Origin of the sequence: Roseimaritima multifibrata (assembly GCF_007741495.1) — a bacterium.
Classification (GTDB): Bacteria; Planctomycetota; Planctomycetia; order Pirellulales; family Pirellulaceae; genus Roseimaritima; species Roseimaritima multifibrata.
Window position 1 is genome coordinate 4671386 of sequence record NZ_CP036262.1, and the last position, 230686, is coordinate 4902071.

At 54.8% G+C, this 230686-nt stretch carries 165 protein-coding genes, 2 tRNA genes and 1 pseudogene (2 of these 168 cut by a window edge); 74 read left to right on the forward strand and 94 right to left on the reverse strand.

Going from position 1 to position 230686, the window contains the following annotated elements:
- Nucleotides 1–1199: the 5' portion of a dihydrolipoyl dehydrogenase gene (lpdA, locus tag FF011L_RS16895; RefSeq protein ID WP_145352779.1), read on the reverse strand. 238 nt of this gene lie to the left of the window's left edge; only the first 1199 of its 1437 coding nucleotides appear in the window; it begins with the start codon at nt 1197–1199; its stop codon lies off the left edge, out of view.
- Nucleotides 1200–1323: 124 nt separating this feature from the next.
- Nucleotides 1324–1932 carry a 30S ribosomal protein S4 gene (gene rpsD, locus FF011L_RS16900; RefSeq protein ID WP_145352780.1) on the reverse strand — a complete coding sequence of 203 codons (609 nt, stop codon included), beginning with the start codon at nt 1930–1932 and terminating at the stop codon, nt 1324–1326.
- Nucleotides 1933–2341: 409 nt separating this feature from the next.
- Here rpsD and FF011L_RS16905 point away from each other — a divergent pair, with 409 nt between their 5' ends.
- From FF011L_RS16905 to FF011L_RS16925, 5 genes are all read left to right on the forward strand, one after another.
- Complete coding sequence (locus tag FF011L_RS16905) at nt 2342–12064, forward strand: PKD domain-containing protein (RefSeq protein ID WP_145352781.1); 9723 nt, start codon at nt 2342–2344, stop codon at nt 12062–12064.
- 40 nt (nt 12065–12104) lie between these two features.
- Nucleotides 12105–12806: a hypothetical protein gene (locus FF011L_RS16910; protein ID WP_145352782.1), complete on the forward strand. Its 702-nt coding sequence runs from the start codon at nt 12105–12107 to the stop codon at nt 12804–12806.
- A gap of 564 nt (nt 12807–13370) precedes the next feature.
- Nucleotides 13371–14615: an NO-inducible flavohemoprotein gene (gene hmpA / locus FF011L_RS16915; RefSeq protein ID WP_145352783.1), complete on the forward strand. Its 1245-nt coding sequence runs from the start codon at nt 13371–13373 to the stop codon at nt 14613–14615.
- Nucleotides 14616–14750: 135 nt separating this feature from the next.
- Nucleotides 14751–15086 (forward strand): cupin domain-containing protein, encoded by a 336-nt coding sequence (locus FF011L_RS16920; protein WP_145352784.1) that lies wholly within the window; start codon nt 14751–14753, stop codon nt 15084–15086.
- Between the two features lie 2 nt (nt 15087–15088).
- Nucleotides 15089–15820, forward strand: a complete 732-nt coding sequence (locus FF011L_RS16925; RefSeq protein WP_261342572.1) for a DUF542 domain-containing protein — start codon at nt 15089–15091, stop codon at nt 15818–15820.
- Nucleotides 15821–15833: 13 nt separating this feature from the next.
- Here the strand turns inward: FF011L_RS16925 and FF011L_RS16930 are convergent, their stop codons facing one another.
- Both FF011L_RS16930 and FF011L_RS16935 read right to left on the reverse strand, forming a co-directional pair.
- Nucleotides 15834–16142 (reverse strand): Rieske (2Fe-2S) protein, encoded by a 309-nt coding sequence (locus FF011L_RS16930; protein WP_145352785.1) that lies wholly within the window; start codon nt 16140–16142, stop codon nt 15834–15836.
- 5 nt (nt 16143–16147) lie between these two features.
- Nucleotides 16148–16597, reverse strand: coding sequence for a hypothetical protein (locus FF011L_RS16935; protein ID WP_246109472.1), 450 nt, complete (start codon nt 16595–16597; stop codon nt 16148–16150).
- Between the two features lie 105 nt (nt 16598–16702).
- On the opposite strand from FF011L_RS16935, the gene sdhB reads away from it, so the two are divergent.
- The 11 genes from sdhB (at nt 16703) to FF011L_RS16990 (ending at nt 26187) form a co-directional block, all read left to right on the forward strand.
- Nucleotides 16703–17530: a succinate dehydrogenase iron-sulfur subunit gene (sdhB, locus tag FF011L_RS16940; RefSeq protein ID WP_145352787.1), complete on the forward strand. Its 828-nt coding sequence runs from the start codon at nt 16703–16705 to the stop codon at nt 17528–17530.
- On the forward strand, nt 17523–17960 hold the full coding sequence (locus tag FF011L_RS16945; RefSeq protein WP_145352788.1) for a YbaN family protein: 438 nt from the start codon (nt 17523–17525) through the stop codon (nt 17958–17960). The genes sdhB and FF011L_RS16945 overlap by 8 nt, the downstream gene beginning before the upstream one ends.
- Nucleotides 17961–18164: 204 nt before the next feature.
- On the forward strand, nt 18165–18593 hold the full coding sequence (locus tag FF011L_RS16950; protein ID WP_145352789.1) for an RrF2 family transcriptional regulator: 429 nt from the start codon (nt 18165–18167) through the stop codon (nt 18591–18593).
- Nucleotides 18590–18850, forward strand: coding sequence for a DUF3565 domain-containing protein (locus FF011L_RS16955; RefSeq protein ID WP_145352790.1), 261 nt, complete (start codon nt 18590–18592; stop codon nt 18848–18850). Before FF011L_RS16950 ends, FF011L_RS16955 begins: the two co-directional genes overlap by 4 nt.
- Nucleotides 18851–19117: 267 nt before the next feature.
- Nucleotides 19118–20311 (forward strand): LptF/LptG family permease, encoded by a 1194-nt coding sequence (locus tag FF011L_RS16960; protein ID WP_145352791.1) that lies wholly within the window; start codon nt 19118–19120, stop codon nt 20309–20311.
- Between the two features lie 6 nt (nt 20312–20317).
- Nucleotides 20318–22063: a phospholipid carrier-dependent glycosyltransferase gene (locus FF011L_RS16965; RefSeq protein ID WP_145352792.1), complete on the forward strand. Its 1746-nt coding sequence runs from the start codon at nt 20318–20320 to the stop codon at nt 22061–22063.
- On the forward strand, nt 22064–23023 hold the full coding sequence (locus FF011L_RS16970) for a DUF1207 domain-containing protein (RefSeq protein ID WP_145352793.1): 960 nt from the start codon (nt 22064–22066) through the stop codon (nt 23021–23023).
- A 183-nt stretch (nt 23024–23206) separates the two neighbouring features.
- A complete protein-coding gene (locus FF011L_RS16975) occupies nt 23207–23677 on the forward strand; it encodes a hypothetical protein (protein WP_246109473.1) in 471 nt (156 codons plus the stop codon).
- Nucleotides 23678–23856: 179 nt separating this feature from the next.
- Nucleotides 23857–24324 (forward strand): hypothetical protein, encoded by a 468-nt coding sequence (locus tag FF011L_RS16980; RefSeq protein WP_145352794.1) that lies wholly within the window; start codon nt 23857–23859, stop codon nt 24322–24324.
- 567 nt (nt 24325–24891) lie between these two features.
- Nucleotides 24892–25497: a DUF2267 domain-containing protein gene (locus FF011L_RS16985; RefSeq protein ID WP_218932696.1), complete on the forward strand. Its 606-nt coding sequence runs from the start codon at nt 24892–24894 to the stop codon at nt 25495–25497.
- A gap of 279 nt (nt 25498–25776) precedes the next feature.
- Entirely contained in the window at nt 25777–26187 is a 411-nt protein-coding gene (locus FF011L_RS16990) for a hypothetical protein (protein ID WP_145352795.1), read from the forward strand.
- A gap of 478 nt (nt 26188–26665) precedes the next feature.
- Here FF011L_RS16990 and FF011L_RS16995 read toward each other — a convergent pair whose 3' ends face one another.
- From FF011L_RS16995 to FF011L_RS17005, 3 genes are read right to left on the reverse strand one after another with little or no spacing between them, the layout of a single operon-like run.
- Entirely contained in the window at nt 26666–27829 is a 1164-nt protein-coding gene (locus tag FF011L_RS16995) for a tRNA-uridine aminocarboxypropyltransferase (protein ID WP_145352796.1), read from the reverse strand.
- 8 nt (nt 27830–27837) lie between these two features.
- Nucleotides 27838–29829: a YjhG/YagF family D-xylonate dehydratase gene (locus FF011L_RS17000; RefSeq protein ID WP_145352797.1), complete on the reverse strand. Its 1992-nt coding sequence runs from the start codon at nt 29827–29829 to the stop codon at nt 27838–27840.
- A complete protein-coding gene (locus tag FF011L_RS17005; protein WP_145352798.1) occupies nt 29822–31324 on the reverse strand; it encodes a S41 family peptidase in 1503 nt (500 codons plus the stop codon). Before FF011L_RS17005 ends, FF011L_RS17000 begins: the two co-directional genes overlap by 8 nt.
- A 119-nt stretch (nt 31325–31443) precedes the next feature.
- On the opposite strand from FF011L_RS17005, the gene FF011L_RS17010 reads away from it, so the two are divergent.
- Together FF011L_RS17010 and FF011L_RS17015 are read left to right on the forward strand one after the other, a co-directional pair.
- Nucleotides 31444–32031, forward strand: coding sequence for a DJ-1/PfpI family protein (locus FF011L_RS17010; protein WP_145352799.1), 588 nt, complete (start codon nt 31444–31446; stop codon nt 32029–32031).
- A 12-nt stretch (nt 32032–32043) separates the two neighbouring features.
- Nucleotides 32044–33060 (forward strand): metal ABC transporter permease, encoded by a 1017-nt coding sequence (locus FF011L_RS17015; RefSeq protein WP_145352800.1) that lies wholly within the window; start codon nt 32044–32046, stop codon nt 33058–33060.
- Nucleotides 33061–33098: 38 nt separating this feature from the next.
- Here FF011L_RS17015 and panC read toward each other — a convergent pair whose 3' ends face one another.
- Nucleotides 33099–33956: a pantoate--beta-alanine ligase gene (gene panC / locus FF011L_RS17020; protein WP_145352801.1), complete on the reverse strand. Its 858-nt coding sequence runs from the start codon at nt 33954–33956 to the stop codon at nt 33099–33101.
- 299 nt (nt 33957–34255) lie between these two features.
- Complete coding sequence (locus FF011L_RS17025; protein ID WP_145352802.1) at nt 34256–35272, reverse strand: hypothetical protein; 1017 nt, start codon at nt 35270–35272, stop codon at nt 34256–34258.
- Nucleotides 35273–35539: 267 nt separating this feature from the next.
- On the opposite strand from FF011L_RS17025, the gene FF011L_RS17030 reads away from it, so the two are divergent.
- Nucleotides 35540–38389, forward strand: a complete 2850-nt coding sequence (locus FF011L_RS17030) for a hypothetical protein (RefSeq protein ID WP_145352803.1) — start codon at nt 35540–35542, stop codon at nt 38387–38389.
- A gap of 119 nt (nt 38390–38508) precedes the next feature.
- Here FF011L_RS17030 and FF011L_RS17035 read toward each other — a convergent pair whose 3' ends face one another.
- The 5 genes from FF011L_RS17035 to FF011L_RS17055 all read right to left on the reverse strand — a co-directional run bounded on the left by FF011L_RS17035 (nt 38509) and on the right by FF011L_RS17055 (nt 47469).
- Nucleotides 38509–42693 carry a COG1361 S-layer family protein gene (locus FF011L_RS17035; protein ID WP_145352804.1) on the reverse strand — a complete coding sequence of 1395 codons (4185 nt, stop codon included), beginning with the start codon at nt 42691–42693 and terminating at the stop codon, nt 38509–38511.
- 81 nt (nt 42694–42774) lie between these two features.
- Nucleotides 42775–44253 (reverse strand): BBP7 family outer membrane beta-barrel protein, encoded by a 1479-nt coding sequence (locus FF011L_RS17040; protein ID WP_145352805.1) that lies wholly within the window; start codon nt 44251–44253, stop codon nt 42775–42777.
- A 301-nt stretch (nt 44254–44554) separates the two neighbouring features.
- Nucleotides 44555–45355, reverse strand: coding sequence for an SDR family NAD(P)-dependent oxidoreductase (locus FF011L_RS17045; RefSeq protein WP_145352806.1), 801 nt, complete (start codon nt 45353–45355; stop codon nt 44555–44557).
- A gap of 79 nt (nt 45356–45434) precedes the next feature.
- A complete protein-coding gene (locus FF011L_RS17050; RefSeq protein WP_145352807.1) occupies nt 45435–46340 on the reverse strand; it encodes an aminotransferase class IV in 906 nt (301 codons plus the stop codon).
- 37 nt (nt 46341–46377) lie between these two features.
- Nucleotides 46378–47469 carry a hypothetical protein gene (locus tag FF011L_RS17055; protein ID WP_145352808.1) on the reverse strand — a complete coding sequence of 364 codons (1092 nt, stop codon included), beginning with the start codon at nt 47467–47469 and terminating at the stop codon, nt 46378–46380.
- Between the two features lie 157 nt (nt 47470–47626).
- Between FF011L_RS17055 and FF011L_RS17060 the strand changes: the two genes are divergently transcribed.
- Nucleotides 47627–48073: a hypothetical protein gene (locus FF011L_RS17060; RefSeq protein WP_145352809.1), complete on the forward strand. Its 447-nt coding sequence runs from the start codon at nt 47627–47629 to the stop codon at nt 48071–48073.
- Nucleotides 48074–48316: 243 nt separating this feature from the next.
- Nucleotides 48317–49309 (forward strand): transglutaminase-like domain-containing protein, encoded by a 993-nt coding sequence (locus tag FF011L_RS17065; protein WP_145352810.1) that lies wholly within the window; start codon nt 48317–48319, stop codon nt 49307–49309.
- A 61-nt stretch (nt 49310–49370) separates the two neighbouring features.
- On the opposite strand, the gene FF011L_RS17070 is transcribed toward FF011L_RS17065, so the two are convergent.
- Nucleotides 49371–50312, reverse strand: a complete 942-nt coding sequence (locus FF011L_RS17070; protein WP_145352811.1) for an AAA family ATPase — start codon at nt 50310–50312, stop codon at nt 49371–49373.
- A gap of 362 nt (nt 50313–50674) precedes the next feature.
- Between FF011L_RS17070 and FF011L_RS17075 the strand changes: the two genes are divergently transcribed.
- Nucleotides 50675–52261, forward strand: coding sequence for an outer membrane protein assembly factor BamB family protein (locus FF011L_RS17075; protein ID WP_145352812.1), 1587 nt, complete (start codon nt 50675–50677; stop codon nt 52259–52261).
- A gap of 19 nt (nt 52262–52280) precedes the next feature.
- On the forward strand, nt 52281–53450 hold the full coding sequence (locus FF011L_RS17080; protein ID WP_145352813.1) for a hypothetical protein: 1170 nt from the start codon (nt 52281–52283) through the stop codon (nt 53448–53450).
- Nucleotides 53451–53826: 376 nt separating this feature from the next.
- On the opposite strand, the gene rimK is transcribed toward FF011L_RS17080, so the two are convergent.
- The 4 genes from rimK to FF011L_RS17100 are packed head-to-tail and all read right to left on the reverse strand — an operon-like array spanning nt 53827 to nt 57610.
- Nucleotides 53827–55026 (reverse strand): 30S ribosomal protein S6--L-glutamate ligase, encoded by a 1200-nt coding sequence (gene rimK, locus FF011L_RS17085; RefSeq protein WP_145352814.1) that lies wholly within the window; start codon nt 55024–55026, stop codon nt 53827–53829.
- A gap of 30 nt (nt 55027–55056) precedes the next feature.
- On the reverse strand, nt 55057–55602 hold the full coding sequence (locus FF011L_RS17090) for a putative ATP-dependent zinc protease (protein WP_315851693.1): 546 nt from the start codon (nt 55600–55602) through the stop codon (nt 55057–55059).
- Entirely contained in the window at nt 55571–56821 is a 1251-nt protein-coding gene (locus tag FF011L_RS17095; RefSeq protein WP_145352815.1) for a PQQ-dependent sugar dehydrogenase, read from the reverse strand. Before FF011L_RS17095 ends, FF011L_RS17090 begins: the two co-directional genes overlap by 32 nt.
- Nucleotides 56822–56860: 39 nt before the next feature.
- A complete protein-coding gene (locus FF011L_RS17100) occupies nt 56861–57610 on the reverse strand; it encodes an FKBP-type peptidyl-prolyl cis-trans isomerase (RefSeq protein WP_246109475.1) in 750 nt (249 codons plus the stop codon).
- A gap of 478 nt (nt 57611–58088) precedes the next feature.
- Between FF011L_RS17100 and FF011L_RS17105 the strand changes: the two genes are divergently transcribed.
- Complete coding sequence (locus FF011L_RS17105; protein WP_218932697.1) at nt 58089–60185, forward strand: GumC domain-containing protein; 2097 nt, start codon at nt 58089–58091, stop codon at nt 60183–60185.
- A gap of 70 nt (nt 60186–60255) precedes the next feature.
- Nucleotides 60256–60648 (forward strand): CoA-binding protein, encoded by a 393-nt coding sequence (locus tag FF011L_RS17110; protein WP_145352816.1) that lies wholly within the window; start codon nt 60256–60258, stop codon nt 60646–60648.
- A gap of 380 nt (nt 60649–61028) precedes the next feature.
- Here FF011L_RS17110 and FF011L_RS17115 read toward each other — a convergent pair whose 3' ends face one another.
- From FF011L_RS17115 to FF011L_RS17125, 3 genes are all read right to left on the reverse strand, one after another.
- Nucleotides 61029–61274, reverse strand: a complete 246-nt coding sequence (locus FF011L_RS17115) for a hypothetical protein (RefSeq protein WP_145352817.1) — start codon at nt 61272–61274, stop codon at nt 61029–61031.
- A 176-nt stretch (nt 61275–61450) separates the two neighbouring features.
- Nucleotides 61451–61711, reverse strand: a complete 261-nt coding sequence (locus FF011L_RS17120) for a hypothetical protein (RefSeq protein WP_145352818.1) — start codon at nt 61709–61711, stop codon at nt 61451–61453.
- A gap of 12 nt (nt 61712–61723) precedes the next feature.
- A complete protein-coding gene (locus FF011L_RS17125; protein WP_145352819.1) occupies nt 61724–62899 on the reverse strand; it encodes a sialidase family protein in 1176 nt (391 codons plus the stop codon).
- Between the two features lie 283 nt (nt 62900–63182).
- Here FF011L_RS17125 and FF011L_RS17130 point away from each other — a divergent pair, with 283 nt between their 5' ends.
- On the forward strand, nt 63183–63329 hold the full coding sequence (locus FF011L_RS17130; RefSeq protein ID WP_145352820.1) for a membrane or secreted protein: 147 nt from the start codon (nt 63183–63185) through the stop codon (nt 63327–63329).
- Between the two features lie 414 nt (nt 63330–63743).
- Here FF011L_RS17130 and FF011L_RS17135 read toward each other — a convergent pair whose 3' ends face one another.
- Entirely contained in the window at nt 63744–65384 is a 1641-nt protein-coding gene (locus tag FF011L_RS17135) for a DUF1254 domain-containing protein (protein WP_218932698.1), read from the reverse strand.
- Between FF011L_RS17135 and FF011L_RS17140 the strand changes: the two genes are divergently transcribed.
- Nucleotides 65383–65571 carry a hypothetical protein gene (locus tag FF011L_RS17140; RefSeq protein ID WP_145352821.1) on the forward strand — a complete coding sequence of 63 codons (189 nt, stop codon included), beginning with the start codon at nt 65383–65385 and terminating at the stop codon, nt 65569–65571. The two genes, FF011L_RS17135 and FF011L_RS17140, sit on opposite strands and share 2 nt — an antisense overlap.
- Before the next feature lie 286 nt (nt 65572–65857).
- Here the strand turns inward: FF011L_RS17140 and FF011L_RS17145 are convergent, their stop codons facing one another.
- The 4 genes from FF011L_RS17145 to FF011L_RS17160 form a co-directional block, all read right to left on the reverse strand.
- Nucleotides 65858–67090 (reverse strand): glucuronyl esterase domain-containing protein, encoded by a 1233-nt coding sequence (locus tag FF011L_RS17145; RefSeq protein WP_145352822.1) that lies wholly within the window; start codon nt 67088–67090, stop codon nt 65858–65860.
- Nucleotides 67091–67313: 223 nt separating this feature from the next.
- On the reverse strand, nt 67314–68105 hold the full coding sequence (locus FF011L_RS17150) for an SGNH/GDSL hydrolase family protein (RefSeq protein ID WP_145352823.1): 792 nt from the start codon (nt 68103–68105) through the stop codon (nt 67314–67316).
- Between the two features lie 406 nt (nt 68106–68511).
- Entirely contained in the window at nt 68512–68943 is a 432-nt protein-coding gene (locus FF011L_RS17155; protein ID WP_145352824.1) for a hypothetical protein, read from the reverse strand.
- Between the two features lie 125 nt (nt 68944–69068).
- Nucleotides 69069–69488, reverse strand: coding sequence for a hypothetical protein (locus tag FF011L_RS17160; protein ID WP_145352825.1), 420 nt, complete (start codon nt 69486–69488; stop codon nt 69069–69071).
- Nucleotides 69489–69930: 442 nt separating this feature from the next.
- Here FF011L_RS17160 and FF011L_RS17165 point away from each other — a divergent pair, with 442 nt between their 5' ends.
- On the forward strand, nt 69931–70608 hold the full coding sequence (locus FF011L_RS17165; protein ID WP_218932699.1) for a hypothetical protein: 678 nt from the start codon (nt 69931–69933) through the stop codon (nt 70606–70608).
- Here the strand turns inward: FF011L_RS17165 and FF011L_RS17170 are convergent.
- Entirely contained in the window at nt 70605–71588 is a 984-nt protein-coding gene (locus tag FF011L_RS17170) for a fatty acid desaturase family protein (RefSeq protein ID WP_145352827.1), read from the reverse strand. The genes FF011L_RS17165 and FF011L_RS17170 overlap by 4 nt on opposite strands.
- A gap of 2977 nt (nt 71589–74565) precedes the next feature.
- On the opposite strand from FF011L_RS17170, the gene FF011L_RS17175 reads away from it, so the two are divergent.
- Nucleotides 74566–75753 carry a thermonuclease family protein gene (locus FF011L_RS17175; protein ID WP_145352828.1) on the forward strand — a complete coding sequence of 396 codons (1188 nt, stop codon included), beginning with the start codon at nt 74566–74568 and terminating at the stop codon, nt 75751–75753.
- 182 nt (nt 75754–75935) lie between these two features.
- Here FF011L_RS17175 and FF011L_RS17180 read toward each other — a convergent pair whose 3' ends face one another.
- The 3 genes from FF011L_RS17180 to FF011L_RS17185 form a co-directional block, all read right to left on the reverse strand.
- Nucleotides 75936–76892: a DUF4062 domain-containing protein gene (locus tag FF011L_RS17180; protein WP_145352829.1), complete on the reverse strand. Its 957-nt coding sequence runs from the start codon at nt 76890–76892 to the stop codon at nt 75936–75938.
- Between the two features lie 311 nt (nt 76893–77203).
- Nucleotides 77204–77908 carry a hypothetical protein gene (locus FF011L_RS26415; protein WP_218932701.1) on the reverse strand — a complete coding sequence of 235 codons (705 nt, stop codon included), beginning with the start codon at nt 77906–77908 and terminating at the stop codon, nt 77204–77206.
- A 1354-nt stretch (nt 77909–79262) separates the two neighbouring features.
- Nucleotides 79263–81182, reverse strand: coding sequence for an acyltransferase family protein (locus FF011L_RS17185; RefSeq protein ID WP_145352830.1), 1920 nt, complete (start codon nt 81180–81182; stop codon nt 79263–79265).
- Between the two features lie 455 nt (nt 81183–81637).
- Here FF011L_RS17185 and FF011L_RS17190 point away from each other — a divergent pair, with 455 nt between their 5' ends.
- The 5 genes and pseudogenes from FF011L_RS17190 to FF011L_RS27265 form a co-directional block, all read left to right on the forward strand.
- On the forward strand, nt 81638–82195 hold the full coding sequence (locus tag FF011L_RS17190; RefSeq protein WP_145352831.1) for a hypothetical protein: 558 nt from the start codon (nt 81638–81640) through the stop codon (nt 82193–82195).
- A gap of 180 nt (nt 82196–82375) precedes the next feature.
- Entirely contained in the window at nt 82376–82630 is a 255-nt protein-coding gene (locus tag FF011L_RS17195) for a helix-turn-helix domain-containing protein (protein WP_218932702.1), read from the forward strand.
- Nucleotide 82631: 1 nt separating this feature from the next.
- A complete protein-coding gene (locus FF011L_RS17200) occupies nt 82632–82907 on the forward strand; it encodes a MerR family transcriptional regulator (protein WP_246109476.1) in 276 nt (91 codons plus the stop codon).
- Nucleotides 82900–84231, forward strand: coding sequence for an AAA family ATPase (locus FF011L_RS17205; protein WP_145352833.1), 1332 nt, complete (start codon nt 82900–82902; stop codon nt 84229–84231). The genes FF011L_RS17200 and FF011L_RS17205 overlap by 8 nt, the downstream gene beginning before the upstream one ends.
- An 857-nt stretch (nt 84232–85088) precedes the next feature.
- Nucleotides 85089–85952, forward strand: a pseudogene (locus tag FF011L_RS27265) (tyrosine-type recombinase/integrase); the annotation flags it as partial.
- 205 nt (nt 85953–86157) lie between these two features.
- Here FF011L_RS27265 and FF011L_RS17215 read toward each other — a convergent pair.
- Nucleotides 86158–86229 (reverse strand) — tRNA-Gln (locus FF011L_RS17215).
- A gap of 239 nt (nt 86230–86468) precedes the next feature.
- Between FF011L_RS17215 and FF011L_RS17220 the strand changes: the two genes are divergently transcribed.
- The 5 genes from FF011L_RS17220 to FF011L_RS17240 all read left to right on the forward strand — a co-directional run bounded on the left by FF011L_RS17220 (nt 86469) and on the right by FF011L_RS17240 (nt 92239).
- Entirely contained in the window at nt 86469–88217 is a 1749-nt protein-coding gene (locus FF011L_RS17220; protein ID WP_145352834.1) for a SpoIIE family protein phosphatase, read from the forward strand.
- On the forward strand, nt 88210–88485 hold the full coding sequence (locus tag FF011L_RS17225; RefSeq protein WP_145352835.1) for an acylphosphatase: 276 nt from the start codon (nt 88210–88212) through the stop codon (nt 88483–88485). The genes FF011L_RS17220 and FF011L_RS17225 overlap by 8 nt, the downstream gene beginning before the upstream one ends.
- An 83-nt stretch (nt 88486–88568) precedes the next feature.
- Nucleotides 88569–89513, forward strand: coding sequence for a prenyltransferase/squalene oxidase repeat-containing protein (locus FF011L_RS17230; RefSeq protein ID WP_145352836.1), 945 nt, complete (start codon nt 88569–88571; stop codon nt 89511–89513).
- Nucleotides 89514–89714: 201 nt separating this feature from the next.
- Nucleotides 89715–90953 (forward strand): NAD(P)/FAD-dependent oxidoreductase, encoded by a 1239-nt coding sequence (locus tag FF011L_RS17235; RefSeq protein ID WP_145352837.1) that lies wholly within the window; start codon nt 89715–89717, stop codon nt 90951–90953.
- Nucleotides 90950–92239 carry a nucleotide pyrophosphatase/phosphodiesterase family protein gene (locus tag FF011L_RS17240; RefSeq protein ID WP_145352838.1) on the forward strand — a complete coding sequence of 430 codons (1290 nt, stop codon included), beginning with the start codon at nt 90950–90952 and terminating at the stop codon, nt 92237–92239. The genes FF011L_RS17235 and FF011L_RS17240 overlap by 4 nt, the downstream gene beginning before the upstream one ends.
- 672 nt (nt 92240–92911) lie before the next feature.
- Here FF011L_RS17240 and FF011L_RS17245 read toward each other — a convergent pair.
- Genes FF011L_RS17245 through obgE form a run of 4 tightly spaced genes read right to left on the reverse strand, consistent with a single transcriptional unit; the run spans nt 92912 to nt 97805 of the window.
- The gene (locus FF011L_RS17245) at nt 92912–93964 is read right to left on the reverse strand and encodes a ferrochelatase (protein ID WP_145352839.1); all 1053 of its coding nucleotides are present in this window, start codon (nt 93962–93964) and stop codon (nt 92912–92914) included.
- Nucleotides 93965–94015: 51 nt separating this feature from the next.
- Nucleotides 94016–95755, reverse strand: coding sequence for a hypothetical protein (locus FF011L_RS17250; RefSeq protein ID WP_145352840.1), 1740 nt, complete (start codon nt 95753–95755; stop codon nt 94016–94018).
- Nucleotides 95756–95802: 47 nt separating this feature from the next.
- Nucleotides 95803–96651, reverse strand: a complete 849-nt coding sequence (locus tag FF011L_RS17255) for a type III pantothenate kinase (protein ID WP_145352841.1) — start codon at nt 96649–96651, stop codon at nt 95803–95805.
- Complete coding sequence (gene obgE, locus FF011L_RS17260; RefSeq protein WP_145352842.1) at nt 96648–97805, reverse strand: GTPase ObgE; 1158 nt, start codon at nt 97803–97805, stop codon at nt 96648–96650. Before obgE ends, FF011L_RS17255 begins: the two co-directional genes overlap by 4 nt.
- Nucleotides 97806–97885: 80 nt before the next feature.
- On the opposite strand from obgE, the gene FF011L_RS27070 reads away from it, so the two are divergent.
- Nucleotides 97886–98014, forward strand: a complete 129-nt coding sequence (locus tag FF011L_RS27070) for a hypothetical protein (protein WP_261342543.1) — start codon at nt 97886–97888, stop codon at nt 98012–98014.
- A gap of 190 nt (nt 98015–98204) precedes the next feature.
- Here the strand turns inward: FF011L_RS27070 and rpmA are convergent, their stop codons facing one another.
- From rpmA to FF011L_RS17275, 3 genes are all read right to left on the reverse strand, one after another.
- Nucleotides 98205–98465, reverse strand: a complete 261-nt coding sequence (gene rpmA / locus FF011L_RS17265; RefSeq protein ID WP_145352843.1) for a 50S ribosomal protein L27 — start codon at nt 98463–98465, stop codon at nt 98205–98207.
- 119 nt (nt 98466–98584) lie between these two features.
- Nucleotides 98585–99574, reverse strand: a complete 990-nt coding sequence (locus FF011L_RS17270; RefSeq protein WP_145352844.1) for a hypothetical protein — start codon at nt 99572–99574, stop codon at nt 98585–98587.
- Nucleotides 99575–99705: 131 nt separating this feature from the next.
- A complete protein-coding gene (locus FF011L_RS17275) occupies nt 99706–101148 on the reverse strand; it encodes a hypothetical protein (RefSeq protein WP_145352845.1) in 1443 nt (480 codons plus the stop codon).
- A gap of 709 nt (nt 101149–101857) precedes the next feature.
- On the opposite strand from FF011L_RS17275, the gene FF011L_RS17280 reads away from it, so the two are divergent.
- Both FF011L_RS17280 and FF011L_RS17285 read left to right on the forward strand, forming a co-directional pair.
- Nucleotides 101858–103528, forward strand: coding sequence for a sigma-70 family RNA polymerase sigma factor (locus tag FF011L_RS17280; protein WP_145352846.1), 1671 nt, complete (start codon nt 101858–101860; stop codon nt 103526–103528).
- A 311-nt stretch (nt 103529–103839) separates the two neighbouring features.
- Nucleotides 103840–104451, forward strand: coding sequence for a superoxide dismutase family protein (locus tag FF011L_RS17285; RefSeq protein ID WP_145352847.1), 612 nt, complete (start codon nt 103840–103842; stop codon nt 104449–104451).
- Nucleotides 104452–104838: 387 nt separating this feature from the next.
- On the opposite strand, the gene FF011L_RS17290 is transcribed toward FF011L_RS17285, so the two are convergent.
- Nucleotides 104839–105888, reverse strand: coding sequence for a DUF4013 domain-containing protein (locus FF011L_RS17290; protein WP_145352848.1), 1050 nt, complete (start codon nt 105886–105888; stop codon nt 104839–104841).
- A gap of 905 nt (nt 105889–106793) precedes the next feature.
- Here FF011L_RS17290 and FF011L_RS17295 point away from each other — a divergent pair.
- Nucleotides 106794–108191 carry a trypsin-like peptidase domain-containing protein gene (locus FF011L_RS17295; RefSeq protein ID WP_145352849.1) on the forward strand — a complete coding sequence of 466 codons (1398 nt, stop codon included), beginning with the start codon at nt 106794–106796 and terminating at the stop codon, nt 108189–108191.
- Between the two features lie 231 nt (nt 108192–108422).
- Here the strand turns inward: FF011L_RS17295 and FF011L_RS17300 are convergent, their stop codons facing one another.
- The 14 genes from FF011L_RS17300 to FF011L_RS17365 all read right to left on the reverse strand — a co-directional run bounded on the left by FF011L_RS17300 (nt 108423) and on the right by FF011L_RS17365 (nt 121121).
- A complete protein-coding gene (locus FF011L_RS17300) occupies nt 108423–109502 on the reverse strand; it encodes a M42 family metallopeptidase (RefSeq protein ID WP_145352850.1) in 1080 nt (359 codons plus the stop codon).
- 127 nt (nt 109503–109629) lie between these two features.
- Nucleotides 109630–110049 (reverse strand): carboxypeptidase-like regulatory domain-containing protein, encoded by a 420-nt coding sequence (locus FF011L_RS17305; protein WP_145352851.1) that lies wholly within the window; start codon nt 110047–110049, stop codon nt 109630–109632.
- Between the two features lie 229 nt (nt 110050–110278).
- On the reverse strand, nt 110279–111244 hold the full coding sequence (locus FF011L_RS17310; RefSeq protein WP_145352852.1) for a DUF1559 domain-containing protein: 966 nt from the start codon (nt 111242–111244) through the stop codon (nt 110279–110281).
- 382 nt (nt 111245–111626) lie between these two features.
- The gene (locus tag FF011L_RS17315; RefSeq protein WP_145352853.1) at nt 111627–111914 is read right to left on the reverse strand and encodes a hypothetical protein; all 288 of its coding nucleotides are present in this window, start codon (nt 111912–111914) and stop codon (nt 111627–111629) included.
- Between the two features lie 863 nt (nt 111915–112777).
- Complete coding sequence (locus FF011L_RS17320; protein ID WP_145352854.1) at nt 112778–113419, reverse strand: response regulator transcription factor; 642 nt, start codon at nt 113417–113419, stop codon at nt 112778–112780.
- 583 nt (nt 113420–114002) lie between these two features.
- Nucleotides 114003–114074 (reverse strand) — tRNA-Glu (locus tag FF011L_RS17325).
- Between the two features lie 148 nt (nt 114075–114222).
- Nucleotides 114223–114411, reverse strand: a complete 189-nt coding sequence (gene csrA, locus FF011L_RS17330) for a carbon storage regulator CsrA (RefSeq protein ID WP_145352855.1) — start codon at nt 114409–114411, stop codon at nt 114223–114225.
- A gap of 439 nt (nt 114412–114850) precedes the next feature.
- A complete protein-coding gene (locus tag FF011L_RS17335; RefSeq protein WP_145352856.1) occupies nt 114851–115444 on the reverse strand; it encodes a LutC/YkgG family protein in 594 nt (197 codons plus the stop codon).
- A 5-nt stretch (nt 115445–115449) separates the two neighbouring features.
- On the reverse strand, nt 115450–116922 hold the full coding sequence (locus tag FF011L_RS17340) for a lactate utilization protein B (protein ID WP_391560941.1): 1473 nt from the start codon (nt 116920–116922) through the stop codon (nt 115450–115452).
- On the reverse strand, nt 116880–117665 hold the full coding sequence (locus FF011L_RS17345; protein WP_145352858.1) for a (Fe-S)-binding protein: 786 nt from the start codon (nt 117663–117665) through the stop codon (nt 116880–116882). Before FF011L_RS17345 ends, FF011L_RS17340 begins: the two co-directional genes overlap by 43 nt.
- Before the next feature lie 104 nt (nt 117666–117769).
- A complete protein-coding gene (locus FF011L_RS17350; RefSeq protein WP_246109477.1) occupies nt 117770–118636 on the reverse strand; it encodes an OmpA/MotB family protein in 867 nt (288 codons plus the stop codon).
- Between the two features lie 242 nt (nt 118637–118878).
- On the reverse strand, nt 118879–119358 hold the full coding sequence (locus FF011L_RS17355) for a dihydrofolate reductase (protein ID WP_145352859.1): 480 nt from the start codon (nt 119356–119358) through the stop codon (nt 118879–118881).
- 222 nt (nt 119359–119580) lie between these two features.
- Nucleotides 119581–120375: a thymidylate synthase gene (locus tag FF011L_RS17360; RefSeq protein ID WP_145352860.1), complete on the reverse strand. Its 795-nt coding sequence runs from the start codon at nt 120373–120375 to the stop codon at nt 119581–119583.
- Between the two features lie 77 nt (nt 120376–120452).
- The gene (locus FF011L_RS17365; RefSeq protein WP_145352861.1) at nt 120453–121121 is read right to left on the reverse strand and encodes a class I SAM-dependent methyltransferase; all 669 of its coding nucleotides are present in this window, start codon (nt 121119–121121) and stop codon (nt 120453–120455) included.
- Nucleotides 121122–121516: 395 nt separating this feature from the next.
- Here FF011L_RS17365 and FF011L_RS17370 point away from each other — a divergent pair, with 395 nt between their 5' ends.
- From FF011L_RS17370 to FF011L_RS17380, 3 genes are all read left to right on the forward strand, one after another.
- Nucleotides 121517–122518, forward strand: coding sequence for a hypothetical protein (locus tag FF011L_RS17370; RefSeq protein WP_145352862.1), 1002 nt, complete (start codon nt 121517–121519; stop codon nt 122516–122518).
- Between the two features lie 106 nt (nt 122519–122624).
- Complete coding sequence (locus tag FF011L_RS17375; RefSeq protein ID WP_145352863.1) at nt 122625–123662, forward strand: deoxyhypusine synthase family protein; 1038 nt, start codon at nt 122625–122627, stop codon at nt 123660–123662.
- 32 nt (nt 123663–123694) lie between these two features.
- A complete protein-coding gene (locus FF011L_RS17380) occupies nt 123695–124144 on the forward strand; it encodes an acyl-CoA thioesterase (protein ID WP_145352864.1) in 450 nt (149 codons plus the stop codon).
- A gap of 727 nt (nt 124145–124871) precedes the next feature.
- On the opposite strand, the gene FF011L_RS17385 is transcribed toward FF011L_RS17380, so the two are convergent.
- The 7 genes from FF011L_RS17385 to FF011L_RS17415 form a co-directional block, all read right to left on the reverse strand.
- On the reverse strand, nt 124872–125411 hold the full coding sequence (locus FF011L_RS17385) for a hypothetical protein (RefSeq protein WP_145352865.1): 540 nt from the start codon (nt 125409–125411) through the stop codon (nt 124872–124874).
- Nucleotides 125412–125425: 14 nt separating this feature from the next.
- Entirely contained in the window at nt 125426–129022 is a 3597-nt protein-coding gene (gene smc, locus FF011L_RS17390; RefSeq protein WP_145352866.1) for a chromosome segregation protein SMC, read from the reverse strand.
- Between the two features lie 870 nt (nt 129023–129892).
- Entirely contained in the window at nt 129893–130573 is a 681-nt protein-coding gene (locus tag FF011L_RS17395) for a TPM domain-containing protein (protein WP_145352867.1), read from the reverse strand.
- A gap of 36 nt (nt 130574–130609) precedes the next feature.
- Nucleotides 130610–131440 (reverse strand): TPM domain-containing protein, encoded by an 831-nt coding sequence (locus FF011L_RS17400; RefSeq protein WP_145352868.1) that lies wholly within the window; start codon nt 131438–131440, stop codon nt 130610–130612.
- A 205-nt stretch (nt 131441–131645) separates the two neighbouring features.
- Nucleotides 131646–133082 carry a DUF11 domain-containing protein gene (locus FF011L_RS17405; protein ID WP_145352869.1) on the reverse strand — a complete coding sequence of 479 codons (1437 nt, stop codon included), beginning with the start codon at nt 133080–133082 and terminating at the stop codon, nt 131646–131648.
- A 6-nt stretch (nt 133083–133088) separates the two neighbouring features.
- A complete protein-coding gene (locus FF011L_RS17410) occupies nt 133089–133901 on the reverse strand; it encodes a hypothetical protein (protein WP_145352870.1) in 813 nt (270 codons plus the stop codon).
- A gap of 136 nt (nt 133902–134037) precedes the next feature.
- Entirely contained in the window at nt 134038–135354 is a 1317-nt protein-coding gene (locus tag FF011L_RS17415) for a hypothetical protein (protein WP_145352871.1), read from the reverse strand.
- A gap of 249 nt (nt 135355–135603) precedes the next feature.
- On the opposite strand from FF011L_RS17415, the gene FF011L_RS17420 reads away from it, so the two are divergent.
- Nucleotides 135604–136773 carry a hypothetical protein gene (locus FF011L_RS17420; RefSeq protein WP_145352872.1) on the forward strand — a complete coding sequence of 390 codons (1170 nt, stop codon included), beginning with the start codon at nt 135604–135606 and terminating at the stop codon, nt 136771–136773.
- Between the two features lie 314 nt (nt 136774–137087).
- On the opposite strand, the gene clpP is transcribed toward FF011L_RS17420, so the two are convergent.
- The 5 genes from clpP to FF011L_RS17445 all read right to left on the reverse strand — a co-directional run bounded on the left by clpP (nt 137088) and on the right by FF011L_RS17445 (nt 141418).
- Nucleotides 137088–137678 (reverse strand): ATP-dependent Clp endopeptidase proteolytic subunit ClpP, encoded by a 591-nt coding sequence (gene clpP / locus FF011L_RS17425; protein WP_145352873.1) that lies wholly within the window; start codon nt 137676–137678, stop codon nt 137088–137090.
- A gap of 60 nt (nt 137679–137738) precedes the next feature.
- Nucleotides 137739–138359: a ClpP family protease gene (locus FF011L_RS17430; protein WP_145352874.1), complete on the reverse strand. Its 621-nt coding sequence runs from the start codon at nt 138357–138359 to the stop codon at nt 137739–137741.
- A 100-nt stretch (nt 138360–138459) separates the two neighbouring features.
- Nucleotides 138460–139830 (reverse strand): right-handed parallel beta-helix repeat-containing protein, encoded by a 1371-nt coding sequence (locus FF011L_RS17435; protein WP_145352875.1) that lies wholly within the window; start codon nt 139828–139830, stop codon nt 138460–138462.
- Complete coding sequence (gene rpiB / locus FF011L_RS17440) at nt 139830–140267, reverse strand: ribose 5-phosphate isomerase B (protein ID WP_145352876.1); 438 nt, start codon at nt 140265–140267, stop codon at nt 139830–139832. Before rpiB ends, FF011L_RS17435 begins: the two co-directional genes overlap by 1 nt.
- Nucleotides 140267–141418 carry an L-threonylcarbamoyladenylate synthase gene (locus FF011L_RS17445; protein WP_145352877.1) on the reverse strand — a complete coding sequence of 384 codons (1152 nt, stop codon included), beginning with the start codon at nt 141416–141418 and terminating at the stop codon, nt 140267–140269. The genes rpiB and FF011L_RS17445 overlap by 1 nt, the downstream gene beginning before the upstream one ends.
- A 151-nt stretch (nt 141419–141569) precedes the next feature.
- On the opposite strand from FF011L_RS17445, the gene FF011L_RS17450 reads away from it, so the two are divergent.
- The gene (locus FF011L_RS17450; protein ID WP_145352878.1) at nt 141570–142553 is read left to right on the forward strand and encodes an NHL repeat-containing protein; all 984 of its coding nucleotides are present in this window, start codon (nt 141570–141572) and stop codon (nt 142551–142553) included.
- 94 nt (nt 142554–142647) lie between these two features.
- Here FF011L_RS17450 and FF011L_RS17455 read toward each other — a convergent pair whose 3' ends face one another.
- Nucleotides 142648–144777, reverse strand: coding sequence for a hybrid sensor histidine kinase/response regulator (locus tag FF011L_RS17455; protein ID WP_145352879.1), 2130 nt, complete (start codon nt 144775–144777; stop codon nt 142648–142650).
- An 881-nt stretch (nt 144778–145658) separates the two neighbouring features.
- On the opposite strand from FF011L_RS17455, the gene FF011L_RS17460 reads away from it, so the two are divergent.
- Complete coding sequence (locus FF011L_RS17460; protein ID WP_145352880.1) at nt 145659–147653, forward strand: SulP family inorganic anion transporter; 1995 nt, start codon at nt 145659–145661, stop codon at nt 147651–147653.
- A 153-nt stretch (nt 147654–147806) separates the two neighbouring features.
- On the opposite strand, the gene phnX is transcribed toward FF011L_RS17460, so the two are convergent.
- Both phnX and FF011L_RS17470 read right to left on the reverse strand, forming a co-directional pair.
- Entirely contained in the window at nt 147807–148628 is an 822-nt protein-coding gene (gene phnX / locus FF011L_RS17465; RefSeq protein ID WP_145352881.1) for a phosphonoacetaldehyde hydrolase, read from the reverse strand.
- On the reverse strand, nt 148625–149803 hold the full coding sequence (locus FF011L_RS17470; protein WP_145352882.1) for a TIGR03364 family FAD-dependent oxidoreductase: 1179 nt from the start codon (nt 149801–149803) through the stop codon (nt 148625–148627). Before FF011L_RS17470 ends, phnX begins: the two co-directional genes overlap by 4 nt.
- A 242-nt stretch (nt 149804–150045) precedes the next feature.
- Between FF011L_RS17470 and FF011L_RS17475 the strand changes: the two genes are divergently transcribed.
- On the forward strand, nt 150046–151368 hold the full coding sequence (locus tag FF011L_RS17475; RefSeq protein ID WP_246109478.1) for a DUF5690 family protein: 1323 nt from the start codon (nt 150046–150048) through the stop codon (nt 151366–151368).
- Here FF011L_RS17475 and FF011L_RS17480 read toward each other — a convergent pair.
- The 3 genes from FF011L_RS17480 to FF011L_RS17490 all read right to left on the reverse strand — a co-directional run bounded on the left by FF011L_RS17480 (nt 151339) and on the right by FF011L_RS17490 (nt 155245).
- Nucleotides 151339–152859, reverse strand: coding sequence for an SLC13 family permease (locus FF011L_RS17480; RefSeq protein WP_218932703.1), 1521 nt, complete (start codon nt 152857–152859; stop codon nt 151339–151341). The two genes, FF011L_RS17475 and FF011L_RS17480, sit on opposite strands and share 30 nt — an antisense overlap.
- Before the next feature lie 249 nt (nt 152860–153108).
- Entirely contained in the window at nt 153109–154464 is a 1356-nt protein-coding gene (locus FF011L_RS17485; RefSeq protein WP_145352883.1) for an ATP-binding protein, read from the reverse strand.
- A 46-nt stretch (nt 154465–154510) separates the two neighbouring features.
- Nucleotides 154511–155245, reverse strand: coding sequence for a UvrB/UvrC motif-containing protein (locus tag FF011L_RS17490; RefSeq protein ID WP_145352884.1), 735 nt, complete (start codon nt 155243–155245; stop codon nt 154511–154513).
- A 335-nt stretch (nt 155246–155580) separates the two neighbouring features.
- Between FF011L_RS17490 and FF011L_RS17495 the strand changes: the two genes are divergently transcribed.
- Together FF011L_RS17495 and FF011L_RS17500 are read left to right on the forward strand one after the other, a co-directional pair.
- Nucleotides 155581–157074: a coiled-coil domain-containing protein gene (locus FF011L_RS17495; protein ID WP_145352885.1), complete on the forward strand. Its 1494-nt coding sequence runs from the start codon at nt 155581–155583 to the stop codon at nt 157072–157074.
- A 1324-nt stretch (nt 157075–158398) separates the two neighbouring features.
- On the forward strand, nt 158399–162151 hold the full coding sequence (locus FF011L_RS17500) for a PVC-type heme-binding CxxCH protein (RefSeq protein ID WP_145352886.1): 3753 nt from the start codon (nt 158399–158401) through the stop codon (nt 162149–162151).
- 406 nt (nt 162152–162557) lie between these two features.
- Here FF011L_RS17500 and FF011L_RS17505 read toward each other — a convergent pair whose 3' ends face one another.
- Nucleotides 162558–163331, reverse strand: coding sequence for a BON domain-containing protein (locus tag FF011L_RS17505; RefSeq protein WP_145352887.1), 774 nt, complete (start codon nt 163329–163331; stop codon nt 162558–162560).
- 323 nt (nt 163332–163654) lie between these two features.
- Here FF011L_RS17505 and FF011L_RS17510 point away from each other — a divergent pair, with 323 nt between their 5' ends.
- Complete coding sequence (locus tag FF011L_RS17510; protein ID WP_145352888.1) at nt 163655–165430, forward strand: hypothetical protein; 1776 nt, start codon at nt 163655–163657, stop codon at nt 165428–165430.
- Nucleotides 165431–166402: 972 nt separating this feature from the next.
- Here the strand turns inward: FF011L_RS17510 and rimI are convergent.
- Nucleotides 166403–166921, reverse strand: coding sequence for a ribosomal protein S18-alanine N-acetyltransferase (gene rimI, locus FF011L_RS17515; protein ID WP_246109479.1), 519 nt, complete (start codon nt 166919–166921; stop codon nt 166403–166405).
- A 372-nt stretch (nt 166922–167293) separates the two neighbouring features.
- On the opposite strand from rimI, the gene FF011L_RS17520 reads away from it, so the two are divergent.
- The 3 genes from FF011L_RS17520 (at nt 167294) to FF011L_RS17530 (ending at nt 174245) form a co-directional block, all read left to right on the forward strand.
- Nucleotides 167294–170374: a M28 family peptidase gene (locus FF011L_RS17520; RefSeq protein WP_391560879.1), complete on the forward strand. Its 3081-nt coding sequence runs from the start codon at nt 167294–167296 to the stop codon at nt 170372–170374.
- A gap of 510 nt (nt 170375–170884) precedes the next feature.
- Complete coding sequence (locus FF011L_RS17525; protein ID WP_145352890.1) at nt 170885–171754, forward strand: bestrophin family protein; 870 nt, start codon at nt 170885–170887, stop codon at nt 171752–171754.
- Nucleotides 171755–172322: 568 nt separating this feature from the next.
- Nucleotides 172323–174245, forward strand: coding sequence for a hypothetical protein (locus FF011L_RS17530; RefSeq protein WP_145352891.1), 1923 nt, complete (start codon nt 172323–172325; stop codon nt 174243–174245).
- Nucleotides 174246–174590: 345 nt separating this feature from the next.
- Here FF011L_RS17530 and FF011L_RS17535 read toward each other — a convergent pair whose 3' ends face one another.
- Nucleotides 174591–175892 carry an IS256 family transposase gene (locus FF011L_RS17535; protein WP_145349478.1) on the reverse strand — a complete coding sequence of 434 codons (1302 nt, stop codon included), beginning with the start codon at nt 175890–175892 and terminating at the stop codon, nt 174591–174593.
- A gap of 53 nt (nt 175893–175945) precedes the next feature.
- Here FF011L_RS17535 and FF011L_RS17540 point away from each other — a divergent pair, with 53 nt between their 5' ends.
- Complete coding sequence (locus tag FF011L_RS17540) at nt 175946–176644, forward strand: SGNH/GDSL hydrolase family protein (RefSeq protein WP_218932704.1); 699 nt, start codon at nt 175946–175948, stop codon at nt 176642–176644.
- 358 nt (nt 176645–177002) lie between these two features.
- On the forward strand, nt 177003–177653 hold the full coding sequence (locus FF011L_RS17545) for a peroxiredoxin-like family protein (protein WP_145352893.1): 651 nt from the start codon (nt 177003–177005) through the stop codon (nt 177651–177653).
- Nucleotides 177654–177976: 323 nt separating this feature from the next.
- Here FF011L_RS17545 and FF011L_RS17550 read toward each other — a convergent pair whose 3' ends face one another.
- The 6 genes from FF011L_RS17550 to FF011L_RS17575 form a co-directional block, all read right to left on the reverse strand.
- Entirely contained in the window at nt 177977–181459 is a 3483-nt protein-coding gene (locus tag FF011L_RS17550) for a PVC-type heme-binding CxxCH protein (RefSeq protein WP_145352894.1), read from the reverse strand.
- 1282 nt (nt 181460–182741) lie between these two features.
- Nucleotides 182742–183956 carry a nickel-dependent lactate racemase family protein gene (locus tag FF011L_RS17555; protein WP_145352895.1) on the reverse strand — a complete coding sequence of 405 codons (1215 nt, stop codon included), beginning with the start codon at nt 183954–183956 and terminating at the stop codon, nt 182742–182744.
- Between the two features lie 1460 nt (nt 183957–185416).
- Nucleotides 185417–187753 (reverse strand): efflux RND transporter permease subunit, encoded by a 2337-nt coding sequence (locus tag FF011L_RS17560; protein WP_145352896.1) that lies wholly within the window; start codon nt 187751–187753, stop codon nt 185417–185419.
- Entirely contained in the window at nt 187750–188556 is an 807-nt protein-coding gene (locus tag FF011L_RS17565; RefSeq protein WP_145352897.1) for an alpha/beta fold hydrolase, read from the reverse strand. The genes FF011L_RS17560 and FF011L_RS17565 overlap by 4 nt, the downstream gene beginning before the upstream one ends.
- Before the next feature lie 217 nt (nt 188557–188773).
- The gene (locus FF011L_RS17570) at nt 188774–189481 is read right to left on the reverse strand and encodes a hypothetical protein (RefSeq protein ID WP_246109480.1); all 708 of its coding nucleotides are present in this window, start codon (nt 189479–189481) and stop codon (nt 188774–188776) included.
- A gap of 135 nt (nt 189482–189616) precedes the next feature.
- Nucleotides 189617–190045 carry a thiol-disulfide oxidoreductase DCC family protein gene (locus FF011L_RS17575; RefSeq protein ID WP_145352898.1) on the reverse strand — a complete coding sequence of 143 codons (429 nt, stop codon included), beginning with the start codon at nt 190043–190045 and terminating at the stop codon, nt 189617–189619.
- A 142-nt stretch (nt 190046–190187) separates the two neighbouring features.
- Between FF011L_RS17575 and FF011L_RS17580 the strand changes: the two genes are divergently transcribed.
- Nucleotides 190188–191840 (forward strand): hypothetical protein, encoded by a 1653-nt coding sequence (locus FF011L_RS17580; RefSeq protein WP_145352899.1) that lies wholly within the window; start codon nt 190188–190190, stop codon nt 191838–191840.
- Between the two features lie 286 nt (nt 191841–192126).
- Here the strand turns inward: FF011L_RS17580 and FF011L_RS17585 are convergent, their stop codons facing one another.
- Nucleotides 192127–193434 carry an outer membrane protein assembly factor BamB family protein gene (locus FF011L_RS17585; RefSeq protein WP_145352900.1) on the reverse strand — a complete coding sequence of 436 codons (1308 nt, stop codon included), beginning with the start codon at nt 193432–193434 and terminating at the stop codon, nt 192127–192129.
- A 306-nt stretch (nt 193435–193740) separates the two neighbouring features.
- On the opposite strand from FF011L_RS17585, the gene mog reads away from it, so the two are divergent.
- The 3 genes from mog (at nt 193741) to FF011L_RS17600 (ending at nt 197129) form a co-directional block, all read left to right on the forward strand.
- Complete coding sequence (gene mog, locus FF011L_RS17590; protein ID WP_145352901.1) at nt 193741–194247, forward strand: molybdopterin adenylyltransferase; 507 nt, start codon at nt 193741–193743, stop codon at nt 194245–194247.
- 89 nt (nt 194248–194336) lie between these two features.
- Nucleotides 194337–195581 (forward strand): Glu/Leu/Phe/Val family dehydrogenase, encoded by a 1245-nt coding sequence (locus FF011L_RS17595; protein WP_145352902.1) that lies wholly within the window; start codon nt 194337–194339, stop codon nt 195579–195581.
- Nucleotides 195582–195815: 234 nt separating this feature from the next.
- Nucleotides 195816–197129 carry a 3-keto-disaccharide hydrolase gene (locus FF011L_RS17600; RefSeq protein ID WP_145352903.1) on the forward strand — a complete coding sequence of 438 codons (1314 nt, stop codon included), beginning with the start codon at nt 195816–195818 and terminating at the stop codon, nt 197127–197129.
- Nucleotides 197130–197338: 209 nt separating this feature from the next.
- Here FF011L_RS17600 and FF011L_RS17605 read toward each other — a convergent pair whose 3' ends face one another.
- The 4 genes from FF011L_RS17605 to FF011L_RS17620 all read right to left on the reverse strand — a co-directional run bounded on the left by FF011L_RS17605 (nt 197339) and on the right by FF011L_RS17620 (nt 200649).
- The gene (locus FF011L_RS17605; RefSeq protein ID WP_246109481.1) at nt 197339–197944 is read right to left on the reverse strand and encodes a TadE/TadG family type IV pilus assembly protein; all 606 of its coding nucleotides are present in this window, start codon (nt 197942–197944) and stop codon (nt 197339–197341) included.
- Nucleotides 197945–197980: 36 nt separating this feature from the next.
- Nucleotides 197981–199240 carry a vWA domain-containing protein gene (locus tag FF011L_RS17610; RefSeq protein WP_145352905.1) on the reverse strand — a complete coding sequence of 420 codons (1260 nt, stop codon included), beginning with the start codon at nt 199238–199240 and terminating at the stop codon, nt 197981–197983.
- 31 nt (nt 199241–199271) lie between these two features.
- Complete coding sequence (locus FF011L_RS17615) at nt 199272–199691, reverse strand: TadE/TadG family type IV pilus assembly protein (protein WP_145352906.1); 420 nt, start codon at nt 199689–199691, stop codon at nt 199272–199274.
- A 151-nt stretch (nt 199692–199842) separates the two neighbouring features.
- Entirely contained in the window at nt 199843–200649 is an 807-nt protein-coding gene (locus FF011L_RS17620) for a ParA family protein (protein ID WP_145352907.1), read from the reverse strand.
- 189 nt (nt 200650–200838) lie between these two features.
- Here FF011L_RS17620 and FF011L_RS17625 point away from each other — a divergent pair, with 189 nt between their 5' ends.
- A complete protein-coding gene (locus FF011L_RS17625; protein ID WP_145352908.1) occupies nt 200839–201717 on the forward strand; it encodes a hypothetical protein in 879 nt (292 codons plus the stop codon).
- 284 nt (nt 201718–202001) lie between these two features.
- Here the strand turns inward: FF011L_RS17625 and FF011L_RS17630 are convergent, their stop codons facing one another.
- Nucleotides 202002–203267 carry a hypothetical protein gene (locus FF011L_RS17630; protein WP_145352909.1) on the reverse strand — a complete coding sequence of 422 codons (1266 nt, stop codon included), beginning with the start codon at nt 203265–203267 and terminating at the stop codon, nt 202002–202004.
- Nucleotides 203264–203854, reverse strand: a complete 591-nt coding sequence (locus FF011L_RS17635; RefSeq protein WP_145352910.1) for a hypothetical protein — start codon at nt 203852–203854, stop codon at nt 203264–203266. The genes FF011L_RS17630 and FF011L_RS17635 overlap by 4 nt, the downstream gene beginning before the upstream one ends.
- A 279-nt stretch (nt 203855–204133) precedes the next feature.
- Between FF011L_RS17635 and FF011L_RS26885 the strand changes: the two genes are divergently transcribed.
- Both FF011L_RS26885 and FF011L_RS17645 read left to right on the forward strand, forming a co-directional pair.
- Nucleotides 204134–205813 carry a family 16 glycoside hydrolase gene (locus FF011L_RS26885; protein WP_145352911.1) on the forward strand — a complete coding sequence of 560 codons (1680 nt, stop codon included), beginning with the start codon at nt 204134–204136 and terminating at the stop codon, nt 205811–205813.
- 492 nt (nt 205814–206305) lie between these two features.
- A complete protein-coding gene (locus FF011L_RS17645) occupies nt 206306–207850 on the forward strand; it encodes a sulfatase family protein (RefSeq protein ID WP_145352912.1) in 1545 nt (514 codons plus the stop codon).
- 8 nt (nt 207851–207858) lie between these two features.
- Here FF011L_RS17645 and FF011L_RS26430 read toward each other — a convergent pair whose 3' ends face one another.
- The 5 genes from FF011L_RS26430 to FF011L_RS17670 all read right to left on the reverse strand — a co-directional run bounded on the left by FF011L_RS26430 (nt 207859) and on the right by FF011L_RS17670 (nt 216496).
- Nucleotides 207859–209166 (reverse strand): A24 family peptidase, encoded by a 1308-nt coding sequence (locus tag FF011L_RS26430; protein ID WP_218932707.1) that lies wholly within the window; start codon nt 209164–209166, stop codon nt 207859–207861.
- Nucleotides 209167–209272: 106 nt separating this feature from the next.
- Nucleotides 209273–210640: a DUF1552 domain-containing protein gene (locus FF011L_RS17655; protein WP_145352913.1), complete on the reverse strand. Its 1368-nt coding sequence runs from the start codon at nt 210638–210640 to the stop codon at nt 209273–209275.
- 19 nt (nt 210641–210659) lie between these two features.
- The gene (locus FF011L_RS17660; protein WP_145352914.1) at nt 210660–213689 is read right to left on the reverse strand and encodes a DUF1592 domain-containing protein; all 3030 of its coding nucleotides are present in this window, start codon (nt 213687–213689) and stop codon (nt 210660–210662) included.
- Nucleotides 213690–214012: 323 nt separating this feature from the next.
- Entirely contained in the window at nt 214013–215350 is a 1338-nt protein-coding gene (locus tag FF011L_RS17665; RefSeq protein ID WP_145355511.1) for an outer membrane protein assembly factor BamB family protein, read from the reverse strand.
- 249 nt (nt 215351–215599) lie between these two features.
- Complete coding sequence (locus FF011L_RS17670; RefSeq protein WP_145352915.1) at nt 215600–216496, reverse strand: helix-turn-helix domain-containing protein; 897 nt, start codon at nt 216494–216496, stop codon at nt 215600–215602.
- 234 nt (nt 216497–216730) lie between these two features.
- Between FF011L_RS17670 and FF011L_RS17675 the strand changes: the two genes are divergently transcribed.
- The 7 genes from FF011L_RS17675 to FF011L_RS17705 all read left to right on the forward strand — a co-directional run bounded on the left by FF011L_RS17675 (nt 216731) and on the right by FF011L_RS17705 (nt 227849).
- Nucleotides 216731–218014, forward strand: coding sequence for an L-rhamnose isomerase (locus tag FF011L_RS17675; RefSeq protein WP_145352916.1), 1284 nt, complete (start codon nt 216731–216733; stop codon nt 218012–218014).
- A 75-nt stretch (nt 218015–218089) separates the two neighbouring features.
- Nucleotides 218090–219526: a purine-cytosine permease family protein gene (locus FF011L_RS17680; protein WP_145352917.1), complete on the forward strand. Its 1437-nt coding sequence runs from the start codon at nt 218090–218092 to the stop codon at nt 219524–219526.
- Nucleotides 219519–219716, forward strand: coding sequence for a hypothetical protein (locus tag FF011L_RS17685; RefSeq protein ID WP_145352918.1), 198 nt, complete (start codon nt 219519–219521; stop codon nt 219714–219716). The genes FF011L_RS17680 and FF011L_RS17685 overlap by 8 nt, the downstream gene beginning before the upstream one ends.
- A 40-nt stretch (nt 219717–219756) precedes the next feature.
- Nucleotides 219757–223161 carry a glycoside hydrolase family 78 protein gene (locus tag FF011L_RS17690; protein WP_145355514.1) on the forward strand — a complete coding sequence of 1135 codons (3405 nt, stop codon included), beginning with the start codon at nt 219757–219759 and terminating at the stop codon, nt 223159–223161.
- A gap of 225 nt (nt 223162–223386) precedes the next feature.
- A complete protein-coding gene (locus FF011L_RS17695) occupies nt 223387–224865 on the forward strand; it encodes a sulfatase family protein (RefSeq protein ID WP_145352919.1) in 1479 nt (492 codons plus the stop codon).
- 85 nt (nt 224866–224950) lie between these two features.
- A complete protein-coding gene (locus tag FF011L_RS17700) occupies nt 224951–226438 on the forward strand; it encodes an aldehyde dehydrogenase family protein (RefSeq protein WP_145352920.1) in 1488 nt (495 codons plus the stop codon).
- 124 nt (nt 226439–226562) lie between these two features.
- Nucleotides 226563–227849 carry a class II aldolase/adducin family protein gene (locus tag FF011L_RS17705; RefSeq protein WP_391560880.1) on the forward strand — a complete coding sequence of 429 codons (1287 nt, stop codon included), beginning with the start codon at nt 226563–226565 and terminating at the stop codon, nt 227847–227849.
- A 220-nt stretch (nt 227850–228069) separates the two neighbouring features.
- On the opposite strand, the gene FF011L_RS17710 is transcribed toward FF011L_RS17705, so the two are convergent.
- Nucleotides 228070–229068 (reverse strand): hypothetical protein, encoded by a 999-nt coding sequence (locus FF011L_RS17710; protein ID WP_246109482.1) that lies wholly within the window; start codon nt 229066–229068, stop codon nt 228070–228072.
- A gap of 343 nt (nt 229069–229411) precedes the next feature.
- Here FF011L_RS17710 and sbnA point away from each other — a divergent pair, with 343 nt between their 5' ends.
- Nucleotides 229412–230440 (forward strand): 2,3-diaminopropionate biosynthesis protein SbnA, encoded by a 1029-nt coding sequence (sbnA, locus tag FF011L_RS17715; protein ID WP_145352921.1) that lies wholly within the window; start codon nt 229412–229414, stop codon nt 230438–230440.
- Nucleotides 230437–230686 carry the 5' end (the start) of an FAD/NAD(P)-binding protein gene (locus FF011L_RS17720; protein WP_145352922.1) on the forward strand. Its footprint extends 1487 nt past the window's final position, so only the first 250 of its 1737 coding nucleotides appear in the window; it begins with the start codon at nt 230437–230439; its stop codon lies beyond the right edge, outside the window. Before sbnA ends, FF011L_RS17720 begins: the two co-directional genes overlap by 4 nt.

The following is a 230686-nucleotide window of genomic DNA, read 5'->3' on the forward strand; positions in this document are numbered from 1 at the left end:
AAACCTTCGGTCCGTCCGAGTGCTTGAGCACGACCACTGGCAGCCCAAGGATAAACAGCCACCTCGTAATTGCGGCCGGCGTTTTTCGCTTCTTCTTCGGTCAATCCAGCCCAAGCGATTTCAGGATCGGTGAAGACAACCGCAGGGATCGCCGCTTTGTCGAATACCGATGGTTTGCCCGCAACAACTTCAGCGGCAACGCGCCCTTCGTGGCTGGCTTTGTGAGCCAACATTGGATCGCCAGCGACGTCACCGATTGCCAGGATGTGTGGATCTGCGGTCCGCTGCTGCGAATCGCACTCCACAAACCCGCGTTCGTTGACAACCACTTTTGTATTTTCCAGCCCTAAGCCTCTGGAGACAGGGCGGCGACCGATCGACACGAGGACTCGATCGAATCGTTCATGACCGAACTTGCCAGGGCCTTCGAACGTGACTTCGACCTTGCCATCTTCGGACTCGGCCATCGAACCGACTTTGGTGTTCAACCAAAGGCGTCCGTCAACCATTTTCTCGATCCGTTTCGCCAGCGGTTTGACCAGATCGCGGTCGGCGCCGGGCAACAAACCGTCGCTCAGTTCGACCACCGTGACTTTACTGCCAAGGCCTGCGTAAACGCTGCCCATTTCCAGCCCGATGTAACCACCACCGACAACCAACAACGTTTCCGGGATGTCGGCCAGCGCGAGGGCTCCGGTGCTGTCCATCACCTTGTCGCTGCCAATATCGAAGGCAGGAGGCATCGCTGGCACACTTCCGGTAGCCAGAATGCAGTGATCGAAGGTCAGCTGTCCACCTTCGGGGATGGAAGGATCGTCCCCTTCCAGTTTCATTGTTTTGGAATCGATAAATGAACCACGAGCCCGGATCACGGTGACCTTGCGTCGCTTGGCCAAATTGGCCAGGCCGCCCGTTAAATTATCGATGACCTTTTCTTTTCTCGCCCGCACAGCGTCGACATCGATTTCAGGGTTCGCGTCGTAGCGGACACCCCAATCGGCACGCAGTTCATCGACTTCACTGATGACTCGAGCGACATGAAGAAGTGCTTTGCTGGGGATACAGCCACGCAGCAAGCAAGTTCCGCCCAGGCGAGCTTCGGCTTCGACGATCGTGACGTCTAGCCCTTCGTCAGCAGCCAAGAAAGCCGCCGCGTAGCCACCAGGGCCACCTCCCAAAACAACCAGTGGAGTATGCATCAGATGGAGCGTGTGTTGGAGGATCTATGCGAGAAACAAAATAAATTAAGTCCAGAAACCAACCCACCCGCACCAAAAGTCATTCGGCACGGGCGGCGTTGTTTTCAATGTGCAGTGCACTCGACTATCGCGACAAGAATTCGACGACGGCGTTTGCATCGACGGGCAAACTAATGTCGCTTGGCCCTGGCAATCCCTGGACGGTTGCTTTTAGGTTTTCGCTATCGAAAGCGACCCAATCAAGCGCGTCAGGACTGGAGTTAGCGATAACGCCACGATAAACATCTTTCAGTTTTTCGCGGTTACGTACTTCGATGATGTCGCCTGGACGAAGCAGGTAGTTAGGCTTGGCAACCTTCGTACCGTTAACGAAGAAGTGACCGTGCACAACGCCTTGACGAGCTTGTGGGCGAGTCTTGGCAAATCCACAGCGACGGACAACGTTGTCCAAGCGGGATTCGCACATCAACAACAACAATTCACCGGTGTTGCCTGAACGACGACTAACAGCATCAAAGTAACGACGAAGCTGACGTTCCCCTAGACCGTAGTAATGCTTGATCTTCTGCTTCTCCATCAACGCGATCCCGTAGTTACTGGGACGACGTCCCCGGGTGTGCATTCCCGGAGGGGCTGGGCGGCGATCGAGGGCTTTCGATGCACCCGATGTTTCATAAATGAGCGCCCCAAGGCGACGATTGATGCGAGCTTTTGGACCTGTGTAACGTGCCATTTCGGCAATGCTCCTACGGACGATCTACGAACGATAAACGTCTAAACGTTAACGAATCAGGTAGATCTAAAAGGGTAAAGGGAACCTCGTTTGGCTAATTTAGCCGTGGCTCAATCCCACGCCGACCTGCAATACGGCGGGTCGGAGGGTTGGGCCTGATTTCGGTAAGTGCCGCAAAGTGTCGCCGGAAACGGCCATTCTTGCAAGTGGGTGTCCCATTGCGACAGAAGGTTCATTCAACAAAAAAACTCAGGACACTGTCCATCTCTTTCTCGCATGACAGGCAGGACGACCGCTACATCCGGACCGCTTCGGCTCCGTTGCGGTCTACCAGAAACCCCGCAGACGTCCGATTTTCTGCATTTCAGCCAATTATCCATCGTCTTTCCTGCCACTCCAACGGTCCAGCATGTTTCCGAAGCGATCGGCTCCCCGCGTCCCAGCCTCCAGCCGCGGACAAACTGCGCGGCGACGTTTAGCCGCTGCACTACGCCCCCGACGCCGCCTCATTCGCATTGAACAGCTGGAAGACCGTCGCCTCCTGGCCGTCGGTACCCCCGTTCTTGGCACTAGCAATGACATTCTGTTCAGTGGGGATGCCACAAACGATTTGATGTTCTTTTCGGTCAGCGAAGCCGGTTTACTGCAGCACAATCGCGGAGGCTATTTTGGCTTTACCAGCAATTCCGACCTCGATTCGGTAACCGCAGGGGAGCAAACGCGGCTAGTTAGCGAACTCACCAGTTTTCGCTATGAGGACGCTGGCAGCAATGACCGTCTGTTTTTTGACGGGGAGAATCCGTTTTCACTGGGCGATGCAGGAATTTACGCGTCGGCGGGTGAAATTACCGTCCGTGACGACACATCGATCGAATCGACCGGTGGAGTCATTCAGTTTGTCGCAGCTCAGAAAATCCTTCTCGATCAAAGATCAAGCCTGACGACGGTCGATGGGGGGATCCTACTATCGGGCAACCCGAATGCGGACGCCATCGGTGATTCCATCGGTTTGGAATCTGTGGGGGCGACGATTCGAACCAGCGGGTCAGGAAACATCCAGCTGGTCGGATTCGGCGGCAATGACCCGGCAGAATATCGAAACTACGGGATTTCGCTGGAAGAGGGGACCACGATCGAATCGACCAGCGAAACGTCTTCGGCGGGAACGATTCAGATCGAAGGGACCGGTGGAGACAGTTCCACTGCCGCGTACGGCGTCAACATCGATGGTGCCGACATCGTGGTCCGAAGTGCGTATGGAGACATCAGCATCGTGGGCGTGGGGGGGCACCGCAGCAGTGCCAGCGGCAGCAATTTCTATGGCGTGAATATCAGTGCGGCGGACGTTATTGAATCAACGGGTACCGGCCCCGATGCCGCAACGATCACGATCGATGGGACGGGCGGGGCAGAGTCCCGAAACAACTACGGGGTTCGCTTGGCGGGTGCGACGACCGATATCCTCAGCATCGATGGCGACATTTTAATTATCGGGCAAGGGAACGGGGATGGCACCGGCGATACGAACTACGGCGTTCGCTCCGACAGTATTGGATCGATTGCATCGACGGGAACCGGCATCGATGCCGCCTCGATCACGATCATCGGTGAGGGCGGCGATGGCACCCGCAGCGGTGTTGGCCTGTCGCTTAATGGCTCAACCACACAGCTGACCAGCGTCTATGGCGATATTTCCATTGTCGGCCGAGGAAGCGACGGCAGCGGCTATGGCAATTCAGGTGGATCGATCGGACTTACGATCGCCTCGACCGGCCTCGGAGAGAACGCCGCGAAGATCGATATTCAAGGGACCGGAGGAATCAACACGTCCGGTAGTGGAATCACGGTTTCCGGATCAATCACGACGACCGACGGTGACGTCACGATCACCGGCCTTGGGACAGGAGACGGAACGCGGAGTGGGGATGGCGGCGTCAACGTCACCGCATCGATCGACGCCGTTGGCGAAGCCGATATCATCATTGACGGAACGGGCGGACAAGGAACCGGAGCCAACCATGGCGTCACAATCAGCTCCGGTGCTGCCCTGACGACCAAAGACGGCGAAATCCTGATCACCGGCCAAGGTAGCAACGGTGCCGGATCGAACAACTACGGAGTACACATTGCAAACATCGAAGGCATTGAATCGAAATGGCTTTCGGACGGCACGATTCCAAGTCCCGCCAAGATAACGATCGATGGTACAGGGGGCGACACAGGGGGAGGGAACCATGGCGTCTACTTCGACGGTGCCAGCGAAGGGATCACTAGTGTCGATGGAGCGATTCTTATCACGGGAAGAACAGGGACAGGGACAGGGCCGAGCAACGTCGGTGTCCGCATGCGCGATTTCGGAGCCATTCAATCGACCGGAACGACCGCCCACGCAGCGACGATCACGATCCACGGTGAAGGTGGATTCGGGCAATCGAATAACTACGGCGTTTTGATCGACAGCATCAATCGCAGCAGCGTCAGTAGCTTCGTTGGCGATATCTTGATCACCGGTATCGGAGGGACAGGGGATCCGGACGTTTCCCAAAGTTCCAACCGCGGACTGGTTTTAAGCAATGTTGAAATTGCCTCGCTCGGCACCCCCGACAATGCGACGGGAACCCCGGCCACCATTACGATCAACGGAACGGGTGGCATCGCAGATCGCCAAAATTACGGAACGTATATCAATGCATCCGCAGTGAAAAGCGTGATCGGGAATATCGACATTCGCGGTGAAGGTGGTGGGGCAGGAACCGGGGATACCGGAGTCGTGATCAGCAGCACTGAACTAGTCTCCTCAGGCGAAGGTGATCAAGCTGCAACGATTACTATCCACAGCGAAAGCGGTGTTTCAGGGGCAAGTCTGACGCTATCAACCATCGATGGGGACGTGTCATTCACCGGGCTGAATGGATCGTCTGCGTATGGAACGGGAGTGCTCACTTCGACCGGGGACGGAATGATTCGCTTCGACGGTGGAACCGTCAATGCGGGCAGCATTACGAGTGAAACCAGCGACATCGTCCTTAGGGGCGGCGCGATCACGGTGGGTACCGTCGAATCGACCGGCACCGGCGAAACCGCAGCCAAGATTCTGATCGGCGACGCATCGACTCATTCCATCCAGGTCAACGGTGACCTGACCAGCGTCGATGGCGACATTCGGATCGTCAACCAAATCACCGATCCGTCGACCGGAGTCGGTTCGATCCTGCTTCGCGGCAATATTACATCAACGGGCATCAACGCGAACCATGCCGCCTCGATAACGATCGATGGGACGGGAGCCGAAAATCAAGTGGGGGTTTGGTTTTCCGGAGCGGGCAAGTCAATCACCAGTAAAGTCGGCGACATTGAAATCACCGGACGGGGCGGAGCTTCTGCGACAGGTAGCTCACTGCACGGCGTCTTCCTCGATCGCGACGTGTCGATTTCCTCGACCGGGACCGACACCGACGCGGCTCAAATCGATATCCATGGGACGGGCGGCGCCGGCGTCAACAGCAACCACGGTGTCTATTTCCGAGGCGATGAAGAAGGTTCGATCACCAGTGTCGTCGGTGCGATTTCGATTACAGGTACTGGTGGTGCAGGGACGGGAAAATCCAGTGCAGGTGTTAGCATCGAAGAAGCGTCGATCTCTTCGACCGGTATTTCCTCAGCCAGCCCGGCGATCGACGCAGCCACAATCACGATCACGGGTATCGGGGGATCAGGTACTTCGGGAAACGACGGCGTTTACGTCGGTACCGACACGGCCATCTCCAGCATCGATGGCGCCATATCGATTGATGGAACTGGAGGCGACGTAGGGAGCGGTGTCATTTTGCAATACCAAAGTTCACTTACATCCAGCGGAGTAGGAAGCGACGCCGCCTCAATCACCGTCAACGGTACCGCCGGACTGGGGGCCTACGGAAGGGGTGTTTCCATGTCCCGAAATATGGTCAACAGCGTCGACGGCGATGTCACCGTCGAAGGCTACGGAAGTGCAGGCCGGAGCCTAGGAGTGTACATCGACGGTTCCCAGGTTGCCTCGACAGGGACGGGCGTACATGCGGCAGAAATTTCGATCCTTGGGATAGGGGGGGAGGAGGGCAGCTACGATAACTATGGCGTCACTGTCCGCAGGTCCACGACCTCTTTTACGACCATCGATGGCGACTTAACCATCTTCGGGCAAGGAGGGTCATCAGGCAGTACCATCGGGCTCCGCGTTGAAACATTCGACACGATTGCGTCCACCGGAACGGGGCCGAACGCTGCAAAGATCTCCCTCACAGGCGTCCTTCCTGATGGTACAAGCGGTACTGCCATGACCTTCGCTTACGGTGGCAGAAATCTGATCACAAGTGTGGAAGGTGACATTGCACTGACCGTCAATGCCAATGGCTCCAACGGACTATTCGGCCCCTCTGGGTTGGTGCAGATTGAATCAACGGGCGTCGGTGCAGATGCAGCCGAAATTTCAATTGAGAGTTTGGGTGGCGAAGGTGGGTCGATCAGCCTGTCCGAAGGAAGTCGAATTGACACCGTTGACGGTAACATCGCGTTGAACAGTGCCCGAAGCATCTACGTCCATGGTTCGATTTCCTCAACAGGGACCGGAATCCATGCAGGCCAGATCCGTATCGACGACAGTCGTGCCGTGTCGGTAAGTGGGAGTATAACAAGCATCGACGGGGACATTTCGGTCTCTTCGATCAAGGGTGACGCCCCCTTATCAACTGGTTACGTCTTAATGCAAGGAAGCATCGCCTCTACTGGAGTCGGTACGTCGGCGGCGACAATCACGATTGAAGGTCAAACCAAGGCTTCGATGACGTCTGGAGTCCGCATTCACGGAGAAGTTTACTCTACCGATGGTGATATTCAGATCTTGGGAACAGGCAGTGGCCAATATCGAAGTGGAGTTGAAGTTGCCTACGGCGGATCTGTAAAATCGCTTGGAAGCGACAAAGCACATGCTGCCACAATCACCATCGATGGCAGCAGCGGGACCGAGGGAGGCCTTGGCATTCAATTGCTGGGAGAAACCGTTGACAGTTCCATAGTGTCCACCATCGCTGGTGATATCCGTATTATTGGCGACGGCGGAAACGGCCCCCAGCACGCGAACAGAGGCGTCTGGATTCGCAAAGGATTTGTCCAATCCACGGGTGCAGCATCTGACAACGCCGGCAACATCACCATCGAAGGGTCCGGTGGAGATGGAGGGACCTATGATCTGGTCGGTGTGGACATATCCACCGACGCCAAAATAGTTACCGTCGCGGGTGACATCGAAATCATCGCCGAAGCGGGCGTCGGTTCAGGCAGTAATAACGATGGGCTGAGACTTGGCGGAGTCAGCCTAATCGGAGACGCCAGTACAGCGGGCGATATCACCATTCAGGCCGATTCAATTGACCTTCAATCGGGAACCGTCCAGTCGACCGGCCTTCTGACCATTGCACCTGGACAGGCGGGTACACCGATTGGAATCGGGGGCGGGGCTGGGGATCTGAATTTAAGCGATGCCGAATTAGCGCTGCTGGTTGACGGTTTTAATTCGATCACGATCGGGGATGCAACCGCCGGAATCATCGACATTGATACCGCGACGTTCACCGACAACGTGAGCCTGATCGGATCGGCATTCCATGACCATGCGGGAACCGATATCGATATGGGAGCCAATACCCTATCGCTGATTGGAACCATCGCGCCGGGACAGTCGCCCGGCATCCTTCGCCTAGCGGGCGCTATCGAATTTGCCGATGCGACGGTGCTGGATCTGGAAATCGATGGCCCCGACGCGGATGAAACGGCCAACGGTCACGATCAGGTCAGCGTCACTGGAACGCTGATCATCGGCGCCGGCGTGACGTTGCAAACGGCGACCACCAACGGATTCGATCCGCTGCTCGGTCAACAACTTGTGATCGTTGAAAATGATGAGACCGATCCGATCGAAGGGGAGTTCGCTGGACTGCCCGAAGGGTCAATTCTGACCAATTTTCTGGGCGTTCCGCTGGATGCCCGCATCTCGTACCTGGGGCTAGACGGGGCGACCGGGAACGATGTCGTGCTGACGATCATTGCAGGAAATTTGGCCCCCACCGCCGACGCTGGCGGCCCCTACTTTATCGACGAGGGAGATTCGCTGACACTTGACGCCTCCCTTTCCTCGGCCCCCGACGACGACCCTCTTGACTATACCTGGGATCTTAACGGCGACGGAGATTTCAGCGACGCTGTAGGCATGACGCCGATGATCCCCTGGTCCGAACTGGACGCTTTGGGAATCGGCAACGTCGCCCAGTTTACGGCAACGGTATCCGTCGATGATGGTCGCGCGGCGGCGGTGACCGCGACGACCACCGTCAACGTGCAGCTTAACGCACCGCCGATTGCCAATGCCGGTGAATCGTACGAGGTGGGCGAAGGTGGATCGATCCAACTGAACGCCAACGGTTCAACGGATGACAAAGGGATCGAAAACCTGACGATCACCTGGGATCTGGATGGCGATGGTCTGTTCGGTGAAACCGGTATCGATGCGGAACGTGGCGATGAAACGGGGGCGCAGCCCACCTTCTCCGCGACGGATGTCGATGGAACTAAGAACGTTAGCGTAACGGTCCGCGTCGAAGATGATCGTGGCAAGGTCGATTCGGATACGACAACCGTCTCGGTTCAGAATATCGCTCCAACGCTAATCCTTGATTCCGAGGTCACGATCGTTCGAGGCGACTCCATTACGGTGGAGGGATCGTTCGTGGACCCAGGACCGGACACCTGGACCGTGACGGTCGATTATGCCGATGGCACCGGCCAAGAAACCCTTGACCTAGATGGCAAGAAATTCGATCTGGATCATGAATACAATGTCGCCGGGACCTATCTGGTGGTGGTCACGGTGGACGATGGCGATGGAGGCGTCAGCAGCCAGAACTTAAAAGTGATTGTCAACCTACCTCCGCTGCCAGACCTGACGTTGATCTCTTCGGACATTCGCTATTTGCCGATTAACCCAGCGGTTGGCGATCCGGTCAACTTTGTCGTTGATGTGACCAATGCCGGGTCGCTTGCCGCAACCGACGTCCCCGTCCGGTTCATGGTGTATGACGCCGTCAGCGAATCGTTCGTTGAAATTGGTCATACAGTGATCGATTCAATCGATGCGAGTCCCGACAGCGAGGGGGAGACTTCCCAAAGCGAGGTTCTCTTTACCTGGGACGGATCCGCAGGCCAGCCGCCTCTACCTCAAGAAGACGTATTCCTGTTAGTTCGAGTGGAGGTTGACGCGGGCTCGGAAATCGAGGAATTGGATGAATCCAACAACGAGGACATTCAAATCCTGCAGGTGGGCAGCCCCGACTTCGGGACGGCCGCAATTACCGCGAATATCTCTGACAAAACGGTCTACCGAAACGAACTTGTAGCGGTTGGTGGACAGGCATACTACGATTTCAGTACGGTTCCAGGAGACTTTGATTTTCCAATCCAAGGTGCAAGCGTGACCATGCGATTGCTTGATCCTGCGAGCGGTCTTGTGCTGGCGGCGTCCACCGTCCTAACGGCGTCCAACGGTAATTTTTTGCATACGATCCGGTCCCCTGAATTGGACGGGGATTACACCCTTCGATTCGAAGTCACCGAGGGGACGTTGAGCACTGTGTTTGAGTCCACGCTGACCGTGCTGGGCGATTCCCCTGAAGAACCGCCGTCCCCTCCGCGATCGCCACCTTCACGAGGCTACGTTTTCTTTCCGTCGATTCAGTTCACTCAATCGGTGATCCCACCGGGCAATCCACAAATCGGTGAACCGGTGACGATCGTCGGCACCTTTAACTATGAACTTGCCCAACCTCTTCTAAATGTTCCCGTGACATTTAATGATCTGTTCCCCGTCGCGGGAGAAGTGCGCACATTCGAAATTGGCAGCGGGTTCGTCAATTTTCCCGATGGCGGATTAGAAGACCCGACGCTGCTGCCAATGGACTGGACTCCGACGGCCGAAGGTTTCCATATCATTCAAGTCATTGCAGAGCCGGATTTCAATTTCCGGGCTCATACTCACGTGACCCAGTTACTACTGGTCGGAGACCTGGACACGTCATCGCTCACGCTTGCCTATGAATTACCGACGGTCGTGGAGCTACCACAGCTCCGCGCCGGCGCGCGCATGTTCCCAATTTTTGCGGCCGCCCAAGCTCCCCAAACCCCCAGCCCCGGCGATACGGTTACTTACACCATCCGCTACGAAAACACGGGCGATACCACCATCACCGGCGGCCAGCTGATCGATGACTTTGATGAAACGGTGGTGGGAGTTCCGACGAACATCAGTGACGGTGGCGTCGTCGATGGAAGCGTTGTCCGCTGGGAACTTGGAGACATCCCTGCAGGGGCTTCTGGGACGGTTTCTTACGAAGTGACCATCAATGAAGCGGCCGAACTGCCACCCGGCTCGGCATTCGTGTTTAACACCGCCGTGCTGAATACAGATCAGGCAGCCGCGGCAAGCACTTCGGAACTATTGCTTAGCAATGACTCCCCTGTGATCACCAATTTGAACATCGAACCGATGGTTGCCGAAAACGGGAACGTGACATTGGCAGGAACGTTCAGCGATGCCAGTTTGGAGGACACACACACCATCCAAATCACGTGGGGTGATGGTCAGACAGACACACTGCTGTTCACCGCCGGCGAACGTGCATTCTCGCTGCCCCACTCATACGATTTGACCGCAACGCCGTACGTCGAATCCTACGAGATAGCTGTCACCCTGACAGATAGCAGCGGACAAAATTCCAACGGCAGTGTGACAACGCAAACACCCGTCGTTGCTCCGCCAGTGCCTGATGAACAGAGCCCCAACAGCTCGGTAGCCTCGGCGGTATGGAATACCGAGACGAACCTGTTTGACCTGTTGGTCGACTTTGCAGACCCTCCTGGGGGAGCGGATGCACCGGTTTCCGGCGTCCAGCACCTAGAGGTTTTCTATCGTGTCAATCCGCAGAATGGGAATTCGGCGGTTCAACGGTTTGGCGATATAACGTTATCGCCTGCTTCTCCGGCCGGTAGCCAATTATTATCTAGAACGATCGATGCCCAACCGGGCGATATCATCCAGGTCTGGAGTGTCGCCACTGACGGATCAGGAAATGTCGAAAACGAAGTGACGCCGCGAACCGACTATTCGTTTGCAGTCGCCGACACGGTCGGCCCCGACACGCAAGTCCTTTCGGCGATCTTTGACGGAAACGCGTTTATTGACCTGCATGTTTCAGGCGTCGACGTTGGTGGCGGTCACGTCGATTCGATCGACGTTTATGTGGAAACGAGAACAGGAACCGCAAGTCCCATCGTCAGCTTAATCGGCACGATTCCCGGCGGAGCCGCCATGGTCGACGAAACCATCAAATTTGCAGTCCCACAAGATGGCGTGATCCGGCCCTACCGCTTCTTCAGTATCGGAACGGACCACCTCGGTAATCGCGAAGGTGGCAACAGCCTGCTGGACGGGGACCCGGGACCAGAAGGGGACGTCCTGCTTTCCGATATTGTACTGGAGGAACCTTCCGCCGCCGTCGTCACTGGTTTTGATGTCAACAACGGATTGGAGAACCGCTCCTCCGTCCATTCAGCTGACATTCTTTTTAATGATGAGAACTTTATCGACCAGCTTCTAGAATCCTTGAACGATGAGGATTCAAGTAACGACCGAATTCGCATCGAGCGTCTAGACCTGAACGGAAATTCCATCGAGCCTCCAGTCTACTTACCAGTGACAGCGGTTCAGGACGGACTGACGCTTCGCCTTCAATTCGGGGCAACTGGAATCCAAGAAAACGGCGTCTATGCCATTCGCTTGGACATGGACGATGATGCCGACAACGAATGGGACGATGAACTTCAATTCCATCGATTGAAGGGGGACATCAACGGTGACGGTGCCGTCGATACAAGCGATCTCCTAAAGGCGAGACTCGCCTATCGGAACAGCGCGTTACACGCGGATGCAGACGTTGACGGCAACGGCATGGTCGATGCATTCGACCTGCGATTTTTCTCAACCTTCCTGCGTCAACGTGACGGTGAGAAAGTTCTAGGGATGCCGAGAGAAGAGTTGGACGACTAACGCGATTTAAACAACGTGATTACTTACCTAGGTGAATAAATTGAAAACGATAAAATACCTTGTCCCTGCGATCTTGATCGCAACGGCCACGCTGCTCGATACATCTGAATCTCAAGCTGGCCTGTTAATAACGATTTCCGACGCAGAGGTTGCTCCGGGGGAAAGCGGGTACGTGGACGTACTTGTATCCAGCAACGCCGATGCTCTGAACCCGGACAGTTTTGACAGCTTCCTTCTCTTTTTCAGCGTGAATGTCGTTGATCATCCGGTAGCTCCAATAAACTTTTTAGAATCGATTGGAACGGCGCCGCAGCTTTCGGCAACATCTCCAGATTACATCTTCCTCGGACATAGTGGGCTATTCTTTGAAACGATCTCTGATTCACCTGGTCCTCCGGTGGCCAACGATTTTATCGATGTAATTGATGCAACGGATGACTTCTCAGTCAGTTCAATTAGCAGCGGGGATAGTCCCTTTCTATTGGCTCGACTGAACTTCGTGTCAGATCCAATGGCAACGGTTGGAAATTTCTACGAAGTGTCGCTAGATGATGCCTTCTTCGACGGAGGTAACCTACCGGATTTCGCTGTTAATAGTGATGCGAGGATCTACATGGTCGCGGCGGCGGTTCCCGAGCCCTCCAGCCTTCTCATTTTTACGATCGCTGCGTTGGCATGGACCGGACACACTCGAATGCGACGCAGTGTGAAGGACAAGCCACGATGTGTCGACAATCACTAAATGGCCAGCCAGCTTACTGGAACGGCTAAGAGTTTAGTGGTGCGAAGATCTGGGTTTTGCGTTGGTGATTGATAGGATTCGAAACATCCCAATGCTCCGCAACCATGAACCAGCTTCGCCATGATGCCAGCAGGCCAGCGACACGATTCCCGTCGCCATCACGACGGAATAGCAGGCCGGGTCAAGCGCCGCCACGATCCTGCGGTCGCTTCGCATCATCGTGAACCACCGGCAGTGTCCAAACGCCCGGCTATCGCGAGCGTCTGCTGACCTCGGTGCCGATAACGCCGAGGGCTCTGCCCACGACAGGTCAAGTCTTTGGCGAACCAGGGCGTTTTGCCACAGCCCGCATGGGCGGCCGAACAGGTCACTGCGTTGAACGCGTAAAGAGTGGTTTTCAAGAGCATAAGTAAGGTCGGTTAGCGAAAAAAAACGCCTCCACCGAAACATACACCTTGACATGCACTATAGAAAGTATACCTTTAGATAGAGATTTCAAAGCGACGCTATTTACGGCGTTTGAAATTTTCCCTCCAGGCCCCCCCTCCATCGAAAGCCCCGCCCATGCTTAGCGATAAAACGATCCGGATTGTCAAGGAAATCACTCCGTTGGTCGCTGCCAACGCAGAAACCATTACTCGACGGTTTTACGAGCGGATGTTCGAAGCCAATCCGGAAGTGAAGGCCTTTTTCAACCAAGCTCATCAGCACACCGGAGGTCAACAGAAGGCACTCGCCGGTGCGATCTGTGCTTATTTCACTCATATCGACAATCCGGCTGTCTTGATGCCCGCCGTTGAAATCATCGCTCAGAAGCATGTTTCGTTGGGGATCAAAGCGGAGCACTATCCGATTGTTGGCAGCAACCTGCTGGCCGCGATTAAGGATGTGATGGGGGAGGGAGCGACGGACGAAATCATCGAAGCGGTCGGGGAAGCCTACGGGTTCTTGGCCGACATATTCATCAGCCGTGAAAACGCGATTTGCGAAGAGCAAGCGTCCGCTCCGGGCGGCTGGAACGGCACGCGAACGTTTGTCGTGAGCAAAAAAATTGCCGAAAGCGACATCGTGACTTCGTTCTACCTGAAACCCGAAGACGAAGGCCCTCTACCGCCGTTCAAACCCGGTCAGTACATCACCGTTCACATCGACCATCCGCACACGCCGACCTCCCCACGCAACTACAGCTTGTCCGACTGTGCCAGCCAGCCGCACTACCGGATCAGTGTCAAACGTGAAGAAAGGCTTTCGGCCGACGCGCCCGACGGATTGATCTCCAATCACTTGCACGACGGTATCGAAGAGGGGCACCGGATTGAACTTGGACCGCCCTGTGGCGAATTCACCATCGATCCGGCCACGGTTGCGAAACCGGTCGTGTTGGTTGCCGGAGGTATTGGAGTGACGCCGCTATTATCGATGGCTAAATCGATCATTCACGCAAACCCGAACGCACCTGTCTATTTCATCCAAGCAGCTCGTAACAGCAAAGTTCAAGCGTTCGCCGATGAGCTAGCCAATCTGTCGGATGCCGGACCGAACGTGCATACCAAGGTCATCTACGATGCGCCGTTACCCGGTGACGTCGAAGCTGGTCGATGCGATGACACCGGCTACGTCACCACCGAATTGCTTCGCGGCTGGACGCCGTTTTCCGAAGCCGAGTTTTACTTTTGCGGCCCTAAACCGTTCATGCAGAACCTCCACGCATGCCTGCAAGAACTGGGTGTTGACGAACATCGTGTGCGTTACGAATTCTTCGGCCCCAAGGAAGAACTGCAGCCGGCACCGTCAAACGTCGCTGGGTAACCTTCACAACCACAAATCGGTTGGGTGAAAGCACTACAATATTTCGTATCCAATCTCCGGTGAAGCCGCGTCGGAAAAATCCCCGAAAAGCGGCTTCAATCTGTTCCTAATCAACTGCAATTTGAGACACAAACGATGGCTATCAATCACGCGAACCCTGCCGAAGTCATCCATTTGCAACCACTTGGATCCAAGATCGACAGCACCAAAACCTACACGTTGTTCAAGACCGACGTGATGGAAGCGATTCGGCTGGTGATGCCAGCTGGAAAACAGATCCCCGAACATAAAGCTCGCGGCGAAATCACCGTTCACTGCTTAGAAGGGGCTGTTAAATTCTTTGTCGGCGAAACACCCCACGAACTGTCCGCCGGAGACATGCTTTACCTAGAAGCCGGCAAACTTCACGCGGTGGAAGCGATCGAGGATTCAACGGTGTTGGTAACCATTTTCCTAAACAAAGCGAGCTAGCCATCTCGGATCCACGTGCCGGCGCGTTACATGCAGACTCTCCTGTCGGGCTCTGGGTCGCTAAGCACCCCGAGACCGCGGAAGTGTTCGACATGTTGCAAATCGACTACTGCTGTGGTGGCGACAAACCACTTGAAAACGCTTGTTGGGAAAATGGACTAGAGGTTTTGCGAGTCCACTCCTTACTGAAGCAGACGGTAGCCGAAACGCACGACACCGAGCACCCGGATTGGATGCATGCATCGCTGACGGAGCTTTGCGACCGTATCGAACAGAAACACCATGCCCGGCTAAAAGACTCGCTACCATTGCTGAGCCGTTTGATGGCGGAGGTCGTCGCTCTTCACGGCGAGGCTCACGAAGAATTGCGAGAGGTAGAGCAGCACTTCATGACATGGCGAGACGAAATCTTGACCGCGATGGCTGAAGAGGAGCGTTCATTGTTTCCCGCAATTCGTCAGTACGATAGCGAAGCGTTTACAGATCACAGCGAAACGCTCACGGCGCCCCTTCAAGAAATGATTTATCGGGTCCGTTTCGAGCACGCCGACATTGGCGAAGCGTTGAAAAAAACTCGAAGTGCGTCAAAGAATTTCTTAGCGCCGAAAGATGCCTGTGCAAAGTTTTCGCAGATGTACCAACTGCTACGGTGGACCGAAGCCGACGTCCGTCAGTATGTCCACAAGGAGGAATCCATACTGTTTCCCCGCGTTAAAAAAAGATTACAAGGCTGACAAAAGTTGCCCGTTAGGGAACTTCTATCAACACGTCGTCCTCTTTGGTCTTGACCGCGTACGCCTGCACATCTCGCACGCCCGGTCCGCCGAGAAGTTTGCCTGTGGTGACATCGAATTCGGCACCGTGCCAAGGACATATGGCAACGCAGCCTTCGACACGGCCATCACTCAACGGCGCCCCCTGATGCGGGCAAGCATCATCGATTGCGTAGAAAACACCGTCAACATTAAACAATGCGATCAGGTAATCATCCACGATCACCAATTTGCCTGTTCCTACCGGAACATCCTGCGATTTCGCTGCTTTGATCCAAGGCATTGCCTTCAATCCTCCCGGGTGAATTTGGCGATCTGCCGGCCTTTCATGTGCTCAACCTCACGCAGACGTTTCGCTAGTTCAATGACCGAGGGCGCGGCGGTGCTGTCCTCGATTCGGTCTAACAATTCGTCCAGTCGTTGATCCGATACCAATGCACAGGAAAGCGCTTCTTGAAAAGACGATTCGTCTTTGCAATTGCACTCGACGGCATGGAGCGCTTCCGAACTGAGCCTTGGACCTGAGAGCAGATAGGTCGAATGCTCCGGCGGCAACCGCTGCATCTCGTCACGAACAACATTCATCGAATCGGTTTCCAGTTCGACTAAATGTTTTAGTAGGATATCGGCCTTCGGATCGACACTTGCTTTGCAAAGACGTTCATACCGCTCTGCTCGCTGTTGGTGATAGTCGGCTAACATCCCCAACACATCATAGATCGTGTTTGGTTGATTCATCATTCACCTCCCGAACGCACGCTAGACTGGACAACTGGAAGACTCGCACGTATTGTACATCGCCGGGTACATGTTTGTCAGGTCTCCATTTACCGGATGAATTTCATGTCGCAAGAACAATTCGCGGTTCGCGTCCAGCGTCAAAATGATCCGTCGCAGGCGCCTTACTGGCATACTTTCCTGTTAGATTACGAACCGGGATTAAACGTCACCAGTCTGCTGCAACGGATCGCAGCAAATCCGACCACCATCGACGGTGCCCATGTGGCTCCGGTCGCGTACGAGTCGGGGTGTTTGGAAGAGGTATGCGGTTCCTGCACGATGCGTATTAACGGTCGTGTACGTCAGGCGTGCTCGGCGTTGGTCGATCATTTACTGAAAGAGGATCCGAGCGGGATTGAACTTCGTCCGATGAGTCAATTCCCGGTCGTGCGAGACCTGTTCGTCGATCGCTATCGGTTGTTCCGAGCCTTAGAAAAACTGCAGTGCTGGGTTCCTGTTGACAGCTATGACGACATGGGGAGCGGACCGAAGCAGTCGGCCAAACAACAAGAACAGAACTACCCGCTAAGCCAATGCATGAGTTGCGGCTGCTGCTTGGACGCCTGTCCTCAATATAAGGAAGTCACGATTGAGCGTCACAAAGACGAATCGGAAGAGGCATTTGAGGAACGCCGCGATGCCGAACTGGATCGCCACTTCATTGGCGCCGCGGCGATGAGCCAAGCGGTGTTGATGAATTCAAATCCGATCGGCAAAGTGCTTGCGACCAGCCGCATCGAAGCGATGACCGCGCCGGGAGGCATCCAAAATTGCGGCAAAGCGGGGAACTGCCAAGCGGTCTGCCCCAAAGAGATTCCGCTGATGACTTCTTGGGGGCGAGCGAACCGATCCGCAACCATTCACTACGTCAAGAAGTTCTTCGATGGTTGAACCTGTTCGCGGCGTCAAACGCATCCTGTACTGGATGTTAGCGTTCCTGTTTTTCGCACTGGGGATGATCGGAGTTGTTCTTCCGGGGATTCCAACCACGCCATTCCTGCTGCTGATGGGTTATTTTCTCCTGCGAGTTTCCCCATCGCTGCACGCCAAGGCGATGGCGTGGCCGGTCGTTGGCGGTCCGCTTCGCGACTGGCGAGACCAAGGGGGCGTACGACCAAACGTCAAACGCCTGGCATACACGATGGTCGCGGTTTTGGTCGGATCGACACTTGTGTTTAGCAACCTACCTCTCAGCCTTAAGGCGGTCATTTTGGGTGCCGCCCTCTTCGGCGTTTCGGTTGTCGCCCGTTTGCCTGTCGCCCGCGACGATCTGGCAAGGATTGAAACGGAACTGAAAACGGTACGGTCAACGTTCAAGTGATCCCCTCGATCCGTTCCCCTTCACCAAGTGGACCGAGCGGAACAACCCATCGACGGCAAGTTGTCGATCCGCTTGCCCCCTGGCGATCGGCTGCAATTGTTTCGACGAACCGTGCAGGGTAGACTCATATATGCACCTAGACATACACGTTAAGCCGTTACCTGCCGCCCCGAGTTCATTTCTCCATTCCCGTTGGCTGACCGAATGCTCCCCAAAACCGCTGAATATGCCCTTCGCGCGGTCGCCTGCATGAGTCGCCACCCCGATCGGCCGATTTCGGCGAACCTGCTGGCCGAACAAACCAAAGTGCCACGGCGCTACTTGTCGCGTGTAATGCAAGATCTCTGCACCGCTGGAATGGTCAAGTCGCGTCCCGGTCCCGGCGGTGGGTACGAACTGACGCTCTCTCCCAGTCGAGTGACAATACTAGACGTCATCAACACCGTCGCGTCGATCCCACGAATCGAAAAATGCCCGCTCGGCCTGAAGACTCACACCCGACTCTGTCCGCTACATGCAGTACTGGACAAAGCCTATGAGGCGACTGAAAAAGCTTTTGCCAGCGTCACGATTCAAGACCTGCTGGAATCGACCAATCCCATCGTTCCGCTTTGCGAAAGCGTTTCTCCATGAGCGACAAGACCGACGGCGACCAGCAACCGATCATCGGCTACCACCGTGACGACGAAGGTCACTGGGTCGCGCAATTAGCATGCGGACACAACCAGCATGTCCGCCATGACCCGCCATTGGTCCACCGCGAATGGGTCAGATCCCCAGCGGGTCGCGATTCAATGCTGGGCTTCGAACTCCTCTGCAGAAAATGTGTCGAGGATGCCCCAGCAGACGATCGACCAGCATCTACGGGAAGCGAAGATCGAAACGGCTAGCGAGCCTCCAACGAGCCTAGTCGCACTAGCTAACCGGACGAACCAAGGCAGATCGCGGGTACGCGCACGCCTAACTACTAAGACTTTACAAGTTGGGGTTGCGTCGATTGTGCTTCCGTTCGTAATGTCCCTTAAACGCAATTACTAAAACCACCGTAGAAAAACACATCACGTGCCTCGCAGCGTGACAGGCAGTCGGTAATTGAGGATCAAACTTCCGATCCGCCCGCGAAACCAAAACAAAAAGGCTTGCCACGAGGGCATGGCATGTTGACCACCATCCAGCGACGGATCGCTCGTGACATTATCGTCATGTTTTGCACTTCCTTGTTTGTGATCACGTTTTTGGTGATGTGCATCGGGGTTTTGGGAGAGGCGATGAATCAAGGACTGGGCTTCACCGGCCTGTTTCGATTGATTCCGTACGCGCTACCCAACGCGTTGTCTTTAGCGGTACCCGGGACCGCTTTGTTTAGTGTCTGTTGTGTCTACGGACGCATGTCGTCGGACAATGAATTTACCGCGATGCAGGCTGTCGGGATTTCGATAATGCCGGCCGTGTGGCCCGCGATCATCCTCACATCGCTGTTAAGTATCGCGACAGTGACGTTGATCAATGTCGCTTTCACTTGGGGATTCCACGGCATCCAAAAGGTCGTTTTTTCATCGGTTGAAAACATTGCCTACGGTGTCTTACGACAAGAGCATCGCTTTCAACGGGATCAATTTTCATTGCAAGTCCTTGATGTCGACGGCAAAAATCTGATTGAACCGTCGATCACGATTACCCGTACCGGGGCGTCACCGATCTCGATCAACGCACGCAGCGCCGTTTTGCGATACGACGATCTAACCGAGAGCATTGAATTCAGTATCACGAACGGGCGTGCGGATGTTGGTGAACAGGCTTCCTTTACTTTTCCAGATACGTTCACTCAGCGTATCCCATTGAACTCGGCGGCTGATTACAACCTATTAACGGCGAATCCTTCTCACATGCCAATGCGAGATTTACCCAGTGCGTCCATGCAACAAAAAGACGCCATCGCCAAACTTGAACACGAAATCGCGGTAAGCGTTGGATTTAATTTACTGGTGTCCCGTCCGGAGGAGACCTTTGGCCCCACAGCATTGGCGAGAAACAAGGCATTGAATTCGAACCGGGATCGGCTGCATCGCCTGGGTACCGAAATGCACCGTCGCTGGGCCAGCGGATTTACCTGTCTGGCGATGTCGATGCTGGGCATCCCGCTGGCGATCCGCATGAAGGCGTCTGATTCGATGACGACGTTTGGGGTCGTCTTCTTACCGACGATCCTCATCTACTACCCGATCTTCGCGTTGACGTTGGACTTAGCCAAAGACGGCCACCTAGCCTCCGAAGGCGTTTGGATCGCGAATCTACTTTTCATCTCCGCAAGTATCGTGTTGATTCGGAAACTCGCTTACAAAGCTGCGTGACTTTAAATGATCATTCCTTACAAATCACATCTGCGACATTGGTGGCAAACGCACTTTCCTGCCGGGATTCAAGAACAGGTTTCCGTTGCGTCTGGTTGGACGCGTCCACAACTCGGATTCGCCTGGGCGACGTTGGTGATGACGGCGTTGGTCGTGCTGCTGCCAAATTTGTCATATCCGCTGATCGAACCAGACGAAACCCGATACGCACAGATTGCGTTGGAGATGAATCAATCGCGAGATTGGATCACGCCAACGCTGGACGGCCAAGCCTATCTCGACAAGCCACCGTTGATGTACTGGTTGACGGCAATCTCGTTTCAAGTTATTGGCATTCATGAAACGGCGGCCAGAATCCCATCGATGTTGGCGGCCCTGCTGACCATCCTTTTCACCTTTGGTTTGGGAAGCCGAATCATCGGACGAAGATCGGCTTGGCTGGGAGCGATGTCGCTGGCGTTGTGCGCCGGGTTCGTTCTGGCGGGTCGATTCCTAATTCTGGATTCGCTATTAGCGTTCTGGACGACCCTTTGCATGTTGTCCGGATACCTTGCGGTCCGCGGGCAGCGTCATCGCTGGGTGTGGTGGATGATCGCGGGCATGGCCTGTGCCTTGGGCGTGCTTACCAAAGGTCCGCTGGCACTCGTGCTATGCGCGCCGCCGCTGGTTCTCAGTGGCTGGTTACGAGCGGACCACAGCCGAGCGAGGTTTTGGCACTGGGTCGCGTTTGTCCTGCCAATGGTTGCCGTATGTGTCCCCTGGTATTTCGCGGTAGCGAAGTTCAATCCTCAATTCGTCGATTACTTTTTCTGGGAACACAATTTCAAGCGATTCACGCAGGGCTCCAATCACGAACAACCATTTTGGTTCTACATTCCGGTCATCTTTGCCGCGATGTTTCCGGCTTCATTACTGCTGCCGTCGGTGGGAGTGTTTTTGCTAAGCCGCTCTCGGCACAATCGCTCGCTTCGCTCAAAGGATCTCGGGTTCCTAACCTGTGGAGCGGTGTGGATGCTGGTGTTCTTTTCCGCGGCCAGTTGTAAGTTACCAACCTACATCCTGCCGGCGATCCCGCTTTTGTGTTTGCTGACAGGTGCGATGTTGGACCAGACCGTGTTCCGCCGCGGGGCCTCGGACCGAATCACCGCCTACCTGCGGCCTTTCCCTCAACGAGCAAATCTGATTTTGGTTGGTTCGTGTTTGCTGCTGGTGTGTGTGGATGGATGGTTCGGCGGTGGTTTATCAGCCAGCGGCATTTTGGCACTAACCGCGTCGCTTGCCGTACTGATAGCGACCGTGAAACTTTGGAACCATGAATTGGCGTTCGGGCAGCAAGCATGGGCGGCCACAGTCGTTGTTGCCACCTGCGTCACTCTATTCGTGTCGGCGGTCGTGCTACCGACAATTTCGACAGAGAGATCCGTTTTTGTGGAAACCCGCCGGATCGCCGATGCAGTCCCGAACGCGTGGATCGTGTTCTTGGGTGAAAAATCGCACGGTGCCCTGTTTCATTTGCCACCGCAGCGAACCACCTACTTCTCGTTTGAACTGGAAGTGGAGTTTGCCGGATTCGCCGCACAGCAAGCGGATTTTATTCTCGTGACAGATGAACAACGAATTGAAGAGATCAAGCAAGCGCTAGCGGGGACCCACAAGTTATCAGTGTCGCCAAATCACGAACACGTCTATCGGGCGTCGCGCATCCTTGCCGCAGTCGCCAACGTCCCCGGAACCGGCGAGGTGAATCGCTAGATGCCAATTCGCATGATCCTACTCGGATCGATTTTCGTTCTGTCGCACCTCGACATACCGTTACCTTCGGTTTCGGCAGGGGAGGGACTGGAGTGGGAGAACGCAGGCATGATCGAAGCATCGCATTTTCGCGAATCGGTGATGGGCGATACGGTAACGGTCACGACCTCTGGCAGTGACCACTCTGCCGCGGCAGGGTGTCGCGAGTGGCAGTTGCTTCCCGATGGATTGCTCTGGCATTCCTACCTGGCTGCGCCGCACGAGCCTCGCATATCAACCGTGATCCTTCAAACCAATAACGAAGGAGTTTTTTGGGATGCAACGCTGGGCGGGCGGGTGGGGCTGATTCGCTACGGGACGGCCGGCGCGGTGAATGCGAGCGGATGGCAATGGGATTTGGAAGCGGCCGCGATCACCCGTCTGGATCTACTACACGCCGAAGACGTCGAATCGATGGACTATCGATTCGGTACCGAGATCACTGCGGCCGAAGGTCCGTGGGCGATGAAATTTGGCTACTTCCATATCAGTTCACACGTCGGTGATGAATACATGATCCGCAACCCGACGTTTCAACGCGTCAACTATGTCACCGAATCGTGGATCATCGGTGGAAGCTATCTCCCACGCGACGACGTCCGCTTGTACGGAGAGTTCGCAAATTCATTTCGAGCGTCCGGAGGCGCAAAACGGTACCAATTTCAAACAGGAGCCGAGTACACACCGATCGCCAAAGTCGTCGCTCGCGGTGCTCCGTTTGCGGCGATCAACCTGAACTTTCGTCAAGCGGTCGGCTGGGATGTATCGACGACTGTCCAAGCAGGATGGGCCTTCCAAAGCGCGCGGTCAGGACGCCGCGTTCGATTCGGCCTGCAGTATGGTGATGGTCCCACCAGCCAATTCTCCTTTTTCCAACGCCGCGAATCCTACCTCGGCGGAGGCGTATGGTTTGACTACTAGCGATCCAGGTGGACCTACCGATTCGCACCTTGCACGCGTTATCGGCCCTCGGTTTCATACGTTTGGCCCTCGGTTTGCTATGTACTGGCTTAAGAAACCAACGTCGCTTAGTCGTCTCCTTCAAGCGACACAATTAACTAACTCAGCCACGGTAACGACCACCGTGCCACGGACCAGACCGCCATGAATCACGAACCCGACGCCCATGTATCCGCCAAGCATTTCCGCACAGGTGTGCGATTGCTACTGGCACTTTCACTGATCGCAACTGTTGTCTGCTTATTCTTTTTTCGCGAAGCCGCTTACCTAGCAGCGATCCCCATTCCAGTTCTGTACGGGGTTTTAGCTTTTACGAATTATTTGGAGATCCGTTCGCGAGCGGATAACTTCCGGTCGACAAGCGAATCCGACGCCTCGGAAGAAGAAATCGAGATCGGTGCAGAGACCGTAGGCATTGTGACGCTACTAAAAGTTCTCGGCGTGCTGGCGGTCGCATCTTTCATTGTTGCCGCGGCCATGACCGATTGGCAAACAGCAGGCGCGGTCGCCTGTGGATTGTTCTTTCTTGCAGTGCTAATCGAACTGCCCTACCTGCCACTCTTCTTTAGCGAAACGGAACGGGAAGAGCGAGAAAAACGACAAAAACTGACCTAGCTTGCTGCCTCCACCGAAAGGGTGGTCGGCGAGTCAATCTGGACACCCGTGTGTTACATTTGCTATCGATGAGAACGCGATTTGCGGGCTTGGGCATCGGCACATGACTTGCCTCTCGCTTCAAATTTACTCGCTTCCAAATTACCGATCTTCGTTTCCCGTTCACTGATGAGTCTGTCATGCGAATGTTCATTTTTGTCGCTTCCACCGTCGCGATTTCCTGGTTCATCCCCACACTGTCCGTTTCCGCACAGGAACCTGTGACACCAAGTCCCACTGAGGCGACGCCGGACGAAACGACCGAGCCAACAGAAAAGTCGATGGACTTTTGGATGCAGAAGAAACTGGATTATTCCGGCGCGATCTTGCGTGGCTTGGCACTCAACGATTTTGAGATGATTGAGACGAATGCTCGCCGCATGAGAACATTGAACAAAATTGAGGGATTCGTGAAGAGCCGAAATCCGCAGTACCGCCAGCAGGTTCGGATATTCGATCACGTAACAAGCGATCTGATCACGCAAGCGAAAAAAGAGAACACCGATGGAGTGACGCTTGCGTTCAATCACCTCACGGTCAGCTGCGTCCGCTGCCACGAAACGCTCCGTCACCAAAGTGACACTGAGGTTCAAGACGAGAAAGAGTGAACGACGCGTCTGTAAATTTCTTAGCGGCAGGGCGCGAGCCCTCCGGCCAAGTCGGCTTGTTTCAGGAGCGTTTTCCGGACGGCTCGCGCCGTTCCGCTAACAAGACCGTCTGCAATTCTCTTAGCGGCAGGGCGCGAGCCCTCCGGCCAAGTCGTGGTATTTCAGGAGCGCTTGCCGGACGGCTCGCGCCGTTCCACTAACAAGACCGTGCGCAATTTTCTTAGCGGCAGGGCGCGAGCCCTCCGGCCAAGTCGGCTTGTTTCAGGAGCGTTTGCCGGACGGGTCGCGCCGTTCCGCTAAGAAAGTGGATGGCACCGGGTGTATGCCTCGCCGCGTTCTGGACGACGAGCCCGCCCCATCTGAATCGGTTCCGAATTTTCATCGATGTCCCGTAAACGCGGCTCCAGCAATTCCAATTTTCGCTGTGATAGCCGCGTCATTCGGCACAGGTCTTGCTCCTGGTTTTGTGCGGCACGGATCGCTCACTCCACTCACTGGAATTCAAGGCGTCGACACCTGAACGGTGGACCATGCCAGTGCGTCGGTAGTGCTGAAACGGACAGACGCATGATTACTCGCGTCGGCTTGATGATCATCCGTAAATCCAGACGCTACACCACCGTCCCAGGGCACAAAACCATGACCAACCCCATCATCTACCCAAACGTTCACGGGTCCGAAGAGTTCCGCGTCCTTCTGGAAACCGATGATCCAAGTCAGAACACCAAGAAAGATAAAGCCCGTCGCAACATTCCCGTCCTCGCATCGACGGTCCAGAAATCGAAACACTGGATCCAAGAGGTCATGACCGAATTGCAGTGGGACGATGCACAGAAAACGTACCACGGCATGCGCGCTGTACTGCACGCTCTCCGTGACCGATTGACCTTACATGAGACCGCCGACTTTGCCGCTCAATTGCCAATGTTAATCCGTGGCATGTTCTATGAAGGCTGGCAACCCGATCGCGTGCCGGTGAAAGACCGGACCAAAGAGGCGTTTCTGAGTCACATTTTCAAGGCATTTCCGGGGGACCAAAGCGTCAACCCCGAAGAACTGACGCACGCCGTCCTTCTTGTCGTCGCCCGCCACGTCAGTGAGGGTGAAATAGAAGACATCACCGAAATTCTCCCCAAACCACTGCGGGAATTGTTTCCAGAAACATCCAAGTAAAACGGTGGTTCCGACCCTGAACCACTAATCCCTACGGCGAAGCAGACAGCACCTGGTTGCGATTTCCTGGAACCGGTCCATGTTCGCTAAAAAACAAACCTTGGTCATTGGCAGCCAGACAAGCCGACGTCGAATTCGCAATTTTTTGTCAGCGTTATCGACAGCAGCCATAGCCATAGCCACTGACGTTGATAATTCACCCTTACTCGGTGGTCCCCACCGAGTTTTTTAAAACGCTCCGTCCCGTTGGGGACCAACGGACTACGCCAAGGAACGACCATGAAACGCATCTTAGTTCTGATTCTGTGCCTTCCTATCGCCGGGATCACGATGGCGGCAGATCCGCCTGCCAACCACCTGACGCCCTTGATGCGGATGAAGCTAGACCGCTCCAAAGCAATCCTTGAGGGTTTGACCTTGGAAGACTACGACAAGATCGCAAAGAACGCCCGAGCCCTTCGCTTGCTCAGCACGGAAAGCGGCTGGAACGTTATTCAAACCAAGGAGTACGCCGCACAGAGTCGCGATTTCCAGCGAGCAACCGAATTGATCGCCAAAGCGGCTGAGGAAAAAGATATCCATCGAGCGGCTTTCGGATATGCCGCGTTAACGATGCGTTGCGTTGAGTGTCATTCGTATATGCGCAAACACCGCATCTCGCTGGCGCCTACCAAAGACCTTCAGGAGTAGTGCGGGGCACAAGCGATAAATAGGTTGACGATTTCCGCTCAGGCGGCTCTTGTTTGTTTCCGCCGGGGTCGCCCCGGTCGGTACAACAACTGGCGGCTACCTGAATGCCTCCCCCTCTTGATCCTTCTCCGCCAGCCCCGAATCGCCTAGGCGATTCGGGGCTGGCGGAGAACCGCATTTCGATCGTACAAGAGAGTAGCTGCCGGTTGTGAGTGCGCCGGGGCAAGCCCGGAAACGGAACTCTATTAATCAAATTTCAAATCTTGGCTTCCTGCCAGGCAAGCTGGCAGGAGGCCTTTTCTTCCTGCCACACTCGCAACTTATTTATCGCACGTCCCGCGCATCCGCGCGATGAAACCGTTCGGGTTCGAGGTGGAGTTTTTCAGGGTCAAGTAGCTACCGTCGCCAGACAGTGGGTTTAAGCTGTCCACGCTCTGGCGAGCGTGGTTGCGGACGAATCCCGTTTTCTGGATTCGCGCTACGCGTTTGCTTGACGGAGATATTCGACCAAGCGGATTGCGTTCTCTAACCTCTCGTCGCCTCTTGACGTCCTTTCTTCGCTGGCCTGGAGTCCCAGTTGCTGCAGAATGGCCTCCAAAGTCCCGGCGGGGCGAATCCCTTGCCACTGGACCGATTTCAACGTCAAACAATGCGGCACGTCCATCCCCGCCTCCGCTAATAACTGCGCCGTTCGCGAATGGTAGACGACCAACGAGTCGTCCGCACGTATGAACTGGCTCCATGCTTTCCGGAACTCGGTGACCGACACTGCAGAAGCAAAATCGTCGGGTGTTAAGTTTAAATAGCGGTAATCGTTTTCATCGAAGTCTTCGTCATTTCGAATAACCATTCGCAGCGACTGATCCGTCCCTAATCGCTTCGCATTCCAGAAGATCGGAGGCGTCGATGCGTTTGGCGACGACGCGGTATCCGCTAGATCCAGTGGGGCTCGTTCACCATAGGCAACCACGATCCGCTTCGTATCTCCCATCAAAACTTTTGGGACGTTCGGGTTCGGAGCTCCTCGGCGGCGCAGGTTCTTACGCCAATGCTGCTCCGGTTTGGGGATCGCTAATTGGCGATCGACCATCGTTTCAAAAGCGGCCAATAACTGCTGCAATCCGGTCGTATCGGGCTCCAGCCACTGCAGCGCCTGCACGGTTGCTTCCACCGTCGACAACGCGGTCATCGTCGGCTCGCGGCGAATCCGGTAACGGCTCGGTTCGCTGGGGTTTAACCGAAACCTTGGCAATTCCTGAAGCATGGGAATGTCACGCATCAATGTTTTGGCCTGCTGCCAGGTCCCATCAATCACAAACATCTGGTGCGGACGCTCTTCGGGCTTAAGGTCCGAGAGCAAGCGGGCATCCGGAGAAGGGTAGAGGATGCCGGAACGATTCGAGATCGGGAGCCTTCCGGCGGCCTCGGCAAGTCTTTTATTATGATCGACTAACAAAGTCGAACGGACTAGCGCCTTGTGAACAATTCGAGCCGTATTAAACGCATGAAAACGTTCGCGACGGTGTTGGAGGATCACTACGTCCGTCTGGTTTTCGACGCGGGGAATCAAATCGCAAAAACAACCGCCACGAGGTCGATAACAGGTGTAACAGCGATCACGGATCTGATCCGGACGAGGCATCGGCGAACTCACTTGCTGCCATCCAATCCGTTGGCTTCGAGAGCTTTCCTACCCGCTTCCAGAGTCTGAATGATTTTTTCCACATCGTAGACGCAGCCGCCCCAGGTTCCGCCGCCAACCTGTTGCAAAGCCGCCCATAATCGAGTGTCATCCGGCATATCAGGATCGATTTTCAAATCGGGATGCGGTTCTCGCTCCAGCAAAATCCTCGCAGCGGATTCGGGATCAAGCGGACCGTCGCTTGTGGCCACAAGGTTTACCTTGCCGACCAAGCCGATCGTATCGATTTCGATTTCGATCGTGTCCCCTTCTTGGACTTTTCCGAGCGGGCCCCCGGCAAGCGCTTCGGGACCAACGTGCCCGATGCAGGCACCGGTACTGACGCCCGAGAAACGAGCATCGGTCAAAAGGGCGACCTGTTTGCCATCGGTCAAGTATTTGAGTGCGGAAGTGATCTGATAGGTTTCCTCCATCCCACAGCCCAGCGGGCCACGTCCCATCAGAACCAATATGTCGCCAGGACGGACGGGCGTTTCGTGTTGCCCTTTCACCGCAGCGATCGCTTCGCGCTCGCTGGTAAAAATCCGTGCAGGTCCCCGCTTGCGGTAGACGCCATCCGCATCGACCACCGTTGGGTCGATCGAGGTCGCTTTGATAACAGCCCCTTCGGGACAAAGATTACCGGTCGGGAAGCAGACGGTACTTGTGAGTCCGCGTTGGGCTGCTTTTTCCAGCGGCATGATCACATCATCGGGATCGACGCCATCTTGATCGCGGAGGACTTGCCGGAAATGAGCCCGTCGCGGACTCCCTTCCCAGCGATCCAATATTTCATCCCAGGTCAGGCCGGTTACTGTTTTGGCTGTGGTTTTCAGCAACCCTGCGGCCCGCAGATGCCAAGCGACCTCGGGAACGCCTCCGGCCAAATACATTCGCACCGTCGGATGCCCGACCGGACCGTTGGGCAACACGTCGACAAAGCGACGAACCAGCGAATTGACCGCAGCGAAGTCACTGGCTGTCGGACGCGACAACCCGGCCGCCGCGGCGATCGCAGGGATGTGCAGCAACAGGTTGGTCGACCCGCCAACGGCTGCATGGATCAGCATCGCGTTAAACAGGGAATCGTCCGTGATGATGTCGCGCACCGCGGTCTTGGTCTTATGCAACTGTTGCAATACGCTGGCACTTTGCCTAGCAAGGTCCAACCAGACCGGCTGCCCACTGGGGGCCAAAGCGGCATGCGGAACGGTCAATCCCAACGCTTCGGCCACGACCTGAGCCGTCGCAGCGGTCCCCAAAAACTGGCATCCACCGCCCGGGGTTCCGCAGGCTCGGCAGCCCTCCAAAGCCGCTTCATCCAAAGACATTTCACCCTGGCTGTAGCGGGCACCAATCGTTTGGACTTTACCAGCGTCTTCTCCGACCGACGGCGGCAAAGTGACCCCGCCTGGCATCAGAACCGCAGGCAATTTACCGACGCCGCAGAGCGCTAGCATCATCGCTGGCAGACCTTTATCGCAGGTGGCGATTCCCAAGACCCCTTTGGCCTGAGGAAGTGACCGGATCAATCGCCGCATGACAATCGCCGCATCGTTTCGATAGGGCAGGCTATCGAACATTCCTCGCGTCCCTTGCGTCCGACCGTCGCAAGGATCACTCACATAAGCCGCGAAGGGAACGCCGCCACGTCCACTGATCACTTCGGCGGCCGCTTGCGTCAGCAGGCCCACTTCCCAGTGCCCCGTGTGATACCCGAGAGCGATGGGAGTCCCGTCATGGTCTCTCATTCCACCCTGAGTACTGAGAATCAGGTACTGTTCACCGAGCGCCCGCCGTGGGTCCCAACCCATGCCGGCATTTTGCGTCAATCCAAACAGATCCCCGCTACTCCAGTGACGGAGCATTTGGTCGGTTAAGGGTAATTTCCCTTCGGGTCCGACGGCCCTTGTCTTCAAGGTTTTTACATCTTCGGGCGGGTCAAAAAGCGAATCAAGCATCGGGGGATTGTTCCTGCAGGTATTTCACAGCTTGCCATAGTTGCGGATCAAGACGCGGATCATCGGGCGACAAATCAGGGTCGATTTCACCGTCAGACTCGGTCTCTTCGACGATCACTTCTTCGTCCACGGGTTCTTTTTCGTCATCCGTCTGTTCGGTGTTGTCTTGAGGGTTATCGCTCGACGGTTTAGGGTCACCATCATCGGTCAGCTCGGTTGTGCCGGGAAGATCGAGCGGTGATTCCAACGGATCGATCACATCGACCATCGGATCGACATCCGCCAGCGAGGTCACTTCACGGTCTTTCCAGACGGGATAGGTCGCCCGGCGCCAACGGTTGGCGATCGCCCGTCGCTGCGGGCGTGAAAGGGGAATCACAAATCCTTCATCGGGCGTCACTCCCCAAACATCTTCAGGCGTCGCCTCGGGCCGTCGATGAATTTCGACTCCGCTGGGGCGATAGTAGCGGGCGGTCGTCAACTTAAACGCACTTCGCCCGTATTCCATCATCATCACATTTTGAACCGTCCCTTTGCCGTAGGACCGGGTCCCGATGATTTTTGCTCGGTTGTAATCCTGGAGGCAAGCCGAAACGATTTCGCTTGCGCTTGCCGAATCCCCATCGATCAGAATCACCATCGGAATATCTGGATCAAGCAGCGTTCCGGGGGTCGCCACCGCAGAGGAAGCCTTTTGAGACCGATCGCGGCCTCGCGTCGAAACGATTTCGCCCGATTCGATAAACATGTCGCAAATATCGACGGCCGCATTCAGCAGTCCACCGGCATTCCCACGCAGATCCAGAATCAGACCATCCATGTCATTGTCGAGGTCTCGCAGAACCTGTTTCATTTCCGCAACCGTTTTCTCACCAAAACTGGTACAGCGGATCATCGCGATCCGAGGATTATCACGCATCCGATAGACCCATTGGCTGTTCTCATCGCGATAATCGCCGACGACCGAGTCCAGGGGGATTTGGGCACGCGTAATAACAATCGTCTGAGGGGCATCGTCGCGGAGCACTTCCACCGACACCTCCGTCCCACTGGGACCACGCAGGCGTTTACTAACGTCTTCAAGATTCATTTTGGAAACGTCGGTGCCGTCGACCTTGATGATCCGATCCCCCGGTAGAATTCCCGCTGCAAGGGCAGGGGACGCAACCAGAGGGGTGATAACCCGGATCGGTTGATTCTCTTCAGGCTGTTCGACCAGGATGCCGACACCGTAGAATTCCTGAGCCAAAAAGTCTTCAAATTGTTGAAAATGTTTTGGCGGGATGAACTGACTGTGCTCATCCAGCGTCTTGGTCAGCCCACTCATGGCGGCTTCGACGAGGTCACGTTCTTCCACAGGATCGACGTAAAAACGTTCGATCTTGTCGATTGCGTCCCCCAGAATCATTGCACTGTGCGTACGGCGAACCGCCATGTGGCACAACAAGGAAACCAGGATAACGGTCATCAGGATGTGGTAGTTTCGCAGAGGCATTCGTCTATGATACCGAAAGCGGACGGAAACAATGCGGGGGTCCAACCCCTCAAAAGACCGATCGTAAGGACTTTCGCTCCCCTTGAAATCCCCACTAAGTTTGTAAGGACCGATTTTTGATGACTGCAGCCCCCAAACGCGTCTTGATGATTGTTGGTGATTTTGTCGAGGACTACGAAGCCATGGTCCCTTTGCAAATCCTGCAATGTGCCGGACACCAGGTCGACACGGTCTGCCCCGGAAAAACGGCTGGTGACTATGTCGTAACGGCAATTCATGATTTTGAAGGACATCAGACATACAGCGAAAAACCGGGACATCGATTTGCCATTTCGGCCGATTTCGCTGGTTTAAAACCAGAAAATTACGACGCCCTAGTGCTTCCCGGTGGGCGAGCTCCGGAATACCTTAGGCTGAATGAACAGGTTTTGGCGATTGTTCGCCACTTTGACACTACCAGAAAACCGCTTGCCGCCATTTGCCACGGGCCCCAGATCCTGGTCGCTGCCGACGTCCTGAACGGAAGAGAATGCAGTAGCTATCCAGCCTGCAGCCCGGAAATTTCCAAAGCCGGAGGAACGTATGTGTCGCCAGCCGATACGATGGACTCTGCCCACGTGGACGGAAATTTAGTTACCGCCCCCGCTTGGCCGGCACATCCAGCTTGGATGCGAGCTTTTCTTCAATTGCTAGACAACCAAAACTAGGACTCGGGACTTATGTTCCAGCCAACATCGCTTTTACCAATCCTGGTTTGGACCGTCAGCGATACGTGGGTTGTGATCACAGCGGCAATCGTCGCCGCGGCATGTGCGCTGCCGGGTTGTTATCTGTTTTTGCGAAAACAGAGCATGCTGGCCGACGCATTGACCCATGCAATTCTGCCGGGCGTGATCATGGCCTTTCTGATTTCGGGCTGGTTGCAGACCGCGGGCTGGCTGGACCCGTCGTCGAACTGGGGAATCCCACAACTGCTGATGCTAACCGGAGCGATGCTCTCGGGTCTGCTGACGGCGTGGCTGGCCGAATGGATCGGAGACAGTTCTTGGGTCCGCGCCGATGCGGCCCTCGGTGCCGTCTTTACGACAATGTTCGCGGTGGGGCTGATCCTGCTAAGCCGATTCGCCAACCGCGCCGATATCGATCTGGACTGTGTGCTTTACGGCAACCTGGAAATGGTCGGGTATAGCGATTTCATCATTCCCCGAGAAACGGTTTTCTGTGGAGTCATGCTATTGGTCAATGTGATCGCGATCACGGTGATGTTCAAAGAATTGATGATCACGACGTTTGACCCACAGCTTGCGGCCGCCCTCGGCTACCGCCCCGAAACCCTCCACTTCGCACTTTTAGCCGTCACCACGGCAACCCTGGTGACCGCGTTTGAAGTCGTCGGCAGCATCCTCGTGATCGGGATGTTAATCTTGCCCGCAGCAACGGCATTTTTCATCACACGCCGACTGGTGCCGATGTTATTGGTAGCCGTGTTCGCCGCGGTCTTGGCAGCTGTCGGAGGCTACCTGGCAGCAATCACGCTCCCTCAACCAATAACTCGAGCCTTCGGACTGCCGATTGTCGAGGACGTGAAAGCTTCCGGAATGATCATTTTGGTCGCGGCATTTGGGCTTACAATCGCTTTGCTATTCGGCCCCGAACGGGGAGTCCTAATCGATCGTCTCCGCCGGTCGAAACGGCTGAAACAAAATCCGAGTAACGGTTCCTCTTCCCCCGCGTGATCCGTTCACGACGGCCGAGTCCCTGACCGCACTCCCGCCTACTTCACCACCAATTTCAGATTGTCGATCAACCGAGTCGTCCCCACGTGGGCAGCGATTAAAGCGATTGGTCCCTCGGACAATTCCGCCAGTCGTTTGGCCGGTTGAAGGTCATGTGAATCGACCACGATCGCATAATCGATTCGATCGATCTGATGGTTCTTCAGCACGTCACGCATCGCGGATTCAATTTCAGCGATGCGATCTTCGCCTTCAGCAACGGCAGCCTGAGCGGCCTGCAGCGCGCGGTACAAACCAAGCGATTGCTCTCGTTCTTCACTGGTTAGGTAACGGTTACGCGAACTAAGCGCCAATCCATCCGGCTCGCGGACGGTGGGACAAATCTCGATTTCGATCGCGAAATCCAACTCGGCAACCATCTGCTGGATGACTCGTGCTTGCTGATAATCCTTATGCCCAAAGAAAGCATGACTGGCAGGAAGGATATGAAACAGTTTGGCAACGATCGTGGTGACACCACGGTAATGATCGGGACGTTGTGCCCCTTCCCATGGTTCGGCGATCGCGGGCGGCAACACGTACGAGGCAAAGCCCGGCAAGTACATTTCGTCAACAGCCGGCACAAACACCGCATCGACTTCCGCCGCATTTAGCCGTTCTAAGTCTTGCTGCAACGTCCGCGGGTAACGCGCCAAATCTTCGTTGGGAGCAAACTGAGTCGGATTCACAAAGATCGTTGCAATCGTCCGATCGCAAGCAGTCACGGAACGTTCCGCCAACGCGACATGCCCGTCATGCAGTGCTCCCATCGTCGGCACCACTCCAACGGTCTGACCGGCCATCCGCTGTGCCCACACCCACTGGCGAGCACTCTCTTTGTCGTGAAACGTTTGCAACCGCTTATCCTTCTGAAGAGTGCCGAAACCGCCGCATTATAGCGCCGCCCGAAGACATGAGAAGAATAGGCAAAGCATGTCTACCTGGGGCAGACCCGCAGCATGGCAAAGGGGTGCCGTTTCCAGGGCAAGCGCGACGAGTGTCGTACCGGGGATCGCGCCCAATGCCATCTACTTTGACATCTGCGAGCGAATTTCCTAACGGAGCGGCGCAAGCCGCTTCGGCAAATTCGTTGTGCTTTCGATACGATTGCGGGACGGCGCGCGCCGTTCCGCTAAGAAAGTAGTCGGCACCCAGGCTAGCGGCCCAGGGCGTCCATCGTTGCGGTGTATAGACTTCGCTTGCTCTTTTTGGGAACGGCGATCGGTTTGGGACTGAGGTCGTATGGAATTCCATCGACGTGCTCGGCCTTCAGCCCCAATTGTCCGGTTGGGGTGCGGACGATGGTATCGCCGGCGGAATAACGCTGCATCGTGTCGAGGATGGCGGGGTCATACTGAAACCCGCCGTTGACGTTTTGAACGCCCAGGTTATCGAAGCTGCCGACGGCGACCAAACTTCGCCGACGATCGTGGAACTCGTACGCTTCGACGCCTTGCTCACGCAGTTTTGTGACCATCTTGTTAGCTTTACGAGCGTATTCGTTTAAGCGGTCTGCACTTGGCGTGAAGTCGCGATCATTCTTTCCATCGACCAGCGCCGACAGCCCTTCAAAAGTACAGACCACGACGGTGAATTTGCCAGGGTTATCCAACAATGAGTATTCAACGTCTTTGTTCATCCCCATGACAAACGAGTCGACTTCGGGTTGCTGGAAGAAATCTTCAGGTAGCAAAGGGTTGCGAGTTACAAACGCGTTGGCCATCGGCCCTTTCGGCCCGTCGGATTTTTGTCCCAACAATTGGCGATGCAATTTCTTAACCGCCGACAACGGACCGTTCTCTTGGCCTTTCATGTTAAAGGCTTTGGGGGTTGCCGCTTTAATGGTGGCCAAAGTCCGCTCGATATCGGGATGGTTCACGGTATCGAATTCGCCAACCAGGACCGAGAATGACTCATAGGCTTGCGGATTTGCATAGCGAACATTTTTTGTTCCCGTCTGCAGGTCAGCAACACGTCCCGAAAAATCGAATGTTTCGCTGTAGATAAAAGCGGCCAAATCGTAATCGCTACGAAGTTCTTGAACCAGTTTGTCCGCCTGTAATTTCCCTTCTGGACCAGCAAAGTTACCCGCCAAGATCAACCAGGGACCTTCCTCTTCGGTAAGGGTATACGTTTTACTAGGTTCCGCAGCGACCGTCTTTTTTCCAAACATGTTGAATAGACTAGGTGGATCCGCTTGCGCCCTGGCAGTTACGAAACACCCAAGAACCACCCCCCCGATCAAAAACGCGATAGATCCGCAAAATGGCGAATTCCATTTCGGACGACGAGCGGAAACGATATTCATGATTGTCCTTTGACCTTACCTTGATGGCGGATGAACACGACGCACCTCCTGCAGCGGCTGAAGGCGCATGACTTTGTCCGCAGCTTGGATAGCGGACGTTAGCAAAGGATCTTGGTCCTGGGAAAGATCGATATGATGCAGAAAACACGAAATCTTCCCCGACCAGCGGCTTCGATGCGATCCGATTCGATTCCCCATTCCAAATTTCTACCGACGGGAGAAAGAGGAACCTGGTCAGCCTGGGGATGGCTGGCGTTGATCGGAGGCATTTGCTGGCTATTTGGGTCGGTGCTGATCGGCGAAGATCGACTGGCATTTCGGGATGTCGGGCATTTCTATCAGCCGCTGTACGAATACCTCTCCCAGCAGGCGATCTCCAACGGCCTACCGCTCTGGAATCCCCTTGACCATTCCGGAATCCCCGTTTTAGGGGAGACCACCACGGCGATGTTCTACCCCCTGCGTTGGCTGTTCCTCCTCCCGTGGCCGACGTCGGTCGCGATGGGCGTCTACGTTGCCTTGCATTTGGTGATCGCTGCCTACGGCACCTACTGGTCGGCAAAACGAGCCTCCTGCCATTCGGCGGCCGCCTTCTTTGCATCGATTGCGTATACATTTTCCTGTCCGATCCTCTTCCTGCACACGAACCCTCCATTTTTAGTCGGGGCCGCTTGGTTGCCTTGGATGTTGACCGCCGGAGTCGCCTTGTTGGAGCATTCTGCGACAACGCAGCGCCGTCAGCGGCTTCGCCAAACGATTTTGACCGGATACCTATTCGCGATGCCGGTTTTGGGCGGAGACCCCCAAACGGCTGTTCATGTTGGTATCCTGCTGGGAATCATCTTTGCCGGAAAAGTCATTCGCTACGCGATCGATTCTCACCATCACCGTCAAACACTCCGCCCCCGAATCGTTCCACTTGCCCTGGCGATCCTGTTTGCGATCGGTATCGCCCTCCCTCAAATTGCCGCATCCCTTGACTGGGCAGCCCATAGTGCCAGACGTCACGGTGACCAAATCGACATCTACGCCTACAGCGTCGCCCCCTGGCACTGGCTTGACCTTTGGGTTCCTTTTGCGAACGGCCAACTTTTCCCGCAGTATCAACGGATCAGTCATCTGATACCGTCGGACATGCAGGTTTGGTCGATTTCCCTTTACTGCGGAATCGGCACGATTTCCCTCTGTCTGTGGCGATACCTACACCTGCTTCGAAAAACGATTTGCACCTTGTTTCGGCGGCAAACATCCCTGCAGTCATCCTTCCCAAGCACGGGGCCAACGCAAACGAATTGGAGCTGGTGGGATCTTTTGCTTCCGGTAGGTGCCAGCATGACGGCAGGCCATTTCGGAGTCGGTTGGTGGCTTCAACAAGTCACTGAGAGTCCCTTGCCGTCCCCCGCGTACGGCCCCTACTGGATGTTGGTGGAATGGTTTCCAGGTTACGACGCCTTTCGCTATCCTGCGAAGTGGCTGCCAGTTGCGGTACTGGGTATCGCGATCACCGCAGGGCTTCGGCTGTCCGCTGTTTCACAGGCCCCGCGCCGGCGGCGAACTTGGCAATTCGGATTGATCCTGTCTTGCAGCCTGCTATTGATTGGCTGCGTCGGTCAGTTCGCAGGCTGCCAGGACTGGCTCCTAGCAAAGGTTATCTGGACTTCAAATTTCCCCGAGCATCCAAACCATGGATTGGCCGACAGCTACTGGGGACCGCTTAACCTAAAACAAAGCATCGCCAACTGGAGCTATTCGTTTCTCCATGCCGGGACGGTCCTGGGACTGGGTTCCCTGACGGCGCTTCGGTGGTTCGGATCCGGTGAAAAAAGGGGAGGGTGGGGCGCCGGAGTCGCGGCGGGCCTGCTGCTTGTTGACCTGGTGCTGATCAATTCACCATTGATCGCGGTCGTCAATCGGTCCCAGGTGGAGGCCTGGAAAGAAGCGCAAGCAGAACCTATCGCCGTGATTGAATCACCGTCAGAGAAATTTCCGGTGGCTGCCCTCCGAACCGGAGCCTTGGCGCCTACCATTTGGTCGGAAAGATCGGGCAGGGGCCGGATCGCAGAGGTTGCAGCAAGCGAGGAACTAGGACTGCAAGGACGCTGGCACCTACCTCACGGAGTGCGAGTTTGGAATAGTGCAACGTCGATCACCCCCGACCGACATCAATCGTTCGCGATCGCCGCCCAAAACGCAGCCAACCAAGTTCCGCAAAACGATCAATCCGTCCTCTGGCATTCGCTTGCCAAGCACTGGAGTCTGACGGGTTACCTGCATACATCAGCAGACAGCTACCCAACCAAATTCCAAAGCGATGCCCAGGCACGGCTGCTGTCAACCAAATGGATTCCGATCGATTCACCGAAACCAGCGGTCTACTGGAGCACCAAATTTCAGGTCTCCGAAGTCCAAGGGAGATTGAATCACCGAAACTGGCAGCCTCTAATTGAAGCGGTATACGGCGCGACGAATCATCCCGAGTCGCCGTACCTCAGCTGGCAACCGTTCGTCGAAATCCCTGGCGGTGCGATCCCTAGCGGAATCCCAATCACGAATGCGACCGATGAAGCGACGAGAGAAAACGGCGGCCAACAAGCGAATCGTTTGGCAGCGTCCGAGCCCCACAATTCTTCAGGAACGGAACCTCTCCAGAAGATCCAGAATTTCTTGGATCCGAAACCATCCGATCGAAAGCTTGCGTTGCAGCTCACAACGGCCGATTCGGGACTGCTGGTACGCAGCACCTTCCAAGACGGTAACTGGCAGGCGAGGTACCGCTCCCAAGACGCATCCTCACAGCCGGATGCTTGGAAAGAAGCCACAGTCTACCCGGTCGATTACCTTCACCAAGGCATCCTGCTTCCCAGTGGATCCTGGGAGGTCGAGTTCTGGTATTCGCCGTGGTGGCTAACGCCAGCCTTGGGAATCGCAATTGTGCTTCTACTGGGAAGCGTCATTGTGTTGAGAGACCCCCAACATGGATGAAGCGAGGGCGACGGGTGGTGCTTTCGTGAATTCCACCGGCTCCCGCCAACGAAAACAGCACCGCGTCGCCCTCGATATCGACGTTTCTCGTCCCCCCGTCGGAGAAACGTCGTGATTCCTTATATGCCAAACAGGTTTGGCAACATTGCCGATGACAAGTAGCGTCGCTTGGAGGCGATCTGCTCGCCTTCTGCGAAGATAAAGTCAATCGCTTGTTCATTCGGTCCAAGACTCAACTCGAAAACATCAACTTCTGGGATCGTCCCCGTGGTATTTGAGTTGACCGTACCCAGTACCTGACCTCCATCCGTGCGGTCCGTCGGTTGGGTTTCAGTCACCTGGTAGGTTCCGGCCCGTAGGTTTTCGAACGAATATTTGCCTTGTGCATTGGTCGTGGTCACTTCCGTGACCGGGTTGCCAAGCACATCGGTACCCGTCAGCGTGATTCGCACATTCGGGATTCCCAATTCGTCGTCATCTTGAATCTTGTCACCATCCAGGTCCTCAAAGACAGCCCCGCTGATCGAAGCTCCGAGGTTGTCGATCGTGGTGGTCGCAGTCGCCGAGTTATTGGTAGTGCTGGTTTCGGTCAGCGGCGTTTCAACGGTGACCGAGTTCGTCAAAACTCCGGAAGCGTTCGCCGAAATCGTTCCCGTAATGGTGAAAGTCGCCGTCGCCCCCGCGGCAAGCGTGCCGATCGTCACATCGACTTCGTTACCGTTAACCGAAAGGTCGGCACCGTTGGGTCCCGTTCCACTGGTGAAGACAAAATTGCCTGGCAATGTGTCAGTCGCTTCCACTCCGGTCGCTGTCGAACCACCCAGATTGGAAACGACGATCGTGTAGGTCAAACTGTCGCCAACTTCCGCAGTGGTATCCGACACGGTTTTGGCAACCGTCAGGTCGACATCGGGAACCAGTGTCGTCACCGCATCATCGGTATTATTATCCGCGTTGGTTTCACCGGGATCGGCCGTCGCGACAGCCGTATTGGTCAGGGTTCCCGTTGAAGCAGCATCGGTGCGGACCGTCAACGTAGCGGTACGGGCCCCATTGGCGGCAACGGTTCCAAAATCGAATGTGATCTGATCTCCGTTGACGGTCGGAGCCACCCCATTGACCAGTCCGCTGACGAACGTGGTTCCGGCCGGCAACGTGTCAACAACAGTGACTCCCGTCGCGTCACTCGGTCCGTTCGTGTTGGAAACCACAATCGTGTAGGTCAAGTCTTGACCCGGGGTGATCGTTGCGGGGCCGGTTTTGGTCAGCAGCAAGTCAAACTCCGGAGTCAGCGGAGTCACAACCTGATCTGAATTGTCAATTGTATCCGCGTCCGGTTCGGTGCTGTCAACCGTCACATCATTGGTTAGATCACCGGTCGCCGAATCATCGATGGTACCCGTAATGGTGACCGTTCGACTGCCGTCAACCGCTAGATCACCAATATTGAACGTGATCACGCCGTTTGCATTGACAAAGTTCGCCCCATCCGCGTCGATGGCCGTAACGGTCAATTCCGCTGGCAGAGTGTCAACGATTTGAACGCCACTTGCATCGCTAACGCCATTATTCGTTACGGTGATCGTGTACTGAATCGGTTGCCCGGGAATCCCGTTGGTAACGTTGTCGTCTTTTTCAACATGCAGATCGACCTGCCTTGTCACAACAACAGGGATGGTCGAAGTGTTATTGTCGGGATCCGTATCGGTGTCGGTGGTATCGACTACCGCAGTATTGGAGATCGAGGCACCGCTGGTAACCGACGCGTCGATTAATACATCGATCGTGAACGTTGCCGTACCGTTGGCAGCAATCGTTCCCAAAGCAAACTCTAGATCGGGTGAACCTGCGACCGACGTGAGCGTTGCGCCGCTTGTCCCGGCGTTCAGCGAGCTGAAAGTAAACTCACTCGCCAATGTATCGGTAACCGTGATCCCGCGAGCGTCTCCAGGGCCTTTGTTTTCGACGACAAACGTGAAGGTTGCGGTTCCACCGGCCAACGGCGAAGCACTTACCGTCTTGGTGATTTCAACATCGACTTGGCGTTCAACAGCCACATCGACGGAATCGGTATCGTTTGCGGTGTTGTCATCGGTGTCCGGAGAATTCGTAACGGTTGCCGTGTTGGTTAACGTTGCTCCGGCGTTGCTGGCAACATCGACAACAATGGTGATGGTTTGCGAAGCACCGCTGGCAATATTACCAACCGTTGCGGTCACAACGCCGCCCGCTTCGGACACAAGTGCCGCGTTTCCGTTGACACTTCCAGCGTTAAAGGTGACGTCTCCAGGGAGCGTATCGGTGACCACAACTCCGGTCGCATCGCTGGGCCCGTCATTGGTCACAGTCAATGTGTAAGTCAACGCACCGCCACTTGCGACCGTTGCCAAACTAGCTGATTTCTCTAGTCGCAAATCGGTAACAATCGCAATCGGGACGGTGGCCGTGTCCGAGTTATTCGACGTGTCGGATTCCAGTTCGTCCGAAGTCACGGTCGCTTCATTGATAATCGCTGTACCGGTCGTCGAAGAAGGAATATCGACAACAATGTCAAAGGTGACCTCTTCATTGATCGCCATCGATGCAACGGTTGCCGTCACCGTGGTTCCAGAAACCGAAACGTTGACGCCTGCCGTCACATTCTCAACGCGGTTGTAGGTCAAACCGGCTGGGATGGCATCAAGGATTTCAACGTTATTAGCAACCGAGTCACCGTTATTGCGGACCGTGATGCGGAAAACAGCTTCTTCACCGGCGGTTGGGCCTTGGGTCATAAGCTCCTTCTCGATCGCGAGGTCGGTTTCTGCAACGACTCCGAAATCAACGGTCAGGTTCGTATTCGGATCGACGTCCCCATCATCGATCGGTTCCCCAAGGGAAACCAATGTAATGGCGGAAGAGACGATCCCCAAACCGTCGACGTCCGATCCATTGTTGTCGCTATCGACGTCGTCATCTGGATCGGGAACCGGGTTCAATCCGGTACTTGCGACGCTACCGAACAGTGGTTGTCCGGCGGTAAATTCGGAAGCCGGAATCTGAATCAGATATTCGCCCGGAACGAGATCCGTGAAAACATAGTTCCCACCAGCAATCGTTACGGTCGTCCCGATAAACGTATCGACGTTTGTGTCCAGGTCTCCGCTGTTGTCGGTGTCCTGATAAAGGTTGATATCGACGCCAACAATCCCAGGCTCGGATCCGCCTTTCATGCCGTCGTTATCGGTATCGCGGAAGACCGTTCCGCCGACCGATACCGGATCAAAATTAACCAGGTTCTGTTCCACTTCAACAGGCGCCAGTGATTTGATCACACTGACTCGCGAATCCATCGAAGCGACTCCTTGGATGATCGCTTCGATAGCTCCGACATCCGAGAAATCAGCAGGTCCCGTAGCCCCACCAAGCGTGGTAAACGTGTCGAAGGGGACGAAGATTTCTTCAATTACGGCACTTACCGGAATCGAAATCGTCGCTTCCGACGCATTGTTCGCGTCGGTATAGATAACGACGTTTACTTCGCCACCCGCCAAGTCCGCGAACGCTCCGAGAACCACTCCGGCCCCCTGTTCGGCCTGGTCAAGCGACACGCTGCCAAGCCCAGTAGCGTCCAAGTTCTCCGAGCCGTCCACGCCGTCATACTGCACGACCGCCTGGGCAACGACGCCCAGTTCGGTTGCATAATTCAACTGTGCACTAATGCTTAAGGTTGCCGAATCAGCGCCCACCTGATTGATCAGTTTAAGATCGCGTTCCCCCCCCAAGATATTGGCACCCGAAGCTGAATCGGTGGCATCGGGATCCGCACTGCTGGCAACCGTTAAAGATTGGGCTCCCGTAGTGAAATCATCGATCGATACCAGGGTCTGGCCATCGGCATCGACCACAACCACAGGGACGGCTGCAGCAGGAGAGATCAAGCCAGCGACAGGATCCTGATCCAGCAAGTAATCGCCAGCGGAAAGATTATCAAACCGGAAGACGCCATCGGCCCCTGTCGTGAAAGTTCCTTCCAGAGTGTCTCCGGCTCCGGTATCAAGGATCCCGTTGCCGTCGTTGTCGTTGTACAACCGCACAACAACATTATCGAGAGTAGGATCGTTGACCGTCGCTCCGCTGGTATTGACGATCGAATCGATCGAATCATTGTTTGCCAAGTCGGTGTAGACGGTGCCTGTGATGACGCCGATGTCAGCGGCTAGCAATTCACGATTGGCCAGACGTTCTAGCTTTAGGCGTCGACGCTGCCCCGTTTTAGGACGAGCTTGCGAGCGACGAAAATTGAACAATTGACTGAATACCATTGCTAGGAATCCTTTCCTCAACACTGACGAAACACAGACTGCACTCAGGTTATCGGCTCCCAGATGGGATCCGCATAAGTCCTACCAGCGATATTCACCGCCAAAACTGATGCCCTGAACCCAGTAGTCAGAATCGACAAAGGCAAATCCTGGGCGTTGAACTCCACCTTGGCCGTTTGCCGGAGGTAGCAAGTTCGTATTGACGTCCGTATCCACTTGGTCGCCCACACGTGCCACATTCGACCAGTAGATGAAGGAGTAGCCAACGGTTGCACTCAAGTTCTTGCTCAGCTTGTATCCAAGTTTGGCACCCAGTTCAGGAGCCACCGAGAAGCGATCTCGTTTGTAAGTTCCAATGTTCGAAGTCTGAGTCAGCAATCCGCCGGTTCGCTGCACGCCATCGGGTGAGATGGTTGAACCGTTGATGGTGACGGTCTGACGAGTCGTTCCGAGAGCTAGCTTTGCCAGCAAATCAAGCGACCAGCAACCCCGCTCACGGTGATAGTTGGCTCCGAAATCAAGTCCGTTGAACTGCGAACGGGCTCGGAAGCTATCGACGATGTTAAAGGTGTCGCCACGGGTGTTGCTTGGATCCGGAGTCACATCAAGAAGCGATTCCGTGATGGTCAGCGTGTCATCCAATTCCAACCAGCGGTATCCGATCAGGCCGTCCAAACGGTGTGTGTATTGTTGAGGCAGATTGCAGAAGAACGTGTCCCCACACCCGTCTCCACAAGCTAGCAAGCGGCGAAAGGCGAATCCCATCCCCTTCAGTTGCGTACTCGCTTGCACGTCGACTCGGCCGGTCAAAGCCCCTGGGTATGAAACCAGTTCGGCATCATCCTGTCCGAGTTCAGTATTGTAGAATGGGCGGGCGATCAGGTCGTTTCCCGATCCGGTGCGAGAGAATTCGGTCGACAGAGTTCCTGTCGAAAAGTACTCTCCCTCAAGTGCCCAAGTGTGGCATGCGTCAAGCCAGATCCCAGCTCGCAGACGTCCGCCATTTAGGTTTTCTGTCAGGTATTCGCCGCCACCAAAAAGGATGTCGGCTCCCCGAGAAGGGACGCCTCCATTGGCAATGCTCCCCGAGCTAACCAGAGGCGGAAGGTCCATTCCATCCTGCCACCAGAGCAGGTATTCCAGGGAAATCCAACCGTCCTGAGGCAGGCAGAAGGTCATGCAAGGACGCCATCCGCAGGAAACGCCACCGCGGCATTGCCCGCAGTTTTGATCGGAGCATCCCATCGCGTCGCAAGCACCATGGCCCGAAAACGAATCGTGGTAGACCTCGTCTCCAGGATAGCCTTCGTAGCCCTCGTAAATCGGCTCGCCTTGAATCGATTCAAGAACGACCTCACCCTCTGGCAAAGCATTGCCACGAGGAATCGGTTCGGCCATGATCGATTCGCTATGTTGAACCGAGCGGACTGGCTGCCACTGAGCTCGAGCGACTCGCTCGTCCTGACGAACGGCGGAGCGGCGGTTCTGAGCCGAAGCGGTGGATGCCACTGCTAGGACGAGGAACAGCCCGCAAATCCAGTTAAGTTTGTTTCTATTCACGGTGACGACCGAAATGCTGGGGGGATTCGCCGTCAAAACTTGCCACGACGGCACTTTTTTTCCGGCTCACCAATCTCATCGGCACCCGATCAACCGCTACATTCGTTAAAACCTGAAAAAACGGCAAAATCGTCAAAGACGTCGCAATCGGAACAAATTACCAAGCGAAAGCAAACGCTAGCAATTCAAAAAAGAACTTCCCGCAATCTTTGCCGTGTCTCGAATTCACGATTCCTGCTGCACGTAGCAAGCGGCGAAACCGCCGACGGGTCCATCACGCCCCCCAGCTAACAGCTAACAGCTAAACGTCTCCGGATCCCGTTTCGGTGGTCCGGTACATTTCTCGCCAAGGCAACTGAATGCCTCCGTCGATCGTTAGCGTGCTACCGGTAATGTAGGGGTTCTCGGGATTCACCAAGAAAACAACGCCATTGCCGATCTCTCGAGGTTTTCCCAGCCGACCGAGAGGCAATTCAGCGCCCCGTTCTTTGAGCGTCTCTTCGGAGAAGAACTTGCGTTCCCCCGGGGTGTCGGTCCAACCGGGATGGATAATGTTGACCCGGATACCTAGATGAGCCAATTCGACGGCGGCGGTTCTGGCCATTTGGTCGATCGCCGCTTTGGCCATGTTGTATGCCATCGCTCCAGGAATCGCCAAATGGGCGTGAGGGCTACTGATAGTGACAATATTCCCTTTGGTTTTCGCTTCCCGCATGACCAGTGCTGCTTTCCGCACCAGATGAAAAGCGCCCCACATGCTGACATCGATCGTTTTCCGGAAGCCATCCAAATCGGCTTCACAAAACAATTGACGATCACTATAGACCGCGTTGGAAACGACGATATCCAGCCCGCCCATCGCCTCGACAGCTTTTTCGACCAGTTGTTCCGCCTGATCGGTGTCTCCCATGTCGGCCGCGATCGCCGTCGCTTGAACGCCTTGGCTGCGGCAAAATTCGCAAACTTCCTCGGCTTCTTCGGGGTGGCTACGATAATTCACCACAACATCGGCACCCGCCAAAGCAAGAGCCTCGACGATTCCACGTCCAATCCCACGGGACGCACCGGTTACCAGTGCTTTTTTTCCGTCCAAACATCCCATCGCGTTCTATCCGTTCAAGCAAAGATTACAAACAAGTTCCGATCCTCGGCGGCTTCCATCGAAGCAACTAGTGGCCGCATTATAGGGAGGACTGGATCGAGGTGTGACCGGACGGTGGGCGAGAATCGGGGAAAGCGTTTTGCAGCTGTTCGCAGACGGGCCCTGGGTGGGAAACGGTCGGTTGCCGATCGGCCATCCATCCGTTCCAGACCCCGTACGTCGTTCCCATGAGAAGGATCTCGTCGACCGATTCTAAACAGCTTGGTGGCAGATTCTGTTCGCGCCACTCGATCCCAAGCCGACCGGCGTAGCGGCGTACCACCTGCTCGGTCACGCCGGGTAGAACCCGTTCGGCCGGAGGCGAGACAATCTTACCTTCACGAACGATGGCTAGATTTGCCTGACTGGTTTCCGTCAGCCCCCCGTCCTGGTCGAGCAAAACTCCCAGGGCGCCAGATGATCGACAACGGGCTTCTTGATCGGCCAAGTAGTAATGCAGGCGAGACCGCACTTTGATGTCTCGCGGCCAACTTTCTGCCGGCGTCTGCTGCACGCCGGTCACGACTAACACTTGCCCGTCCCGCTGACGACGCTGAATCGTCGGCTGATCCAGCGGTGTGCAGACGATCCCCAATGTGGGCTTGCGGGGCCCACCATCGTTGGCGACCAACCCACGTCCCGGAGTCGCAAAGATCGTGACTCCGACTTCGCCGGCGGCTTGAATCCAATCGGCGTTGCGTTCCAGCAATTGGTCTAGCGTTCGCTTTAGGGCAGGGGAGCGAAGTTCATTGTCAGCGGAATCGAGTCCTATCGCCAACAAGGTTCGCTCAAATCGAACAAGATGTGCATCGGTTTCAAACAAACAACCCTGATAGGTCCGCAGGCGTTCGACAGCCGTGACCCCTTGGATGAATCCCAGGTCATCCAAACCGATAGTGATCTCCGCGGCCGGTCGCCAGGCTCCGTTGAAATAGCCAATGCTCAATTGAGATCCTTATCCAATCCAAAGTTCATCAAGAGGATTAATTCGCTTCCAGCATTTTTGCCATCGTACGGCCCGCGTTGCAGGATCCACGATAATAGTCTTCCTCCGCATGCCGGCGTCCAACGGTGTGACTGCAGTTACGAAATTCAACCGGCAACCGGCTGCCATCCAAACGGGGTGCGAAGCCTCGTGGCCCCAAGTACCCGAGCGCTTCGGAACCTGGATCAAGAAGCGGGTAACGTTTTAGGATTGCGTCACGCTGATTATACAAAACCGTCAGGTGCCGCAAATTGGTGGTTGCAAGTCCGTGTTGTCCATTGGTGCACAACCAATCTTCTCCGATGGCCGGCGCGACCAATCCTACGGCCGCATCAAGTCCTTGATACTTTTCACCAGGCAATCCAAATCCGGCAATACTTCCCCCGGCCAAAGCGTGCAACGAACCGGTAACGACCCGAGCTCCGAAACTGTAGGCAATGAACTGCGGGCGATGGCCTCTAGCGGATAGTTCGCGGACGAACCATGCCAAGTACAAGCTCTGGGCATCGGCGCGACGTGCTTTCAGCCTTGCATCATCCAACAAAATTCCTTGTTGCTCACTCGGCCAGCTCCAGACCAACCAGCGTACGGGCGTCGAGCGATCGTAACGCCGTGCCAGAACTTGCCGTCGGACATCGAGGGCTCGTCCGACCAAATCGCAGCTTTCCATTCGATTGCCGTGCACATAGATAACGAGCAAAGTCCCAGGCGGCGCGGAAAGACAATCCTCTAGGTCGGCTCCGGTCGCCCGTCCGCAAGAATCAAGCTGCGATACACGCAAGTTGGGCCGCTGCAAATCGATGCAGCCGCACTGACTGGCCAGATGCCTTGTGCTTAATACATATGTCGAATCTTCCAGCACCGTATGCGTATCGTCATGATCGATACGGGTGGGCGATTCCGCCAACGCGGCCGGGTGAACGATTAGTAGGCTGAATGCCCAAACAGCCCAACTGGCAATCGACCAGCGAACGTTCGACCAGCGAACGTTCGACCAGCGATGTCGGAAGCGGGGCAGGGGACGGAAGTCGACAGCAACTGAAGCATCAGGCAGTTGCCAGCTGTGGTGCGGTAAGGATTTTGTAGTCATATCGATCATGCAAAATGAAGCGTGTTGTGTGGCGACAACAAATTGTTGCCCAAAAAACACATGATGCATTTGCACAACACCAATTGCGTCCTAGATTTGTACGGCTCCCTGTTAGAGCCAAACGAATAAACTTGCTTTGCACGACATGGGGAATGTAATGAAAACGCGAATTCTACTTGCTGTAATGACTTTGATGGCAGTCACCTCGTCCGGTTGCTGTTTTAAGAACGCTTTGTTTGGACGCGGCGCTTCCTGCGGACCGTGCGCATCGCTCGGCCCATCGGTTAACTTGCCATCGCCTGGTGCTCCTTGTGCCAGCGGAACTTGTGGCCCCAGCGCCTACACCGGCGAATCGGGTTGCGGATGCGAAGGGAACAGCAGCTACTCACCTGGTTTTGACGGTGGCTACGGAAACGGCGGTTACGAAACCGGCGGAATCATCGATGGCGGAGTCATCGGCAACGGGCTGCCTTATTCGGACGGCACCGGCTGGGCTCCTCGGAACGAATACGTGGTTCCTGGTTCGCAGTTCGAAACGCAAGGCGGAAACATTCCTCGCCCGATGGTCCCCAGCACTCCCATGGGAAGTGCCAGCGGTCAATAAGCGTCCGGAGGCAGGCACTGCTTTGGACCTTGGAAAGCACGAACGAACCGAGCACACAATGGTTGCGGGCCTCCACGACGCTACCGTCATCCGACGTGTAGGGCGAGGATCTATCGCGCATTGCAAACCGGTTCGACCACGACCAGCTCCACCGCCCCAAAGCGGCTTGTGGGCTTGAAGTACAATGGAACGGATACCTATCCGTTTCCCATTCTCCCGTTCCGTTACGGCTCGACTAAAACCATGAATATTCTGCATCGTTTGCCCTCTGGACCGATTGTCGGCACTGTGGTCGCACTATGCTCGATCCTACCCCTCTCAGCTCAAGGTCCTGATCAGCCTGCCGACGGGGAAGCCGTTTCGTCGCTGCTAAGTTATGAAAGTCCACAGAAACAAGTCTGGCGTGTCGGTTTTCGCTTAGACACAAACGGCGCGAACCTATCCAACGCGCTGGCAACGTTTCCGATTCCGACCGATTGGCCCGAACAAACGGTTCGTCTGGTCGATCAACAAGTCGGGACTCAGGTCACTAACTGGGGCCCCAAAGATATCGATGGAGGAGTCCGCCAGGTTCGTGCTTTGATGGCTCAGGTTCCCGCGGGCTCCAACTGTGAAATCCTGCTTACCTTTGAAATCGAACGCGCCCGGATCGTCGGCCCCAGCGAAGCGGAAACCGCCGAACTGCAGATTCCATCTCGCCCCAGCCGCAGCCTAAAACTTGCCCTTGGCAACAGCCCCTACATCAACACAACGGACACGCGGATCCGGAACGCGGCCCGCGAAGTCGCCGCGATGGAAGCCGCAAACGATTGGGAGAAAGTGGAAAACGCCTACGACTGGGTCCGTGAAAAAGTCACGTACACCGAAGGGAATCTGAAAACGGCTTCCCAAGCGCTTGTCGATGGAACGGGCGACTGCGAAGAACTGACCAGCCTGTTCATTGCCATCTGCCGCAACATGAAAGTCCCGGCACGAATGGTCTGGATCCCAGGACACTGTTATCCCGAATTCTACTTAGAAGACAAAGAAGGGAACGGCACATGGTTCCCTTGCCAAGCCGCAGGAACCCGTCAATTTGGCAAGATGGATGAGTACCGTCCGGTCCTGCAAAAAGGGGATCGGTTCCGAGTCCCTGAACATAAAACGCCGCAGCGATATGTTTCCGAATTCTTCACATGCAACAAGCGTGGTGGAGGGGATCCCGATCCCAATTTCGTTCGCGAAATCGTCGAATAGCAGACCCCGCAGCATCGTCGATCGATCAACGAAAACATGACGATTGACAGCGGCACGATGCTTACATCGGCACCGGAATTGAATTCACCAATTGTTCCATCTGCTCTTCCACCCCTTGGCGACTTGCTCCCTGAAAAATTCCTTCAGGGATCACGCGATGGGAGAGAGCAGGGACGGCCATCTCTTTAATGTCATCGGGAATCACATGGTCACGCCCTGCGGTGACCGCTCGAGCTTGGCACCCGCGATAGAAACTAAGCGCACCGCGGGTACTGACCCCCACTCGAAATATATCGGTGCTCCGCGTTCCCGCGACCACGTCCAACAGATAGTCGACCAAACGATCATCAAATAGGACCTGGCGGACAGCGGCCTGCGCCTCCTGCACTTCGGACAGCGATACAACCGGCTGCAGCTGATCGACGGGTTCTCCCATCCGGTGCGTCCTCATCACTTCGCGTTCCACCTGCCGAATCGGATACCCGATCGAACTGCGCATCAGGAACCGGTCCATTTGGCTTTCTGGCAAACTGTACGTCCCCTCGAACTCATAAGGGTTCTGCGTCGCGACAACGATAAAGGGGGTAGGGAGCGTATGGGTCACTCCGTCGACAGAAACCTGCCCCTCACTCATCGCTTCCAACAACGCACTCTGCGTCCGTGGTGGAGCTCGATTGATTTCGTCGGCTAACAACACGTTGGCGAAAACGGGACCTTGGACAAATTCGAAATCGCGGGTGTCGGTCCGGTACAACATGCTGCCCGTGATATCCGAGGGGAGCAGGTCAGGCGTAAATTGCAACCGCGTGAATTTCCCTTCAATGCTTTTGGCCAACGCCTTGGCTGCCAACGTTTTCCCGACTCCGGGAACGTCCTCTAGCAACACATGCTCGCCCGCCAATAAAGTCACCACCAATGAGCGGACGACATCGGCTTTGCCTAAAACGACCTTTTCGACATTGTGGGCTAGTCGTTTCGCTGTTTCGAAAGCTTGCTGTGGCATCCGTGTTCCTAACCGATGGTCTTCAAACCAGTCGATTCTATTCGGGATAAAAAAGGGATGTTTGTCGGTCGATATGCTAATCTGCCAGCCGAAACTCCACCAGTCGCAGCGCGGGGGGGGCTGAACCTAAGTGGCTGGGAAAAAGCGATTTTAAACGAATTCCCCTGTTCAGCGGGCCTTGAGAAACACCCTCTAATCGTCGGAACCGGCAAATTCGGCGATCGATCATCGCCAACGTCGCTCAGACCTCTGCAGGATGCACTTTGAAACGGCTAAAAATTGGCGTCGCTGGAGGTTTGGTGTAGGATAAGGATGCCTGTTTTCGCTTTGATTTAAACAAAAAACTCCTCACGGGGAATCCGATGCCAGTTTCTCTTCACCCTTTCCGCTTTTTCTTGGCGTCTGGGATCCTCGCGACCGCTTTGCTCAGCATTTCGGATCGGTCTGCGACTGCTGAAGAATTGATGTCCCCGGCAGCCGCCGGACGCGTCGGCATGGTCGAAGCTTGGCGGCGGCAACTGAGTCTGGTCGGCGGTGCCCAGTCGGCTGTCGATATTCAGCTGTACGTCGACGGGTCGCGAAAACGAACCTTTATTGAAGTTAGCCGTGAATCGGATGGTCAGACGGAGGTCTTAAATCGGATCGACGTCAACCAACTGGATTCTCTGGGAAAACCGATCGGGCTGAAAGAAGCCCAACGACTTGCCAGTCTGCAGGTCATGCGTTGGAAGCGGCGAGGCATCGCGGCGACCGCCAAGGAAAACGAAATCCACCAAGTTCGTGTCTACACCCTCGGTAAAGACGGCACGGTCGAAGCCCGAGACGCCGAAACCGGTGAACTGATCTGGTTGTCGCGTAACGGAGACCCGATGCTGCCCAACGGATCTTTAGGAATCAACGACGAATTCGTCACCTTCACCAACGGTTCGATTCTCTACCAGCTGTCGGCCGAATCAGGCAAAACGGTCCGCGAAGTCCGACTGGCAGGAACCCCGCTGCTCGGTTCCGAATTGGTAGGGAATTACGCCCTGGTCCCAACAACCTCCGGAGGCATTGAAGGGTTCCCGATGTTCGAAACCCTCGACCCACCGTTTGTTGAAATGGTCGCGGGACGAGCAACAAACGAACCGACCCCGGCCCCCAATTCAACCCGTTGTGCATGGCCGACCGACCAAGATTTCGTGTATGTGATGGAAACCGAAGGCGAACCGTCGGTCCTGTTCCGTTTTCCGACCGACGGAGTTGTCTCCGCGCGAGTCGCTGCGACGGTCGACGATCGATTCTTTTTCGGGACCGAACATGGACACGTCTACGGAATCCAGGCGACTCGATCGGGTGACGTCCTGTGGCGTTTAAGTATCGGACAGCCCATCTACTCACCAGTCTTCACGGCAGGCGATCGGCTGTTCCTGGCCAGCGCTTATAAAAACCTGTTTAGCATCGAAACCGCCACCGGCGCGCTCCAGTGGGCCAGCCCCGTTTCTCAGATCGATCAAGTGGTCAGCGCTTCGGAAAACAACATCTATGCTCGGACCAGCGGTTACCGGTTAGCGGTGATCGATGCTCAATCGGGCAGCCGAACCAGTGACCTTTCCAACATCTCCATGAACCATATCGTCGTCAATCGTCTAACCGATCGGTTGTACTTACTAAGCGGAAGTGGCATGCTACAGTGTCTGCGACCCGTCAACGCCTCTTTGCCGCAACTGAGGGTAATTCCTGCCCCGCCGGTAAAAGTCGAAGACAAGGACACAGATACCCCGAAAAAACCTGAACCCCCAAAAGGGAACGACCCATTTGCACCTGCTGGCGGAGCGGACCCATTTGCTCCAGCCGGTGGAGCCGATCCGTTTGCACCTGCGGGCGGAGTCGATCCGTTCGCCCCCGCAGGCGGAGTCGATCCATTTGCTCCTGCGAATGCTGGCAACGATCCCTTTGCCGCCCCTTAACGATTGGTAGTGCGACGCGATGACGACTCAGGCGAGTGATGTTTTTCAGCAGTTAGAAGCCCAAACAAGTGATCCAGCGACGATGTTGGAATCCTTGGTGGCTCATTACCGCCGCGAGCGAAAGCCGCTGGAGTTATTCGAAGCCCTCAAAATGCAGGTCCGCCATCGCTTGGGCCTGCCGGTTGTTCAAGGCGAATCGGAAACAGCGACCCCCGAAGAAGTCGATCGTCAGATGGAATTAGGCTTGGTCGCCGCCTGTGAAGAAGTCGGCACCATGATGTTGCAGGACGGAAACGTCCGCGAAGGCTGGATGTACATGCGGCCAACCGGCAACACTGCCAAGGCAGCCGAGTGCATCGCCAAGCTGGAAGTGACAGACGAAAACGCCGACGACATCGTGGAAGTCCTGCTTCATGAAGGGGTCGATGTCCCTCGCGGCTTCCAGATCATTCTTGATCGCCAAGGAACCTGCAACAGCATCACGACGTTCGATCAGGCGATCATTGCGATGCCGAAACCAGCCCGCCAAGCGGCCGCGGGGATTCTCCTGGATCATGTTTACAACGAACTATGCGATGCGGTCCGGACCGACATTGCCAACCGCTCCGCTCCGGCAGGTCCCGACGACGACTTGGTCACCATGCTGGAAGGTCGCGACTTCCTTTTCGAAGGGGGCGCGTATCACCTCGATACCAGTCACTTGGCAAGCACCGTCCGCTTCGCTCGCGTTCTGAACGATCCCGCCCAGATTCGAAAAGCATGGGAATTAACGCAGTATGGACGACGCTTAAGTCACCAACTGCAATACCCCGGCGACGAACCCTTTGTCGACTTATACCCAGCCCACGCAACCTTTTTCGGGATTTTGATGGGGGAACGTGTCGACAGTTCGTTGGCCGTTTTCCAGCGTAAGGCTCGAGCCATCAACGTCGCCGAACAGGGAACCGAGCCGATCGAAGTGTACGTTGACCTACTGGATCGAATCGGACGTCCCGGCGAAGCCTTGCAGGCCGCCATCGACCTCGTCCCCGAAGAAGTCCCCTCCGCCCGCTTGGTCCCACTTCTACTCGACCTCGCTCAGCGTGCCGATCAATTCGAACCGGTCCTGGAGTACTGTCGAAAGAAAGAGGACGCACTAGGGTACGCAGCGGCCAAAACGATCGCCGCGAGCCAGCAAAGCGAAGCGTAGCAGCAAATGAATCGCAGCGGTTCCGGGGTTTTCACCGATACGCTTACTTTCTTAGCGGAACGGCGCGAGCCGTCCGGCAACCGCATCGAAAACGCAATGCATTGGCCGGTCGGTTTGCGCCGATCCGCTAAGAAAATCGCCCGCAGATCGCATTGAGTGCGAGCCGTCCGGCAATCGCATGGAAAGCACAACGCATTGGCCGGTCGGCTCGCGCCGATCCGCTAAGAAAATCGCCCGCAGATCGCATTGAGCGCGAGCCGTCCGGCAACCGCATCGAAAACGCAATGCATTGGCCGGTCGGCTTGCGCCGATCCGCTAAGAAAATCGTCCGCAGATGCCAAAGTAGATGGCACTGGGCCTCTTCCCCCGAAACTACCTAAAGAAGTTCGGTGGCTGGTTGAGCGGCCAGCTTCTTGATCTTGGGGCGTCGCGCACGTCTGGCTCGCGCCGGCACGAGGTCTCGCATCGATTCCAGCCGCCCGAAGCACAGCAACCGGTCTCCCGCTTGCAGGTCACGCGAGGGTTTGGGATTGGGGATCACGGTGGTGCCTCGGTTCAATGTCAACACATTGACGTCCCGTTCCCGCAGTCCACTTTCCAAGATAGTTCGTCCAACGTATTCCGACCCTTCCGGGATATGCAGTTCGGTCACTCCATACCCTCGACTGACCGTCAATCGTTGGCGAACATCCAGTTCGGGGAAATCAACCTGAGCGGCGATGTAATCGACGATCGCTCCGGCGACATCCAGTTTCGTAGCCGTTTCAATTCCTTCCAATCCTGGCGAAGAATTGACTTCCATCAACTGCGGACCGTCCGCCCCCTCCAACATGTCGACTCCCGCGACGCGGAGGCCCATGATCTGGGCAGCACGCACGGCTGTTTCGCGGTAGGTGTCGTCCAGCTCTACCAGTTCGGTTCGACCACCACGATGAACGTTGCTGCGGAATTCACTTCCTTGAGCGACGCGGCGCATCGCGGCCACGACTTGATCGCCAACAACCAACGCCCGGACATCACGCCCTTTGCTTTCTGCAACAAATTTCTGCAGCAACACGTTCTGACGCGTGCTCTGCAAGGTTTCAATGATCGATTCAGCGGTCTTTTCCGTTTCCGCCAAAATGACTCCAACCCCTTGAGTCCCTTCCAGCAATTTAATAATGACCGGGGCTCCACCGACTCGCTCGATCGCGGGCAATACATCGCGGCGATCTTTCACAAAGGTTGTTGCGGGGATCCCGATGTGATGCCGAGCCAAAATCTGCATGCTCCGCAATTTGTCTCGGCTGTTAGAAATTCCGATCGAACCATTCGCGGTAAAGACATCCATTTGTTCGAATTGACGAACAACGGCCGTTCCGAAATAGGTAATCGATGCACCGATTCGAGGCAGAACTGCATCGTAATCGCTCAATCGTTTACTACGGAAGAAAAGATCGGGTTCACCTTTCTGTAAATCGATCGAAAACTTTAACGTATCCAGAACGCGGACTTTATGCCCACGCGTTAAAGCCGCCTCTCGCAGTCGCCGTGTGCTATAGCATTGAGAAGAGCGAGAAAGAATTGCCAGTTTCATGTGTTGGCTTTGGTAGAGGGTGTCAACGGACTAGGACGGCGTCTGTTTAGGGATTTGCGGAGTCCCTTGCAAGTAGGACTTACCAGGATCGATTACAAATCGTTTCCGCATCGCTTGCCGCCCGAGCAGCATTCGGAATCCCATTGCATCACGATCGGCAAGTGTCAGTTCCAGAATCCAGCGAGTTTCCCCAATGACCATTGGAGTGAGCACCACGGGGCGGACCGTCTCGTGCCCGTTGCTACTTCGTACCCGCCTAAATTCATGGACGGGCATCTCCACTCGCTTGGTGTCTTTGGTGTTCTCTTGATGAGGATGAATCGAGAAGGCAACCCAGGTTTGACCATCCTTATCAAAGGTTTTCAAACGGGTTGCGTGGATCGCACTGGAGCGTGCTCCGGTATCAATTTTCACTTTGATCGGTGGAAGGTCTAATCCTTCCAAAAGGCCCCACTCGCGCCAGCCAATCAGCTGACGTTTAGAAGGGGCCTTTCTCGTTTTTGCTATTTTCACCACGCATCCTATCGTCGTTACTAAGACAGCATTATTTGGCAGAGAAACGGTAGATACGACCACCGCCCATCATGGTGCTCATCAAGACTTCACCGTCGTCGGTTTGACCGAACGTGAAAATTTGCAACCGGTCCCAATCAATGGGCCGGTTTGCGACGACTTTCTTGGTCTCTCGATCATATTTCAGTCCCCACAACAAACCGGAGATGTAATCGCCATAGAGGTAATAACCATCCAGCTCAGGAACTCGTGATCCACGATAGACCGCACCGCCGGTGATCGATTTTCCCCAGTTTTCCGTATGGGGATATTCGATCAGGGGTTCAATCAAATCAGCACGTGGAGCGACGCCTTTACCATTTGCATCGAAGCGATGTCCCCCTTCGCGGAGACTCCAGCCGTAGTTGCCACCTTTGACGATTAGATTGACTTCTTCCCATAGGTTTTGACCAACGTCCGCTGCCCACAGATCCCCGGTTTTGGGGTCAAATGCCATTCGCCAAATGTTGCGAATGCCATAAGCATAGATTTCCGGCCAAGCGTGTCCGCGGTCGACAAACGGATTGTCCGCGGGAATTCCATAGGGACGCCCTTCGGCTTCCGTATCGACATCGATCCGGAGGACCGAACCGAGCAGTTTGCTAAGGTCTTGGCCGCTTCCCAATGGGTCATTTCCTTTCCCACCGTCCCCCAGGGCTACATACAGGTAACCGTCGGGACCAAACGCCAGCGTGCCACCGTTGTGATTCCAGAACGGCTGCTGGATCGTCATCAGAATTTCTTCACTCTGCAGATCCACGGGCCCTGGTTGCCCAGGTTTGGCCGTGAACCGCGAGATAATCGAAACGTGTGGACGGCGACTGGTCGTGTAATAAACAAACAGTTCTCCGTTTGTTTTATGGTCTGGATGAAAAGCCAAACCGAGCAGTCCCTCTTCGTTCTCTTTGTCCACATAACGCACGACCGACCGAAGATCCAGGTACGGAGTCGCTTCCTCTACCTGCTCATCTTTTTGATCGATCGAGTAGATATCGCCCATTTGTGAAGCGATAAATAAACGCCCCGATCCATCCCCAGCGCCGGTGATCGCCACCGGACGCTCGATCCGCAAATTTGGATAGGCCTCCACCACTTTGATTGGCAGTGGAGAGGTATCCAAGGATTCTGGAGGGGACGCCAAATTAATGGTCGTCGATCCCTCTTCGCCAAAACACGATACGGACCATGCACAGCCAAGTGCCAAGCTGATCCCACAAAGAAGTAAACGCACCGATGAAAACATTTCAGAACCCTAGGGGATGGAAGCGGAGGAACATCCGAATCAGTCGACAATGTCAAGCAATTCCACGTCGAAGATCAAAGCTTCGTTGGGACCGATTGCTGGTTCGCCTCCGGGAGGGGCCGGGGTTCCACGAGCTCCATAAGCGAGGCCTGGATGAATGTAAAGCTGCCATTTATCGCCAACTTTCATTTCCTTCAAAGCCATTTGCCAGCCTTTGATCACTCCGCCAACTTGGAACTCGGCAGGTGTACCGCGTTCGACCGAGCTGTCGAAGACTTTGCCGTTAACCAACCGGCCGGTGTAATGAACTCGAACGGTGTTCGCAGCGGTAGGCGATTTGCCATCGCCAGCGTTCAGCGATTTGTACTGAAGACCTTCGGCCAGTTCTTTAACGCCTTCCTTCTTGGCATTCTCAGCGATGAATAGTTCGCTTTTTTCCAGATTGGTCACGGCAACCGACTGCATTTCTTCGGCCTGTTTTTCCTGACGGCTGCGGAGGATTCCCTCAATCGCCTGGGCAGTCTGCTGAATTTCTTCGTCGGTTAGCGAAGGGTCCTTTCCGGCCAACGAATCGGCCAAGCCTTGCTTCACAGCATCAAGGTCAAAGTCTCCCGTCTGGAAACCTTGGGAGGCCATTTGCTGGCCAATCGAGATTCCTAGAAAGTAGCCAATTCGATCCATTTTTTTTTCGCCTTCAGCGTCTTGGGCAGAAACAGGAGAGCCGCAGACAGCTGCCAACAGAGCGACCATGCAGACCGAAGTAACTGTCTGCCAGAGATTTAACTTCATCAATTGAGTCCTATTCAGGAAGGATTTAAGGCGGGGGAATGGCATTTCCAATTGAAAGACCTTTCAACCGCAATGCTACCTTAGAATAACAGCGATTCAACGTGGCGAGTAGTCACAAAGCGGCCGCTTGTCCCGCTTCGCCCAGTTATCCCAAAACCTACCGAAACGCCTCGGTTCTACAGGCGACCGGCAAGCCGATCACAATCCGGCTTTCGGAGCGTCAGGTCGGCCGCCATTCTCGCCAACTGCCACGTGAAACAGGGCCGAATTCGATGCCGTTTCGCCTCGCATTCCCTGCCCATTGACAAGCGAAAAACCAGGGGCCTAGCCGCTTCAGCGTGCAAATCTCCTGCGAATCACAATCCAATGCCGCGACTGGGCGACTTTTTCTCCCGTTTCGTTAGTGGTGAGCTAGATTTCAGAGTCGCTACGTCCGCGTCGACAATTTATTCTGCCTACAAACGTTTTTGCAAATCGAATGACAGACTCCAGCGCTCCGCTTCCTTGGAAACATATTTCTAAAACGCTGACGCAATACGCACCTCTATGGGGGGGAACCGTCGTTCTATTCACGGTTTTCGGCATAGGGTATGCGCTTTTCAGCAGCGACTATTGGTCGGCCAGCCAACCACTGGTTCTTCGCGATGAAGCGACCGGATCGGTGGAACGACTCGGCCGATTTGGTAGCCAAACCCAAATGAAAGCAGCCCAGGAAACGATTCTGGAAATGGCAACCAACTACGAAGTCGTCGCCGAAGCCCTCCGCGCAATCGGTCCCGAAGACGGGAGCGATGATCCGCAGTGGCCATCAAGCAGCCTTGTCCGTGGAATTGCCAATCACCATGTCAATGTTCGGGCCCCACAAGGAAGTGAATTCGGAAACACCGAAGTCGTCTACCTTCAAACTCAAGCGACGACTCCCGAACGGGCAGCCAAACTATGTCAGGCGGTTTACGAAAGCCTCGCACACCGGCTGCGCACCGTCCGGCAACTGCGTGCCGACAGCATCGTGGAAGAACTTCGCCAAGCCCGTGAACTGGCCGCCGAAAAATTGGCCGATGTGACTTCCGAACTAAAAGAAATTGAAATCGCTTTTGGAAGTGACCTCGCCGACCTGCGAAGCCTAAGCGAAACGTTTGGCGATGGCGGTGGACGACGCTTGCTAGACGAGACCTTGCGTGAACAACAGGCTGCCGAACTGGAACTGGAACAGCTGGAATCGTTGCATCAGCTATTGGTCGCCGGTCGCGAAGATCCACAAAAACTTCTCGTCTCCGGTGGCGATTTACTTAGCGCACAACCCAGCCTGCTCCGCATGAAAGACGGCCTGATCCAAGCTCAGCTGGAATCCTCGCAACTTTCCGGTCGGTATACCGACGTGCATCCACGCCTGCGTGCAGCGATCGAAACCGAAAACGAAATCCGCCAGAAACTACAGAAAGAAACCGGGGCCGTCGTGGATGCGATGCAGCCTCAACTGACTCTTGGACGCGATAAAGTCAAACGACTTCAACAGAAACAACAACGCCTTACCGAACGCCTAGATCGGTTGGCACACGTCCGTGCCGACTATGCACACCTCGCGTCCGAAGTCAAACATCGCACCGATTTACTCGCCCAAGCCGACAAAGCTTTGACCGAAGCTCAAGCCAGCAGTGCTTCGTCAACTTCGGTCAATCTGCTTGCCGAACTGGGACCGCCGGTTGTCTCCGACAGCCCGATCGGAACCTCTGGCAGTATTTTGACGATAGGCTCTGCAACGGCGGGCCTACTGTTTGGGCTTGGTGCTGTTTTCTTAGTGGCTCCCGGACCAAATACAACAGGGCGTGGACGTCGTTGGTCGGACATCATCAGTGGGCGTCGTGCAACCGATCGGGGCGGCAGCGTTTCCGCTTCTGCAGTGCCTCCCGGTGTCGACCGACGCGCCAATCGATCTCCCGGAACCCCACAGCAATCGGACGTTCCCGCGACCGTCATGCCCATGCCTGTAGGTCGGCGTGCCAGCGACCAGATCGCCCCAAACAATCCGCCATCCCAACAGCCCGCCGCTCCGCCAGCATTCGCACCAGCCCCGCTGAAATCGGACGCAGCTCAATCTCGGGCAATCGATACCAATCCAACGGCCAGCGTTCCCAACGCCTCCCCAACCAATCCGAAACTACCCCCGCTTGTTTACCGGGATACGACAGCGACAGGGAATTCCGCCCCTGCGGAAACGCCCCCTTCGAATGAAACGACCCCGCCGTCCAAACCGGAAGCGACTCCTTCTTCGCCGAAGGAGACTCCCACGGTTCGCAATATCCAACCGGTGATCGCTTCACGAAAACCGAAATTGCACGAAATCTGGCAGGAAGTCCAGACGAAGGGAGCCTCAAAAACCGATTCGAAAAAGCCGCGAAGAGCAAAGCGATCTCAAACCGCCGAATCGGCGACCCCAGAAGAAACCGCTCCAAAGGACGGTCCCTTAGCCGACATCCATTCAACGATCTCGCTAGATGAACCCTCTCTCAAACGGGCGATGGATGTGAGTGCATTTCCCGGAGACCGACGTCGCCATACTCGCGACGATTCCTAGGCATTAAACTGACGGAAGAGGAAAGGTTTTCCTCGTTTTCATCCGTTCGTTTTTGCACAGGACTTTTCGCTTGAATTCTCCACAAATTTTTCTGGCGGCAAAACGCTATGCCGTCGCCGGGGCATCGACCGATCGGCAGAAGTACGGAAACAAAGTTTTCCGAGCGTTAAAAGAATCGGGCCGAGACGTAGCGCCGCTAAATCCCAAAGCAGATCAAGTCGAAGGGATCACCGCATTCACAGCGATAAGCGACCTCCCCACGCTGCCTGAATCGCTCTCAGTCGTTACCCCTCCAATCGTTTCCCGACAGTTGACCGAATTAGCGATCGAACTAGGCGTCTTGAATATCTGGTTCCAACCAGGCGCCGAAGATGCCGAGGCCAGCCGACTAGCTCGCTCCGCCGGACTGAACGTCATCGACGACGGCAGCTGTCTATTGGTGCTATTAGCACTAGAAAAATAGCGACCAAAAAACATGCACTTGCTATGGAGCCCAAAGCGCTAAGATTTCTTAGCGGCAGGGTGCAAGCTCTCCGGCCCGGCAAGCAGCAACAAAACAAAAAAACACCCACAAGACCAGATCGCTCTGAACTCATCCGGCCCCGCGTGACGAATGCCCTTTTTGCTCGGGACGTGAAATTTATAGGTAACGGAAGTCTGGCTCCGAATCGGCATGGATTGCTTCCGCCCCGCTTGGTTTGGAATGCGTTGTGTCGACGCTCCTACCCCACAGGCTACCGAAAGAGTTCCGTTTCCGGGCTTGCCCCTGCGGACTCACTATTGGCGGCGATCCACTTATGCAATCGATATGCGGCTCTCCGCCAGCCCCAAACGCCAAAAACCCTATTCTTCTGAACACCCGTGATGCGGCTTCGCGGGCATCGCCAGAAACGCTGCGATGCCGAGCAACGACCAGACGACAAGCAGCGGAGTAAAACAACGATAGAAGGTCGCCACCCCTTCCTGTCCAGCAGCGTTATCGGGCATAAACAGCTCCGCCACCACAATCGATGCCACAGATCCGCTGACCACCAAGACGCTAACAGCTAAAAAGCCAATCGCCTGCAAACGCGTTTTAAAGAGAGACATCGCTTCAGCACCTAAAAGAGAAACACGCGCCACGCAACGCCACGGTCGAATATTGCGGCCAGAACTCGCTGGGGGGTTCATTGCCAAACGCCCCTGCATTCTATCACCAATCCTCGCATCGGAAAAATCCGGTATCGACAGAAAGCCACCTGATCCTTCTCGGTGCGTTCAACCTGCTAGTCAGGCGGGTGCCCAAACAGAGCGTACCGAGCAAAGTGGACGAGTCCCGCAAAACGGTAGCTCGGATCAACGTATCGTTCGATGACGTAGAACGCGAAGTAGTAGGCACGGCAAAACGCCCAGATCGAAATCGCCAGAAGCACTACCGACCGCAAATCCGGACGACTGGCGAGCAGCAATCCAGACGCTAGGATTCCCATCCCGATGAACAGACCACCTTTTAGCCAAATCATTTTCGGATTCGTCAGATTTTGCATCGGGATATTGCTCTATTCCATCGGTACTTTCTGATCAATCTCTTCCAGTTTAAACCGGGTGGTCATGACCGAGTGCTTCTCTGGCCCTGGGCGATACTTGACATAGGTGGTGGCGACAAACGTCCCATCGGGAAGCAAATCGAATCCGGAATAGCCACAATCACTTGCGGCGTTACTGTGAAACAATTTGATTCTGTATTCCCCCTCTCGATTCGTGACGACATCTTCGTACGTACCAACCCAGGCAATGAAATGGCCGTGAGTCTTCGACGATTTTGCAGTGTCACGCATCACCATGACCAGCCGTCCATCCGGAGCGTAAAGCATCTTTGGACGGTGACCGGTCAACGCAGCCGGCAAAGGTCGCACCTTGCTCCAGTTCTTGCCCCCATCATCACTGACCGAAAACAGCGAGTGGAAAGTTTCGTTGCGAAGCACCATCAACAACTGCTTCTCGTCGGGTGACTTGATGACCGCCGGTTGCCCCCAACGCGACTGAGTCCGAACCACCGGCCGCTCCGGCGACCACGTAAGCCCACCATCAAGCGATTCGGCTTGCCAAATATAGGGATCCGCATCGGGCCGATTGAGTGCAAACGGACCACGTCGATCGCACCACATCACCAAACGTTTTCCTTCATCAAACGACATGATCGTCTTTGGCGCGCACTCCGCGGTTAAACCAGTATCCTTCATCGGAGTCCAGGTCACTCCGCCATCTTCCGAGTACGCCTGACGCAAACGCCCTTCGAAATCACGGCCACCAAACACAAAGATCCGTCCGACACCTTCGGGATCGACCAGATAGTGAATCGTAGGAGTGGTTTGTCTAACCTGAGTCCAGTTTGCCGGGACATCCAGCAAACCGCTCCAAGTCTTGCCACCGTCATCGCTACGCGAAAGCGGACCAAGGTACCCCGCGTGATTGATCGACCAGGTACAGAACATCGTCTTGCCATCCGGAAGCAAAACAGTGCAGGGGTGCCCCTGATAAATTTCAGTCGTTCCTTGCGCAACGACCGAGTGACGCTCGGTCTCATCCGAAATATCAAATGTCGGAATCGATATCGTCGCGGGGGCAACGTTCGCTTCCCCTTCGTTACCGGTTACTGAACTGGGGTTCCAAGCGAAAAACAGGAAAGCGAAAGACGTCGTATAAAGAGCCAAGCAAAATTTGTGGGCTGACATTCATTTCCTACAGATTACAGAGAAGTCAATTTAAGACGGCAGGTTCAGCAGAGCCACGAATCATCGCAAAGAGACTTGGCATCGACTTTTATTTGCTCATAGCTCTCAGTATAGGCAGCGAATTTGCGTTCGGTGTTGGAATCACCACACTTCACGCGGCCAGCTCGGCTTCGCGATGGCACCAATGTACCGGACGGTGTCCCCCCCCGCTCAAGCAAAAGGCTGAAATTGGGTTTGACGCAAGAAAAAGAAATCGTGTAAACGCCAGTAAAGGAGAATACCGATGCGAAAAGCGATCGCCTTCATTATCTTGGCAACCATGTGCATGGCAGGTTGCGCCGCCGTCCGAGATATGCTCTTGCCCGGCAACAGCGCCTCCGATGCAAACCGCCGGTTCTGGGACCAAACGTCAGACAATCCTTATCGATAACTGGCATATCAATCTTCACCGCCGGTTGGTTCCCAGCTCGGCCTGTTGGCAAGAAAACAGACAAAGATCCCACTCATCTTCTTGACCACATCTTCTTGCTAGGTATGGGTGCGTTGCACGAAAAGAAAGCAACGGGATATCGCTCAGAACGAAACAATCCGTTCGAGAGCCCTTGGCCAAGCAATGCCTGCCATCGCGATTAAGAATGCGCCCGCAGCGTTCGCGGCACCGGACGCTGCGAATCCCCAATCACAAAAAGCATGGTGGGGCTGATGTTGCTTAGCGGCGGACACGATGTTCTACCGCCCGACGACACGCATGCCATCCGTCACCGCAACAACCGCCATCGCCGAAGGCCGGCGATGGCTCTGCCTAAATTTGCAGGTGGTTGCCAATCGACTAAATCACGATGGATTACTCAACCAATTCGATCTCACTTGGTTGCCAGCTTTTGTCAAAGAAAGAAGGCAATGGGCTGTAAAGCCGCAGAATGGTGAACCAGCCCTTTTCGGGATCGGTTTGAATCCAGTTACCTCGTTCGACGCCCTCTGGTTGTTGCGGCGCGAAGTAGATGACGGTCGAACCGTCGGCTTCAGCCGTCGCGGCAGGAGACGGGTAGGTCTGGCTGCCAGCACGAGGGTATTTCTGCGGCGTCTGCAACATCGAACGCGATTGGTTGTCGTATAGCGTAAACGACCAAAATGCACGTGCGGGAATACCCTTGGGAAGCGTGACTTTGTAGGTACTGGCTCCGTTAAAGGGCAGCCCTTCGGAATCAAGGAAATCCATTAGGTACTGGGAACCAACGCCGGGAATTCGCATGATCATCCCAGGCGAATCCAGCGTGTATGCATAATAGAACGCCGTTCGAGAATCGAGCGTTCGGGCGCCGGTGGGTGCGTACGGTTTGAACATTCCGTCCGCGTAAGCGGGCGGAGGCGTTTCGAAAAAGGCCCCTCCTTCGAACAGCATATTGCCCCACTGCGAGTTGGGATAATATGCCCATTCGGGATGAAGCGTAGCATACCGCCAATTCAAGACGCGACCTGCAGCGTTACCAACCGCGGCGGCATCGGCAAGGATCATTTTCAACCGGGCATCGGGTTTAAAGGGCTTGCCGTGTTGAATGCCGATCGCCGCCAATTGGCCAGCTAGTTCAACGTCGTAACTGGTTGCTGGTTCCCGCTGAACATTCGCGTTGACCATCTCATAGAAGCCATAATCGCTTGGTGGGATCGTGTTGAACGATTTGCCCGACGCTTCGACGAATTTGGTTTCCGGCACGGGTGGGTTCTCCCCTAGCTTGACGTTTCCTTCAAGCGCTTCCGCAATGCTTGTTCCGTAGCCACCAGGTGCGTACGGGTATACCTTCATATTCTTCTTGATGTTCTCAACCGCTGGCTTTGGATCATTATCAACCAGGAACGATCGGCCAGCATAAAGCACGCGATTGGTTCGCGAGTGGGCGACAAAATAGCCACCTTCCGGTAGAGGCCCTTCGTAACCTGGTGGGACGATCAAATACTTGCCCCCTTTGCCGCGATCGGGACCAGGTCGACCGATATCAATGATCCACGAGAACCACATGTCATTGATAGTCCCCAATCCCGCCGGCGGTTGCTCGATAACTATCGGTCCATCGGTTAGATTGATGACGCCGATGTAATAAATCGTATCGCAGTTCGCAGTTAGGAACAGCGAGTTGGCGTCCATCAAATCGGAGAAGATGGCAATGCTGTTATCCGTTGCCCCCATATCTTCCAGGCCTTGAGCGATCGCGTACGCCGAAGCACCGCGAAAGCTGTTGTTGTAAACGTCGATCGCGTTGTTGAGCGCCAGGATGTCTTTCACTTTTTTGGCGGTTGCTTCGGTAGGCGCACCATCCTGGTACTCCAGCATTCCAAATGGACTTTTCACTTGGTCCGGAGTGTTGATGGAAGCAGGAGTCGGCGTCTCGCTTTGCGCGTGAACAACACGGTCGCCAGAAGTCATCGCCCAAGCCGCAGAGACGGCGAGGAAGCCGACGATCATGCCAGCACGACTAGAATCGATCATGAAATTTTCTCGTTGTGTGAATAGAGGTGAAGAGCTTGTCAGTAGCGCCAGAACCTTGGTATCGCACCCCGGCAACGGGATCAAAATCGGTGAAACGATCCGGTTCTCAGCCGATTACGGGCGAGCCCAAACGCCGCGTAAAGGCTGCAAGCTGTTGCAAACGTCACCTGGCTCGCAACCGCTTTAGCGATCCACATCCTAGATCTCTCGGCTGCTGCAAGCAATGCAAGCAATACGCTCAAGCCCTATTACACCTAGCGCCGCGACTTAAGCGGAACGAACATTCCATCCAAACCTTACCGATTGACAGTTCGACGTCGGAACAACGGAATGAATCGTTAAAAGTTCAAACTCGACTTAAGAAACACCGAGAGAAACAAGCCCACCAATCCTAGGTGTGCACCAGTGCACGCGGGACTTGGTCGCTGGACGTTGAAGATTAAAGATCCAATCACACTTTCTTCACGCAACCATCATCGCTTCTTGAAATGCCGATCCGCAAACTTAAGATATTGCTCCCAATCGAACGCGGTGACATCGTGAGCTCCTGTTCGCAGGTGATACCCGATGGTTGTATGAATCGGTTGATCAGGTGCGGGCAGTCTATCCTGCGATAAAGCAGGTTTATCGAAGAGCTGATAAACCGGGCTCGCGTGCCTCGCGGCGAGGAATTCACCTTTCGGGTCTGCCCAACGATCGTTCGTCGCACTCGCAACGTAGAGCGGTCGCGGCGCGATAAGCGCCATCAGCATGTGTTGATCGACAGGAAGCGTCGCTTCTTTCTGCTGGTACTGGTGATGATTAGTACAGAACCAATAACCAACGGGTTTGAGCATGTGATGAATCCGTTCTCCATAACAGCGCCGATAAAGTGCCGCTCCGCCACAACCGGAATCATTACTGATCGTCATCGCAAAACGAGTGTCTTGTGCCCCAGCCCAAAGCGCTGCTTTCCCGAGTCTCGAATGGCCAATCACCGCGACCTTCGACGCATCAACCTGTTCGTCCGTTTCCAAATAGTCCAGAATCCGTGATAGACTCCAAGCCCAAGCACCGATGGAACCCCACTCGGTAGGTTCAGGCTTTGCTTGGCCTTCCCGATAGAACAGAGGATGAATTCCATCGGTGAAATCATGTCGATAATTGTCTGGATCGACCTGATCGCGGTGAACCGTCGCGAGTGCATAGCCTCGCCCGATAACCTTTTCTACCTGCCAGCGACTTGCATACGCGCCGCGCTCCTTCCCCGTGTCTCGTTCGATGATTGCCGGGTCAGCGTGGACCGTATGATTTCCGCTGAAATTCAAACCAACGAATCCCGCGACAGGCCCTACCGTGTTGTTCGGAAGGTACACCAAGATATCGATCCGATATTCTTCATCTCCGAAGAACGCGGCGATTTGTTTACGAGTCGCAGCACCGCCAAGTGCATTCGAATCGGACTCAACCAGCTCGTACCGCACTGACAATTTTTGACTTGGCGTAGCTCCATAAACCGAATCTTCAAACAACCGCTGAACTTCTGCCCGTCGATAAGCAACCCATTCGTCTCGACCAACCGGCTGGCCCGCATTGTCAATGCATGCGTTCGGCAATTCGTACGCAGGAACTTTTGACTCGTCGTAGTTGGTGTCCGCGGGTTCTTTTGCGATGGATATCGAAGGACCTATAACAAGTAGGGTTACCAACATCGAGATACGAAACATGCTTTACTGATCCTATACAACGCTTCTGCGAACTCACTCGCGACAGGCAGTGACCATCCGTAGAATTGGCGGCAATTTTGTTAAACCTCAGCATACGTACGATGGTGGCCTCGAGCAACAATTTGCAGACAGGAATCGTTACGCTTCAGCATCCGCATATTGCCGTCGCCCGATACGCCAGCGATGCCGATGCTGCCAAGAGGAAATGCACTCCCTCTCTTTCTCATGCCGTCCCCCAACGAGCGCTGACTTCGTACAGCCAGTTCCGTGCGATCAATTCGTGCCCCTGCGGAAGCGGATGCACACCATCCCACAACCAATGTTCCGGAGAAACTTTTTCGGCAGCCGCATCAAACACGTCCTGAGTTTTAACATGCACCGCATCAAATTCCTCCGCAAGCCTACCGACAATCGGTATCAGACGTTCGACTTGATCACGCCACTTTTTGAACATGGCTTCTTGAGCCAACCGGCCGGAGGGCAACACAAAAGGATCCAGCAAAACCAGCTTCAATTCCGGGTTCGCTTTGCGGCTAGCGTTAAGAATGAATCGATAGTCGGTTTCCCATTTATCGACGTCCACGCCATCAAGATTCCTTCCAACGTCGTTAACGCCGATGAGGATACTGAGCAGATCAGGCTTCATGTCGATTGCATCCGCCAGCCAACGATCGCGTAAATCTCCGACCTTGTGGCCACTGATTCCACGGTTATAGAAATCCAGCTCCGCCTCCGGCATATCGACTCCAAGACGCGCGGCAAGCAGAAAGACGTAGCTGTGCCCGAGATAGTGATTTCGATCCTTTTGATTGCGTCCCCACTTCATATCGGTGATCGAATCCCCTTGAAAAAGCAGACGGCTACCATGCTTAAATGCAGGCAAGCGATATCCGTATCCTTCGGCGGCAGACGACCTAGCGGTCGCCCCTGGTTCCCGAGCACTCGCAAAGACCGTCAAGTTTGCCAAGCTGGCCAAAGCGAGACCACTCCGGAGGAAGTTACGTCGATCATTCATCGTATTTGGAATCGGATAAAAGAAGGTTTTTGCAGGCAGTGGGCAACAAATCTCCACTGCGTTAAAGGGCTCACGAAAGAACGGCCATGAAACATCTGTCGCCTCCCGCTTGCGCGAAAGCAATAAGACACAGGACGGAGTTGAACGCTGGCACGGTGATTCGTACACGGAGTTCAACTCCGCCCTACATCGCAAGCCGTCAGTCATTTCCCGAGCGCTGCGACGCAATTAGCAAGTCATGCGCAACGTTCAGGCACCCTATGTGTCATGCGACAAGCCCTTCCTGACGCGGCGGCGAACTAGCGATCGTCCGCAGCAGCCCAACCGAATGCCAACCGTCTGAGGATCAACATCGCTCGGTCACCACTAAACGTACGAGCGCCGCCATCGCGATGCAACTAACGGGCTAGTCAAGATGTTGAATTGTTCCGTCGGGTGTGACGTCGATCACCCCCAACCAGTAAAGCAGAAGCACCGTTGGATAAAACACAATGACTACAGTTGCAATCAAGCCGACTAAATGCAGTAGCCAAAGGCCCAGCCCGCGAAAACGACGAGTCCAGATCAAATAGCCAAGCGATGCAAGCGGCCACACGAGAAAGAAAATAAGTGGAACGACCGGATAGAATCGTTGGCCGCGTATCCGCATATCCTCAACGACCCAGCAAGTTGCGGCCACGCCCAGTAACACGGAAACGATCCAGTACAGCGAGCCCGAATTTGGCACAACGACTTGCCCAATGCCCCATAGCGCGGTCACCCCGTATAACAACCAAACGAACCTGCGTCGCATCGTGGACCGCGAATCATTTTCGTCTGGCGGCGATATGTCAGCCATGCAAGTTACATTCAAATAGCGAAGAAATTCAACGAGACGGGGCGAACGCCTCAGCGGCAATCCCGCGCCGCCCGCGTCCGTCGAGTGTCAAGGTTTTATCTTCAGATCACGCCACCTGCCAAACTCTAGATCGTCTTCGGGTTTGCCCCCAGCAAGCCGACCTTAATGCCATTTGCCCTCAAAATCGTCGTGGCTTTGGAGCTGATCACAATCAATATAACAAGCCCCAGCAGTGGCACGAAAAGTCCCAGCACGTATAAGACAGCCACTACTTTTCCGCGAAACAGTGAAGCCAACCAAAAAACCGAAACCATTCCATAAACCAACACCGCCAGCACAGCAACCAGCGTAATCAAAGCCGCCCAAATGGTATCACCCGCGATGGCTGACACGGCAATGTTCAAAGGAAAGAGACAAAGATAAAACAAAACGGCAAGGTTTACATGTCGTTGAGCGGTAGCGATCTTTCGAAGGCGTTCCCGATCGCCACCAGATACAAGCTTCTCTACAACCGCAGGAGCTGAGTATGGATTCTCTGTTGACATCGCGATCTTTCACCGAATGCGGCATGACTGAAATTGCTAGTCGAGTGTACGAATTGCAGACCGCAAAAGCAAGCAAACGCCAAACTCGTGCACAGCGTCACGAATCCAAAGCACTGCTGCAGAGCCGAAAAGAAGGGATGCGTGTCGCAGCCCATGGAGTTTCAACCAGTAGCATCCTTGCGAGGTTTATTAAACGACCGCGCATCCCAACTGCAATGAAGACAACCGCGAAAGACGCAAAAAACGCGAAAAGACAATGCCCCATTTCAACAAGAGAGAATGGAGCAGCTGAAAGCAGTCACCTCCGCAAAAGCCAAAAACCAAAACAGCCTGATCCATAATCCCTTTCGCGTATTTCGTGTCTTTCGCGGTTTATTAATCGACCGCGCATCCCGACTGCAGTTAGGACAACCGCGAAAAACACGAAATACGCGAAAAGACAATGCCCGTGTTCAACAAGGAAGAATGCGGCGGCCGAGCGCACTTCCGCCAAAGAGAAAAACAAAGCAGCCTGATCCATAATCTCTTTCGCGTATTTTGCGTCTTTCGCGGTTTATTAATCGACCGCGCATCCCGACTGCAGTTAGGACAACCGCGAAAGACACGAAATACGCGAAAAGACAATGCCCGTTTTCAACAAGGAAAATTGGATCGGCCGATCGCACGCACTTCCGCAAAAGCTAAAAACCAAAACAGCCTGCCCCATAATCCCTTTCGCGTATTTTGCGTATTTCGCGGTTTATTAATCGACCGCGCATCCCAACTGCAGTTAGGACAACCGCGAAAAACACGAAATACGCGAAAAGAGAATGCCCGTTTTCAACAAGGAAAATTGGATCGGCCGATCGCACGCCCTTCCGCAAAAGCTAAAAACCAAAACAGCCTGCCCCATAATCCCTTTCGCGTATTTTGCGTATTTCGCGGTTTATTAATCGACCGCGCATCTCGACTTCATTTGAGACTACCGCGCGAGAAGCAAAAAACGCGGAAAGACAATGCCCTATCGATTCTTTCGCGGTTGATGATCCAACAACTCTGCCAAAGGATTGCTGAGGTGCAATCGATTCGTTTTTTTGCGGTTGCTCTAATTCGAAGACGCTTCTTACGACTTCACGATTAGGCCAATTCTTTGGCTTCGCTGAAGGTTAGCAAGCGGTTTGCTAGGGGGTCCCAGAGTTTCAGTCGCATGCACTGAATGATGTCCGGGACGTGCAGCGTGGTGACGACGGGCGATTGTAGTTCCTGGATGCCGGCCATTGCTTCGGGCAACCGGTAAAACGGAATCTTGGCATTCAAATGATGCACATGGTGATAGCCAATGTTCCCAGTACACCAACGCATGATCACGCCCATCTTCATAAAGCTGGACGACTGCAGCGCGGCGTAGACGTGATCCCATTCGCTCCCCTCACGACGAATCATGCCGGGGAAGTTGTGCTGCGCATAAAACAAATAAGAGCCTATGCACGTGATGATCGCCATCGGCAAGAGCATTCCCAGCAGCAACGCCTGAATCGAAACAAAACCAATGGCAACAGCAATACTGATATGCAACACGATCGCCAGTGCCCCGTCAACGTTCTTCCTGGGGTTCATCAAGAACGCATGCAGACACATCTCCCAAAAGAAGATGGTCACGTAAGCCAGGAGGAGTGTGAGTGGATGTCGCGACACGGCATAGTGAAAACGCTGCAACGGGGTAGCCTGAGCGTAATCGGAGGTACTCATCACAGGAAACGTCCCCAACGTCGTCCCAAAATGCCTTGCATTGTTCTTGTGATGTTCGTCGTGGGAATGCTTCCAGATCGACGGAGGACTGAGCACCAACGTGCCATACAGTCGCAAGATGCCACCGGCAACACGCGAGCCGCTCAGAATCGTTCCATGCATGTAATCATGGTAGATAATGAACAACCGGATCAACACAAGGCTGGCCAGGACGCTACTGGTGACACAGACAAACCAGGGCAAGGGAAGGCAGGCGATAGCCAGAAAAGTGACCGCCAGAGTCAACGTCGACCAGAGGTGCCACCAACTTTTCCAACGCTGCTCGGATGCGTACTGCCGACTGGCAATCAATAGTTCTTTTCCGCTCCGCATCCGTTCGTTTCCTCGGTATTGTCAGAATAGTTATTCGGCAGTCGTCAGCCGCCACCAATACTCGACACGAAATCGGAGAGATCAGCGGTAAGACGTTAGCCGGTGCAGGCAACCAAGAGAAGGAGTCTTGGAATGGAACTCGGCCGATCAGGTCATCCAGCCCCAAAATCGAACCAACCTTTCGGCCACTCGAACAGGCGGCAGCGGCGGAAAAGCGAGTAAATCCGAGCCCAAGACTGAGCTAAGGCAGAGAGAAACCGATCACGAACACGCGAATAACGAGCGTAACCACTGACTCGATGCCGTTTCCAACGTAGCCCCCGAAAATCACTCCCAAACAGAGCAACCATCTCCTCTAATCCATTGCCTAAAAACAACTTAGGGCGGCAGGTAAGCTCAACGCCCAAATCCAAAAACGGGCACCAACCTGTCACCAGAAAGCGGTAAACCGCTACAAATCAAATCAAGCAGTTCCCCAAAAATCAATCCAGCCGCGCATCCCAGCTGCAAATAGAACAACCGCGAAAAACGCAAAAGACGCGAAAAGACAATGCACCATTTCAGCAGGGAAGATTGCTTTCGTGTGTAGGACCTGGAACCGCGAAAACACATGGGGACCGCCTTGTCCGGAATCCCTTTCGCGTCTTTCGTGTTTTTCGCGGTTGTTCATTCGACCGCGCATCCCAACTGCATTTAGAACAACCGCGAAAAACGCAAAAGACGCGAAAAGACAATGCACCGTTTCAGCAGGGAAGATTGCTTTCGTGTGCAGAACCTAGAACCGCGAAATCGCATTGGGCCCACCTTGTCCGTAATCCCTTTCGCGTCTTTCGTGTTTTTCGCGGTTGTTCATCCGACCGCGCATCCCAACTGCATTCAGAACGACCGCGAAAAACGCAAAAGACGCGAAAAGACAATGCACCATTTCAACAAGGAAGATTGCTTTCGTGTGTAGAACCTAGAACCGCGAAATCGCATTGGGACCGCCTTGTCCGGAATCCCTTTCGCGTATTTTGCGTCTTTCGCGGTTGTTCATCCGACCGCGCATCCCAACTGCATTCAGAACGACCGCGAAAAACGCAAAAGACGCGAAAAGGCAATGCACCGTTTCAGCAGGGAAGATTGCTTTCGTGTGTAGGACCTGGAACCGCGAAACCACATTGGGACCACCTTGTCCGTAATCCCTTTCGCGTATTTCGTGTCTTTCGCGGTTGTTCATTCGACCGCGCATCCCAACTGGATTCAGAACAACCGGGAAAAACGCAAAAGACGCGAAAAGACAATGCACCATTTCAGCAGGGAAGATTGCTTTCGTGTGTAGAACCTAGAACTTCGAAATCGCATCTGGACCACCTTGTCCGTAATCCCTTTCGCGTATTTCGTGTCTTTCGCGGTTGTTCAGTCGACCGCGCATCCCAACTGCATTCAGAACAACCGCGAAAAACGCAAAAGACGCGAAAAGACAATGCACCGTTTCAGCAGGGAAGATTGCTTTCGTGTGCAGAACCTAGAACCGCGAAATCGCATTGGGCCCACCTTGTCCGTAATCCCTTTCGCGTATTTCGTGTCTTTCGCGGTGGTTCATTCGACCGCGCATCCCAACTGCCTTTAGAACAACCGCGAAAAACGCAAAAGACGCGAAAAGACAATGCACCATTTCAGTAGGGAAGATTGCTTTCGTGTGCAGCACTTGGAACCGCGAAACCACATGGGGACCACCTTGTCCGGAATCCCTTTCGCGTATTTCGCGTCTTTCGCGGTTGTTCATTCGACCGCGCATCCCAACTGCATTTAGAACAACCGCGAAAAACGCAAAAGACGCGAAAAGACAATGCACCATTTCAGCAAGGAAAATTGCTTTCGTGTGCAGAACTTGGAACCGCGAAACCACATTGAGACCGCCTTGTCCGTAATCCCTTTCGCGTATTTCGCGTCTTTCGCGGTTGTTCATTCGACCGCGCATCCCAACTGCATTTAGAACGACCGCGTGAAGACCAATGCTTTGGTACGGCGGAAAATTGCTGTGGGTGACTCCGCTCCTTGAGAAAAGACTTCCATGGGCTTGGTGGGCGGAGCTACTGGAGGCGTTTTCTGGTTACGTTGCCGGTGCTTGGCTTGGCTATTTTTGGGGGTGGCTGCCGGACTTTCTTTGCAGGTGCTCCGTGACTACTGGATCGCCCGTGCGCCGACGGCTACGTAAGGTCACACGAAACCCAAAACAGGACTGCGCACAATCGGCGGTGCCATTGCTGCTTATTTCTCGAGCCTTTGGAGCCCGAACGGGCGAGCAAGACGCTCAAAAGCCAATAAAAAAGCCTCCAAAACACTAGGGATTGGAGGCTCAGTAGCCCAACCAGGACTCGAAGAACCCGCTGAAACGCTAGTAGATTCGGACATTGTCCCCGATGGTGGTAACACCGGTGGTAACAGTGACGACCAGACCGATCAATTCTTGCCAACTTGGCACAAACTGAACCGGTTGCAGCGAGAGAAGGTACTGGCAGTGATGAGGGGAATGATAAGCCAGGGGGTGGAACAGTGAACGCCACGAAGAAGTCCCCTGACGGGCTCTGTGAGGACTGCAGCAAGAGACAGGGCAGGCAGTTCAATTACTGGCCCGCGGCGCTCTGCCAGGCGTGTGCGTGGCTCAGAATGGATGACGAGCGAGGTTAATCGCCACCATTGCCATCAGACCTGACGGGGCCGTGTGAGAGGGACCATTGATTAGACAGAGTCGCAAGCCATTATCAGTAAGAATTGTGGGTGCCCACTGATTCCCCTGACGGCCAAGCTGACTAAACTGCAGGCTTGGACACACGCTAACGCCTGGACTTGTCTTTCGTCACTGGCGTCCCACCGCGACGTTTCGCACTCAGCGTGTCCTTGAGAAGGCATCTTCATCAATAGCACCTCAGTGGCAGCATTGAACAGAAACAGAAGCTCAGCGTCCAACGGCTCCAGAACTGTCGATTGGGTATTGCTAGGAATCCTTTCGGTACTCGGTCTAACAGCCTTGGGATGCTGTGGGCTGTTGTTTGTCCTGTTCTCTTTCTCGGGGACTCCGCATCGTCATGTCCGACACAGCGTTGTCGATTCCACGATTGCGACAGAACCAGACGCCATGGTGTCAGAGCTTCCTGCCATCGAAAGCAATGCTTCCAGTGACGCAGGTTCAGAGACACCTGAACTTGACGAGATCCTGGAGACAGTCGAGCTTGCTGAGGCTCTGGATGCTGCCAAATCGATGGAAGCCCTCGCCGTTGCTGAAGTCGCGGAGGACTCCGATCAGCAGCAGTCTATGTTTGCGACCGCAACAGCCCCCTCAGCGGAAGCTCTCGCAGAAAGCGGGTTATCGCTGCCTAAGCAGGGCAACAGGACCTGGATAGATAAGGCGGGCATTCATTCAGTCATTGCGACCCTGGGGAATGTCAACTCAACGCATGTTCAACTGGAACGAGCTGACAGCGGGAAAAACATTGCGTTACCAATCGAGACGCTCAGCGAACGAGATCAGGTTTATGTCGCCTACGCTATAGCACCAAGAATTGACCCTGAAGCAGAAGTCGTGCTCGGCAAGGTAAACCGGGTCATGGACGGGGACACGATCCAGATCGATGCGATAGAGGGAGATTCTAGGACGATCCGGCTAGTCGGGATTGATGCTCCTGAAAGTAGTCAGAGGTTCGGAACAGCCGCCAAGGTATGGCTGACGCAGCAAGTTTCCGGCAAGACGCTTCGCGTAGAGATTACAGAGAAGGACCGTTACGGACGTTTCCTGGGCAATGTGTACGTCGTCGACGATGGCGATCGCTGGCTGAACCGTGAGATTATCCTTGCAGGTCTCGCATGGCACTATGTGGACTACAGCAAGGATATCCGCCTAGCCCAGGCCCAACAGGTTGCACGAGGGGAGAACGCAGGGTTATGGCAGGACGCCCGTAAGGTTGCCCCTTGGGACTTCCGAAATGGGGAAAGGATTGAGACAGCGATCCCTGTTAATGCCGAATCGATCCGGACAACGGACATTCAGGTTTACATCACACAGTACGGATCTAAATATCACTCGGATGGGTGCAAGTATCTGGCCAAATCGAGACAGCCGATCCCCCTGAGCCGAGCCAAATCAGCTTACGAACCTTGTTCAATATGCAAACCGCCGAGGTAAGCCTCGGGCGTCGACAGCTCGCGATGCAACCTACCCCTCCGCTCAGTGTCATGCTGGATACCGGGACATTACCGCTTGCCGATGTGACAGATGCGAATGGTCAGCACGAGGCCAACGAGGGTGTTTGAGGTGCTGTGGGACAGAGCTTTGGCCCATTCCTCGCGGGACCCAAAACTTGCTGGTTATGCCTCTTCAATTTCTAGCGTCACCTTAGGGGTTCGTCTGTATTTTCGCGACACAAGTGTGCCTGAGCTAAACAATGTTCCGCCACGAACACTCGCCTTGATCTCATACCGATCATGCACTGCGATACCTAACGGGCTCTCGTAACTTGCGAGCAGATAAAATCCTTGGCCTTCCTCTGCGCCGCGAAATTTGACCAACGACGTCATCAAGACAGTCTGTCCAGGCACGACGATTGATCTCGTCCCGTTGTCGTCCATGTGTTCCCATCGGACATAAAAATTGAACGCCGCCACCCCCCCAACATTTGTAAGTTTCGTTGAATATTTTAGCACTGAAGGAGCGTCAAACCCTTCACTGTCACAGTCGAACTGAATGTCAAAAATGGGAAATTTGTTATTCTCAATAGCTTCCACTAGATGGTGCGGCAATAGTTTTACTTTGAAGTACCTGCTTGCTGCTGCCTTAAGGTCGAGCGAATTCGAAAACGTAAAGAACCAATTTGATTTATCGCCCGCAGCAAGCTGTGAATGCTCCTCAAGGAGCTCGAAAAGCCCAAGATCCTTTTGCTCTACCCAAGCAAGTGAAACGGAACCTTCCTTGCCATTTTTTTTCCAGACGGCGTAGTCCGCATCGAGCCGATCGCGAATGAATAGGTGGACGGGAATGCCGCGTTCAACTGCCCGGCGATATTCGAGATGGGTCGCGGAAACATTTTCGAAACCAAACTTCCCCAATCGTGGTCCGTACCTACGGTCCAATATAAGAATCACTTCGTCACAAGACGCGACATTGGACAGACAAGTCTCAATTGAATTCGCATCCGATTGGACACGGAAATCAGAGAGCTTGTCATCAGAAAGCACAGGTGTCACGCCAAGATTGCGCAATTGCTGACTAAGCTCTGCTCGCACGTCTATTAAATCGTAAACCGTTGAGCTAACGAACACTCTCATAAGTACTCCGAGATACAGGTTTCTTATTGGGGACGCTGTGTGACGGCAACTATTTCAGATGTTGCATTTGCTCTAGTAGCAAGAACTAGACTCCAACTGACCGTCTGCCGAAATGCACCTAAACCTAATGGCTGAAGGTCTAAACGACTACTGGGACTATGAAGGTCACAAAGGCTGCACGAATCGTGAACTACTGCCACGTGTGAAGTAGGCGGTCGACCCCTCGCCAATGCGTCCTGTTTGCCGGGACGCACTGGCCTAGGCACGATCCGTGCCAAGTTGGCACAGATGCTACCCTCCCTGCCACGCGATCACGACTCGATCTCGGCAATCTCTTGAGGTTCGGCTTGCGTCTCATTTCGCAGAGGAGTTGCTGGCTCACTGCCAACCCCTCGCTGGTTCCCTGCATCGAGATAGCGGGGAATACCACGAATCAAAGCCTCAATGTCTCGATGCTCGCACTTAACCTGCGATGTCAACATCCAGACAGACATAAAGATTACGCTGCATATTGCAATTGCGACAATCTGTATCGATAGACTTCCTTCGCCAGGAGGAAAGGCCGCTGCCAAAAGCAATATGCCCACAACGATGTTTATCGTGATCTGGCAGGTCAGGCACAGTGAAACGTCAGGCTCAAGAAGCGGTCGAGTCAAGACAAAGGTTCTAGGCGACTTATCAACGTGCACAAAAAAAAGGCCAGAAAGACTGACCGCTTCAAGCTCGTTCGGTCGAGCCAACATCCTTTGTAGTATTTTGTTTCCGCGACGAAGCGAATGCAGGCAGAATAACAAGGAACCAACGATCAAGAGTGATAAGCATAAACAACCTAGATACTTTGGGACAGAAGTACCGAGGACTGTAACTTCGGCGGTCCATGGCATACGAGGTCCCAAAAATAACGCCATAGTGATTGTTGATGTTATCGCAACCAACCACGAGCGACGAGCATCGTCGCTCGTTCGCAAAAGCGAATCACTGTACAAATCCCAGGTGCGGTCATCGGGGTCAGGCATCATAGCAGGCAAGGTCCCAAAAGGCGTTTATTAAGTGACTAATGTTCAGGCCCTAAGTCTTGAAGCAAAGGGCGCGAAGAAAGTCGAGAGGCGAATAAATTCAGCGATATAGTGTATCCTCACGCTACCTGATGTCAGTGCGACACTAGATGCAAGCTGGTCGCGAATACGCATACCAGAACCAAATAACGCAGCCCGCGACCGTAACCCCGCAGACCTCCCCAGTCCGAAACGGCGGCGGTGGAAACACACTGAAACCAAACGACTCGCCACGCCAGCCGTAATCCCTGGGCCGTCAGAACGGAACGAGGGCGGTCACGGATGCCGCCCCATAAGACCGCACGGAGGCAGGACGCCAGGAGGGAGCGGAGGCCATGGATGGCCAGAGCGAGCGACCGAAGCGAGTGCAACGATGCGGAGCCGTGCGTGTGAAGGCGTGCCCAGTGAAGCGAAGGATGAGCGTAACGCAGTGACAGCAAGCCTGGAGCGTGTGAGGCACGAACCGCAACAGGGGCCGCGGCACGCACGCCGTAACGAGGCAGGATGCCGATAAGGGCTGTTGAGGCATGGATGCCGAACGCCGCTCCTAGAGACCGGGAGTGAGCCTAGGCGAACGGTGGATGCCATCCGACAGGCAAGAGGGCGGCGGAGGTGACAGGTCGTGTCCGCCATCTAACCTTGAACGGAACGCAAACAGTTAGACCTAGCCAGCACCACAGGACGAACAGGTTGAGGGACTGGCGGAGAGGGACTGTCACCGCAGTCCGGCAACCGCTTGACTCCTGAACATCGCGAAGCGGACCGAGCATAGACAGAAGGGAATGCGTACTAGGCAGCCGTAGATGGAGTGGAGGCATGGTGCCAGTGTGCGAGGAACGAGTACCTGAGACCATGCCGAAACGGGCCACTCCGCAGCGCTCATCATGACCAGAACGACGACAGGAACGATCGATCGTCTCAACGACCGAATAAATCAACGCTGTCGAATCCGTGCCAAGTTGGCACAGGACCACTTGCAGAAACGCCAATCTCCGAAGCCCGCCAGGGTTCCCATTAGCGGCGGCACTCTCTTTAACATTACCCGCCGAGAACGCACGTCATTTTTCCAATGACCTGTCTCGGCGACGTATCGCCAACTCTTTGCCCCTGGGCCTCTGGCGGTTCGTTTTTGCCCGATGGGGCGTCACCCTATCGAAGACAAGGAGAAGATCAGATGGTAAATGTGCTCAGACAATCATTTACCTTTTGCGGCACAGCTAACCACGCTTTTCCTTCGAGCAACTGCGGAACTTCGCTGCTCTCAATTTACCCGTCCCAGAAATTGCTCACGATCACCTTCGCAAATTTAATGAACTCAGTCTGCAAGTATTTCCAAAATTTTATCTCTCAATCGAGGTTTGATCATTTGCGCACCGGCCTGCAAGAGGTGATGTTCATCGAGATAAAAAACTTGTTTTCCGTCCAGGACTAAAGCTCCAGCGTCGTGAGCATACAGATCGTAAGTCGGTAGATACTCAACATGGTCATAAGACGCAGCCAACTCTCGAACTAACTTCCGGCCGACATCATCTTTTTCTAGTGAGTACGGCATAAAATGCTGAATTCCATCCTGGGGCTCGACTCCCTTAGCGGCAAGCAATTGCATCACATTTTGATTATGGACATCGAGCAAAGTTGGTGGATCTTCAATCAACAATACCCGTGTTCCTTGTGCTTTAAGAATAGCTAGCAGGGCATGCGATTGAGATTGCTCGGCTCTCTTTCCCCACCAATCAGCGATGATAACCAAGCGGGGGTTCCATTTTTCTATATAAGCAAGCCTCGCTTCACTGTATCGCAGGAGTTCTTCCTTCGAGAGCTGTCGGGTTGACTTACCAAGCGTGGGAGGAATATGAAAGAACGCACTCACCCCGCCCATCGCAAAGCATCTTGTGGAGATTCCTTCCTCTCGTGCGACCGACACGATTGCATCGCTCCACATAACACCGTGAGAATCCCCTAGAACGATAATTTCAGGATCCTCTGACTTTCCCCGAACACCAACTCCACCGGTATAGTACGCGTCAGATGTGTTCCCAGGCCTGACGTGGACCGTTTTGCATGCTAGCGTCGAGGGGAGGATACTTCCAGGACGTGGGTCAACGTCATAAGTGACCCAACGTGCCTCAGCAAAATTTGACGTATCGTAAAGCCGTAAGGTAGTCGCCATCATTGAGGCTATGACCACCAACAACATACTGGCGGCTAGTACGACCGGAACAGTCTCCCTTCTTCGCCGCGTTGGTTTCTCAACGAAGTGATAGGTTCCAAGAGCAAAAAAGTAGGTTCCAACAACCAGAACTATCCTTTCGAAAGGGCCAAGCCATCCAAACCCTAGATGCGGTGCGAGTACTAGAATCGGCCAATGCCAGAGGTAGAGTGAGTAAGATATCTTGCCAATGTGAACCACCGAGCGTTGAGACAGCAACACATTGCAGAGTCCAGTCTGCCCGAAAGCAATGATCAATGCCGTTCCAACAACAGCTAACCCTAAGCCGCCGTTGAGTTTGTCAATGAAGAAATAAGAAGTGACGACCATTCCTAGACCAGCAACGGCGAAAATTCCGAAGTTTGAATTTTTAGGCGATTGCTTGTTAAGCGACACCGCCAGTAGACAGCCAGTACCAAGTTCCCAGACTCGGGTTGGCAATAAGTAAAACGTCGCATTCGGATAATCGTGCAATCCCCCAAGGAAAAGGACGAGACTGCCAATAGTTGCGGTCAAGATGCAGCCTTGAATCCACCTCGATCGCAACCGAAAAATCAGCCACATTGCGAGGGGAAAGAACAGATAGAACTGCTCTTCTAAGGACAGTGACCAAGCATGGAGAAACGGAGATTCTTCAGCGGCGGTTCCCCAGTAGTCTCCTATGCTCTGCCAGAAATAAATATTTGCAAAGGACAACAGGGCTGCTATGCCTTGCTGACCAATAGCCTGCTGGTCAGGCCGGAATACAAAGACATAGGAAACGGCAAGCGTGACGGCAGTCACGAAGGTCATCGCAGGCAAGATTCGTCGGATCCGGCGTGCCCAAAAGTCACGAAACGAAAACGTACCTTGGTCAAGTTCCCTCTTGATGATCGAAGTAATCAGGAAACCGGAGATTACGAAAAAGACGTCAACACCGATGTAGCCGCCAGGAATCCAACTCAGGCCTAAGTGAAAAAGAATGACAGGTATAACAGCAAATGCTCGAAGACCGTCAATTTCCGGTCGATATCCAATTCCCGCCATGCCTATTTACTCATTCCCAGAAAATTGCTATTCGGCGGCTTGCACCTAGTAATCACTGTCCCAAATTTCTACGGCAGTATAGTTCGAGAAATTGCTTACGCGGCATTCTGTCTCCACTGACCAACAAAGTAAGCACCCAAAAATTACGCACGACGTGTTAATAGTGCTACGATCAGACTCCTTAACATGGCGTCAATCACCAATTTATTGAAAGTCATCCGATTCACCCGCCCGCCACAACTGGTAGTTGTTCATCACGCCTGCCGATCGTAGTCAATTTTGCTGCCCCTGAGTTTTGTGCCAACTTGGCACGGATTTAAAACCGTTTGCGACACCGGTTCAAAATCAATAGTCTACATACACCTGGGTTAGCTCCCCAGGCTTTCGCCTGCGAGGCGTCGGCGATCCCCTATCTCGCCGATGCCCGTGGGCCTTCTAACAAGTAGGGGAATCTGATGTTTGATCGCGAGAACTTCGCGCGTCGATTGACGCAGGGCAAACCAGCTAAAGAGTCTATTGAGGATTTGGAGGAACGTGTCGACAGCATGTTTGTTGACGCCTGGGCCGATCACCAGACAGACAAGGAAGCAGAGATTGAAAGGGAGTCGCAGAAGCAGTCTGCAATACGTCGACGGACTGACGAGTTGTGTCAAGAGTCCGGACCATCGGCCAAGCGAACGCAGACCGGCAAGGCGAAAGCTGGGAGTAAGAGTTCAAGTAGCAACTCGAAGAAGCTCCTGCTGATGGCTGCGATGGTGGAGCACCACAAGTACAGAAAACGTTCCAAAGGCAGTGAAGATAGCGTCGGAGAATGGAGACCAATCGGCTCGAACGAATTGGCAAGGAATGCGAAAGTATCAAAGGATACAGCCTCTAGGTTTTTCAATAAACATTGGGACAACCACGGCAACTACAAAGTTCATTGTCAGAGAGAAACCCTCTTGCCGTTCCTCCGGCAGTTTGCGGGTGAACCAATCATTAGCCAGCATCGTCCTTTGCACCACAACACATAACAGGTGTTCGGCTGTTCGGACGATTTGCCCGAACGCCGAGAAAATATTCTCAATTTGTCGGAACAAGGAAAACACTGACGGCGAGTGGCGACAGGAGGCGACAGAACGACTGTTCGGGCAGCAGTGCCCGAACGCTGGGACATGGGTATACCCATTACCTATCACTCCCAGAGGACTCTCATGTCTATCTCAAGCCCGTTGCTACTTTCCGTGGCCGATGCGGCCAAGATGCTCGCCACGAGCGAACGCTCACTCTTTCGCCTGACTGCTCCGCGTGGTCCCATACCACCAATCCGCATTGGGCGATCTGTCCGTTACTCCGTTGATGACCTTCAAGCCTATGTCGACAGCCGTCGAAGTGCTGCAACTAGGACTCAGCAGGTTGCCGAACAGACTGGTTTGATGGTCGGCACCGAGATGCAGGAGGGCCGCTAACATGCCTGATTTGCAATTCCGTGCCAACTTGGCACAAGAAGACCGGGACGCGATAGCCCAGTCAGTGACCGAGGCGCTCCGTCCACTGATTGAGTCCCGGCAGACCCTTCTGGTCGATGGTGACCGCATGGCAAAGATGTTATCCATCTCCAGGCCACACCTGGACAAACTGCGGGCCGCTGGTGCGATCCCTAGCCTGCTACTGGGCCACAGTCGGCGATATGATCCGGCAGCCGTAATGGCCGCGATAGAGGGTAAGGAGGTGCCTCATGAATAGCATGGACGCAGCGGTACCGATCGACGATCTACTGGAGGCGATGAATCTCAGCGGAGTCTTTGCAGAACTTGATGTTCACGGGACCCCGAAACTGAACGGCCCTGACGCTGCGAACTGGCAGGGTCGTCTGACAGGGCGACAGGACGAACTCATAGAGGCCCTGGGCGGTGCGGGGACCGATGATCTACAGGACGTGGATCATCGGTACATGCGTGATCTGATGCGGCAGTATGGGATCAGTGAGCCTTGGACCTGCAAGCAGCTTGATGAAGCCGAGATTACCACCAACTACCTTGTTGACGGAGTGCTTGTCGAGGGTCAGCACGCGATTATCGCGGGGGCATCCAAGTCCATGAAGACATCGATCGCTATCGACTTAGCGTTGTCCTTGGCGAAACCTGATCGGTTCCTTGCGAAGTTCTGGGTACCAGAGGCGAAGCGGGTGCTGTTCCTGTCTGCCGAGTCTGGAGAGGGAACCATACAGGAGACAGCCCGACGAGTTGCCGAATCGAAAGGATTCTGGTTGTCGGCTTGCACCAACGTCCACTGGGGCTTTTGGGTGCCGCGTGCGAAAAGCCAGGAGCAACTAGCGGTCCTGGAGTATCAGCTGGACCAGTCTGGTGCCGATGTTGTCGTGATCGATCCACTGTATCAATGCCTCTCAGGCGAGGACATGGCAAACCTTTCGATGAATGGAGAGCAACTACAGGCCATCGTCGGCAGGTGCAAACAGCGGGGCGTCACAGCGGTACTTGTCGACCATGTTAAACGTGGGTCTACCAATGCCAATACTTTCCAGCCCTTGGAACTGAATGATGTCTCCGGAGCCGGTAAGGCTGAGTTCTTTCGTCAGTGGCTCTTGATCGGCAGGAGGGAACGCTTTGATCCAGAGCATGCCCTACATCGGCTCTGGTTGACCGTAGGTGGTTCCGCTGGACATTGCGGCCTTTATGCGGTCGATATCGACGAGACGCGTGACGTTACGACAGAGGCCCGTCAGTGGGTCGTTAATGCCGAAAAGGGTTCCTCGGCAAAGGTGGATGATGCCAAGCAACGGGCGGAAGCCAGGGCAGCCAAGAAGGAAGCAGAGAAGGCAGAGAAACTGGAAAAGAACGTTGCCAAGATCCGTGAAACCTTCAAGGACACCGAACCATGGACCAGGCGAAAGATCCGTGCACATGCCGACCTCAGTAATGAGGCGGCGGCAACAGCCTTGGCGAAGTTGATGCAGCTTGGCGAAATCGAAGAGGGAAAAGCCAAGACCAACGGAGGCACTTATGGAGGATATAGATGGACAAGATTGGCACCAATCAATCAAGACTGAACGCAGGGCGGGACAGGTGGACAGGGTGGGACCGTCCCACCTTAGACGGTTGCTGTCCCACCTTGAGCATGGTGGGTGGTACAGGGCCTATATATATAGGCCCGTCCGTACCACCCCACCTGCAAGGGCACTGATATCTATTACTTGACCAGGGTGGGACAAGTTCTGTCCCGGTGAGATTCTTACTTCCTTAGTGGATAAAAGCAGATGGCAGGCAAGAGCAGACGGTTTACAGCGTCCTCAGAGGTCCGAGAGGAATACAACACGCTTCACGAGTTCCTCAGCCGTGCAATAGCCCCATTCACATTATGGGCTCACGAGTGCGAAGACGGGATTGATTGGGTTGATTCTGAGTCGTTCCGTATGGCGGAAAGGTTAGCGGGGGAGATTCATCATGGCGACTTCGACTTGAAGCAGTACCCGAAACCACTGGTGCAACCGGGAAATTTAACAGCAGACAGGGATTCTCCTTAAGAGATTTTTTGACACAGGACGACGTAGGTTGTACTTTGATGCCCGCAGCGGCTAGGAGTTGCTCCCGAACACCGGTTCCCATGACCGGCCCGCCGTCTGCATTTCTTAATCATGGGTTCAACCGATGGAGTTGATATCTGATGGCTTCACTGCACCAACAAAAGGGCGACCGGCCCGGCTGGAAGATCCGATGGAGGGATGCGGCTGGAAAACCGCAGGCACTTTGGCTTGGCAAGAAGAGTAAGCGGATTGCGGACCAGACTTTCGTAAACGTATCTGAGTTGCTGCGGGCACAGTCTGCGGGCATCCGACCCGAAGCGTGGGCCGAAGCGTGGGCGAACGAAACCAAGGGACGACTGCGGTCCAATTTGGTTAAGCATGGTTTGGCGAAAGACGAAAACAGGAACTCCGATGCCGAGCGATTCCTGGAAGCGTTTATCGATGCCTACGTTGCGAAAAGAACCGACGTTACAAAGAGAACCAAAGACAACTACGCGCAGGCCAAGCGGTACTTGGTGGAACACTTCGGAGCGGATCGGCAATTGCAAACGATCACCCCAGCGGATGCCGACCAGTGGCGGCGGTGGTTGCTCACCTACGCTGTTCGTCGCGACAAAGACGGCAAGCCCCTTAAGACCATGGCCCCTGCGACCGTAGCGAAACACGTTAAGCGGGCGCGGCTGTTATTCAACGAAGCGGTACGTGGACGACTGATCGACTCAAGCCCCTTTGCAGCGGTCAAAATCGATTCCGAATCCAATTCAGACCGTCACCACTTTGTTGACCGAACGACGACAACCGCCGTCCTGGACGCCTGCCCCGATCACGATTGGCGGCTGATCTTTGCTTTGACCCGATTCGCTGGTATGCGTTGCCCCTCTGAGGTGACCCGCCTGCGATGGGCGGACGTACTTTGGGATTCCGGTCGACTGCGGATCGATTCGACAAAGACCGGTTTGCGGTTCTGTCCGATCTTTCCTGAATTGCTACCGATCCTGGAAGCCGCCGCCGCTGACCGCGAAAACGACTTGGTGATGAACCGTCGGCTGATTGCTGGCTATGCGGTAGACGCCAATCTAGGAACGCAGTTTCACCGGATCGTTGAGAACGCCGGTTTGGTCCCGTGGGAAAAAACCTTTATTAATCTGCGATCCACCCGCCGAACGGAATTGCAAGAAGCGTTCCCCGGTCACGTTGTCGATGCGTGGCTAGGTCATTCTTCAAAAGTAGCTGCCGAACACTATCTGCAAGTGACGAGCGATCACTGGACGGCAGGGGCAACGAAGCAAACCGGGGGACAGATTCAGCCCGAAACCGCCCAGCAGGAGCGCCGTGGTAACGCCGGTGGTAACATACCCGCTTATTCCCAAGCATTTGGGGCCAATTCGGACGCCGAAACATGCTCAAAAGCCAATAAAAAAGCCTCCAAAACACTAGGGATTGGAGGCTCAGTAGCCCAACCAGGACTCGAACCTGGAACAACAGAACCAGAATCTGCCGTGTTGCCAATTACACCATTGGGCCGCGTATTAAACTAAAGTTCCGCTCCAGATTGTCAAGGACCTTAAAACGTTGTTATTTGGCACAAAATGCATGTTCGTTGACGTGGGGCTCGATAAGCGCCAGAATTGGCACTCGTTTGGACAACTGCTTCGACTCCCTCCTGTCCATTCCCACTTGTCTCCTGGCAGCAAGACCGCAGTTCGGGACGTGGATTAGTTTGACCTTAATGATTCACTCCGCTTTAAAAGCTGGCTTTCAAGATGGCATTTCTTTCGTCTCGCAGCGAAGGCACCGCGGGCCGTTACGACTTGGGAGACCAAGCCGTTATCGGTCGTCACCCTGAATGTGATGTCCTTTTGACGGTCGGTGCGGTTAGCCGACACCATGCCAAGGTCTACAAAGAGGCTGACCAATATTTTCTTGAGGACCTCCAAAGCCGAAATGGAACGTTCGTCAACGGAAAACTCATTACCAGCAAAGAATCGCTCTCCGAAGGGGACCGCATCCGCGTCTGTGAAGTCGAATTGGTATTCCATTTCGATTCTCCCGCACCCTTTGTGCCCAGTGCCGAAATGACCTTCGATGGGACTCAGTTCGGTATCCTGATGGTCGATGACCCGGCCCCGAGCAACGATGATTCCAGCTCCTCGCGGATCGATATCCGGCGGTCCGGCGATACCCATCGACTGGTCGCCTCGGCGGACGCAAAGCTTGCGGCGTTGCTGAAAATCACCCGCAACCTTGCTCAGGCACTCTCCTTGGACGATGTGCTTCCCAAGGTCCTTTCGACGCTCTTCGAGATATTTTCTCAGGCCGATCGCGGGTTTGTTGTTCTCCGCGAACCGGATGGATCGCTCGCCCCACGCTGGGTTAAAACGCGTGGGCCTCAACAGGACCAAACGATTCGAATCAGCCGCACGATCATTAACGAAGCGATGTCGGCGGGCGAACCGATCCTTTCGCTGGACGCGGCCAACGACGACCGTTTTGATGCGGCCGCTTCGATCGCCGATTTCCGCATCCGGTCGATGATCTGTGCTCCTTTGATCGACAGTGACGGAGTTGCTTTCGGAGCATTGCAGATCGATTCCAGCCAAGGGCAGGGCAGGTTCTCTGAAAATGATATCGATCTGCTGGCAGCGGTGGCTGCCCAAGCCGGGATCGTTATCCGCAACGCTCAACTGCACGAGCAGGCGCTGCTGCAACGGGAAGTCGAACAAGATCTCAAGCTATCGACCGAAGTTCAACAGGCCTTCCTTCCGCAAAAATCGCCGACCATCGCAGGATACCAACTGCGAAGCTTCTATAAAGCAGCACACCATATCGGTGGCGACTACTTCGACTACATTCGGCTGCCGGGAGACCGGGTAGGAGTCGTGGTCGCCGACGTCACCGGACATGGTGTCGCGGCCGCGATGTTCATGGCAAAACTGTCTGCGGAGACTCGGTTTTGTTTAGCCGGGGAACCGGACGTTGCCAAAGCGATCGAAAACCTCAATGACCGGATGAGCGCCCTGCAGGTTGAAAGGTTTGTCACCTTTTTGCTAATGGTGATCGATCCTGTTCAAGATTCGGTTAGCATCGTGAACGCGGGGCATATGCCACCGATCGTCCGCCGAGCCAAAGACGGTCAGATTTCCGAACCAGGCAGTGATGAGGCGGGGTTACCGATCGCGATCGATGCCGGTTTTGAATACATCGACGTCCCCTTACAAATGGAAGTCGGCGATCTGGCATTGATGTACACCGACGGCATCAACGAGGCGATGAACTCAAAGGACGAGCAGTTCGGTATGGACGCCGTCCGCGAAATTGTGGCCGAGGGAGCGGGGGCCGACGCGACCTTGCAACGCCTGGTTAGCGCCGTTGCAGCCCACGTCGGAAACGGGCCGCAAGATGATGACATCTGTGTCGTCATCATCGAACGTGTTGAGGATGAAGTATCTCTTCCGGATCACAAAACCGGTGGGGACCTTGGAACCGCATCCGATTCGGGTACCGATGCCTGACTCCATCCGCACCAAAGCCATTTTCCACGGGACCGTCCAAGGGGTTGGGTTCCGAGCGATCACAAGGCACCAAGCTGGCTCTTTCCAAGTGACAGGAACCGTCCGCAATCTGCCTGACGGGACCGTCGAATTGATCGCCGAAGGAAGCCCTGACCAGGTCCAGCGATTTATCGCATCCGTCGAAGAAGCACTGCGGCATCGGATCGAGTTTGTCGACCGCTGCGATTCTCAAGCAACAGACGAATTCACAACGTTCCAAATTACTTGACGGATCGTCAGGGCATCCCACGGAACGTGATTCGAAACGAATCGAAAAAAACTATCTGTCCTCACTCCCAGCGATCTTCTCACGTGTCCTACCTCCAAGATTTGACCCTTCGCCTCTCCGCAGGGGCCGGCTCGCTCTCTGAATCACTTCGCGAAAGACAGACGCGCTGGATTTTGGCGCAGCAAAAACCGGACGGTGGATTCGCTGGACGCGAGGGCGAAAGCGACCCGTATTACACCGGGTTTGCCCTGCGCGCCCTGATGGTGCTGGATGGATTGACCGAAGAGTCCGCCGATTCCGCGGCCAAATATTTGCAATCCCGATTAGACAAACAGGAAACGATCATCGATTTAATATCGATTGTCTACGGCGCCGCGGTCCTGCAACTGGTTGCGGGAATCGACGTCCTGGGAACTGCCGACCCGCGTTGGCCCGACCGGTTGGCAGACCTGCTTGAATCGATGCGTCGCGACGACGGTGGGTACGCCAAGAGCGCCGAGGGACGAGCCGGGAGCACGTACCAGACGTTCCTGACGGTCCTTTGCTACGAATTGATCGATCGCTCGGTCCCCAATCCACAGCAAGCTGTCGATTTCCTGCTCCGGCATGAACACGAAGAGGGGGGATTTTTGGAAATCCGTGTCGGAAAACGGGCTGGCGTGAACCCGACCGCGGCAGCCATCGGAGCCCTGAAAACGCTTGGCGCCCTGACGCCTGAAATCCGCGACCGCACGGTTGAATTTTTAGCCGACATGCAGTCCGACGAAGGGGGATTCACCGCCAATACGCGGATCCCGATGGCCGATTTGCTTAGCAGCTGCACAGGGATGATCACGCTTACCGACCTGGAGGCTACCGACCGGATCAACCGGCGACGAGTCTGCCACTACGCTCAGCAAATGGAACGTCCCGAAGGGGGGTTCGCCGGTTTCGCAATGGACCCCAGCCAAGACGTCGAATATACGTTTTATGGATTGGCGACATTGGCCCTGGCGAGCGACCCTTCGGAGCTTGGCGAGTCGCTATAATTTCCTGATCGAATCATCGCCTACGCAGTGTTGATTTATTTGAGGATCCCACAGCCGTCACTTGCAGATGGCGCGTTTCCTGCGATCACATCGTCCGCGATGCATCCTTTCGCGGCACGATAGACGACAAACATCAAATCGACAGCACGCCTACGCAGTCACGTTCGATAAAACGATCTTGCTTTTAGAAAGTCAAACACAATGGAAAGTCAGTACGACGTGGTGGTGATCGGCGGTGGTCCTGGTGGGACTGCCGCAGCGGCGACGGTTGCGGAAGCGGGCTTGCGAACCCTACTGGTGGAGCGTGAGCCGATGCCACGATTCCATGTTGGCGAATCGCTGATGCCCGAAGTCTACTGGCCGCTGGAACGTCTAGGGATGGTAGACCGGATCCGAGAAGCTGGCTTTGTGAACAAAGAAAGCGTTCAGTTTGTCAGTGCCAACGGAAAAGAATCCGCGCCATTCTACTTCCGCCAGCATGACGAACGCGAGTGCAGCACTACCTGGCAAGTGGAACGAGCGGAATTCGATCAGATGCTGTTTGATCGAGCCGAGGAACTGGGAGCGGACTGCTACGACGACACGCGGATCCTGGACATTCGCATGGAGGGAGAGCGAGCAACCGGCGTACTGCTTCGCGATTCCAAAGGAACCGAGCACGAGATCCAAGCGAAGGTGGTTGTGGATGCGAGCGGACAACAATCGTTGATCGCGAACAAACTGAAACTGAAAGAGGTCGATCCCAATCTAAAGAAGATCGCCATCTGGTCGTATTACAAAAACGCCCTTCGCGATGACGGCGAGAACGAAGGGGCAACCATTATCCTGCAGTGCGAACATCGCAAAGCTTGGTTCTGGTTTATCCCTCAATCACGCGGTGTGACGAGTATCGGCTGCGTTGGCGACCGCTCGTTTTTGCTGGACGGCAAACAATCGCCGACCGAGATCTTTGAACGCGAAGTTCTGAACTGCCCAGGAATGGTACGACGCCTGGAACCGGCGACTCGAGTTGGTGACATTCGTCTGACAAAAGAGTTCTCCTACACCACCAAACAACACTCCGGCGAAGGCTGGGTTTTGGTCGGAGACGCTTTCGGTTTTATCGATCCCGTTTATTCGTCGGGCGTTTACTTCGCCTTGGAGATGGGAATTCGAGCCGGGGATGCGATCATCGAAGGGCATGCCAAGGGAGACTACTCGGGCGACCAATTGGGAAAATGGGCCGAAGAATTCAAATCGGGCAGTCGCTGGATTCGAAAATTGGTCGATGTCTTTTACACTCCGGAATTTAGCATCGGCAGATTCTTGAAGGCTCATCCCCAACACCAAGGGAACTTGGTCGATCTTTTGATCGGGCGTACCTTCCACGATGGTGCCGGTAAAATCTTTGACGATCTTGACCCCGCTCTGAAAATGGCAGTCGAAGAAGCGAGAAAATGACATCGAAAATTGTAGTTATCAACGTCGTTGGTTTGACACCCGAATTACTGCAGCACGCTCCAAGAATTTCGCAAGCCGGATCGGCTAAGCCTTTACGAGGCCCATTACCTGCGGTCACAAGCACTGCTCAAGCGACCATTCTGACGGGATTGAATCCGGCAGAACATGGGATCGTTGGCAATGGGTGGTACTTCCGGGAAACCGGCGAAATCCGTTTCTGGCAGCAAGCCAACACGCTGATCCAAGGTGAAACGCTCTACCAAGCGATCTCTCCGGCAAAAACGGCGAAGATGTTCTGGTGGTACAACCAAGGTGCGCCGGTCGAATGGAGTGCGACGCCGAAACCGCATTACGGATGCGACGGTTCAAAAGAATTTGGCATTCTGGATCGCACCAGTTGCGAGCTGGTCAAAAATCTGGGGCCGTTTCCATTCCACGCCTTCTGGGGTCCGTTCTCCGGCGTAGCATCCTCGCAGTGGATCGCTGCGGCAAGTGCCAAAGTGATCGAACAGAAAAGGCCCGAACTGACGCTTGTCTACCTGCCGCATCTTGACTACGACTACCAACGCTTTACCGAGCATGATCCTCAACGTGTCGCCGAAGTCGACGCGTGTGCCGGTACGGTAATCGATGCTGCTGAACGAATCCGAGCCGAAGTCATTATCCTGTCCGAGTATGGTCTTGTCCCCGTCAGCCGCCCGGTGATGATTAATCAGGCACTCCGCGAAGCCGGTTTGCTAACGGTCCGCGATGGGCCATTCGGCGAAATGCTGATGCCGATGGACAGCAAAGCGTTTGCAGTGGTCGACCATCAATTGGCACATATCTACGTTTCAGATCGAAGCCTATTGCCAGCCGTCCGGGACTGCCTGGAATCGTTGCCTGGAGTGGATGCGGTGGTTGATCCCTGTGACATCGGCCTGGGACATCCACGCAGCGGAGAACTGGTCGCGCTGTCGGAGCCCGATGCGTGGTTCTGCTATTACTACTGGCTGGATGATCGCAAAGCCCCCGACTTTGCCAGAACCGTCGATATCCATCGCAAACCGGGCTACGATCCCTGCGAACTATTTATCACAAGCAAATTTCGCGCGGCGGCTCGTCTAGCGCAGAAGAAACTAGGAATGCGTTACCGCATGGACGTCGTCCCGCTCGACCCACGCCTGGTCCGCGGCAGCCACGGCCTGCGAACGGCCCCTCAGAAAGGAGCCGTCATTGTCGGCCAGGACCCGCCGGAGGATATGTTGCAAGTGAAGGATTATGTTCGCTCTCGCATGGAGCGGTGAGCTTTTGGGAGTTGGGAGTTGGGAGTTGGGAGTTGGGAGTTGGGAGTTGGGAGTTGGGAGTTGGGAGTTGGGAGTTGGGAGTTGGGAGTTGGGAGTTGGGAGTTGGGAGTTGGGAGTTGGGAGTTGGGAGTTGGGAGTTTACCGAGCGACAACGTCTATTCAGGAAACCGCACTCACTCTTAGCGGAACGGCGCAAGCCGTCCGGCCTGCAGCTTTGAAAAACCATACTGCCCAGGACAGTGAACACCGCACTCACTCTTAGCGGAACGGCGCGAGCCGTCCGGCCTGCAGCTCTGAAAAACCAGACTGCTCAGAACAGTGAACACCGCACTCACTCTTAGCGGAACGGCGCAAGCCGTCCGGCCTGCAGCTTTGAAAAACCAGACTGCTCTATACGCTGGAAACCGCCCTCACTCTCAACAAAACGGCGCGATCTCGATACCATCCACTTTGCCATCTGCGGACGGATTTCCTTGCCAGTCGGCGTAAGGCGATCGGTAGATTCACCGTATTTTCGATGCGATTGCCGGACGGCTTGCGTCGTTCCGCTAAGAAAACAGATGGCTCTGGGAACGAACCATCCGGCCTGCGGCGTTACTGGCACGACGGCACTCGTCTAGAAATGCCATTAAAACAATGGCATGTTTCCCTCGACAGCACGCCCCCTCAAACCTACTTTGATTCGCTGGGTCTAGTGGGTCGTGTTGGATTGTACTGGCAACAATCGGCGGGGCAGACGTCGTGCCAGGGTCCTAAATCACCGATGGCGACGCGTTCAACCTCGCCTGATTGTCGCTCAATGATCAGGTCGGCAATCATTGAAACGAACTGGGGATCGACGCCCACGGTTTTGGATCGAGAAAAGGCTATGCCGCGTTCTTTGCATAAATCGGCCGCCTCATGATCGAGATCATAAATGACCTCCATGTGGTCGCTGACGAATCCGAGCGGGACAACCACCAACCGCTCCAATTTTTCGCGATCATCGGCTTCGGCAATCCAATCACAGACGTCTGGTTCCAGCCATGGCTGATGCGGCGAACCGCTTCGCGACTGATAGACCAGTTCCCAATTTTGGTTTCCGACGTTCTCCGCAACCAGTCGGCTGGCCTCTTTCAACTGGCGTTCGTAATCGCAGTGATCCGCCATCGACATGGGAATGCTGTGAGCGGTGAACAACACTTTCGTTGTCGCCGGATCGGCCTGCAATTCCTCCAACGAATCTTTTAGATTTCTGGCGACGGTCTGAATGAATTTTGGATGATTGAAACCGAACCGAAGCTTGTCGATCTGCGGCGCATCCTCTCCGACCGTGCGACAGGCTTCGGCTAGGTTTTCACGATATTGCCGGCACCCGCTGTAGCTGGAAAACATATTGGTAAAAAACGCCAGCGTACGGCTGCAACCATCCGTTTTCATCTGCTGCAACGTATCACTTAGCATTGGATGCCAGTTGCGGTTGCCCCAATAGATCGGCAGTTCGATCCCGCGTTGTTCGAATTCTAGTTTCAGTGCTTCCAGGAGCAGTCGGTTCTGCGAATTGATGGGGCTGACACCTCCGAAACTGCGATAGTGTTCGGCGACCTCCAGCATCCTTTCACGTGGTACGGGCTTTCCTCGCAATACGTTTTCCAAGAAGGGAAGCACGTCGTCCGGTCCTTCGGGTCCTCCAAACGAGACGAGAAGAAATGAATCGTAGGAAGTCGCCGAAGTCGTTTCGTGCACCAGGAGTAACCTTATGGATCAAAAATTGTATGGAAGAGTCAGTGAACTTACTCAGGATGAAGGTGTTGCAGCGGGCAACGCCTGCAACGTGTCAGCAATCTCGTGCGGGTGAACTCCACCGACCTCGTCGGGCATCGCCCGCAACTGCTCCAGCGCCTCTTCGCGGTCCGCTGGTTTTGAAACGGGAGTCCAGTATTGATAGACCGCTCGAGCCACCGGGGCCGCGGGCTCACCGGCCGACATCGTCATCTTTTCTAACTGGTGCAGCACGAGCAACGGAATCTCCTCGAAGGTGTACCTCTTGATCCGTCCATTGACCTGCAACTTCAAATGATCCTGCGACACTTCGCTGATGGCAACCTCAAGCGTCGGAGCCAACTGCAAAGTGTTGCCGGATTTTAGATCGCCCAACGCTTTCTTGATTCCACCCAGGTAATAATCGGCCATCTCGGCGACTTCAAACCACTTGTCCGCCGCCGCGATTTGGGCCGCGGTCTTGGCCTGACGTTGTGCGTTTTCCGCAAGCGGTTTCACCTGCAGCCAGTTCCGCTTCAAAAAAGCATTCTGAGCCGCCAACAACGCTGCGTCACCCTGCTTAATTTCGGCATCTGACGGAGCTGGGGGCGCGGGTGGCGGAGTCGGCGTAGGCATAGGCGGTTTAGGCAGAGACGCCACGGATAGATCGGGCGTAACCTCAGGCTGCATTGGCATCGAGGGTTCTTGCATGTCCGGCTGCGACGGCGTCTCCATCCCCGCTCCCATCCCGTTGCCTGCGGCCATTGGCATCGCACTTGGCATCGGTTGATTTGAAGTTTCAAACGGGGCGAGGTCCGCCGGCGGCTTGGTCGATTTCCGAGGCCCCATCGATCCCATAATCGAATCGGAAGGCTGCGCGCGCGGCCGGTCCCGCGGGACGGGGGCAGCCGCCTGAGCAACTTGCGGCTGAGTGGTCAATTGCGATTCTCGCTCTACCAGGTAATAAGCTGCACCACCGATCCCTCCCAACATCAACAGCACGACCGCTGACAACAGGATCATAGGAGCTCGGCTAGTGCGGCGGCGACGGACCGATGATTTCGGGGCACTGGCCAGCTGAGCAAACGCCATATCTCCCCCGGAGCCCGCATTCCCGTTGTCGCCACTGGAGGGATTTGCCGTGCCAGCCTGGAGCATCGAAACCGTAGGGTCAAACTGAATCGATTCAACTGCTGGCGATTCGGCCTGCGGTGATTCAACCTGAGCCGGTTCGACGGCTGGATCTGACAAGCCTGCCATTCCCAGCCCCGATCCGCCTGGCTCTTGATCGTCAGGGTCAACGGTATCCGTTAAAGCGTCCGCAAATTCGGGCGTGTCATCGATGGAATGGACCGATGTTGGCAGCGGAGGTGGCTGCCGAGGGCGAAGCCCGGCCGAGCGAGCCGCAGCGGCTTCGATATCAAACGGTGCCAGGGGATCCGATTTGGGCAGCAAACCGGCCAGAGGATCCGAATCGGCTTCACTGATCGGAGCGGAGCGACGCTTTCGGCTTTGGCGTAATTTGGCGTCATACGCGGCCCTCGATTCAGGGTCGATCAACAGACGCCTCGCTTTGGTCACCGCCGTTGCCGCCCGACTCCAAAGAGCTGGCTCGGTCGCCGCCTGATTTTCCTTCAGCCGACGAACCACGCCTCCAATTGCCTGCTCAATCCGCTCCGGATCGGACTCTCCTGCTTGGAGGCCAAAGATCTGGTAGGCGTTGGGTTTTTCGGTGTTGGGATCAATCCCCAACAATTCGGCGAGGGATTCTGCCATGAGTCGGTTCAACGTAATTAGGAGGTTTGCAGCCCTTCTATCATAGCTCAAACGTAAATCAAGCGATTGATAGCATCCCTCATCAGGTCGGGTTCAAGGCGGTACTGGGATTTCAGCCAAGGGGCAATTCGAGGGGCATCCCCCCCGGTCAACCATAGTTGGACGCGAGTGGCCGATTCCAGTTCCACCTGCTGAACAAAACGATCAATCGCCGCGGCCGCACTGGTATAGACTCCCACGGCGATCGCCGATTCGGTATCCATCCCCGGAAATGAGGGGACCGACGTGGCGGGCTGAGGGGACAAATGCTGCTGAATGATCGATTCAACAGCGGCTGAAAGGGCTGGAATATGTTCCCCAAGCGACTGCAATTGCAACTGAACGCCCGGCAGGATGGCTCCTCCGCGGAATTCTCCTTCCACACCGGTCCAGTCGATGGTCAAAGCCGACCCAGCGTCGGCGACGATCGTCGGCCCCGGTTCGCCACGGCGATTGTTTTGCCATGCCACCCAACTGGTTAACAGTCGATCGATTCCGATCTTCTGCCGAGCAGGAAGCCGAGTTCGGAGAGGAACATCGGCCGAGGAAAGGACCCGAAAACGATCGCTCGGGAAATGCGACGTGATCCGGTCGCAAAATCGACCGGTGATGGTCGCCTGGACACTGGCGATCACCCACTCGACGGCGGGCTGAGCACTAGCGATCGGCAGCGAATGGACCAGTTGATCCCGCCACTGCATGACGCGATCCAGCCACGCAGCCGAACGAATCGCCTGCTGGTCGGCCAGGGAGAGACCTTGCTGCCAGTCGGCCGCTGCTCCCAAAGCCCAACATTTGACGCGCGTATTCCCCAGGTCGACTCCGATGCACAAACTTTCGACCGGATCTTGGCTCACTTCGTGCCTTCTCCGGGAACGTCTTTCGCTTGCAGGTCATCACACAGCTGAGCCGTAGGCCCGGCAAGATGTGGTGGCACCCGTCTTGGTTTTTCAGGAGCCGGTTCGTCAGGCTCCTGTGGCCTATCCGTTTCGGACAGCAACAGCGAAGGAGTCCCTTCGGGCCGAGCTTCATCGAGCGCTTTGGTTACCGTTCGCAACAATTCATTTAATCCCTCGCCCGTCACCGCACTAATCCGGTAGACAGGGTGACCAAGATGTTCTTGAAGTGCTACTTGAGCTTCTTGACTGCTAGGCAATTCGGCCTTGGTGACGGCAACGATTTCCGGACGACCGGCCAAATCTTCGCTGTAAGCGTCCAGTTCGCCTCGAATCGAAATGTAATTCTGCAGCGGGTCGGTTTGATCGTTCGGTTCAGGCTCGACCAAGTGCAGCAGAATCCCAGCCCGTTCAACGTGCCGCAGGAACTCGTGCCCCAAACCGACCCCTTCGCTAGCTCCATCGATCAGTCCTGGAATGTCGGCCAGCACAAACGATCGTTCGGCGTTGGCCCGGACCATTCCCAGATTGGGATGTTTGGTAGTGAACGGATAATCGGCGATCTCGGGACGTGCTTTGCTTAATCGGCTAAGCAGCGTGCTTTTGCCGGCGTTCGGTTTGCCGACCAAACCGACATCGGCGATCGATTTCAATTCCAAGATCACTTTACGTGATTCCCCCAGTTCCCCGCGTTGGAACTGCCGCGGAGCCTGATTCGTCGAACTCTTAAAGTGCGTATTTCCATAACCACCTTTGCCGCCACGAGCGATCACGATGGAATCCCCCGGTTCGATCAGGTCCTTGATAACGAACCCATGCTCAGCATCGATCACGGCGGTCCCTGGTGGAACCTGCAGCGGCATATCTTTCCCACGACGCCCGTGACAGTCAGCACCTTGGCCTGGCATCCCTTTCGGAGCGCGCCAGTAGTACCGTCCCTGGAACGCAGACAGACTGTTAACACCAGCAACCGCGGTCAAGGTAATACTGCCACCATGACCACCATTCCCGCCATCGGGTCCCCCTTTGGGGATATAGATTTCGCGGCGAAAACTGGCACAGCCATCGCCACCTTTCCCTGCATGAACTTCGATTTCAACGCGGTCGACAAACATGAGGGCAATGCAGCTTTCTAATGATTTGATGAGTGGTGGAGGCTTCCAGCTGACGTTCCCAACAGCCAGGGCAGGGGAACGTGCGAACCAAACGAGCAACCGCTCGAATGTTTATCGAAGTGGAGTCCCCATCCGCTTGCCGCATGCCTTCACGGGCGATGAACGTCAACGAGAGCGACTACACCGATGCGGTAGTCCTTCTGACGTAAGCAAGGGGGCCAGAAAAGATCCGCAATAAAACCCTGTCTGTATCGTCAAGAAGGGAGCGTTCTTTGGCAAATGCCCAAGGGAGTTCCCTCAAGCAAAGAGTGCATCACTAAAAGACCACAAAGATTCCGCGTGACGCAGTGCTCAACAGAGGAGGCCTACGACACGCGTTCAGAATGTTTTGTGGCGTACTTACGCAGCTTCGACGGCTACAGCGTCTACGTTGATTCGGCGACCTTTTCGGTCAAAACGAACAACCCCTTCGGTCAATGCGAACAGGGTGTAGTCATTCCCCATGCCGACATTGGCACCTGGATGGAATTTCGTACCTACCTGACGAACCAAGATACTACCTGGAGTCACTTTCTGGCCACCAAAACGTTTCACACCACGACGTTGTGCATTACTGTCGCGTCCGTTACGGCTGGAGCCCTGTCCCTTTTTATGTGCCATCGTCTCTGTATTCGGTTGAGGATCGCCTGCCTTCAGGCCTTTGAAACGTTCCGGGAATCCGGCGGATTCCGATAAACGTCAGCGATCGGTGATATGGATTGGATTGTTAGCCCCAAAGATTAGCGGTAAACCCACTGATAATCAAGCCGCTTTGTCAGCCCGTACTCGTCCAAAATTTCCTTCTGCTCTTTAGCATTGGAGAAGGCGGGAATCCCAAAGCGAATTTCATCGTCGGTCTGCCGCATCGTATCGCCGGGGCGATAGAAATTCAGCTGGAGCGTTTTCTTCAGCAACGTGACTTTGTTGTCCTTGCTTTCTTCCCGTTTGAAGGCGTTGGTCAACCCCGATACGTAGACCGAAAAGAAGTCAATTTCAGGGTCAACGTCTTCCCAGGTCGCCAATCCCCAAACGCCAGGAGACGAAGGGTCGGTAGCTAACTTGATCGGCTGAGAACTGATTTCGACCGTATTGTAGAGCGGGGCCGTGATTTTCTCGCGGGTAGCGATCACGTCTTTAACCGCTGGCAAAATTCGGTCCAGATACTCTTTTCCTGTCACGTGATTGGACAACACGATCAACGGCAAGAAGCGTCGCGACTTGTAACTAACCGCTTCGATCCTTCCATACGGAGTGTTGCTGCTGCTATCTTCGGCGGCTCGCAGGTCCCCCCCCAAGTAACGGACTCGAAAGACCATATACCAGATCAGCTTGCGTTTCATGCGGCCGTCGGGCTGAGGCACGTCGGCATAGATCTGACGAAGCGGTTTGAAGGCGAATTCTAGCGAATAGACTTCGCGGCGAAGAATCACCTGGCGAGCCATTTCGGGCAGGGTTCGCGTTCGCGGGTCACTGTAGGGACGACCATCCTTGAATTCGGGAGCTTTCCACGCGATTTCGGGATGGGCATCGATAAAATCACGCAGCGCGATCGGCCCCGTAAAGGTCTCTTCCGCTGTCGGCTGAGGCGGGATAATTGTCACGGTCCCAGGAGCGAACAACGTCGATTCAACTCGAACCGCGGGCAATTTCGAATCTTGCCCACTGAGAATGGGCTGCACAGTCAACGCCAGCAACAGGCCAGCGGCGACAATAAATAGGTTCGATTTCATGCTAGAGACCATCAGGCTCGGCGAAAGCTAGGACAAAAGGACCCCCTCGGCAGTCCCTCTCGAGGGACGCCTCCAATGGCGGTCCTTTCTCAGTTTAACTGCTGAGAACAAAAACACTCATCATTATCTGTCTATCGCTGCGTTTTTGCAGCAGATGTTGGCCGAGAAGCGGCTTGCGTGTCAGGCTTCGCAGCAGCATCCCCTTCCTCTTCCTGTTCTTCATCGGTACTCGGCGATGCGACGGTCAAGAACCGCAAAGACTGCACGAATTGCTCGTCCGCCCCCGCAAACGCCTCTTGGTTATCCGCCGCCAATGTGAACGTGGCCAAAATCCGGCGTCCACTATCGTCACTGCAGTGTGCAAAAACCCAATGGACGGGGACCCCTTCGGCGACACCCATCGCATGAGCCCGAGCGATTCGCAGATCGCTGCCGTTCGCCAATTCCGAGGCGGAAATCCACTCTCTGAACTGCTCGCCCAACGATTTTTTGATGTCCGCCTGCAGCGCTTCCAGGGTCAACTGGCGACCCGCGTCCAACGAGGGCAGGTGACGAACATCGCACTGGGCAATGTCGCGGTCCTGATCGACCATCCGCATCGTCGACAGGCTGCTAGACTGGGAAATCATTTGCCAGCGACGATCCATCAAAACGCCATACCGCCCGGCAGTGCTGTAAAGATTGACCAACAACTGAGCTGGTTTGGGCGTATCGCCAAGCGGTTTATCAAGAACCGTCACCACGTCGGTCAGTGGTTTACGCAGAACCTTAATCGTTGCGGAAAGCTCGAAACCAGGTTTTGCTTTGCCGATCTGACGACGCTCACGGAGTGCGATCGCAACCCAAGAACAGAACTTGGCCTTACGATCGAAAGTGATTTTGCCAGCCAAATCGATCACCGTCGGGACCCCATCGGTCGATCCCTGCACGGTTCCGGTCCACTCAAATCGAGCTGATTTGTCGTCGACGGAAACCAATTTCGAAACGACATCCTGCTCCTGAATCGCATCCATATCCAGCAATTGGCGGAGGATTTCGGTATCAAGCTTGTACTCTGCTCCGATCGCCAACGGTTCGGTCGGAAGGGCTTGATCGATCACTAGACTGTTGACAGGAATTTCCAGCAAACTGACTTCTTCGTGAGTCAGATACGCACTGGCGGCATAGGAAACACTGCGGCCCTCGGTCAGATGGACAGCCGTGTGCTTCGCCGAATCACGCAGTTCGAGACGACTGGGGGTTCCGGAGGTCGTTCCCTGGCTCATCGCGGTGTGGTAGTAACGGCGGGCTCCGCGCGGTTTTTGATCATCTTTCACAGAGAGACGCTCCTCATAATCGAGGACCGAATCGTAGGCGATTGGCAACTGACGAACCCGTTCTTTAGAAACCAATTCGTTCTTAGCTAAGTCAATGTTCCCTTTTAATTCCATCTCGATCCGCACCCGACAAGTCGGATGCAGGACGGGGGTGAAAAGATACTGCTCGTCGCTAGGTGCGGCATAAGAAGCCTTGCGCAAACCTCCAGCCAGCGAAGCGACCGCGAGTCCATTCAGCAGAAAATTGCGTCGTTTCATCATTCCATTGCTTTCGAAACACAAGAAAATCTGTCCAAGCCACTCCTTCCTTGGAGCCCCGGCGAGTTACTCAAATCGACCAAATGTCGGCAATATCTCCATTAATTCAGGCAGATTGAAACAGCGTTCTTTGAATGCCGTACTGCCAAATAGACAGACGTGCAGCCCCGCTTTTACATTAATTGCAAACGAAATGTACAAATTACAGCGCACACGGGCTTTACGGGCAACCGCAAAACAGTCAACTAAAAAAACGCAAAGCATTCTGTACTAGACACTTACGCTATTGACAACAAAGAAGTTGGTCCGATTCGACGCAAACGGCGCGAAATTTCCTAATACTCCCTTACGAAAGACGTGATAAGCTCCACCGGTCGCCTCTACCGAGGGGATCAGTGGGCAACACTCGGCAGATCAGCGATCGACTTGGAAGTTCCCTATGATGAGGTTGCGATAGCTACAGCGGCTGTATCAAGGGCAGCCGAACCTTTTTAGAACTTTTGGGTCTTTTGATGGAGAGAGCGGACGCTTTTTCGCGTCTATGTAGAAGGACGAAGAACACATAGCAGTCGGCATGGAGCCGGCAAGTCATTACAATGGTGCTTCACGAGGAAGTGTCCCCCGGGCTTACTGAGTATTGATCGAGCGACCCGCCGGGGTCGCATGGACGTTTCGGTCGAGAATACTCCCAGACTGGGATTGATGTGCGATGCACGAAGAATATCGCGACGAAAATATTAAACAACTGCGCGACCAACAGGTCCGTTTCGCTCCTCGAGCTAAAAAGCTTGAACAGGCGATGCGAGCGGAGCAGCTATTGGCTGATCTAGAAGACAGCCGTAGTTACTCTTTTGATTTTGTCTGCTTCCGGATCACCGATTATCGGCCCGAACTGTCGCAGCGACGCAATATCAAAGGAGCCGATCTGAAGTATGACCTTCGTCTATTCGTCGAAGACATGTCTGAAGCTGCAGACATCACGATCGAAGAAGCGAACGAGTCGGTCCATACCGTCGGCGACCTGAGCCGCATGTTCAGTGTATCGACCAAAACCATCAGCCGTTGGCGAGACCAAGGCTTGGTAAGCCGCCGGTTTGTCGTCGGTGGACGCAAACGCGTCGGATTCCTGCAAAGCAGCGTCGAGCGATTTGTTGCCAAAAATGGCGCAAGAATCCGCCGTGGCGAACGCTTCAGCCAATTAAGCGACGAAGAGAAGGGTGAAATCATCGAACGCGCCAGACAGCTGGCCGAATCGGGAGCCAGCCTTTCCGAGGTGACTCGCTGCTTGGCAGAACAGATGCACCGGAGCCCCGAAACGGTCCGCTACACGCTGAAGAATTACGATGCTGAAAACGCCTCCTTGGCGATTTTCCCCAACCATCGTGGGACTTTGACCGAAGAGGACAAGCGTTCGATCTTTCAACAGTTCCATCGCGGTTCGACGGTCAATCAATTGTGCAAACGCTACGGGCGGACTCGCAGTAGCATCACCCGCATCTTGGTTGACGTTCGAGTGGCTCGGACGATGGAGTTGCCGCTGGACTACATGTACAACGAAGACTTCGAGGATGCTTCTCGCGAACCTGAATTCCTAGGTGAAATGCCAGCGCTGGATCCAGCATCCAGACGACAACGCGTTCCTGCAGACCTGCCTCCTTACTTGGCCGCTTTGTACGACGTGCCTCTGCTGAATCGCGAACAGGAATACCACCTGTTTCGCAAGATGAACTACTTGAAGCACAAAGCCAGCCAGCTTCGTGAACAATTGCAGAACAGTGCGGATCGCGCGGCGGTCATGGAACAGATTCATGACCTGTACGAGCAAGCTGTTGCGGTCAAAAACAAGATCGTGCAGTCGAACCTAAGACTGGTCGTTTCCATCGCGAAGCGGCACATGAACAGCACGGACGATTTCTTCGCACTCGTAAGCGATGGCAACATGTCATTGATTCGAGCCGCCGAGAAATTCGATTATGGGCGCGGAAACAAATTCAGCACCTACGCCACTTGGGCGATCATGAAGAATTTCGCACGCACGATTCCTTCGGAATTCAAGCACCGTGATCGATTCCGCACCACCGCGGAAGAGCTGTTCCTGGCTCAAAGCGATAATCGAGGCAATCCGTTCGTCGAAGAATCGACCCAGCGTCAACGTCAACGCGAAGTCGGTCGCATCCTGAATCGCTTGGATGAACGTGAGCAAAAGATCATTAGTGCTCGCTTTGGCCTAGCCAAAGGCAGCGAGCCACTAACGCTGAAAGAAGTTGGACAGGAAATGGGCGTCACCAAAGAGCGAATTCGCCAATTGGAAGCTCGGGCCCTGAACAAACTTCGCGAAGCCGCAAGCGAAGCGAAAATCGACGTCGAACTAGGCAGCTAGAAACTGCCGGCAAGGGACTCCGCCGCACAAGCAAACATTGCTTGCTGCGGCTGGCGAGGAACCGGCCCCATCTACTAGTGGAACGGCACAAGCCGTCCGACCTGCAGCGGTAAAAGCATCTGCGACACCTTCTCCGTCGCAAGCCCGCCCTAAGCAGGAAAACGCAGGCGCCCCGGTAGAAACCTAGGCCTGAAAGCCTGCAGTTTTGGCACACAATTCGCGACGTCTGATTACAGTACATGGTGCAGGGCAATCTGCTCTATTCACCAATCAACGTCCCGTTTCTAACTCTTTCCGAAAGTCCCTAAGTCATGATCCGAACCAAACCCTTCGCGCTAGCGGTCGCCTTCGCCACATGTTTTGCGTTCTCTTCGGCGAGCGCTCAGGATAAACCAGCCCATTCCCACGAGAAAGAGTCCCATCATGGGCACGCGGAAGCGGGGCATCATCACGGTGACCTCCCGACCTTTGGCGTCGCGATCGTGACCCCGACCAAAGGAAACAAGGTCCGCGGAGTTCTTCAGCTGAAGCAAGTCGGAGACGACCTGAAGGTGATGGGCAAGGTCCGTAATTTAACTCCGGGAAAGCACGGATTCCATATCCATGAATTCGGTGATTTTCGCGACGGGGCTAAAGGGACAAGCGCTGGGGGCCACTTTAACCCAGCGGGAGTCGATCATGGCCCGGAGGGTCATGGTCATGTGGGTGACCTGGGCAACATCACAGCAAACGACGAAGGTGTCGCCACAATCAAAACCACTCTTAAAAACACCAAACTGCACTTCGTCCTCGGACGCAGCTTTGTCATTCATGCAGACGCTGATGACCTTAAAAGCCAGCCCAGCGGAAATGCTGGACCTCGAGTCGGCTTGGGCATCATCGGAATCGGAAATGCCGAATACAAACCAGCTGCAAAAAAATAGTCATCGCTAGCTTCCAAACCAAAGGCAAGACCTGGAGCCCCATATGCTTCAGCCTTGCCTTTTTTCGTTGGCAACCAGCGGGATCATCCCAATGCCACCAACCGTGACATCTTTCTAAGCGGAACGGCGCAAGCCGCCCGGAAAAGAAAGGTCCGTGCATTGTCTTCCTAGCGGTGCGGCGCGAGCCGCCCGGCCAATTGCGCGATCCCACGCTTCCAAAAAGGCCGGACGGCTTGCGCCGTGCCGCTAAGAAAGGTCCGTGCACTGTCTTCCTAGCGGTGCGGCGCGAGCCGCCCGGCCAATGGTGCGATCCCCCACTCCCCAAAAAGGCCGGACGGCTTGCGCCGTGCCGCTAAGAAAGTTAGGCGATGCCTTGGCTCCGAATTACTAGGTTCCCGTAAAGGGAACCGGTACCAGGATCGCATGTTGGTGGAACCAAGTTTGCAGGCCGTGGACGTCTAGATACTGCGAGAGAAATACGAACAACATGTAGATCCCTACGATCGCTGGCATCAATCCTCTTGCCATCCATCTTTGAATTCCTGCCCACCATCCTTGTGGCTCTGGTCGATGATTGGAACGACGCGTTGCTAATCCCAGAACGGTTCTTGCTGGCAACATCAGGGCAACAAACATCAGACATGGAAGCCATGTCGCTTCCCTCGGAAGCGTTTCTATTTTTAGCAGGTACAACGGAATCGCTAATCCAAATAGCAGTAGGGCTGCGAAGGTATGGGCCCAGGGTGCTCTCCGATAGGACCTTCTTACGGCAGCCACATTAAACATTTCCGTCAAACGATTTTTCTCGGCAAAGCGAGACTGCAGCAGAGGGACGTACATCAAAACGATTCCCATCGCGACAAACGCCAATGCTCCCAGCACCCCCGCACTTCCACCTTTCCCTTCTCGGTTTGCCACAATCAGCAAAATCGCAGGGACAATGATCCAGACCAAAGTCCCCACCGCCCCCCGGACTCCTAACCAGAACAATCGAGGGACTTCCAGCGAAACAAGCAGGCTCCATAAATCGTCTCGAGCAGCCAGCCATGTCGAGGGACGCCAATAGGTTTTTAGAAAGCGAATAGGCGCGGGCCAAAGGTAATCGCGAAGCCGCCCGCCGCGCATCCATGCCCACGACAAATAAATTCCAGCAGCCCCTACCGCGAACCCGCCCAGCCAACGAAGGGGTAAAGAGGCATTGCTTTCAGGGTCGATCAGGCGAGCGACCTGCGACCAATGAGTCAATAAATGGACGGGCAGGCTGACTAGAAAAATTGCCGCCAATGCGAAACCGATTCGAGTCGCCACATCGCTCCATGGAAAACTATCGCGGAGTTTTTCGCCACGCGAGAGCCTTCCAGAAACCTCCAACATGTAGCCAAAAGTGATCCACTGAAGCGCGGGGATGGCGGCCAAAAGAGCCAGCAGGACAGACAACGAACCGAAGCGAAAGAGCCCCACCGTGGCTCCGGCCACTGCCGTAAAGCTTCTCCGAGGCCAGCTTCTTGCGGCGCCGCGATCGGGTTGCGAGGAAACTAATCTCGCCTGCACAACCGCCTCTTCTCTTGGCACGCTCTCACCGACCTCCGCCGGGGAAGGCTGGACTAAATTGGTTTTTATCGCGTCAATTCGAATCGCCCTCCTCAAAAGAGACACTGCCGTCGGTTTATAGGATCCGTTCGTCGCGAACTAGAGAAGCTTGGCAATGTATTCCGAAAAAATCAATTCTTCCGAAAAGTTCGCTCAGGATTCTTAAACCGATAGCCGATTTTAGACTACTGCGGGGGGGCCCGTGTATGCTCGCCGGTACGCACCAGGCCATTCAAGCCATGGTGCGTACCGGCGTACTTGAGTGCAATGAAATCTCAAAACGCACCTTTCTTTTTATTCATCCGTATCTGCATTGCTGCCGGAATTTTCGGGGCAACGGGATGCGTTGGCTTGAACATTCCTAGCGTGCGTTATCACGAAACGCCCGATCCGGGACCTCGGACTTTAGACGAGGCCCTGTTGTTCTCCAAAACCTCGCCAGGCAGCGGCCCAAACGTCCAAAGTTGTGGACTGAATTGCTCCGGGCATTGTGAAGAGGTCGATTGCGGACCTGATTCGGGTCCCGCGGAGAAGCTTCCCGAAGTTCCCTGGCCTCGATTTCACCCCGTCCCCACCCACCCGGTCTACCAATCTGGTCTTCCGGGGGCCGAAATGTGGTAACCGTGGTAAACCTTGCCGGTTGAGAATCGCCCCATCAAGAGATAGGTGGCCCTATTCCGATCCTTGCATTCATAAGGATCCTACGCGATTCACCAATCATCACGGCTGCACGGATTGACTCTAGCCAATCCGTGAGCGACTCGATAACCGGCGCGAGTTATATGCTTTACGATACGAAGATCACGGTCTCGCGGCCAACACCCCGCCTTTTGCTGGCTGCAGCCCTGGTATTCACCTTGCTGGCGTCCCCTACGGCTCTTGGGGATTCGCCGCGGGAAACATCCGTGGTGCGGGCCTACCGAGCGGCTAGCCCGTCCGTCGTCAACATTCACGGGCAAAAAACCATTCGTTCGACCACGGCTGGCTTTAATGGCAGTTCCGCTGAATCGTTCCGACAAGTAAACGGGATGGGTACCGGAGTCATTGTCGACCCGCGGGGCTACATCATTACGAACTTCCACGTCATCGAAGATGTGGCCGACATTCGTGTGACCCTGAAAGATGGACGAACGGTTTCCGCTTCGACGATTTCACATAATCGAGCCAACGACCTAGCGGTCATCAAAATCAATGTTTCCGAACCGCTTCCAGTCATCGCTCGGACCAGTAGCGAGGACCTAATGGTCGGCGAACCGGTACTGGCGATCGGCAACGCCTTTGGTTACGAAAACACGCTGACCCAAGGGATCATCAGTGCACTCCACCGAGACGTACCGGTCAACGAAACGCAGTCCTACCGCGATTTGATCCAGACGAGTGCCGGAATCAACCCTGGCAATTCCGGCGGGCCTCTGCTGAACATCGAAGGAAAAATGATCGGGATCAACGTCGCCGTCCGCGTCGGTGCCCAACAGATCGCCTTTACGATCCCTGTCGACCAAGCTCTGGAAACGGTCGCCATCATGCTGGAAGAACGCAATCGCAAGCAGGTGAGCCTTGGGGTTGAGGAACTGCTCGCTCCGGGGACTCAATCGCTTCAAATCGAACACCCTCTTTCGACTCAGCTGGAACCGGGCGACAAAATCACCAAAGTTGCCAACAAAGAAGTTCAGACGCGATTCGATTTTGCCCTAGCGGCCACGGAAGTACGTCCCGGCGACTCGGTGCCAATGCAGATCACTCGCAACGGCGTTAAGAAAGAATTCACTTTGGTGGCCGGCGATCCCAGCACCAGCAACTTCGGCGCTCGCACGGCAGACTTGGTTTGGCAGTGGATTGGCATCCGCACCGAACCCCTCAGCTCAGCCGAACTACGCCGCCTGAATCAGCGTACCGCCACGCCCAATCAGGGAGGACTAAAAATCACCTCCCTGCGAAGTGGCTCGCCGGCGGCTCATCAGGGAATTGAACCAGGAGACATTCTGCTTGGGATTCATGAGTGGCGAACGGCCTCGTTGGATGACCTTGAAATGATCATCGACCATCCCGAATTGCAACGAGCCCCAGAAACTCGGTTTTATATTCTACGCAGTAACAAAACGCTTTACGGTTACATGCGACTTGCAGACCGACCGGTCGCCCGCCGTTAAGTTTCTGTTTTCCTGAAGCAATCGCCTGCTTCGACCCGCTTAACCCGGGTCTCGGGACTTTTGGGATTCGCTGCCAATGCAGCTACCCAACAGTCGACCCAGCCGAGACCCGGTTTTTTTTCGTTATCGCTTCTGCTAACGATTCGCGTGAATTTTCGTTTACAAAATCTAACGGCCCCCTCGGCTCGAATGCATTGGTTGCAACCAATGCATTTGCATGAGGATCGAAACCTATCCGACGCAAGGCGTAAAATCGTCATCCGCGGATAATTCGAGTGCAAAGTGACTTAGCAACTCTGCCGCATTGTCGATGTCTTCGGTGGAAATGGTTTCTACGGCCGAGTGCATGTAGCGATTGGGGATCGCTACCAATCCGGTGGCAACGCCACCGCCATGGATCTGCAAAACGTTCGCGTCATTGGGCGTCGCCCGTCCGATCGCTGCCACCTGGTAGGGGATCCCGTTCCGTTCAGCCAGCTCGATTAAGCGAGCGACCACCCGTGGATTCATGTTCGGCCCGCGGGCAATCACCGGGCCTCTTCCTAAGCGAATATCTCCACGCTGGGTTTTATCGATCGTCGGACAATCGGATGCATGGGTGACATCGACCGCGATCGCCACGTCGGGGCGAATCGATCCAGCGGCCGTTTTCGCACCGCGCAGTCCGATCTCTTCTTGCACGGTCGAAACGCTGGTCAGCTGGCAACGCAGTTCGCTTTTCGAAACCGCCGCTCGCCGAAAGGCTTCCATCACGGTCCACATCCCTGTCGTGTTATCCATTGCGGGTCCGCTCAAATGGGCACCTAACAGGGCGCGATGATTCAGATGCAAGGTAATCGGGTCGCCGATTCGGACGTGCTTTTCAGCTTCGGCCTTATCACAAGCTCCGATATCCAACCACATTTGTTCGATCTTGACGACTTCGGTTCGCTCGGACGTAGAGAGCAGATGGATCGGTTTGCGGCTGATCACGGCAGGCAAAGGACCGTGGTCGGTCCAGATGGTCATGGTTTGACCGATCAATTGTTGCGGATCCCAGCCACCAATGGTGTTGGCGTAAACAAATCCTTCGTCATCGATATAAGAAACCAGCATCCCAATCTGATCGCAGTGACCTGCGTACATCAAGCGAGGCCCATCACCCGGTACCGAACTAGCCATCAGGTTCCCGTGCACATCAATGCGCACACTTTCAGCAACCGGTTCGATGTATTGACGCACGACCGCCTGAACCTTCTCTTCATATCCAGAAGGACTTGGGGTCGCGAGTGCATCCATCAAAAATTGACGAGCTGCTGGTTCAATTGCCATGGGGATCTATCCGTATCAAGTCGTGTCGAAAAGAGACTGAACATAAAAAAACGGCGAGTTGCATGGCCGTATCGAGCCAACAACTCGCCGCATCATTAATCGAATGCGAACTGACAATAGCGGGAAACTAGTCCAGCTTCAATTCCAACTCGGATTCGTCTTTGTCGATCGTCACTTTATAGGTCGATGTTCCCGGACCATATTTCGTAATAACCTCTTTGTAATCAGGGTCATCGGAGCTGGAGCCCCCCTGAACCGCAGCCGGATCGGTTGCGTACACAGTATGTTCGCCTGGCGGTACTCCCGGCGAATTGCCAACCATCATCTTGTACCGGCCTTGTTCATCACTCATCGCCATCGCTTCAGGATGAATGTCCGGATTTGCAGGATGGAAAATCAAAAACACCTTCGGTACCGGTTCGCCATTATGCGTAACGGTCCCTTCGACTTCATAAAAGCCAGTGCTTGGCGTACACCCCGATAGCAAGGGCAGGGCGGAACTGCACAAAGCAATCATGACAACAGCGGTTCGTTTTATTCGGATCATATTCGGCAAGGTTATAGAAGCGTTAATATGTGGGCGATTCACCGCATGGCACATGCGCACCCGACTTGCTGCTTTTTCAAGCGACCAGCCGCCTCAAAGAGATCCGCAAAAGGGGGATATTTCCTTTTCATCAAGAGAAGAATCAAGAAAACATTACCCCCTTTCGCTTCAAAAAGTGCAAACGCATGCAGATACAAAAGCCGTAAAAGGACAGCCAAACTGGCCCCTACTAATTCTGCACGACTTCACCGGCATCACGACTATGAATCGCGCGCCAATTGTTCACCGAAATCGTTTCACTAACAAAGCCAACGCTACCGTCACAGTAAGCGACCATGATTCCCGAAGGATGCATTCCTCGAGCCAGTCGACCGGTGACTCGCCAAGCATCGATCACAATTGCCTTGGGTAAGTTTGGAGGAAAACTATTGCCGCCCTGGTGCGAAATCGACTCACCCTGTGAACTGTGGTTCATCCATACAAAAGGATTTGTAGGACGATTATGTCCTTGAATGAAGTTGGACTGCTCCACGAACAACAACGTGTTGGACGAACCATCGATGATCGATCCAAACGTATAGTTCTTGTTCTTGTGGAAGATGCCGTCGGTGTCCGTGGCCCGTTCGGGACAACAAGTGCTCATTCTTGTGCCACCACTGTTCCCCGCGTAGTCCTTAAAGGCCCCTTCATCGCCGATCAGCGGAACGCTGGGGCAACGGAATGCAGCGGGAGCGGAGGTACAAGGCAGTTCATTGACGACCCCGTGATTCGTCTCAGGACCGTAGTCACCGAAATAGACGTCCCCCCGTTCGGGCGTGTACGGGAGCTGGTTGAAATCCATCTGGTCGTACAGATTCTGCCCTTCCATAAATGGCAGGATCGCCACGGGCCACGCCCACATTCCGTTGTACCACCGACCATTCGGTTCGGAATTCGCCTGAGCGCGTGTCGAATTGGTTCCCAGACCATTCCACGCGATGTTGCCGGCAGGGAATTTCTTGTGAGTGTCGTGGTAGTTATGTACCGCCAACGCCATGTTCTTCATGTTGTTGCTGCAAGACATACGCCTGGCAGCCTCTCTAGCCGCCTGGACCGCAGGCAACAACAAGCCAACCAATACACCGATGATCGCGATCACCACTAGCAGCTCAACCAACGTAAAACCGACACGATGCCGGCCAAGATAAGTACGCATCAGAGACCCCTACGCTTTAGAAAAGAAAAGCAAACAGCAACGATCACCGCTCGGGCGACCGCGACTCCGAAAAGCAAGCAAGAATATGCAAAATTTGAAAAGTACCGATTAACCGGCGGCCCCACCCCCTTAAAGGGCTTTAGTGTGGTTTTAACGATCACTAGGACCAAATTGCAAGCAGAATTTTCTGCATTTGTCAAATAATGGCTTGACCATGCGATCTGAGTGCGCCGGAAATCAGGGTGTAAAGCCCCCTCAAGAACGTCCCTTTGGGGAGCCTTCAGCAGAGGCGAGGCGTCCCCATTTCACAGGGCTGTAGCTGGCACGATTTCGCAAGGTCATGGGCGTTCTGCCGGTCCTGCCAAGAGCGAATTGCCGCACGCTAAATGCCACGCATTTCTTTAGCACCAATGCGCAATTTCACCGGTAAATCGCTGATTTTTCTTACGATACGGAAAGTCGGGATGCACCGTAACGAAGCGAAGAAAAACGTCCGCGACGATGCAGATGTGGTCGGCTCTGGCTGCGTGAAACGTACCGGCAAACCGCTGAAGTTTTCAGGTGGTGAATTCGGAAGATTTACGTCGTTTAAAAATCCGGCTACGCGAGGCTCAAAAAACATGACAATGCGACGCGAGCCAGTACGGCAAACCGCAGGATTTTTGAGCATTGCGGCGAGCCGGATCACGAGAAATGAAGCGTTGTTTTTAGCGGGCGAGCTAGAAAAGTGCTCCCGGAAGGAATTCCCATGGCGATTTGCAGACCGTCCGAGCCGGTCGGCATGCGTCCAATGCCGCCCACTATTTCTTAGCGGAACGGCGCGAGCCGTCCGGCAAATACGCGAGGCATTTCCAAAGCGATGCCCGGTCGGCATGCGTCCAATGCCGCCCACTATTTCTTAGCGGAACGGCGCGAGCCGTCCGGCAAATACGCGAGGCATTTCCAAAGCGATGCCCGGTCGGCGTGCGTCCAACGCCACCCACTATTCTTAGCGGAACGGCGCGAGCCGTCCGGCAAATACGCGAGGCATTTCCAAAGCGATGCCCGGTCGGCGTCCGTCCAACGCCTCCCACTATTTCTTAGCGGAACGGCGCGAGCCGTCCGGCAAAATACGCGAAGCATTTCCAAAGCGATGCCCGGTCGGCATGCGTCCAATGCCGTCCAATATTCTTAGCGGAACGGCGCGAGCCGTCCGGCAAAATACGCGAGGCATTTCCAAAGCGATGCCCGGTCGGCATGCGTCCAACGCCGCTCACTATTTCTTAGCGGAACGGCGCGAGCCGTCCGGCAAAATACGCGAGGCAATTCCAAAGCGATGCCCGGTCGGCGTCCGTCCAATGCCATCCACTATTTCTTAGCGGAACGGCGCGAGCCGTCCGGCAATCGCATTGAAAACACAACGAACGGGCCGGACGGCTTGCGCCGTTCCGCTAAGAATAGGACCGGATAGCCGACGGGCCGTTCCGCTAAGAGGGTCGCTGCTGCTACCTCAGCCCGATGCCGCGGGTGAACGGGAAGAGAGATTCTCGATATTTAGGAATCGGGGTGGGCGGTCAACCAGAGAAGCACCATTGAGGCGATGGACGTGACGCCAAACTTTTTGAAAATCGCAGCACGTCTGGATTCCACCGTCCGCAGACTGACGTCCAGCCTGGCAGCGATGACTTTATTGGCCAAACCTTCGATCAACATGTGGGCAACTGCACGCTCTCCCTCATTGAGCGATTCAACACACTGCTTCGCGTGCTCACGTTCCGCATCTTTGACGCTGTTTCGCTTATCCAGGCGGATCGCTTCGACGATCATCGTCCATAACTTTTCCCGACGGCAAGGTTTTTCGATCAGGCTGATCGCTCCGCCGCGGACGGCTCGGACCGTCGACTGCGTGTCCGGGAATGCGGTCACGACGATCACCGGGATAGTCAGATCCTGCTCTTGAAGTTTTTCAATCAGATCGATTCCGCTCATCCCTGGCATTCTCTGATCCGTGACGATGCAGGCAGGGCGTTGATTCCGATAAGTCGCCAAGAACGCTTCCGCCGAATCATACGACTCAACCGGCAAGGACATCGACTTCACCATTTCAGCGATCACATTCCGGGAACTGGCTTCATCATCGACGACAAAGACGATGGGATCGGCCGGGAAGGTATCTTGCGTCGTTTGGTCAGGCATAAGTCACGGTTCAAAAAGGGGCTCAAAGTCGGGCATCGATTGCTTTCCCTGATCATTCCAGAAAAGAATGTAACGGGTTCGCGCTGCCTAAATAAAGCCCGCCCCCTCGATTCTGGGGGGGCCAAAGGCAACCCGCATTGCCCATCGTTATACACGTTAGAACGAAGGGCGATTTGCAAATGACCCCAAAAAACGGGAATATCTTTTCAGTCCGATCGTCCCCGGAAATCGAATCCGCTGCGGACGGTCCCGCCACTTTCAAGCATCCCAAACATTGCTCCGGCCCGCGGCATCGCAGCGATCGCTTTCAAGTCGATCCACTTGGCCTGCGAAGCCTGTCAGATCGGACGCCGCGAGGTCGATCGGTCGATCATCACCCCAAGCCGAAACGACGCAGAGAAGGGCACATGAGAGCGCGACATCGCGTCCCACGTCAAAGCCCTGAACCGTCCGCCGAACGCGTCTCTTGAACAGGCAGAAAACGGTCCAAGGCAATTCGGCGCAGTCTTTGCAGGCGCATAAAAAAACCCCGGCAAATCCAGACCAATAATGGCTTTGGATTTACCGGGGCATTGTCAAAAGATGACCCCTACGGGACTCGAACCCGTGCTGCCGCCGTGAAAGGGCGGTGTCCTAACCGCTAGACGAAGGGGCCCTCGCTGTCGCTGGCCTAATGTTTACCAGGAGGCACTCGAATGCGTCAAGGGTCGGGGCAATATTTTTTCAAACCCGGCGACTTTTCTTGCTGCACAGCTGGCCAAATAGACCAAAACCCTAAGCATTTCGCGTTGAAATATTTTTACTTAAACTTGCTCAGGAGCGTCTTCTTTGCTGCGTTGAATCGCGTCATAGACTTCGCGGCGGTGAACGGGCACTTCGCGAGGAGCTTCGACTCCCAGGCGGACCTTGTCGCCTCTTATCTCAACGACGACAATCTTGATGTCGTTGTTGATGACGATGCTCTCATTTTTCTTCCGAGATAAAACTAACATCCATTCATTCCTTTGTGACCGGCGGCGTGTATTCCCGAAATTGAACTCCGGCCTGTAAACGATCCGACACCATGTCGGCTCGCGCCTCGTCGTTCTTCGGCGTGACTTCTACGATGGAGCAAAAAAACCAAATTTGGCATTGACACCACAAGGTGGCTCTATCGTTACCTAATTCACTCTACGTCACGCCTAAGCGGAGTCAAGCAAGTGCTTCCTATTTTTTTACGTTTTTTAAAAACGGAGGCCCGAATTGGCATGCCTTTGATCGGGCTTTGATGTAGGCAAAACGCCCTACCCAAGAAGCAGACTTGCGGTTCCCCCCAAAGCAATGGGTCCGCGAAGAGTCAGGCAAGCCACCCCCCAAGCCCCCTGGGTGCCTACCGAGATTCCGTGCCAATTGGCACAGGATTTGACGACCGATCCGACAGGGAATGCCGGCCTACACCAGCAAGAACAGAGTGAGGGTACGGCATCCATGCGCCCCCAAAACTAAGGATTGTTCGATGTCAGCGGTTTTACTAGGCCCCGAAACAAAGACGCCGTAACGTTCGATCGCCCCGATCGATTCGTAGGCACCATGCATATGATGCACCAGGTCCTCGGCTTTCAACACAACCCCTAGATGCTGGGTAATGAAGACCTGAACCCGGTTATTAAGCTCTTGGGTTGGAACCCACACCGCTCCATTCTCAGCGACCCCTAAACGGCTTTGGATTAACAGCCAATCGAGCGAGGCCCAATCGTGCCCGCTTGTTCTTGAGGAGACTTGGACATTTCCAGGGATTTTTTCGATTGTAGAGGCAAATTCGTCCGCCTCGCGAAAACTATCGATCTTAAGAAGATGCTCCGGAACCTCGTCGATCGACCGACAACGGATCACGGTCGCCCCGACCGATTCCGCCGAATGCTGGAATGCATCGGCAAGATCATCAAACCGAATCAAACGATCATGGTCCAGTTCAGGCAACGGCGCTTCAGGAAGCGAACGGCTGCGAACTCGGTCGAGAATGGATTGGCGACTGGAGGAGGTCATGGCAATTATCGATTCTTCGTAGGAGACGATTCCGGATCGGGGGTCACAATCGGCAAGGAGTTCGCCGGACGATCCTGATCCCGATACCAACTACGGAAACTCTTCTTGGGGGCGATGGGCAATTCGCGAGCAACCGCCCAGGTGTTCAGCCGATTGTGAGTCAACGCATGAGGCAGGACTCGCAGGGCGAATCGCCCAAACCAGCCGGCGACTGCGAACAGACGTGGACGCGCGAACAAAGCGGCAGCCGCTTTCATCGGCATGCGTTTGCTAACCGGCAGCAACCCTTCGCGTCCGATTTCCTGTCGCCAAGCCAACAACTGATGGTGCAACGGAATTTTGACCGGGCAAACGTCGGTACATGATCCACACAAGCTGCAGGCAAATGGCAAAGACTTGTGCTGTTCGGTATCTGCAGCAGGGGAAAGCACACTGCCAATCGGTCCCGGGACGACGGAGGCGTAACTATGCCCGCCACTACGCCGATAGACAGGGCAGGTATTCATGCAGGCACCACAGCGAATGCAGTTCAGCGCTTCGCGAAACTCATCGCGGTCACGAATCGAACTTCGCCCATTGTCGACCAATACAATATGCAGCTGCCCCCCCTCTCTTGGCCCCAAGAAATGGGATGAATAAGTGGTGATTGGCTGTCCCGTGGCACTTCTTGCCAGAAGCCTTAAGAAGATTCCAAGGTCGGCTTGGCGAGGAATCAATTTTTCGATCCCCATGCAAGCGATATGCAACGGCGGCAAAGAGGCCCCCAGATCGGCGTTTCCTTCATTGGTGCAAACGGTCACACCGCCGGTTTCCGCGATCGCAAAATTGACTCCGGTAATACCTGCTTGGGCATTTAGGAAACGGTCTCGCAGATGCTGCCGTGCCGCTTCGGTCAGATACTTCGGATCGGAAGCTCCTTTCTCGGTCCCCAAATGCTCATGAAAGGTTTCGCCGACATCTCCTTTCTTCAGGTGAATCGCCGGCAGAACAATATGACTGGGGGGTTCATCGCGAAGCTGAATAATGCGTTCGCCCAAATCCGTATCGACAACTTCGATCCCCTGGGCTTCAAGGTACGGATTGAGGTGGCATTCTTCGGTCAGCATCGACTTGCTTTTGACGACGCGTTGGACGTTATTTTTCTGCAGCAATCCCAACACGATCGCGTTGTGCTCTTCGGCGTCGGCCGCCCAGTGGACGACCGCCCCTGCGGCGGTAGCCTGGCGTTCAAACGCTTCCAGGTATTCCGCCAAATTGGCCTGCGTGTGTGCCTTGGTCTGCGAAGCCAATTCTCGCAAGTATTCCCATTCGGGAATCGAATGAGCTTGACGATCGCGTTTCTCTCGGACGAACCAAAGAGCCCCGTCGTGCCATTTCATCCGTTCTTGATTGGCAACAAAAGGTTTTGCGGCCGTTGGGTGGTCCACGGTCGACTTCATCGTCGTTGTTCCTTTGCGTCGTGATTGATATCGATCGATCTGCCGCACAACAACTGTGCAAGGTGCATGACTCGCAGGGGGCTGCCGTCGCGACGCATCAATCCCTGCATGTGCATCAGGCAAGACATGTCACCGGCGACAATCACTTCGGCATCGGCGGCCGCGTGATCAGCGACTCGGGACAGCCCCATCGCGACGGAGACATCGGCTTCGGCGACCGCAAAGGTCCCTCCGAATCCACAGCACTCATCGGCCCGCTTCAATGTGACACGGGTCAAATCGGGGACGCGTTCAAGAAGCTCGCCCACGCTGTCATTGCCGGTCACCATCCGCTCCGAACAGGCCCCAATTCGCAGCTCCCGCAAACCGTGGCAGCTTTGGTGCAGTCCCACGCGGTGCGGGAAGGAGGGGAAGTTCAGTTTTTCGGCCGGAACATACCGTTCTAGAAACTGCGACAATTCCAGGGTCTTGTCACGCACCGCTTCGAATGCCGCTCGTTTTTCGCCGCTAAACAAATGATCGTAGTGATGCACGACCATCGCGGTACAAGACCCTGAGGGGCAGACCACAAAATCGTAGGGCTGAAAGATTTCAACAAATCGCTCGGCCAGCGGGACAGCCATTTCCGCACAGCCCGTATTGGCCATCGGCTGCCCGCAGCATGTTTGTGCGGACGGAAATTCGACTTGCATGCCGCAAGATTCCAGTAATTCCAACGTCGCGACCGCAACATCTGGATAAAACTGGTCGACATAACACGGAACAAACAGACCGATATGCATGAAAAGCGATAGAGAATTAGGCGCGAAGCAGGGTAAACCAATTTGTTTCTGCTGCCATCATAGCAACCTTGCCCAGCCCTAGAACGCCCAGAGTCCGAAACGAATTAAAACGTTTCAGGATAAATGATAATTTCCACGCGACGATTTGCGGCTCGTCCGGCAGCGGTGGTGTTATCGTAGCGGGGGTTCGCCGCCCCCATCGCTTTCGTAAAGACCTGCGGCGCTGGCAACTTGCCGCGGGTAGTCATGATTTCCAGCACCGCAACCGATTGAGCGGCGGTCAGCTGATGCGGGCTATTGAATTGGCCACCATACAGTGGGCTGCCATCGGAGTGCCCTTCAATCCCGATCCTCTGACGCGGAAAATGACTGCGGATCGCACCGGCAACCGGATCGATAATGGCAGCCGCCTGCGGCTGTGGGTTGGCGGTATTGCTCTGGAACAGCTGATCGGCAGGCAAAACGATACGGAGCGTATTTCCTTCAGGCAAAATCGCCAAGCCTCCCAGCTGAAGGCCCTGAGCCATCGCCTGCAGGTTGGTATTGGCCTGAATCGATGCCCCGCCGCGGAATTTGGTGGAAGCCTGCATGCCCCGCACCTGCTGCTCCGCTTGGCTTGCCGCCAAGCGGGTCTGTTCAAGCTGCGAAGTCGACTCGGCTAACTGCTGACGGACCAGCGACAATTCGTCGCGGTAAACCTGAGTCTGCTGTTCTGCCTGAGCGATCTGCGTATGCAATTGACGGTTATTGTCATCCAACAACTGCACGCGGCGTTGCAATTCGGTGATCTGCGAATCCAGGGGGTTCACTGCAGGCTGCTGTGGATTCTGCCAAGCGGTGGGAGCCGCCATGTATGGATTCTGAGTACAGCCGGCGCTCCCCAGCCCAACCGACACTACAAGCAGAACCTGCAGCAACGCAAGGGTTCCCCCGTGTCGCGTGGTTGGTCGTTGCGGTTGGTTGACTGACAAGGAATGGGCTCCGGTGGCTGATTGAATACCAGCGGAGACTAGAAAAAAAAGAGGTGCAAAATCAAGTCCAATTTCAAATCGGGCTAAAGATCGCCCTGAGAACCTTTTTGAAACCGACCAGATCAGAAGGCAACCCAACAGAATCCGCCCTCAGGTCGCCTAGCTTTGAACCTTCTGCAACGCGAGTGAACCTGTTGCCGGCAAGCGTGAACCTTGCCGAAGCCTCGCTCTCACACCTCGGTTCACTGACGCTGCCAGATTTCATACCGGGTGGGAACACTATCTTTTTCGCCAGCGGGAAATGCTTCGTCGTGCAGCAATTCAAATTCGCTGCGGTCCCACAGGAAACGGGTATCCCCTTCGATATCGGCCAACACCCGAGTCCAATGGACGGCTTGGCAGTACGGCAACATCAGGCGATAGATCTCAGCCCCGCCGACGACAAATGCCTGCTCGTGCTGATCGGCGATCGCCAACGCTTCTTCCAGGTTGACCGTCCGGACTCCTTCGTGGGCCCAGTCGGCAGACCGAGTCAAAACAACATTTAAGCGTCCGGGGAGTGGACGGCCAATCGAATCAAACGTTTTTCGCCCCATGATGATCGGAAACCCCATCGTCAACCGCTTGAACCGCCGCAGATCGGTCGACAAACGCCAGGGCATGCCGCCTTCATTGCCAATCACACCGGAATCGGTTGAAGCTAGGATCGCAGCCAAATTCATGATCGTTGTTCTCTAAAAAGGAAACGGTTAGGTCCCGGCCACGATACGGTGCAGGACAACGGTCGCATCATAACAACACGCTCTCACAGGGAACGTGCAAGGTGCGTTTGCGTTCGTTACTTTCGCGGGGAACGCGCAAGCCATTCGTGGCGTATTGCCCAGCTGCCTAAGCTCTGGCGAGCGTCGCTACGTGACGGCCGTCACGGCTATGGCCGACAACGATCAAACGGCCACGGGGGCTTTGATATGGGGGTGCGGGTCGTAATCGACCAATTCGAAATCCTCGAACTGAAAATCGAAAATCGATTTCCGCTGGTTCAACAACCGCATTTCCGGCAGCTTCCTAGGCTCGCGCTGTAGCTGTAGCCCAGCCTGTTCCAGGTGATTGTTGTACAGATGGACGTCTCCGAAGGTGTGCACAAAATCGCCGGGCTGCAGGCCGGTCACCTCAGCCATCATCAGCGTCAGCAACGCGTAGCTGGCGATATTGAAGGGGACGCCCAGGAAGACATCGGCACTGCGTTGGTACAGTTGGCAGCTGAGGCGTCCCTCGGAGACATAAAACTGGAACAAGCAGTGGCAGGGGGGAAGGGCCATCGAATCGACATCCGCGACATTCCAGGCCGACACGATCAATCGCCTTGAATCGGGGTTGGTGCGGATTGCATTTTCCACTGCGGCGATCTGGTCGATCGTTTCGCCGCTGGGCGTTTGCCAGCTTCGCCACTGCTTTCCGTAAACAGGACCAAGCTCTCCATTTTCGTCCGCCCAATCATCCCAGATGCGGACCCCATTCTCCTTCAGCCAAGCAATGTTTGTCTCACCTCGCAGGAACCACAGCAATTCGTAGAGGATCGAACGCAAGTGGAGTTTCTTTGTGGTTAGCAACGGGAACCCCTGCTGCAAATCGAAACGCAACTGCCGCCCAAACAGACTTCGCGTTCCGGTCCCCGTACGATCATCGCGAACGGCTCCGGCTTCCATGATTTCAGAAAGTAATCCGAGGTAGCTCTGCATGCTTGGACCTTCAATTCGATTTAAAACAGTCGCGGCAAGCGATCATCGCCGCTCGGGAGACGCTACTAAAATCCGATTTATGCAACAGCGATCACGGCATCCAAAGTCCAGTGTCGGTCACTGGTCATCTGGACGGTTTCCGGATCCAAACCAAGCTGGGCGACCATCGCCCGAGTCTCTTCCAGCGTCAAAGCTGCGTGCAACGAGTGTCGCAACAATTGCTGAGCCGATTCCGGTTCGCCGGCCGACACGTCTTGAACGATCGCTTCCACGGCCGATTCACTTACCGGACGGACCAGGTCACGAACGAAGACACGGCCTCCCGGTTTCGTCATACGCACCGATTCGGACAACAGGACCATCGGATCAGGCAGATGATGCAGCAGCGTATTGGAGAGGACGGTATCAAACATATCGTCTTCAAAGACAGCCAGGTCATGAACGTTTTCATGAGCCAATTGAATTCGGTGCAACAACGTCGCAACATCGACATTCGTCTGAGCACAGTCGAGCATCGCCGTGGACGCATCCAGAGCCATCACCCGAACGTCTTCCAATTGCTGACACAAGAAAATCGGAATCCTTGCCGTCCCGGTCCCGATATCCAGAACATCGGGGCCAACACTCCCCCCAGCAACCAAATCGGTCACGAAAGCCTCGTTAACAGCCTGATGGTCCATCTGGTCGTAAAGAGAGGTCTCTTCCAGATCTTCACTGAATTCGAGCTCAAGCGTGCGGGGCAACATGATGCAGATTTCCTATGAAAAGGGGGCTAACAAATTGGCCGCCGCCCCCTTTTTTGTCAACTGGCATGACAAAAACGGCATCACAGCGGGGGATCGGATCCCCGGTAGCAACGCGAGCGGGCAAACAAATACAAGCACGAAGCGCAAGGGAGTAAATAAACGACTCGCTGATGAGGGTCCAATTGAATCGATTGCGTAACGGTTTTGAATACTCGCTTGCGTTTCGTGTTTGTAAACGGCAAGCCGTTTCGCCATCGTTGGAATCGCTACATCCCGAACAGTCCCTCTTTTTAACGTGAGGGGAATTGTTACCTGACAATTTTTCTGCCGAATGCGTGGATAGAAGACCTAGGTTTGCCGAAGTACGTTCCCCAAATACGAATCCGAGGCTTGCCATGATCCGCGCTCCCCATGTCCGTAAAATCCAGTCAGGCTTGATTGCGATTGGTGCCATCGCCCTTCTCATCCTGTTTGTGCTGCCAGCTTTGGCAGTGGAAGAGTTATTGCCGCCTGGCAATGCCATTCCGGACCCGGTCGCGATTCCTTCGGTCGAACCGATTTCGCCTTACGACGTCGTTCCCTACGAAGACGATCCAGCCGTCATCCTTCGGGAAAGCTCATTCCGTGAACAGGAATCGAGCGAGCAATCGATCCTTGACCAATCCGAACCGACCGGTCCTCTGGTCGATGGTCTGCCGATCGAAGGCACGATTTCGCCCGATTCCGAAGTCGTTCTGCACGGCTATCCATATGGGCAAGCCCCTGTCTACAACGACACACCCGACGTTCCTCCCGCGTCCCGTTACGGCAAGCCCAACACTTACAGCGAACCAAGCAACTACGGCGAAACCGAAAGCTACCGAGCAGGAAGGGAATCGATTGAATCGCCGCAGTACATGGAGTCCTTCGAAGGTTCCAGCTACGTTTCTTCACCTCCGATCGGTTATGAGTCGAGCTATCATGCTGACGGTTCCCGTTATCGGTCGGCCGCTCCCCTGAGTGGTTACCGCGGCGCTTACTCGGAACCTCACGAGTACTACGGGCACAACGAACATTACGAACCGTACAGCTTCACGTCACTGTTTGGGCCACGCGCTACCGTTGCCTGCTGCGAACCGCCAAAAATCAAATACTGGAACCACCCGTTGCTGGCTCATGCCTACTGCGGTTGCGAGTGCAAAGAGACCTTTACGACTCGACTTTCGGTACCCTGCCAATGCTGTCCCGTGACGGTCAAGGTCTGCGTCCCACGATGCTGTGTCGGGGCCCCTTCGTGCGAAACGCATCGCGATCTACTGGGACGCAAAACGTACGTTTATTGCTGGCCCTGCGGCTACTCGGTGAAAATTGTCGACCGCCATACCGGCACGTTGATGGTCCACACCTTCAACCGGTAATCCCTTCAAAAAAGATCGGTCCGTTGCTGGCTGAGAAGGTTCTGGCTATGGTGTCGCGACACGCTATTTGTTTGTCGTGGCACCCCAGAATCCAATCGAGCCGTCCATGTCTTCAAAACCGATTGCAACAAACGCAAACACGCCTCCATCGAGCTCCGCCTACGGTGGGCACCCAGCCTCCATTTCAAAGTTTATGGAGCATCACTACCGGCACTTCAACGCTCGCGAGATGCTGGCTGCGGCCAAGTCTTATCGTTCGTTTGTCAGCGAACCGACCAATGGCAAGATGTTGGTTTCGCTGGCTGGCGCGATGAGCACCGGCGAACTTGGGATTTCGCTTGCTGAGATGATCCGTCAGGGCAAAGTCCACGCGATCAGCTGTACAGCGGCCAACCTTGAAGAGGACCTGTTCAACTTGGTCGCTCACGACGAATACAAAATCGTCGAAGATTGGCGAGCCCTTTCGTTGGATGACGAAGTGGCCCTCCGGGACGAAGGTTTCAACCGCGTCACCGACACCTGCATCCCCGAAACCGTGATGCGTCATCTGGAACGCCGCCTGCTGAAACTGTGGCAGGAAGCGGCCGACAGCGGGCAGGCTTATACTCCGGCCGAGTACATGTTCCGGTTGCTGGACGACCCTGAATTGCCACAGCACTTCCAAATCCCCGTGGAAAACAGCTGGATGGTTGCCGCCAAGGAGATGGGAATCCCGGTATTCGTCCCTGGATACGAAGATTCAACCCTTGGCAATATCTTTGCCGCTCGCGTCTACGAGGGAAAAGTCGCCACCCACAATTGCCTTCTGAGCGGCACCGCTCAGATGGAACGGCTGATCAAGTGGTACCAGGCGAATTCGACCGACAATCCGATCGGATTCTTTCAAATCGGTGGCGGAATCGCAGGAGATTTCGCAATTTGCGCTGTACCGCTGATGATCCAAGATTTGAAACTAGATATTCCTCTGTGGGGGTACTTTTGCCAGATCAGCGACGCAGTCACCAGTTACGGTGGATATAGCGGAGCGGTTCCCAACGAGAAAATCACGTGGTACAAACTCGATCGTGATGCACCCAAGTTTATGGTTCAAAGTGACGCAACGATCTGCGCCCCTTTGATGTTTGCATACGTTCTGGGCTGGTAGTTCCAGCAGAGGCTTCCAACGCACAACTCAAAATGGATGTACCACACGTGTCAGCCGTCTTCGATTTCGAATATGTGGTTCAAGCCGACGAAATCGACGCACAGGATCACGTCCACAACCTGCGTTACCTCCAGTGGTCTCTGTGGGCGGCTCATCGCCACACCGCAGCGGGAGGCTGGGATTCTCGAGCCCAATTGGATGAAAACGGGATCGGCTGGGTGGTTCGGTCTCACGAAATCACCTACCGAGCGGCCGCTTTTGCGGAGGATCAATTGATCGTCCGCACATGGGTATCGGAAGTCAGTCACGTTTCATGTGAGCGCAAATTTTTGATTTGCCGGCCCGCAGACCGCACCATTTTGTGCCGCGGCGCAACTCGCTGGGCATTCGTAAACCTACGGATCCGCAAAGCGGTTGCCATCCCACAGTCGCTTCTAGACGCCGCACAGCCACTCACCAAATCACCAGGTCCGCCCTGGTAGAAGCGGGCACCGCAGCGGGCTGAGCACAGGAAGTCAGTTGGGTTTTGCGAGGCCTAACTGACGGGTTAGTGATTGTCGCCTTTCGCTCGGGACGTGAATTTTATAATTGACGAAAGTCTGGCTCCCCTCGCCCCTAAGCAAGCTCTTTGTTGCGGAAGGAATCTTAGCTAGCTCATTCCCTGGTCTCGGCCTTTTCGTTGGATTTGTCGGAGCTTGCTTGGGGGAGAGGGGAGCCAGATTTTCTTTACTTATTCTTTTCACGTCCCCCGCGAAAGACCGTTATCTTCAACCTTCTTTCGCGGGCGACGTGCAGTCTATTGGAGACGGTTTCCAAGCGGGGTTGCTGCGGTGCGGCAATGCATCAGAAAATCCCACCCGGCTGCGCAACTTTTGAAGTTACGTTTTTTGCAATTCAGTCATTCGATACGTTAGCAAGCCCTCGGTATCGAATGTTGCAGGCATCGACATGGCGTCTTTTGTGTCGACCCTTTCTTTTACGCTTGCGCATCGACCGGGGCTTGGCAGCCCCGGCATGGGAAAATGTGCTAGTGAAAAGGCCCGAAGGGCCGACACAAAGCCAGAGGGGAATGCATCCCGACAACGCAACTTCAAAACGCGTAAGCGAGGAACTGGACGCGATACCTCGCTTACCGGTTTGTTGATTCAATCGAAAGCGAAAGGCGACAAAAAGAGCACCGACGTTCTCATGGCGACTTCTTCGCCCCCACTACTCGCTGGGCAGGATATCCGCCATCAACGCTTGCCACTCGTTCCACTGAATCTGCTCCAGTGGCCGCGCGTTCGATTTGCCGCGAACAGCGCTTTGGCAGGCGTCGACGAAGGCGTATGGATCTAGCGCTCCATCGGCTTGCAGTTCCTCAGGCACGCCGCCACCCGCCTGTGCGATCTGCGCGTAAACCGCATGGGGACCGACTTGCCGGAACCAATATTTTGAGTTCCCAAAATCACCCTCTCGGCGATGCATAATCCCATGCAAGAAACTTCCTTCCGGAGTCTTGATCGACTGGCTGATGTCGTGCGACCGATCCAGCTCTCCGGCCAACAACCAAAGCCCTGAGCAGACCAAATCGATTTGCAAAGAATTCCACTCCGCGGACCTTTCCAGATCCCCGTTTACAGCGATGTACTTTGCGATACTTTCAACCGCATCCCCAGCATCCAGCGGCGACAGTGGAGTGGCGGAGATCACCTCAACCATCGCGGGAGGCAATTGTTTTTTCAGGACGGGAAAAGTGATTTCAGGCATTGTTTTACTCAGAATCAAGCAGCGTCGGTACTATTAATTTCGCCATCTTCGTTGACATCTTCGAAACGAACCGAGACTCGTTTACTGACCCCCGATTCCTGCATCGTCACACCGTACAAGGTGGTGGCGGCGGTCATCGTCTTTTTACTGTGAGTGACGACCACAAACTTGGTTTGATCTAAGAATTCGGTCAACACGGTAACAAATCGACCGATATTCGCTTCATCAAATGGTGCGTCGACTTCGTCCAAAACGCAAAACGGGCTAGGGCGGTACTGGAAAATCGACATCAGCAAAGCGACCGCGGTCAACGCTTTTTCACCACCGGAAAGCAATGAATTAGAGAAGGCCGGCTTGCCTGGAGGAGTCGCGACAATCTCGACTCCGGCTTCCAATGGATCGTCGGACTCTTCCAAAATCAAATCGGCCGAACCGCCCCCGAAGGACTTGCGATACAACCGCTGGAAATTGATCCGAATCGCCTCCAGCGTGTCCATGAACAAGCGTCGGCTATCGGTATTGATTCGCTGAATGATTCGCTGCAACGAATCTTTGGCGGCGGTCAGGTCTTGGTACTGGCCGTGCAATTCATCGTAACGTGTCTGCAAAGTTTCCAGTTCGTCAAGCGCTTCCATGTTGACCGAACCGGTCCGCTGCAGTTGCTCACGCAGTCGTCCAATTTCTTTGTCGACCGAATCCCGATCTTCAACCGGCTGATGATCTTCCGGAGGCTCACTGCCACGAAGATCGATTTCGTAATCTTCCAGCAGGCGATCGGCGAGGGTTTCTCGTTTCATTCGCGTCGTGTCGCGACGACTGGAAAGGGCATGCAGTTCGCGAGAGGCCTTGTCGGCCGCTTTCCCCGCCGCATCGAGTGCGGACTGCAGTTCACGCTGTTTCGTTCGCAACTGGTTTGCTTGACTGGCCAAAACTTGCATCTGAGCCGCCGATTCTTCGGCTTGCAGATGCAGCGAGGCGAGGGTTGCGTCGGCCTGCAACTGCCGAAGTTTCAGCTGTTCACTCCGGTCCGTGTCCGATTTCAATTGGACGCGAACTTCTTGGACGGCGGCTTGGCGTTCGGATTGATCGCGGCGTTGCTGTTCGAGGGTTGCCGTCGCCGCTTCCACCTTTTGTTCGGCTCGAGCTACATCGACCGAGATCGCCATCACTCGGTCGGTCGCTTTTCGCAACGTCGATTCACGCTGCTGTAGTTCCAAGTCACTGGCGGTCGCTTCCGCTTCGATTTCAGCGATCTGCTGCCGGCATGACCGCAACTGCGACTCAAAGGTTTCTTGGCTTTCGACCGCTTCCAAATGCGCAATTTCAGCGGTTTCGATCTCTTTGTTCAGATCTTGAAGGGCGGTGGTGCAGGATTCCAACCGTTCTTCAGAGTGTCGCAAACTGGCTTGCGCAGCAGCCCGTTTGGTGATCGCATCGCGGTGTCCATCCTCGATCCGGCCCATATCGGCCGCCTCTTGGTCGACTCGCAGCTTCAACCGCCCGGCCTCTTCTTCCGCTTCGCTTAACTGATAGCGATAGTGCTGAATCTCTTTGGTGGTTGCCGCCAATTGACTGTGACGGCTGACCAATCCGGCAGCGGCGGTCGCCGGCCCCACGATCAGGGAGCCATCACGGTCCAACAATTCACATTGGCTGGTCACAAAACGCAAACCGGCCCCGCTTAGCTTCCGCAGTCCGAGCGCGGTCTGCAGAGAATCGACGATCCAGGTCGTGCCAAGCAAGTGCCTCACCAGCGGTTCGAACTCCGGTTCGGTTTGGACCATCCGGTCGGCACGACCGATCACGCCCCCCAGTCCATCCAAACGAATTTTATCGCCGGGGCGTCGAGTCGGCAGTTCATCAATTCGCAGCAAACCAACTCGGCCGGTGATTTCAATCCTGCCCGAAAGGATCGCCTCTTGGACGCGACTGTGCCGGACGATTGCATACTGGGCCAAAGGTCCCAACGTCGCATCGATCAACGGAGCGACATCGGGATCGGTCTGCACGTGGTCCGCGACGATTCCTAAGACGTCGACCAGAACATCGACATTGGCGCTGCGGACCTGCTCCATCAATGAACGGACACCGCTGTCCACGCCCTCTTGTCTTTTCTGCAGATCTCGCAAGACCGACTGCCTTTCGGTCAATCCTTGCAGTCGCATTTGGAGGGCAGCGATCTCTTCACGACGCCGCTCCAAAAGCCGCTTTTTCTCATTCAGTTCAGCCAACGCCAAGTCGATCTTCTTTTCGGAATCCTTGATCGACTGGTTCAGTTGTTCCAGTTCCGTCCGACAACGCTGGTGCTCCGTATCGGCTTCCTCCAGCATCGCCTGAGCGGATTGTTTTCGAATCGCCAACGCTTCGCTAGATCGGGCCGATTGCTCAAGCTGTTGCTGCAACCGCTGAACATTTCCTTCCAGATCGGCGACTTTCCGCAGGTTGGCCAGATGCCGGATCTGCGTTTCGGCTCGTTCACTGCGAGTTTTTTCGGCCGCTTCCCCGGCTTCGCGTCGCACCTCTTCGGCCGCATCGGCAGAAGCTTGAGCTTTGGCGAAATCGCTTTCATAGATTGCCAATCGGTCGCGCAACCCACGAAATTCGGCTGCCGCAGAACCGGCTTGCGACTGCAGCAGTCGAACCCGTCGGCGTCCTTTGGCGATGGCTCGTTCCAGTTCTTGCTGGGAATGAGCATCGGCATCGCGGCGGCCCGCTAAAACGGCAATCTCTCGAGCCATATTGGCGCGATCGGTCTCGGCCTGCCTCGCCTGTTCGGCAAGTTCTTGAAACCCGATCTCGAACGCCTGGCGTTGCTCCGCCAATTCGTCCCGTCGTTTCTCTTCCGATTCGGCTTGTTCGGTGATCTCTTTCAGATCGTGTTCGGCCGACTGCAGCTCCTCCGACATCACCGACCAATCGGTCCAAGCCAAGGAAGTACGCAGTTCGCGTAAACGTTCCGAGGACTGCCGATAGCGTTCGGCCTTGGAGGCCTGTGATTTCAGGCTTTGCAGGCGAGAGGCGACTTCATCGACGATATCACCCAGCCGGACCAAGTTCTGATCGACTCGGGCCAATCGACGTTCGGCTTCGACCTTTTTGGCTTTAAATCGACTGATCCCCGCAGCCTCTTCGAAGATCGCACGGCGATCTTTCGCGTTGGCCTGCAACATCCGGTCGACTTTGCCTTGTTCGATCAGACTGTAGGCATCGATCCCGATCCCTGTCCCAGCGATCAACGATTTAATGTCTTTTAATCGGCAAGCCTGCCCGTTGATCAGGTATTCCCCTTCGCCGCTGCGAAAGACTCGGCGGGTCACATGGACCTCTGGAGCGTCCACGGGCAGGATCCCCGAGGAATTGTCAAAGACAATGGTCGCTTCGGCAGAATTGGAAGGACCGCGAGTCTGCGAGCCCTTGAAAATCACGTCCGACATATCTTTGCCGCGAAGGCTCTTGGCGCTCTGCGAGCCAAGCACCCATTTCATCGCGTCAACGATATTACTCTTGCCAGATCCATTCGGTCCGACAACGACCGTAATCCCGTCGGGAAAGTCAAAGCGCGTCTTATCCGCAAAACTTTTGAAGCCGGCTAGTTCGAGAGCTTTCAGCATGCCAGCAGGGGAAGGACGCGGAAAGGAACATTCATCGTGAAAAAAGACCGAAAGCGGCTTGCTGAGGACGACGCAGCAGGGGTCTTCCTAGCGTAAACCAAAGGGTAGACGAGGCATAGAGTAAAAAGGGTGGGAGGTGGGAGGTGGGAGGCGGGAGTGGGGAGTGGGCTGCTGAAAATCGTTCTGTGGTGGATGGGTGGGGAAGTTGGGGTGGGGTTGCCCGCTGTGAAGGTGGCTCGCGGGTGAGAAGAATTGGAAAAGCTAAAATGAATAGTACAAAATGCAAAATGACTGCCTCTGTTGGAGATTTTTGCACTTTGCACTTTGTACTTTGCATTCCTCATTCCTCATTCCTCATTCCTCATTTTGCAGACTCTTACTTGGCTTGTGGAATCCCTTGCTAGCGACGTGCGATTTATAATTGAAGAAAGTCTGGCTCCCCTCGCCCTCAAAACAAGCTCGCTTAAAACAGGTTTGATACTGGATCAACGGTTCGCCAGCTAATGCAATTAAGGACGATTCAAAGGCTTGTTTTGGGGGAGAGGGGCTGGGGGAGAGGGGCCGACAGCGTTGGGCAAGGCGTGGCATAATCGCTTGAAATCCGAGGCTTTCACCGCGTCTTCGCTGCAATATCGCCGCCTGGAAATCTCCCCCTCTCCCCCAAGCGAGCTCCACGAAATCAAACAAAGAGGCAGAGATCACGCAATGAGCTAGCAGAGATTTCTTCCGCAACAAAGAGCTCGCTTAGGGGCGAGGGGAGCCAGACCTATGTCTTTTATAAATCTACGTCCTACGCGAGGCGATGTGGGGAAACGTTTCCGCCAGTCTTAGAGTGGGCAAGATAGGTAAGAAGGAGAGAGAAGACTTTCTTTATTCGTCGATTAGAACCAGGGTGTTTTCTAGCTCGTTGATTCCTGGTTCGGTGCGGGGGAAGGGGATTGCTAGCTGATCTCCGGCGTTGCGGATGACTGACTCGATTGTGGCTGCGAAATCGCCCTCATGGAGGCCTTCGGTCAATTGCTGGCAAAGCTGGTCCAAGGGCTCCTGCCCCAACTTACCCATTATTTGTTTATCTCCCAAAATGACAGCTCGACGCTCAAACAATGAAACGTAGATCAACAGCCCGGTCGCCCCACTCGTGTGGTGGACTCGATTGTCAAAAAACAATTCTCGAGCTCGAACCAGGACCTGTTCCCGCATCTGGTCCCCAGGCGTGAACAATCGGCAGAGCCACGCGAACCGATTTGCCGCCAAGACTCCGATGATAAAAGCTGCCGAGATCGAAACGACCATGACCGCCAGCCCTACGTAAACGGCGCTCCCTTCCCAGCTACCCAACGTATCGTCATCTCGAGGGAACATCAGCCAAACCAAGACCGCGGCAACGCCTGCCAGCCAGAGTCCGACCATATCTTGAGGTCGCTCGTATCGACCAGAAACCGTCCCGACAATGGGCACGATCTCCGACGTCGTCCGAGACTCCGCTTCAGCGACCGCCGCTTCGATCTGCTGTTTCTGTTCGGTATTAAAAAGGCTCGATGCGCGTTGCATGTTTTTTTCTTTGTTACGAAGTCGCGGATGCGATGACTACCAAGATCCGGTCGCGCCACCGCCGCCGGAGGAACCTCCACCAAACGACCCACCGCTGAATCCCCCACCTCCACCGCCACCACCTCGGCTTTGATTTTTCAAAAACTGATAAAGCAGGGTTCCGACCACCGCAAACACAACACCCCAAAAAACCCAAGCCCAACCACTGGAGCCGTTGCGGATCAGCGACACGACCGTGAAGATCGCCAGAGCCACGAAGCCGATGATCAAACCGTAATGCCACCAAGGCCTGGGGATACTTTTGGCGGCCGGAGCCGAGGGCAGTTCCAGCTTTCGAGCCATTTTGTCCAGCGATTCAACTCCGGCGACAATCCCCATCGAGAACTGCCCTTGTTTGAACCGCGAAATGATTTGGTCATCCATGATCTGGCGGCACAAAGCGTCCTCGCGGCGTCCCCAACCGCCGCCAAGCTCAATCCTTGCTTTGCGATCATCCTTTGAGACCAAAAGCAGGATGCCTGTGTTCCATTCCTGATCACCAAGGGTTGGATGCCCGATCCCCCACTGATCAAAAAGCAACGTGGCAAAGGTTTCAATCCGCAGACCCTCGCCCCCATATTTCGCCATCGATTCGATCGTGATCACGATGATCGGAGTCGCTTTGTCGGTCAGCAGCGCATCGCAGATCTCTTGGATTTGCGTTTTGTCTTGAGCGTCCAGCATCCCTGCCAAGTCCCGGACAAATTCACGATCGCCAGGAGGTTGCAGATTGATTTCAAAAGCAATTGCAGGCGAGACCATCAGGGAACAGAAAAACGCAAACGCGGCTAAGCAAGCACGCGGCCTAAGAAGGTAGCTATTACCCATCGGTATCTGCTTGCTCCGCAAGAGAAACGGATTGAAATCCCACGGTTCCCAAACGGTCGCCGTCGGAGATATAGGTTACCCCGTCAAGAGAACCGCGCAAACCGTCAGGCAACAAAACCGAAGCCTCGCAGAGAGTGTCGCCTTTCGCTCCGCGAGAATGCCGCCCGGGAAAGCTAATGGAAAGGCGACATACTGAAATCCCGCTTTAGCGGACTTTGCAGCGGAAGCGAATGGAGCTGCTTTCTCCGACCTTTAAGGTATCGGTCAACTTCCACGTGAGCCGCAACGAGCCGCCGATGTTGACTTCGGTTTCAAACTCGGCTCCACTCGAGCAGGTCTGACTGTCGGCGACGTACTCTAAGCGGTTGGTCAAGTTATCGGTCAGGACCACGTCACGAACCGGTGAATCACCAACGTTATCGACGCGGAGCAAGAATGTGACGATCTCGCCTGGCAGGGCATCCTGTTTGTCCGCCAGCTTGACGATTCGCAATCGCCCAGCGTCGGGGAATTCATACAGGGTCAAACCTTCTGCGGCCGCATGACGAATCTGTTCGACCGGCGACACATCGGCAACCGTAACCGCGACATTTTCTTCGATCGTCCATGTTTCGGCGGCCAACGCTCCCTTGCTTAGCCAAGGCTTATCCGCTTCGGTTAGCATCCCCTGAGAAATCAAACTTAGGTTCTGCAAAATCGCCAGCGTGTCTTCGGCGAGCAACGGTTGATCGACGCCTTCAATAGGCATCCCACGATCCAGGTCTCGCATCGCGTCAACCGTTCGCGAGACCACTTGACGTTCCAAGCTATGTTGAGCCGTCACTGCGCTGCTAGGTTGATTTAGATCGATACGCCCTGGGCCTTCGGGAACGTCGTAACCTAATGCGGCCACCGTTTGTTCGCCTGCTACGGCTTCGGTCACTTTGCGAACGGCGGCAAAGCGAGGAGCATAAATGCAAACGCGATTGCTCGGCTGCACATGGATTTCACCTTTTTGCGTGGTGTATTTCACCACCGTGTCTTCCAAATCGATCCCGACCAACGCGTCGTCTTGACGGACATGGGCGTTGCCGGAAAGGTCTCCACCATCGCAAAGAAATTCTTGTGGATCGGTACCAAACTGATTCCAAGGCCCCGACTGAAAACAGCTGGTCTTGTTACAGCAACTGCAATCGCTGCCGGCCGCTGGGGCACCATTTGCAGCGGGAGCATGCGCATGAGCCATAGGGTGTGCCATGGCAGGTGTCGGACGGCCGCCCAGTAGGCGTTGTCCGCCGGCGGTTGGTTGATTCCAAGCGACCTGCGCCACTTCACCCTGAACCGCAGCCCCCTCAACCGAAGCGGTGTCGGTTGCGATCGGGACCGCAGCCATCCGCTGAACTGGTGCCGGCGTCTGGGGCGGAAGCTGATTTGTATTTGTATTTGTATTTGGAAGCGTCGAAACCGGAGCCGCAACAACGGCTGCCGGGGCGACCGCCGCGTCGCCCGAAGAATGGCTAATCAAGCTGGGGCCCAATTTACCCGACGTACAACCAAGCAGGCTCGCAAGCGAAACCGTCGCCATCAGGCTGAAACATCGTAGCGACACGATTGCTGTATTCATCGGTTTCTCTTGATCCAATTGTTTCGAATTTCCAGCCATGCGAAGCTACCGTCGGTAAGGGAGTGGTTGGGAACCGAGGTCATCACGTGGGATATGAGGCGTCCGCAGGATCGCGTGTTCATCGATCTTGTTCGGCCCCTCTGCTGCAACCGGAAAGTGTGCAACCCAGGGAGGGCTTCCGAAGAAGAACTGCGGCATCAAACTGGGCTCGCTGGGCGGGGTCATCGATCCGATGCGAATGATCGCAACGGGGCGTCCCATTTGATCGGCAACCTGAAGCGGGTCTTGATGCAACATCACGTTGAAGCTGCGAGCGGTATCAGGCGTTTCCGCCAGCGGAAGTGCCGACTGAGGATCTTCCAGATAAACCACACGAGTGACCATGCGGCCTTTTAGGGCGTCTTGCATGTCGATCTGTTCCAGATTGATCTGAATCGGAAATCGCGTCGCTTGGCCTTCGGGCGGATAGGTTCGATCGATCACTTCGATCGTCGGATAAATTTCCGCACCAGGGTTTCCCGGAATCGACGTGACTCGCAGCCGATAAACGGCTCCGATCAATAACCCGGCATGCAAGGAATCCTGATCATTGGGCTGAAAGACGTCTCCCTCGGCAATTTCAAAACGCGCCCCTTTGGGCCCGTTGATCCGGACAGGCTGGTAGTAGTTTTGCACCGGAGCACGGCTAAGGAGTCGAGCCGACCCAACCGCTCCCGGAGGCATTTGCCCGTTCAGCAGATAGTTTACATTTCCCGCGGGCATCGGGGCTGTCATCTGAGCCACCAATTCGCTCGCACCGACCAGCAGGAGAGCGTGGGCGATGACCAACATCCTGATTTGCAGATTCAGATAACGCATGGATGACGCTTCAAGTGCCGGGGGAAGTCAAGGAATCTTTTAATGTCCGTCCCAGAGGAGCGGACGTACCAGGCCCTCGAGAGATTCTTTGCAATCGTCTCAAGGGCCGGTTGGCTACGGTCACATCTTTGCAACTCTACTGAACGCGTTGGCTGTGAAGTTCAGACAACGGTCGATGCTGTGAAGTACCCGGATTGATGTTCTGCTCATTGATGTTGATTCGGCTGACAGGGTTTGGATAGCTGTATCCAGGGTTCTGTCGAACGTTGATCTTCATCTTGCTAACGGGCTGTGGCATGTTCATCCGAGTGTGGTTCTTCATCACATGTTTCTGCAGACCAGCAGGCGATCCCAATGGGATGTGTGGTGGTCCAGGCAGTCCGATCGGTGTTCCGGTGATCGGCATTCCGTACTGAGGAATGTTCACGCCGGAGACAGGTCCGGGAAGCGATGTTGGATAAGGAGCCGAGTTGCCGCTGGGGCCACACGATCCTTCGCCGCAGCTTGCACTTGGTGCAAAGGCCATTGGCAAGCCGTTGCCGACCATTGCCATTCCTGGGATGAACTCTCCACCGGCTCCCTGTCCCAGTTCAATGTCTTTGTCGCCCAAGCGAATGATCGCAAGGATCGAACCGCGACGGTCGGCTTCGACGATTGGGTCGACGCCTGGATCCAGTCGAGTGCTAACCAAGGTGTCGATCCCAGCCAGAGCAGGACCTTGGAAGTCCGGATCTGGAAGGTAGATGACTTTGGTCACGAAGTTACCGGTTAGGACTTGATCCAAGTCTTCATCGGTAAACTGCACAGGAATCGAGTTGTGAGCCAAGTAAGCCCCGGTACGTGGATTTGCATAAGCCAATTCCACGGTCGGATAGAGCTCGACCCCTTCGCGATTCATGATATTCGTCAGTTTCAGGCGGTACAGCCCTCCTTGAGGGAAGTACTGTCGAGCCGGAACGACCAACGGTTCACTGTCGAACATGCCCGGTCCGCCAACACTGTAGCGAACGTGCATCGATTCGGGTTTGCCGAAGGTAACCTGGACGGTTGGAGGCGGCCCCATCATGCCTGCTGGCATCATTCCGCCCATCGGTCCGCCTTCAGGGCCACAGTACTGGGCCTGTGCGATTCCCGATTCGGGGCTTCCCCCGGGCATTGGGCCCCCAGGCATTGGTCCGCCGGGCATCGGTCCGCCAGGCATTTGTCCACCGGGCATTCCGCCCATCATTCCGCCGGGCATTCCACCCATTGGTCCGCCAGGCATTCCGCCCATTGGTCCGCCGGGCATTCCGCCCCGCTGTGGTCCGAGAACTCCGGGGCCGGGGCCTCCGACGCCTGGGCCTGGTTCAAGCATGCGCTGTTCCGGTGGCAGGTTATGGCGGACCGGAGTGCAACCGGCTGCCATGACCGCTGCAGCGAGACAGAGCGATAAGTGGGTAACAAGTCGTTTCATCTTTTTCCCCCTTCGGCAGGACCGCTTACACGGCCGGTCGAACAGAACTCATTTCTGATAGGTGAGCGGTCAGTTGCTGATTACACGCGAATCCCTTCGGCCAGCCAGCAATTCGCCTGGACTTGAACCGACTGGGCGGCCTACTATCCATCACGATCGGAACAACCGAACGCGGAGACCTCAGCCGCTAATATTCAGCAATCGGCATTCTCCCTATCATTTCTTTGACAAAACCGGCATAACCGGCCCATGAAGATCATCCGACACATTCCGCACCGTAATTTCCTCCTATTTACGGCAGTGCTAGCAACCTCTGCAGGCTGGTTATTGCTTCCCCAATTGGGAAAAATTTCGGCTGCCGACACTCAAATCGACTCGGCCCCCCCGATTCCCGCCGACACCGGCGCGGCCGCTCCACCGATCCAAACCGCCCCTTCGCCGTTCCAGAGCGACCCCGCTCCGGCCACCAAGCGGTTTTCAACGACGCCTCCGGTTCCCGAAACCCGACTGCCCGTAACGCCGATTGCGGATGCGCCGATTTCGGATGCAATGAATTCAGATGTCCCCATTTCGCAAACGCCCTTTTCCGGCGCGGCGGCCGAGGCGGCCCAAGCCCTCCTGCTTCGGCAGCAAGCGGCAAAACTGCTGATTCGTAAAACGATCCAACAGTTGACTTCCGGAAAAGCCTTCGACGCAAAACTAACCCAACACATTCGGACCGAAGGTCGCAATGCCGTCGGAGTCGGTCGTTACGAACAGGCCGGAGGCAACACGGGCCGGGTCAGCATGGACATGCGAATCCCGACCTCCAACGGCGAATGCCTGCTCCAACAAGTCTGCGACGGTCGCCTTGCCTGGACTCGAGAGCAAATCGGTGACTCCATTCGTCTTCGCCGCGTCGATGTGGCTCGACTGGACGAATTGGTCGTCGGAGCAAGGACCGAGATCAAACCACGGCTTCGCGTTGGCGGTTTGGTGGAACTGCTGGAAAAAGCACATGCCGATTTTGCTTTGCAACAGGTAACCGGTGAACTGGAAGGGGAACCGGTCTGGATGCTGAAAGGGAACATTCGCCCTGAAACCGAGGCCGCGATCCTCAAAGCCGCCGAGCGTGAGGATTGGCCGCCGCTATGCCCTCGTTCGGTTGCGATCGCCATCGCCGCAGAAAACAACGAATCTGGATTTGGGCAAGGATTACCGATCCGCTTCGAATTTTGGTCCGACACCGAGGGGAAAGACCGGCGTCTGATCAGCTACTTGCGAATCTACGACCTCCGTGCGATCCCTCCCGCTCCCGAAACCCACTTCCGATTCGAAACCGGCGGCGGCGACGTCAACTACGTCAACGACACGCAGCGATACTTAGACCACTTTGGCATCCAAGTCACCGAACGCCAGAAACGAATCCTCACCCGCTAAGGTGAACCAAGCGACGTCGCTGGTCGATCCGGACGGACCGAGTACGGTCAAGACGCGGCAAACACGCAGAGCGTTTCCTAGCGGTACGGCGCAAGCCGTCCGGCCAATGTTTTGCCTACCCCAGTCACTTGCCGGACGGCTCGCGCCGTTCCGCTAAGAAAGAAAGAAGGGGTCGGTTAGTCTCAGCGCGAGACAGAAATGTTCTTAACGAACGATTCGGGTGCTCCTTTAAAAAACGCACCCGGTCAGCCGCCGCCACCGTCAACTCTCCCGGGGGAGAGTTTTTTGCAGCGAGCGGCACAGAGCAGGTTTTCCTACTGTTCGTTGATCGAGCTGACGACTTTGTCGATCAGTCCATAGTCGCACGATTCCTGAGCGGACATGAAGCGATCGCGTTCGGTGTCCTCTTCGATTTTCTCGAGCGAATGACCGGTGTGGGTGATCATGATCTCGTTCATTTTCCGTTTGACCCGGCGGAGTTCTTCCACGTGAATCTGGATCTCATGAGCCGATCCCTGCATTCCGGCCAACGGTTGGTGAATCATGATGCGGGCATTAGGAAGTGAAAAACGCTTCCCTTTCGCTCCCGCGGTCAACAACACGGCGCCCATCGAGGCGGCCTGTCCAATGCAGTAGGTCGCCACATCACAGGAGACAAACTGCATGGTGTCGTAGATTGCTAACCCAGCGGAAATGCTTCCTCCGGGGCTGTTGATATACAGATGGATGTCCGCTTTAGGATCATCCGACTGCAAGAACAACAACTGTGCAACCAGTGCATTTGCGATATCGTCGTTGACTTGCTGACCTAGAAAGATGATGCGATCTTTCAGCAAGCGACTGTAGATATCATAGGTCCGCTCTTCGCGGCCACTTTTTTCAATAACGTACGGAATCGGAGCCATCTTCTTAGAACCCTTCGTGTTCAGATTGATCGTATTTTGGGAGTGCGACCAGGCGGTCAACTAGCTACTGGCCTCTTCACCTTCAGGGTTTGGCGGTTTTGTCAAAATATCATCGACCAAACCGTATTCTTTGGCTTTCTCAGCCGGCAAGAAGAAGTCGCGTTCGGTATCCTTGCCGATTCTATCCACCGGCTGACCGGTTGCATCGCTCAGGATGGTGTTCAGCACATCGCGGTAGCGGAAAATTTCAGCCGCTTGGATTTCGATATCACTGACCTGTCCACCGACGCCGCCCATTGGCTGATGGACCATGACTCGGCTATGCGGCAAGCAATAGCGTTTGCCCTTGGTTCCACCGGCTAGCAGGATCGCAGCTCCACTGGCGGCTTCGCCGACGCAGTAGGTTGCCACATCACAAGACAACATCTTCATGGTGTCAAAGATCGCCAGCGTTGCGGTCACGCTTCCTCCGGGCGAATTGATGTAGAAATGGATGTCTTTGCGGCGATTTTCGCTCTGCAAATACAACAATTTCATCACTAATTCATTGGCGTTTCCAACGTGAATTTCGCCTTGCAAAAAGACGATCCGGTTCTCTAGCAACAAATCCCCAAGCGTCATCTGACGTTGACGCTGATAGGATTGGTACGAGTGGCTGTTTTGCAGCACCCCTTCGTTCATCTAGACGTTCCTTCGATGGGTCGTGTGATAGTTACAAGTACAAGTGTTCGCAATCCGAGGCGAACTGGCAAGCGGGGGGAAAAAAACCCGCTTGCAATCTTTAACGATTTTCCCAAACCACCGGATCGCCTGCGTTTTCATTCGCATCATCACGGATCATACAGCCTTCCAGCTGACTGCGTGTCGTTTCCTGAAAGAGGACACCTTGCGTGGCGTAATCAAGAACCGTGCAGCCATGGACATGGATCCGATCACAATCACGAAATTCCCAGGCGGCCGCTTGATAAACCGGCCCTGAGGACTGATTCCCGCTGACCGTGCAGTTCTGGCAGGAATCAAAAAGGACTCCTAACTTTGCATCCTTGGCATCGCCATATCCGTAACGCGGATTTCGGTCCAGTAAATTTCCGCTCATGACGACACTCTTGCAATCTTTCAGAAGGACATTTCGGTCGTACCCTTTCCAGATCGTATTGCCGCTGATCGTGACTCCGCGACACCCCACCAATTCGATGTTCCGCTGCACATCGGAAAGGATGTTGTCGGCGATCGTGATGTTTCCGTGGCGCCGTTCATCGGTAAAGGAAACGGCTTTCGATTCCCCCAGAATCCGGATATTTGCCGAATTGGCTGCGCTGTGCGTATGCTGGATCGTGCAGCCAACGATGGCGACTTCGCCGATCGACGTTCCCGTCGCATCGATCAGAACATTGGCCGTCTCCGGCGCCGACAGATCACCCATATTCCCTTCGATATCGCAGCTGCCGATCTGTAAATTGCGAAGTTCGCTATCGCGGACGACAATCCCGCCTCCGGCGTTGTAGCTAATGTGGCAATTGACAACATTGATTTGATGCAAGTTTAAACGATCCAAGAACAGACCGATTCCACGATTGCGATAGAAATGGCACTCCGACAGGGTGACATTGCGATTCCTTTTTATCAGCTGGACCGCATGCAGGCAGTCGCTAACGACCAAGCGGGTCACCGTCAGCTGCATGGTCCCCACCGCTTGGACCCCAACCGCATCGGGATGTTTTCCGACAATTTCAAGGTTATCGACCAACGGGGTATTCTGTTGCTCAAAAATCCCTGGCTTGAACGAGGAGGGGGCGGCGGTACCGGTATGGGTTCCGACAATCCGAAATGCAGCCCCCGGTCCGCTCATCAACACCCGTGCGGCCCCTTCGCCTCGGACCGAAAAACGCCCCACTTCGGCGAGCGAGATCTCGATTGTCTGGCTTAATTTATAGGTGCCAGCAGGAAAAACGAGGTCACCGGGCTGTGATTTCACCGCAGCCAAAACGGCCGCGGTATCGTCTGCAACCCCGTCTCCTATCGCTCCAAAATCGCGAACCGTTTTACCGGTCTCCTCCGCAATCAGGGGCGGGCTCAGGTCGGCACCAAAGGAGAAACCGACCAGAATCAGGCAACCAAGAAGGGGCATCCGGAATCGCATAGCAGTCCACATCAATCGAGTTCAATAATTTTTTTGACGCGACGAGCGTGTCGTCCCGCTTCGAAATCCGTCCTCAGCCACAACAGGACCAAATCATCGACGGAGCGGTCTCCAATCATATCTCCGGGCAGGCACAGCACATTCAAATCGTTGTGCCTTCGGCTCATTTCGATCATCACTTCGTCAAAACAAGCAGCTGCCCGAACTCCGGAGAATTTATTGGCGACGATCGCCATTCCAATTCCGGTGCCACAGATCAGGATCCCACGATCGGCTTCGCCATTGCTGACTTTACTTGCAACAAGTTTGCCATAATCGGGATAGTCGACGGAGACCGATTCGTCCGGAGTCCCTTCATCGGAGACTTCAAAACCTTCATTTTGTAAGGTTTGTGCCAATTTGGCTTTGATTCGCACGCCGCGATGGTCACTACCGATACTGATTCGCATTATTCCTGCCCCTTTGTATCGTCGACTTCAGAGGGATACCAATCGTCTCCAAAAGAGCCGACCCAAGCATCCAATTCTTGATCGATCTGGTCCGCACAAGCGGTGTAGACTTCCACCGGTGCTCCGACGGGATCGCTGACATCGCGTCCGTCTCTGAGGAGCGTTTTAACACGTTCGGCAGCATGCGGCCAGCGAGCAACAATGGCATCCCGGTGTTGAGCGGTCATCGTCAGGATCAGATCGGACAATTCGATCAGTCGATCATCCAGCGGGCGGCTGGCGTGCCCGGTCAGGTCCAGCCCGCGTTGCCCCATGACCTCGACGGCCTGCAAAGCGGCTCCGCATCCCGGCATCGCAGCGACACCAGCAGAAACCACCAAAACCGCGTCTTCCCGCCCCGTTTTTTTACGTAATCGTTCTCGCAGGAGGACTTCAGCCATCGGGCTACGGCAGGTATTTCCTGTGCAGACCAAGGCAATCATTGGTTTCGCAAACTGTCGCATTGCGGCCCTTTCTATGGCACCTTCTCGAAGAATTTCGTAACGATGCCCCAAAACGCGGACGACCGTCGACGCACCAGCATACCGGCACGGGCCGTCGTTCAGGATAAGGGGCAAAGCCGCCTCGTCCGCAAAATAATCAAAGACTTCCGTTCCCGTGGTGGCGGCCGGTTTTCCGCTGGGATTTGCACTGGTTAAAACCAAGGGAGCCGCAAAAAATTGATGAATCGTTTCAAAGACTCGATGGTCGACCACCCGAAACCCGACACACCCGTCCTCCGCCATGACTCGGCGCTGAACCGATTCGGGAAGCTGCGTCAAAGCCGAATCTGGATCCAGACAGGGGAGGACCAAGGTCAACGGGCCAGGCCAGGTACGGCGAGCCAGTCGCTCGGCCAAAGGGGCCAACTGACAAGCAAAATCCCAAACCGCGTCGATGCTCCGCAAAGCAATCGCAAGGGGAGCGGTATCGCTGCGTCCCTTCATTTGCACCAAGGTTTCAACCGCATCTTCGTCCAATCCGCTGGCGGTTAACCCGTAAACGGTTTCGGTGGGGACCGCGATAACATGCCCCTCCGCCAATGCTTGGACCGCACGATGTACCAAATCACGTGGATCTTCCGCTTGCTGCAAATCAACAATGGTTGCCATAGAGGAAAGGCCAGACGACAGGATTTTTAGTAGAAATTTGGATGCAAAGCTGTGATATTCTACAGAGGACCGCTATTTTCCAGCAACCCGGCCCCAAATGGCGTCGGCTTCCGCAGTTGACCTGCATTCCAGCACCTTTCATTTCCAATCCATGAATCAGTACCCCCGCCGCCAATGGATTCAGCACGTCACATCGACGCTGTTGGCAACCGCCGCGGCAACCCTGCCGGGATGTGTTCCCGCCGTAGCGGGGGACGTCCCAGACCTTGTCTGGGGCCGCAGAGGATTGTCACAAGGACGCTTCCTAAAACCTCGCGCGATTGCGATCGATCCCCAAGACGAACTGTTCATCGTCGACACGACAGGAAGAATCCAAGTGTTTGATGTCGACGGTAATTTTCTGCGACAGTGGGAAATGCCGGAAACTTCAAATGGCCGACCTACAGGGCTGACGATCGACTTCAGCCCCCATCCATCCGCCCCCAATAACGATGGCCGAATCCTGGTCGCGGATACCCACTATCACCGGATGACCATTTTTGATCTGACGGGAAAGATTCTCCCGGAACAAAGAATCGGCGGGACCGCCGGTTTTGGTCCCGGCGAATTCGCCTTCGTCACCGATGCGACTTGCGATTCAAAAGGGAACTACTACATCGGAGAATACGGGGATTCCGACCGCATCCAAAAATTCGCGTCCGATGGCACCTTCCTCACGCAGTGGGGTGGAACAGGACAGGAACCCGGACGATTCGTTCGCCCGCAAAGCCTGGTCATGTCCCCTGATGATGTCCTGTGGATTGTCGACGCCTGCAATCACCGCGTCCAGGTTTATGACTGCAAACAAGAACAACCGGCCCACCTGACGACATGGGGCAGCCGTGGTCACGGGCTGGGTGAACTGTACTTTCCGTACGATCTTGCCCTCTGCCACGATGGATCCGTGGTGGTCTGCGAATACGGCAATCAACGCCTGCAGCGTTTTACCCCCGAAGGAGAATTCATCGCTCACTGGGGCGCTCCCGGACATTCCCCTGGTCAGCTATACCAACCATGGGGCGTCGTGATCGATTCAAAAGATCGAATCCACGTCCTAGACAGCAACAACCACCGAGTCCAACGACTAACCATCTAAGCAAATCAATACAAGCACGAAGCGCAAGCGAGTACCCCTTCACTCCCAAAACCAAACCGACAAACTAAAACATCCCCACAGATCGCTCAAACACCTACGTCGACTGCGACACCGTAAGCGAAGTCAGCAACCGACTGATGTCCTCAACGCGATAGGGCTTACCAAGAAAGGCATCCGCCTGGACTAAAACGTCGGCAAAAACCGCGGAGGGTTCGGCGGAAATCCCACTGCATAGGATCACCGGCAAATCGGGATAAAGCAATTTCATCTGCTCCAGCGTTTCGTGTCCCGACATTTCAGGCATGGTAAGATCAAGGATCACCACATCAAACGACTCGCCGCCTGCCAGGAGAGCGAGCGCGTCTTCGCCACCGGGCACGTCTTCGACCTGGTGCCCCAGTTGCGAAAGCAGCAACCTAGTCGACTGCCGAACCAATAGGTCATCGTCGACCAGCAAAATCCGCCGCGGCGTTTTGGTCCAAAAACTGGTTTCCCCCGCTAACGGCTTTGATTCCGATCGCGGCTCGGCAACCTCGGAGCGCGGCAAGAAGATCTCGATACGCGTCCCTTCGCCGATCATGGAATGACAATACATCAACCCCTTATGCTGCTGGACAACGCCGAACGCGATTGCCATCCCTAACCCCGTGCCTTCTCCAACCGGTTTCGTGGTGAAGAAGGGCTCGAAGACTCGGCTTTGAAGTTCATCAGGAATCCCCACCCCATCATCGATCACACTTAAATAAATCGTCGCGCCCAAAGTTTCGTGGGAGGCGTTCTTTGCGATTAAGCGAATCGTTCCGGTTCGCTGTGTCAGCGCGTCGCGAGCATTGATGCACAGATTAACCAGCACCTGTTCCAACTGGCTTGCGTCCCCTTCGACAGACCCGATGGTCGGATCCATTTCAATCAAGAAACGAATATTGGCACCAAGCATATTGGCCATCAAACTTTTGACCTCCCCCACCACCTCCTTCATCGGCACGGTTCTTGTTTGCAACGTGGTCCGCCGAGCAAACGTCAACAACCGCTTGGTCAAATCTGAAGCTCGCAGGACTGCGGAAGTGGCTGTCGAAAACTGGTCATGCTGATGAATCGAACGAGTCTCGACCGAAAGAGATTCCAAACTGCTGCCAATCACTTGCAACAGATTGTTGAAATCATGTGCAACGCCACCGGCAAGCCTTCCAATGGCACTCATTTTCTGCGACTGCAAATATTCCTCTTCTAAGTGCTTTCGTTTCGTGATGTCGTCAAAGGTCCAGATCCGGCCGCGAAAGGTTTTGGTGTCGTCGTAGATCGGCGACGTATAAACCGACAACCAACCTTGGGTCATCCCGCAGTAAAATTCCTGCGACGCTGTCAACGTCCGGTCCGCAAACGCGGTCTCCCAAAAACAAACGAAGGCATCGTCCTCGGAAACATAAGGAAGCACAAAACGCTGAAGTGCATCATTTGCGTGCTGCACTTCTGTCACTTCCACTCCAAAGATGCGAGCCAAATCGGCGTCGGTATCCAGGACCGCACCGTCGACACCGCAGACCAAGATGCCTTCATGCACCGCACGCGATGTCGACTCCACGCGGGCGTTCAGGAACAGCAGCTCGCCGGCCAGATGCTGAATCTTTTTCTGCTGCGAACGATTCCGCCAGAAGAAGAACATTCCAAACGCCAAAAGGACGACGCCAACAAGGAACTGGTAAGCGATCGTGCGATTGCTGGCCGCACCGTCCGAACTAGTGGAATCGCTCGCCATCGCAGAGAGCGGAACAGGAACCAATCCCAGCCATCTAGGCAAACAAGAACGGAGCGTTTCAAGCCACCTCTCCCCGGCTTGCAGTGGGTCTCTTCTCCGTCCGACCGCCAATGTCACCACGACGGGACAAAGCGTCTGCAGTGGTTCGGGGTGGTCGCCAGTGCCTGCCAGTGGGCCGCTTCCCAGCTCGATTGGCATGGCATGGCGCCCGTCGAGGATCGCCGTAGCCTGCACGTTGGCTTTGGGCGTCAACGCGAATTCCGGTTGCTGCCGGCACTCGTTGACGACAATCGGGGGACCATTTTCGAAGCCCCTACGATGGATCTCGTTTGGTGAAACCGAGACCGATCCCAGCATCCCAGCCGAAGCGTTTCCAGCCCCGCTGACCAGCATGCATAGAATCCACGGCCAGACCGCCATCGGAATGTTTGTCGAGGTTGCTGCGTTATGCAAGCGTTTCTCGCCCATCGAATCCCTGAAGAAAAAGAGTAAATGCTCGGGTGCCCCAAAACCAAAACATTCCGCAGCGTCGATGCGAATGCTCGAGCTGATTTGAACCTTATCGCTTACGAAACGTTGCTTCCACTACAGACATCGCCATCCCCCCCTCTTTGCATCGTTATCCGGCCGAGGTTCATGAACCGATGCGATCGGCGGCCGCTCTAAATGACGGCTCCCTCAATCGGCGGAAAGTGTTTTAAAACGCTGTGTTTCGGCATTTTCTTGCACCCCTTCAAACCCCTTCGCCGAATTGCCGTAAACAGGTTACACCAAACCATTTACGGATTACCGCAATCGAATATTGCGTTTGGTTTGAAACCGTTAAAACGGTCTAGGCGAGCAAGTGCAATTCTTTGCACGTGCAGTGCAGAGACCTGCACGCACCAAATCACAAACGCGAATCTCGAACCTTTTATCCCCGCGAATCCCATGCCTAACACGGGAGGTTTCCGTGAGTGTTTTCTACCGTTTGGTCGGGCATACGCACCTGTGAAACGGCGATCGGTTTGCTGCCGAAACGCGTTCCCAAACCGTCCTGGCACACGACTTGCGTTAGCTCCGCTGACGAAGCTGTTTGCCTCGTTCTGCGGTCTTTCAAGCTTGGCTGCGTGTGTGGCTGGGCAAGGTGCCGTGCCCAGCAGTGGGACGTGAAATTTATAGGTAACTGATTGCCGGTCTGACCACGCTCTGGCGAGCGTCGCTACGTGAAAGCCGTAGCTGCCGTCGGCAGAGGGTGGTTCCCACACGGAAACCGTCACCAATTGATTTCACACTCCTCTGCTAGCGGAATGACGGCCCAGCATGGCATCTATTTGAGCTCATCCCACCTCTAGTTATCGCGACCGATTATGAAGCCCACCGACGCTGAAATCCCCCGTGGCAACCTGCATGGTTTTAAAAAGTATTTCAAATACGATGTGATTTCCGGATTCCTCGTCTTTCTGATCGCACTTCCTCTCTGTTTGGGGATTTCGATGGCCAGCGGCTATCCGCCGATCGCGGGGATTTTCACCGCGATTATTGGATCGATTGTCGCGACGGTCATCAGCAATTCAGAACTGACGATCAAAGGGCCAGCCGCCGGTCTGATCGTGATTGCCCTCGGATGCATTGAAGCGTTCGGAGGAGACGGGCCGCTTAATGGGCTTACCGAAATGGACATTTCGGCCTATCGAGCCGCCTTGGCAGTGGGCGTTGCCGCAGCGGTCCTCCAAGTCTTGTTCGGCTTTTTCCGGGCGGGCATCCTGGGCGAATTCTTCCCGATCTCTGCCGTCCATGGGATGTTGGCGGCGATCGGCGTGATCATCATCGCCAAACAGATCCCCGTAGCCTTGGGAGTGAACGCCAAGGGTAGCCCTCTTGAACTGCTACAGAAGATTCCGAATTTTATTGCAGAAGCCAACCCAGCGATTGCGGCGATCGGAGTCGTAAGCATCTTGATCATGTTCCTTTGGCCTCTGGTCGGAAAAAAATTCCCCGCGGCAAAGGTTCTTCCATCCCCGTTGATCGTGCTCTTGGTAGCCGTACCGATGGGAATGGCTTTCGACCTGATGCACAAACATTCTTATGTGCTTCAGAACCATGAATACCAACTGGGCGAACAATACCTTGTCGAAATGCCAGACAAAGTGTTTGGCATGTTTGACCAGATGACAACTCCAGACTTCACCGCTTTGCAGCAGCCGATGGCTTGGAAGTGGGTGTTTATGTTCTTCATTATCGGTAGCCTGGAATCCTTGTTAAGCGCGAAAGCGATTGATCTGATCGACCCCTGGCGTCGCAAAAGCAGCATGGACCGCGACATGGTCGCGGTAGGCACAGGCAATCTATTGGTTTCGATGGTCGGTGGACTGCCGATGATTTCCGAAATCGTCCGTAGTAAGGCCAATATCGATAATGGTGCTCGCACCCGTTTTGCAGACCTGTGGCACGGGATGTTCCTGTTGGTCTGCGTCGCCTTGATCCCAATGGTGCTGCACCGCATTCCCATGGCCGCGCTGGCAGCCATGCTGATCTATACCGGGTTCCGTTTGGCTCATCCAAGCGAATTCATGAATGTCTGGCGGATCGGACGCGAACAACTGGTGATCTTTGCCGTCACATTGGTCGCCGTCCTCGCCACCGACCTTCTGATCGGGATCATGATCGGAATCGCAACCAAAGTGATTATCCATATCGCTAACGGTGTCACGCTGCATTCCCTCTTCAAGCCCGAAATCGAATTGACTGAAGACGACGGCGAAACGGTTCACTTGACCGCCTACGAATCAGCCGTGTTCAGCAACTGGATTCCCATTCGACGACAGATCGAAAGACTAGGACTAGTCGATCGCAAGAATGTCGAACTTGACCTCTCGCAAACTCGTTTGGTCGATCACAGTGTGATGGACAAATTGCACGAAATGGAAAACGATTTCGAGCAACAAAACCTGACGTTCAAGGTGGTCGGCCTTGAGGCTCACCAACCGATGACAGGGCACGCGTATTCGGCGCGCCGCCGTGGCTTGGGAGCGATCCAGCGATTGACGATTCTGACCGAGCCCGAACTTGAAACACAGATTGTCGAGCAATTGGTTGCGTTGGGGGCCAGCGGATATACCATCCATAACTGTCAGGGAGCCGGGAAGACCGATCTACTTCAATCTCCGACGGAACGACACCCACGAATCCGAATCGAAGTGATCGCAAGCAAATCCGAATGCGAAGCGATGCGGGATTACCTGCACCGCGAAATTCAACCCGGTCACCGCCTGACGTTCTGTATCGACACGGTTCAGGTTGCCCGCCTGGATGCTTTCTCGGCCGACACCCTTGCGGAAACCAATACCCACGCGAAATCATAAACCACGCGAAATCATAAACCACGCGAAACCATAACAGGCTTCGCAGCGAACAGCCGTTCGCGATTGATGCAAATGAATGGCCGGCCATGTTATGTGGCTGGCCATTTTTCGTGGCTGGCCATTTTTCGTAGAAGCCAACAATGACGCCGGCGGTTACGGAAGTTCGCCCGCTGCCAATCGGTCATTAAAATCGATTAAGACAGGCACTAAATCGGCAACACTTTCGACGATACGATGAGCCCCTGCTTGCTTCAAAGAGGCTGCGGCGGCGTCGATTTTTTCCGTTTGCTCAGGCTTTCCCAGGCCGTCCCATTCCGCTTCCGACAGGCCCACTCCGTTGCCCGTCCGTGTGACTCCGACGGTCCAGCACCCGGCATTTCGCCCCGCTTCGATTCCCACAACCGTGTCATCAACCTTAACGATCCGCCAGAGTGGAAAGACCTCCATCTGCAAGGCCGCCTGATAGATCAAATAGGGGGCAGGACGGCCTGCGGGCGCGTCCTCCACTCCCAGTGCACAATCGGGAACGTAGCCTTGTTCGGCAGCAGCGGCGGCAACAATTTGCAAAAGTTCGCGAGTATAGCCCGTCGTGGAACCGATCTTCAGACCTTGCTCGCGACACCAATGAATCGTTTCACAAACGCCTTCGATCATCTGACTATGATTGCCCAATGTCTTTTTTTGCAGCGGCAAAAAATCATTGTACATCGCTTCGATTTGGTCATTGGTTATCGAAGCTCCATCGTGAATCGCCCGCCAGAGGGCATCCACTTCAGGCATCGCTGCCACGGCTGCGATGTGATCCCGTTTGGCTCGGCCCATCGGTTCGCGAGCCTGTGCCGCCGTGATATCGACGCCACGTTGACGAAAGATTTCGACAAAAACCGACGCCGGCGCACAGCTCCCAAAGTCGATCGTCGTGCCGGCCCAATCGAGAATAACGGCTTTCAGCTGCGGCACTTCTTGAGAACTCATATTTCCATTTCCTGTGAGGTCTGTTCTTTCCAAAATTGATCGGCCCAACCAAAAGACATCGTCATTCCCGCTCCGCCGGGAGCCACACACACACGCACCCCTGGCTGGGGCTGAGCGGAATAGATGACATTGCCAGGGAACTTAGCATAAACGCCATGCCACCGGGCTTCGATGTCCCAGCTGGGAAGCTGGAACTGCTTTTGCACTTCCCGCAAAATCAAACGGTCAATCATTGTTTTATCGAAGGGGCTATCGGTCTGCTCGTATTCATGAGAATCCCCCAACACGACCTGTCCCAATTCATTCTGCGAAGCCATCACATGAACCCCAAACCGATCCAGTTCCGGACTCTCTTCTTGAATCCGTTGCTGAAGCCGGGGAAGGGAAGGGCACTGCAAAAAAGACTCGTAATGACGGAGCGTCAATCCACTCGCCAGGTGTGGGCCCAATCGCCAGCCATCGGGCTGAGCCGAAGTTCGCATCATTTGCAGCTTACAAACCTTCAGATCGATTTCCCGAAACGCTTCCGGGAGAAGCGTTTGAAAATCGCTCCCGCTGCAAACGACGATTTGGTCGGCCTGCCAGGACCGCCCATCGCTGGCCAGCAATCGATTCCCATCGATATGCGAGACCGCCGTGTTGAAACGGCATTCGACCTGATAGGTAGCCTCCAGCCATCCAGGAATTCGCGCGATCGCTTGCGGAGGATTCACGCACAATTCAGCGGGGCTCCACATCGCTCCGCGCAGTCCAGTCGGCTGAGCTGCCGAAGTCTTTCGCATGGTTTGTTCGGGATCGAATAGTTCAACACCATTTCCTACGGATTCATTCTGTTGAACATATTCCTGCAGGACGCTCCATTCGTCGTCATGATGTGCCAGGTGAAGCGAGCCGCATCGGTTCACCCATACATCCGCGTGCTCCCCTAGATGCATCCACAACTCTCTCGACCGCAAAGCCATCTGGTACCGCTCACCAGCGGGCTGTCCGATCGGCCACACCATTCCGAAATTGCGGACCGAAGCTCCAGTGGCAAGGGGAGAACGTTCTAACAGAACGACTCGCAACCCTCGTGCAGCGGCCATCCATGCATTGGCCAAGCCGACGATCCCAGCTCCGACAACCGCCACATCGAAGGTTTCAGAAGGTGAACGAAAAGCCAGTGATTCGGACATTTGGTTTTGCTCTACTTTCCAAATTTTTTGGTTGGTTGTGCGGACAACCAACACTATAAACATTCAAGCAGTGGACGACGGAGGTAGCTTATCGCATCCCTTTCCGAACCCAACCCGTGACCGGCAACCTTAACGCAAACTTCACCGGTTAAGACTGGCATCCGCAACAGGCAACTGTTTTACTTGCGACACCGCATCGCCAGCGACACGCTTCGACCCCTCCGGCTCTTTGGAAAGACGTAATGGGCACCGATCCCGCACCCGCTTCGGCCTCCTCTCAAACGCTCCCCACAACCCCGTCAGGCGGGGAAGCCAAAGGACGAGAAATGCTTTGGGCGGTGGTCGCTGCCTTCGGAACGTACTTTTGCATGTACGCCTTTCGCAAACCTTTTGCAGTGGCTCAGTTTGATGGGCTGCACGTCGGCGACTGGGATTACAAAGTGATCGCGGTCGCTTCACAGGTGCTCGGTTACACGCTTTCCAAATTCATCGGGATCAAAGTCCTGACGGAATTAAAACCTAACCGTAGGGCTTGGTCGATCATCGCATTGATCCTGCTGGCGGAACTGGCGTTGATTCTGCTGGCGATCGTTCCGGCCCCTTGGAATTTGTTCTGTTTGTTCCTGAATGGTTTGCCACTGGGGATGGTCTTCGGATTGGTGATCAGTTTTCTGGAGGGACGGCGACAAACCGAAGCGTTGGCGGCGATCCTCTGTACCAGTTTCATCCTCGCGGATGGATTCACCAAGTCGGTTGGCAAACTGTTGCTTGATTCAGGGGTCTCGCAGTTTTGGATGCCGGCCGGTGTCGGCATCCTCTTCCTCCTCCCATTACTTGGTTTCGTATGGATGCTAAGCGGCGTCAAGCAACCCAGCAAACGAGACATTGTCGCCAGAAGTGAACGGGTTCAGATGACTTCCCAAGACCGCAAATCCTTCATCATCCGTTATGCAGGGGGACTTATCCCGCTGCTGATGATGTACCTGATGGTCACGGTGGTGCGAAGCATTCGCTCCGATTTTGCCCCGGAGATTTGGGGCAGCCTAGGTGTCACCACAACCCCCGAACTGTTCAGCTTTTCTGAGCTATGGGTCGGATTGGCGGTCACTTTGGCAAATGGATTTGCAGTACTGATCACCAACAACTACCGCGCCTTCCGCGTCGCAATTCTAATTTGCATCACCGGTTCTGGTTTGCTACTTGCCGCTTCCCTTGGACAACACACCGGCCATCTAAGCGGCTTTACTTTCATGGTCTTAATCGGCATCGGTCTGTACCTTCCCTATGTCGCAACTCACACCACGCTCTTCGAGCGGATGCTTGCGATTACCCGCGACCGCGGTAGCCTGGTGTTTCTAATGTACCTAGCCGATGCGATCGGCTACCTCGGATACGTGGCGGTGATGCTGGCACGCAATGCGTTGGATCCAGGAGGAGACTTCATGGTCTTTTTCTTGCCGATGTGTTACATCACAGGCGGGTTGTCGATTACCTGCATGCTCGCCTGTCAATTCTATTTCTCGCGGCAACAACAACTAGCGTACGCCCGCAGCCTGGCTCTCTGACGGCACGGCGGCTTCACTGGCAGCCGGCTCTCGGTCTGAAGTCGGAATCAAGAAGTAACAGACGGTCGAGATCAAGAATGCAGCGATCAAGTTAAGCCCCAAACCGGTCCGAGCCATCTGCTGCGTCGATAGACTTCCGGTCGCAAACACGATCGTGTTAGGAGGCGAGGCAACGGGCAGCATGAATGCACAGCTTGCACTGATCGCGGCAGGATACAAAATCAATTCGTACGGGAGCCCACTGACGATCGACATCCCGCCTAAAACGGGCAGCAACAATGACGTGGTTGCGGTGCCGCTGGTGATTTCCGTTAAAAAGGTAACAACCAAGCAGAGGACCAACATCAATAGCCACGGGGGTTGATCGGCGATACGACTTAGCTGAGTCCCCACGATCTGGCTGAGGCCGCTGGTTTCGAATCCCTGCGCCAACGCCAGCCCGCCGCCAAACATCAGCAAAATCCCCCAAGGGACGCGCGATGTCGCTTTCCAATCGAGCAATCTTTCCGTGCAACGAGGCGGAGCCTCTTCGGAATCGTCGCGGACAGGCTCCGCTGGTTTGTCTCCGGCGGGAACAATGAACAACGCAAGTGACGCAGCCAAAGCGATGGTCGCATCGTTGATCATCGAGCGGCCGTCGCTGTCCGTCACAGGAATCCAACTGGACCACCCGCCTGCAGGAGCCGCACGGAACACCCAAGCCAATGCGGTCACCACGAAAATGATCAGAACACGGACCTCACTTTGCCGCCAGACTCCCACATCGGGCATCTGAATCGAGTGGGCGCCTTCCAATTTCCGAGTGATCCACAGCCAGGTGACTGGAAGCAAGACTAAGACGATTGGCAGAGTGACTTGCATCCAATCGAAAAACGTCACCTCATGGCCAAAGGTTTCTTGCACATATCCGACCATCAGGACGTTTGGGGGCGTGCCGATCGGTGTTCCCATCCCTCCGATACTGGCGGCGTAAGCGATTCCCAGCAACAGCGCCGTCCGCAGGGCATGGTCGTCTTCAATCTGTGAAAGGATCGCCATTGCAATGGGCAACATCATCAGAGCGGTTGCCGTGTTGCTGATCCACATCGACAGTCCCGCGGTCGCCAACATCACCCCCAGCACTAATCGCCGCCCATTACTCCCTCCAACGGCCCGCACCAAATAGAGCGCCAAGCGACGATGGGCGCCACACTTTTCCATCCCTGCAGACAAGAAGGCGCCCCCTAACAACAACAGGATCATCGAATGCCCGTAAGCCCCGGCGACGTCGGAAGCGCTAAGAACGCCGAGGACCGGAAACGCCACAAACGGCACGATCCCAACAACGGCAAGATCCAATGTTTCAAGGATCCACCATACGGCACAAAGCGTAGCGACCCCAGCGCAACAAGAGGCTTCCCAGGAGATATCGCTTTGAAAACAAAAAACAAAAACGAGAACAGCCAAAATGGGGCCGCCCATTAAGCCGATGGCCTGACGAGAAATAGACAAGAGTGGAACCGTGTTTGGGAATCATCGAGGAAAGGGGAGGGCGGCCTATTGTAGCGGGCAGCAGCACCGTTCGCCTTCGCCAACGGGCTGGCGGAGAAGGAACCAGCCATTGCCGTAGCTCCGCCTCTCCGAGGCGGAGAGTTTGCTCAGCACGAGTCTCGGAGAGACTCGACTACGTAGCTCCGCCTCTCCGAGGCGGAGAGCTTGCTCAGCACGAGTCTCGGAGAGACTCGACTACGCTTGCGGCGACTAACGGGTCGCGGGGGCATCGATTGGCAAGAGGACTGAAACCGTGGTTCCTTTGCCTGCGTGACTATCAAATTTGATTTGGCCTCCTAACTTGGCGATCAAGTTGCGAGTCAAAAACAGCCCCAGCCCCATTCCTCGTCCGGGCTCTTTCGTCGTAAAAAACGGTTCACCGATTCGTCCCAACACAGCACTCGACATCCCTTCTCCGAAATCATCGATTTTCAGCAGAATCTGATCACCTTCTAGGCAAGCTTCGATCCGCACACGGGATTCGGGACCGCCCGCATCAAGGCCGTTGTGAATCAGGTTTCGAATCGCCTGTGCAACCGCTTCCTGCGGCAACCACAACACCTGTTGCTCGACCGATTCCGGTCCATCAACAACATCGACACGATGAGGATCTCGGACTCCATCCAGCGTGGTATCGATCAAATCTTCCACTGTTGTCCGCTGCCAACTCTGCCCTGATTGGTCTCCTGCGGCGGCGCGCATTCGCAGCAATATTTGCCGGCACGATTCCAATTCATGATCGATCAGTTTCAAATCATGCTCAACGGTAGGCGGCGTCTGACACTCTTCCAGGTGCCGCCCCAGTTCACGGACCACGACATCGATGGTCGAAAGCGGAGTCGCCAATTCATGGGCAGCTCCGGCGGCTAATGTCGTCAACCCTTCCAGTTGGCGACTTCGCGTCCGTTCTTCCTCCGAGCGGCGTAGTTGCTGTTGCCGACGCGTCAATTCGGCTGCGGTATGGGTGACAAAAAAGGTGACAACTGCCGCACAAGTCGTAAACGCGATCGCCAAGCCGAGCGTCGACACATGCGAAGCGACCCCCAACGGAGGCAGAACAATCTGCTCAAGAGGCCGATAAAATTCCAGCAAGGCGGTATGCGCGACGATCGCAAACGCGGTCAGCCCCCAAGCCCAGCGAGGCCTTAAGATGACCCCGCCAACGGCTAAGTTGACAAAGTAAAACAACGCAAATGGATTGACGGCGCCGCCGGTGAAATAGAGCATTGCCGTCAACGTTCCCAGGTCAAGCAACATCAGGCCTGGCGGGACAAGATCCGCAGATCGATGGCTTTTGTCACGGGCCGGTAAAGAGATTTCGGCCGAACTGCTGACCCACCGCTTGGACCGCCACAGCCAGATTCCAAAGACCAGATTCGTACTTGCGGTCAATCCAATCAACAGCAGCAGAGGAACCAGCGGGATGTGGGAATCGACCACGCCCCAAGCGATCGCAACCGTGATCAACTGCCCCAGCACGGCCATCCACCGCAACTGCAGCAACCAGGTCGAGGTCCCAAACTGCGGGCTTAAATGAACTCCCAAATTCCAGGCCGAGACGTTCATAGGAGCCTCTCCGCCAAGGAGTTCATCTGCACTTTCACGAGAAACCTTAGATCGCATCGCGACGAGCCAACTCGTCACGCAACTTTGCGGCTAATTCGTATTTTTCTTCAGCGACAGCCGCATCAAGGCGTTCGACCAGCGTGCTTCCGACGGAGTATTCCTTGCGGAGGGCTTCCCGCAATCCTTCCAACCGTTGGACCAATTCATCCGTTTCGAAGTGCTCTTCGATTTCATGTTGAATGAAAATCTGGCGAATCGATTCCAAACCAGCATTAAAAGCTTGAATGGCCGCCTCGGGTCCATTTTCTTCCAACTCCGCCAAGGCATACGCCTGCGTCCGCTGAAACCAAACAAACGGGCGGTATTCTTCGTGCGTCACGGTCCATTCTTCGTCCGGCGAAAGCCTGGTCGCGATGTCCATCAGCCCAAGCGTATGATCGGCGTCGATAACCGCATTCTGGTAAGATTCCAGCCGAAGCCAGCAAATCCTGCGATGGTACATCTGCATGAATTCGCGGTCGACTTCGTTGCACTCTTCCTCAGTAAGGGTGAATTCCCCTTCTTCAATTTCTCGCTTGCTTAAGTATTCGAGAAACGAGGTGCATTCGAAAGGCCGAGTTCCGTCGGGGCGACCCGTTGTTTCCAGCTGCAGGATCCCCATATCCACCCGCATCTGCACCACTTCACGACCGTCGGCTCCTTTGATGATTCGGACCGATAGCGCAGACGGATCGTAGGGCCATTGCTGAAGTAGAGAATCGATGTGACGCGGACGCTTCATAAGCCCTGACAAAATTAGGCGAAAACGGTTGAATAGCGGGCTCGATGCTGTAATGGCCGAACCCCTGGGAAGTTGGGAGTTCCCAGTATACCAAGCTGGGCTCTTCCGAGAAGACATCCCCCTGCAGAGCAGGCATAGGGCTCCCTCCCAACCAGCGCAACCGGACCAACCGCCCCAGCAGTCCGATTTTCCGCAATCCAGTCCTTTCGAAACAGGTACGATTTTGACCGACTCCGAAGCCTAACCTACGGATTTAGGAGGAAATAGTGTTTCATGCCAAATCCGAGCGAACTACGCTCCGGCATTGGGCACAAGCCCCACTAGTAAAACGTCAAATGGCCCGCAGAAATAGAAATCACAAATCTCCGAAATCGCCTACCCGGTCCCCTCAGGCCTCGGGCACCGTTGCGGCTACCCAAACCCCAGATGCAAACGCCCCAAGTGACGACACCCTAACCCCACTCGACCATTCGAACGGGGACACGCCGGACGCTCCCGCAGCGGAAGCCGGGACTCCCGACGCCGACGCGACCAAGGGGTCGATTCGCAGTCAAATTCGCTCACAAAGGCCCGAGAAGAAAACAGCAGCCTCTCCATCAGCCGTCGAAGTTGATGTGATCCGCGAACGTTTATCGGCCATTCAAACGTTGTTGACCGAGACGAATCCCACTGCTGAAACGGACGACAATTCGTTGTCGGAATTACTGGAATTCAGCGACAAACTGGATGCGAAGGAAGAATCGCTTTGGTTGCGAGAAGCGGAATTGGCCTCCCGCGAAGCCGACCTGACCGCAAGGCGAAGAACCCTCGCTCGTCAGCTGCGCGCCGAACAGAGACGGGCAAGCGACGACAAAATCGCCGACCTGCACGAAAAAACGACCAGCATCGAATCGATCCTGCAGCGATACGCATCTTGCGTCGAAAATATCGAACAAGCCAACGTGTCGATGGCGGCCGAACAAGGCACGTCAGACAGTGAACGCGAACAGCTGACCATTGATCTGCAGGCGAAATCGGAAGCTTTCGATTCCCTCTATGTCCAGTTCGAACAACAGCAAGAAGAATTGCAATTTCTGGTGCGTGAACTGGAACTGCTGCGAGAATCGAACCTCGAACTCCAACGACACGCCGACGAACACCAGTCGGAACATCTATTCACAGAGGGTCAACAAACCAACCTTGATCAACTCACCCAAGAACTAGATGACGCGAAGCATCGCATTGCGGACCTTGAAGCACAAAACAAAGACCTCGCCGCAAAATGCACCGATAGTAGCATCCGAGGAAAACTGGACTTCAGCAGCGGCGGGATGAGCGAATCGCTTTCTTGGGAAGAACGCAAGCAGCTGATCCTAGCGCGGCTGGAAAACGAAGAAGACTCTTTCAACGATGACAATTCGGATGAAGCGAAATCGACTTTGGAAGAGCTGCAGAATCTTCGTCAAACGATCATGCAAACCGACCGCGAGATCATTTGGCGCGACAAAGAAATCAGCGAATTGCGGCAGCTCCTGGAACAGCAATCGGGGACCGTGGGCGATGTCGCCATCGGTGCCTCCGCAATCGCGAACCTCTTGGACCAAGACGAATTGGTGCGTGAAGAACGGGAAAAATTGCTGCAAATCCAAAACGAGTGGCAAGAGAAACTACGAGCCGCAGAAATCGAGGTCTCGCTGGAAAGAGCTCGACTGGCCAGAGAACGGCAAAACATCGAAAAACGAAACAATGAACTGGAAGAACTACTCTCCGACCAAAGTCGCGAAACCGAAGTGATGATTGAAGGCAAACCCGCAAGGCGATGGCTAGCCAAGCTGGGCCTGAACGACTGATCGCCGGTCCCCAAAATCAACTGCTTCTAGTTCACGCCCCCGGTGCGTCCCAATATTGGACGGTGCAGACACGGTCTATTTTTGAGCAAGTGAAGTTAGGGAAGAAAAATAGGAACAGACGGCCAGAAGACGGAGTCTGATCCTGCGCTGCGGTTCATCGTTTATTGAGCTCAGCCTTCCCTCCGCCCCAATCGGCGTTCAACGCACTAGGTACCTCAATCTGGACGGGAAGTTTCCTCTGACGCCTAGGCTCCGCGGAATGCAAGGCAATGATCAGCATGAACACAACCCAAATGGCTGGCAAGATTCGTGACAATGGTACCACGTCAAACATCGGTGGTTGCGTCAGGAAAAGCGTGGCGGCCACGGCTGTGGTAAGCATGACCAAAGTCCGACTGGTGAACTGTAACCCGACGCGATGTCGCGGCTTCGTCCCATGCCGATAAACCGAAAACAACGCCAGGCCAAGCGAGATACAAGCGACCGCAATCCAACCGGTTGAAGCAAACCTTAGCATTGCCCCATTGTCAGACCATGTATCCGAGAGCGTCCACAAAGGATGCATGCAAATGGTCACCGCAGCAAACGCAGCGGAACGCAGATCGTAGCGTGCAAACAGGAAAATCGCGATCGAAGCGACCGTAACCGAAATCGAAAACAGGGCAGTTTAGAACGCGTAACTTTCCGCAGCAGCCCTCATTGCGATTTGGGGATCAACGGGATTTACAGGCCATATAGGCATTTCAAAAAAATGAACGGATGGTGGCGATGGCATCTAGCTTGCAAGCAATCCGACACGGCGACCCTCGCCGCTCAGCCACTTTCGAATGTCGATTGCACTGAAACATTCTTTTGGACCGGTTTCGAAAACAAACCGCACAGGCCAACCTTCACACTACAGCCTTAGGCAAAATCAAGCAACAATTCGCTGTATCGATGGACCAATCGGCGGTCGATAGCAGCCGTGTCGACTGCACGGTCTCTGGCAATGGCAAGCAAAACTTTCCACGAATCAGCTGCTGGGACGATTTGTCCACGGTTCTTTTTCTAATCCCCAAGATTCCAGTGCCCAAGATTCCAGTGCCCAAGATTCCAGTGCCCAGAACCGCTGCCTAGCGTCCAAACGGCTGAGAGCAAACCCGAACCAGCGTTGGGCGTCTGCTGGAATCTGCAAAGCTACCGCAGGAAAGTTTTCTTCCCCCAAAACGTTGATCTGCTTATACTATTTGCTTAGCAGAATGCCACCGATCGGTAGATCCATCCCCTCCACCCGAAGAACTGTTCCATGGGCGGTACAGTTACCGGATTAAGGAAACTTGACTCGATGCACACCATGCGCACCCTTTTGCTTCCGGCCCTCGCGGTTTATTTCTTTTTGAACGGGAGCCTGTCAGCCGGCTCGACGCTTCAGGCGGCCGAACCGACTCTGAAACTGGAACCGGGCGAAAAAGTTGCGATGGTCGGCAATGCCTTGGCCGAGCGAATGAACCTTTACGGTCATTTTGAAACTCGCTGGCAACTTCATACCGAAGGCCTACAAACTCAGTTTCGCAATTTCGGCTGGCCGGCCGATGAAGTGGGTAACCAACAGCGTCCTAACAGCTACACCACGATCGATGATCCTCTTGAAGTTTTTGCGCCCAATCGCTTCCTATGCTTTTTTGGGTTCAACGAATCGTTTGCAGGCACCGATGAAGCGACCCTTGATGCTTTTGTCGAAGCCTACCGCGAATACATCAAAAAGACGGCGGAGAAGTACGGCCAAGATGGCAAGGCAAAGTTCGTTCTTGTCAGCCCAACCGCTTTTGAAGCAACCGGCAACCCGCTCCATCCCGACCCACAAGAACGGAATGCCGCGTTAAAAGCCTACACCGACCGAATTCAGCAATTGGCGGAAGCCGACGGTCATGACTTTGTAGACCTTTACACTCCGACGCTGCAGCAATTCAGCAAAGAACAAGGGACTCAGTACACGATCAATGGGATTCACCTGAACGAGGACGGCGACCGCTTGATCGCCTACGAACTGGATCGTGCTTTGCTTTCCGGCGACGCTTCGCCGAATCTGTCGGGCCCCAAATACGAAAAGGTCCGCAACTGGGTAAACGATAAAGCCTGGTTGCATCTGCAAGATTACCGCATGCTAAATGGTTGGTACGTCTACGGCGGCCGCCGCACATGGGATACGGAAACGTTCCCGACCGAATACCGCAAGATCCGAAACATGGTCGAAGTCCGCGATCAGTACATCTGGGACTTGGTCGCTGGCAAAGCGGTCGCGGACAAACCGGATGACTCAGCGACCGGCGACGTTGTCATCCCACCGACGATGTTCGGCACACGCAACGAAAATTTTCGCAAGATGCGTGAACCCGAAAAATTGATTTATCCGACTCCTGAAGAGTCGATCAAGATGATGAACGTTCCGGACGGCTTCGAGATTGAACTGTTTGCCTCGGAGCGTGAATTCCCGGAACTGGCTAACCCCAATCAAATCGCTTTTGATGCGAAAGGTCGACTGTGGGTATCTTGCATGGCAAACTATCCGCAGTGGCAACCAGGCGCCAAACGCCCCGACGATCGCCTGCTGATCCTGGAAGACACCGACAACGACGGCAAAGCGGATAAGTGCACGACCTTCTATGACAAATTGATCTGCCCCACCGGATTCGAGTTCTGGAACGGCGGCGTCCTGGTGGTCGATGAACCTCGGATCTTGTTCCTAAAAGACAACGATGGCGATGACCAAGCCGACGAAGCGATTCAACTGATCGATGGGATCGCCACCGACGACACTCACCACACAGTGGGCGCCTGGGAATTTTCTCCCGGCGGCCTGCTGTACATGCTGGAAGGGGTCTCGCTTTCGACCACTTTGGAAACGCCTTGGGGAGCCTTCCGCAACAAGAACAGCGGGGGAGGTTACATCCTGGATCCCCATTCCATGCAGGTTCGCCACTTTCGGACTCCCGGTTACGGGAACCCCTGGTGCTTAGTGTTTGACGAGTGGGGCAATGGAATCATCGGCGATGGCACGAACGCCAAACAGCATTGGCTTAGCCCACTGACAGGCGCGGACGTGGCCAGCCGCAAAACCCTACAACCGATCTTCGACAACGAAGGGATGCGGCCTGCGGTCGGGAACGAATTCCTCTTCTCTCGCCATTTCCCGGACGACATCCAAGGAGAATTCATTTATGCCTGTGTGATCAACATGCACGGGATGCCACGGTTCACTGTGGAAGACGAAGCGGGGACGGCCGGCTTCACTGGAAAACGAATCGAAGACTTTGTCGATTCCACCGACATGATCTTCCGACCTGTCGATCCTAAAATTGGGCCTGACGGTGCCCTCTGGTTCGGTGACTGGTGCAATGCCCTAATCGGCCATATGCAGTATTCCCAACGCGACCCCAATCGCGACCACACCCATGGCCGCGTCTACCGTATGGTTTACAAGGACAAACCACTTTTGGAAACGGTTGATTATTCCCAATCGTCCGCTGCGGAATTGCTTGCCGCGTTGCAGGTTCCAGAACTGCGAACGCGTTATCGAATTCGCCGCGAACTGCGCAATCGACCAAAGGCGGAAGTCGACGCCGCCATCGCTTCCTCGCTGCAGGGGAACTCCGACCCAATGCAACTCTGCGAAGCGATGTGGGCTCAGGAAAGTTTCCGCGACGTCGACACCAATTTATTGGACGCGATCCTGCAATCGGACAACAAAAATGCCCGAGCGGCCGCGATCCACACGGTCACGAATGAAATGAGCCGCATCGAAGACGTCGATCGCTATTTTGAAGCGGCCGTCAACGACCCGGACCCTCGAGTCCGATTGGAGGGGATTCGTGGCCTCAGTCTTTCCAAGTCGCCAAGGGCAACGGAACTGGTCCTAGCCGCCACGAACCATCCGCTGGACTACTGGATTGAATACACGTTGGAACATGCCTTGCAGGCCCTCGAGCCGCAGTGGTCCGAAGGGATGAAGAACGAGTCCTACCTCGCCAGCAGTACCGAACAGGCCAGAGAGTACCTGGTCCGTTACATCCGGAAATCAGGGCCTGGCGGTGAAGCGGTGGTTCCACTGGATATCGCCGACGATGTCGATGCACCGTTAGAAAAACGAATGGCCGCGATCCAGCAGCTGGCCAAGTTGAAAGGCGGCAATGCAAAGCGTGGAGCCCCGGTCTTTAAGCAGGTTTGCTCGGCTTGCCACAAAGTCGGCGACATCGGCAAGAAGTTCGGCCCCGATCTATCGGATGTCGGCATGCGACTTAGCACCGAACAAATTGTCCGTTCGGTCACGATGCCCAACCACGAAATCTCCAAGGGATTTGAAACCGTGATGGTTTTGACCTACGACGGGGTCACTCACAACGGGTTCATCCTGTCCGAAGATGATGACACCCTTTCCTTAGGAATTGCCGACGGAAAGAAAGTGGATGTCGACAAAGAAGAAATTGAAATCCGCAAAGCAATGAAAGCCAGTTCGATGCCGGAAGGGTTGGCCAAAACGATTGCGCCAATCGAATTCCTCGATTTAATCGCGTATCTGGGGCAGCAAAAGAACATCCGCAAAGCGGAGCGAGATGGCTGGATCTTTGCAGAATTCGCAACACCACCAGAGCTGCGTTCACACAAAGGGATTCCTGAGGTTTCGCGGACCGCCGGGATTCAGCTTGGGCCGAATTTTTCCAATCAAGATTGGAACGATGAAGTCCACCTGTTACTCGCCGGATCGCCACGAAGCGGATTTGATTTTGCTTTTCATTCCGTCCATGACGCCGAGAAGCCTTACGTCACGATCCGCTTGGACAAACCGACGCTGCTAAAACATCTGTGGATGCAAAACCGCGTCAGCAAACAATTCCACTCCCGCGCCGACGGGCTAACCGTCTGGGTCAGCAAGGATGGCAAAGACTTCCAGCAGGTTTGGACCGCAGACAAACCGAACAGCGAATGGACCATCGATTTCCCTGCCGGGACCGAGGCTCAATACGTACGCATCGGGCTAAACAAAGCGGGGACGTTCCATCTGAACCAAGCCGCCATCTTCGGCGTCGACGCAAAGGAATAAAGACGGCAAAGAAACAGCGTTCGCGCAGCGCCGCCCCTCGTAGCTCCGCCCCTCGTAGCTCCGCCTCTCCGAGGCGGAGAACCCAGCGAGCACGAGTCTCGGAGAGACTCTACTACGTGCGATTGCACCGACCCCAGATGGCGATGTTTAGGCCGCGGTATCCGCGTAGCTCCGCCCGCCTCGTAGCTCCGCCTCTCCGAGGCGGAGAGCCCAGCGAGCACGAGTCTCGGAGAGACTCGTGCTACGTGCTATTACACCGCCTCAGATGGCGATGTTTGGGCAGCAGTGTCCGCGAAGCTCCGTCGCCTCGTAGCTCCGCCTCTCCGAGGCGGAGAACCCAGCAAGCACGAGTCTCGGAGAGACTCTACTACGTGCTAATACACCGACCTGTTTGGGGCTTGTGATTCTATTCGGCGTTCGGCAGTGGTCGCCAACCGTTTTGATCGACAAAACTTGGCATCCCCGGTGCGACTTGCCCTTCTCGTGGTCCTCGAACGGGAAGATTAGTCGTTGGAATCGTCGATGGGCTGGGCAGTGATTCGGCGACCTGCAAATCATCCTGAACGTCGCGTACTCCCGGCTCCAACCTCATCAGCAGGCGAGCCATACGCGCGTCCTTTTCCGAAGCGACGGTCCCCGACAGCCGAGCCATGCCATCTTCGAAGCTCACGGTCGCACCTTGAAAGCGTTCGCTTGCGACGTTTCGGTCGAGCCGGCCTCGGAGCGTCGACTGCAATTGTGCTGAGGGGATTGGTCGGACTTCAACAGCCGATCGCAAGCGAGTGCGAATCGTTTTGGACGTGTCTTGTTGACCTTGAGCTTGATTAAAAGCTCCACCAAACAGCCCCCCAAGGCCTCCAAGTCCCCCCATGCCGCCGCCAAAACCGCCTCCGCCAAAACCACCAGCTCCGCCACCCGTTGCACCGCCGGCCCCACCGACGGTACTAAATCCTGACACGGTTGCACTGGAGGCTCCGACGCTGTCGCCGCGATCGATCTCAAAAATCGAATTGGGGTCGCTCAAACCGGCTTCAATCCCGCTCCCAAATTCCAGTCCATTTGCGGCCCCGGTTCCGCCAGTCGTTCCGCCCCCGGTCCCTTGAGCCGCGACCCAGGAGGCCCCGATGGGACCTAGGCATAGCAAAGCCAAAACAGAGGCGGTGAAGAGGTTATGTCGCATTGGAAAGACACCTTATGCAGGACGGAAGCAGAACTCAGATAACCGCGGCAGCCATCTTCGCCCTATCCATTTCTCGATCAATTGAACCCCGTAGCCCGCAAAAAGTTTTGATTTCTTTGCCAAGGTCAATCCAAAGGAAACGAACCGACCGGTTATCCGGCTAAGATGCATTGTAGCACCTCAACCTATTCCAGCTCGTCTATTGAATAATCTGCACAAAAGGAACCCTTATGCGTGTCGTTATGTTCACCCTGGCTCTTTGTCTCAGTTTTGGCATTCTGCAGTCTCCGTGCACAGCGGCCCGACCAGGGGCTCCGCATTTAATGCCTCACGATGTTCTGGCCTACGCTCGAATCGACGATGCGTCGGAAATGCGGGAGATTTTCAAAGACAGTTCGTTCGGCCGGATGCTGAACGATCCGAAACTGAAACCGCTGGCCAGCGACTTGTACGGTGCAGGTGCCGAACTGTTCGAAAAGCTCAGCGAGCAATTAGGCGTTTCGCTGGACGAGCTGCTAAGCATTCCCGACGGCGAGGTCGCTGTTGCCTTGCTCCCATTTGGCGTTTCCCCTGATTCCAATGAGAAAACTTCGCCAAATGCCGCGACGAAAACTCCCGACGATTCGCCCGAAGCGATTCGCGAACGCATCAATCAGCGTCGCCGTCGCAACGCAATGGTCGGGGCTCTGGGGATTCTGGAAACGGGCGACCAAGCACCGCTGTTGAAGGTAATGCTCGACCGCCTGGCAGATCAACTGGCCAACCAAAACTATGTCAACAATGATCGGGAAGTTTTAGGAGTTCAAATTACCGGCTTTCGAGCCCCCAATGTTTCGCAACCAGGAATCGAATTCTGTCAGGTCGATGGAGTCACGCTGTTTGGTGTCGGAGAAGGCGTTGTCGAAGACGCTTTGCAACGCTGGAAAGGGAAAGCCGAAGGGAAAACGCTCGCTCAAAATGAAGACTTCGCAGCCGTCATGGGCCCCTGCGTCGGGGCGGAAGATACCGAGCCACAAATTACATTCTTCGTAAACCCTTTCGGGATCGCGGAACGCTTCATCAAAAATGCTGGCGGCGGTGCAGCGTTGGTCTGGCCGATCATCGCGGACTTGGGGGCCTCAAAAATCAAAGGCGTCGGCGGCAGCAGCTTCACCGGAAGCGACTTTTTTGAAGGCATCCTTCACGTCCATGTCCTGATCGAATCCCCTCGCGATGGCTTCTTCGCCGTCCTCCGTCCAGAATCGGGAGACATCAATCCGCCGAACTGGATTCCTGACGATGTCAGCAGCTATACCACGATCTACTGGGATTTCCCCAACGCCTACAAAGGCCTGGGGCGAATTCTTGACCGCTTCCAAGGTGAAGACACTCTCTCACGAAGAGTCGAAACGCCTTTTCTGCAACGGACAAAAATTGATCTGCAAAAAGAACTTATCGATCAGATGACCGGTCGAGTTACGATGGCGCGTTGGTATGAACCGCCAGCAAAGGTCAACAGCCAGACTCGCTTGGTCGCGATTGAGATGAAAGACGCTGCCCGCACGGCGGAAACCCTAAACAAACTTGTCAAAGCTTTTCCAAATCAATTGGAAAAACAGTATGAAGGAAGCGTCGTCGTTTACAGACGTCCGGCCCGAGCCGATGCAATTGCTCCCGAAGGGATGAGGCCTCCACAGCCTCAACTTGCGCTGCTGGGGAACCACGTCGTGTTCTGTGATAGTACTGCGTTCTTACAACGAGCCATTCGCGCCGACGCTGGAGCTGTCCCCCGGTTGACCGGAGTTGTCGAATACGACTTGATCGCAAGTGAAGTGGGGGGAAAATTAGATGGCCAACCAGCCTTCCTGTTCAGTTTCTCTCGAGCCCAAGAGACGCTTCGCCAATTTTATGAAATGGCAGCGGCTCCAGGAGCAAAAGAGGATCTTGCCCGCGCAGGCGAGACGAATGAAACAGCAGCGAAACTAAGTGAGATCATGAAAAACCATGAACTGCCACCGTTCGATGCACTCTCAAAGTACTTCGCACCCACCGGAGCCTTTGCGTACGATTCGCCAACAGGAATCCATTACACAACGTTTACCCTTCGTGGTGACAAGTAATCGATAAGCCGCGAACGGTTCTTCGGGCTTATTTTGTCTCTGCAGGCCCAGATGGTTAACTCAATAGGTTGCAGGGGTGAGAATCCCCGGAACGAAACCGAATACCAGCCAAGAGGCGGAGCAGCGAAGGTCGAACCGACCGGGAAATCGATGCCCAAGTCGGAGCGATCCCCCGTAGCCGAGTCTCTCCGAGACTCGTGCATGCCAACTCTCCGCCTCGGAGAGGCGGAGCTACGAAGGTCGAACCGACCGGGAAATCGATGCCCAAGTCGGAGCGATCGCACGTAGTAGAGTCTCTCCGAGACTCGTGCTTGCCAACTCTCCGCCTCGGAGAGGCGGAGCTACGAAGAGGCGGAGCTACGAAGAGGCGGAGCAGCGAAGGTCGAACCGACCGGGAAATCGATGCCCAAGTCGGAGCGATCCCCCGTAGCCGAGTCTCTCCGAGACTCGTGCATGCCAACTCTCCGCCTCGGGGGACGTGCGATAAATAAGTAGTGAGTGTGGCAGGGAGAAAAGGCCCCCTGCCAGCTTGCCTGGCATGAAGCCAAGATTTGAAATTAGTTCGCAGGGCTCCAGGAAAACGCATCCAGTTCGGATTGCCGCTAAAAGCGGCAATCCGAACTGGATGCGAAAACCGTGGGGGCAACCACCTCTAATTTGAAATCTTGCGTTCCTGTCGGGTAAACCGACGAGGGGACGTGGCGCGCGGGTGTCTGGCAGGTGCCAGCTGCTGTCAAAATATCAACTTATTTATCGCACGTCTCGAGAGGCGGAGCTACGAAGAGAGGCGACAATCTCTAAGAGCGAAATCCGCTGTGATTCGCCTCGAACGTTTATTTGCGGATGGTCCAATGCATCATCAATTTGATCGACATCCGTAAGGCACCAACGCAAAAGAGCCAAAGGTCCGGTCGGCTGTTCCAATGAACACAACCTGCCGAACCTTTGGCTCTACTTAAACGCGTTGGCTGATTAGCCGGCCAATCGAGAAATTCGACTGGTTGGGTGTGCTAGTTCATCTGCAGTCGGCTGATAGCGATACTGCATCAGATAGGCATCCTCGGTACTGTCATCGTAGAAGTCTCGTAGTACGGAGACCGCTCGAAAATTCAGGCCGCGGAAGAACAGCTGAGCTTCCAAGTTGGTTTCGCGAACTTCCAACATGATTCGGTTGCGCCGATCATTCGAAAGTTTCCCGATCAACTTGCTGACCATCGCTCTTCCAATGCCCATTCGTTTGGCATCATCATGAACCGCAAAGTTCAGAATATGCAAACGATTTTTGTGCAATTCGTAAATCATAAAACCGACAACGCGATCTTCGTGCTCGGCAACCATGCCGATACAATTACGCTGACGCAAGCAACGAATAAAGTCCTCTTCGGACCACGCGAATTCGAAACTCGCTGCTTCTATGTCCAACACGGCTTGCATATCTCGCCGGATCATCCAGCGGATATGAACGCACGTGTCCTGATCAGTGTGGCCCATCGTGGAACTCCCTTCCAACGGCAACTGCGGGTTCGTTCGAGTCAGATTTAGTAGGTTTTTCACTCCCCAAGCGATCGCTTGAAGCCAATCACCCTGACGGAGCGAAAAGTACCAGATCACCCCATCAGGGCCAAGACAAATTTCGAGAGCCCAAATCGGTCGATTATTAAAGGGCCTGCCCGCCCCAGTCCCTTGGTTTATGCTAATAGATAGTTGGATAGCTGCTGCTACGCCCCTCATTCTCCCTCCTAAAAGCGCCCAAAAACTCAAATGTTTTGCCAACTTTTTTCCAGCGATCAATCTTTTTCGTGGGTAGCCTCTTTTGCAAACCTGCCCAAAGCCCTTTGTTTAACGCTTGGGGCCTCCTTTGCATTGCTAGCTACGCCTGCCACCTACGGCCAAACCGCCGCTCATCCAGAAGTGGTTGAAAAGAGCGAAGGATCGGGCAATGAAGCGAAATTACTGGCTCAAACACGGCAAATCACCTTCGCGGGCCGCAAAGCTGGTGAAGGGTATTTCAGCGCCGACGGAAAAACGATGGTTTTTCAGAGCGAGCGAGAAGAGGGAAATCCGTTTTACCAGATCTATAAAATGGATATGGAAACGGCCGATATCACTCGCGAATCGACCGGCACCGGGAAAACGACCTGTGCCTGGATCGATCCCGTCCATGGAAACATCCTGTTCTCCAGCACTCACACCGATCCCCAAGCGGTTGAAAAACAAAAAGCTGAAATCGCACTTCGCGCAAAAGGGGAACAGCGTCGGTATTCGTGGGATTACGACCCGCACTACGACCTGTTTGCAAAATCGTCGGACACCGGTGAACTGACACAACTAACCAGCGAAGAAGGCTACGACGCCGAAGGGTCCTATAGCCCCGACGGCAGCCAGATTGCGTTTGCTTCCAACCGCCAAGCCTACAACCGCAAACTGACCGAACGAGAACAGCACCTGTTCGATCAGGACCCTGCCAGCATGATGGAAATCTACATCATGAATGCGGACGGTTCGAACGTTCGTCAGCTGACCGATACGTTGGGCTACGACGGCGGCCCGTTTTTCTCGCCCGATGGATCACGAATCTGCTGGCGACGCTTTACCCCCGACGGTGCCTCTGCCGAGATCTACACGATGCGGGTAGACGGGACCGACCAACGCCGCTTAACCAACCTGCAAGCGATGAGCTGGGCGCCTTACTATCACCCATCGGGCGATTACCTGATCTTTACGACCAACGTGCAAGGTTTTGATAACTTTGAACTCTACATGGTCCGTGCCGATGGGGCAGGGGAGCCTGTCCGCGTCACTGACACGCCCAAAGCCGATCTTCTGCCGGTCTTCCTCCCGTCTGGCAAACAGCTCTCCTGGACGTCAACACGAACCGATTCAGGGCGTTCACAGATCTTTATCGCCGACTGGAATGATGCCGAAGCTAGAAAACTGCTGGGCATCGAAGAAGGCGAGAACAATGACGACGATCGCTCGGCGGCACTTGCTTCAGCCGGAGCAACAAGCGCGGGCTTTTCGCCAGCGGATATCGGCCGCCACGTCGACTATTTGACTCGAGCCGAACTGAACGGCCGACTGACCGGAACGGACGGTGAGCGACGGGCTACGGCCTACGTCGCCGCCTACCTGGAAAGCCTTGGTTTCCTGCCAGCAGGCCGTGACGGATCATGGTTCCAGGAATTTGAATTCCCCGCCGGTTCCGAACGAACGGCTAAAAATCATTTTTCCCAGAACGACCAAAAATTCGTTTCCGATAAACAGTGGCGTCCTCTTTCCTTTTCGGGCAATGGAGATTTCGATTCGGCTGAACTGGTTTTCGCCGGCTATGGCCTGCAGGTCCCCGGGACTCCTGAAACCGAATACGACAGCTATGTCCATTTGGATGTCGCCGGAAAATGGGTGGTCGTCCTCCGCGATCTTCCGCAAGATATCACCGCCGATGAACGCCAGCGGATGGCTCGGTATTCCGACCCGCGGCGGAAAGCGGCCGTCGCCCGGGACCACGGAGCTCGCGGAATCATTTTTGTAACCGGGCCTACCAGCAAAGTCCGCAACCGACTGATGCGGTTTGATCGCGATGCTTCCCAGGCAAGTGTCAGCATCGCCGTGATCAGCGTGACCGATGAAGTCGCGATGGAGTGGTTCAAATCGGCGGGCAAAAACCTGCAAGAAGTCCAGAAAAGCCTGGATGGAGGCGAACCACAAATGGGTTTCGTCCTCGCCAATTCCGACAAGAAAAGCAAGCTTCAGGTTTCAGCGACGATCGATATCTTGCGTAAAACAGGAATCGGCCGAAATGTGGTTGGGCGACTGCCGGTCGCCAAAACACCGACCGAACAGATCGTCATCGTCGGGGCTCACGTCGATCACCTAGGACGCGGGGCGGGAAGCAATAGCTTGGCGAGCGAAAACGAACAGGACCAAGTCCACTTCGGCGCCGACGATAACGCCAGCGGTGTTGGAGCCATGTTAGAAGTGGCACAAAGCATCGCATCACAGGTCCGCAGCGGGCAACTAAAAGCCAAACGAGACCTAGTGATCGCAGCCTGGTCGGGCGAAGAACTGGGACTCTTTGGGTCCCAAGCATTTGTCACCGAATTCAACGAACTGTTTCCCTACATTCAAAAACCAGCAGTCCATCCTCATGCTGCGGCGCATGCTCATGCACACGCCGATACCGATGGGGACGCACACGCGGACGCCGATGCGGATGCGAAAAAAGCTGCCGCGCCGCCGACCGCTCACGGAGCTCCCACGGACGCGCAGTCGCTTTACCCTGGGATTGCCGCCTACCTAAACCTAGACATGGTTGGTCGCTTACGCGAGAAATTGATCGTGCAAGGAATCGGATCTTCGCCCGCATGGGAAGCGACCGTACAAAGACGTAACGGTCCGGTCGGGTTGGCGATGGAACTGGACAAAACGAGCAGCCGTTTGCCGACCGATGCCGCCTCGTTCGTCTCACGTGGAGTTCCCATCCTGGCGTTCTTCACAGGAGCCCATGAGGACTATCACACCCCGCGAGACACGGCCGACAAACTGAACTACGAGGGAGCCTCGCAGATCGCAAATCTAACGGCTTTGATCGCTCGTGGCTTGCTGCAAGACGATCAACCAATTCCGTTTGAGATGCACGAAGGCGAACAGGCCGAAGACGCTCCACGTGTTCGTTTGACCGCCTACTTAGGAACAATCCCCGACTACGCCCAAGGCGACATCAAGGGACTGAAACTATCCGGCGTCGCCAAGCGCGGCCCTGCCGAGCAAGCGGGACTCCGCGGAGGTGACATCATCGTCGAACTTGCCGGCCGCAAGATCGAGAACATCTATGACTACACCTACGCGATCGAAGCGTTAAAGATCGGGGAACCCGTCAAAGCCAAGATCCTTCGCGACGGAAAACAGATCGAACGCTCCATCACACCAGGTTCCAGAGACTAACGGGGGGCGATCAGCCAAGTTCGAATCTTGTCACCCTGCCTTGAATCCAAAACAGCTCGTCGCGTTCATTTGCGGCGAGCTGTTTTTATGGACCCAAGTGCTTGGCGAGCCCGTACGCTTGGCGATTGGCGATTGCCAGCCGCGAGAATCGCACGGACACGCTCAACCCAATCGCAGATGCCGATGTGGCTGGGCAACGCGGCTGCGATTGCGGGTCTGGGCAACGCGGCTGGATTGCGAGACTGAATTGCGGGTCTGGATTGCGGGTCAGCGAATCACAGCCGAGCTAGTCGTGAGACCGTCCGGGCGTATAGTATGGGCCGAGGACAATGTGCCGGTCGGCAAGGAGATGGGTCGATTTCAGCATATTTTTTTCGTCAGCGTGCTCCAACATCAGGCGGCCGCTCACGCCTGCAGGAAATGCACGCATTGCCGATCGACCGTCGATATTCGCCCCGTCCAAGGCCCATGCAAATCGGGTTGTGAAGTCACTCTAAACTTAAGAAATCTGTGCTGCGTCAAATACTACCAACTTTTGCACTGCGTCGAGCACTGCTGATGTCCTGCCTAATTGCGGCCTACAGTGGGCTTGCCGTCTGGAAGGAGCAAGGGCCATACGCACGCTATGCAGACTTTCCTGCAGGCCTTGAAGCTGCCCTGTCCCTGGCAATCGGCATGCTGCTGGCGTTTCGTGTCAATCGGGCGTTCGATCGCTGGTGGGAAGGCCGAATTCTGTGGGGAACGCTGGTCAATAGCAGTCGAAATCTGGCTGTCAAAGCCAACAATGTTGTCGCGAAACGCGATGCCTCATTCGACCGTCTGCACTCACTGGTTGCCGCATTTCCTTTTTCGCTCCGGGACCACCTGCGAGGCTGCTCCGCATTCACTCAGCTCCCGGGATTGTCTGGCGAACGGTTTAGCGGCGAGCACATCCCAAGCTGGATCGTAAATCAGATCTATGGAATCTTCGAAGTATGGAAACGTGACCATCGCATTCAGTACGGCGAGTTTCGAATGCTTGACCGTGAAGCAAAAGTGCTGCTCGAAGTTTGCGGCGGCTGTGAGCGAATCAGGAATACGCCGATCGCAGCCTCCTACCGCGTCCTTCTGCACCATGCGATATGGCTCTTCTTACTGGTATCACCGTGGGGACTAGTGGATCAGTTTGGTTGGTGGACCATTCCGGTTGTGTTCCTCACTTCCTATCTGGTCATTGCCGCAGAGATTGTGGCAGAACATATTGAACAGCCATTTGGTGCCATCGGCGACAAACTTGATCTTGATGGGATCTGCCAGACCATCCATCGTTCCGTAGACGAAATCTTCGCCACGGAGACGATGAGCACCTTGTCGCAGCAAAATCGCGCCGCGGACAACTAGTCAGGAGCCAGCCCTCTTCAGCCCTGACAGAATCTTGTGCAACTCCAGACATTCGCCAACAGCAAGTAGCCAACCTAACGCACCTTCGCGATGACCTGCTCCTACCTGCTTGGATGGGCGGATCCGGGCAAGCTTAAATCACATCTCTCAAAACTAAAATCAGCAACCACCTAGGGACACTCTGCACCGACAAAGGCCTTTGTGCTCTGGGATTCGATGCTGCACCGATAATCACAGTGCGATGGCGATCTACCGCTACGTCCCCAAGCTTGATGCCGTGCAATTCAATTCCATAATGAATCCAAACGACTGCCTCCACCGCACACCCAATCCACGTGCCGAACGGTGTTGGGGCTGACCTGTTTGATCCGTTTCAGTCCAACCATGGATATCCGGTCAGTCCATGGAGTATAGTGTTTTGGTTCAGACGACAGCGACGGTCTCCTGCGACTCCCGCTTCATTCCCAGCGAAGATAGACGCATCGTGTCTTGTCCGACACCTTAGGATTGCATTGATATAGTAATCACTCAGCTGAATTTCGTTCCCCGACCACTTGCATTGAATGAGATGAGCCGTCACCGCATGATCCGCACGTCGCTAACACTTCTGATGTTCTTGGTACCTACGACAGCACTTCTCGCTGACACGGGCGATCCCCAAATCCGCACGGACCATCCCTGGTATCCAGGTGAACTGGCGATCTCCACATTCGACCGACTTTTCGCGACGCAGGCAGAAACTTATCAGCGTGTCACCGGACTGGAGGTTGAATCCGACGAGCAGAAGGCATTAGCTTCTTGGCTTTGGCGAAATACGCATTATTGGCACGGGGAAGCCGGGCGTCGCGATCTGTGGGGAGACGGATTTAAGTCTACAAAGGACACACGTCTTCGCGAGTACTGGAATGGGCTTTTCGGGTACGGTTTTGGGTTGTGCGGCACCACCCATTCGCAGTGGACCGCTGAGTTTGAACATTTGTTGGGACATGGTCGAGGCCGCGGCGTCGGCGCGGCGGGACACAATGCCTTTGAAGTATTTCTGCAGCATGGCAACTACGGGCCCAACGGACGCTGGGCGCTATTGGATCACGATTTGTCGACAGTCATCTTTGATGAATCAGGTCGCCGGTTGCTGGGACTTGGCGAAATGCAACCGAACGTCGACCATTGGATTGATCGTCGTTTTAAGCCTGAGAGGCAACGTGGTTGGCTGGTGTGCGGACTGCATCCGGGCGACGGGAACTCGTATCGGAAATACGCCGTCGCGGAATACTTGGCCGGTTACGCCGGACCGCCTCCGATGGTGCGATTACGTCGTGGTGAGCGGATGCGTCGGTACTTTGAACCGGGTCTTGAAGACAGAAAAACGTTTGTCTTTTGGGGAAGGAATTACAACACCGATGGTATTCCGGGGCCCGAGCGTTCGAGGACCTGGGTCAATCAGCCCGAACAGATGCATGGCTCCACATCCGGGACGCCGCACAGGAATGGGCAAGTTCGCTTTGCAAATGTTGAATACATTTATCGACCGGACTTTGCCACGGAGGACTATCGCGAAGGTGTCGTGGCGGAGAACGACGAACAGGTCGTTTTCGCATTCCAAACTCCGTACGTGATTGGTGCAACACCGCCCACTGACGACGACTGGGGCATTTATGAAGCGGGTTGCCGAAATGGTCTGGTGCTCCGTGGCGAGGCGAGTTGCGAAGTGTCGATCTCGGTCGACGCTGGCCGCACATGGCTGGCAAAGCAGAAATTCGTCGACGGCCTGGATTTGACAGACTTTGCAAAAGGACGGTCGCAATACTGGCTTAGATTCTCCACAAGTGCAAAGCAGCTCGCCGATTCGAATCTGCAGATTCGCACGGTTTGCCAGGCCAACGTGGCAGTTCTCCCACGACTGAAGGACGACGGAACCACGATCAGCTATGAAGCCAGCGGCAACAGCGTGTTGTCGATGGGGCCCGAAATGGAACTGGCGAGCCGGTTTGTCACAGGCGGCGCCATTGGTGAAAAGACGGTGACACTCACGGCCACGCCCAACGAGCCTGTCACTCGCGTTTACGCAGCGGCACACACGGCTTCGGGCAATCCTCCGAATCCAAATGTTAAATACTCGATCGAGTACAGTCTTGACGCCGGCAAGAATTGGCAGCCGATCGTGAACGATTGGGTGGTACCGCGAAGAGGTGATGAACCCGGTGATTTTTGGTCTCAAAGTTTGTGCTACGGCTCCTGCTTGCTGAACGCTGAACCAGGCAGACCCATTCAGATCCGCTTTCGCAACGACGGCGGCAAACGCTATCTTCGCATTGAGGCACACTTGATTCAGAACACAGGTAACCCCGATCCGGTAAAAGTAACGTACCAATGGACGGACTCGGAGGGTGAGCATCAGAAATCGCACCTGTTCGACGCGAACGGTCAATGGCAGCTCGCGACCGCCAGGAATGTTCGCACACGATGGGTTGAGTTCGAACCGGCACCGTAGCGTCCGAAATCGTCCAATCCGCACGGATTGAAGACGACGGACGGCTTCGGTGTGGCAACAGGTAATCTAAAGAAAGGCAGAACAATGAGAAATCACTTCCCCTCCGCGACGCTGATACTCTCGTCCGGTCTATGCCTAATGCTTGTTGCCGCATGGCAGGTTGGCGCTGCGGGCGCTGATCGCGAACCGGACTGGGTCGCGCCGATGAAACAGGGGGGATGTCCGATTTGTTGTTGAAACTCTTGATGGTCTCTCGGGTAAAACGTAGGTGGTTGTGTCTGAGCTTGCAAGAAGATTCCCCCATCCCAGCTTCGCCGTAGGCGAAGCTGGGATGGGGGAAAGACGTTAGGCAGGCGGTACCTCCGGTCGCCCCAGGGCCGCGACAAGCAAGGGAAGTGATGTGTGACCGGTGATCCGGCGAAACCCTTTCTCGGCCTCCAGCAACGCATACGAAAGCCACCGACTTGCTTGATCGGTTTCGGCGCGAAAACGCGTCACACGCCCCAGTCTGCGACGCGTGTTTAAGAATGAGTTCTCAATCGCGTTAGTGCTCAAAAGTGAACGGTGAAGCGTGTTGGGGACGTTCAAGCGATGCAAAGCCAGCAGGTCATCACCGGCTTCGTGCAGACTCCGATACGCCTCGGCGTTTATCGGTTCCAAGAACGTTTTGAGCTCGCCGAAGATTTCCTCGGCAGCTTCGATTCCCTGAACGCGGCGAAGGCGAGTGAATAGACGCGATAGTTCGCCCCAATGACGCTTGGAAAGTTTTCCTTTGATATTACGTTCTTTGTGAACCAAACAACGCTGGATGACAGCGTCAGAAAAGAACTCAACCACCGCACCGCGAAGAGCATCGCTGCCATCGAGAACCACGTACAAGCGGTGGTCGCATGTGAAGCCGCGATTGACGATTCGGGTCATCAGTTCACGCGAAACTTCCAGGTTTTCACTACTGCCCAACGCAAAGTCCAAGACGTGTTTACGGCCTCCGCTGTCGATCCCCAGTGCCACTACGGCAGTCTGATCTTTGCTCAAATGGATGCCGTCAAGCATCAACGCACACCAGGTGATCGAGCTCAGGTCCTTCCCTCGCATCTGCTCAATCAACTTGTTGCCAGCGTCCTTCCAAAGTCGCGAAACGTTGGATTTTTTGACACCGGGAGAATTCGGCTTTAGCTCTTCGATACCGCGAGAAGTGACCCCCGAAACGATCGCTTGTACGATCTGTGCCTGTAACTGTTGGGGATCTTTGGCGACACGGTAGGTGCTTAGTTCAACTTCATGACTGGAGCCGTTACTGAACTTCTGACGCACTCGCGGCCGGACAACTTCTTCGCGTTCGCCCTCGTACAGCACACGCCCTGAGCTTGAGCCGGCACGATAGACATCGCTGGACGTGGGATCGTGCTTGGGACCGCACAGCTCCGTTACTTCTGCGGCCATGACTTCACTGATCATTTCCCGCACGTGACCTCTCAGGAAATTGCGAAAGATCTGTCCGGTTTCAGAAGCTGAAACTTGCCCCAGTGATTCTAAAAGACTAACTTCATTCATGATGGTCTCCCCGTCGGTTGCTGCCGACGAAAATTGGAAAGTTGTGGAGAGCAGAGTCTGCTCTCCGGGAGACCATCTTTCAACTTTCAACAATTATTTGGACGCTTCCGAAACAGGTCCACTCGAAGTATCGAGGAGAGCGGGGCGTGCTGGCTCAGTTTGGCGATTCAATCACCGATTCGCGCGCGTTTTGGTTCAGTCTCCGCTACAAGAGGAATAACGCGCCGCCGGAAATGGTCAAGGCATTCGATCTAGTCAGCTCGCACATGATCGAGGATTGCTGGGACCGCAAAGGTCCGGAGAACGGCAACCAGGGTGGCAAGACGATTCGCTGGGCCGATCAGAATTTATCGAAATGGCTGATGCGACTGAATCCCGAAGTCGCCATCGTCATGTTCGGCACCAACGATTTGAACTCAGTCCCCGGCACTGAATACGAAAAGAAAATGCGCCTTGTTGTGCAGCGATGCCTCGACAACGGGACCATCGTGATTCTCACGACGATCCCTCCGCGTCACGGTTTCACCGAAGAAGCGGCAGAGTTTTCCAAAATCATTCGTTCCATCGCGCGCGACCTCGAAGTTCCGCTCATCGACTACCACGCAGAAATCCTCCAGCGCCGTCCAGAAGACTGGGACGGTGCACTCGACAAATTCAAAGACTATCAGGGCTACAACGTTCCGACCTTGATCGCTCGCGATGGTGTGCACCCGTCCGCACCCGAACAGTACCGAGGCGACTACTCCGCCGAATCGCTGACCCGCAACGGCTTCGAACTGCGGAATTATCTCACACTCTTGAAGTATGGCGAAGTGATTGACCAAGTGTTGACTGCGCAGAAATAAGCCGAGAGAAAAGCGGCCACGCGGGAGAAAAGGGGTCAGGAGCATATAATGCGAATAAGTTATTTACCTCGCCGAGATTTGTGGCCGCGTCGCGGTCTCTGCATTAGCTTGAACTACTTCGGTCGTCGCTTGAGCACCCTGGACTCGTAGCGGTCAGGACGTTTACGAACGACGTATTGCATGCGAACGCTTGCAAATTACCTCGATCACCTAATTCGAAGCTAACTTGAAGACAGCTTCAAAGCAGCAGCAAACGGACATCTGGCAGCTAACCCGGAAGGACTGGGGTGGCTGATCCACCATATACTCTATGCTGCCGCTTTATTTTTCATTACGGCATCCACAATCGAGGTTTCTCATGACTACTTTACGCGATCAAACCAATGCACAGTTCGCTAAACTGATGCAATCGAAACCTGCATTTGCCAACCTAATTGAGTCATTACTGGCTAAAGCTCGCGATTTCGGAGATGGCAAGGATGCGATTGCAGTGGGGCAACCCGCTCCAAATTTTGATCTACCAAATGCCATAGGTGAATCGGTCGAATTGTCGGCTTTGCTCGCCGGCGGCCCAGTGGTGCTAATGTTCTATCGAGGCAGTTGGTGTCCTTACTGCAACCTGCAGCTCCGTGCGATGCAAGCTCGCTTGGCTGACATCGAAAAACTTGGCGGACAGCTGGTTGCGGTGAGTCCTGAGATTCCCGACGAATCCCTATCGTTAACCGAAAGGGCGGAACTAAAGTTCACGGTACTTTCAGACAAAGACGCGCTGATTGCTGCACAGTACGGAGTCGCTTGGAAAGTCCCCGAACCAATTCTCGACCACATGCGCAACGACCGTGGTCTGGACCTAGCCAAGATCAATGATGGCAATGCTACCGTGCTACCGATCCCGGCGACTTTTGTCATTTCAGCGGATGGCATCGTGACATGGCAATATGTCAACGTCGATTATCGTCATCGCGCGGAACCGGATGACGTTATCGCAGCACTTCTCGCGTTGAAGTAATGGCTCCACAGCTCCGACAGCTTTTGCTGGACGAGCAGCACTCCCTAACGGGAGAGCAACGCTTTGGGCACGGCTTTTCCTCCTGGGCGGCATCGATAACTTGGAGGGGTGCGTATGACAGCCGGTTCCCGACGTGCAACCGGGGTCCGAATTCGATCACCAGGCACCTCCACGCAGGAGAAAAAGGACCACCATGGATCCTTTCCCTCCAGCCAAGAATCTCGCCAGCGGTGACCTAAACAGCGGTTCGCTTGGCGCATAAAATCGGCGTGGGAATTTCTTCCCACGCCGATCGAGATGTCAACGATGAACTCTCAAAACGCCTATTTGCGTTTTCGAGTTTCGATGATGTACTTCATCAGGTCATCGAATTCCTTGCGGTTCTTCATCTGCCGAGCCAGATTAGCGGGCATCAGCGAGATCTTGGACTCACTGACATCCTCAATCGTATCTTGAGGAATCGTAATCGGGTTGGGTTCCGCTAGGTTTCGCAAGACGATCTCTTTGTCGTTCTCCGAAATCCGAACGCCTGTCTGCAGTTTGCCGTCGTCGGTCAACACACTGACTTGGGCAAATTCTTTGTCGATCGCGTTGGAAGGACGCAAGATGGCGTCGACCAATTGTTCGGGCGACAACTTGGTAGGAACTTTCGACAAATCAGGACCAAGGCGAGCCGCACCGGAAGGTGGATCGTGACACGCGAAACAGGCGGCCGAGGACTGATAGAACAACTTCTTGCCACGATGGGCGTTTCCGCGATCGATGGCAACTTTGGCTAGTTCAGCCAATGGCGTGTTAAGCAGTTCTTCTTCCAGTTTCTCATTGGAGAACTCTTCGCCGACAGCTCCTGAATTGTTTGCTGCATAAGCGGCATCCATCGGATGTTCGGCAAGCAAATCTTCTGGTGTCCAGAAGGTCGTGCGATCAATGGTCTCGTCACGTACCCGCTTAACGCTGGCAGCGCTAACGGGGGCTGCTTCATTTCCCCAGGTATTGCGAACGAACGTTAGCACGGCGGCCAATTCTTCGTCTTTCAACAACGATCGGAAAGCGGTCATCGGGGGTACCCCGCGACTTGGATCAAACGTTTTTCCGTTGACAACCATTTTGCCCCACACACCGTGCAGGGTCATCTTGATCAAACGATCCTCGCTGCCGGTTACCCAAGGGCTGGCGACAAGCGACGGATAGACGTTGGGGCTGCCTTTACCGTGTGCCAGGTGACAGGTCGCACAATGGGATTCACGCTGAAAGACTTCGGCGCCCAATTTGTAGGCCTTGCGGTCTTCAGCGCTCAATCGTTTCGGCGGATCAAATTTGACGAATTCGACTTCCGCTGGGGCGGCAAACCCGCTGGCGCCGGTGGCGTCGACGTTGTGCCAGAAATGCTGCACGGTCTTCGCTGCGACAACCGCATGCTTGACATCGGATCCCAAAAGGGCGTTCAACAATTCTTCGTTTTGAACGCCATGCTGTTGGTGCATCCAGAGGGCTTCCAGAAGGTGATGGGCTTCGGTTTCATCATTGGGATCGAAGCCTTCCATCCACTTCTGTGTAGCCGCGATAACCTGGTCGGAATCGCGTCCACTCAATTCGACACGCGTGCGATGACGAACTCCGTCGACGGGGTGTTTCAGGTTTTCAAGCAACGCCTCGATTGGCTGCCCGTCGATCTTCACGGGCTCTTGAAGAGGCCGATCTTTTACGGTCAGCCGGAAGATACGACCATGTTTATGGTCGCGGTTAGGGTCGCGGATATTGTGCTGCATATGACCGATGATGGCGTTGTGCCAGTCGGCGACGTACAACGCACCATCTTCACCGATGATCGCATCGGTTGGGCGGAAATTTCGGTCTTCGCTATTCAGCAATTCGATCCCTGGGGTTCCCCAGACATGACCGAATTCGCGGTCCTTGCCGTTGCCTTCACGGTCCAAGGAGTACTGTTTAATTCCCAAGAACCCGATCGTATTGCAGATCAAGAAATCATTTTGCAGCTCTTCAGGGAAGTGAGCCGATGACATGATTTCGTCCGCAGCGACGGGTCGAAATTCCTTGGTCAGCAAGGTATGCATTTTGAATCCCTTGCCTTCGGGACGCACCTGGAACGATTTGCCACCTGTACCGTCATTCGCATAACAGTATCCCCAGCGGTCAAAACTGGTGCCGTGAGGGTTCGGCGAATTGCCTGCGTGCGGTGTGATCGCGAAGGTGCGAGGGTCAAACCGGTACATCCCCGAAGCACCGATGGTCAGGTTCTGCTTCCACGGCGTTTCATGGTTATGGACCAAGAAGATTCCGCTTTGCCAATAGATCCCACCGTCGGGTCCGTAGATCAAATTGTTCGCAGCATGATGCGTGTCCGCGGTTCCCAGTCCCTGAAGGATCGGGTAGCGAACATCCGCAACATCGTCTCCGTCGGTATCTTTCAGGAACAACAGGTCAGGCCCTGAGGTGACAATGACTCCGCCACCCCAGAATTCAAAACCCAATGGGTTGTGGACATGCGCGAAGATTTTGCGAGTGTCGGCTTTGCCGTCCTTATCGGTATCCTCAAAAATCATGAGGGTATCGTTCATTTCTTTGCCGGGTTCCCACTTGGGATAGGTGTTCCAGCTTGCGGCCCACAGGCGGCCTTTGGAATCGACTTGCATCTGCACAGGGTTGGCTAGATCGGGAAACTGCACTTCCGATGCAAACAGATTCAGTTCGTAGCCCTCGGGAACCTTGATCAGTGCCATCGATTCTTCGGGGCTTAGATAATCGACGCTTCCTTCTTTTGCCGCACTCGAGCTTTTACTACCGCCGCCAACGTTGGAGATAACCTTCACCGGTGGAGGAACATTGCTGTCGTCGATCGTGTAAGGTTTTCCAGCGACAGCCGCCCAGATCGCTTCATCGCGATTAGCGGTCATCACATCCAACATCACCAGTTCATGCTTCAGCACATCTGCGTTGCTCTGGCCGTCGACAAAGGTCAACGTCGAACGTCCACCCCAGATATCGTTTCCATCGGTCGCGTGGTAGCGATTGTGCCAATGCCAATTTTTGTCTTTGACTGCAGCATAGATATCTGCCGTTTTTTCACCGCCCGTTGGTTCTTTGCCCAGCAGGGCTTTCGCGATGATTCCAGATAGTTTCTGGTATCCATCCGCGTTCAAGTGGATTCCATTAATCGTGAATCGTTGGGAGCTGGACTGAAACAACTGCATGGTTGGGGAGTAGAGGTCAACGAACGTGGCCCCTGTTTCTTCCGCTGCCGCACGCGTGGCGGCGGTGATCGCCGCCAGATTGATATTCAGTTGGTTGCCATCGGGAAGATGCCGATCACCGGTATTCTCGTAGGCGATGGGGCTGAACAAAACGAATCGAAGGTCCTCTCCCTTTTCCTTACGCAGGTCCGTGTAACGTCTGACCAACTGAACCAATTCGGCTCGATAGGCATCCGCTTTTTCGGGACCGGCGAATGATTCGTTGTATCCATAAAACGCAAAGACAACGTCTGGCGCCACATGCTGAAGGTATTCCCCATCGTTGGTGAACCCTTTATTTCGCGGGCGTTTGTTCACCATGTCTCCGGAAAAACTCATATTCCGAAATCGAACGTTCTTCCCCTGCAATTCGGCTTGCAACACCGTTTCGACCCACGGGTCGTGTTGCATGCGATCGGCAAGGCCGTTGCCGTAAATGGCAACCACGTCGTTCGCTTTAAACTCGAAAGGTTCGTCCGCCGCTGCCGGCGGAATTCCCCAGACGAGTGGCATCAAGCCAATCGCTAATAGTACAGCCAGGTGTTTCTTTAACATTGCAAGGAAATCGTGGTTAGTGTTGGTGGAGTGATTCAATCGTTGCCGCAAATAGGCCGTCTCGTGACGAATGCCACTTGCGAAACCAGCAGCAAATAGACCAGCAATGGTAAGGGGGGCGAGCCGTCCCAAACATCCGCTAGCCGGCGCGTCAACGCCCTCAAGAAGAGACCTCAGCCCCCCAATTTAGCAGCCTGGACTCTTTCCAGGGCAACCGACAGACCGATGGTCTTCATGGGCGTCCGTTACCGATTCTAATCGATCCGGTCGGCGGGCTCAAAAATTCGTCGAATTTCGGGGCAAGAATAGACCGCAAATACCCCGAATCGACCGCCCTGAGGCCCCCTTAGCACGACAAGCCCCCTGAGGGACGTAAAGTTAATGCCGTAGCTCCGCCTCTCCGAGGCGGAGAGCCTGGTACGCACGAGTCTCGGAGAGACTCGCCTACGTGCGATTCCACTCAGCAGGAACCACCGTCTGGCGACAGGAGCTAACGCATTGCCGTAGCTCCGCCTCTCCGAGGCGGAGAACTTGGTACGCACGAGTCTCGGAGAGACTCGCCTACGTGCGATTCCCCCCAGCAGGAACCACCGTCTGGCGACAGTAGCTACAGCATTGCCGTAGCTACGCCTCTCCGAGGCGGAGAACTTGACGAGCACGAGTCTCGGAAAGACTCGCCTACGTGCGATTCCACCCAGCAGGAATCACCGTCTGGCGATGGTAGCTACGGCAATGCCGTAGCTCCGCCTCTCCGAGGCGGAGAGCCTGGTACGCACGAGTCTCGGAGAGACTCGCCTACGTGCGATTCCACCCAGCAGAAACCACCGTCTGGCGACGACAACTACGGCATTGCCGTAGCTCCGCCTCTCGGGTTGTGCGATAAATAAGTAGTGAGTGTGGCAGGGAGAAAAGGCCCCATGCCAGCTTGCCTGGCATGAAGCCAAGATTTGAAATTAGTTCGCATGGCTCTAGAAAAACGCTTCCCGTTCGGATTGCCGCTTTCAGCGGCAATCCGAACGGGATGCGAAAACCGTGGGGACAACCACCTCTAATTTCAAATCTTGCGTTCCTGTCGGGTAAACCGACGAGGGGACGTGGCGCTTGGATGTCTGGGCAGGTGCCAGCTGCTGTCAAACCGTCAACTTATATATCGCACATCCCCCGAGGCGGAGAACTTGGTAAGCACGAGTCTCGGAGAGACTCGCCTACGTGCGATTCCACTCAGCAGGAATCACCGTCTGGCGACGACAGCTAACGCAGTCACTAAACTCGATCCGCTCTCCTACGATCCCTTGCGTTTCGTTTTGCGTCCGTTGGCAAACTGAGCATTTCGGATGATTAGGCAGGATTCATGGGAATCGACAACGCGTTGCAGGGCGGTCGCATCTTCGATCGCGCCCAGTCCCAGTGGTTCAATCCGCTCGCCGGGCAATTTGGAATACAGCAGCAGGCGACCTTCACGCTGTGCGTCCAATAACAACGCGGCCGTTGACGCTTGACGGTCGGTCACTTTCAGCAAGAACTTTCGCAGGTCATCTTCGTCACCTGTACGCATCTCCTGCAAACGACGAAGGGCTCCCGTTGGTTTCTCTTCAAGAGCCGTTACCAGCACGATCGTCCCTCCCGGGCGAACCTCTCCGCGAGCGACGTCCAAACTTCGAGCCAGATTCTCCCAGCTCTGCTGCTGGGCGTCGCCGTCCACGTAGGCCAGGACCAAATCATGCAGCAAGTCTTCACCGATCTCTTGCCCCGCTGCTTCGGTTCCAAATTCTTTTTCCAGCCCAGGCACCGTCCCGGATCGAACCCGAATCAAATTCCCTCCCGAATCGACCTCTGCCACAACAAGCAACTGAAATCCAAGCAACGCACTCACTTGAAAAGCTTCTTTGTCGGCGGTACCGGGCCTCATCATCCGTTCATAGCGGAAACGTTTGCGGCTGGTGGTGTCGGAGAGTGCTGGAGAAACACCCCCGGCCTGCCACGGCGAATCCAAATAGGTCGCGGACCGTTTTAAGACCACGGGCAACACAAAATCGGCATGGGTCAGATCCTTGTTTAAATAAAGCGGATCGCCCGCTTCATTGGCAGCCAGATAGGCCAGATCTTCCTGCTGGTCCCCCTGGTGACGGACGACGGCAACAGCTTCCGGCAACGACACGCGAAGGCTCTCAATCGTCTCCTCGGTCGCCTCCTCACTAAGCAGGATGCGGACGTAACCTAAATCGGCCAGCGGCAGCGAATCAACGATCCCACCCACCACTTCCACAAGGGAGGGAATATTGGGGTCTACGGCCAAGGTGACAGAGTCTTCCGGCACCAAGATTTTGGTAATTGCAGGAAAATCCACCGGGGATTCAACTGCCTCACGAACCGCCAGACGGGGATCCTTAATGGCGTCCCCTACGTCCATTGCCTCATTCCACTGGAAAACCTTGTCGGTCGAGGCAGGAACGGGGAGCGTTGAACGAAGGGAAACAGTCGGTTTAGAGTTTGTCATCAATCCTCTACCAATGGGCGGTCGATACGTGGTAAAGACAGTTTTACGAATTTTTGGCTCCCGGGCGATGGTCCTCACGATGGCATTCTTCAAAAAACCTTCCGATTGCTTGTTCTCAGCGAACCGGCGGGAGCTCTTTCGAGCCTCTTTTGCCGCGATTGGGTTTGCCATTTGCTCAGGTTGCGGTTCGGACGGCCCCGATCTGACGGCCAACAATGCGGCTCCTCAAAATTCGCATAATCCGAACCTCTCTCAGACGATTTACTCTTCGAATCATTCCGACACCCCTCTGAAGCAAGTTTCCGATCAAGCGGATTCGCCCGAAGCCCAGGAACTGCTATCAAAAATGTTCCAGCAGTACCGGCAAGCGAAAACCTATTCCGACGACGGACGGGTCGAGCTTCGCTATAAGCAAAATGGGGTCGATCAAGTCGATTCAGCCCCGTTAGCCGTCCGCTATGAAAGCCCCGATCGGCTTGCCGTTCGAGCTTACGGGCTGGAAATGGCATGCAGTGGAGGGCAGTTAACCGCACAGATTCACGATATCGGCACCGAAAACTGGCAGAACCAACGTCTCCGCAGCAACCTACCGCCCGGTCCATTCACACTGGACGACCTGTACGCCGACCCGCTGTTGGTGCAATTTGCGACCGCGGGTCTCGGCGGCCCACCGCCTCAACTAGAACTGCTATTCGGGGAAAACCCGTTGCTGGGCCTGCTTGAAGGAAACGTCCGTTTAAGCTTGGATCGTCCGGTAAAACTAGATGGCCGCGTCTACTCAACCCTGCGGATCAGCGGTCCTGCGACCGAGTACGTTCTTTGGATTGATCCAAACACTTTCCTGCTACGACGAATCGATTTGCCGCTCAGTTCGGTCCCCGGGCTTTCGGAAGATGTTTCGATCCAGCATCCTCGGCTATCGATCGATTTACGGGATGCCAGTTTCACGGCTCGATCGCGAACACCTTTCCAGCTATCCCATCGCCAAAGCACCATCGACGTCCCGGCGTTTATCCCCCTGCCACCGGCGATTGCCAACCCGATGCTGGGACAAAATGCGCCCGCTTTCACGCTCGACATCCGCTCCCCACAAGGGCAGGGGCTGTGCCGCGTCAGCCAGCAGGGATCCGATCGTCCGATCACCGTGCTGCTGTGGGTCGCTCGCCACTCGGGAAGTGAAGCAGCGGCCCAGGAACTGCATCAATTGGCCGGGTCGCTCCCCGCGGCCAGTCGCGATGCGACACGATTCGTCATCGTGATGGCCGAAGACGGGCCTCCGACCGGGCAAACCTTGCAGCAATGGAATACGCCACTACCTTGGGTCGATGATCGGCAAGCGATCGGACGTGACCTATTCCGCGTTGAAACCGCCCCCACGCTCTGCGTGCTGGGGCGAAACGGAGAACTGGAATGGTTTCAGCATCGCGTGGAACCGGGAGCCCTCCACGCGTTGCCGCAGGTCATTCAAGATTTGTTATCGGGTGTCCACGTCGGGCGGTCTTTGCAGGAAGAACACGCGGCGAATCTGCAGGCTTATCAACAGGCTTTGCAGAGTGCGATTCAAAACAGCGGCCAAGCGGTCCCGCCAAAATAGAGGGAAGCAAAAACAAATCGCCGATCAAAGCCGCCAGCAATAAAGTGACCATCAACCACGCGAAGTGCAGGATTGGCACAAACGAACTGGCTGCAAAAACGATCAATCCTCCAGCACAAATCATCGTCGTGTGCGCCATCGCACCGGAACAATGATAGTAGGCCTGACGCAGGGCATTGGGACGGCTTACCCCCTGCTGCGAACCGCGTCGGAACCAAGTGAGAAAATGGACCGTATCGTCAACGGCGATCCCCAGTGCCGCACTGGCGGTCATCACCGACCCGATCTGAACAGGGATGTTGATCCATTCGATCCCACCAAAAATGGCGACCGCAGGAAACAGATTGGGGATCATCGCCAACAAGGCCGCACTAAGACTGCGAAGGACCACAACCAGCACCACGGCAATCACGGCGAACGCGGCTAAAAAGCTGCGAAACAGATCGGTTAATAATTGACGCTGTGCCTTGTAGATTAAGGGGATCACTCCAGTGTAGGTCCCGCTAACCTCCGCTTCTTCCAAGACCGGATCGACCACGCGCCGCAACGTTTCAGAGAACCTGCCGTAGTCCAAATCTCCGATCGCATTGGCTCGCACCGTGATCCGCCAGAGCTGCTCTGAATTGGTTTCGGCAAGGAAGTGGGCGTCCATCAATTCCGTCTTCGTACTCGGTTGATTGATCATTTGCCGGGCGACCACCTGCCGGACTCCGCCGCCGCTGGTGGCCGCTGGCAATAGATTCACCGCCGACATCGTCGATACCGGTTCATCCACCGAGTGAATCTGCCGCTGAACCGCCGCCACGACTCGCATTCGCTGAACACGATCCCGCGGGTCGTCACGTCGAAAGCGTACAACAATCTCCAGTGGAACCATTGGGCCAATCGTCTCTTCCAACCACTGGTAATCCTGGATCGCATCGCTTTCCGGCAAGAACCGGTCCTGCAATTTGACCGTCGACCGGATCGAGGGGAGCGCGGAACCACAAAACAACATCAACGCTAAACAAGCCGTCAAAACCCATCCGTGACGCCGGAGAATAAATCCAACCAGGGTCGACGCGATTCGATGACGCTGACCAACAGGCAATTTTGGGGCTCCAACCTTCGGCGGAAACAACTTCAAAGCGGCTGGTAGCAACGTGAACAAGAGCACCAACCCAACCAGGACTCCCAAAGCGGAATAGAGCCCGAACATTCGGATGGGGCCGATCTTGCTTAGTACCAACGAGGCCAAACCGATGGCCGTCGTACTGGCCGCCAACAGACATGGCAGTCGGCTTTGCTGGACCGCGGTGCTGAGAACATTGCGGATTTTAGGATTTGCGGCGGCGTCTCGGTAATAGTTAACAAGGTGAACGGCCGACGAAATACTTAACACATAGATCAGTGGTGGCAGCATCGTCATCAACAGATTCATCTGGCCTCCACCAAAATAGAGGATCGCCAGAGTCAGACCGGTGCTGTACCCGGCGACACACAAAATCATCAACGCCATCGCTAAACTTTTTAAGCGATAGGTTGCAATCAGGAGCGACAGTGCGGCCGAAAAACCAGCCAACTGAAAGAGCAATTTTCGGCTTTCTGCATCGATCGCGGCCGCATCGACCGTCGGTCCCGCAAGCCGCAACTCCGATTCGTCCAGTCCCACTTCGGTTTTTGCCAGTCGGCGGATTTCGGCAACCGCCGCACTGCGATCGCTTTGGCCTTCCAGCGAGGTGCTAAGCACCATACAGGTTGATTGCCCGTCCGGGCCGACCAGAAACCCTCCCAACCGAACCCTTGCACCCGCGGAACTAAAATTGAGCGGCGGAGCGGTCAATTGTTGGTAAATTTCAGTCCCGGTCAGCGCACGATCAAAAAAGGGACTGGCCACCAGTGCCGAAGATAACTGCGGCAGACGCGGATCATCCAGCGTACATCCCGGCCAACTGACGACCGCAATTTCATCATTGCCAAATTGACTTTGAAAGAGGTCGTATCGATCGGTTTCCTCAAACCCCTGAGGCAACCACTGCCGAGGGTCATTCGAGGTATTACGCAAGGCACCGATCGCGCCATAGGCAACTAGCGGAGCACATAATACGGCTACCGTGACAATCCAAAATGCAGACTGTCGGTAGCGTGGGATTCGATGGTGGGAAACGGGGAGTTGTGCCCCGTCGTGGTCGGCCGCATCCGTTGCGGACTGCTCAGATTTCACGATGAAGCAAAACAACTTGGTAAGAAGTCTTCAAGTAATTTAGTAAACGCCGCTGGACGCTCCCAATTAGGAGCGTGGCCGCACCCGTCAATAAACTCCAGGCGTGATCCCTGGATCAAACGCTGAAAGTCTTTACCCGTTGATGGGGGAGTGATCTCATCGTCACTTCCCCAAATAATCATCGTTGGCAAATCAAGCTGATCGAGTTCTTTTTCAACATTCCGGTCTCGGGTCGCACGCGATACCCGCAACAGGAACCGGACATAATCGCGGTCATGGACCGCTGCGTGCCAGTGATCGACCAACTCGTCCGTCACATAACTGTGATCATGGAGGATTCCTTGGACGGTGGTACGCACAAAATCTTTGGAAGGGCGTGGCTTCAGACCACGAATCGGACTTCGTTCAAACAATCCGGCACTTCCGGCCAGCACCAAACCTTCGGCATAATTTGGGTTTCGAACGCATAAATCGATGGCCAGCAATCCGCCTAGCGAATTTCCGCACAAGACAAACGATTCCAGCCCAAGCGATTCGATAAATTGGGCCACAATGCCGCTCAGGTCCGCGACACTTTCCATCCCGTTGCGACGCCGTTCCGGTTGGTGGTCGATGGGAAGCTGTGGGGCGATCACGCGATATTGCGAAGAAAGCGATTGCATCACTTCCTGCCAATGACCTGGGGTCCCAAATAGTCCATGAAGGAAGATGACAACTCGGTCGCTGTCGCCCATATCGACCACCCGCGTCAGATCGATACCATCCAACGATTTTGATGGATTCCGAGACTTGGGTTTGAGCATCAGTTGACAACTCTAAAAGTGTGCAGGATAAGCGAACAGGCCACCGTTAAGACAGAAAACGGCTTCTCACGACAAGACGCCTGACATCAATGCTGCCGAATATCTCACCGTTTGGATTTACTCCGCTGAGTGTAGCCGATCGCCTGCTATCCGTCGAATGAAAATGTGTTCAGATACCGTAATCCACCCATACTTTCGGCATCCTTTTGACATCGGATCATGGACGATAATAGAACTGCTCGTCGCTCATGGGGGGGGCGTAAGGCGTCGATGGATAACTTCCATCGTAGTAAGGAGGTACAGCGTACCCCGTCCCCGGAAGGGAGGGATAAGGACGTCCAGCACCGCCCAACGGCGATCCTCCGTCGACTCCATTGCCAAACCCCGGCGGATAACCACCACCAGGATGCCCGGAGCCGGGTCGACCGCCACCTGGATGCCCCGGACCTGGCTGGCCACCGCCCGGATATCCGGGACCGTAACCACCATTATTTCCGTATCCTCCATAACCTCCCCAAATGCCCCCGAGTCCCGCCAAAGGTGGTCCCCAAGCCGCATAAGGCTGCGAATAAGGCCGATACGGGAATCTCCACTCACCATACGGACGAACAGGATCTCCCCATTCCTCGACGCGATGGTAGTTGTCCGCTGAAGCACCGAACTGCATCGAACTCCGCACGTGAGAATATCCGCTGCTGCGGAAATTGGACACTTGCGGGGTATAGGCTGGCTGCGGGGCACGATACTGATTAACGCGAGCTCCACTCGGAGCATGTGTGTAGGTGCTTGGCAGAGTCATCCAGTCGACACCCAATGCAGGACCCGTCCCCCCGAGAACCAAACTAACGGTCAACAACGACATGCAGCGCGCTAGGCCGGTGGCCGCACGACGAGCAAAACGGTTTTCCAGAAGGTTGATGTCCATGGATTCCAAAATAGTTCTTGAAATCCGATCCGGTGAGTTTTTTTTCTTATGACGGACCTGTTCCTCGATTCACCGCCCCTTTTATCCGCAAATCCGTCACAACCGAATCAAAGGAGGGAGACAGGCCTCTAAGAATTACCGCAGATGGATGCTGCAGGCATCGCCATCACAGTCTTTTCCGGCCAGCTTGTAACGTCTTTTGGCAACTTGCTGATAAGCCCATCGCCACAATCGGGCGGTCCCTGGCATGTGCAAAATCGGCGCGGCCCACCACAGCAGAGGCAGACGACGCGTCAGATATCGAACCGCGTTCGAACCTCCGTGACGATTGCCACTTGTATCAACGATGACCATCTCCTCCATCATCCGTTCATGGGTCAAATCGGGGTAACGTTCGGCCACCCGCGGGTCATGAAGGGAGATAAAGGAAAGTCGCCCACCGCGATCAAACCGCTGCAGCCGCTCGACCTGAGCGCGGCAAAAGCGACATTGCCCGTCGAAAATAACGACATCCGTTCCAGGAGCATCGTCGGGATCCGGTAGTGGCTTCACAACGGCTGCCATAAATAGGGGGCTCGAAAGGGGCAAAAAAGCGACTCCCAGCGGAAAAAGGGAGCCAATGAGGAGGCTGACTGCCTCTATAATAACCGTAAGGTCTCCGAATTCGATAACGGCCTATCCAAATTCCGATCACGAGGCGTATCTGATGAACCAGATCGAAACGCAGGTCAAGCGGGCTCGCCGCCGACTAATGCTCCAAACTTTTGGACGCGTTATCTCATGGACACTCTTTGCGGGCCTGATGCTTGCTTTCATCGGGATTGCGTTGCCAAAGATCTGGGCACTGGCCATTGATGTCTCGGCCTGGAATGCCGCATGGCTGGGAGGCGCTTTTGCGGTCGGCCTGATCAGTGCAGTCGCTTGGACTTATTTTAAAGGCCCTTCGGATGCCGAAACCGCTTCGGAAATCGATCGTCGTTTCGCGTTGCGAGAACGACTGAGCAGTTCTTTGGCAATGCGTGAATCGGAACGCAAAACCAAAGCGGGGCAAGCTTTGGTGGCCGACGCGGAACAGCGTGCAAAACGCATTGCGATTCCCGATCGTTTTGGACTCCGCCCCGCAAAACTCGGTTTGCTGCCGCTGATCCCGCTGGCACTGCTGGCAGTCTTGATTTTCATCCCCAACGCCACGCGTGAAAACGAACTGGACGCCAGCGCTCTCTTGGCTGCGAAACAAGAAGCCGAACAAGTGCAACGGACCGCAAAAATCCTCAAAAAGAAAATCCAAGAAGCTCGCGATCAAGCCAAAGAGAAGGGACTAACCGATGTCGAGGATCTGTTTAAACAGCTGGATCGAAAACTGGACAAGATTACGAAACGTGAGAAAACCGATCGCAAAGAAGCGATGATCGCATTAAACGATCTGAAAGATACGTTGGCTGAGCGTCGTGAAAAACTTGGTTCGCCCGACAAGATGCGCAAATCCCTCTCCAACCTAGAGAACATGGAAAAAGGGCCCGCAGACCGCGTCGCAAAATCGCTCCAACAGGGAGACTTTGGGAAAGCACAGGACGAAATTAAAAACCTAGCCCAAAAGATGCGAGACGGAAATCTGAACGAAGAGGAAAAGAAAAAACTGAAAGCACAGATCGAGCAAATGAAAGACTTGATCGAAAAAGCGGCTCAGAAACATGAACAGGACAAACAAAAACTGCAGGAACAAATCGAGGAAGCCAAGAGCCAAGGCCGCCAAGCCGATGCGGACAAACTGCAGCAGAAACTGAACGAAATGAATCAGCAACAAGACCAGATGGATCGCATGCAAAAACTAGCCGAAGGTCTTGGCAAGGCCTCCGATGCAATGCAAAAAGGGGATTCCCAATCGGCGTCGGAAGCCCTTGAGGCAATGGCCGATGAACTGGGAGAAATGCAACAAGAACTCGACGAACTGGAAAGCCTAGACGACGCGATGGAACAACTATCGCAGTCCAAAGATCAGATGCGATGCCAGCAATGCCAGGGCAACGGTTGCCAGCAGTGCCAAGGAATGGGGATGGGAAAAAGCGAAAAACCAGGCAACGGTCTAGGGGAAGGAGAAGGGTTCGGCGATCGTCCTGAATCGGAGGATGACACCAACACCTACGAAACCCAAGTTCGTGGCAAACCTCAAAAAGGTCGCGGAATCATCGCAGGAGTCGCCGGCGGTGAAAACAAAAAAGGGGTCAGCCGTGAAGAACTGCAAGAATCGGTTCGCAGTGCCATCAGCGAGGAAAGCGACGCCGTCGAAAACCAATCCCTGCCAAGAACCGAACGAGCTCACGCCCAACAGTATCTGGACCTTCTTCGCGAAGGGAATTGATGACAGCCAAACGCAAAATCTGAGATTGCGTTTAGCCAGCATAAGCAACCTTTCCGAAGCAAAAGTGTCGTCTTCCGCTTACTGACCGCTAGCGCAAAGCGCAAGCGAGTGAATCAATACAAGCACGAATCCTTGTCTTGGAGAGGTGCGGCATACGTGAGCGATGACCTACCGGCAATAGGTCACGAATAAATTGCACGTCCCGAGCGAAGGACGACAATCCAATGCCCCACCCAAACCATCGCCAAACGTATAAGCGTTTGGCGAAAAGAAATTCGCCTCTTGCCTACTCAGCGATGCAGTAGATTCGGTTGGTGGTTCTTACGAACAATTGCCCATCGGCGATTGCTGGTGTTGCCGTGAAGTCTCCGTTGTCTCCATCCAACGTATTGGATGCCAACAACTTGAACTGATCGCTTAATTCCACAACCGAACCGCCCCCTTGTCGATTGAAGAAATACAGCCGATTTCCGGCAACGACCGGCGAGCTGTAATCTTGGCCGCCTCGGCGACCACGCCGGTTTTGGCCCGCCGCGTTCCCGGTTGCAAGCCGCTCTTGATAGACCTGACTTCCGGTCTTTGCATCGATGCAATTCAGAACCCCGCTGGCAACCCAGTAGAGTCGACCTTGGTAATGAACCGGAGTTGAAATACGTGCGCGATGGTTTTCGCGCCAAACGAGATGCGAATCATTGACGTCCCCTTTTCCACCACCGCGGATGGCAACCGCTTCTCCGCTGCGACCATCCATTGCGTAGATAACGCCATCGACTTCGATGGGGCTGCCATTCATTTGGTCTCCGGAAATTCCGTCGGCAAACCAGCGTAGTTTTCCATTTTCAGGATTCATTCCCCAGATTTCATCCGGGACGGCCAGAACCAAATCGGTACGGTTTTGATCGACCTGCGAGAGAATCGGCGTCCCCCACATTCCGCTCAGCCCGACTTCCTGCTTCCAGATTTGCGTACCATCGTGCTTGTTCAATCCAAACAAACTGCCACTCTCGGGGCCCGCGGTAACGATCAAGACATCGTTGAAAAGAATCAAACTTGAAGCCGATCCCCAGCGGCGCGGATCAAGTCCATCCCCCACTTCGTGGCTCCACAGTTGGTTGCCTTCCAAATCGAAAGCATGCACCCCCGATTTCCCGAAGAAGCAATAGACTTTCTCACCATCACTTACCGGGGTATGAGATGCATAACCATGTTCGGCAAACATTCCGCCATATTGTTCTTCCGGCAATTGCGGTTGAATCTCTTGATCCCAGAGCGTCGCTCCGGTCGACCGATTCAGACAGATCAGATGCAGTCGCAGCGCCGATTGTTCGCCGGGCTGTTCCCGTTGCAGTCCGTAACCGGTCCAGTAAGTCAGGATCACTTTGTCACCGACAACAATTGGGCAGCTATGCCCAGGCCCTGGCAAGTCACGCGACCACTGGACATTCTTATCGCTCGCCCACTCCGCGGGCGGCATTTCCTCAGAAGCGGCGATTCCCGAGCCATTGGGGCCCCGAAAACGTAGCCAGTCATCCGCAGACGCGACACAGGGTGCCGCAACCACCAATAGACCAGCGAGGAACCGTAACAAAGGCATCAAGCCCACTCCGAGAAAAGGTAAAGAAAAGTCGCCGAAAATTTCGTAAAGTACGCAACCATCGAAACCGTGCTACCTGCAGAGAAGAGCACGACCGAGTATTCTAAGAGAGAAGTCAAAAGAGCGGCAGACCGCGAACGTCGAGCCACCAGGCCGCGGGAAGCACTACGGTAGACGGCACAACGAGATACCTCTCGACGTCCGCGGTCCACCGCTCTTTTGAGTAAAACACAGAACGGAGGCATAGGTTTCGCTCCGAATCGCAGGAAATCCTTTTTTTCTGATACCTTTTGAAACGATCAGTGAATGCCACTTCAAATTGGAGTCCTGACGATCTCGGATCGCGCTTCCCAAGGGGTCTATGAAGACCTGGGAGGCCCTGCCATCCGGGACTACTTTGCAAAAAGGAGCGTTTTCGCGGTCGACTACTTTTCGCAAATCATTCCGGATGAAATCCCCGCCATTCAAACCGCACTTATTGAAATGGCGGATGACCGCTGCTGTCCGCTGATTCTGACCACCGGCGGAACCGGCCCCACGATTCGCGATGTGACCCCGGAAGCAACCGAGAACGTCTGCGACAAAATTTTGCCAGGCTTTGGTGAGCAGATGCGGACCGCGTCGCTCCGCTTTGTTCCCACCGCCATCCTGTCACGTCAGCTGGCGGGAATCCGGCAGCAGTCGCTCATTATTAACCTGCCAGGAAAGCCGACAGCGATCGCCGAGTGCCTGGACGCCGTGATCGAAGCGGTCCCCTACTGTCTCAAACTGATCGGGGGGGGTGAATTGAAGCTGCATCCTCCCGAACGCTGATCCAAATCGCGAAGGATCTGCCTCGATTCTCGATCAGCAGGTCGCGAAAATTTACAGCCTGATGCCACACCAAGGAAAGGAAACCGAACATGAAAGCTTTCGAAGCGGTCCAATACTATTTCGACCAAGCGGCCGAACGTCTGGAACTGGAACCCGCGATGCGGGACATGCTGTTGATGGCCAACCGCGAAGTGACCGTCCAGGTGACGATCGAACGAGACAATGGCGAACCGGCTGCATTTGTTGGCTATCGAGTCCAGCACAACAACAGCCGCGGGCCGATGAAAGGTGGGCTGCGGTACCATCATGAAGTTAACCTGGACGAGGTCCGTTCGCTCGCCAGTTTGATGACCTGGAAGACCGCCGTCGTCAACCTTCCTTATGGAGGCGCTAAAGGGGGGATCGAAGTCGATCCACGCACGCTTAGCATGCGAGAAAAAGAGGCGTTGACTCGCGCTTTTGTCGACAAAATTCAGGACATCGTTGGCCCTGACAGCGATATCCCGGCTCCCGACATGGGTACCGATTACCGAGTGATGTCCTGGTTCCGCAACCAATGGGAAAAATACCACGGCTTTAATCCCGCAGTCATTACAGGAAAACCGGTCGAAGAGTACGGTGCCAAAGGACGCGAAGAAGCAACTGGGCGAGGCGTCGGAATCTTGACCGTTAAACTGATTGGACGTTTAGGACGCAAAGCATCCGACACCCGTGTGGCCATCCAAGGGTTCGGAAACGTTGGCTCCCATGCGGCTAAATTTCTCCACGAAGCTCAATTCCCTATCATTGCAGTCAGTGATGTGACGGGGACTTACTACAACAGTGAAGGCCTGAATATTCCAGACCTGCTGCGTCACACAATGGATCATCCGCATGGTCAATTGGATGGATACGCTCACTGCGAAAAACTACGGGCTGGAGCCTTGCTGGAATTAGAAGATACCGATGTCTTAATTCCCGCGGCAATCGGGGGAGTCATCACCGCAGAAAATGTCGATCGAATCACCGCGCCGATCATCATCGAAGGCTCCAACGGTCCGATCTTTCCGCTCGCCGACAAACAGCTTAGCGATCGGGGCGTCACGATTTTGCCCGACATCCTCGCGAACGCCGGCGGTGTCACGGTTAGTTATTTTGAATGGGTCCAGAACCGCCAGCACTATCGCTGGAGCCTTGATCGTGTGCGCCGGGAATTGGAACTGACGCTGGTCGAAGCCTTTGAAAAAGTCTGGGAAATCAGCCAGCAACAGAAGGTCTCGTTACGGACGGCAGCTTTCATGATCGCGATTAAACGAGTGCGACGGGCAACGGAACTATCTGGCGGCCCAAGCTAACCGCGAATATTTCTAAGACGTATCTCCTGCCGAGGCTCCATTCGCGGGAGATACGGTGGTGCAGCCCGCCCCTGCGGCGTTTGCCTTGGGATATACGCCCAAACAGAGGGCGTTTCAGTCACTGGAATTTAAAAAAAGTTCTCGCCGGTGGCGCATTTTAACGCGACTTTGGGCATAATGGGCAGGAATCACATTGCCCACCTTCCAGGCCCACCTAAGGAAAATCACGCTAAGATGCCTCTCAAAAAACTCTTTTCTGCGGCCCTCGCCGCAGCAGTCACCGTCTCCTGTATTTCGCCCCTTGCCGCAGAAACTCCTGTAGCCGAGGGCTTCGAAGCGCTGACAGGCGAAAATGATTTTTCACAATGGCACGGCTGTCCTAACCTCGACCCACGCAAATACGCCGAGCAATCGGACGAAAAGAAAGCTCAGTGGAATCAAGAGATCAAGGACCATTGGTCGGTTGCCGAAGATGGCACCGTCATCAACGATGGACACGGAGCTTACCTCACGACCAATGAAGATTTTGGCGATATCGAACTTCGCCTGAAATACAAAACGGTCGCCCGTGCTGACAGCGGAATTTACCTACGTGGGACTCCACAAGTTCAGATTTGGGATTACACCGATCCAGGCAAAGCGAAGATTGGTGCCGACAAAGGATCCGGCGGACTGTGGAACAACGCCGCTGGTGCTCCAGGCAAAGACCCACTTGTGCTTGCCGACAAAGCCTTCGGCGAATGGAACGATGTTCGGATCGTTCAAGTCGGTGCCCGCACCAGCGTTTGGTTGAACGACAAACTAGTCGTCGACCACGCATTGATGCACAACTATTGGGATCGCTCGCTTCCACTGTTTGCAAAAGGCCCGATCCAATTGCAAACGCACGGCGGTGAAATCCAGTGGCGTGACGTCCAAGTCAAACGTCTAAGCGCCGAAGAAGCCAACGCAATCCTTGCCAGTCATGGTCAAGAAGGTTTCGAACCGATCTTTGACGGCAAAACGCTTGCAGGTTGGACTGGAGCCGCTTCGGATTATCAAGTTCTTGACGGTGCTATCCAGTGTCGCGAAGGTCGCGGCGGAAACCTTTACACCGAAAAGACCTACAAAGATTTCAAAGTCCGTTTGGAATTCCAGGTTCCAGCTGGTGGCAACAATGGACTTGCCATTCGCTATCCAGGCAAAGGAAACCCCGCCTACGCTGGAGTCACCGAACTTCAAGTTCTGGACAACACCGCTGAGAAATACAGCAAGCTAGATGACCGCCAATACCACGGCTCGGCTTACGGAATGGCAGCCGCCACACGCGGATACCTTCGCCCTGTTGGCGAATGGAACTTCCAAGAAGTAACCGTCAAAGGAAGCCAAATCGTCGTGGAATTGAACGGATCGGTCATCTTGGACACCGACCTTTCGAAGATCACCGATTACATGGCCGACAGCGCTCACCCTGGCAAAATGCTTGAGGAAGGACACTTCGGATTTGCGGGCCATAGCGATCCTGTTCGCTTCCGTGCACTTTCGATCCAAACCATCGATGGCGAATAAGATTCATTAGTCGTCATGCGAAGCGAAGATTCGAAACAGCTGCTGGCGTAGGTCAGTGGCTGTTTTTTTTGGTGCCAACCCATTCAGCGAGAATCGACGCCGCAAGACTGTCCTCTCCAAGACAACTCCCCCACGCAAAAAGCCGTGAAGCGGAAAACGCTTCACGGCTTTTTTGATTTAGTGCGACAATGTTGCCGCCTCGCCACTTTCTAAATTGGTGGTGGCGGAGGAGGCGGCGGTGGAGGAGGAGGCGGGGGTTCCGGCTCAGGTTCGGGTTCGGGCTCTGGTTCGGGCTCCGGCTCAGGTTCAGGTTCAGGTTCAGGTTCCGGCTCTGGTTCGGGTTCGGGTTCCGGCTCTGGTTCCGGTTCGGGCTCAGGCTGCGGTTCGGGAGGGGGGACAGGGAGCGCGGACGCCATGACCAGCGGGCCTCTCTCGGTCATCAATTCAACGTCACCAACCAGCGTCTTCCCGCGTGTAAAGGTATGCATCAACCAACTGTTCTTGTCGACAGGAAGCGCGACCTGCACGCGAACCGACGTCGACGTTTCGGTGATCGGGTTTGGAGTCACCGTAATGACTGCCTGTTTCAATCCCGCTTTGGTTAGGACATCTTGAGCGGCCGTTTCGGCAAGTTGCACGTTTGCACCGGGAACCATCGCAGCGCGAGCTCCTTCGTAGGCAGCGGTGTCCGCACCATGACGCAGCATACTCACACCACAAAATTCAATCGCCGCAAACAACACAAAAAACAGCACAACCGTCGCGAACGCAAACTCAACGGCGGCGGCTCCCCTTCTGGATTTCGTCGAAGACACAAGCAATGGCATCCAATCTTTCCTCATCGGAGATAACTATTGAGTAATTAGCGTCGGCAAGCGACTGGCGATATCGCGGAAGGCATCTTTCAACTGCTGTGCATCGGTCGCATGGTAGTGCTGGCCGCCGCCGTAGCTTGCCACCGAACGCATCAACCATTGCCCGGCTTCGTCGCTAAAAGTCACACTGTAAACCGTCACGTTATTATTCTTAGCGACACGTGCTGCGTAGCGAGGATCCGTTCCTTTGTTATGGTTTCCATCGGTCATCACAATGATGACTGGAACGGCATGGTTGCGATGAAGATTCTGATCATGGACGGCCAACAGTCCCTCCAGAATGCCCCCACCGATATTTGTGTGCCCACTCTGAAACGCTTTGGAGTATTCCGACAACGCTGTTGGGATCATGTCGTAATCTTCGGTCAATAGCACATCGGTTTTCGTCGCGCCGTCATAGGTCGACAGCGCGACCTGCTCCGACTGAGGCGTCTCGTTCAACTCGTTTAAAAAGACTTGAACCGCAGCGATCGTGTCGAGCCATCTTGCATTGGGTGGAACAGGATCTCCGAATCCCCAACCGGGAGGCGCCGTGGCTGGCGGGGTAGGGTAGTTCCCCGAATTTTCGCCACTCGCGTAAGCCATCGAACCGCTTCGATCGATCACGATCGCAACGTCTAGGTCGACTTGAGTACTGACGGCACTCCGCACAGGATTGACGTTGATGAATTTTCCAAAAACCGGCATCAGCGGCCGAATCGGCGACGCCGCGGCTCCCTTCGACAAACTGTCGGTCGTAATGCGAACCGAATTTGCGTTTTCCCCGACTTCGAATTCGTACCGAGCCGTCGGATCGGGGCGGGACGAAAAACCAAACTCAATATCGGACGCTGCCAACACAAAACCTTCTCCGGCAACCTTGTTTCGAGCCGCTACCTGAAGGGCGATTTGCGTCGCTCTTTCTCGGTCCCCCGAGATGGCGAACTCTTTACCCGCTGCCCGGCAAGCGGCGTCGGTCGACACCTGCACTTCGGTGCGAACGAGTTCGATATAGGCGATATTGATTGCAAACGCACAAAGCAAAATGACGCATGGCAACAGTGCCACGATCAATACCATCGTCGCGCCACGTCGCGGCGAAGTCTTCCGCGATGCAGACCTACGACCCGCGTCGCAAGCAAGCCCAGAAGAGACCGCAACCTCGCGGAAATTGTGGGCGTCCAGGCAATCTGAATATCGTGTAAGGAGGACAGACGTTCGCGGCGCGTTCCCAATCATTGCGGTACCTGAATTCATAAGTGAGCTGAAGTGGTCGAAAGAAAGCCGTTTACTCGGCAACCATTTCGGTTGCCTGCCGAACCGTTTTCCCCGTGTAAAACCACCCGCCAACAAAAGAATTGGCGCCGCAGTCCGCGACCACTTCGACACGGAAAAAATCCCCTTGTTCCATCGATCGAGGATCGGCTGGCGTGAGGCTGACGGTGTAGTCTTTGATATTTCGACCACCCAGAATCAAATCGGCCTGAGCCGTGACATTTTCAGCACGAGCCGTGGGTACCAAGCCGACTCGTGTTGATTCGTAAGAAGCAATCTTAAGGCTCTGCTTCAAATACAGCACGGAGCAAGCCTCAACAGTTGCCATCGCAAGCAACACAAGAACAGGCAAACAAACCGCCAGCTCAACAATCGCTGCGGCTTGGCGGTTTCGCTTTCGCGAGGGGCGTTTTCGACTGGATTCGGGGCTCATCGCTTATCCTGTTGGAACCAAAGACGTTCCAAAGAAAGAACGCCATGGAACGCTAGGTCGCATGGCGTCGATAAGCAGAGGATTCAAAAGCGAAACAAATGCTTCGCCGCTAAGCCAAATCCAACAATATCAATTGCAAGGATTCTAAGGGCTATGCCGCTACGGCTTGCCGCTCATATTGATGGAGAACCTCTTCTGCAAGGAACCGATAGTCTTCGGCTCCATTGCTGGTGGGTGCATACTGAAAAATGGATTGACCAAAACTTGGGGCTTCGGCAAGTCGCACATTCCGTCGGATACGAGTGTCGTAGAACTTGGAATCGCTGAAGATCCCACCCTGCGCTTGGGTCGCTGTAAAGAACTCTTCAACATCTTTACTCACTTCCGCAGCCAAGCGAGTATTGGAATCGTACATACAGAGGGCGACGCCAGACAAACGCAACTGACTGTTTAAACGCCGCGACACGATTTCAATCGTTCGCAACAGTTTGCTTAACCCATGCAAAGCCAAAAAGTGTGGCTGAAGAGGCAAGAAAACTTCCTGGACGGCAACCAGTGCATTGATCGTCAAAACGCCAAGACTAGGCGGGCAATCAAGGACGATGTAGTCAAAGGATTCTTGGTCCGCATCCAGGGCATCCTTGAGGATGACTTCGCGACCGACTTCGCAGGCCAATTCCATTTCGGCAGCGGCCAAATCAAGGTTCGCCGGAACCAACGCCAGATTGTCGTTGATCCAGCAGCGCGCCGATTCGATGGTCGCACCACCACAGAGGATTTCGTACATACTGTCTCCCTCTGGCATCGAAACGCCTAGATGAAGCGAAGCATGGGCCTGTGGATCCAAATCCAACAAGCAAACTCGCTTGCCCGATTCGGCAAGGGCAGCCGAAAGATTGACCGCACTGGTTGTCTTTCCAACACCACCTTTTTGATTGATCACGGCGATCGATCGCATCTTGTCAGCTCCGTTCGGGAATGCACTCAAACATGATCGCGGAAGACGCGATCGGTTGATTTCCATATCTACCAACCCGCCCCGTCCACCGCCAGAGCGAACTTGAGTGATTTCTTGCGGCCCCTGGTAAATATTTTGTTCCCGAAAAGCAATTGACTTGCAGCCGCAAGGATGATTACTGTCCCCCCAATGAAAATCCCGACTCTCCACTGGACGCGTCCCCGCAAATTAACGCTCGCTTTAGCGGCTGTTACGATGGCTGGCTGCGCCCAATGGAAAGCGACTCCGCCTAGCCCTCACGAGAGCCGAGGCCTACCGGCGGCATCGGTTGCAGCCGATGCAACGGTCATGGATATCATTTTCTGGCCGCTTCCCGATGCCCTGCCTGCCTCAGACATCGACGCGGGAGCCGATCCATTGGAGATCCTCTGGCGAGACACCGACGAACTTGCGGTCGATGCGAAAACGCGTACCGCCCTCCAAGCAAACGGTCTGAGGGCAGGGCGAATCGACCACATCGAACAACTGCTGGACCGAATTGGAATCCCTCAACCCGACGACCCTGCACAGAAACTGCTGCAACAGGCTGCCGTTTCATCGGACATTGCCAGCTCACAACACCGGCTTCCCTTCCGCGACGGTCAACAGGAAGAATTTGCGATTCGACAAACCTCCAAAGAGTCCCAAAGCGTTGTCATTCGCAAAGGAAAAGACTCGATCGGACGCACGCTTCAACAACCTCAGTTCCTGCTAACCCTGCAGGCACGCCCCAGCGACGATGGCCGAGTCCGCATCCGAACTTGGCCCAGGATTGAACATGGACCGTTTCGTCAGTCCTACGTCAGCACCGACCAAGTCATTCGCACCAACATGCAGCGCGAACAATGGGTCCTGCGAGAACTGCTGATCGACACGCCTCTGGATCAGAACCAATCGCTGTTGATTGCCCCGCTTAAAGATCCCTTCGGCTTAGGAAAACAGATCCTCACGGCCGCTCGCCCCGACGGAACGACCGAACGAGTCGCCATCCTGATCCGGGTCGCCAGAAAGCCTCAGCCCGCCCTCTAGCGGAACCTGCCTTCGTTGCCGGGGTTAGCCGCCAGAGCCACTTAGAGGCTTGATGCAGGTCTCTGCCTCTGTCTTGAAAAAGAGCCTGCGATGGGCATCCAGCCTGCCGCCCCGCCGTTATGGCTGCGCAAACAGAGAACCAAGAACAGCCCCAAGATAACGGACAGCCGCATCCCCATCTTCCTGCCCCCATCTTCTTGCCCGAATTCCCAGCCACAACAACCTAGCAAAGAAACCAACAACGTCCGGCCTTCACCAAGTGCTACCGCAGCGATCCGCTGCGACTACCGCATGAAGGTTCCACGCAGGGTGGGATTGTAATCCGTCGCGGGGGCGTACTGAGCTTCAGCAGTGTACTGCGCCGGGCCGCCAGTCGGTTCAGGAGGCAACTTGAGCGTCGATTCCGGTTCCGCTGCGGCACCGCTAGATTCGCCTTCGGAAACCGCGCCGCCGGGCCATGCGGTCGACAACGGTGCTGCCGGAGCCGGATTGCCACCATTTGAAACGCCCGCATAGGGCGAATTCGCATCCGAAACACCAGGTGGAACACCAAACGCGACTCCACCCATCGTCGCCAAATTGATTTTCTTCGATGCGCCGGTTGGCATCGTAAATAGCTGCGGATCCCCCGAAAGGATTTGGTTGATGCTGTAAGTACCGACCTCAATTTCCAGCGCCATCGGCGGACCGACATCGGGCTGCAGATGAATGTCGATGCGATGCGGCATGGAGCACTGCACCTCTTGATAGAACCGATGGTCCGACGCAATTGCGCGAGCCACCAAGCGATCACTCGTGTCGTACAGATACTGCTCGGTCACAACCGCCGTTTTGTCATCGATGACGTACAACCGTCGGTAATTTCCTCCGGCCATCGCAATCTGACTACGTACCTCAAGCTTCCCATCAGGTCTTCGCGTCGGCCCTTCGGTAACGGTTGCAGGATCCAAATGGACCAACCCCAACGCATCGATCAACCAAGTCGGATCAACAGGCAACACCATGCGTTCGGTTTGCTTTGCGTAGGCTTCATGCTCGGCATAATAAAGAATCTTTTGCATGCCATCGGGCGTCTGAAACCAGAAGACCTCATCGTTGCTTCCCAGGTCGACCAGCACCGTCGGCAACGGCGACAGCTTTCCACGCAATCGAAAGTGCTTGTCACGCTCTAAAATCAGCGTCGACGAGAGCCCTTTTCCAGAAAAATCTGGAGCGGTCACCGTCGTTGAATTGGACTGTAATTTTTGGATTTCATCGGTTCGGTTGACCATTTCGGCCAACCCTTCCAAGGTCGGCACCGATTCGAACACTACTGGAGGAGGCTGAAAATCCTGGATCCGTTGCTGTCGGCTACAAGCGGCACCGCCTGCAACCCAGACAACAAAGAATGTCGCCAGCAGATGCAAAAATGAAACGCCAGCAGAGCGTCCACTGAAATCTTGGGGATATCGAGAAAGCAGGCGGCCGGACGTATTCGCACATTGCGAATCGACCATTCCCGAATCCTCTTTATTGGCGGGGCCAGCGACGGCCGAGGGGAGCTTATTCATTCGGCCTCGCAATACAACAATTCGTTTAATGCGTCCCGAAGGGGCGCCACATTCTTGGGTTGGATTTCGCATTCCGTCACATCAATTGTTTGCCCATCCGCGAGCACTTCGACCGTTAGCACAACCTGTTCGACCGCGGATGCTTCCTCGGAATCGTTAGGATCGTGCACTGCAGCAGAAGGCGGATCCAGCGGCCGCACGACTCGGCGACGCATCAGCAGCAGCGCCAATAGGTACGCCAGTTCCACGCGGTCGTCGTTGGCAACTAACTGCCGCAGCAGATCGACCAGAACAGCATTCGGCGCCAAGACAAGTTTTGCCTTGCCCGCTTCTGGAATTTTCCCTTTCCACCAACCAATCGTTTCCGGCGGAGGTTCGGTCCAAGCGTTTGCCGAATAGTCACGACGTTCCAGATCCCCTTCCTCGGTCTCAAGGACAACCGAGTAGAAAGTCTCTCCAGGCTTTAACGGGCGATTCTCCGCATAACACTTGCGGGTGCAACGTCCAACTTTGAAGTCTGCTAGCACTGCCAGCCCGCAAGGTGGGAGGAGAGAAAAACGAAAATCCGAAATCAGTACCGTTCTCATAGCAAAACGGGCCTCTGTATCCAAGGGCGTTTTCACCACTTTGCCCCCCGGACGCGAACTCAAAACCAGCCAGCCGTTTTTCGGCGTCCGCAGCGTTCCCGCCAAACAAACGCTTTAAACCCCAGGAAAACAGAGCAAATCAGCCGAACCTGCATAGTCACGTTCAACGTTTCTCAATTCCACAGTTCCTCTCCATTCCGATTCAGGATCGACTAAAATGGTGGAGCTCATTCGCGCCTTTACATTGCCCCCCATCCTGCACGACCATTGGACCTTTCAATGCCCACCTTTGCGTTCTCTAGGCGGCGTTCTTCAGTCGCTTCCACTTACAGCCATTTACGACAAACCGGCCAGTGGTTCTGCGTTGTCGCTTTTGTTCTGTCCGGACTGTCCCTACCGGCTCAAGCCGAAAAGCCTCAGCCCCCCAAAGGTTTCCAGGCGATCTTTAACGGTGAAGACCTGACCGGCTGGTATGGGCTGAATCCCCACCAGGGAACCAAACTGAAAGGGGAGGCCAAAGAAGCCAACCTTGCCGCCCAGCGAGCCGATTTCGCCAACCACTGGACCGTTGAGAATGGTGAATTGGTCAACGATGGGCATGGTCCTTATGCGACCACCGAAGCCGATTTCGGCGACATGGAATTCCGGTTGGAATACAAAACCGTCGCGGGGGCAGACAGCGGAGTCTATTTGCGTGGAACGCCTCAGGTCCAAATTTGGGATTGGAATCAAGAATTCAATCCCGAACGTCCCACCCGTCGCCCCCACATGGGATCCGGTGGCCTGTTTAACAATACTCCCGCGACACTGGGACGTGACCCGTTGCGTTTCGCCGACCGCCCATTCGGTCAATGGAACAAACTACGAATCCAACAGATCGGTGCTCGCACTTGGGTCTGGCTGAATTCACGCCCCGTCGTCGAAGGGGCCGTGATGGAAAACTTCTGGGACCGCAGCAAACCGCTGCCTGCGACCGGACCGATCATGCTGCAGACGCACGGTGGTGAAATCCGCTGGCGCAATCTGTTCGTCCGAGAAATCCCCAAGGCAGAAGGCGAACGATTCCTCGCCACCCATCCTGCTTTGCCGGAACCGACTCATTTCGATGTTGCCTACGGGCCGCACCTCAAACAAAAACTTCACTTCTGGAAAGCACCCTCGGACAAACCGACTCCGGTACTGCTCTTCATCCACGGTGGTGGCTGGAACGCAGGCGGCCGAATGAGCGGGCTGACCACGATGCTTCCTGAACTGCTTGCTGCCGGAATCTCCGTCGCTTCGGTCGAATATCGTTTCATCGCTGAAGCGACCGAGGATGGAGTGGTTCCGCCGGTCAAAGGACCTCTCCACGATGCGGCACGAGCCCTGCAATACGTTCGCAGCCAAGCCAAAGAATGGAACATCGACAAAGAACGCATCGCTGCTTCCGGCGGTTCCGCAGGAGCCTGCAGCAGCCTTTGGTTGGCCTTCCATCCCGACCTAGCGGATCCCGATAGCGAAGACCCTGTCGCAAGAGAATCCAGCCGACTGTATTGCGCCGCAGTAACCGGTGCACAAACAACTCTTGACCCGAAACAAATGAAAGAATGGACTCCTAACAGTCGCTACGGTGGCCATGCCTTTGGTTTCAAGGGTCAACCGGCAACCGATGGCAAACCTGCCGTATCCCAGTTTGACGAATTTCTGGCGAAACGAGATAGCATCACGGAATGGATCGCAGAGTACTCGCCTTACGCTCTAGTAAGCAAAGACGATCCACCGGTTTATCTGTTTTACAGCGCGCCGCCAGCCATGGGTAAACCGCAAAAGGATCCAACACATACCTCTAATTTCGGAGTCCAATTAAAGGCTCACTGCCAAGCCGAAGGGTCTGAATGTGAACTTGTTTATCCCGGCGCCGAAGGCGTCGAAAACGCGACGGTCACTGAATATCTGATTCAGCAACTGACCGGCAAATAGGAATCAGGATTCCAAAGGCTTGATACGGACTAGCCGCTTAGGCCTCGTTTCTATCGACCGGGCAATGGCAAAACGCACCGCGTGTGCATTTCCATTGCCCGGTTCATGTTCGTCTTCCAAAGCTGGGACGAAGGGCAGTTCTTCTCGCGTCGAAAACAACCATCCATCGCTAACCGGTTTACCAAACGCCACGTGCGACACGGCGACCACACAAATTCGGCAACACCGATCCTCCTCTGATTAAAGATCGTCGCAGCTCTAGAAAAACAAGAACCACCGTCTGGCGACGGCAGCGACGGCAGGCACTAGCGATGGCAGGCACGTCGCTACGCTCGCCAAAGCGTCGACTGACCTGCAATGCATGACGAATAGACTTTACATCCCTTCGTACAATGCGAAGATCCATAATCTAATAGCGCCCCAGAAAAACCTTCTCTCTCTTCTTCCTAATCCCTATCCGATCTTTTCTCTTTCATTCGGAATCCGATTGCCATGCTATTTCGTCAACACGACTGGATCTTTGTCGGGCTAGTCTTGCTCGCTTCCATTGGCCTACGATCCGATTTGCCAGCCGCGGAAAATCGATCACCCAACATTCTTATTCTTTATGCGGACGACCTTGGGTTTGGTGACCTTGCGAGCCAAAATCCTCAATCCAAGATCCCGACGCCCAATCTTGATCGGTTGGCCACTCAGGGCATGCGATTTTCAGATGCCCATTCATCGTCGGGAATCTGCACTCCCAGCCGTTACGCACTCCTGACCGGCCGGCATCACTGGCGAGACTTCCATGGGATCGTCCAAGCGATGGGAGATTCGGTTTTCGCCCCAGAGCGTCTGACGCTTCCTGAAATGCTGAAGGAGTGTGGGTACCAAACGGCCGCGATTGGAAAATGGCATTTGGGTTGGGACTGGGCCGCCATCCGCAAACCGGATGCAAAACCGATCGCCAATCAGAAACGGAAGGTCTACGGCCCCGATGCCTACAACTGGAACGAACCGATTCCCAATGGCCCCTTGGCCCACGGTTTTGATTCCTACTTCGGCGATACCGTCATCAATTTCCCCCCGTATTGCTGGATCGAAAATGATCGAGTCGCTCAGATCCCTGACCGGATGCTAGACACATCACGATTTAAGAAAATCAAAGAAGGAAACTGGGAGTGCCGCCCCGGTCCGATGGCAGCCGACTGGGATCCCTACCAGAACATTCCAACCACGACGGCGCGCGGGGTTCAATTTATTGAATCAAGGACCGCCGGTGACAAGCCATTCTTTCTCTATTTTGCGTTTCCCTCTCCCCACGCGCCGATCATCCCCAACGACCGTTTTGATGGAAAATCGAATGCGGGACCCTACGGCGATTTCGTCTTCGAAACAGATGATGCCTGTGGACAACTGTTGAACGCCTTGGAGAAATCAGGATTGGCCGACAACACGATTGTGATTTTCAGCGCCGACAACGGTCCTGAAAAATACGCCTACGCCCGGGACGCAAAATACGACCATTGGTCGGCTGCTCCATTCCGAGGCCTAAAACGTGACATCTACGAAGGAGGACATCACGTCCCGATGATCGTCCGCTGGCCAGGCGTCACCCAGCCGGGTTCAACATGCGAAAACCTTGTTTCACAGGTCGACATCATGGCCACATTGGCAGGCGTTGTCGGTTTCCAACTTCCCAGCGACGCAGCAGAAGATTCGCATGATCTGCGCCCGCTTCTTAATGGCGAAAACAAAACGGTACGATCCTCCCACGTGCACAACACCAACGCTGATCAATATGCCTTTCGCAAGGAAAACTGGCTTTTGATCGATAGCCGCAGCGGCTACATCTCAGGGCGCAACATCGACTGGGAGAAAAAGCACGGATACCAACCGGACGACAAGGGTCCAACTGAACTTTACGACCTTTCAACCGATATCGGGCAAAGGAAAAATGTCGCCTCCAACCACCCGGATCGCGTAATCTCCATGCAGAAAGAACTGCAACAGATTCGCGACCAAGGTTATTCCGCTCCCAGGCTAAGCAAATAGAGCGATGCCTACGCAAACAACCTTGTCTTAATCATTCGCCAAATCCCTAGCAGGATGCCCATCGCCAAAAGAGCGACCAACATAATGGTCAAGAACAAAGGCCCTAGCAACAAAGCGGGAAGGATTGCTTCGGTCCAAATCACAGGCCAATAGAGGATCGTGACAATCGTCCCCGCACAGAGGTAGGGGCCAAACGGAGTCATCCGTTGGCCGGTTAACAGGAAGGACAACAGCACGATAAAGATCGACGTTAAAGGAGCAATAAAAAATGCTGCTCCGGTCGCTTGCCATCCGACAAAACCTCCGACCATCGCCATCAACGTGACGTCGCCGAAACCCATGGCCTCTTCTCCCATGGCCAGTCCGGCGACAATCCGGACCGCCCAGATCGTTCCTCCACCGATCGCCATCCCCATCAACGCGGTTGCCAATCCCTGCCACGCAGTGCCACCTGTTTGCCAAATCGCACCGACAAAGACCATTCCCACAATCCAGATCAGCAACAACCATTTGCTCATTGGATCGCGACGCATGATGGCCACAAAAAACGGAAGCACCTTCCCCCATCCCTGGCGGGTGATGATGCGTCGATTCGAAAGTGCGAAACACCAACCGGTCCACAAGAAACAGCCGATCCCAAGTCCAAGCGGATCTTGCCACATTTCGCTCCAGCCTCCGGGCTGCCCCAGCGTCGTCGGCACGATGCTCATCACACCATTCGAAACAACAGGACACGGCAGAAAGGTATGCAGCGAACAGGCGCCCAACACCATGGCCAGCAGGGTGACTGGAATCGTAATGACGTCCGGTATCAGTTGCTCATCAAAATCGATAAAGGTCGCGACCACCATCGCCAACAGAAGAACCAAGTGGCCCATATACAGCCAATGAAACCAGCCTTGGTGCTGCAGGATAACGGCTTGGACCTGAATCCCCTGTGGGAGCAGTCCCCCCGCTTCCGTTTCAAACCAGTACAGCCAAGGGACCACAAAAGCCATCCCCAATTCGATCAGCATGGGGCGAAACCAAAAAGGAAGACGTGGACGCCAATCTTTGGGGACTTCGTACCCCATCAACGTCAGGCGAGCTCGTGCGGCGTCCAGCTGAGCATCGACTTCCGCAGCGCGCGTCCACCAGCCAACAACCGGCAGGCGAGCCACCCAGCTTCGCTGTTCATGCCCTTTCGGGGGTTCCAGCCAAGGGCTGACCGGCGCCCTAAAAAATGCCCAGCGATAAATTGCCCAGTTGGCGAAACTGCCTAGAACCAAGCCCAATAGCCCTAACAACGTCAGCCGTACCGTCAGGTCAAGATTCATCCAAGCATTTAACACAACGGCACCGTCGATCGAGTAACTTTCACTCAGCAGAGAATCGCAAAGCCAAAAGTTAAGCGAAATCGAGCTCGCGAACCAGCCACCCGCCCTAGATTGGCAAGGCGGTTGCTGCGTCGCCGAAGGCGGTTTGAGGCAAGCCCATCCGTTGCATCAAGGTCAGATACAAGCTGCAGAGTTTGCGATCTTCATCATCCTGTTCGCCAAATTCCAGGACTCTGCCGGTTTCCACGGTCCCTCCCAGTCCACCAGCCATCAGCAAGGGGACCTTCGATGAATCGTGCCGACTGCCAGACCACATGTTATTGATGAACAGCAAACAACTATTATCCAAAACGGTGCGATCCCCCTCCTGCATCGCGTCCAGTTTTCCAGCTAGGTAGGCGAACTGGCTGACGTAATACCGGGTGACCCGTTCAAAGTCATCATTTAGATCGCTATGCGACGCTGCATGATGGGCTTTGCGAACATCGAGGAACGGATAGAACAGCCCCGAAATATCGCGGCACAACAGCAGCGAAGCGACTCGTGTCTTGTCGGTCTGAAAGGCGATCGCAATCAAATCGCCCATTAACCGCATATGGTCACGAATGTCTTCCGGCAATCCGTTATCAGGCCGCTCCATCGTCACCAATGGTTTCCCTTTCTCAGTCGCACGATCGACGGCTCGATCCTGTTCCTTACGCATCCGTTCGACCTGTTTTTCGACCTCGCGGACGCTGGTCATGTACTCATCCAGACGCGCTTGATCGGCTGCGCTTACGTCCCTACGCAAACTGTTGGCGTGGTCCTGGACACGATCAAGAATACTCTGGTTTCGGCGATTGCCGCGGTTGTCAAACAGACTGTCGAATGCGAGGGAAGGGTAGACCTCCATCGGCACCGGGGAGGTCGCGTTCTGCCAGGAAATATGGGAACTGTAGGCCATCGAAAAATTGGTTTCGTGGTACCCGGTCACCGGTTGCTCACATCCCAGCACAAGACTGGGCTGCGCCGTTTGGTCGCCCCAGTGGTTCGCCAACACCTGATCGACGCTGATCCCACCGCGCAGTTCTGCCCCTTTCTGCAAAGAGGCACCGGAAAGGATGTTCCCGGTCTGCCCGGGGTGAATTCCGACGCCCACGGCGGAACGGTTAAATAGCCCACCGACATAGTTCAGTTTATGCTTCAAAGCCTCCAGGGGCTGCAGGCTTTTGCTTAACTCCATCGGTCCGGTGACACCTTCGGAAACCGTGGAATCCGAGCCATCGTTTGGCTTCGCCCACCAGTGGTCCCGGTTGACTCCGCAGGCCATAAACTGAACCGCAAATCGTTTTGGCGTTTGAACCTCATCCTTGCTTGCTTCGATTCCCCAAACAGGGATCGATTCCAGCCAAGGCAACGCCATACTGACGCCCGTTCCCTTTAGCAGCGTCCGCCGTGAAACACGCTTTGGTTGCACATTTGAACTAGGTTTCATTTTGGATTTCCAAGCAGTGTTATCGTTCATCCGAATCCCCTGACGCGATCGAGCGATCGTGTTGATTGGTACGGCCACGTTTCGTTAGGAAAGCATCACTTGTAACGATGCCCTCGATGAGAGAGCGAAAATGAATCGGCTGTTCTGAATCAGATTCGACGAGCGACTGAATCAAAACCTGATCGCCTAAGATCAAGGTCCTTCCCAAGGCGTAGGCCAGCAACTTGCTTGCCACGTTCCTTCGAAATTCGTCCGCTCTTTCAGCTCGTAAATATTCTTGCAGTCCAGCGATTCCGACGCGTTGAATTCCATCGGGAAAGAGGGCGGAATCATCGATCTTGCGGCCTCCTAGATCGATCATCCGTCGTTCACCGACCGGACCAAATCCTTCAAAGACCAATCCAATCGAATCGATTTTCTGATGGCAACTTGCACATGCCGCATGATCGCGGTGCATCGCCAGGGCTTCCCGAAGCGTTTGTTCCCCTAAATCCGCTTCGCTCGCAGGCAATTCCGGCACATCGGGCGGAGGAGGTGGGACGACTTCTCCCAGCAACCGGCGTATCACCCAGTACCCACGTTTCACGGGACTGGTTCGCAGCCCCGGGGCATTCTTTGTCAGAAAGACCGACATCGGCAGCAGGCCGCCGCGACCATATGCCGAAGCATCATCTATCTCCCTCCAAGTCGCATTGCCGTCCTGAGGAAATTCGATTCCATAGTGCTGGGCAAGTGGTTGATTCACAAACGTTCGCGACGAATCGATCAAGTCCTCCAGCGGCCTATCGGACTGAAACATATCGATCAAAAATCGAATCGGTTCCTCAAGCATCGCCTGACGCAGCGAGTCGTTGAATTCAGGAAAACGCTCTCGGTCGACACTGTTGTGTTCTTCAAACCGGCGGATATCCAACCAGTTCCCTCCGAACTCAAGTGCCAGACCGCGGACTTTCGGATCTTGCAGCATCCGTCGGGTTTGCGCCAAAAGGACTTCGGGTTCATGCAGTTTTCCGCTTGCCGCGGCTTGCCTTAGTTCTTCATCAGGCAGACTGGACCACAAAAAGAAACTCAAGCGACTGGCCAGTTCAATGTCCGTTAACGCCCGCACATTGTCGCTATCGCAAAGCAGATCGACGCGATAGGAAAAGTGTGGTGACATCAAGATGGAAACCAACAGGTCTTGCATCGCTTCTTCATGCGACAGGTGATCGGTTTCTCGGCGATCGCGATAAAACGAACGGAAAGAATCGATTTCGTTTGGCTGCAGATCCCGACGAAACGCTTGGGCCGCCAACTGAATCATCGATTCGACATGAATCGATTCCGTTTCCGAACGCGTCGTTTCCACCCAGCGAATCTGTGCACTGATATCGTCAAAATATTTTTCGATCGCTTTGACTGCGATTTCGCCCGCTCCATTTGCCTTCGCTTTGTGGAGGTAGATATCGGAAAGCTTTGCAATCGAATCGGCACGCAAAGAGGCTTTGTCTTCTGGTCGTGCAAAATCAAATTCAGGATCTCGCATGTATCCCGAATCGGTCCGTTCGAACCACAACATTCCTTGGAACTGTCGCTGCGGTGCCGAAGCAATGAAATCAAGTTCTTCCCACAACCGGTCCAGTTGCTGCTTTTCGTCGGCATCCAGCACCAATTCGACCAGGGGCTGATCATCACGGTAATAGCCCATCATGCTGTGGAACCCAGCATTCAGCAGCCGACCTTTTTGCTGTTTCTCTTTGGGAATTCCCAGGTAGTCTCGTCCCCGTTCTGAAACGTAAAACGCATCGGGGAAGGTGCTACAAAACCGTTCACAGTCCGCTTCAAAAGACTTGCGTTGTTCCTTCGACGGCAGGCTGAATTCATCCACATTCAGTTCATCGGATTCCGCTTTGGGATCGGACTTCGCTTCGGATTCCGGCTTTGCGGGTTTGTTTTCCTGCTTATTGAGAAACTGAAAACTAGGGCGTCGTCGATGGCGTGCGTACTGTCCGTTCTTCCATAACACAAATGCTTGCGACCCGGAGTGGACTCCGGTTACTTTCAAACCTTCGATTTCAGGTTCGAACCACTTCCTCGCTTTTTCAACATAGTCAGCCAATGCATCACATTCGATTTTTACCGGCTGGTAGGAATCGTCGGCTGTCGGCAATTCGGCAGGTGCCGGCAAATCCGAGAACATCTGATGCAGCCGAGCGAGCGGACTGTCGTTGGCGCCGGACTGTTGCAACGTCTCCCAAACGAGTGCAAGGTACGTTTCGCTGATTTGGTTGTCTGCCGCGATGCTTTCCAGCGTCGCCTCGGGTTTCCCTAATTCCTTGCGGTACTGAAACTGCCAGGCGGCAAAGAAATAATCCGCATAGTCGGTCGGCTGGCTTTTGTAGAACTGGACGATGCGATTAACGCAGTACTTGTCGCGGTCGGTATCGGTCGCCACAGGGTGGGGCGCGAATCGAATACCCGCTGGCGTTAAGACAAGATGCTCCGCAACCATCCGTGCTGCGTCCATTCCTTTTTTGATCAATGCCGGAGACATTCGCAGCGATTCGCCCGAGTTATCAAACCCTGCTTCGTTGGCAGGATCGACGGGGAACGTGCTGGTTGGGCGCAGATCGAAACCGGTTAAATCACGAATCGAATAATCGTATTCCGCATTACTCAGCCGACGGGCGTAAACGGGGCCGGGATCGCCCGCTTGCTTAGCCGATTCTTGCTGCAGCATGTCCTTGACCCATCGCACCACCTTGGCACGATCATTTTCGACCAAGGGCTGGGAAACGTCCTCAGGTGGCATGTCCCCCGATTCCATTTGATCCAAGACCTCTTCCCACACCGAATGCGACTGCACTACCGAATCGGTGTCCGAGAACGGGACAAGGTTCAGGCCTGCCGCTTCGGTTTCGGCATCGTGACATTCCACGCAGTGAGCTTTGACAACGGGCAATACGTCACGCGCGAAACGCTTCTGTAGTCCGTCGGCAGCCGCTTCCGCGAACGTCAACTTCAGTGGCAATAGGCAGAGGACAAAACAAATGCCCCAGCATTTGGACATGCGTCATTTCCGTGGCAAACGCAACAAAACCGCGGCGAACCGACAGTGCTTCATCACAGTGGGGAGGGAAGGGTTAAGGAGGGATGTCCAGTATAACGCAAAAAAACAGGCTCCTGCAAAGTCGATGCAAATAGACGACGCAGTTATCCTACGGGAAAAACACTAGGCCAAAACGACGGTTTTTCGGCTCGCCGATTCCCCCAAATCCTGAACGGAACGGACCAAATCGGCGATTGATTTCGTCAGTGCCCCCTTTCGTTTGGCGAAAAGGGGACACACTTTCTGCGATTTCGACGCCACCGGTCGCTAAATCAACGGTTGGCCTACGGCTTGGCGATGCAGTACAGGTGCGATTTACTGCGGATGAAAATTTCATCGCCGACGATTGCCGGGGAGGCGTCCACACTGTCATCCAGTTTGTTAGTCGCGACGACCTGCATCGTATCGCCGTGCTTTAAGACAACCGTGGTCCCGTCTCGCCCTGTTACGTAGATATGGTCATTCGCTGCAACGGGCGAAGCATAGATGCTGGAAATTTCGGGCAACCGAGTCGGTTCGATGACAAGTTCGCCGGTCTTGGCCTGCCGAGAGACCAACACGCCGGTATTTGATTTATTGAAGTACAGCTGCCCTTTGTATAGAACCGGCGACGGCACGTACGGCGCCGCGTCCTCTTCGACCCAGGAAACACGATCGGTATCCGTCAAATCCCCTTTGGAACTTAGCGGGATCGAATAGATCGCGTAGCCTCGATACCCCGTCATGCAGATCACGTTGTCCTCGAACCGAACCGGTGTCGGGATCGGATTGGTCACTTGACCACCACACTCCCAAATCAAATCTCCGTTTGCCAAATCGTAACTTCGTACCCGATTGGTGCCATTGGTTATCACTTGGCTGCCACCGTCAAAATCTGTGATCAAAGGGGTCGCCCAGGTTGTCGGTTCATCGCGTGCGGTTCGCCATTTTTCCTCTCCCGTCTTTCCGTCCAGGGCGACGAGAAACGAATCACCTTCGTGGTCCCAGGGAACCACAAGAATTCCATTGTGTAGGGCAGGGGAGCTAGCTTCCCCGAATGCGTTTCGCGTTTGCATCTGCCCAAGGTCCCGTTGCCACTGTACTTTGCCATCTAGATCCAGACAGAACACGCCTCGAGAACCGAACGAAACAAATAAATGCTCTCCATCGGTTACCGGCGAAGAAGAAGCGAAGGTATTGGTACTGTGCCCCGCTTCGTGCGGTACCTGCTGGGTCAACGAGGTCCGCCAAATTTCTTTTCCGGTCGCTCGGTCAAAAGCCAACACCATGAAATCATAATAATGCGTCGGAGATTCCGGACGGCCGCGTCCTCTTCCACCTCGACGCGATTCAGTCTGCGGACCTGCCGCTTTCGGTTGCGTTTCTGCAGCCGCCCCCTCTTCTTGACGATCGGTCTTCACCGCCGCACTTACGTAAACACGATCATTCAGAACAATTGCGGTTGAACTGCCTACCCCCGGGACGGGGACCTTCCAGCGTACGTTCTCCGATTCGCCCCAGCTAATAGGTGGCGCCGCATCCACGGCCACCCCATTTCCTTGGGGGCCTCGCCATCGAGGCCAAGAATCCGAATCGGCCGCGTTGGTTGCCGTTTGCCATGATGCACAGCCCAAGCCAAACATGGCCAAGCAGAAAAAGATTGTCGCCCTCAAGGGTTTCTCCCAAACAAAAATTAGAGTTCTGCGAATGATAGGTGAACGATGATCACAGAATTGGCATCGACCCCGCGGTCCGTTTAACAATTTACAGCAGGCTTGGCATGCTGGGCAAACAAAATGCAACGCATCCGGCCAATTTTGTTCCCGACAGCCTCGCTCCGCCGCAGCCCCAATTCGGGCAAGTAATTTTCAGAGTGGTGCGTGCAGGCGACCTCAGCCGTATCCGTCGTTACCATCCCCGATCACCTGCTCGCTTCGATTTCGGTATTCCCTTGGCGACGTCCCATTTAGCAATCGAAACTGCCGGCTGAAATAATTACTGTCTCCGAAACCGACCGTCAGGGCGATTTGGGTGATGCTCTGATCACTTTGCTGAAGCAATTGACAGGCTCGTTGGATCCGGCGACGAATCAGGTACTTGATCGGCGGAGCGCCCATCGTCGCTTCGAAGGTGCGAATAAAGTTTCGTCGTGACATCCCCGAGATTTCGATCAGCTCTTTTAGCGAAATCGGGTCGGTGTAGTGCCTTTCGATATGGGCGATCGCTTCGGCGATTCGGAGCAGGGATTTGCTTTGTGGATTTCGTGACTGGTTGTAGCAGCGAGCCAGAAAGGTTGCCAATTGCAGCCACGTCGTCGTTGCCATCACACCGAATCCGGGTCCTCGCTGGTCTAGTTCCCCCTCCAACTGGTCGACCAACCGAATCGCTTCGGCCAATTCAACCGGCGCCAACTGCAAGCGACTACTGAACATATGCCGTTTCCGCCAAGCAGGCTCCAAGGTGAATAGCGTGTGATACCCCGGTAGGGAATGAAGATCACTGAAAGCGAGCGGCAATTGAGCGGAGTCGAACAACACATTGATCAGGCTCAGACGATCCATATTTAAATAGTCATGAGGTCGATCGCCTCCGATGACAAACGTATCGCCTGCAGTCAATTCGTAGGTGTCTTCACCCGTTATATGGACCCCTTTTCCCCCCGTGATGATCACGATTTCCGAGAACTCGTGCGAATGCAGGCCAAAGGGTTCTTGCGGATCACGCCGTTCCACTGCGATCGGGAACCCATCGGGGTGGAACCAATCCTGCTTCCTCAGTTTTCGAATCATTCGCCTACCCCAATCAAATAGCCCTACTGGGGATCCTGCTCCATCGAGAATCCACACGCGGGTAAATCCAAGAACCTGCTCCTCGGGCTGCAAACCGGCCAGCCCGGCACTATTGTGCTACTTCGTGTCACAATCGTCAAGGTTTTACGATCGAATATCACTAAACTATGGCTACAGCAGCTTCACTAGAATGCCGGAAAGAGCCTTTCCTTTCCCTTGACCCGGAATCAGCCCATGACCAATCCAGCCAATATCGAGAAAGCTTTTCTGCTTGCCAAGGAGCAATACGCATCACTTGGAGTGGACGTCGACGCCGCTTTGGAAAAAATTCGAAGCGTTGCGATCTCGGTTCACTGCTGGCAGGGGGACGACGTTGCGGGCTTTGAAGGGGATGAGGGAGCCCTCGGCAACGGGTTGGCCGTGACCGGCAACTATCCCGGACGCGCTCGGACGGCGGATGAACTGAAAAGCGACCTGGAACTTGCCTACTCGTTGATCCCGGGCAAGCACCGTTTGAACCTGCATGCAATGTACGGGGACTTCAATGGCCCCGTCGATCGCGATCAAATCGAAGTCGAACACTTCCAGGGCTGGATCGATTGGGCGGCAAGCCAAGAAATCAGTTTGGATTTCAACCCCAGCTATTTCTCTCATCCCAAGGCAGCGGACGGGTTTACGCTTGCACATGCCGACGAGGGAATTCGCCAGTTCTGGATCGACCACGGCATCGCCTGCCGCAAGATCGCCGCAGCGATGGGGAAAGCCCAAGGGAATCCGTGCATCAACAACTTCTGGGTCCCCGATGGCTACAAGGACACTCCAGCCAGTCGTAAGGCGCCGCGTGAGAGATTGGCGGCATCGCTAGACGCAATTTTCTCTGAAAACCTACCGGCAGCCCACACGTTGGATGCTGTTGAATGCAAGCTATTTGGGATTGGCAGTGAAAGCTACGTTGTTGGGTCCCATGAATTTTACATGGGATATGCGATCTCGCGCAACAAGGTTCTTTGCCTAGACGCAGGGCATTTTCATCCAACGGAAGGGATCTCCGACAAAATCTCTTCGGTCTTAATGTATGTCCCAGAACTACTCTTGCATGTCAGTCGTGGGGTTCGCTGGGACAGTGACCACGTCGTCACTTACAGCGATGAATTACAGGCGATCATGCAAGAAATCGTTCGCGGCGATTACCTGAACCGAGTCCACATTGGTTTAGATTTCTTTGATGCCAGTATCAATCGCGTCGCCGCCTGGGCGATCGGAACTCGCAACGCATTGAAGGCGCTTTTGGCAGCCTCGCTGGAACCTACCGAAAAACTTCAGCAACTGGAGCGTGATGGCGATTTCACGTCCCGCCTAGCATTAATGGAAGAACAAAAAACGATGCCGCTGGGTGCGATCTGGGACCACTACTGCCAGTCCGTCGGCGTCCCCGTCGGTGCCGAGTGGCTGAACAAAGTCCAAGAATACGAGAAAACGACGCTTTCCCTCCGGAGCTCTTGCTCGGCAACCGTGTAGCGTCCTTCACTACTCACTCCAGTCATTACACTGGAAACCGAATCACCCCGTTAATCAGAAACCACGAGAGCCCTCATGACGGACGACAACGCCTCGAACTCAGGTGGAGAATTTGAACGCGAACCGGTTCCAAATTCCGCACTGCTAGGTTCAGGAAAATTCTGGGGCATGTACGCCGGCGAACATGCCGCGGGTACGGAATTCATGATCGGTCCCCTTTTTCTCGCGGCAGGGGCCAGTCTATCGGACCTATTGCTGGGTCTGTTGCTGGGCAATTTTTTAGCCGTGCTGACGTGGCGGTTCCTAGTGGTACCGATCGCAATGGCCAAGCGAATGACGCTGTACTACCAACTGGAAAGAATCGCCGGGGGATCCTTGGTCAAGTTCTATAACTTGATCAACGGCCTACTTTTCTGCTTTTTAGCGGGCGCGATGGTAACGGTTTCAGCTTCGGCGGTTGGAGTTCCATTTGACATCACCTTTGATGTACCAAGCAACATGTTCGGGTTAAGCAACCCATCCTTCACGGCATTGGTTGCAATCGTAGGGATCGTCATCGCCGCGGTTGCAGCGGGCGGATACGAACGGGTCGCACGTTTTGCAAATATTGCGGCCCCCTGGATGATCGGCGTCTTCGCCGCCTGTGGAATCGTCTCGCTAACCCAGATGGACGCGACCAACATGGCCGCATTGTCAGAGGGAAAATACTGGACCGATGCGGTAGCCTTTGTTCAAGAGAAAAACGGATCGGAAACCTTTGGGTTCTGGCAGATTGTTGTCTTTGCTTGGTTGTGCAACGGAGCGATGCACTTCGGGATGGCCGACCTTTCCATCTTTCGTTTTGCCCGCAGTAAGGCCTCTGGCTGGGCTCCTGCCATCGGGATGTTCCTGGGACACTACATGGCCTGGATTGCCGCCGCCCTCCTCCTGGCGGCGTTGATTAAACTGCAACCGGATCTAGCAACCGGAGCCGACGGGAAGGTGGTCGCCAATCCCGGTATGCTTGCGTACCAATCGCTCGGGTGGGCAGGAATCATCTGCGTCGTGATCGCGGGTTGGACAACCGCCAACCCCACGATCTACCGCGCCGGCCTAGCGTTCCAGGGCGTGTTACCGAAAACTTCGCGAACCGCGATGACTTTGACTGCAGGGGCGGTCGCAACCATCGCCGGAGCGTTCCCCAATCTTTCGGCTCAACTGCTGGGATTTGTCGGTACTTACGGAACCATCTTAGGCCCGATGGGAGCCGTCATCTTTGTCGATTTTTATCTACTGAAACGTTTTGGACTTCGAGACGAATACGCCACCCACAGTGGAATCAAAGTCAATTCAGCCGTGATGATTGCCTGGTTGCTGCCGGTGATCGTCGGCCTGTATCTGATTTTCTGGCAGGGCATCTTTGCTGCGTATGCCGTCATTCCGTGCTGGGTTGCCTGTGGAATCCTCTACCTAATCCTTAGCAAATTCACCCAACGAACACTGCCGAACCAAGAGGCCTTATCTCATGAATAAAATTGCCAAAATTGTTTCTTTGATAACGCTTGGATTGGTGATTGTCCCGTGCCTGCAGTTCTTCGTGGGCACAGCCAGTCTGGAAACCGTCAAAACAACCGCCTTGATCGGCACCATCGGTTGGTTCATTGCCACCCCGATATGGATGAGCCGCCCGCTGCCGAGCGATGCTGAACGAGTTGAAATCTAGAAATCACTGAACTCCCGGAATTTCCCCCATGCTTTGCAACATGAAAACGCTATACACAACTTTTGGACTGCTACTTGGACTATTTGTCGTCGCCAATGTGGCGGCCGTGGAACCTGTCCATCTTCGCTGTGAGTACCTCGAGAACCCGGTGGGCATCGACATCACTCAGCCTCGCCTGAGTTGGCAACTAGAATCCAAGACGCGTGGGGAACAGCAAACGGCCTACCGGATCCTTGTCGCTTCGACTGCCGAGAAATTGGCAAGCGATGAGGGAGACCTGTGGGATTCTGGGAAGATCGATTCGAACCAAACCCTCTTTATTAAATACGCGGGGACTCCGTTAACATCCCGTCAACAATGTTTTTGGAAAGTCCAAGTCTGGGACCAACAGAATGGGGATGCGAAATCGGCACCAACGTCGGTCAGCGAACCAGCGTCGTGGTCGATGGCGCTGCTTAAGGATTCCGACTGGTCTGCCGAATACATCAGTTACGATGACAAAGAACCGATCTATACGGATACGGAAAACCTCTATCTGCCCGCGGCCCGGCAATACCGCAAAGAGTTCCACGCTTCGAATCAAATAGTGCGTGCTACCGTCTATGCGACTGCGTTGGGGATCTACGAATTGCACCTGAATGGGCAAAGAGTTAGCGATGCCCTCTTTGCCCCTGGCTGGACCGATTATCGGCAGCGAGCCTACTACAATACCTACGATGTGACCCAAATGGTTCAATCAGGTGACAATGCGTTGGGAGCCTGGGTGGCGGACGGTTGGTACAGCGGCTACGTCGGTTTCGGTTTACTTACAGGCATGGGGACCGAGAAAACCGGACGTGCCACCTACGGGAAAACGCCTTCGGTGATGGCTCAGTTAGAAATCGAGTATGCCGATGGTTCACGCCAAGTCGTCGGGACCGATTCCACTTGGAAGGTGACCGGAAACGGCCCGATTCAAGAGGCCGACCTGCTGATGGGCGAAGCGTACGACGCGCGAAAGGAAATGCCTGGTTGGTCACGCCCGGGATTTCGTGACGACACTTGGGATCAAGCGGTCCTCGCCAAGGATAATGGCCACCCAAAAGCAAAATTCTTCCAACGCCACAATCCTGAAAAACCGGGACAAGGCGTTCGCAATCTAGGCATCGAAACCGACTTTGGTTTCCAACGCCCCAAACTGGAAGCTTTTCCAGGCGTCGCTGTCCGCGTAACGGAACAGCTTCGGACCAAAACGGTAACCAAACGGGACGACGGGACATTCATGTTTGATCTAGGGCAGAACTTTGCCGGAACGATCCGCTTAAAAGTCAAAGGGCCTGCCGGACAGAAAATTCGTATTCGGTATGGCGAAATGCTCCACCCCGATGGCCGCCTGATGACGGAGAATCTCCGCAAAGCACGGGCAACCGATTTTTATATTTGCAAAGGCGACCCCGAGGGTGAAACCTACGAACCTCGTTTCACGTTCCATGGATTCCAGTTCGTTGAACTATCGAATTGTGCAACACCGCCAACCAAGGAAGCCGTCACCGGTTTGGTGATCCACAGCGATACGCCAATGACCAGTACATTTACGTGTAGCGATCCAATGGTCAATCAACTGTTCAAGAATGTCGTTTGGACTCAGCGTGCGAATTTCCTAGACCTGCCGACCGACTGCCCTCAACGTGACGAGCGAATGGGCTGGACCGGCGACGCGCAGGCCTATGTCGCGACCGCGGCCTACAACGCAGACATCGGAGCCTTCTACACGAAATGGCTTCGAGAGCTGATGGAATCTCAACGTCCCAGCGGTGCCTTCCCCGGATACGCTCCGTTCCCGTTCCAGCATGGTTGGGATTTTGGGACCGCTTGGGCCGATGCGGGGGTCATTTGCCCTTGGACAATCTGGCAGTTCTATGGCGACACCCAAGTCATCGAAGATTGCTGGGAACCGATGGAACGATTCATGGACTGGCGCAACCGAACCAGTGTCGATAACCTTGGCGTCGCCCACGGGAATGCCTGGGGAGACTGGTTGGCCCAAGGTGCGGAAACGCCGCTCGATTACGTCGACACCATCTACTACGCAATTTCGGCCAACATGATGGCTGAAATGGCTGCCGCGACGGGACGCGCTGACAAAGCCGCCGCGTATCGAGGTCAATTCGAAAAAACGAAAGCTGCCTTTCAAGCGAAATACCTAAACGCTGACGGCAGCGTGAACGTCAATACGCAAACCGCACAAGCGCTTGCTCTGTTTGCGAACCTGATCCCCGACAAGATGCGTGACCAGACCGGTCAACACCTTGCCAAGATGGTGGCCGAAAACGGCAACCACATGGCAACCGGCTTCCTGGGAACTCGGCCGCTGCTGCCCGTCCTTTCGGCTTCGGGACAAAACGACCTTGCAGCCTTTCTGTTGCAGTCACGCGAATTTCCGTCGTGGGGTTACGAAATTTCCAATGGAGCCACCACCATTTGGGAACGCTGGGACAGTTACACCAAAGAGGACGCTTTCGGACGCCATAACGCGGCCATGAATTCGTTCTCGCACTATGCGTTTGGAGCGGTCTGTGAATGGATGTTCGCGACCTTGGCAGGGATTCAATCGGATGGTCCAGGGTTCCAGAAGATCATCATCCATCCGCATCCGCCGGCTCCCGGTAGTAACGGAATGCACAAGCCGATCGACTGGGTGAAAGCCAGCTATGATTCGATCCGCGGAACCATCCGCAGCGACTGGAAGATCGACAACGATCGCTTCCACTTAAACGTGACGATCCCTGCCAACACCACGGCAACGGTTTACCTGTTAACCGCAGATCCCACCTCGATCACCGAAGGCGGAAAAGCCCTGCAGGGGAATCCCTTTGTGAAGTTGCTTCGCCACGAAGCGGGGGCCGCCGTCCTTTCGGTCGCATCGGGAACCTATGAATTCTCCGCGACCAATGGGATCAAAAATTCAGACCGAACATTGGTCACGTCGAAACCGAAGGACACTTCGATCAATCCGGACCGAATCGACCTAACCGGAGCCAAGAAAGTTGCCAGCTGGGATTTCTCCAATCCTGCGGATGTGGCCAAGTGGGTCGAACGAAAAGGAGTCGAAATCGTGCAACGCGACGGGAAAACGATGTTGGTTGCTACCGCGGATGATTCGCAAATGGCGGCTCGCTTAAGCGCTGAAGCGAGCGGAAACATTGCGATTGAATTGGTAGCGATGCCCGCCGACGGAGCGTCCAGCCAGTTTTTCTGGGCTGAATCTTCAAAAGGCTTTAACGGGATCCAGCAATCAAAACGGACGCTGAAGCCTGCGGAACAAGTGAACGCTTACCTATTTAAAGTAAGCGGCTCGGAACCGGTCGGACAGCTCCGTTTCGATCCGTTTGCAACCTACGACAAGTACGCCGATGCCGGCGAAATGATCATCGAATCGATATCGGTCTATCAACTTGCCCAATAGGTTCCTGTTAGCTGGCTGCCCCGGCAGCCCTCCCTTTCACTTACCTGGCAGGCGATCACCTGTCGGGTAAGACCTTGGGGGCGTGCCCCACAAGCAATTGCTGATTTCCCCAAGGTAGCAAATCGGCTTGAGCGGCCGGAAAAGACCTCCGTCGTATGGTGGTGTCACCGGCCAGCTTGCGGCGTTGGGCGAACCGAAGTCCACGCCACCACTGGCCATTCTCTTATGAACACAATGCAAATTCGAATCGCGACGACGGCTTGCTTATCTCTGCTGGCAGGCCTGATTTCTGCCGCAGATCACCCCAACATTCTATTTGTATTGACCGAGGACCAAGGGGCTCACATGAGTGCTTTAGGAACTCCGGGGTTGCAGACGCCACACATGGATTCGATCGCGAAATCAGGAATTACCTTCCGGAATGCCTTCGTTGCGTACCCCGTGTGTTCAGCCTCAAAAGCGGCGATTTATACAGGCCTTCACTGCCATACGAATGGGATCCTCAACAACACCCACAACTACCATAAACCTGCGGATCAAGTCACCGCGGAAGAACACAACCGACTGCTTGCCAGGAAAAACCGAATCCAAGACCGGTTCACAACCCTACCTGAAATCTTGCGGGCCAACGGGTACTACCAAGGCGTCACCCACAAACTGCATGTCCTTCCCAATCGCAAATTTCCGTACGATGAATTTTTGCACGGCAGCAAGCAGGAAATCGCCGATTTCATGACGCATGCGGCAAGCCGGAAGCAACCCTGGTTCTTGCTGGTCAACATTCCCAATTCTCACCGTCCTTATCCCAACAGCGATAAAAAACCGATCCGAGTGAACCCTGATTCGGTCTCGCTACCGGCGTTCCTCCCCGATACGCCGACGGTCCGCAAAGACTGGTCAGAATACCTTGCGGGGATCGAAGAAGCAGACGTATTGACCGGACAGGCCCTCGCTTCCCTCCATAAATCCGGACAGGCAGACAACACGATTGTGATCTTCATGAGCGATCATGGGCCCACGTTCCAGCATGGAAAAATGACTCTTTACGATTTGGGGCTTCGGGTTCCCCTGATAATAAGTGGACCGGGAATAGCGGCAGATGCGACAAGGAAAGAGCTGATCAGCGAACTTGATTTACTGCCGACATTGCTTGAATGGTGTGGGCTTCAAGCCAATATCGATTATCCACTTCACGGACAATCCTTCGCCGATTTACTGAATGCCGAGCAAAAGCCAAGCGATCAATCGAAACGCAGGGAGTACGTTTTTGCGGAAATATCGAACCGAGGGCCATTACCCAATGATGGAATGCAAGAACGTTCGGTTTTCGATGGCCGCTGGAAACTGATCTATCGTAAAAATGTTAAAACCGCTTGGCGGCAAGTGAATGCGGATTCGCGACAATTCAAGACTTGGGGAAATCGGACCTACGCCGAAACGGTTCGGGTAAAAGACCAGTTCCCCATGCAGTACCGCATTTTAGCGGAGATGGATCCACAAAATCTTGGGGCGGTGGTCCCCGAAATCGAGCTTTATGATTTGCAGTCGGACCCTGATGAAATCGAGAACCTCGCCGCGCAACCGGAACACCAACCAACCCTGAAGCGGCTTTCGGCAGCTCTCCAAGACTGGGCAGAAGAAACCAACGACACCGCGTTACTCGGGACTACGGAAAAAGCCCCCGAGATTCGAAACACGAACTAGAACGTACCCCCATCCTCCCTCGCACAGCCAGTCTGTTAAATTGAGGGGCTAATCTATCAATCAACATCCCAAACGGAGTCAACCAATGAGCGTCATCGCTAAACTCGAATTGCTTCCCGAAGTGGAAGCCTTTCTGAACAAGAGTCCTTTCGCCAGTTTCGTTGGTGGGAAAGAGTTTCCAGCTGCGTCTGGCAAGTTGATTCCAACACTTGACCCTGGCTCTGGCGAAACCATTGCTGAAATCCATGATTTGGACGCCAGTGAGATCGATCGCGCCGTTGACATCGCCAACGAAGCGTTCCCCGCTTGGTCCGGATTGACACAACCGGAACGGAGTCAAATTTTGCTGCAGTTGGCTGCGGCTGTTGAAAAACACAAACCGATCATTGCTCAGATTGAATCGCTGGACGCCGGCAAGATCCAGGCTCAAGCTGCAGGTGACGTTCAAAACTTCGTCGACACCCTTCGCTACTTTGTTGGTCTGGCCGATCAAGTCCAAACGCGAACAAAACTGGATTCGCCAGGATACGATGCTTGGACCTATAAGCAGCCCTGGGGTGCATGTGCTTTCATTTTCCCTTGGAACTTTCCGTTTCTTTTGATCGGCTGGGGAATTTCACCCGCTTTGGCGGCCGGAAACACCGTGGTGATCAAACCGGCTGAAGACACCTCGTTGTCGGCGCTATATCTAGCACAACTAGCAAAAGAGATTGGCGTTCCTGACGGAGTCATCAACGTAGTCACCGGACGCGGGGCGACCGCCGGGGCAGCGCTTACCCAAAACAAGAACATCAAGCGGATGTCTTTCACCGGTTCACCAGAAGTCGGCCAGTTGGTCGGCGAGGCATGCGGCCGCAATCTCATTCCAGTCAAATTGGAATTGGGTGGTAAAGGGGCAGCGGTTGTTTTCGACGATGTCGATGTCGCGGAAACGGCAAAAGCCCTTGTCGGGGCAATCACGTTCCACAGCGGACAGGTCTGTTGCGATGCGACTCGCTGGTTGATTCAAGAAGACATCTACGACGAATTTGTCGCTCAGTGCATCAAATTGATGAAGGATGTGAAAATCGGTCATCCACTTGACCCCAACAGTCAGATGGGACCTGTCGTCAATCCCAAGCAGTGCGAACGCGTCCTTGGCTACCAAACAAAAGGCAAAGCTGGCGGAGCGGAATGTATCTACGGCGGAGGTGCCGCCACCGTCGAGGGATATGAAGGAAATTATGTCAATCCAGCACTGCTGGCAGGGACCCTGGACAACGTTGCTGCACAGGAAGAAATTTTTGGGCCTGTCGCTTACTTGGCGAAGTTCAGCACCGAAGAAGAAGCAATCGCGATGGCCAACGATACCCAGTACGGCTTGGCCAATAGTGTTTGGACCACCGACAACGATCGTGCGGCACGTGTCGCCGAAGCGATGATCGCCGGCAATAGCTGGATCAACGCTCATAATGTCTTTGCCCAAGGCGTTCCTTATGGCGGAGTGAATAAGAGCGGAATGGGTGGCGGCGTCCTATCGGTGGAAACTCTGATGGATTATTACCGCAGCACATCGGTCGTCCGACCTCTGTAACAGCAAGTCCCACGGCTAGCGTTCCTTGGACGGTCTCTAACCTTCCAAGGGACGTCGCCTTGCCGATTCCGGCAAACCTAGTCGTCGCAACACAACAATGTCACTCCGTACTGGTCGTATCGATATGCCCCGCAATCTAGTTCATCCACGTGACGAAATCATGCGAACGATGGATCGCATCTACCGGTACCGGATGACCACGACGTCCGGCGGTAATCTTTCGATTCGTGATGAAGCGGGAAACATTTGGATCACCCCCGCCCGTGTGGACAAGGGCAATCTGACTCGCAACGACATCGTCTGCGTAAAACCAAACGGGGAAGTGGAAGGCCTTCACCCACCTTCCTCCGAATTCCCATTCCACAAAGCGATTTACGCCGCCCGCCCCGATATCAAGGCGATCGTCCACGCTCATCCGGTTGCCCTGGTTGCGTTTAGCATCTGTCAACTGGCGCCCAATACGCGGCTCTTTCATCAGGCTCATAGCGTTTGCGGCAAGGTGGGCTTTGCACCGTACGCATGCCCCGGTAGCGAGGCTCTCGGTCAAAGTATCGCGGAAACATTCTCGGAAGGCTGCGACAGTGTGATCTTGGAAAATCATGGCGTCGTCGTTGGCGGCGACTGCTTGGCATCCGCCTTCAAGCGATTCGAAGCGTTTGAGTTCGCGGGGAAAACACTTGTCAAAGCAAATCAACTGGGGGAGGTTCGCTACCTCAGCGATACCCAATTGGAAGCGGCCGCGCAGCGTGGTGTTGATTTCCAGTCTTATGACCCGGGGGTCGCCACGGCGAGCGAGCAAGAACTTCGCCGACAACTATGCGACTTCGTCCGCAGAGGCTGCCGGCAACGATTGCTAATCAGTACCGAAGGTAGTTTTTCGGCCCGAGTCGATGGTCAGTCGTTTTTAATCACCCCCACTCAGATGGACCGTGAACTGCTTCAAGCCGACGACTTTGTCTTGGTCGATGGCGATCGTCGCGAAGCTGGAAAACTTGCCAGCCGAGCCGCTCGGGCTCACCAAGCTATTTATGCGAAACACCCTCATGTTCAGGCCATCGTTTTTGCCCACCCGGTCAATGCAACCGCATTCAGCGCGACGGCAACTCCGCTGGACGTTCGCACCATCCCGGAAAGTTACGTCTTTTTACGCGATGTAAAACGAGCAGACTACGGAGTCCAGTACGGTGACGATGGCGGGATCGCCGATTTCATCTCGGCCAGAAACCCCGCAGCCATTCTGGAAAACGATGGAGTCCTGGTGACAGGTTTAAGCGTGCTGGATGCATTCGATCGGCTGGAAGTCCTAGAATCGACCGCCGAAGCGGTCATCAATGCCAAATCGATTGGGGCGGTATCAACGATGCCTACCAAAGTCATCGATGAACTCTGCGAAGCCTTTAATCTGCACTAACTGCAGGTTGGCGTTTCGCTTTGAACGTTGCCCAAAACAAAAACGCCTTGCCTCTTCACGGCTTGGAAGAGGAAGGCGTTCGATGAGTTCTGCAGCAACTTTGACGCGATCCCAATGCATGCGGGATGACGCATCAACATCCACTCGATTACTACCCATGAGTACTCTTCGCATAAAGATCGCGAAGAGCACTCTTTTCTTTGGGCACAGAGGTCTGTGACTACTTCACGCCTTTGATCGCGACAACGCTGCCTGCGGTGGCATCAAATTGTTCGCCGATCTGAGAAACGTACAGGCGATTGTCTGGGCCAAAAGCACAGGCAACCGGTCCGTTCAATTTGACTCCCGTTTCAGTAACGGTTGCCTTGCCATCTTCGCCAAGTTCGACGGTCACGACACGCCCTTGATTGACTTTGGTCAATGACCAATTGTTTTCAACCACGGCAAATCGGTTTCCTTCGATGTGAGCCATTCCCATTGGATTGATCAAACCGGGCAACTTCCACTGGGCGATAGGCTTCTTCGTTTTTAGATCCCATTGAACGATCAACCCATCGGCTTCGCCACCCTTACCAGAGTAAAGAACATACAAAGTGTTCTTTGGCCCAAAGACCGTTTGCATCGGTGAATTGGTTTCGATGCCATTGTCATCAGCGGACAACAGGGGTTTCAGTTTTTTGGTTTCGGGATTGGCTGACAAGACCCATGATTTTCCATCGTACCCTTGGCCACAAACGAAGATTCGTTTGCCGTTTGGCGAAGCACTTAGCCCCGTTAGATTGCCTTCACCTTTGTCCGCTTCATCGTCGCTGGTTGGACCGACCGAATTGGTTGCAATCCCTGCGTCGGCTTTGCCTGGTCCGCTAAACATCAAAAGGGTTTCTTCACCATCCACCTTACCGGAATCGGTAACGACCAAAGTCTCACCAACCCAGATTGCCGACAGCGGGCCGACGCCATACCACTTTTTCCCGGTGTCGTCGCTCTTCCAAAACTCGGTGTCAAAGCCACTCAGGAAATTGGTTGCTTCTTTTCCCTTCAACAACACAACCGTTCCACGAGAATCACAAACGGTCAAATCGCCAGAGGGGCTGAAACTGACGCTGGATGGATTCTGCAGACCTTGCATGACCGTTTCCACGGCCAAATCTTCAGCTTGGCTGGATGCAGCCAACACAAAAGGGAACATCGCCATCGTCAATACAAATAGCTTCTTCATCTTTTCCTCAATCCGTCTTATTGCAGGACTAGTTGTTTAGTGAAATCGATTAACCCACATCTTAGCCATTCGGGCAACCGCAAACAACGATAAGATTTCTTAACGAACGAAGGCCAACAACTAGCGTTTTTGCTTATTTTGTCCAGGTTGCTCTCACGCCTGCTGGCAGACCGGCCACTTGTCGCAGCCGCCCTCGATCGCCGCCCCTTCGAAGAGGCTTCGATTCGTGACGTTCGCTGAGAAACGATACAAGTGATTCGTAAAACAAATCTATTGGCACAGTGATTGCTCTTAGTGATTGCTCTTGTGGAAGAAACCTTTCATTCCAGCATGAGTAAACTCAATGACGCCGCATCTCTCAACGATCGCCAATGGTGTGCTTGATTCGATCGGGCAGACGCCCCTTGTTCGGTTCAAGCGATTCCTTGGAGATGACACGGTTGATCTATTGGTCAAACTGGAATCTGCCAACCCGGGCGGCAGTGCCAAGGATCGCCCGGCGACACAAATGCTGTCGGCAGCCCTGCGGCGCGGAGACGTGCATGGAGGTTCCACCATTATTGAATCATCATCGGGGAACATGGGCATTGGACTGGCACAAGCCTGCCGCTATCACGGACTAAAATTCATCTGTGTGGTCGATCCGCGAGCACAACGGCAAAATTTGGACATCATCAAAGCACTTGGCGGGAAGATCGAACTGGTCAAGGAACCGCTGGACGGCGACTATCTCGCTGCCCGCATCGCCAGAGTCCGCATGCTGATTGCCGAAACACCGCAGAGCTATTGGCCCAACCAATATGCAAACCCCGACAACCCTCTAGCTCACTTTCGAGGAACCATTCGCGAAATCGACCAAGCCCTGCAGGGCGACTTCGATGCCTTGTTCGTCGCTACCAGCAGCACAGGCACCGCACAAGGTTGTCGCGACTACTTGCAAAAACGAGGTCGCAACGTCGACGTTGTCGCGGTCGACTCCAGCGGCAGCGTGCTTTTCGGCGGTGCCGCGGGACCTCGGATGATCCCCGGGCTGGGTGCAGGAAAAGAACCCGCGTTAGCGGCGGGGCAATCTTTCGATCACGTTGCCCGGGTCACAGACCTTGATTGCGTGATTGGTTGCCGCCGTGCCGCCGACCGCGAGGCTGTGCTTGTTGGCGGTTCTGCCGGAGGCGTCTTGATGACCGTTGACCGAATGAAAGCGGAATTTTCCGGCAAGCGTTGTGTCGCAATCCTGCATGATTCTGGCTCACGCTATTTGAAAACAGTGTTCAACGACCACTGGGTCGAAGCTTCGCTGGGTTGTGCCCCGTCGAAGCTGGCCTGGTTGGTAAACAACCCCTCTGACAATGTTAATGCGGAGATCACAACATGAAAACTCTGGACCGTGATTTCAATTCAAGCAGCGTTCTGGAAAACAAAGAAAAATCGTCTTGCCCACAACAAAAGCAAAGACCAAGCGAAGCCACTGATTTTTCGAAAACTTCCAGCCGACGGACAACGGATCAGTCGGAATGGAGTGAGCCAAATTCGGACAACGATTCGATTCTTCGCGTCGGGATTATTGGCTGCGGCCCCCGCGGACTGCAATGTTTGGAAGCGCTCTCCCGACAGGGCGACA

Excerpts from the sequence above, each read along its gene's own strand:
- FF011L_RS17710 (WP_246109482.1), bottom strand. The coding sequence starts at position 229,068 with ATGAAGAAGCTATTTGTATTGACGATGGCGATGTTCCCTTTTGTGTTG.
- FF011L_RS17475 (WP_246109478.1), top strand. The coding sequence starts at position 150,046 with ATGGGCACCGATCCCGCACCCGCTTCGGCCTCCTCTCAAACGCTCCCC.
- FF011L_RS16995 (WP_145352796.1), bottom strand. The coding sequence starts at position 27,829 with ATGCCTCGTCCGGATCAGATCCGTGATCGCTGTTACACCTGTTATCGA.
- FF011L_RS17275 (WP_145352845.1), bottom strand. The coding sequence starts at position 101,148 with ATGAAACGACGCAATTTTCTGCTGAATGGACTCGCGGTCGCTTCGCTG.
- hmpA (WP_145352783.1), top strand. The coding sequence starts at position 13,371 with ATGCTTAGCGATAAAACGATCCGGATTGTCAAGGAAATCACTCCGTTG.
- FF011L_RS17140 (WP_145352821.1), top strand. The coding sequence starts at position 65,383 with ATGAAATTTTCTCGTTGTGTGAATAGAGGTGAAGAGCTTGTCAGTAGC.
- FF011L_RS17705 (WP_391560880.1), top strand. The coding sequence starts at position 226,563 with ATGCCCCGCAATCTAGTTCATCCACGTGACGAAATCATGCGAACGATG.
- FF011L_RS17285 (WP_145352847.1), top strand. The coding sequence starts at position 103,840 with ATGATCCGAACCAAACCCTTCGCGCTAGCGGTCGCCTTCGCCACATGT.
- FF011L_RS17610 (WP_145352905.1), bottom strand. The coding sequence starts at position 199,240 with ATGAATTCAGGTACCGCAATGATTGGGAACGCGCCGCGAACGTCTGTC.
- FF011L_RS17075 (WP_145352812.1), top strand. The coding sequence starts at position 50,675 with ATGCCAGTTTCTCTTCACCCTTTCCGCTTTTTCTTGGCGTCTGGGATC.
- FF011L_RS17670 (WP_145352915.1), bottom strand. The coding sequence starts at position 216,496 with ATGATTCGAAAACTGAGGAAGCAGGATTGGTTCCACCCCGATGGGTTC.
- sbnA (WP_145352921.1), top strand. The coding sequence starts at position 229,412 with ATGACGCCGCATCTCTCAACGATCGCCAATGGTGTGCTTGATTCGATC.
- FF011L_RS17490 (WP_145352884.1), bottom strand. The coding sequence starts at position 155,245 with ATGAAGCGTCCGCGTCACATCGATTCTCTACTTCAGCAATGGCCCTAC.
- FF011L_RS17445 (WP_145352877.1), bottom strand. The coding sequence starts at position 141,418 with ATGGCAACCATTGTTGATTTGCAGCAAGCGGAAGATCCACGTGATTTG.
- FF011L_RS17630 (WP_145352909.1), bottom strand. The coding sequence starts at position 203,267 with ATGAATAAGCTCCCCTCGGCCGTCGCTGGCCCCGCCAATAAAGAGGAT.
- FF011L_RS16975 (WP_246109473.1), top strand. The coding sequence starts at position 23,207 with ATGAATCACGAACCCGACGCCCATGTATCCGCCAAGCATTTCCGCACA.
- FF011L_RS17205 (WP_145352833.1), top strand. The coding sequence starts at position 82,900 with ATGAATAGCATGGACGCAGCGGTACCGATCGACGATCTACTGGAGGCG.
- FF011L_RS17455 (WP_145352879.1), bottom strand. The coding sequence starts at position 144,777 with ATGGGCGAGAAACGCTTGCATAACGCAGCAACCTCGACAAACATTCCG.
- FF011L_RS16930 (WP_145352785.1), bottom strand. The coding sequence starts at position 16,142 with ATGCCTTGGATCAAAGCAGCGAAATCGCAGGATGTTCCGGTAGGAACA.
- FF011L_RS17570 (WP_246109480.1), bottom strand. The coding sequence starts at position 189,481 with ATGGACATCAACCTTCTGGAAAACCGTTTTGCTCGTCGTGCGGCCACC.
- FF011L_RS17310 (WP_145352852.1), bottom strand. The coding sequence starts at position 111,244 with ATGCGTACTTATCTTGGCCGGCATCGTGTCGGTTTTACGTTGGTTGAG.
- FF011L_RS17240 (WP_145352838.1), top strand. The coding sequence starts at position 90,950 with ATGACATCGAAAATTGTAGTTATCAACGTCGTTGGTTTGACACCCGAA.
- FF011L_RS17220 (WP_145352834.1), top strand. The coding sequence starts at position 86,469 with ATGGCATTTCTTTCGTCTCGCAGCGAAGGCACCGCGGGCCGTTACGAC.
- FF011L_RS26430 (WP_218932707.1), bottom strand. The coding sequence starts at position 209,166 with ATGAATCTTGACCTGACGGTACGGCTGACGTTGTTAGGGCTATTGGGC.
- FF011L_RS17395 (WP_145352867.1), bottom strand. The coding sequence starts at position 130,573 with ATGCAACGCGCATCGAGCCTTTTTAATACCGAACAGAAACAGCAGATC.
- FF011L_RS17450 (WP_145352878.1), top strand. The coding sequence starts at position 141,570 with ATGAATCAGTACCCCCGCCGCCAATGGATTCAGCACGTCACATCGACG.
- FF011L_RS17320 (WP_145352854.1), bottom strand. The coding sequence starts at position 113,419 with ATGCCTGACCAAACGACGCAAGATACCTTCCCGGCCGATCCCATCGTC.
- FF011L_RS17095 (WP_145352815.1), bottom strand. The coding sequence starts at position 56,821 with ATGTTTTCATCGGTGCGTTTACTTCTTTGTGGGATCAGCTTGGCACTT.
- obgE (WP_145352842.1), bottom strand. The coding sequence starts at position 97,805 with ATGTTTGTCGACCGCGTTGAAATCGAAGTTCATGCAGGGAAAGGTGGC.
- FF011L_RS17660 (WP_145352914.1), bottom strand. The coding sequence starts at position 213,689 with ATGTCCAAATGCTGGGGCATTTGTTTTGTCCTCTGCCTATTGCCACTG.
- FF011L_RS17060 (WP_145352809.1), top strand. The coding sequence starts at position 47,627 with ATGAAAACGCGAATTCTACTTGCTGTAATGACTTTGATGGCAGTCACC.
- clpP (WP_145352873.1), bottom strand. The coding sequence starts at position 137,678 with ATGGCTCCGATTCCGTACGTTATTGAAAAAAGTGGCCGCGAAGAGCGG.
- FF011L_RS17045 (WP_145352806.1), bottom strand. The coding sequence starts at position 45,355 with ATGGGATGTTTGGACGGAAAAAAAGCACTGGTAACCGGTGCGTCCCGT.
- FF011L_RS16935 (WP_246109472.1), bottom strand. The coding sequence starts at position 16,597 with ATGAATCAACCAAACACGATCTATGATGTGTTGGGGATGTTAGCCGAC.
- FF011L_RS17300 (WP_145352850.1), bottom strand. The coding sequence starts at position 109,502 with ATGGCAATTGAACCAGCAGCTCGTCAATTTTTGATGGATGCACTCGCG.
- FF011L_RS17030 (WP_145352803.1), top strand. The coding sequence starts at position 35,540 with ATGATGCAGAAAACACGAAATCTTCCCCGACCAGCGGCTTCGATGCGA.
- FF011L_RS17335 (WP_145352856.1), bottom strand. The coding sequence starts at position 115,444 with ATGACCTCCTCCAGTCGCCAATCCATTCTCGACCGAGTTCGCAGCCGT.
- FF011L_RS17035 (WP_145352804.1), bottom strand. The coding sequence starts at position 42,693 with ATGGTATTCAGTCAATTGTTCAATTTTCGTCGCTCGCAAGCTCGTCCT.
- FF011L_RS17620 (WP_145352907.1), bottom strand. The coding sequence starts at position 200,649 with ATGCGATCGATCGCCGTGATCAATCAAAAAGGTGGTGTTGGAAAGACA.
- FF011L_RS17565 (WP_145352897.1), bottom strand. The coding sequence starts at position 188,556 with ATGCTCAAACCCAAGTCTCGGAATCCATCAAAATCGTTGGATGGTATC.
- FF011L_RS17370 (WP_145352862.1), top strand. The coding sequence starts at position 121,517 with ATGATCCGCGCTCCCCATGTCCGTAAAATCCAGTCAGGCTTGATTGCG.
- FF011L_RS17190 (WP_145352831.1), top strand. The coding sequence starts at position 81,638 with ATGTTTGATCGCGAGAACTTCGCGCGTCGATTGACGCAGGGCAAACCA.
- FF011L_RS17645 (WP_145352912.1), top strand. The coding sequence starts at position 206,306 with ATGCTATTTCGTCAACACGACTGGATCTTTGTCGGGCTAGTCTTGCTC.
- FF011L_RS17550 (WP_145352894.1), bottom strand. The coding sequence starts at position 181,459 with ATGTTAAAGAAACACCTGGCTGTACTATTAGCGATTGGCTTGATGCCA.
- FF011L_RS17135 (WP_218932698.1), bottom strand. The coding sequence starts at position 65,384 with ATGATCGATTCTAGTCGTGCTGGCATGATCGTCGGCTTCCTCGCCGTC.
- FF011L_RS17195 (WP_218932702.1), top strand. The coding sequence starts at position 82,376 with ATGTCTATCTCAAGCCCGTTGCTACTTTCCGTGGCCGATGCGGCCAAG.
- FF011L_RS17375 (WP_145352863.1), top strand. The coding sequence starts at position 122,625 with ATGTCTTCAAAACCGATTGCAACAAACGCAAACACGCCTCCATCGAGC.
- FF011L_RS17125 (WP_145352819.1), bottom strand. The coding sequence starts at position 62,899 with ATGTCAGCCCACAAATTTTGCTTGGCTCTTTATACGACGTCTTTCGCT.
- FF011L_RS17470 (WP_145352882.1), bottom strand. The coding sequence starts at position 149,803 with ATGTCCGAATCACTGGCTTTTCGTTCACCTTCTGAAACCTTCGATGTG.
- FF011L_RS17105 (WP_218932697.1), top strand. The coding sequence starts at position 58,089 with ATGACAGACTCCAGCGCTCCGCTTCCTTGGAAACATATTTCTAAAACG.
- FF011L_RS17385 (WP_145352865.1), bottom strand. The coding sequence starts at position 125,411 with ATGCCTGAAATCACTTTTCCCGTCCTGAAAAAACAATTGCCTCCCGCG.
- FF011L_RS17655 (WP_145352913.1), bottom strand. The coding sequence starts at position 210,640 with ATGAAACCTAGTTCAAATGTGCAACCAAAGCGTGTTTCACGGCGGACG.
- FF011L_RS17665 (WP_145355511.1), bottom strand. The coding sequence starts at position 215,350 with ATGTTTGGCTTGGGCTGTGCATCATGGCAAACGGCAACCAACGCGGCC.
- FF011L_RS17580 (WP_145352899.1), top strand. The coding sequence starts at position 190,188 with ATGAACCAGATCGAAACGCAGGTCAAGCGGGCTCGCCGCCGACTAATG.
- sdhB (WP_145352787.1), top strand. The coding sequence starts at position 16,703 with ATGTCGCAAGAACAATTCGCGGTTCGCGTCCAGCGTCAAAATGATCCG.
- FF011L_RS17200 (WP_246109476.1), top strand. The coding sequence starts at position 82,632 with ATGCCTGATTTGCAATTCCGTGCCAACTTGGCACAAGAAGACCGGGAC.
- FF011L_RS16965 (WP_145352792.1), top strand. The coding sequence starts at position 20,318 with ATGATCATTCCTTACAAATCACATCTGCGACATTGGTGGCAAACGCAC.
- FF011L_RS17410 (WP_145352870.1), bottom strand. The coding sequence starts at position 133,901 with ATGCGTTATCTGAATCTGCAAATCAGGATGTTGGTCATCGCCCACGCT.
- FF011L_RS17005 (WP_145352798.1), bottom strand. The coding sequence starts at position 31,324 with ATGCCTCTGCGAAACTACCACATCCTGATGACCGTTATCCTGGTTTCC.
- FF011L_RS17415 (WP_145352871.1), bottom strand. The coding sequence starts at position 135,354 with ATGAAACGACTTGTTACCCACTTATCGCTCTGTCTCGCTGCAGCGGTC.
- FF011L_RS16970 (WP_145352793.1), top strand. The coding sequence starts at position 22,064 with ATGCCAATTCGCATGATCCTACTCGGATCGATTTTCGTTCTGTCGCAC.
- FF011L_RS17685 (WP_145352918.1), top strand. The coding sequence starts at position 219,519 with ATGAATAAAATTGCCAAAATTGTTTCTTTGATAACGCTTGGATTGGTG.
- FF011L_RS17460 (WP_145352880.1), top strand. The coding sequence starts at position 145,659 with ATGAAGCCCACCGACGCTGAAATCCCCCGTGGCAACCTGCATGGTTTT.
- FF011L_RS17065 (WP_145352810.1), top strand. The coding sequence starts at position 48,317 with ATGAATATTCTGCATCGTTTGCCCTCTGGACCGATTGTCGGCACTGTG.
- FF011L_RS17355 (WP_145352859.1), bottom strand. The coding sequence starts at position 119,358 with ATGAATTTGGCTGCGATCCTAGCTTCAACCGATTCCGGTGTGATTGGC.
- FF011L_RS17675 (WP_145352916.1), top strand. The coding sequence starts at position 216,731 with ATGACCAATCCAGCCAATATCGAGAAAGCTTTTCTGCTTGCCAAGGAG.
- FF011L_RS17185 (WP_145352830.1), bottom strand. The coding sequence starts at position 81,182 with ATGGCGGGAATTGGATATCGACCGGAAATTGACGGTCTTCGAGCATTT.
- FF011L_RS17500 (WP_145352886.1), top strand. The coding sequence starts at position 158,399 with ATGCACACCATGCGCACCCTTTTGCTTCCGGCCCTCGCGGTTTATTTC.
- FF011L_RS16985 (WP_218932696.1), top strand. The coding sequence starts at position 24,892 with ATGATTACTCGCGTCGGCTTGATGATCATCCGTAAATCCAGACGCTAC.
- FF011L_RS17270 (WP_145352844.1), bottom strand. The coding sequence starts at position 99,574 with ATGAAATCGAACCTATTTATTGTCGCCGCTGGCCTGTTGCTGGCGTTG.
- FF011L_RS17690 (WP_145355514.1), top strand. The coding sequence starts at position 219,757 with ATGAAAACGCTATACACAACTTTTGGACTGCTACTTGGACTATTTGTC.
- FF011L_RS16955 (WP_145352790.1), top strand. The coding sequence starts at position 18,590 with ATGAGCGACAAGACCGACGGCGACCAGCAACCGATCATCGGCTACCAC.
- FF011L_RS17510 (WP_145352888.1), top strand. The coding sequence starts at position 163,655 with ATGCCTCACGATGTTCTGGCCTACGCTCGAATCGACGATGCGTCGGAA.
- FF011L_RS17635 (WP_145352910.1), bottom strand. The coding sequence starts at position 203,854 with ATGAGAACGGTACTGATTTCGGATTTTCGTTTTTCTCTCCTCCCACCT.
- FF011L_RS17600 (WP_145352903.1), top strand. The coding sequence starts at position 195,816 with ATGCCTCTCAAAAAACTCTTTTCTGCGGCCCTCGCCGCAGCAGTCACC.
- FF011L_RS17575 (WP_145352898.1), bottom strand. The coding sequence starts at position 190,045 with ATGGCAGCCGTTGTGAAGCCACTACCGGATCCCGACGATGCTCCTGGA.
- FF011L_RS16990 (WP_145352795.1), top strand. The coding sequence starts at position 25,777 with ATGAAACGCATCTTAGTTCTGATTCTGTGCCTTCCTATCGCCGGGATC.
- FF011L_RS17305 (WP_145352851.1), bottom strand. The coding sequence starts at position 110,049 with ATGATCCGAATAAAACGAACCGCTGTTGTCATGATTGCTTTGTGCAGT.
- FF011L_RS17585 (WP_145352900.1), bottom strand. The coding sequence starts at position 193,434 with ATGCCTTTGTTACGGTTCCTCGCTGGTCTATTGGTGGTTGCGGCACCC.
- rpsD (WP_145352780.1), bottom strand. The coding sequence starts at position 1,932 with ATGGCACGTTACACAGGTCCAAAAGCTCGCATCAATCGTCGCCTTGGG.
- FF011L_RS16960 (WP_145352791.1), top strand. The coding sequence starts at position 19,118 with ATGTTGACCACCATCCAGCGACGGATCGCTCGTGACATTATCGTCATG.
- smc (WP_145352866.1), bottom strand. The coding sequence starts at position 129,022 with ATGCTGAAAGCTCTCGAACTAGCCGGCTTCAAAAGTTTTGCGGATAAG.
- FF011L_RS17420 (WP_145352872.1), top strand. The coding sequence starts at position 135,604 with ATGAAGATCATCCGACACATTCCGCACCGTAATTTCCTCCTATTTACG.
- FF011L_RS17055 (WP_145352808.1), bottom strand. The coding sequence starts at position 47,469 with ATGACTACAAAATCCTTACCGCACCACAGCTGGCAACTGCCTGATGCT.
- FF011L_RS17155 (WP_145352824.1), bottom strand. The coding sequence starts at position 68,943 with ATGGCTGACATATCGCCGCCAGACGAAAATGATTCGCGGTCCACGATG.
- FF011L_RS17115 (WP_145352817.1), bottom strand. The coding sequence starts at position 61,274 with ATGTCTCTCTTTAAAACGCGTTTGCAGGCGATTGGCTTTTTAGCTGTT.
- FF011L_RS17555 (WP_145352895.1), bottom strand. The coding sequence starts at position 183,956 with ATGACAAACTCTAAACCGACTGTTTCCCTTCGTTCAACGCTCCCCGTT.
- FF011L_RS17145 (WP_145352822.1), bottom strand. The coding sequence starts at position 67,090 with ATGTTTCGTATCTCGATGTTGGTAACCCTACTTGTTATAGGTCCTTCG.
- FF011L_RS17165 (WP_218932699.1), top strand. The coding sequence starts at position 69,931 with ATGCCCGTGTTCAACAAGGAAGAATGCGGCGGCCGAGCGCACTTCCGC.
- FF011L_RS17695 (WP_145352919.1), top strand. The coding sequence starts at position 223,387 with ATGAACACAATGCAAATTCGAATCGCGACGACGGCTTGCTTATCTCTG.
- FF011L_RS17345 (WP_145352858.1), bottom strand. The coding sequence starts at position 117,665 with ATGCATATCGGTCTGTTTGTTCCGTGTTATGTCGACCAGTTTTATCCA.
- rimI (WP_246109479.1), bottom strand. The coding sequence starts at position 166,921 with ATGGGCCACACTGATCAGGACACGTGCGTTCATATCCGCTGGATGATC.
- FF011L_RS16980 (WP_145352794.1), top strand. The coding sequence starts at position 23,857 with ATGCGAATGTTCATTTTTGTCGCTTCCACCGTCGCGATTTCCTGGTTC.
- FF011L_RS17615 (WP_145352906.1), bottom strand. The coding sequence starts at position 199,691 with ATGAGCCCCGAATCCAGTCGAAAACGCCCCTCGCGAAAGCGAAACCGC.
- FF011L_RS17505 (WP_145352887.1), bottom strand. The coding sequence starts at position 163,331 with ATGCGACATAACCTCTTCACCGCCTCTGTTTTGGCTTTGCTATGCCTA.
- FF011L_RS17000 (WP_145352797.1), bottom strand. The coding sequence starts at position 29,829 with ATGCTTGATTCGCTTTTTGACCCGCCCGAAGATGTAAAAACCTTGAAG.
- FF011L_RS17360 (WP_145352860.1), bottom strand. The coding sequence starts at position 120,375 with ATGCAGAGCTACCTCGGATTACTTTCTGAAATCATGGAAGCCGGAGCC.
- FF011L_RS16905 (WP_145352781.1), top strand. The coding sequence starts at position 2,342 with ATGTTTCCGAAGCGATCGGCTCCCCGCGTCCCAGCCTCCAGCCGCGGA.
- FF011L_RS17250 (WP_145352840.1), bottom strand. The coding sequence starts at position 95,755 with ATGGCAGAATCCCTCGCCGAATTGTTGGGGATTGATCCCAACACCGAA.
- FF011L_RS17680 (WP_145352917.1), top strand. The coding sequence starts at position 218,090 with ATGACGGACGACAACGCCTCGAACTCAGGTGGAGAATTTGAACGCGAA.
- phnX (WP_145352881.1), bottom strand. The coding sequence starts at position 148,628 with ATGAGTTCTCAAGAAGTGCCGCAGCTGAAAGCCGTTATTCTCGATTGG.
- csrA (WP_145352855.1), bottom strand. The coding sequence starts at position 114,411 with ATGTTAGTTTTATCTCGGAAGAAAAATGAGAGCATCGTCATCAACAAC.
- rpmA (WP_145352843.1), bottom strand. The coding sequence starts at position 98,465 with ATGGCACATAAAAAGGGACAGGGCTCCAGCCGTAACGGACGCGACAGT.
- FF011L_RS17400 (WP_145352868.1), bottom strand. The coding sequence starts at position 131,440 with ATGGGTAATAGCTACCTTCTTAGGCCGCGTGCTTGCTTAGCCGCGTTT.
- FF011L_RS16945 (WP_145352788.1), top strand. The coding sequence starts at position 17,523 with ATGGTTGAACCTGTTCGCGGCGTCAAACGCATCCTGTACTGGATGTTA.
- FF011L_RS17545 (WP_145352893.1), top strand. The coding sequence starts at position 177,003 with ATGACTACTTTACGCGATCAAACCAATGCACAGTTCGCTAAACTGATG.
- FF011L_RS17595 (WP_145352902.1), top strand. The coding sequence starts at position 194,337 with ATGAAAGCTTTCGAAGCGGTCCAATACTATTTCGACCAAGCGGCCGAA.
- FF011L_RS17150 (WP_145352823.1), bottom strand. The coding sequence starts at position 68,105 with ATGAATGATCGACGTAACTTCCTCCGGAGTGGTCTCGCTTTGGCCAGC.
- FF011L_RS17700 (WP_145352920.1), top strand. The coding sequence starts at position 224,951 with ATGAGCGTCATCGCTAAACTCGAATTGCTTCCCGAAGTGGAAGCCTTT.
- FF011L_RS26885 (WP_145352911.1), top strand. The coding sequence starts at position 204,134 with ATGCCCACCTTTGCGTTCTCTAGGCGGCGTTCTTCAGTCGCTTCCACT.
- FF011L_RS17315 (WP_145352853.1), bottom strand. The coding sequence starts at position 111,914 with ATGCTCAAAAATCCTGCGGTTTGCCGTACTGGCTCGCGTCGCATTGTC.
- FF011L_RS17405 (WP_145352869.1), bottom strand. The coding sequence starts at position 133,082 with ATGGCTGGAAATTCGAAACAATTGGATCAAGAGAAACCGATGAATACA.
- FF011L_RS17170 (WP_145352827.1), bottom strand. The coding sequence starts at position 71,588 with ATGCGGAGCGGAAAAGAACTATTGATTGCCAGTCGGCAGTACGCATCC.
- FF011L_RS17100 (WP_246109475.1), bottom strand. The coding sequence starts at position 57,610 with ATGAAGTTAAATCTCTGGCAGACAGTTACTTCGGTCTGCATGGTCGCT.
- FF011L_RS17225 (WP_145352835.1), top strand. The coding sequence starts at position 88,210 with ATGCCTGACTCCATCCGCACCAAAGCCATTTTCCACGGGACCGTCCAA.
- FF011L_RS17280 (WP_145352846.1), top strand. The coding sequence starts at position 101,858 with ATGCACGAAGAATATCGCGACGAAAATATTAAACAACTGCGCGACCAA.
- FF011L_RS17120 (WP_145352818.1), bottom strand. The coding sequence starts at position 61,711 with ATGCAAAATCTGACGAATCCGAAAATGATTTGGCTAAAAGGTGGTCTG.
- FF011L_RS17235 (WP_145352837.1), top strand. The coding sequence starts at position 89,715 with ATGGAAAGTCAGTACGACGTGGTGGTGATCGGCGGTGGTCCTGGTGGG.
- FF011L_RS26415 (WP_218932701.1), bottom strand. The coding sequence starts at position 77,908 with ATGCCTGACCCCGATGACCGCACCTGGGATTTGTACAGTGATTCGCTT.
- mog (WP_145352901.1), top strand. The coding sequence starts at position 193,741 with ATGCCACTTCAAATTGGAGTCCTGACGATCTCGGATCGCGCTTCCCAA.
- FF011L_RS17080 (WP_145352813.1), top strand. The coding sequence starts at position 52,281 with ATGACGACTCAGGCGAGTGATGTTTTTCAGCAGTTAGAAGCCCAAACA.
- FF011L_RS17530 (WP_145352891.1), top strand. The coding sequence starts at position 172,323 with ATGAGCCGTCACCGCATGATCCGCACGTCGCTAACACTTCTGATGTTC.
- FF011L_RS16950 (WP_145352789.1), top strand. The coding sequence starts at position 18,165 with ATGCTCCCCAAAACCGCTGAATATGCCCTTCGCGCGGTCGCCTGCATG.
- FF011L_RS17070 (WP_145352811.1), bottom strand. The coding sequence starts at position 50,312 with ATGCCACAGCAAGCTTTCGAAACAGCGAAACGACTAGCCCACAATGTC.
- FF011L_RS17485 (WP_145352883.1), bottom strand. The coding sequence starts at position 154,464 with ATGAACGTCTCGGCCTGGAATTTGGGAGTTCATTTAAGCCCGCAGTTT.
- FF011L_RS17495 (WP_145352885.1), top strand. The coding sequence starts at position 155,581 with ATGGCCCGCAGAAATAGAAATCACAAATCTCCGAAATCGCCTACCCGG.
- FF011L_RS17025 (WP_145352802.1), bottom strand. The coding sequence starts at position 35,272 with ATGTTTGGAAAAAAGACGGTCGCTGCGGAACCTAGTAAAACGTATACC.
- FF011L_RS17435 (WP_145352875.1), bottom strand. The coding sequence starts at position 139,830 with ATGTGGACTGCTATGCGATTCCGGATGCCCCTTCTTGGTTGCCTGATT.
- FF011L_RS17625 (WP_145352908.1), top strand. The coding sequence starts at position 200,839 with ATGAAAATCCCGACTCTCCACTGGACGCGTCCCCGCAAATTAACGCTC.
- FF011L_RS17180 (WP_145352829.1), bottom strand. The coding sequence starts at position 76,892 with ATGAGAGTGTTCGTTAGCTCAACGGTTTACGATTTAATAGACGTGCGA.
- FF011L_RS16920 (WP_145352784.1), top strand. The coding sequence starts at position 14,751 with ATGGCTATCAATCACGCGAACCCTGCCGAAGTCATCCATTTGCAACCA.
- rimK (WP_145352814.1), bottom strand. The coding sequence starts at position 55,026 with ATGAAACTGGCAATTCTTTCTCGCTCTTCTCAATGCTATAGCACACGG.
- FF011L_RS17130 (WP_145352820.1), top strand. The coding sequence starts at position 63,183 with ATGCGAAAAGCGATCGCCTTCATTATCTTGGCAACCATGTGCATGGCA.
- FF011L_RS17365 (WP_145352861.1), bottom strand. The coding sequence starts at position 121,121 with ATGTTGCCCCGCACGCTTGAGCTCGAATTCAGTGAAGATCTGGAAGAG.
- FF011L_RS17380 (WP_145352864.1), top strand. The coding sequence starts at position 123,695 with ATGGATGTACCACACGTGTCAGCCGTCTTCGATTTCGAATATGTGGTT.
- FF011L_RS17015 (WP_145352800.1), top strand. The coding sequence starts at position 32,044 with ATGTTCCAGCCAACATCGCTTTTACCAATCCTGGTTTGGACCGTCAGC.
- FF011L_RS17010 (WP_145352799.1), top strand. The coding sequence starts at position 31,444 with ATGACTGCAGCCCCCAAACGCGTCTTGATGATTGTTGGTGATTTTGTC.
- rpiB (WP_145352876.1), bottom strand. The coding sequence starts at position 140,267 with ATGCGAATCAGTATCGGTAGTGACCATCGCGGCGTGCGAATCAAAGCC.
- FF011L_RS17160 (WP_145352825.1), bottom strand. The coding sequence starts at position 69,488 with ATGTCAACAGAGAATCCATACTCAGCTCCTGCGGTTGTAGAGAAGCTT.
- FF011L_RS17430 (WP_145352874.1), bottom strand. The coding sequence starts at position 138,359 with ATGAACGAAGGGGTGCTGCAAAACAGCCACTCGTACCAATCCTATCAG.